At 33.8% G+C, this 172,016-nt stretch carries 153 protein-coding genes, 4 tRNA genes and 1 pseudogene (1 of these 158 only partly in view); 84 read left to right on the top strand and 74 right to left on the bottom strand.

Going from position 1 to position 172,016, the window contains the following annotated elements; translation table 11 throughout:
- Positions 1 to 113 precede the first annotated feature (113 nt).
- A complete protein-coding gene (pepE, locus tag JOD96_RS11305) occupies positions 114 to 821 on the bottom strand; it encodes a dipeptidase PepE (RefSeq protein ID WP_209564367.1) in 708 nt (235 codons plus the stop codon).
- Positions 822 to 1,032: 211 nt separating this feature from the next.
- Between pepE and JOD96_RS11300 the strand changes: the two genes are divergently transcribed.
- The 7 genes from JOD96_RS11300 (at position 1,033) to JOD96_RS11270 (ending at position 7,041) form a co-directional block, all read left to right on the top strand.
- Positions 1,033 to 1,749 carry a carboxypeptidase-like regulatory domain-containing protein gene (locus JOD96_RS11300; RefSeq protein WP_245188394.1) on the top strand — a complete coding sequence of 239 codons (717 nt, stop codon included), beginning with the start codon at positions 1,033 to 1,035 and terminating at the stop codon, positions 1,747 to 1,749.
- Positions 1,736 to 2,458: a carboxypeptidase-like regulatory domain-containing protein gene (locus JOD96_RS11295; protein ID WP_209564365.1), complete on the top strand. Its 723-nt coding sequence runs from the start codon at positions 1,736 to 1,738 to the stop codon at positions 2,456 to 2,458. Before JOD96_RS11300 ends, JOD96_RS11295 begins: the two co-directional genes overlap by 14 nt.
- Positions 2,448 to 3,203, top strand: a complete 756-nt coding sequence (locus JOD96_RS11290; protein WP_209564364.1) for a hypothetical protein — start codon at positions 2,448 to 2,450, stop codon at positions 3,201 to 3,203. Before JOD96_RS11295 ends, JOD96_RS11290 begins: the two co-directional genes overlap by 11 nt.
- Complete coding sequence (locus JOD96_RS11285; RefSeq protein ID WP_209564363.1) at positions 3,200 to 3,706, top strand: DUF6702 family protein; 507 nt, start codon at positions 3,200 to 3,202, stop codon at positions 3,704 to 3,706. The genes JOD96_RS11290 and JOD96_RS11285 overlap by 4 nt, the downstream gene beginning before the upstream one ends.
- A gap of 63 nt (positions 3,707 to 3,769) precedes the next feature.
- Positions 3,770 to 6,010 (top strand): M1 family metallopeptidase, encoded by a 2,241-nt coding sequence (locus JOD96_RS11280; RefSeq protein ID WP_209564362.1) that lies wholly within the window; start codon positions 3,770 to 3,772, stop codon positions 6,008 to 6,010.
- 108 nt (positions 6,011 to 6,118) lie between these two features.
- On the top strand, positions 6,119 to 6,478 hold the full coding sequence (locus JOD96_RS11275) for a twin-arginine translocase TatA/TatE family subunit (protein WP_209564361.1): 360 nt from the start codon (positions 6,119 to 6,121) through the stop codon (positions 6,476 to 6,478).
- On the top strand, positions 6,478 to 7,041 hold the full coding sequence (locus JOD96_RS11270; RefSeq protein WP_209564360.1) for a phosphatase PAP2 family protein: 564 nt from the start codon (positions 6,478 to 6,480) through the stop codon (positions 7,039 to 7,041). The genes JOD96_RS11275 and JOD96_RS11270 overlap by 1 nt, the downstream gene beginning before the upstream one ends.
- Before the next feature lie 187 nt (positions 7,042 to 7,228).
- Here the strand turns inward: JOD96_RS11270 and JOD96_RS11265 are convergent, their stop codons facing one another.
- From JOD96_RS11265 to JOD96_RS11255, 3 genes are all read right to left on the bottom strand, one after another.
- The gene (locus JOD96_RS11265) at positions 7,229 to 7,870 is read right to left on the bottom strand and encodes an O-methyltransferase (RefSeq protein WP_209564359.1); all 642 of its coding nucleotides are present in this window, start codon (positions 7,868 to 7,870) and stop codon (positions 7,229 to 7,231) included.
- Between the two features lie 108 nt (positions 7,871 to 7,978).
- Entirely contained in the window at positions 7,979 to 8,344 is a 366-nt protein-coding gene (locus JOD96_RS11260) for a hypothetical protein (protein ID WP_209564358.1), read from the bottom strand.
- Between the two features lie 241 nt (positions 8,345 to 8,585).
- Entirely contained in the window at positions 8,586 to 9,179 is a 594-nt protein-coding gene (locus JOD96_RS11255; protein ID WP_209564357.1) for a YceI family protein, read from the bottom strand.
- A 273-nt stretch (positions 9,180 to 9,452) separates the two neighbouring features.
- On the opposite strand from JOD96_RS11255, the gene rlmN reads away from it, so the two are divergent.
- Positions 9,453 to 10,496, top strand: coding sequence for a 23S rRNA (adenine(2503)-C(2))-methyltransferase RlmN (gene rlmN / locus JOD96_RS11250; RefSeq protein WP_209564356.1), 1,044 nt, complete (start codon positions 9,453 to 9,455; stop codon positions 10,494 to 10,496).
- Positions 10,497 to 10,582: 86 nt separating this feature from the next.
- Here rlmN and JOD96_RS11245 read toward each other — a convergent pair whose 3' ends face one another.
- A complete protein-coding gene (locus JOD96_RS11245; RefSeq protein WP_209564355.1) occupies positions 10,583 to 11,443 on the bottom strand; it encodes a hypothetical protein in 861 nt (286 codons plus the stop codon).
- Between the two features lie 155 nt (positions 11,444 to 11,598).
- On the opposite strand from JOD96_RS11245, the gene JOD96_RS11240 reads away from it, so the two are divergent.
- The 5 genes from JOD96_RS11240 (at position 11,599) to dnaG (ending at position 17,313) form a co-directional block, all read left to right on the top strand.
- Positions 11,599 to 12,576 carry a polyprenyl synthetase family protein gene (locus tag JOD96_RS11240; RefSeq protein ID WP_209564354.1) on the top strand — a complete coding sequence of 326 codons (978 nt, stop codon included), beginning with the start codon at positions 11,599 to 11,601 and terminating at the stop codon, positions 12,574 to 12,576.
- 206 nt (positions 12,577 to 12,782) lie between these two features.
- Positions 12,783 to 13,343, top strand: a complete 561-nt coding sequence (locus tag JOD96_RS11235) for an RNA polymerase sigma factor (protein ID WP_209564353.1) — start codon at positions 12,783 to 12,785, stop codon at positions 13,341 to 13,343.
- Positions 13,330 to 14,049 (top strand): hypothetical protein, encoded by a 720-nt coding sequence (locus tag JOD96_RS11230; protein ID WP_209564352.1) that lies wholly within the window; start codon positions 13,330 to 13,332, stop codon positions 14,047 to 14,049. Before JOD96_RS11235 ends, JOD96_RS11230 begins: the two co-directional genes overlap by 14 nt.
- Positions 14,050 to 14,088: 39 nt before the next feature.
- Complete coding sequence (locus tag JOD96_RS11225) at positions 14,089 to 15,120, top strand: hypothetical protein (RefSeq protein WP_209564351.1); 1,032 nt, start codon at positions 14,089 to 14,091, stop codon at positions 15,118 to 15,120.
- A gap of 126 nt (positions 15,121 to 15,246) precedes the next feature.
- Positions 15,247 to 17,313: a DNA primase gene (gene dnaG / locus JOD96_RS11220; protein ID WP_209564350.1), complete on the top strand. Its 2,067-nt coding sequence runs from the start codon at positions 15,247 to 15,249 to the stop codon at positions 17,311 to 17,313.
- 87 nt (positions 17,314 to 17,400) lie between these two features.
- Here dnaG and JOD96_RS11215 read toward each other — a convergent pair whose 3' ends face one another.
- Together JOD96_RS11215 and nadE are read right to left on the bottom strand one after the other, a co-directional pair.
- On the bottom strand, positions 17,401 to 18,030 hold the full coding sequence (locus tag JOD96_RS11215) for a response regulator transcription factor (RefSeq protein WP_116752529.1): 630 nt from the start codon (positions 18,028 to 18,030) through the stop codon (positions 17,401 to 17,403).
- Positions 18,031 to 18,122: 92 nt separating this feature from the next.
- The gene (gene nadE, locus JOD96_RS11210; RefSeq protein ID WP_209564349.1) at positions 18,123 to 18,929 is read right to left on the bottom strand and encodes an NAD(+) synthase; all 807 of its coding nucleotides are present in this window, start codon (positions 18,927 to 18,929) and stop codon (positions 18,123 to 18,125) included.
- Positions 18,930 to 19,029: 100 nt separating this feature from the next.
- Here nadE and gldB point away from each other — a divergent pair, with 100 nt between their 5' ends.
- Both gldB and gldC read left to right on the top strand, forming a co-directional pair.
- Positions 19,030 to 19,986 carry a gliding motility lipoprotein GldB gene (gldB, locus tag JOD96_RS11205; protein ID WP_209564348.1) on the top strand — a complete coding sequence of 319 codons (957 nt, stop codon included), beginning with the start codon at positions 19,030 to 19,032 and terminating at the stop codon, positions 19,984 to 19,986.
- Positions 19,986 to 20,321 (top strand): gliding motility protein GldC, encoded by a 336-nt coding sequence (gldC, locus tag JOD96_RS11200; RefSeq protein ID WP_209564347.1) that lies wholly within the window; start codon positions 19,986 to 19,988, stop codon positions 20,319 to 20,321. The genes gldB and gldC overlap by 1 nt, the downstream gene beginning before the upstream one ends.
- A 128-nt stretch (positions 20,322 to 20,449) precedes the next feature.
- Here the strand turns inward: gldC and yihA are convergent, their stop codons facing one another.
- Together yihA and JOD96_RS11190 are read right to left on the bottom strand one after the other, a co-directional pair.
- The gene (yihA, locus tag JOD96_RS11195; RefSeq protein WP_209564346.1) at positions 20,450 to 21,070 is read right to left on the bottom strand and encodes a ribosome biogenesis GTP-binding protein YihA/YsxC; all 621 of its coding nucleotides are present in this window, start codon (positions 21,068 to 21,070) and stop codon (positions 20,450 to 20,452) included.
- Between the two features lie 41 nt (positions 21,071 to 21,111).
- Positions 21,112 to 21,876, bottom strand: a complete 765-nt coding sequence (locus tag JOD96_RS11190; protein ID WP_209564345.1) for an alpha/beta fold hydrolase — start codon at positions 21,874 to 21,876, stop codon at positions 21,112 to 21,114.
- A gap of 378 nt (positions 21,877 to 22,254) precedes the next feature.
- Here JOD96_RS11190 and mraZ point away from each other — a divergent pair, with 378 nt between their 5' ends.
- The 15 genes from mraZ (at position 22,255) to JOD96_RS11115 (ending at position 39,123) form a co-directional block, all read left to right on the top strand.
- Positions 22,255 to 22,728 carry a division/cell wall cluster transcriptional repressor MraZ gene (gene mraZ / locus JOD96_RS11185; protein WP_116752524.1) on the top strand — a complete coding sequence of 158 codons (474 nt, stop codon included), beginning with the start codon at positions 22,255 to 22,257 and terminating at the stop codon, positions 22,726 to 22,728.
- Positions 22,703 to 23,611 carry a 16S rRNA (cytosine(1402)-N(4))-methyltransferase RsmH gene (gene rsmH / locus JOD96_RS11180; RefSeq protein WP_209564344.1) on the top strand — a complete coding sequence of 303 codons (909 nt, stop codon included), beginning with the start codon at positions 22,703 to 22,705 and terminating at the stop codon, positions 23,609 to 23,611. Before mraZ ends, rsmH begins: the two co-directional genes overlap by 26 nt.
- 15 nt (positions 23,612 to 23,626) lie before the next feature.
- Positions 23,627 to 23,974, top strand: coding sequence for an FtsL-like putative cell division protein (locus JOD96_RS11175; RefSeq protein ID WP_209564343.1), 348 nt, complete (start codon positions 23,627 to 23,629; stop codon positions 23,972 to 23,974).
- On the top strand, positions 23,965 to 25,974 hold the full coding sequence (locus JOD96_RS11170) for a penicillin-binding protein (protein ID WP_209564342.1): 2,010 nt from the start codon (positions 23,965 to 23,967) through the stop codon (positions 25,972 to 25,974). Before JOD96_RS11175 ends, JOD96_RS11170 begins: the two co-directional genes overlap by 10 nt.
- On the top strand, positions 25,971 to 27,434 hold the full coding sequence (locus tag JOD96_RS11165; RefSeq protein WP_209564341.1) for a UDP-N-acetylmuramoyl-L-alanyl-D-glutamate--2,6-diaminopimelate ligase: 1,464 nt from the start codon (positions 25,971 to 25,973) through the stop codon (positions 27,432 to 27,434). The genes JOD96_RS11170 and JOD96_RS11165 overlap by 4 nt, the downstream gene beginning before the upstream one ends.
- A gap of 79 nt (positions 27,435 to 27,513) precedes the next feature.
- Positions 27,514 to 28,743, top strand: a complete 1,230-nt coding sequence (gene mraY / locus JOD96_RS11160) for a phospho-N-acetylmuramoyl-pentapeptide-transferase (RefSeq protein WP_209564340.1) — start codon at positions 27,514 to 27,516, stop codon at positions 28,741 to 28,743.
- Between the two features lie 3 nt (positions 28,744 to 28,746).
- Entirely contained in the window at positions 28,747 to 30,078 is a 1,332-nt protein-coding gene (gene murD / locus JOD96_RS11155) for a UDP-N-acetylmuramoyl-L-alanine--D-glutamate ligase (protein WP_209564373.1), read from the top strand.
- A 78-nt stretch (positions 30,079 to 30,156) separates the two neighbouring features.
- Positions 30,157 to 31,476, top strand: a complete 1,320-nt coding sequence (locus JOD96_RS11150; RefSeq protein ID WP_209564339.1) for an FtsW/RodA/SpoVE family cell cycle protein — start codon at positions 30,157 to 30,159, stop codon at positions 31,474 to 31,476.
- A 54-nt stretch (positions 31,477 to 31,530) separates the two neighbouring features.
- Positions 31,531 to 32,616 carry an undecaprenyldiphospho-muramoylpentapeptide beta-N-acetylglucosaminyltransferase gene (gene murG / locus JOD96_RS11145; RefSeq protein WP_209564338.1) on the top strand — a complete coding sequence of 362 codons (1,086 nt, stop codon included), beginning with the start codon at positions 31,531 to 31,533 and terminating at the stop codon, positions 32,614 to 32,616.
- Positions 32,617 to 32,771: 155 nt separating this feature from the next.
- The gene (gene murC, locus JOD96_RS11140) at positions 32,772 to 34,121 is read left to right on the top strand and encodes a UDP-N-acetylmuramate--L-alanine ligase (RefSeq protein WP_209564337.1); all 1,350 of its coding nucleotides are present in this window, start codon (positions 32,772 to 32,774) and stop codon (positions 34,119 to 34,121) included.
- Positions 34,108 to 34,830: a cell division protein FtsQ/DivIB gene (locus tag JOD96_RS11135; protein WP_209564336.1), complete on the top strand. Its 723-nt coding sequence runs from the start codon at positions 34,108 to 34,110 to the stop codon at positions 34,828 to 34,830. Before murC ends, JOD96_RS11135 begins: the two co-directional genes overlap by 14 nt.
- Positions 34,831 to 34,836: 6 nt before the next feature.
- Positions 34,837 to 36,270: a cell division protein FtsA gene (gene ftsA, locus JOD96_RS11130; RefSeq protein WP_209564335.1), complete on the top strand. Its 1,434-nt coding sequence runs from the start codon at positions 34,837 to 34,839 to the stop codon at positions 36,268 to 36,270.
- An 83-nt stretch (positions 36,271 to 36,353) separates the two neighbouring features.
- The gene (gene ftsZ / locus JOD96_RS11125) at positions 36,354 to 38,336 is read left to right on the top strand and encodes a cell division protein FtsZ (protein ID WP_209564334.1); all 1,983 of its coding nucleotides are present in this window, start codon (positions 36,354 to 36,356) and stop codon (positions 38,334 to 38,336) included.
- Positions 38,337 to 38,520: 184 nt separating this feature from the next.
- Complete coding sequence (locus tag JOD96_RS11120) at positions 38,521 to 38,970, top strand: GatB/YqeY domain-containing protein (RefSeq protein WP_209564333.1); 450 nt, start codon at positions 38,521 to 38,523, stop codon at positions 38,968 to 38,970.
- Positions 38,971 to 39,049: 79 nt separating this feature from the next.
- A tRNA-Arg gene (locus JOD96_RS11115) sits at positions 39,050 to 39,123 on the top strand.
- A 76-nt stretch (positions 39,124 to 39,199) separates the two neighbouring features.
- On the opposite strand, the gene JOD96_RS11110 is transcribed toward JOD96_RS11115, so the two are convergent.
- Together JOD96_RS11110 and JOD96_RS11105 are read right to left on the bottom strand one after the other, a co-directional pair.
- The gene (locus JOD96_RS11110; RefSeq protein ID WP_209564332.1) at positions 39,200 to 39,550 is read right to left on the bottom strand and encodes a hypothetical protein; all 351 of its coding nucleotides are present in this window, start codon (positions 39,548 to 39,550) and stop codon (positions 39,200 to 39,202) included.
- A gap of 2 nt (positions 39,551 to 39,552) precedes the next feature.
- The gene (locus JOD96_RS11105) at positions 39,553 to 40,203 is read right to left on the bottom strand and encodes a hypothetical protein (RefSeq protein ID WP_209564331.1); all 651 of its coding nucleotides are present in this window, start codon (positions 40,201 to 40,203) and stop codon (positions 39,553 to 39,555) included.
- A 618-nt stretch (positions 40,204 to 40,821) separates the two neighbouring features.
- Here JOD96_RS11105 and JOD96_RS11100 point away from each other — a divergent pair.
- The gene (locus JOD96_RS11100; protein ID WP_209564330.1) at positions 40,822 to 41,697 is read left to right on the top strand and encodes a hypothetical protein; all 876 of its coding nucleotides are present in this window, start codon (positions 40,822 to 40,824) and stop codon (positions 41,695 to 41,697) included.
- Positions 41,698 to 41,949: 252 nt separating this feature from the next.
- Here JOD96_RS11100 and JOD96_RS11095 read toward each other — a convergent pair whose 3' ends face one another.
- Positions 41,950 to 42,321, bottom strand: a complete 372-nt coding sequence (locus JOD96_RS11095) for a winged helix-turn-helix transcriptional regulator (protein WP_209564329.1) — start codon at positions 42,319 to 42,321, stop codon at positions 41,950 to 41,952.
- A gap of 184 nt (positions 42,322 to 42,505) precedes the next feature.
- Here JOD96_RS11095 and JOD96_RS11090 point away from each other — a divergent pair, with 184 nt between their 5' ends.
- Together JOD96_RS11090 and JOD96_RS11085 are read left to right on the top strand one after the other, a co-directional pair.
- The gene (locus tag JOD96_RS11090; protein ID WP_209564328.1) at positions 42,506 to 43,108 is read left to right on the top strand and encodes an FMN-dependent NADH-azoreductase; all 603 of its coding nucleotides are present in this window, start codon (positions 42,506 to 42,508) and stop codon (positions 43,106 to 43,108) included.
- A 150-nt stretch (positions 43,109 to 43,258) separates the two neighbouring features.
- On the top strand, positions 43,259 to 43,669 hold the full coding sequence (locus JOD96_RS11085; RefSeq protein WP_209564327.1) for an MFS transporter: 411 nt from the start codon (positions 43,259 to 43,261) through the stop codon (positions 43,667 to 43,669).
- 209 nt (positions 43,670 to 43,878) lie between these two features.
- Here the strand turns inward: JOD96_RS11085 and JOD96_RS11080 are convergent, their stop codons facing one another.
- Together JOD96_RS11080 and JOD96_RS11075 are read right to left on the bottom strand one after the other, a co-directional pair.
- On the bottom strand, positions 43,879 to 44,352 hold the full coding sequence (locus JOD96_RS11080) for a DUF962 domain-containing protein (protein ID WP_209564326.1): 474 nt from the start codon (positions 44,350 to 44,352) through the stop codon (positions 43,879 to 43,881).
- Positions 44,353 to 44,443: 91 nt separating this feature from the next.
- Positions 44,444 to 45,145 carry a hypothetical protein gene (locus JOD96_RS11075; protein ID WP_209564325.1) on the bottom strand — a complete coding sequence of 234 codons (702 nt, stop codon included), beginning with the start codon at positions 45,143 to 45,145 and terminating at the stop codon, positions 44,444 to 44,446.
- Between the two features lie 259 nt (positions 45,146 to 45,404).
- On the opposite strand from JOD96_RS11075, the gene JOD96_RS11070 reads away from it, so the two are divergent.
- A complete protein-coding gene (locus JOD96_RS11070) occupies positions 45,405 to 45,959 on the top strand; it encodes a DUF4494 domain-containing protein (protein ID WP_209564324.1) in 555 nt (184 codons plus the stop codon).
- A 50-nt stretch (positions 45,960 to 46,009) separates the two neighbouring features.
- On the opposite strand, the gene JOD96_RS11065 is transcribed toward JOD96_RS11070, so the two are convergent.
- A complete protein-coding gene (locus JOD96_RS11065) occupies positions 46,010 to 47,239 on the bottom strand; it encodes a TMEM143 family protein (RefSeq protein ID WP_209564323.1) in 1,230 nt (409 codons plus the stop codon).
- Between the two features lie 105 nt (positions 47,240 to 47,344).
- Positions 47,345 to 47,980: a hypothetical protein gene (locus JOD96_RS11060; protein WP_209564322.1), complete on the bottom strand. Its 636-nt coding sequence runs from the start codon at positions 47,978 to 47,980 to the stop codon at positions 47,345 to 47,347.
- Positions 47,981 to 48,314: 334 nt separating this feature from the next.
- Here JOD96_RS11060 and JOD96_RS11055 point away from each other — a divergent pair, with 334 nt between their 5' ends.
- Both JOD96_RS11055 and JOD96_RS11050 read left to right on the top strand, forming a co-directional pair.
- The gene (locus JOD96_RS11055) at positions 48,315 to 48,533 is read left to right on the top strand and encodes a hypothetical protein (RefSeq protein ID WP_209564321.1); all 219 of its coding nucleotides are present in this window, start codon (positions 48,315 to 48,317) and stop codon (positions 48,531 to 48,533) included.
- Positions 48,530 to 48,985: a suppressor of fused domain protein gene (locus tag JOD96_RS11050; protein ID WP_209564320.1), complete on the top strand. Its 456-nt coding sequence runs from the start codon at positions 48,530 to 48,532 to the stop codon at positions 48,983 to 48,985. The genes JOD96_RS11055 and JOD96_RS11050 overlap by 4 nt, the downstream gene beginning before the upstream one ends.
- 233 nt (positions 48,986 to 49,218) lie before the next feature.
- On the opposite strand, the gene JOD96_RS11045 is transcribed toward JOD96_RS11050, so the two are convergent.
- The 4 genes from JOD96_RS11045 to JOD96_RS11030 form a co-directional block, all read right to left on the bottom strand.
- Positions 49,219 to 49,758, bottom strand: a complete 540-nt coding sequence (locus JOD96_RS11045) for a hypothetical protein (protein WP_209564319.1) — start codon at positions 49,756 to 49,758, stop codon at positions 49,219 to 49,221.
- 8 nt (positions 49,759 to 49,766) lie between these two features.
- A complete protein-coding gene (locus tag JOD96_RS11040; protein WP_209564318.1) occupies positions 49,767 to 50,132 on the bottom strand; it encodes a hypothetical protein in 366 nt (121 codons plus the stop codon).
- Between the two features lie 91 nt (positions 50,133 to 50,223).
- Positions 50,224 to 51,480, bottom strand: coding sequence for a hypothetical protein (locus tag JOD96_RS11035; RefSeq protein WP_209564317.1), 1,257 nt, complete (start codon positions 51,478 to 51,480; stop codon positions 50,224 to 50,226).
- A 34-nt stretch (positions 51,481 to 51,514) separates the two neighbouring features.
- Positions 51,515 to 51,922: a hypothetical protein gene (locus JOD96_RS11030; protein ID WP_209564316.1), complete on the bottom strand. Its 408-nt coding sequence runs from the start codon at positions 51,920 to 51,922 to the stop codon at positions 51,515 to 51,517.
- A gap of 305 nt (positions 51,923 to 52,227) precedes the next feature.
- Here JOD96_RS11030 and JOD96_RS11025 point away from each other — a divergent pair, with 305 nt between their 5' ends.
- Both JOD96_RS11025 and JOD96_RS11020 read left to right on the top strand, forming a co-directional pair.
- Entirely contained in the window at positions 52,228 to 52,644 is a 417-nt protein-coding gene (locus JOD96_RS11025; protein WP_209564315.1) for a DoxX family membrane protein, read from the top strand.
- Between the two features lie 281 nt (positions 52,645 to 52,925).
- On the top strand, positions 52,926 to 53,210 hold the full coding sequence (locus JOD96_RS11020) for a hypothetical protein (RefSeq protein WP_209564314.1): 285 nt from the start codon (positions 52,926 to 52,928) through the stop codon (positions 53,208 to 53,210).
- 149 nt (positions 53,211 to 53,359) lie between these two features.
- Here the strand turns inward: JOD96_RS11020 and JOD96_RS11015 are convergent, their stop codons facing one another.
- The 4 genes from JOD96_RS11015 to JOD96_RS11000 form a co-directional block, all read right to left on the bottom strand.
- Positions 53,360 to 54,688, bottom strand: coding sequence for a nucleotide-binding domain-containing protein (locus JOD96_RS11015; RefSeq protein ID WP_209564313.1), 1,329 nt, complete (start codon positions 54,686 to 54,688; stop codon positions 53,360 to 53,362).
- Positions 54,675 to 55,196 (bottom strand): hypothetical protein, encoded by a 522-nt coding sequence (locus JOD96_RS11010; RefSeq protein WP_209564312.1) that lies wholly within the window; start codon positions 55,194 to 55,196, stop codon positions 54,675 to 54,677. Before JOD96_RS11010 ends, JOD96_RS11015 begins: the two co-directional genes overlap by 14 nt.
- A gap of 235 nt (positions 55,197 to 55,431) precedes the next feature.
- Positions 55,432 to 56,142, bottom strand: a complete 711-nt coding sequence (locus JOD96_RS11005) for a LytR/AlgR family response regulator transcription factor (RefSeq protein ID WP_209564311.1) — start codon at positions 56,140 to 56,142, stop codon at positions 55,432 to 55,434.
- On the bottom strand, positions 56,118 to 57,113 hold the full coding sequence (locus JOD96_RS11000; protein ID WP_209564310.1) for a sensor histidine kinase: 996 nt from the start codon (positions 57,111 to 57,113) through the stop codon (positions 56,118 to 56,120). Before JOD96_RS11000 ends, JOD96_RS11005 begins: the two co-directional genes overlap by 25 nt.
- 185 nt (positions 57,114 to 57,298) lie before the next feature.
- Here JOD96_RS11000 and JOD96_RS10995 point away from each other — a divergent pair, with 185 nt between their 5' ends.
- Positions 57,299 to 57,511 carry a hypothetical protein gene (locus tag JOD96_RS10995; protein WP_209564309.1) on the top strand — a complete coding sequence of 71 codons (213 nt, stop codon included), beginning with the start codon at positions 57,299 to 57,301 and terminating at the stop codon, positions 57,509 to 57,511.
- 230 nt (positions 57,512 to 57,741) lie between these two features.
- The gene (locus JOD96_RS10990) at positions 57,742 to 59,271 is read left to right on the top strand and encodes a SulP family inorganic anion transporter (RefSeq protein ID WP_209564308.1); all 1,530 of its coding nucleotides are present in this window, start codon (positions 57,742 to 57,744) and stop codon (positions 59,269 to 59,271) included.
- 4 nt (positions 59,272 to 59,275) lie between these two features.
- Here JOD96_RS10990 and JOD96_RS10985 read toward each other — a convergent pair whose 3' ends face one another.
- On the bottom strand, positions 59,276 to 59,617 hold the full coding sequence (locus JOD96_RS10985) for a winged helix-turn-helix transcriptional regulator (RefSeq protein ID WP_209564307.1): 342 nt from the start codon (positions 59,615 to 59,617) through the stop codon (positions 59,276 to 59,278).
- A 122-nt stretch (positions 59,618 to 59,739) separates the two neighbouring features.
- On the opposite strand from JOD96_RS10985, the gene JOD96_RS10980 reads away from it, so the two are divergent.
- Entirely contained in the window at positions 59,740 to 60,123 is a 384-nt protein-coding gene (locus JOD96_RS10980; RefSeq protein WP_209564306.1) for a DoxX family protein, read from the top strand.
- Between the two features lie 94 nt (positions 60,124 to 60,217).
- On the opposite strand, the gene JOD96_RS10975 is transcribed toward JOD96_RS10980, so the two are convergent.
- The 9 genes from JOD96_RS10975 to miaB all read right to left on the bottom strand — a co-directional run bounded on the left by JOD96_RS10975 (position 60,218) and on the right by miaB (position 69,549).
- A complete protein-coding gene (locus tag JOD96_RS10975) occupies positions 60,218 to 61,420 on the bottom strand; it encodes an ectonucleotide pyrophosphatase/phosphodiesterase (protein ID WP_209564305.1) in 1,203 nt (400 codons plus the stop codon).
- A 315-nt stretch (positions 61,421 to 61,735) separates the two neighbouring features.
- Positions 61,736 to 63,364, bottom strand: coding sequence for a chaperonin GroEL (groL, locus tag JOD96_RS10970; RefSeq protein WP_209564304.1), 1,629 nt, complete (start codon positions 63,362 to 63,364; stop codon positions 61,736 to 61,738).
- Between the two features lie 75 nt (positions 63,365 to 63,439).
- Positions 63,440 to 63,715: a co-chaperone GroES gene (gene groES / locus JOD96_RS10965; RefSeq protein WP_012023920.1), complete on the bottom strand. Its 276-nt coding sequence runs from the start codon at positions 63,713 to 63,715 to the stop codon at positions 63,440 to 63,442.
- Between the two features lie 140 nt (positions 63,716 to 63,855).
- Positions 63,856 to 64,197 carry a preprotein translocase subunit SecG gene (secG, locus tag JOD96_RS10960; protein WP_209564303.1) on the bottom strand — a complete coding sequence of 114 codons (342 nt, stop codon included), beginning with the start codon at positions 64,195 to 64,197 and terminating at the stop codon, positions 63,856 to 63,858.
- A 3-nt stretch (positions 64,198 to 64,200) separates the two neighbouring features.
- Positions 64,201 to 65,598 carry a tetratricopeptide repeat protein gene (locus JOD96_RS10955; RefSeq protein WP_209564302.1) on the bottom strand — a complete coding sequence of 466 codons (1,398 nt, stop codon included), beginning with the start codon at positions 65,596 to 65,598 and terminating at the stop codon, positions 64,201 to 64,203.
- Positions 65,599 to 65,657: 59 nt separating this feature from the next.
- Positions 65,658 to 66,161 carry an LptE family protein gene (locus JOD96_RS10950; RefSeq protein WP_209564301.1) on the bottom strand — a complete coding sequence of 168 codons (504 nt, stop codon included), beginning with the start codon at positions 66,159 to 66,161 and terminating at the stop codon, positions 65,658 to 65,660.
- Between the two features lie 93 nt (positions 66,162 to 66,254).
- Positions 66,255 to 67,514 carry a sigma-54 interaction domain-containing protein gene (locus JOD96_RS10945; protein ID WP_209564300.1) on the bottom strand — a complete coding sequence of 420 codons (1,260 nt, stop codon included), beginning with the start codon at positions 67,512 to 67,514 and terminating at the stop codon, positions 66,255 to 66,257.
- Positions 67,515 to 67,649: 135 nt separating this feature from the next.
- Positions 67,650 to 68,021, bottom strand: coding sequence for a GxxExxY protein (locus JOD96_RS10940; protein WP_209564299.1), 372 nt, complete (start codon positions 68,019 to 68,021; stop codon positions 67,650 to 67,652).
- Between the two features lie 82 nt (positions 68,022 to 68,103).
- On the bottom strand, positions 68,104 to 69,549 hold the full coding sequence (gene miaB / locus JOD96_RS10935; protein ID WP_209564298.1) for a tRNA (N6-isopentenyl adenosine(37)-C2)-methylthiotransferase MiaB: 1,446 nt from the start codon (positions 69,547 to 69,549) through the stop codon (positions 68,104 to 68,106).
- A gap of 325 nt (positions 69,550 to 69,874) precedes the next feature.
- Between miaB and topA the strand changes: the two genes are divergently transcribed.
- The 8 genes from topA to JOD96_RS10895 all read left to right on the top strand — a co-directional run bounded on the left by topA (position 69,875) and on the right by JOD96_RS10895 (position 80,844).
- The gene (gene topA / locus JOD96_RS10930) at positions 69,875 to 72,406 is read left to right on the top strand and encodes a type I DNA topoisomerase (RefSeq protein WP_209564297.1); all 2,532 of its coding nucleotides are present in this window, start codon (positions 69,875 to 69,877) and stop codon (positions 72,404 to 72,406) included.
- Between the two features lie 2 nt (positions 72,407 to 72,408).
- Positions 72,409 to 73,560, top strand: coding sequence for a formimidoylglutamase (locus JOD96_RS10925; protein ID WP_209564296.1), 1,152 nt, complete (start codon positions 72,409 to 72,411; stop codon positions 73,558 to 73,560).
- A gap of 263 nt (positions 73,561 to 73,823) precedes the next feature.
- Positions 73,824 to 75,221, top strand: coding sequence for a gliding motility lipoprotein GldK (gene gldK / locus JOD96_RS10920; protein WP_209564295.1), 1,398 nt, complete (start codon positions 73,824 to 73,826; stop codon positions 75,219 to 75,221).
- Between the two features lie 59 nt (positions 75,222 to 75,280).
- Positions 75,281 to 75,925 carry a gliding motility protein GldL gene (gene gldL, locus JOD96_RS10915; RefSeq protein WP_209564294.1) on the top strand — a complete coding sequence of 215 codons (645 nt, stop codon included), beginning with the start codon at positions 75,281 to 75,283 and terminating at the stop codon, positions 75,923 to 75,925.
- 52 nt (positions 75,926 to 75,977) lie between these two features.
- The gene (gldM, locus tag JOD96_RS10910; protein ID WP_209564293.1) at positions 75,978 to 77,519 is read left to right on the top strand and encodes a gliding motility protein GldM; all 1,542 of its coding nucleotides are present in this window, start codon (positions 75,978 to 75,980) and stop codon (positions 77,517 to 77,519) included.
- A gap of 43 nt (positions 77,520 to 77,562) precedes the next feature.
- On the top strand, positions 77,563 to 78,552 hold the full coding sequence (gene gldN, locus JOD96_RS10905) for a gliding motility protein GldN (protein ID WP_209564292.1): 990 nt from the start codon (positions 77,563 to 77,565) through the stop codon (positions 78,550 to 78,552).
- A 178-nt stretch (positions 78,553 to 78,730) separates the two neighbouring features.
- Positions 78,731 to 79,720 (top strand): gliding motility protein GldN, encoded by a 990-nt coding sequence (gldN, locus tag JOD96_RS10900; RefSeq protein ID WP_209564291.1) that lies wholly within the window; start codon positions 78,731 to 78,733, stop codon positions 79,718 to 79,720.
- A 74-nt stretch (positions 79,721 to 79,794) separates the two neighbouring features.
- On the top strand, positions 79,795 to 80,844 hold the full coding sequence (locus JOD96_RS10895; protein ID WP_209564290.1) for an NAD(P)/FAD-dependent oxidoreductase: 1,050 nt from the start codon (positions 79,795 to 79,797) through the stop codon (positions 80,842 to 80,844).
- Between the two features lie 7 nt (positions 80,845 to 80,851).
- Here JOD96_RS10895 and JOD96_RS10890 read toward each other — a convergent pair whose 3' ends face one another.
- The gene (locus tag JOD96_RS10890) at positions 80,852 to 81,244 is read right to left on the bottom strand and encodes a DUF983 domain-containing protein (RefSeq protein ID WP_209564289.1); all 393 of its coding nucleotides are present in this window, start codon (positions 81,242 to 81,244) and stop codon (positions 80,852 to 80,854) included.
- Between the two features lie 441 nt (positions 81,245 to 81,685).
- Between JOD96_RS10890 and JOD96_RS10885 the strand changes: the two genes are divergently transcribed.
- A complete protein-coding gene (locus JOD96_RS10885) occupies positions 81,686 to 83,599 on the top strand; it encodes an ABC-F family ATP-binding cassette domain-containing protein (RefSeq protein ID WP_209564288.1) in 1,914 nt (637 codons plus the stop codon).
- A gap of 66 nt (positions 83,600 to 83,665) precedes the next feature.
- Here the strand turns inward: JOD96_RS10885 and JOD96_RS10880 are convergent, their stop codons facing one another.
- The gene (locus tag JOD96_RS10880) at positions 83,666 to 84,628 is read right to left on the bottom strand and encodes an App1 family protein (protein ID WP_209564287.1); all 963 of its coding nucleotides are present in this window, start codon (positions 84,626 to 84,628) and stop codon (positions 83,666 to 83,668) included.
- 59 nt (positions 84,629 to 84,687) lie between these two features.
- Between JOD96_RS10880 and JOD96_RS10875 the strand changes: the two genes are divergently transcribed.
- Complete coding sequence (locus tag JOD96_RS10875; protein WP_209564286.1) at positions 84,688 to 85,557, top strand: diacylglycerol/lipid kinase family protein; 870 nt, start codon at positions 84,688 to 84,690, stop codon at positions 85,555 to 85,557.
- A 12-nt stretch (positions 85,558 to 85,569) separates the two neighbouring features.
- On the opposite strand, the gene JOD96_RS10870 is transcribed toward JOD96_RS10875, so the two are convergent.
- Both JOD96_RS10870 and JOD96_RS10865 read right to left on the bottom strand, forming a co-directional pair.
- The gene (locus JOD96_RS10870; protein ID WP_209564285.1) at positions 85,570 to 86,715 is read right to left on the bottom strand and encodes a peptidogalycan biosysnthesis protein; all 1,146 of its coding nucleotides are present in this window, start codon (positions 86,713 to 86,715) and stop codon (positions 85,570 to 85,572) included.
- A 117-nt stretch (positions 86,716 to 86,832) separates the two neighbouring features.
- Positions 86,833 to 87,321: a DUF1761 domain-containing protein gene (locus tag JOD96_RS10865; RefSeq protein ID WP_209564284.1), complete on the bottom strand. Its 489-nt coding sequence runs from the start codon at positions 87,319 to 87,321 to the stop codon at positions 86,833 to 86,835.
- A 179-nt stretch (positions 87,322 to 87,500) separates the two neighbouring features.
- Here JOD96_RS10865 and JOD96_RS10860 point away from each other — a divergent pair, with 179 nt between their 5' ends.
- From JOD96_RS10860 to JOD96_RS10840, 5 genes are all read left to right on the top strand, one after another.
- A complete protein-coding gene (locus JOD96_RS10860; RefSeq protein WP_209564283.1) occupies positions 87,501 to 88,358 on the top strand; it encodes a Two component regulator three Y domain protein in 858 nt (285 codons plus the stop codon).
- Between the two features lie 224 nt (positions 88,359 to 88,582).
- Positions 88,583 to 88,888: a hypothetical protein gene (locus tag JOD96_RS10855; RefSeq protein ID WP_209564282.1), complete on the top strand. Its 306-nt coding sequence runs from the start codon at positions 88,583 to 88,585 to the stop codon at positions 88,886 to 88,888.
- 438 nt (positions 88,889 to 89,326) lie between these two features.
- Positions 89,327 to 92,773, top strand: a complete 3,447-nt coding sequence (locus JOD96_RS10850) for a SpvB/TcaC N-terminal domain-containing protein (RefSeq protein ID WP_209564281.1) — start codon at positions 89,327 to 89,329, stop codon at positions 92,771 to 92,773.
- Between the two features lie 6 nt (positions 92,774 to 92,779).
- Positions 92,780 to 97,276, top strand: coding sequence for a DUF6443 domain-containing protein (locus tag JOD96_RS22460; RefSeq protein WP_245188393.1), 4,497 nt, complete (start codon positions 92,780 to 92,782; stop codon positions 97,274 to 97,276).
- 2 nt (positions 97,277 to 97,278) lie between these two features.
- Positions 97,279 to 97,647 (top strand): hypothetical protein, encoded by a 369-nt coding sequence (locus tag JOD96_RS10840; protein WP_209564280.1) that lies wholly within the window; start codon positions 97,279 to 97,281, stop codon positions 97,645 to 97,647.
- 274 nt (positions 97,648 to 97,921) lie between these two features.
- On the opposite strand, the pseudogene JOD96_RS22535 reads toward JOD96_RS10840, so the two are convergent.
- A pseudogene (locus tag JOD96_RS22535) lies at positions 97,922 to 98,020 on the bottom strand (JAB domain-containing protein); the annotation flags it as partial.
- Positions 98,021 to 98,160: 140 nt separating this feature from the next.
- Between JOD96_RS22535 and JOD96_RS10830 the strand changes: the two are divergent.
- The 5 genes from JOD96_RS10830 (at position 98,161) to JOD96_RS22570 (ending at position 103,425) form a co-directional block, all read left to right on the top strand.
- Complete coding sequence (locus JOD96_RS10830) at positions 98,161 to 99,666, top strand: RHS repeat-associated core domain-containing protein (protein WP_209564279.1); 1,506 nt, start codon at positions 98,161 to 98,163, stop codon at positions 99,664 to 99,666.
- Positions 99,667 to 99,668: 2 nt separating this feature from the next.
- Positions 99,669 to 100,178 carry a hypothetical protein gene (locus JOD96_RS10825; RefSeq protein ID WP_209564278.1) on the top strand — a complete coding sequence of 170 codons (510 nt, stop codon included), beginning with the start codon at positions 99,669 to 99,671 and terminating at the stop codon, positions 100,176 to 100,178.
- Between the two features lie 85 nt (positions 100,179 to 100,263).
- Positions 100,264 to 101,250, top strand: coding sequence for an RHS repeat domain-containing protein (locus JOD96_RS10820; protein ID WP_245188392.1), 987 nt, complete (start codon positions 100,264 to 100,266; stop codon positions 101,248 to 101,250).
- Positions 101,251 to 101,500: 250 nt separating this feature from the next.
- The gene (locus JOD96_RS10815) at positions 101,501 to 102,214 is read left to right on the top strand and encodes a hypothetical protein (RefSeq protein WP_209564276.1); all 714 of its coding nucleotides are present in this window, start codon (positions 101,501 to 101,503) and stop codon (positions 102,212 to 102,214) included.
- A 194-nt stretch (positions 102,215 to 102,408) separates the two neighbouring features.
- A complete protein-coding gene (locus JOD96_RS22570; protein ID WP_317195289.1) occupies positions 102,409 to 103,425 on the top strand; it encodes an RHS repeat-associated core domain-containing protein in 1,017 nt (338 codons plus the stop codon).
- A 29-nt stretch (positions 103,426 to 103,454) separates the two neighbouring features.
- Here the strand turns inward: JOD96_RS22570 and JOD96_RS10805 are convergent, their stop codons facing one another.
- Positions 103,455 to 103,916 carry a hypothetical protein gene (locus JOD96_RS10805; RefSeq protein WP_209564275.1) on the bottom strand — a complete coding sequence of 154 codons (462 nt, stop codon included), beginning with the start codon at positions 103,914 to 103,916 and terminating at the stop codon, positions 103,455 to 103,457.
- 526 nt (positions 103,917 to 104,442) lie between these two features.
- On the opposite strand from JOD96_RS10805, the gene JOD96_RS10800 reads away from it, so the two are divergent.
- The 6 genes from JOD96_RS10800 to JOD96_RS10775 all read left to right on the top strand — a co-directional run bounded on the left by JOD96_RS10800 (position 104,443) and on the right by JOD96_RS10775 (position 108,281).
- Positions 104,443 to 104,823 carry an RHS repeat-associated core domain-containing protein gene (locus JOD96_RS10800; RefSeq protein ID WP_317195290.1) on the top strand — a complete coding sequence of 127 codons (381 nt, stop codon included), beginning with the start codon at positions 104,443 to 104,445 and terminating at the stop codon, positions 104,821 to 104,823.
- On the top strand, positions 104,805 to 105,461 hold the full coding sequence (locus JOD96_RS10795) for a hypothetical protein (protein WP_209564273.1): 657 nt from the start codon (positions 104,805 to 104,807) through the stop codon (positions 105,459 to 105,461). The genes JOD96_RS10800 and JOD96_RS10795 overlap by 19 nt, the downstream gene beginning before the upstream one ends.
- 14 nt (positions 105,462 to 105,475) lie before the next feature.
- On the top strand, positions 105,476 to 105,922 hold the full coding sequence (locus JOD96_RS10790; RefSeq protein WP_209564272.1) for a hypothetical protein: 447 nt from the start codon (positions 105,476 to 105,478) through the stop codon (positions 105,920 to 105,922).
- Positions 105,923 to 106,154: 232 nt separating this feature from the next.
- On the top strand, positions 106,155 to 106,778 hold the full coding sequence (locus JOD96_RS10785) for an IS1 family transposase (protein ID WP_410744287.1): 624 nt from the start codon (positions 106,155 to 106,157) through the stop codon (positions 106,776 to 106,778).
- A 655-nt stretch (positions 106,779 to 107,433) separates the two neighbouring features.
- A complete protein-coding gene (locus tag JOD96_RS10780; RefSeq protein WP_209564271.1) occupies positions 107,434 to 107,943 on the top strand; it encodes a hypothetical protein in 510 nt (169 codons plus the stop codon).
- Positions 107,944 to 108,020: 77 nt separating this feature from the next.
- Entirely contained in the window at positions 108,021 to 108,281 is a 261-nt protein-coding gene (locus JOD96_RS10775) for a hypothetical protein (RefSeq protein ID WP_209564270.1), read from the top strand.
- 480 nt (positions 108,282 to 108,761) lie between these two features.
- On the opposite strand, the gene JOD96_RS10770 is transcribed toward JOD96_RS10775, so the two are convergent.
- The 4 genes from JOD96_RS10770 to JOD96_RS10755 all read right to left on the bottom strand — a co-directional run bounded on the left by JOD96_RS10770 (position 108,762) and on the right by JOD96_RS10755 (position 111,780).
- Positions 108,762 to 109,178, bottom strand: coding sequence for a helix-turn-helix domain-containing protein (locus tag JOD96_RS10770; RefSeq protein WP_209564269.1), 417 nt, complete (start codon positions 109,176 to 109,178; stop codon positions 108,762 to 108,764).
- Positions 109,179 to 109,524: 346 nt separating this feature from the next.
- Positions 109,525 to 109,597 (bottom strand) — tRNA-Met (locus JOD96_RS10765).
- 127 nt (positions 109,598 to 109,724) lie between these two features.
- Positions 109,725 to 110,249 carry a DUF4269 domain-containing protein gene (locus tag JOD96_RS10760; protein WP_209564268.1) on the bottom strand — a complete coding sequence of 175 codons (525 nt, stop codon included), beginning with the start codon at positions 110,247 to 110,249 and terminating at the stop codon, positions 109,725 to 109,727.
- A complete protein-coding gene (locus JOD96_RS10755; RefSeq protein ID WP_209564267.1) occupies positions 110,242 to 111,780 on the bottom strand; it encodes a glycosyltransferase family 39 protein in 1,539 nt (512 codons plus the stop codon). Before JOD96_RS10755 ends, JOD96_RS10760 begins: the two co-directional genes overlap by 8 nt.
- A gap of 328 nt (positions 111,781 to 112,108) precedes the next feature.
- On the opposite strand from JOD96_RS10755, the gene JOD96_RS10750 reads away from it, so the two are divergent.
- On the top strand, positions 112,109 to 113,575 hold the full coding sequence (locus tag JOD96_RS10750; RefSeq protein ID WP_209564266.1) for a glycoside hydrolase family 130 protein: 1,467 nt from the start codon (positions 112,109 to 112,111) through the stop codon (positions 113,573 to 113,575).
- 15 nt (positions 113,576 to 113,590) lie between these two features.
- Here JOD96_RS10750 and JOD96_RS10745 read toward each other — a convergent pair whose 3' ends face one another.
- The 5 genes from JOD96_RS10745 to JOD96_RS10725 form a co-directional block, all read right to left on the bottom strand.
- Entirely contained in the window at positions 113,591 to 114,457 is an 867-nt protein-coding gene (locus JOD96_RS10745; RefSeq protein ID WP_209564265.1) for a thiopeptide-type bacteriocin biosynthesis protein, read from the bottom strand.
- A 2-nt stretch (positions 114,458 to 114,459) separates the two neighbouring features.
- Positions 114,460 to 116,661, bottom strand: coding sequence for a lantibiotic dehydratase family protein (locus JOD96_RS10740; protein WP_209564264.1), 2,202 nt, complete (start codon positions 116,659 to 116,661; stop codon positions 114,460 to 114,462).
- Entirely contained in the window at positions 116,661 to 118,364 is a 1,704-nt protein-coding gene (locus JOD96_RS10735; protein ID WP_209564263.1) for a S8 family peptidase, read from the bottom strand. The genes JOD96_RS10740 and JOD96_RS10735 overlap by 1 nt, the downstream gene beginning before the upstream one ends.
- Before the next feature lie 9 nt (positions 118,365 to 118,373).
- Complete coding sequence (locus JOD96_RS10730) at positions 118,374 to 118,538, bottom strand: hypothetical protein (RefSeq protein ID WP_209564262.1); 165 nt, start codon at positions 118,536 to 118,538, stop codon at positions 118,374 to 118,376.
- Between the two features lie 129 nt (positions 118,539 to 118,667).
- Complete coding sequence (locus JOD96_RS10725; RefSeq protein ID WP_209564261.1) at positions 118,668 to 120,392, bottom strand: helix-turn-helix domain-containing protein; 1,725 nt, start codon at positions 120,390 to 120,392, stop codon at positions 118,668 to 118,670.
- Between the two features lie 456 nt (positions 120,393 to 120,848).
- Here JOD96_RS10725 and JOD96_RS22530 point away from each other — a divergent pair, with 456 nt between their 5' ends.
- The 5 genes from JOD96_RS22530 to JOD96_RS10705 all read left to right on the top strand — a co-directional run bounded on the left by JOD96_RS22530 (position 120,849) and on the right by JOD96_RS10705 (position 127,040).
- A complete protein-coding gene (locus tag JOD96_RS22530) occupies positions 120,849 to 120,977 on the top strand; it encodes a hypothetical protein (RefSeq protein ID WP_262898519.1) in 129 nt (42 codons plus the stop codon).
- 253 nt (positions 120,978 to 121,230) lie between these two features.
- Entirely contained in the window at positions 121,231 to 122,358 is a 1,128-nt protein-coding gene (locus JOD96_RS10720; RefSeq protein ID WP_209564260.1) for a hypothetical protein, read from the top strand.
- Positions 122,359 to 122,372: 14 nt separating this feature from the next.
- Complete coding sequence (locus tag JOD96_RS10715; protein ID WP_209564259.1) at positions 122,373 to 123,560, top strand: hypothetical protein; 1,188 nt, start codon at positions 122,373 to 122,375, stop codon at positions 123,558 to 123,560.
- A gap of 1 nt (position 123,561) precedes the next feature.
- On the top strand, positions 123,562 to 125,754 hold the full coding sequence (locus tag JOD96_RS10710) for a peptidase domain-containing ABC transporter (protein ID WP_209564258.1): 2,193 nt from the start codon (positions 123,562 to 123,564) through the stop codon (positions 125,752 to 125,754).
- The gene (locus JOD96_RS10705) at positions 125,754 to 127,040 is read left to right on the top strand and encodes an HlyD family secretion protein (RefSeq protein WP_209564257.1); all 1,287 of its coding nucleotides are present in this window, start codon (positions 125,754 to 125,756) and stop codon (positions 127,038 to 127,040) included. Before JOD96_RS10710 ends, JOD96_RS10705 begins: the two co-directional genes overlap by 1 nt.
- Positions 127,041 to 127,056: 16 nt before the next feature.
- Here JOD96_RS10705 and JOD96_RS10700 read toward each other — a convergent pair whose 3' ends face one another.
- The 20 genes from JOD96_RS10700 to JOD96_RS10605 form a co-directional block, all read right to left on the bottom strand.
- Positions 127,057 to 127,596 carry a GNAT family N-acetyltransferase gene (locus JOD96_RS10700; protein ID WP_209564256.1) on the bottom strand — a complete coding sequence of 180 codons (540 nt, stop codon included), beginning with the start codon at positions 127,594 to 127,596 and terminating at the stop codon, positions 127,057 to 127,059.
- Positions 127,597 to 127,733: 137 nt separating this feature from the next.
- On the bottom strand, positions 127,734 to 129,038 hold the full coding sequence (locus JOD96_RS10695; protein WP_209564255.1) for an ATP-binding protein: 1,305 nt from the start codon (positions 129,036 to 129,038) through the stop codon (positions 127,734 to 127,736).
- A gap of 3 nt (positions 129,039 to 129,041) precedes the next feature.
- On the bottom strand, positions 129,042 to 129,863 hold the full coding sequence (locus tag JOD96_RS10690; RefSeq protein WP_209564254.1) for a peptidoglycan-binding protein: 822 nt from the start codon (positions 129,861 to 129,863) through the stop codon (positions 129,042 to 129,044).
- Between the two features lie 142 nt (positions 129,864 to 130,005).
- A complete protein-coding gene (locus JOD96_RS10685; protein ID WP_245188391.1) occupies positions 130,006 to 134,277 on the bottom strand; it encodes a DUF4157 domain-containing protein in 4,272 nt (1,423 codons plus the stop codon).
- Positions 134,278 to 134,290: 13 nt separating this feature from the next.
- Complete coding sequence (locus JOD96_RS10680; protein WP_209564253.1) at positions 134,291 to 134,623, bottom strand: hypothetical protein; 333 nt, start codon at positions 134,621 to 134,623, stop codon at positions 134,291 to 134,293.
- A gap of 111 nt (positions 134,624 to 134,734) precedes the next feature.
- On the bottom strand, positions 134,735 to 136,147 hold the full coding sequence (locus tag JOD96_RS22445; RefSeq protein WP_245188390.1) for a DUF4157 domain-containing protein: 1,413 nt from the start codon (positions 136,145 to 136,147) through the stop codon (positions 134,735 to 134,737).
- A 27-nt stretch (positions 136,148 to 136,174) separates the two neighbouring features.
- Positions 136,175 to 137,635, bottom strand: coding sequence for a contractile injection system tape measure protein (locus JOD96_RS10670; protein WP_209564252.1), 1,461 nt, complete (start codon positions 137,633 to 137,635; stop codon positions 136,175 to 136,177).
- Positions 137,636 to 137,776: 141 nt separating this feature from the next.
- Positions 137,777 to 140,611 (bottom strand): hypothetical protein, encoded by a 2,835-nt coding sequence (locus tag JOD96_RS10665; protein ID WP_209564251.1) that lies wholly within the window; start codon positions 140,609 to 140,611, stop codon positions 137,777 to 137,779.
- 12 nt (positions 140,612 to 140,623) lie between these two features.
- Positions 140,624 to 143,368: a hypothetical protein gene (locus JOD96_RS10660; protein WP_209564250.1), complete on the bottom strand. Its 2,745-nt coding sequence runs from the start codon at positions 143,366 to 143,368 to the stop codon at positions 140,624 to 140,626.
- On the bottom strand, positions 143,356 to 146,532 hold the full coding sequence (locus JOD96_RS10655) for a baseplate J/gp47 family protein (RefSeq protein ID WP_209564249.1): 3,177 nt from the start codon (positions 146,530 to 146,532) through the stop codon (positions 143,356 to 143,358). Before JOD96_RS10655 ends, JOD96_RS10660 begins: the two co-directional genes overlap by 13 nt.
- Positions 146,533 to 146,543: 11 nt before the next feature.
- Positions 146,544 to 146,954, bottom strand: a complete 411-nt coding sequence (locus tag JOD96_RS10650; RefSeq protein ID WP_209564248.1) for a GPW/gp25 family protein — start codon at positions 146,952 to 146,954, stop codon at positions 146,544 to 146,546.
- A 2-nt stretch (positions 146,955 to 146,956) separates the two neighbouring features.
- On the bottom strand, positions 146,957 to 147,247 hold the full coding sequence (locus JOD96_RS10645; RefSeq protein ID WP_209564247.1) for a PAAR domain-containing protein: 291 nt from the start codon (positions 147,245 to 147,247) through the stop codon (positions 146,957 to 146,959).
- Positions 147,248 to 147,251: 4 nt separating this feature from the next.
- Positions 147,252 to 148,997: a type VI secretion system tip protein VgrG gene (gene vgrG / locus JOD96_RS10640; protein ID WP_209564246.1), complete on the bottom strand. Its 1,746-nt coding sequence runs from the start codon at positions 148,995 to 148,997 to the stop codon at positions 147,252 to 147,254.
- Positions 148,997 to 149,680: a CIS tube protein gene (locus tag JOD96_RS10635; protein WP_209564245.1), complete on the bottom strand. Its 684-nt coding sequence runs from the start codon at positions 149,678 to 149,680 to the stop codon at positions 148,997 to 148,999. The genes vgrG and JOD96_RS10635 overlap by 1 nt, the downstream gene beginning before the upstream one ends.
- A 2-nt stretch (positions 149,681 to 149,682) precedes the next feature.
- Positions 149,683 to 149,838 (bottom strand): DUF5908 family protein, encoded by a 156-nt coding sequence (locus JOD96_RS10630; RefSeq protein ID WP_209564244.1) that lies wholly within the window; start codon positions 149,836 to 149,838, stop codon positions 149,683 to 149,685.
- 2 nt (positions 149,839 to 149,840) lie between these two features.
- Positions 149,841 to 150,287, bottom strand: a complete 447-nt coding sequence (locus JOD96_RS10625; RefSeq protein WP_209564243.1) for a phage tail protein — start codon at positions 150,285 to 150,287, stop codon at positions 149,841 to 149,843.
- A 2-nt stretch (positions 150,288 to 150,289) separates the two neighbouring features.
- On the bottom strand, positions 150,290 to 150,718 hold the full coding sequence (locus JOD96_RS10620; RefSeq protein ID WP_073488721.1) for a phage tail protein: 429 nt from the start codon (positions 150,716 to 150,718) through the stop codon (positions 150,290 to 150,292).
- A gap of 29 nt (positions 150,719 to 150,747) precedes the next feature.
- On the bottom strand, positions 150,748 to 152,850 hold the full coding sequence (locus JOD96_RS10615) for a phage tail sheath C-terminal domain-containing protein (RefSeq protein WP_209564242.1): 2,103 nt from the start codon (positions 152,848 to 152,850) through the stop codon (positions 150,748 to 150,750).
- Between the two features lie 21 nt (positions 152,851 to 152,871).
- Positions 152,872 to 153,714, bottom strand: coding sequence for a hypothetical protein (locus tag JOD96_RS10610; RefSeq protein ID WP_209564241.1), 843 nt, complete (start codon positions 153,712 to 153,714; stop codon positions 152,872 to 152,874).
- On the bottom strand, positions 153,711 to 154,313 hold the full coding sequence (locus tag JOD96_RS10605; protein WP_209564240.1) for a DUF4255 domain-containing protein: 603 nt from the start codon (positions 154,311 to 154,313) through the stop codon (positions 153,711 to 153,713). Before JOD96_RS10605 ends, JOD96_RS10610 begins: the two co-directional genes overlap by 4 nt.
- 395 nt (positions 154,314 to 154,708) lie before the next feature.
- On the opposite strand from JOD96_RS10605, the gene JOD96_RS10600 reads away from it, so the two are divergent.
- The gene (locus tag JOD96_RS10600) at positions 154,709 to 155,068 is read left to right on the top strand and encodes a hypothetical protein (RefSeq protein WP_209564239.1); all 360 of its coding nucleotides are present in this window, start codon (positions 154,709 to 154,711) and stop codon (positions 155,066 to 155,068) included.
- A 66-nt stretch (positions 155,069 to 155,134) separates the two neighbouring features.
- Here the strand turns inward: JOD96_RS10600 and JOD96_RS10595 are convergent.
- Positions 155,135 to 155,206 (bottom strand) — tRNA-Glu (locus tag JOD96_RS10595).
- Between the two features lie 480 nt (positions 155,207 to 155,686).
- Here JOD96_RS10595 and JOD96_RS10590 point away from each other — a divergent pair.
- The 5 genes from JOD96_RS10590 to JOD96_RS10570 all read left to right on the top strand — a co-directional run bounded on the left by JOD96_RS10590 (position 155,687) and on the right by JOD96_RS10570 (position 158,961).
- On the top strand, positions 155,687 to 156,145 hold the full coding sequence (locus JOD96_RS10590) for an RNA methyltransferase (RefSeq protein WP_209564238.1): 459 nt from the start codon (positions 155,687 to 155,689) through the stop codon (positions 156,143 to 156,145).
- Between the two features lie 164 nt (positions 156,146 to 156,309).
- Positions 156,310 to 156,906 (top strand): hypothetical protein, encoded by a 597-nt coding sequence (locus JOD96_RS10585; RefSeq protein WP_209564237.1) that lies wholly within the window; start codon positions 156,310 to 156,312, stop codon positions 156,904 to 156,906.
- A 172-nt stretch (positions 156,907 to 157,078) separates the two neighbouring features.
- A complete protein-coding gene (locus JOD96_RS10580) occupies positions 157,079 to 157,660 on the top strand; it encodes a hypothetical protein (RefSeq protein WP_209564236.1) in 582 nt (193 codons plus the stop codon).
- A 193-nt stretch (positions 157,661 to 157,853) separates the two neighbouring features.
- Positions 157,854 to 158,324, top strand: coding sequence for a DUF695 domain-containing protein (locus tag JOD96_RS10575; RefSeq protein WP_209564235.1), 471 nt, complete (start codon positions 157,854 to 157,856; stop codon positions 158,322 to 158,324).
- 169 nt (positions 158,325 to 158,493) lie between these two features.
- Positions 158,494 to 158,961 (top strand): hypothetical protein, encoded by a 468-nt coding sequence (locus JOD96_RS10570; RefSeq protein ID WP_209564234.1) that lies wholly within the window; start codon positions 158,494 to 158,496, stop codon positions 158,959 to 158,961.
- A 98-nt stretch (positions 158,962 to 159,059) separates the two neighbouring features.
- Here JOD96_RS10570 and JOD96_RS10565 read toward each other — a convergent pair.
- A tRNA-Met gene (locus JOD96_RS10565) sits at positions 159,060 to 159,132 on the bottom strand.
- A 117-nt stretch (positions 159,133 to 159,249) separates the two neighbouring features.
- Here JOD96_RS10565 and era point away from each other — a divergent pair.
- From era to JOD96_RS10545, 4 genes are all read left to right on the top strand, one after another.
- Complete coding sequence (era, locus tag JOD96_RS10560; RefSeq protein WP_035685094.1) at positions 159,250 to 160,131, top strand: GTPase Era; 882 nt, start codon at positions 159,250 to 159,252, stop codon at positions 160,129 to 160,131.
- Between the two features lie 113 nt (positions 160,132 to 160,244).
- Positions 160,245 to 160,787, top strand: coding sequence for a hypothetical protein (locus JOD96_RS10555; RefSeq protein ID WP_209564233.1), 543 nt, complete (start codon positions 160,245 to 160,247; stop codon positions 160,785 to 160,787).
- Positions 160,788 to 161,107: 320 nt separating this feature from the next.
- The gene (gene der, locus JOD96_RS10550; protein WP_209564232.1) at positions 161,108 to 162,418 is read left to right on the top strand and encodes a ribosome biogenesis GTPase Der; all 1,311 of its coding nucleotides are present in this window, start codon (positions 161,108 to 161,110) and stop codon (positions 162,416 to 162,418) included.
- Between the two features lie 194 nt (positions 162,419 to 162,612).
- Entirely contained in the window at positions 162,613 to 163,554 is a 942-nt protein-coding gene (locus JOD96_RS10545) for a hypothetical protein (protein ID WP_209564231.1), read from the top strand.
- Between the two features lie 120 nt (positions 163,555 to 163,674).
- On the opposite strand, the gene JOD96_RS10540 is transcribed toward JOD96_RS10545, so the two are convergent.
- Entirely contained in the window at positions 163,675 to 165,534 is a 1,860-nt protein-coding gene (locus tag JOD96_RS10540) for a hypothetical protein (RefSeq protein ID WP_209564230.1), read from the bottom strand.
- A 337-nt stretch (positions 165,535 to 165,871) separates the two neighbouring features.
- Here JOD96_RS10540 and JOD96_RS10535 point away from each other — a divergent pair, with 337 nt between their 5' ends.
- Positions 165,872 to 168,625 (top strand): outer membrane beta-barrel protein, encoded by a 2,754-nt coding sequence (locus JOD96_RS10535; RefSeq protein WP_209564229.1) that lies wholly within the window; start codon positions 165,872 to 165,874, stop codon positions 168,623 to 168,625.
- An 85-nt stretch (positions 168,626 to 168,710) separates the two neighbouring features.
- Here JOD96_RS10535 and JOD96_RS10530 read toward each other — a convergent pair whose 3' ends face one another.
- Positions 168,711 to 169,445, bottom strand: a complete 735-nt coding sequence (locus tag JOD96_RS10530) for a DUF2490 domain-containing protein (protein ID WP_209564228.1) — start codon at positions 169,443 to 169,445, stop codon at positions 168,711 to 168,713.
- Positions 169,446 to 169,621: 176 nt separating this feature from the next.
- A protein-coding gene (locus JOD96_RS10525; RefSeq protein ID WP_209564227.1) for a TonB-dependent receptor crosses the window boundary here: on the bottom strand, positions 169,622 to 172,016 show its 3' portion. 152 nt of this gene lie beyond the right edge of the window; the window shows 2,395 of its 2,547 coding nt (coding positions 153-2,547); the start codon falls outside the window, past its right edge; its stop codon occupies positions 169,622 to 169,624.

The following is a 172,016-nucleotide window of genomic DNA, read 5'->3' as shown; positions in this document are numbered from 1 at the left end:
AACTTCAAAAGCTCTATAGGGGTCATATAAAATTCTTAGATTGCAAAGTTCTTGTTTTATTTTGACATTTCCTCCCCAAGCTTTGTGCTTCATCCTTTAAAAATTTGGAATCTTTATTTTAAGTTGCTCAAATCGCTTTCCGTTTCTATTTCACAAGGTGTTTCGTTTTGCAAAAACAAGCGTGCCTGAAGATTTCCTTTTAAAGTAATTTGTTCTCCTTTTACTTCCAGCCAGCTTCCTTCTCTTAAACCTAAAACCGGAATTGAATTAAAGGCGTGGAATTCCTTAATTCTTGTTTCGCGTGTTTCGCCCATATGCTTCGATTGTAAATCGGCATCTAAGTAATGCGGGTTTAAATTAAAAGGAATTAACCCCAAAGTCTGAAAACTTGGCGGATAAACAATTGGCATGTCGTTGGTAGTCTGCATCGATAATCCGCAAATATTACTTCCGGCGCTTGTTCCTAAATAGGGAGTTCCGTTTTTTACAGTTTCAGACAGGACCTGCATAACATTATGGTAGTATAATTTTGTTACCAGTAAAAAAGTATTTCCTCCTCCTGTAAATATTCCCTCTGCATTTTTTATGGCATCTTCGGGATTTTCAAATTCATGAATTCCTTTTACTTGTATGTTAATTTTTGCAAATGCAGTCGCAGCTTTTGCAGTGTATTCTTCATGCGAAATTCCGCCAGGGCGCGCGTAAGGAATAAATAAAATGCTTTTACAGTTTTTAAAATGCGCCTGTAAAACGGGTAATAAATACTCTAAATAACTGCCTTCATGTAATGTTGAAGTGCTGGCAATGATAATGCTTTTCATAAAATTTAAACTCGGATTGTTGTCGTTAAAGATATTAAAAACTCCTGTTTAGCGCTTGATTTCCAATTTTTAATTAACATATTTTTACCAAGCTGTTAATACTAAATTTGGAAGACATTAAGATATTTTTACACTTTTAAGTAATTCTAATTTTTATATTTTGACTGATAAGTTTTTGTGTGTTTTAGTTATAATTTTGAGTCAATCATTAATGGCCCAAAATTCAGATCGTCTCAATATTAATGGTAAAATAGTTTCAAATACAAATGATCTGGAAGGGGTTTATGTAGTAAATGCTCAAACTGAAGTAATGACCACCACAAATGCTGACGGTACTTTTTCTATTTTGGCCAGGGAGGGAGACACACTTGTTTTTTCGTCCATACAATTTAAGGAAAATAGAATTTTACTTACCGCCGAAAATTTTTCTGACCTCAATTTTACTGTAAAATTAAGCTTGGTGATGCATCAGCTGCAAGAGGTTATTATAAAAAATTATAATAATATTAATGCAGTTTCTTTAGGGATTATTCCCAGTGGGCAAATAAAATATACTGACGCCGAAAGAAAACTGCATACAGCTACTGCCTTAAATGCCACAGCAAATGCTGGTTCATTAGCAGGAGGGTCGATATCAGCAGATCCATTATTAAATTTTTTATCCGGACGTACTGCGATGCTCAAAAAGGAAGTTGCGGTTGAGAAGAAAGAGTTTTTTATGAAACTTCTCGAAAACATGTTTAGTATCGAGCATTTTGTAGAAAGATTGAAAATTCCGGCAGAATATGTAAAAGGATTTGAATATTACGCTGTTGAAAATGAATCGTTCACTAAGATTCTGAATTCTAAAAATAAAACAACAACAGAGTTTTTGTTAGGAGAACTTGCTGTTAAATATAAAGATATTATTGCGATTGAAAACAAATAAAATATTACTCCTGCTGCTTTTTTTAACTGCCGAAATTGCTTTTTGCCAGACATCTGTTTCAAAAGAGATTTTTGGTCAGGTTTTGGAGCAGTCCACCACTATCGAAGGTGTAAATATCATTAACAATACAACACAAATAACAGCAGTTTCAGACGCAAACGGAATGTTTTCTATTGTGGTAAAAGAAGGAGATGTATTGGTTTTTTCTGCAGTAAATCTGGAGCCTTTCAAATATAGAATTACAGCCGGGGATTTAAGTAAAAATCTGGTTGTAAAAATGACTGCAAAAGAAATTGAGTTAAAAGAAGTGGTTGTAAATGAAAACTCAGATATTACCGCCGAAAATCTCGGGATAATTCCGTACGGACAAAAAAAATATACTCCTGCCGAACGAAAGCTTTATACGGCAAATTCTACTTCTGTAGATAAATTGCTAAATACGATTTCGGGAAGGACAGCAATGCTGAAAAAAGAGATGAAAGTTGAGGAAAAAGAGACTCTTTTTAGAAAGATGGAATATCTGTTTGATGAGAATTATTATACAGAAAGATTGAAAATTCCGGCAGAAGATATCAAAGGATTTCAATTATATTGTATAGAAAATTCCGAATTTGCCGTATCTTTGAATACCAAGAACAAAACAATGAGTATGTTTTTAATAACTGATTTAGCCCGAAAATATCTAATAATTCTCGAAAATGAAAAATAATTTAGGAATACTCTTTGTCTGTTTATTTTGTCAGATCGTACTAGGACAAAACAACTCAAGAAAACCTTTGCATGGTCAGGTTGTAAATGATTTTCTTGCAATCGAAAGTGGTTACATTATGAATGTAAACGCAAATGTCAGAACTTTTATTGGTGTCGGCGGATTGTTTGATATTCTTGCACGACCAAAGGATACATTATTGTTTTCAGGTTTGGCATTTCAGTCAAAAAAAATTGTTTTGACAGAGAAAGACTGTGCTGAAATCCTGTTTAAGGTAAAACTTGATTTAGTTAACAATGAACTGAAAGAAGTTGTAGTTCACAAAGAATTAAAAGTAAAATCACTGGATCAGAATTCGCAGCATTATGTTGATATGCAGTTTGAAGATGATAAACAGTCTACGGCAAAAAATACGGCAATGTATTCTGACCAGACAATAAAATACGGAACTGATTTTGTGAGGATTTTTAAGGATGTAAAGAAACTCCTCAGTAAAAAAGAAGACGTTCAGGAAGACGTTGTTTCGGATATTGCATTTGTTGAATATGCAAAAGACAATTTTACACCAGACTTTTACAGCAAGACATTAGCTCTTAAACCAGACGAAATAGAATTGTTTCTGATGTATTGCTCAAATGATGCAGAGTCTAAAAAATATTTAAAACCAGATGATAAATTTCAATTAATGGATTTTATGGTCAATAAGAATAAGGAATTTAAGAAAATTGCTGTGAGTCAAAAATGAAAAAGAAATTAGTTTACGGTCTGATAGGATTATTATTTGTATCACTTTCAGCTTTTACTTTTCATAAATTTTATATGGGGATTTTTCAGGTCAATTATGCTGCTGAAAAAAAAATGATTCAAATTACGTCCCGCATTTTTATCGATGATTTAAATAACGGATTAGAAAAAAAGTATCATAAAAAAACATTTGTAGGTACAGAAAAAGAAACCCAGGCCGATATTGATTTATTAAAAAAGTATTTAGCCGAGAATTTCTCCATAAAAATAAACGGCCAGTCAAAATCTATTACTTTTTTATCTAAAGAAGTAGAAGCAGGAGACGTTTTGATTTGTTACTCACGAATAAAAGACATTGATAAGTTTAAAACAATTGAGATTTCTAACTCTGTTTTAGTTGACTGGAACGCTGAACAGCAAAACATTACACATATTTCAGCATTCGGCATTAAAAAGAGTATTCTTTTTACAGAATCTTCAAGGAAAGAAGTGTTAAAGTATTAATTGGTATAAAGAATTATTATATTAATTGCTATTTTCACAGCTTCAAAAAAACCAAAAGCATTTATGAAAAAACTTTCGCTATTACTAATTTTTCCAGCGATGTTGATAGCTCAGGAAAAAGCACCTGTTACACCAAAACAACAAGGGAAATACGATACAAACAAATTTAGCCAGATGTACGATTTGCTGGCCACACCAAATATGTTTCGTACAGCATCGGGAGCACCGGGGCCGGCCTATTACCAACAACAGGCAGATTATAAAATTGATATTGAGTTAGATGATAAAAACTCAAAACTAACGGGTTCTGAGACTATTACTTACTCCAATAATTCTCCTGATAGTTTAGAGTATTTATGGATTCAGCTCGATCAGAATCAGGCAAAAGCAAATACTCAGGCACCTTTGGCTGAAAGCGAAAAAATTACTCAGGTGTTGCCGCTTGATGGTTTTTCAAGTAAATATTTAAAGAAAGACTTAGAGCGAGGTTTCAACATCGAACAAGTTAAAGATGCAAAAGGAAATCCGATGTCCTATACCATCAACGAAACGATGATGCGTATTAATCTGCCAACGCCTCTAAAACCGGGAGAAAAAATTTCGTTAGCGATAAAATGGTGGTATAATATCAACAATTATCAAAAAGAAGGAGGACGTTCCGGTTATGAATTGTTTTCAAAAGATGGAAATAAAATATATGTAATTGCGCAGTTCTATCCACGAATGGCCGTTTATAATGACGTAGAAGGATGGCAAAATATGCAATTTTGGGGAAGCGGGGAGTTTGCCCTTCCTTTCGGAAATTTTGATGTAAATATTACAGTTCCTGCCGATCATGTTATTGATGCTACAGGGGAATTGATGAACAGAAGTGAAGTTTTTACAGCAGAACAAGTTAAGCGTTACGAGCAGGCTCAGAAATCATTTGACAAACCAGTTGTAATTGTAACTCAGGCAGAAGCTGAAGCAGCTGAAAAAGGGTTTTCTGAAAAGAAAAAAACATGGAAATTTAGTGCTAAAAATGTTCGTGATTTCGGAATTGCATCTTCAAGAAAATTCATTTATGACGCAATGGCTGTAAAGCTTAATAATAAAGTTGTTATGGCAGAATCAGTGTATCCGAAAGAAGCTAATCCGCTTTGGGGCGAAACTTCAACGATGACTGTTGCACATACTTTAAAAAGTTATTCTTCACATACATTTGATTATCCTTACCCAAAGGCTGTTTCTGTTTCGGCAGAAGATCAGGGAATGGAATATCCTATGATTTGCTGGAATTATGGTCGTCCTGATGAAAATGGAGTAACTAGTAAAGAAGTTAAAAACGGAATGATCGGAGTTGTAGTTCATGAGGTTGGGCACAATTTTTTTCCAATGATCGTAAATTCTGATGAACGTCAATGGACTTGGATGGATGAAGGTTTGAACTCTTTTATGGAGTACATGGCAGAACAGGAATTAGATCCAACTTTTCCGTCAAGACGCGGACCTGCAAAAAATATTGTTCCTTACATGAGTGGTGATCAGAAGTTTTTAGAACCAATTATGTCGAATTCGGAGACGATTCATCAATTTGGAAATAACGCTTACGGAAAACCGGCTACAGGACTTAATATTTTAAGAGAAGTAGTAATGGGAAGAGAGTTGTTTGATTATGCTTTTAAAACATACGCAAACAGATGGAAATTTAAGCATCCTACTCCTGAGGATTTCTTCAGAACTATGGAAGACGCTTCTGCAGTAGATTTGGATTGGTTTTTCAGAGGATGGTTTTATTCAACAGATTTTGTAGATATCGGAATCAAAGATGTAAAACAATATTATGTTTCTGATACTCCAACCGCAGACATAAAAGATGTAAAAGTTAGAAAAGGACGTTTTGGATTCGAAAAAGGACCTTTTGTTTACCTGGTGGCAGGAGATAATGCTGAGGTAAATACTTCTAAGAAAAAAGCCTTAAAAGTAGAAGAAGTAAAATTATTATCTGATTATGTAGACCAGACTTTTACAGCTGAAGAAAAAGCAGGTATAAAATCACCAAAATATTTCTACGAAGTTGAATTTAATAAGCCTGGCGGAATGATTATGCCAATTTTGGTTGAGATCACTTACGAAGATGGTTCAAAACAAAATTTCCAGTATCCGGCACAAATCTGGAGAAAAAATAATGATATAGCTAAGAAAGTTTATGCAACTGAAAAAGCAATCAAAAGTATTCAGATAGACCCAAAATTGATGACTGCTGATATAGATGTAACTAATAATTCATGGCCAAAAGCAGAAGAAAAATCAAAATTTGATTAAATATAAAACTAAAAAAAAGACTCTTTTTCAGAGTCTTTTTTTTAAGGAAATTTTAAAGTTCAGGAGCTACAAAATTTAATATCTTTGTGACACACAAAAATAAAAGTTATGTTTGGTATAGGAGGAGGAGAATTAGTTTTCATACTATTTATAGTTTTAATGCTTTTTGGTTCAGATAAAGTGCCTGAAATTGCCCGTACAATGGGAAAAGCCATGGCGCAGTTAAAAAATGCAACTAACGATATTAAAAGTGAAATTCAAAAAGGGGCAGAAGCCAATGGGCTTGATACTAAATCTTTAACTGATATCACAGGCAATATTAATGCTCAGATTAATGAGGCAAAAACCAATTTGTTAGGGGATACTACCAGTGTATCTACTAACCTGTTAGGCGATACTGCAGCAGAAATCGATAAAGTTAAAGAAGATATAGAAATAATCTCAGGTCCGGTAAAACGTCAAAGATAATGCTTGAAAAAATAGAGGAATTAGATGTCAACTTATTGATATATCTTAATGGTTTAGGCTCTGAAACATTCGATAAATTTTGGTTAATTATTACAAACCAACTGTATTGGACACCTTTTTTCTTATTCTTATTTTTTCTTATTTATAAAAAAATAGGAGGAAAACAAACCTTATATTTATTGCTTTTTATAGCTGTTTTAATTGCTTTTACAGATCAGACCTGTAATTTGTTCAAACACACTTTTGAGCGTCTGCGTCCGTGTAACAATCCTGACCTTAAATCTATTATAAGAATCGTTCAGGTTAGAAAATCTTACAGTTTTTTCTCAGGCCATGCTGCTAATACTATGGCAGTTGCAACGTTTTTATATTTAATTTTAAAACGTCATTTCAAGTATTTTGGATTCCTGTTTCTATGGCCGTTAATTTTTGCTTACAGCCGTATTTACTTAGGATTACATTATCCGACAGATATACTTGCAGGTTATTTCTTCGGAGCAATTTTTGGTTCGCTTCTTTATTTGGTTTATAGAAAATTGAAGCCGAAATATTTTCAGGAATAGATTTTTTTTTAAGGTTCTGAGATGCTAAGAATCTAAGTTTCTGAGTTTTTTCGAAGAGAAGATTAAATATCTTTTATGAATTGCCTCCAGCTTTAGCCCAAATACACGCTGTATTTTGGCTAAAGCCTTTTTATTATGTAACTCTTCTCTCCAGCTAAAGCTGGAGGCAATTCATTTGTGTTGTTGTTTAAAGCACTCTCGAAACTGTCAACCCATCACGAATAGGCAACAAAACCGTCTCCACTCTTGGATCATTTTTCAAAAGCAAATTGTATTCTAAAAGAACTTTGGTGCTGACATCATTCGGGTGAACCGGTTCAAGGATTTTTCCGCTCCATAAAACATTATCAGATAATATAATGCCGCCTTTATTCATCTTCGGGACAATCATTTCCCAATAATTTAGGTAATTTTCTTTATCAGCATCAATAAAAACCAAATCAAACTTTACATCCAAAGTCGGAATAATATCAATTGCTTCTCCCAAATGCTGAAAAATTTGTTTTCCCCATGGTGATGCATCAAAATATTTCCTTTGAAAATCAACTAATTCTTCTTTGATATCAATGGTATGCAGCTGTCCGCTTTCCTGCATCCCTTCGCATAAGCATAATGCAGCATAGCCGGTGTATGTACCAATTTCGAGAATATTTACAGGACGAATCAATTTAGATAGCATGCTCAGAACACGACCTTGAAAATGCCCGCTTAGCATTCTTGGCAAGAGTATTTTCTGGTATGTTTCTTTGTTTAATTTTGCCAGCAATTCCGGTTCGTTTTCAGAATGCTGTTCGATGTAATCTTCTAATTCCTGTGATATAAAATGCATGTTGTAGTGTCTTCAATTTAAGGCAAAAATACAAAAAATATTCGCTTGCTTTTTGGCATAAAAAAACCATCCGTCGTGGGATGGTTTTAGTTTATGAATTCTCAACAATTATTTTTTCAATGCTTCGTTAACGTCTTTCGCAGTTTGTACCGTTCCGTCTTTTGCAGCTTTCGCAGCAGCTTCAGCTTTGTCTGCCGCTTTTTTAGTTGCTTCTTTTACATCTTGTGCAGCTTTGGTTGTAGCGTCTTTTACATCCTCGCCAGCATTTTCAGAAGCTTCTTTAGCTTTTGCAGCAGCATTTTCAGCTTTAATTACCGCACTATCTTTTGCCTGCTCGATATCTGTTGTCAAAGTGTCAACTTTGTTTCCAAGAGTTAATTCATCTTCTCCTGGTTTTGGTTCTTTCTTCTCGCAAGATTGAACGCCGAATGCTAATAAAGCAACAACAGCTAGGCTTAAAATTTGTTTTTTCATGATTAATTAAATTTTTTTAAAGTTGATAAAATATAAAGGTTATAAAGCTGAAAATAAAAATACAAATTTTAAAATGGTTGAGCTCTTTGTAAGATTAATTTTCTGTTGAGAACAAGACAATTCTTGTGCCAGAATTTAATTTTTATGCATACCGTTCAAAAAAAAACAGAAATAATATTTTGTTTTGTACAAAGTAAATCTATAATCATTTCATTATTAATTTTTTATCATTAATCAATCGTTATTTAATAACTAAAACATTATCATTCCTGCTGTAATCGCTTAAGGTTATATTAAAAATCAGGGTTAATTCCTTTCCGGCTCTCACAACTCCAAGAGCTGCCGTTGGAGGAGACATACCAAAATCAGCAAAAGTTATCTGGTTAGAACCTTTCAGGATAAATGTTCCGTTGCTAGTAGTAATGCTTACCTGAGTTCTGTAATCTTTGCTTGTTCCTGCAATGGTATATGTACCGATAAGGTTCCAGGTTGTTTCATTTATTTTACTTGCAGATTTTAAAACGTATTTGATGTTTTTATATGTTTTTGTGTCCAGGGTCTCATAAGCCACATCATCCATACTTGTTTTACTGCTTTTTAAACTTTCTGCTAATAAGGTGATGGTTAGGCTATTGATGTCAGCTATTTTAGAATCTGTAATAGTTAGATTAACAGTACCGTTTCCTTCTGTAGATTTCATCACCCAGTCATGTACGTTTGAGGTGCCGGCAACTTCAAAAATTGCTCTTGCTACATTGTAGTTTCTTTGTGCGTTTGCCTGTAAAGACACTGTTGTAAAAATCACTGTCAATACAATTAATTTAATTGTTTTCATTTGTGTGGTATTTAGGTTATTCATTTTGAATAAGAAGCAGGGTAAATTTTTATTAAAAAGCTTTCCGTATTTCCTTGATCAAATTTATTGCGAAGACAGAGCTTAAAGAATGATAAAAATCATAGTTGAAAAATTTATTAACAGCTATAATAAATTAAAGACATATTTAAAAAGAAAAAGGCAAATGCAAAAAACAGAAAAACGTGCATTTGCAGGTATTGGACCTCTGCCTATCATCTAAAATTTTAAGAAAAAAATCAGTAACTTTGCACCATGCAAATGGAGAAAAAAGACATACGAGCCTTATCAAAAGATCAATTACGGGATTTTTTTGTCGCAAACAATGACAAAGCTTTTCGTGGCAATCAAGTCTATGAATGGTTATGGAGCAAGGGAGCTCACAGTTTTGATGATATGACCAATGTAGCAAAGCCTACAAGGGCAATGTTGGAAGATAACTTTGTTATCAATCATATTAAGGTAGATACCATGCAGAGAAGCAGTGACGGAACCGTGAAAAATGCAGTTCGGCTGCATGATGGCTTAGTCGTAGAATCTGTTCTTATCCCGACAGAAACCAGAACAACAGCTTGTGTTTCCAGTCAGGTGGGTTGCAGTCTGGATTGTAATTTCTGTGCAACAGCAAGATTAAAAAGAATGCGAAACCTGGAACCAGGCGAAATTTACGATCAGGTTCTGGCTATTGACAAGGAAAGCCGTTTATATTATAATCATCCGCTTTCGAATATTGTTTTTATGGGAATGGGAGAACCTTTAATGAATTATAACAATGTTATTAAGGCGATCGATATGATTACATCGCCAGAAGGTCTGGGAATGTCACCAAAACGTATTATGGTGTCGACATCCGGAATTCCAAAGATGATTAAAAAAATGGCCGATGACGATGTAAAATTTAAACTCGCAGTTTCCTTACATTCGGCAATAGATGAAATTCGTGCTAAAATAATGCCTTTTAGTAAAAATTTCCCTTTAAAAGATTTGCGTGAAGCCTTAGAATACTGGTACAGAAAAACAAAAAGCAAAATCTCATTCGAATATGTAGTGTGGAAAGGAATCAACGACGATAAAGCTTCTATCGATGCGTTGGTTAAATTCTGTAAGTATGTGCCTTGCAAAGTCAATTTGATTGAATACAACCCAATTGACGATGGTGAGTTTCAACAAGCATCAGAAGAATCTATTATGGCTTATATAAAAGCTTTGGAGAATACTGGTATTGTAGTAAAAGTACGCCGCAGCCGCGGAAAAGATATTGATGCAGCCTGCGGACAATTGGCTAATAAAGAAGGATAATCAATCAGTCATTAAAAATAGAAAAAGCATTAAAAATAAGTAAATAATCTTATTCTTAATGCTTTTTTGTTGGGCAAAAAAGGTGTCTATTTTTTTAAATCTACTTCTTCTGTAATACCATCTTTGGTAACGTTTACTAATGTGTTGCAATCCCCATTTCCAAAATCAACAACCGCACTGGCACCGTTTTTTGTAAGAGACAAAATTCCCTTTACAGCAAATGGTTGTTTGCAGGATGCCTTAAACTCAAGCGGAGTAGTGATTTCTGCCGAAAAAGTATCGCCATTTGGGAAAGTTGTTGACCCGCTTCCGGTAACAACAGAAACATTATCTTCCCAATTATACCAGGTGTCGTAACCTGCAATAACTTCTTTTACCAACGAACCTTTTCTGCTATAGACGCTTCCGTCATCAAAAGTTATAGTCATGTCAATTTCTGCAGTTGTAACAGGATGTACTTCTGCCTGTAAATCTGTTGTTTTTTTGGTTCGTACAATGCTTTTGCTCCCCTGAAGTTTTTTTCCATTGTGATAAAAGCCTTCAAAAGTATAATTGATAGATTGAGTTGAAGCGCTAAAGTCATTAGAAAATGAAATAACCATTTTTCCTTTTACAGAATTTCCGTTTGGCAGCGTACAGCCTTCAACGCCAAAATCTATAGTTCGGGTCCATGTACTGTTTGTTAAAACTGTGGTAATCGTAGCACAACTGGGCAGAAAGTTTTTTACAGTTCCGCTTGGTTTGCTTGTACTGTTTTGCTGTGCGTCAAACTGATCTTCAGCAATTGTGGTTACATCTTCAATAGAAGCATCAATTTTAGAGTTGGTGATAATCTCGTCATTTGATATTGCTGCATTTGATCCGTCGTTTGCATTTTCATCAGAATTACAACTACCTAAAAATAATAAACTGGCACACGTACCAATTAATAAAAATTTTGTTTTCATAATAAATAATTTAAGGTTTACTTTAATAGTGATTCAAATTAGATATTAGAGTATATGTTTTTTGGTGTTTTTTTGAAGATTAGTGCATAAATGTTGATATACTAACCTTAAATACACAACGTTTTTTTATTTAAAATAGTATATTTGAAATCGAAATGAATATTACTTCTCAAATAAAACAGCCCATCTTTAACGAGATGGAACTTTTCGAAAAAAAGTTCCACGAATCAATGACTTCAAAAGTTGCCTTGTTAAACCGTATTACTTATTATATCGTAAACCGAAAGGGAAAACAAATGCGTCCCATGTTTGTTTTTCTTACTGCTAAAATGGTTTCAGGAGGAACGGTAAATGAAAGAACGTATCGTGGAGCCTCTGTAATTGAGCTAATCCATACCGCAACTTTGGTTCATGATGACGTGGTAGATGACAGTAACCGCCGCCGTGGATTTTTCTCTATCAATGCACTTTGGAAAAATAAAATTGCTGTTTTGGTTGGAGATTATTTACTTTCAAAAGGTTTATTGCTTTCTATTGACAATGGCGATTTTGATTTGCTTAGAATTATTTCTGTTGCCGTACGCGAAATGAGCGAAGGCGAGCTACTTCAGATAGAAAAAGCCAGAAGACTCGATATTACAGAAGATATTTATTACGAAATCATCAGAAAAAAAACGGCTACACTTATTGCGGCTTGTTGTGCCCTTGGCGCAAAATCGGTAATTGAAGATGATATTCAGGTAGAGCATATGCGAAAGTTTGGAGAATTGATCGGAATGGCATTTCAAATCAAAGATGACTTATTTGATTATAGCGAAGAAGCAATAGGAAAACCAACCGGAATTGATATTAAGGAGCAAAAAATGACACTGCCTTTAATTCATGTTTTAAATACTTGTACTCCGCAGGAAAAAAAGTGGCTGATAAACTCCATCAAAAACCACAATAAAGACAAAAAACGCGTAAAAGAAGTTATTGCTTTTGTAAAAGATAATAATGGTTTGGCTTACGCCGAAAACAAAATGGTCGAATTTCAGCAAGAAGCACTTTCATTACTTCAAAACTTCGAAAACTCTGAATATAAAGACGCACTTACCCTGATGGTGAACTACGTTATTGAGAGAAAGAAATAATTAGATAATTTGTCAATTAAAAAATAAGATGCTTGGTTTACTAACTTGTAAATCCAAATGTCTGTGTTTTTTATTTTGGGATGAGAATTTATTTTTTTTGATTTTTTTTTCACACCCCATGCAACCATTTTAAAACTTCATGCGTCTATGCTAATAGAAGTCTGTTTCTAAAAACCAAAAACAAAGAGAAAACCAAAAGCTTATTAATGAAAATTATTCAGTTACATCAGGAAGAAGCTACAATCATAAAGCTTGCGGTCGAAAATAATCGACAGGCTCAGCAGCAGATTTACAGTCAGTTTTCTTCAAAAATGCTGAGTGTTTGCCGCCAATATATAAAAGACATTCAGCTGGCAGAAGATGTAATGATAACCGCTTTTATGAAAGTGTTTACCAACTTAAGCAAATTTGAACATAAAGGCAGTTTTGAAGGCTGGATCCGCCGAATTATGGTCAATGAATGTATCTCTTATTTGAGGGTTCAGAAAAAAGTAAAGTTTGCCGAAGATGAGTTTTTTATTGAAGAAAGTTTTAATGCTTTAGACAGTCAGTTTACGGTAGATCAGATTCAGTTTTTAATTGATGCCTTACCGGATGGCTACAAAATGGTTTTTAACTTATATGCAATTGAAGGATACAAACACAATGAAATAGCGAAGATGTTAGGAATAAATGAAGGGACATCAAAATCGCAATTATCGCACGCCAGAAAGATGCTGCAAACACAAATTACTATTTTAAAAAAACAAGATAATGGAACCGAATAATTTTGAAAAGGATTTCCGTGAAAAACTGAATCAGCGCAAAATTGAACCAAGTGACAAAGCCTGGGACAGATTAGATGCGATGTTGACTGTTGCCGAAGAAAAGAAACCAAAAAGAAAAAACAAATGGCTGTACATAGCCGCCAGTATTGCCGGGTTTTTATTGTTGGGAACTTTCTTTTTCAATCAGAAAAAAACGGTTGAAACTCCAAAAAATGAAGTTGTTATAGAAGGAAATAACCAAAAAAAAGCAGATGTAAAATCAGGTTTAAATGAAGTGGATTCTATAAAAGAGAAAATTATAATTTCAGAAAAAGAACCAAATTTAAGTTCAGGAAATTCAAATAATAAAGTAGATATTTTAAACCAAAAATCAAATCAAACTATTAAAAATGAAACGAATAAAATAGCGGAGTCTTCAGTCATCAATCAAAAAAATCAACAAACACAATCAGGCACCAATCAAATTTCTGTTTCCGAAATGCCTAAAAATGAAACTACAGATCAGCTGTTAAGCACGGCAGAGAAATCATTAGTTGCAGAAAGTTCGGCTAAGCCAAAAGCCAAAATAAAAATTGATGCCAGCGATTTGCTAAATCAGGTCGATGGCGAGTTAGAACTTTCATTTAGAGAAAAGATAATTACAAAAGTCAATAAAAATTACCAAACCGTGAAAGTGGCTTTGGCAAACAGAAATCAAAAAGAATAATACAATCATCAATCAATCAACAATTAAAAAAAATCAATCATGAAAAATTTCACCATTTATCTCATTCTTTTTTTATTTCTCTTAGTAAGTAAAGTTGTGGGACAGGAAACTTTTGAATCTAAGGCAGCAGCAATTGCCAGAAAAATTGAAAAGATTACAAAAGAAGAAAAAGAGGCTCTCAAAGAAGAAGTAGAAGCCATAAACGTTCAGCTATCCGAAGGCAAAATATCACAAGAGCAGGCAGATAAACGAAAAAAAGAATTGGCAGAAGCAAGGGCTGTAATAATCGAGGAAAAAGTGACTTTAGTTCAAAATGAGCTTAACGATCTGGTACAGCAAAAAGTAGGCGGTAAAATCAAGGAGCAGGATTCATCACGTATTTATGTTATTCGCTGGGATCCAAAAAACAAGGATAAAGATGGTTTTCACGGAGAAAAAAGAACAACCTCACAGTTTGTTTTTGCATTGGGTCTAAACAATACAATGGCCGATGGAAAACTTCAGGATTCGAATTACAGCTTTATAGGTTCGCATTTTTATGAATGGGGTTTTACATATAACTCCAGATTAATGAAAAACAATAATTTATTGCACGCAAAATATGGACTTTCCTTAATGTATAATAATATTCGCCCAACAGATAACCGCAGTTTTGTAGTAGACGGAAACCAGACTAATCTGGAGCTGAACGCTGTAAATTTAAGAGAATCCCGTTTTAGAAATGTTTATCTCGTGCTGCCGGTGCATTTAGAATTTGATTTTACAAAACCAGTCGAAAATGACGAAAAAAAATATTTTAAAACTCATAAAAGCTTCCGTTTCGGAATTGGAGGTTATGCCGGAATTAATGTAAAAACAAAACAAATCCTAAAATTTGAGGATGAAGACCTGAAATATAAAACTACAATAAAGGGAGATTATAATGTAAATAATTTTATTTATGGATTAAGTTCCTACATCGGTTACAGAGATGTGAGTTTGTATGTAAAATACGATTTGAATCCAATATTTCAGGATAATTTAATAAAAGAGAATAATATTTCATTAGGATTACGTTTTGATCTGAATTAAGTATTGAGTTTGAGTTTAGTTAGAAAAAGCGCTTCGGAAGGAGCGCTTTTTTTCTTTAAATAAGCAAAAATTCAGGATTGATTTATGTATTTTTGCAGGCTCTCAACTTCTAAAAATATTTACATTTTGATATCACAAAATACCATTGACACTGTTTTTGAAACTGCCCGTGTAGAGGAGGTGATCGGTGATTTTGTTAATTTAAAACGAGCAGGAAGTAATTTTAAAGGTTTGAGTCCGTTCTCAGATGAGCGTTCACCGTCTTTTATGGTTTCGCCCGCAAAAGGAATCTGGAAAGACTTTAGTACCGGAAAAGGAGGGAATTCAGTAAAATTCCTGATGGAACATTCGCAGTTTACGTATCCGGAAGCCATTCGGTACTTGGCCAGAAAATATAATATCGAAATTGAGGAAACAGAACAGTCAGAACAGGAAAAAGCAATTACCGATGTTCGTGAAAGTATGTATTTGGTTTCTGAATTTGCAGCCAAATATTTTCAGGATGTTCTTCTGAATAGTGAAGAAGGAAAAGCAATTGGATATTCTTATTTTAAGGAAAGAGGGTTTACCAATGAAACCATCAAAAAATTTAATTTAGGATATTCTCCTGAAACCTGGGACGCTTTGACGAAAGAAGCACTTGGGAAAGGATATAAATTAGAGTTTTTGGAAAGCACTGGTTTAACAATCGCCAGAGAAGACCGCCCGTTTGATCGTTTTAAAGGACGTGTAATGTTTCCAATCCAAAGCATGTCAGGACGCGTCTTAGGTTTTGGAGGGCGTATCTTAACCAATGATAAAAAAGCAGCCAAATATCTGAATTCGCCAGAAAGTGAAATTTACCATAAAAGTAAAGTACTTTACGGAATTTATCATGCCAAGCAGTCAATAGCCAAACAAAACAATTGTTATTTAGTTGAAGGTTATACAGACGTAATTCAGTTTCATCAGGCCGGAATTGAAAATGTCGTTGCTTCTTCAGGTACAGCCTTAACGCCGGATCAGATTCGTTTAATAAATCGACTTACAAGAAATATAACCGTTCTTTTTGATGGAGATGCTGCAGGTTTGCGAGCTTCAATCCGCGGAATCGATTTGATTCTTGAAGAAGGGATGAATGTTAGGGTTTGTTCTTTTCCCGATGGAGAAGACCCTGATAGTTTTGCCCGTAAAAATTCGCATGATGCATTAGTTAATTATTTAGAAGAAAACAGCAAAGACTTTATACAGTTTAAAGCTTCTATCCTGATGGGCGAAGCTAAAAATGATCCAATCAAAAAAGCCGATTTAATTCGTGATATGGTCACTAGTATTTCTAAAATACCAGATCGTATTCAACGCGAGGTATACATTCAGGAATGTGCCAGAATTATGGAAATTTCTGAGCAGGTTTTGGTAAGTACATTGGCGCAGTTGATTCAGAAAGATATTGCAGAAGCTAATAAAAAACAAAAACAGGAGCACAAACCTTTTGAGGTAGTTAGAAATCAAAATTCAAAAAACACCGGGTTTTCCGGAGGAGATCCCGAAGATCCAAGAACAGGACCACCAGACGATTATCCGGGAGAGCCTGGATATTATCAGGAAGCATCTGCAGAAAAAGTAGATATTTTATATGGTTTTGAACGAAAAATTATTGAGATTTTGCTCCTTTACGGCAGCGTAACAGAAAATTTTGAAGATGTTTTTTTTAAGGCTGATGAAGAAGGAAATTTAAAAGAAGTAACTGAAAAAAGGCAATATAAAGTTTATGAAAAAGTGTACTTAAGTCTTCAGGAAGACGAAGTAGAGCTTTCTAATGAATTGTTTCAGAACATTTACAAAAATGTAATTGACTTTTATAATCAGAATGAAACCTTTAGCTTAGATAAATATCTGATGCATTTGCAGCCTGAATTTGCTCAGGAAGTTACCAATATTTTAATGGAAGATGAAAAAGTAGTCATTCACAATTGGGAAGGCCAGAACATTTTTCCGAAGCATAAAAATGTTACTATTGAACAAAATGTTTCAGATACTATTTTTTCTTTACGTTGGTTTTTAGTGTCAAAATTAATTTCAGATTTAAAGAATTCCCTGCTTACAGAACCACAAGAAGATAATACTGAAGTTTTGTCTATGGTAATTGATTATTCTAAACTGCTTAATAATTTTTCTAAAAAACTGGGAAGAGTAGTAGTTCCTTATCATTAATAAAGAGAAAAGCTCTATAAATCTAAATAGAATTATAGAGCTTTTACTTGTTTTTTCGATGACTTTAGAAAAGCCGCTCGATAGGCATTAAATAATTTCTAAAGTCTTAGCTTTATTTACTAAGTCAACAAGATTAGTAACATTTAATTTTGTCAATAATCTTAGTTTGTAAGTACTGATCGTTTTTTCGTTCAGGTTCAAGATTTTAGAGATTTCATTGTTTTTCTTACCATCACTTAAGTAACGTAAAACTTCAATTTCACGATTCGAAAGTTTTCGGTAAAGACGTTCGCTTTTGCTTTGCTTCGCAATAAGAGCCATGTTTTTACGAACAGTTTCGTTGATAATAATTTTACCTTCGTGTACTTTAATAATAGAATGTCCTAGTGTTTCTAGTTTTTCTGTTTTGTGTACATACCCGGAAACTCCCGCCTTAATCGCATTTGGAGCATACATCTGCTCCGCAAGATCACTAAAAATAACAATTTTTGTCTTAGGGAAATTTTTCAGGATAGATTTCACCTCAAAGATGCTCGAAAGACCTTCTAACTCTAAATCAAGAATTAGGATGTCGATCTCCTTCGTCTGAAGAATATCTCTTACCATTGAAAAATTGCCTACATTGGCAACAATTGAAATTTGATCGTGGTCTTTGAAATAAGACTTTACACCAAAGTGTGTAACAGGATGATTGTCTGCTAGACATACTTTAATCATAATTTTACCTTTTTAGAATTGTTCATGTTTTTTGGAACGGTAAAATTAATAAATAAATTCTGTAATTAATAGGCCACAAATGTTAAAAGATTTTATTTTAACGTTTTTGGTATCAAACAAACAGGAATTGCATCCATTTTATGCTTGTTGTTGGTGTTTAGTCGTTTATAGATTTCAAAGACAGATTTTTCTCTCCCAATGAAGTCAGCTGGCGTCTTTCCTGACTCGGCGGCGAGCATCGCCCACTCGAGTTCATCGTAACTTGCTCCTAATTGGTCTTCATCGGTGCGATTGTCTCCAAAAAGACCATCTGTGGGTGCAGCAGTCAAAATTGATTGCGGAATTGTTAAAAATTCACCTAAAGCGTATACATCTGACTTCATTAAATCGGCAATTGGACTTAAATCGACTCCACCGTCACCATATTTTGTATAAAAACCGACACCAAAATCTTCTACTTTGTTTCCGGTTCCGGCAACTAAAAGTCCGTGAATTCCTGCTAAATAATAAAGAGACGTCATTCTGATGCGTGCACGTGTATTTGCTAAAGACAAATTTACTTTCGCTTCATCATCGGTTTTTGGCACAGCATTTTTAAAAGCTTCAAAAGTTGCAGTTAAATCCGTTTCTACACTCGAAACATTTGGGAAACGTTTTTTTAATTGATCAATATGCTCACGCCCTCTCAAAACCTGGTTGGGAGCCTGATGAATTGGCATTTCTACACATAAAACTTTTAAGCCTGTCTGAGCACATAATGTAGAAGTAACAGCAGAATCAACTCCGCCGGAAATTCCGATTACAAATCCGTTTACTTTTGCATTGTTAGCGTAATTTTTCAACCACTCTACAATATGGGCGTTTACTTTTTCTGTTTGAATTGTGCTTTTTTTAGTCATAATAGGTCGCGTTTTAAGATACAGCAATGTATATTTGCAGAATTATTTTTAAGTATCAATCATACTTAAAATCCAGCAACACAAATCTAATTAAAATAAAATGAAAATATATCGCTTTGTAATCCTTCTGTGTCTGTTTTTTTTGTCCTGTGATCAAAAAAGTAAAGTAGAAAAAGAAGTTGAAGAAATTCCTGTTGATATTAAAGTCGAGCGTTTTGATAAAATATTTTTTGAAACCAAACCAGAAGATTTAGCGAAGATAAAAAGACAATATCCATTCTTTTTCCCTGCTGGAAATGATGACAGCATTTGGCTGAATAAAATGCAGGATCCACTTTGGAGAGAAGTTTATACGGAGGTTGAAAAAAAATATTCGAATTTCGAACCGGTCAGAGAAGAGTTTAATAACTTGTTCAAACATGTCAAATATTATTTTCCGGAAGTTAAAACGCCTAAAGTAATTACGATAATTTCTGAAATGGATTATACTGCCAAAGCTATTTATGCAGATAGTTTAGTTATAGTTTCATTAGAATTATATTTAGGAAAAGAACACAAATTTTACCAGTTTCCAAACTATTTAAAACAGAATTTTGAAGAAAGACAAATCATGCCGGATGTGGTTTCCAGTTTTGCTTTCAGAAAAATTCCTGTTTCTCCGGACAGAACTTTATTGGCCCAGATGATTTTTGAAGGAAAACAATTGTATGCAAAAGATTTGCTCTTACCTGAATATACAGATGCTGAAAAAATGGGTTATACACCGGAACAAATAAAATGGTGTGAAGAAAATGAAAGCTATATGTGGCGTTATTTTATAGAAAATGAAGTTCTGTACAGTGATGATCCAAAGTTAAATACACGATTTATTGCGCCAGCCCCATTTTCAAAATTCTTTCTTGAGATCGATAATGATTCACCAGGAAGAGTCGGAGCCTGGATTGGCTGGCAAATGGTTCGCTCTTATATGAAAAACAATAAAGCGGCATTGCCAGAATTATTAAAAACAAATGCAAAAGAAATTTTCGAAAAGTCAAAATATAAACCTAAGAAATAATGTCAAATACAATAAACTCAGAAATTAAATTCAATATAGAATTAGACGAAAACCGTGTTCCTGAAAAACTAACCTGGAGCGCTCAGGATGGTGGAGTACAAAGAGAAGAAGCAAAAGCAATCATGTTGTCTATTTGGGACAGCAAAGCTAAGGAAACGATGCGAATTGACCTTTGGACAAAAGATATGCCTGTTGATGAAATGAAAATTTTCTTTCACCAGACATTAGTAGCAATGTCGGATACTTTTAAGCGTGCTACCGATGACGAAAAAATGGCCGATACAATGAAAGATTTCTGTGATTATTTTGCCGAGAAACTGGATTTGACGAAATAATAAAATTCCAATCTTGTAATTGAAATTCCAGTTAAAAAAAATCCCAAATCCCAACTTATAAATTGGAATTTGGGATTTTCTATTTGATTATTCCTTTTATTGGAATTTGGGATTTAAATTTTGGAATTTTAGAATTGACTATTATTCTTAAATACTTCCTGATTTACATCATCAATATAAGAAAGCAATTCTTCCTTTCCAATTGATTCTGTAGATGAGGTTACAAAATAATGTGGCATTTCTGCCCAGTTGTTTGCATACATTTGTTTTTTGTAAGCTGCAATATGAGAGTCAACTTTTACTTTACTGATTTTGTCTGCTTTTGTAAAAATTATACAAAACGGAATTTCGCTTTCTCCCATATAAGACATAAATTCAATGTCGATTTTTTGGGCCTCATGACGTATGTCAATTAAAACAAAAGCGCATACAAGCTGTTCTCTGTTTTCAAAATAATCGGTAATAAATTGCTGAAAAACAGATTTTGTTTTTTTTGATACTTTAGCATAGCCATAACCAGGTAAATCAACTAAAAACCAATTTCCATTGATTTTAAAGTGATTTATTAATTGCGTTTTTCCTGGTCTTCCAGATGTTTTTGCTAAATTTTTATGATTGGTAATCATATTGATCAAAGATGATTTACCAACATTTGATCGGCCTATAAATGCATACTCCGGCAGAAACTCAGCCGGGCATTTTGCAGCATCAGAATTACTGATAATAAATTCGGCGGTATTGATTTTCATGTTCTTTTATTTTAAAACCTCCTTGAATCGAAAGTTAGATGCTATAATTTCTGGTCAGTAAGCCATTTCTCAAGAATTTCATTAAATTCATCAGGATGTTCCATCATAGCTGCGTGTCCACATTTATCAATCCAGTATAAAGTAGAGTTTGGTAATAATTTATCAAATTCTTCTGCTACATTGGGTGGTGTTACAGAGTCATTTTTGCCCCAGATAATACAGGTTTCAACTGTCATCTTTGGCAAATCTTTGGCCATATTATGGCGAATTGCACTCTTGGCAATTGTCAAAGTTTTAATTAATTTAATTCGGTCATTTGCAGTTGCATACACTTCATCTATCAGTTCAGGTGTTGCAATTTTTGGGTCGTAAAATACATCTTCAGCCTTCTTTTTGATGTATTCATAGTCGCCTCGTCGTGGGTAACTGTCTCCCATAGCGCTTTCGTAAAGACCAGAGCTTCCGGTAATTACAAGTCCTGCTACTTTTTCTGGATATAGTTTTGTATGATAAAGCGCGATATGCCCGCCTAGCGAATTCCCTAGTAAAATAACCTTTTCAAAACCTTTAAAATTGATGAAGTCTTTAACATATTTGGCAAAGCTTTTCACGTTCGTTTTTAAAATGCTTTGTGTGTAGATTGGCAAATCCGGAATTACAACTTTGTATCCCTTCGTAGGGAAATATTGCGCTACACCATCAAAGTTACTTAGGCCTCCCATTAATCCATGTAAAATAACAATAGGGGTTCCTTCACCAGCTTCATAGTAGCTGTATTTGCCTTCTTTTTTGTAGTTTTTGTCCATCTAGTTTAATGCCAATTTCAATTTGGACAAATATAGGGTTAAAAAAATAAAAATGAATTTTTGCCAGCCTTTTTTAACTAGATAATTTTTGTCGAACTAATAAGTCTTTATGTATCAGCATTTAGGGGGGTAATTTGGTAAAGTTTCGATATGTTAAAAAAATTGAATAATAATTAGTTTTTTAAGAGAATGGCTATCAATTTTTTGCAATTCACAAATAATACTTCAGTTAGAATAATTTATATCTAAAGTATTGATTGTCTAATAATTAATGGATTTGGGGTAAAAGTGGTTAAACTTATTAACAAAGTGGTATAAAGTGGTAAAATGTGGTATTTTTTTTTATATTTTTGCTGTATAACTATAGTAAAGTATTTCTTGAACACAATTGTAGGAACATATGAGTGTAAAGTCGATGCTAAAGGAAGGCTAATGATGCCTGCACCTTTAAAAAAGCAATTGGCTTCTTCTCTTCAGGACGGATTCGTTTTGAAGCGCTCTGTTTTTCAACCTTGTCTGGAGTTATATCCTATGGATGAATGGAATTTAATGATGCAGAAAATCAATAAGCTGAATCGTTTTGTAAAAAAGAACAATGATTTTATAAGAAGATTTACTGCTGGAGTTAAAATGGTAGAAATTGACGCATTGGGAAGATTACTGGTTCCGAAGGATTTGGTGGCTTTTTCTAATATTTCTAAAGATGTTGTTTTTTCATCAGCGGTTAATATAGTGGAGATTTGGGATAAGGATTTATATGAAAAATCAATAAGCGGCGAAGATATGGATTTTGCAGATCTTGCCGAAGAGGTAATGGGAAATATTAATGACGACGACAATGGAATATCATAATCCGGTTTTGCTTCATCCTACAGTTGATGGTTTAAATATTAAACCCGATGGAGTGTATGTTGATGTTACGTTTGGCGGTGGAGGTCATTCAAAAGAAATTCTTAAAAGATTAGGGCCAAACGGAAAATTATTTGCTTTTGATCAGGATGAAGATGCGCTTGCAAATGCATTGCCAGACGAAAGATTTACCTTAATTAATGAAAATTTTAGATTCATAAAAAGATTTTTACGCTTTCATGGTGTAAAAAGTGTTGATGGGATTTTGGCAGATTTAGGCGTTTCATCACATCAGTTTGATGTTCCTGAACGAGGTTTCTCAACAAGGTTTGATGCCGAACTGGATATGCGAATGAGTCAGAAAAATGATTTGAATGCTTACAGGGTTGTCAATGAATATGAAGAACAGGATTTACGTCGTGTTTTTTCTGATTATGGAGAATTGAAAAACGCACCGGTATTGGCAAGAACAATTGTTGAGGCAAGAAAAGATTTTCCAATCAAGACGACAGATGAATTAAAAGAAGTTTTGGCAAAATATTTACCGGAAAGGGTTAAAAATAAAATATTGGCCCAGATTTATCAGGCGATTCGAATTGAGGTAAATCAGGAAATGGATGTTTTAAAAGAATTTATTGAGCAGTCATTAGAAATTCTAAATCCGGGTGGAAGATTTTCAGTGATCTCTTATCACTCTCTGGAAGACAGATTGGTAAAAAGATTTATTAAAAACGGAATGTTTGAAGGTGAACCAGAAAGAGATTTTTACGGAAATTTTTCTGTTCCGTTTAAAACTATCGGAAAACTGATTGTTCCTGATGATGCTGAAATAAAAATTAATAATAGAGCAAGAAGTGCAAAATTAAGAATTGCAGAGAAGATATAATATTAAGGTAGAAAAATGAAAGGCGGAGTATTTAGCATATTAAAAGCAAGGTTTCTAATTAACGATGACGCAGTAAAAAACTGGCGATTTATTGTTTTTCTCATTTTGCTTGCCATAATAATGATTGCCAATACACAGCGATACGAACAAAAGGTTTTTGAAATTGCAAAACTAAACAATGAAGTAAAAGAATTGCGATCTGAGTTTGTAGACCGACGTTCAGAATTAATGAAATTAAAAATGGAATCAACGATTTCGGATAAAATGCTTGAAAAACAGATTTTTCCATCGACGGTTCCTCCAGTAAAAATAGAAGTTAAAAAAGAAGAAGAAAAAAGTTTCTTTCAAAGAATATGGCAGTAGACGATAAACATATATCCTACAGAATTTACCTCGTAGCAGTTTTCATCTTCGTGATGGCAATTGCTATTGTTGTTAAATTGACCAATATTCAATGGGTAGAAGGAGATTATTACAGAAAACTGGCAAAACAGCGTACTGTTAGGAATTTTGTGATTCCGGCAAACAAAGGAAATATTTATTCGGCCGATGGAAGTTTGCTGGCAACATCAATTCCTAATTATGAAATTAGATTTGATTCCAAAGCACCAAAAGAAGAGACTTTTGAGAAATACGTAAGAGCATTGTCAGACTCATTGGCTACCATTTTGGATAGACCGGGAGGTTTTTACGAGCAGGAACTAAGAAAAGCAAGAGCCAATAAAAATCGATATTATTTGATTGCCCGCAATTTGAGTTATACCGATTATGTAAAAATTAAAGGTTTTCCATTATTCAATTTAGGCGCTTTCAAAGGTGGGATTATAGTTGAACAAGAAACTGTTAGAAAACATCCGATCGGAAAAATCGCAGAAAGAACGATAGGTTACGACCGAATCGATCCGGCAACAGGTGTTGAAGTTGGGAAAGGAATCGAATGGGCTTTTAAAAGTTATCTGAACGGAAAAGATGGGAAAATTCTAAAGCAAAAAATTGCAAAAGGGCAATGGAAACCAATTCGTGATTTAAACGAAGTTGATCCTGTCGACGGTTATGATGTAATCTCGACAATTGATGTTTTTATTCAGGATATAGCACATCACGCACTGTTGAAACAATTGGAAGATTATGAAGCGGATCATGGTTGTGTGGTGGTTATGGAAACTGAAACAGGTCATGTAAAAGCGATTTCGAATCTAGGAAGAGCAGAAGATGGATCGTATTATGAAACAACAAATTACGCTATAGCAGAATCTCAGGAACCCGGATCGACTTTTAAATTAGTTGACTTAATGGCAATTTTAGAAGATAAAGTAGCAGATACCAGTACAGTTTACGATAGCCACGGGGGTCAAATCAGATATTATGGACGCCCCGTTAATGATTCGCACAAAGGCGGTTATGGAAAAGTTTCATTAGCCCGCGGATTTGAGCTTTCGTCAAATACAGTGATGGTTCAGGCAGTTTATAATAATTACAAAAATAACCCTTCAAAATTTGTAAATCATATTAAGAATTTTGGACTGGATAAAACATTAGGATTGCATTTTAAAGGAGAAGGAAGGCCAATTATTCCACATCCCGGAGATAAAAGCTGGTCAGGAATTTCACTTCCATGGATGGCTTTTGGATATAATGTTTCGGTAACACCAATGCAGACACTGGCTTTTTACAATTCAGTTGCTAATAATGGGGTAATGGTAAAACCCCAATTTGTATCAGAGATAAAAGAATGGAATAAAACCATCAAAAAGTTTGATACAGAAGTAATTAATCCAAAAGTATGTTCGCAGGAAACAATAAAAAAGCTGAAAGCAGTATTGCTTAATGTGGTTAAAAAAGGAACGGGTTCTAAACTGTATTCGAAAGATTTTTCGATGGCAGGAAAAACAGGAACCGCTCAGGTGAATTATGGCGGAAAAGAAGGAAAATCAGCAATGTATTATGCATCTTCTTTCGTTGGATATTTTCCGGCAGATCATCCAAAATATTCTTGTATTGTAGTAGTTCATAAGCCAAATACAGCAAAGAATAATTATTACGGAGCAGATGTTGCCGGCCCGGTTTTTAAAAGAATTGCTCAAAAGATTTTTACAGATGCACCTTCAACTAATAAAATAAAAAAACTGGATTCAAAAGTTCCGAAACAAGAAAAGAGTTATAATGAATATTACGCTAAAGCGGAAAGAAAAACAAAACGAATTCCTAATTTAAAAGGAATGCCGGGAATGGATGCCATCGCTTTGCTGGAAAATTTAGGTTTGAAGGTAAAAGTAAATGGAGTAGGAAAAGTAAAAAAACAGTCTTTGCAAGCTGGAGAAAATATTAGTAAAAACACAACAATAGTATTAGAATTATCGTGAAAATACTGAAAGACATATTATACAAAGTAGCTATTGAATCTGTAACAGGTTCAACAGATATTGCTATTCATAAACTTGAATTTGATTCAAGAAAAATTGAGCATGATGATGTTTTTGTAGCCATTCGCGGATCGCTTTCTAATGGTCATGATTTTATTGAAAAAGCAATTCAGCTTGGTGCTATTGCTATTATTTGCGACGAATTACCAACGAATATTGAAAAAGGAATTACGTACATAAAAGTTAACGATACTAATTCTGCGTTGGCTTACATGGCGGCTAATTTTTTCGGTAATCCTTCTGAAAAATTAAAATTAGTTGGTGTTACAGGTACAAATGGCAAAACAACTATTGCTTCTTTATTGTTTCAATTGTTCGAAAAAGCAGGATTTAAAGTTGGTTTATTGTCAACTGTAAAAATCATGGTAGATCAGACAGAGTATAATGCAACACATACAACTCCGGATTCAATTACAATTAATTATTATTTAGATGAAATGATAGAAGCAGGTGTAACGCACTGCTTTATGGAAGTAAGTTCACACGGTATTCATCAGAAACGTACGGAAGCTTTGCATTTTGTGGGGGGGATTTTCACCAATCTTTCTCACGATCATTTAGATTACCATCCAACTTTTGCAGAGTATAGAGATGTAAAAAAATCGTTTTTTGATTCGTTGCCAAAAACAGCTTTCGCTTTATCCAATATTGACGATAAAAACGGAACTGTTATGTTACAAAATACAGTGGCCAGAAAGTTTACCTATGCCTTAAAATCGTATGCTGATTTTAAAGCTCAGATTTTAGAAAGCCAGTTATCAGGATTATTGTTAAAAGTAAACGACAATGAGGTTTGGGTAAAACTGATCGGAACTTTTAATGCATACAATGTTTTGGCCATTTACGGGACCGCTGTAGAGTTAGGAATGGATAAGCTTGAGGCGTTGCGTTTGTTGTCTGATTTAGAAAGCGTTTCAGGCCGTTTTCAATATATTGTTTCAGAAGGAAACATTACAGCAATTGTAGATTATGCACACACACCCGATGCATTAGACAATGTTATAAAAACGATTAATGATATCCGTACAAAAAACGAACAATTGATAACAGTTGTTGGTTGCGGAGGAAACAGGGATAAAACGAAAAGACCTATTATGGCAAAAATTGCTACAGATCTTAGTGATAAAGCAATTTTGACTTCAGACAATCCAAGAAATGAAAATCCTGAAGTAATTCTTGATGAAATGGAAAAAGGGGTAGAAGGCCATAATTATAAAAAAGTATTAAGAATTACCGACAGAAAACAAGCAATTAAAACCGCTTGTCAATTGGCCCAGCCAAAAGATATTATTCTGATTGCCGGAAAAGGACACGAAACCTATCAGGAAATAAGTGGCGTTCGTCATCATTTTGATGATATGGAAACTGTAAAAGAAATTTTAGACCAACTAAATAAATAACAACGAATTTTTAAATTCAAATACCACGAGATGATTGGAATTTGGAATTTCAAAATTGGAATTTAAAAAATAGAAAAATATGCTATACTATTTATTTGAATATTTTGACAAAACTTTGGATATAAGCGGAACGGGAGTTTTTCAGTATATCACCTTTAGATCGGCTTTGGCATTTATGCTTTCACTGCTTTTGTCAACGATTTACGGAAAAAGAGTTATCAACTTTTTGCGTAAACAGCAAGTAGGCGAAACTGTTCGTGAGCTGGGTCTTGCAGGTCAGAATGAGAAAGCAGGAACTCCTACCATGGGAGGTCTTATTATCATTTTTGCGACACTTGTGCCGGTTTTGTTATTTGCCCGTTTGCATAATATTTACATAGTATTGCTTATAGTAACCACTCTTTGGATGGGTACAATTGGTTTTGTTGATGATTATATTAAAATATTCAAAAAAGATAAGCAAGGCCTTAAAGGAATTTTTAAAGTTATAGGACAGGTGGGTCTTGGGATTATTGTTGGAGCTGTTTTATATTTTAATCCGGCTGTAACAGTAAGAACAGATACTGGAAGAACGGATATTTATAAAAATGTAAGCTCAACTGTAGTTTTACCGGCTCCGGTTGAAGAAAAGTCAACAGCGACAACAATTCCGTTTGTAAAAAATAATGAATTTGATTACGCCGAAATTCTGTCCTTTATGGGAGAAGGATACGAAAAATGGGCGTGGCTGATTTTTATTCCAGTTGTTATTTTTATCATTACAGCAGTTTCAAACGGAGCAAATTTAACTGACGGAATTGACGGACTCGCCGCAGGAACGTCGGCGATATCTGTTCTCGCACTCGGTATTTTTACATTTGTTTCGGGTAATATTATTTTTTCAAATTATCTAAACATTATGTACATCCCCAATTCGGGAGAGATGACAGTTTTTATATCTGCTTTTACAGGAGCTCTGATTGGATTTCTATGGTATAATTCTTTTCCTGCCTCTGTTTTTATGGGAGACACAGGAAGCTTGACGATTGGCGGAATCATTGCTGTTTTGGCAATTGCAGTCCGTAAAGAAATCTTAATTGTTTTGTTCTGCGGAATTTTCCTTGCAGAGAGTGCTTCTGTAATTATTCAGGTGGCTTATTTTAAATATACAAAAAGACGTTTTGGCGAAGGAAGAAGAATTTTCCTGATGTCGCCTTTGCATCATCATTATCAGAAAAAGGGCTATCATGAAAGCAAAATTGTTACCCGATTCTGGATTGTTGCCATCATGTTAGCCATATTATCAATCGTTACATTAAAACTAAGATAGATGATGAGATTGGTAATTTTAGGAGGAGGAGAAAGTGGTGTTGGAACCGCGATCCTGGGAAAGAAAAAAGGATATGAAGTTTTTGTGTCTGATTTTGGAAAAATAAAAGAAAGTTATAAAGAGGTTCTTATAATTAATGGAATAGCCTGGGAAGAGGAGCAACATACCGAAGAGTTGATTTTGAATGCCGATGTCGTCATGAAAAGTCCTGGAATTCCGGAGAAATCTCCGATAGTAAAAAAACTTTTTGCCGCAGGAATTAAAGTGATTTCAGAAATAGAGTTTGCAAAACCTTACACTGAAGCCTTAACAATTGGAATTACCGGAAGCAATGGTAAAACCACAACAACAATGTTAACGCATCATTTACTGAAATCAGCAGGATTGAATGTTGGTCTGGGCGGAAATATCGGAAAAAGTTTTGCCTGGCAGGTAGCCGAAAATAAATACGATGCTTACGTTCTGGAATTAAGTAGTTTTCAGCTCGACGGAATTGTAGAATACAGACCCGATATTGCGATAATAACCAATATTAGTCCCGATCATTTAGACCGATACGAGTATAAATATCAAAACTATATCGATTCAAAGTTTAGAATAACAATGAATCAGACCGAAAGCGATTACCTGATTTATGACGCCGATGATGAAGCGAGTACAGAATGGCTAAAAAATAATAAAACAAAAGCAAAATTAATTCCTTTTTCACTGACAAAGAGTTTTGACGAAGGAGCTTCTATAAATAACAACAAAATGGAAATAAAGATCAACCAAGAAGAGTTTACAATGGAAACAGAATACATTGCGTTAGAAGGAAAACATAATATGAAAAACGCAATGGCAGCAAGCTCCGTAGCAAAGTTGATGCAAATCAGAAATGCAACAATTCGCGAAAGTTTATCTAATTTTCAAGGTGTTGAGCACCGTTTAGAAAAAGTATTAAAGATTCAGAATGTACAATACATCAACGACTCAAAAGCAACAAATGTAAATGCTACATTCTTTGCTTTAGACAGTATGAACGTTCCAACAGTTTGGATAGTTGGGGGTGTTGACAAAGGAAATGATTACAACGAATTAATGTCATTGGTTCGAGAAAAAGTAAAAGCAATCATCTGTTTAGGTATCGATAACAGAAAAATTATAGAGGCTTTTGGAAATGTTGTTGACATTATGGTTGAAGTAAACAATATGAACGACGCTGTAAAAACAGCACAACGTTTAACTGAAAAAGGCGATGCCGTTTTATTGTCTCCAGCGTGTGCAAGTTTCGATTTATTCGAAAATTACGAAGACAGAGGAAAGCAGTTTAAGCAAGCGGTACACAACTTGTAGAAAAATAGTTTCAAGTTTCAAGTTTCACGTTAGGCGGAACTTGAAACCTGAAACAAAAGAAACCTGAAACTAAAAGCAATGAAGGAGTTAGTAAATAAATTAAAAGGAGATAGAGTGATATGGTCATTTGTGGCTTTATTGGCACTGTTTTCGTTTATGCCTGTTTTTAGTGCGAGTAGTAATTTGGCTTATATCGGTCACGGTACAGGAAATACATTAGGCTATTTGGTAAAACACCTGGCGCACATTTGTATTGGATTTTTGATTATTTATTGGGTTCATAAAGTACCATATCATTATTTCAGGGCAATTTCTAAAATTGCATTGCCTGTAGTCTGGATCTTGTTGCTTTACACATTATTAAAAGGAACCGTAATTGCCGGAGCAAATGCAAGTCGTTGGATTCAGGTGCCTTTTATCGGGATTACATTTCAGACATCAACTTTGGCATCAATTGTATTATTTATATATGTTGCTCGTTATTTGTCTAAAACCAAAGAAGAAAATGAACCGTTTCAAACCTCATTTATACAGCTTTGGATTCCGGTTTTTATTACGTTAGTGCTTATTTTACCGGCTAACTTTTCGACAACAGCGTTGATTTTTTCAATGGTTATGATGTTGACATTTATTGGTAAATATCCATTAAAATATATAGGTTTTATAATTGGTTCAGGAATTGCAATGCTGGCTTTCTTTTTATTGGTTGCCAAAGCATTTCCCGAATCAGGATTCTTCAGCAGGGTATCAACCTGGGAAAGTCGTATTACGAATTTTACAACAGATAAGCCCGATGAAGATGATTACCAGATAGAAAAGGCAAAAATTGCAATAGCATCAGGTAGATTAGGAGGCTTAGGCCCGGGAAAAAGCGTTCAGAAAAACTTTTTGCCACAATCATCATCCGATTTTATTTATGCCATTGTTGTTGAAGAATACGGTTTAGTGGGAGGAGTTTCAATCTTACTGTTGTATTTATTGCTTTTGTTCCGATTTGTGATTGCTTCGCATAAAGCAAATACCTTATTTGGAAAATTAGTCGTCGTTGGTCTTGGTTTTCCGATGATATTTCAGGCGATGATCAATATGGCGGTTGCAGTAGAATTATTACCCGTAACAGGGCAAACGCTTCCGCTGATAAGTAGTGGAGGTAGTTCGATCTGGATGACATGTTTTTCTCTTGGAATTATCATTAGTGTGACTAAAAAAGAAGAGGAAATCGTAGAAGAACTACAGGAAAAGGAAAGAAGAAAAGAAGCACTTCAGAGATTAATAGATAAAGAACTGGCAGAAGAAGATTTGCCTGTTGATGAAAGAGAAGAAATCTATCAAGGCGAACCAATGTATTCCATCGAAGACAATTCAAGAAATCCGATGAATGCAGTTTTAAATAAATAAGATTTTTAAAGAAAAAAAGGAAATAAGCTATTAAAGCGAATAACTTTTAAAGATATGACAAAGTATAAATTCATACTAAGCGGTGGCGGAACTGGCGGACATATTTATCCGGCAATTGCGATTGCAAATGAGTTAAAATTACAATTTCCTGATGCTGAATTTCTTTTTGTAGGTGCCAAAGATAAAATGGAAATGCAAAAAGTACCTCAGGCAGGTTACGAAATAAAAGGACTTTGGATTGCCGGTTTACAAAGAAAACTGACTTTACAAAATATGATGTTTCCGCTAAAATTGGCAACAAGTTTATTAGAGTCAAGAAGAATCATCAGACAATTCAAACCAAATGTTGTGATAGGAACGGGAGGTTTTGCCAGCGGGCCATTATTACAAGCAGCTGGAGGAGCAGGAATTCCGACAGTAATTCAGGAGCAAAATTCATTTCCGGGAATTACAAATAAATTGCTGAGTAAAAAGGCAAATGCCATTTGTGTAGCATACGAGAATTTAGAACGATTTTTTCCAAAAGGCAAGATTGTTTTAACAGGAAATCCTGTTCGTCAGGATTTAATTGATATCGACAGTAAAAGAGACCAAGCAATTGCTTTCTATAATTTAGATCCCAACAAAAAAACATTGTTGATTTTGGGAGGAAGTTTAGGAGCGAGAAGAGTGAATCAATTAATTGAAAAAGAATTGCAGAATATACTTTCACAAGACGTTCAGATTATCTGGCAATGTGGAAAATTATATTTTGAAGATTATAAAAAATACAATCAGCCTAATGTAAAAGTGGTAGATTTTATTGAAAGAATGGATTTTGTTTATGCAGCAGCAGATGTAATTATTTCGCGTGCAGGCGCATCATCAGTTTCAGAATTATGTATTGTTGGAAAACCTGTAATCTTTATTCCGTCGCCAAACGTAGCAGAAGATCATCAGACCAAAAATGCGCAGGCAATTGTTGATGTAAAAGGAGCTATTTTGCTGAAGGAATCACAACTTGATAACGAGTTTAGTATTGTTTTTGAAGCATTGTTAAAAGATGAGGGAAAACAAAAACAATTGAGCGAAAACATAAAGAAAATTGCTAAACCAAATGCGACAAAAGACATTGTAAATGAGATTATAAAGTTGTTATAATGTAATAATTAGAGAAAATTATACAACAATAATAAAAAGACAGAATGCTATTTTAGGCATTTTTGGATGTGAAAACAACAAAAAATATAAAGGCTTAACAGTTAGTTTTTTAATAAATAAAACACAAAATATACGCCTTTAGAAATTAAATAAAAATGAATTTAAATCAAATACAAAACGTTTACTTTATTGGTATTGGAGGCATCGGAATGAGCGCTCTTGCCCGTTATTTCAAATATATTGGAAAACAGGTTTCGGGTTATGATAAAACGCCGTCAATGCTAACAGATGAATTAATAGAAAGCGGAATTGATATTCATTTTGAAGATAATATTAGCTTAATTCCAAGTGATTATTATGTAGAGAATACATTAGTGATTTTTACTCCTGCAGTACCAAAAACCCACTCAGAATGGAACTTTTTTATCGAAAGGAATTATGAAATTAAAAAGCGTGCTGAAGTTTTAGGAATTATAACAAAAGACACTTTTAGCTTTGCTGTTGCAGGTACACACGGAAAAACAACAACATCAAGTATTTTAGGCCATATTTTGTATGAAAGCGGTGCAGATGTTACAGCTTTTGTTGGCGGAATTGTAGAGAATTATAATTCTAATCTGATTGGCAACGGAAAAACAGTTACAGTTGTTGAAGCAGATGAGTTTGACAGATCGTTCCTGCATTTGCACCCAAATATTGCCTGTATCACTTCTATGGACGCAGATCACCTGGATATCTACGGAACGAGCGAGGCTATTGAAGCTTCTTTTGTAGAATTTGCGAACAAAGTCGAAAATAAAAATAATCTTTTTATAACAAAAGAACTACCTCTTGAGGGAGTACAATGCGCTATAAATGAGGATGCTGTATATAAAGCATTTAATGTTCGTATAGAAAATGCCAATTATGTTTTTGATGTTCAGACACCATCAGAAATTATAGGAAATTTGCGTTTTGGACTACCCGGAAAACATAATTTAATGAATGCATTGATGGCTATTGCAATGGCCAAAACATATGGCACCACAACAGAATCGATTGCAAAAGCTATTGGCTCATTTAACGGAATCAGAAGACGTTTTTCATACCAGATCAAGACAGATCAATTGGTTTATATAGATGATTATGCACATCATCCGACAGAAATAAATGCTGTGCATCAGGCAGTTAGGGAGTTATATCCTGATCGTAAAGTATTAGCGGTTTTTCAGCCGCATTTATTCAGCAGAACAAAAGATTTTGCTGATGGATTTGCAGAAAGCCTTTCTGCTTTTGATGAAGTGTTTTTAATGGATATTTACCCGGCACGCGAGCTTCCGATGGAAGGGATTACATCAGAATGGCTTCTGGGCAAAATGACGAATTCGAACAAAAGAATTGTTGCAAAAAATGAATTATTGGAGTTGATAAAAGACAGCGACGCGCCAATAATTGTAACAATAGGAGCTGGTGATATTGGTGAAATGGTTCCATCTATCAAAAAAATGCTAAATGAAAATATTTAATTGGACAAATATTCGATTACTACTCATTTTTGGGCTTGTACTTTTTTTGTACTCCTTTGCTCAGCATCGAAATGGGAATAGAAAATTAAAAAAATCTACAGTAGTTTTTGTAGGAGAAAATACGCTTTTTGTAAAGCCGGAAATAGTTAATAAATTGTTGATAGAAAATAAAAAAGACGCTTCCAGTATCCGAAAAGATGAAGTAGATTTGAATAAGATAGAAAAAAACCTTGATACGCAAGACATGATTGAGAAGTCAGATGTTTTTGTAAGTATAGACGGTGTTCTAAAAGCAGTAGTAAAACAGAAGACTCCGATTGCCCGTATTTATGATGGCAACAAGTCTTTTTATATTGACTATGAGGGTAATAAAATGCCCTTGTCGGACAATTTTACAGCGCATGTTCCGCTTGTTTCTGGGACAATAAATGAAAAAAATAACGAAGATTTAGCCGCCCTATTTCGCACAATTTACGACGATGCGTTTTTGAAAAAAAACATCATTGCGATTCAAATTATGCCTAATGGCAGCTTAAAAATGTTTAATAGAAATTACGATTACTTCATCGATTTTGGAAGAACGATGAATGTTGATAAGAAATTTAGAAACTATAAAGCCTTTTTTCAAAAAGCAGTTTTAGATAGTTCGTTATACAAATACAATAAGATTGACCTTAGGTTTACAGAACAAGTAGTTTGCACAAAATAATAGAAAATGGAAAAAGATAACATTGCAGTAGGTCTAGATATTGGAACGACAAAGATAGTTGCCATGATAGGCAAAAAAAATGAATATGGTAAACTTGAAATTTTGGGTATTGGCAAATCCAAAAGTTTAGGTGTTGCCAGAGGTGTTGTAAACAACATTACGCAAACAATTCAATCTATTCAGCAAGCGATACTTGAAGCAGAAAATAACTCAGGTTATAAAATAAAAGATGTTGTAGTAGGTATTGCCGGCCAGCACATCAGAAGTATTCAGCATACAGATTACATAAGCCGTAGTAACCCGGAAGAAGTAATTGGCGAAAATGATATTCAGCTCTTAATCGATCAGGTTAATAAATTAGCCATGTTACCGGGAGAAGAAATTATCCACGTTTTGCCACAGGAATTTAAAATTGACGGTCAGTCTGAAATTAAAGAACCTATCGGAATGTACGGCGGAAGATTAGAGTCTAGTTTTCACGTAGTAGTTGGGCAGGCTTCTTCGATCAGAAATGTTGGAAGATGTATTCAGAGTTCAGGAATCGAATTATCAGGACTTACATTAGAGCCATTAGCATCTGCTGATGCCGTTTTGAGTCAGGAAGAAAAAGAAGCCGGAGTTGCGCTTATCGATATTGGTGGCGGAACAACAGATTTGGCCATTTTTAAAGATGGAATAATTCGTCACACAGCTGTAATTCCTTTTGGAGGAAATGTAATTACAGAAGACATCAAAGAAGGATGTTCAATTATAGAAAAACAAGCTGAGCTTTTAAAAATAAAATTCGGATCTGCATGGCCGGGAGAAAACAAAGACAACGAAATTGTTTCGATTCCAGGTTTAAGAGGCAGAGAACCAAAAGAAATTTCGCTTAAAAACCTATCTAAAATTATTCACGCACGTGTAGTGGAAATTGTAGAGCAGGTTTTTGCAGAAATCAAAGCGTATGGTCACGAAGATCCGCGTAAAAAATTAATTGCAGGAATTGTTCTTACCGGAGGTGGCGCTCAACTAAAGCATATTAAACAATTAGTAGAGTACATTACAGGAATGGATACCAGAATCGGATATCCAAATGAGCACTTAGCAGGAAATTCAAGCGAAGAAATTTCAAGTCCGTTATTTGCGACAGCTGTTGGCCTTGTCATGAATAGTATTGAAAATAGTACACAAAGTGCTGTTAGAATGGAACTTGTAAATGAACAGCCAAAAGTAGTTTACAGAAATGTAAATACCCAGCCGCAACAACCGGTGCAACAGCGATACGAAGTTGAAGAAAACTACGTTGAAAGAGTAGAAACCATTAATGAACCAAGAGAAATCAGAAATAATATTTCTAATAAGGTAACCAAAGATGAATCTACCGAAACAAAAATAAGAAGATCATTTTTTGACAGATATGTTGACAAAATCAAAGATTTTTTAGACAACGCTGAATAAATAATAAAGAGAAAAGGAATTACTTTTTGCCCCAAGTCAAGAAGTAAAAAATGTATTTAATTAAGAATTTCAAAACCAAAAAGATGATGAGCAACTCAGAATTTGGAAATATTTCATTTGATTTACCAAAAAATCAATCAAATGTAATTAAAGTAATAGGTGTCGGTGGAGGCGGAAGTAATGCTATAAACCACATGTTCAAGCAAGGTATTAAAGGGGTAGATTTTATCGTTTGTAATACAGATTCACAAGCACTGCAAAATAGTGCTGTACCAAATAAAATTCAGTTAGGAGTAAATTTAACAGAAGGTCTTGGAGCAGGAGCAAATCCTGACGTAGGGCAGCAATCTGCTATTGAAAGTATCTCTGAAATAGAAAAAATGTTAGAACGCGGTACCAAAATGGTATTTATTACCGCTGGTATGGGTGGAGGAACAGGTACAGGTGCTGCTCCGGTAATTGCACAATTGGCAAAAGAAAGAGAAATTTTGACAGTTGGTATCGTAACAATTCCTTTTCAGTTTGAAGGAAAAGTGCGTCAGGAACAAGCGCTTTTAGGAATCGAAAAATTGCGTAAGCAAGTCGATTCATTAATTGTAATTAATAATAATAAATTAAGAGAAGTATACGGAAATCTTGGTTTTAAAGCAGGATTCTCAAAAGCGGATGAAGTTTTGGCAACAGCCTCAAGAGGAATTGCCGAAGTAATTACGCACCACTATACTCAAAATATCGATTTACGTGATGCAAAAACTGTTTTAGCGAATAGTGGAACTGCTATCATGGGATCTTCTGTCGCTTCGGGAGAAAACAGAGCTAAAGATGCAATTGTTACTGCATTGGATTCTCCATTGTTAAACGACAACAAAATTACAGGAGCCAAAAACGTATTGTTGCTTATCGTTTCTGGATCTAACGAAATCACGCTTGATGAAATCGGAGAAATCAATGATCATATTCAGGCAGAAGCAGGTTATAATGCTAATATTATCATGGGAGTTGGTGAAGACGAAACTCTTGGTGAAGCTATTGCTGTAACTATTATTGCTACTGGTTTTGATGTAGAACAACAAAATGAAATTGTAAATACAGAACCTAAAAAAATCATTCACACACTAGAGGATGAGCAAAGAAGTGTTCATAATTTAACTAACAGACCTATTACTTCTTTTGATCTAAATGCTGAAACACCGGCAGCTCCTGCAGCACAAAAGGTAGTTTTTGATTTGATGGAAGATACGGTTGCTCCCGTAATACCTACACCTGTAGCAGTTGCACCAGCTGCTCCGACAATCAATCAGGAAGAATTGGTAGTAATGTCTGAGTTTATCAAAAATCTGGATGTTACTTTTGAAATCGTTTCGCCAATTACAGATATCGATTTTAAAATCTCAACTCCGGAAGTGCAGTCATTTCAGGAAGTAAAACCAGTTCAGCAAAAAGTTTTTGAAAAAGAAGAACAGACTACTTTTTCATTTGATTTGCCTCTTTTCAGAAGCGAACCGGAAGTAAAAAGAGAACCAGTTGTTGAGGATACTAAAATTCTTTTTGAACTGACAAACGAAACACGTAATATAAAAGTTAACGACCCTGTGCAGTTTGTTCCTGTAACAGAGCTATCTGATAACGGAATTATCAAATATTCCTTAGAAGAATACATGGAAGTTGAAAACGATTTGATAACATCTAAACCGGTAGAAAAAGCGGTTGAAGATGTAGTTCCTGAGGAATTGAATATCACACTTAAACCTAAAGTTGATTTTGCACACGAACCAGCTTATACAACGGTAGATAATGTTTCTCCGATGGAATTGACAATCGAGGAGACTTTACGCTTAAGAGCTGAAGAAAGAAGAAAGAAACTAAAAGAATTTAATTATAAATTCCATAATAATGTTTCAAGAATTGACGAACTTGAAAAAGAGCCTGCTTACAAAAGACTAGGAATCGATCTTTCAAATAATCAGTCAAATACAACCAATTCCAGAATATCTGTTGGTACGGATAGTAATAATGATTTGCAATTGCGTTCAAATAATTCATTTTTGCACGACAACGTAGATTAAGGTTACAATCATAATAATAGGATAACCCGAAGATTGGATTTAATTTTCGGGTTATTTTTTTTATCTTCGCACAGGATTTAGAAATTTGACTTTCTTTTGAGCAATAAAAAGAATTTTGAATTTTGCGAAGATTCACTTTCAAATAATCAATTGATGAGCAATGCTTATTTAAATAAAAGATAAAATGAGTTTACAGGCACAAATAATGGACGAAATCAAAACGGCCATGAAAGCAAAAGATACAGTAGCATTAGAAGCATTAAGAGCAATTAAATCTGAAATGTTACTGGCTGCAACTGCATCAGGCTCTAAAGAAGAATTAACAGAAGACGAAGAGGTAAAACTACTTCAGAAACTGGTAAAAACCCGTAAGGAAAGCGCAAGAATTTTTACAGAACAAAACCGTCCTGATTTGGCTGAACCTGAATTGGCGCAAGTAGCTGTAATTGAAAAATTCTTACCGGCACAATTAAGCGAAGCAGAAGTAGAAGCTGTAATTGCTAAAATTATCGCTGAAACAGGTGCTTCCGGAATCGCTTCTATGGGAAAAGTTATGGGATTAGCATCTGCCCAATTAGGCGGAACTGCTGAGGGAAAAACTATTTCTGCTATTGTGAAGAAACTTTTAGTATAAATAATATCAGATTGCAGAGTTCAGATTTAAATTCCAATTGGTAATCTAAAATCTGAATTCTAAATCATAAATCAAAAACGACCGCGTAGTTCAACTGGATAGAATATCAGATTTCGGCTCTGAGGGTTGGGGGTTCGAACCCCTCCGCGGTCACTAGACGGGACAAAGAAGATTTTTCTTCTTTGTCCCGTTTGTTTTTGTTATCTGTATTATGCCATATTTGAAAAGTCTATTCAAGAAATAAATAATAACAATTTTCAATTTCCTTAGGTATCCAGCCTTTTTTGATTAGTTTTTTATCCTTACCAATATCAAACTCTATAGTTATAGTTTTAATAGTATCTGTTTCCTGTTTTAATTCTATTGATTTTGTATTGCCTTTACTGTCAATAAAGTAAATATGAAACGATATATGTTTTTTGCTTATAAATTGATGTAATTCTGCAATACGATTATCCTCTTGTTCTATATTCTTAGCATGGACTAAATTTTCCCATATAGAATCTATCTGTCCACCTTTACTTTGACAGGAAGTAAAAAGCACTATTATTAATATACAAACTATAATATTTTTGAGCATATCTATTGTATTCTATGATTAGACAATTTTTTTTCCAACCAAATTTTAAAATATATTAAATGCCTGCTCATAATAACCTCTCCATGATGCATTACAGATTTTCTGTCTTTTATCCATTTACTTTCTTTGTACTCATCTTTTATCCCTAACATATGTCCAAACTCATGAACTGCCCCTCTTTGGGTCATCCCTGGCTTAGGAATGAAATCTTTATTATCTAATACAGTATTTCCATAAAAAACTTCAACATAACTAGTTTCGAAGGGTTTAAGTGTTTTACTTACAGATAAATCCCAATGATTAGAAAGCCAAGTATTTCCCGTATCTATTTTAAATTTAAAAACTAAAACTATTTTTCGGCCATCTTTTAGATGTTTTAAAATTCGATTTCCCCAAGCATTTTTAATCGTTTTTTCCCATTTATTTACATAATTTTTTTTCTCCTCATCAGTCCATATCAATGTTCCAGAATCACGAAAGGAAAATTGCAAATTCATAAAACATACCAATGTGAAATTTCTTGGTTTTTTCCCTTTAGCGATTAGGTACAAATCGTAAGCATCATTTGCAGACAATTCTCCTGCTGTAACATTAGTCTCATAATCTATGCATTCTTCATCGGGCATTAATATAAAAGGTGTTCGATATCCCATAGCTTATCTTTTTAGATTTTTCAAGTTATTCTCAAAATAGAGTAATTTATTTATACATTAATATTACATATAAAAACAATATAATTTACTTTTTTTGTAATATTTTATTTACATAATTTAAATTTTGACTTTTTGAGAAAAAGAGAAAGTGACATTTTACTTAGAATAAGTCACAAAATCTTCAAATCCTATAATAAATGTTTGAATTCTTTTATCCTCATGGCACTTAAAAAGTAAAAAAGCAGGTAAATTTTGAGGGTGTAAAAGTAGAATGCAACTATACAAAAGGAACAAAAAAAGTTTTCCCTTTTTCTGTAGTATCAGTTGAAAGAGGATTTACCAAAATTGACAAATACAAGTGATTTGAAGTCTTAATTTCAAAATTATAATCCTCCTTTTATCCCTCTAAAAGCTTACCATTAAGTTGTATAAAATTTAAAAATCTTCTGATTAAGGCTTAGATTGTGCACTTTAGAAGTCAAGATAAATATTTAAAGCTATAATAAATCTATGCCCTAAAACGCCAATTAAAAAACTTTTACAGCCTACTTTTAAGTCTTTGTTATAAGATATTTGCAAACAATTTCAGACAAATAGCAAAAGACTTTTTAACCAGGCATGATGAAGAAATACATTTTAATTTTTAGTACTGCAGCCTTTTTGTTTTCTTCCTGTAATAAATATACTTCTACTGAAAATAATACAGTATTTGAAAAAAACCTTCCACATCCTAAACCTCCACAATCATCTGGGCCTCCCCGCATATTGTTTATCGGAAATAGCCAGACTGAATATTTTGTGAGTGCACCCCTAATGTTTAAAGAATTTTGTAACGCAAATAATTTATCCATTAACGTTGATCAATTAATAACTGTTGGTGTTTCATTAAAAAAAGTTTATGAGACAAACAAAACAGAAGCGAATCAAATTTTTTCCAACAGGGATAAAGATGGTAACTATTATGACTATGTAGTTATTCAGGAATCAACAGAAATAGCTTTATCTGAAATTGAGAATTATATGGCGAATGTAAAAATGATTGTTGAAAAAATACATGAAAACAGTCCTGATGTTGCAGTTTACATCTACCAGGGAATATCTCCTGCAGCTTATACAGATCCTGATTTTATGGAATCTCATAATCTAATTCGCAAAAATGCCATTTCAGTTGTGGGATTTATAAAAAATGCAGGTTTATTAAGAGTTGGTGATGCTGTTAAAGATGCTTATGATGGCGAAAGTGGTTATAAATATTTGGTAGCAGGCAAAGACAATTTACGATATGGAAAACATACTCTTCATCTTATAAACGATGGTGGATTTTTGCAGACTGTTTTACTTTATGCTGCTATTTTTGATAAAAAACCAATCATTCCAAAAAAACTTCTATTAATTACAGGAACCGGATATTTTGATAATCTAAGAAAACAAGAAGTTGTTAAGGCTATTAGCAATCCAGGCGCCTTACAGGAAATAGCTTTCAATAATCGTTAGTTTGTCTTAGTTACATTTAAGCATAAGATTTTACTTTGAAGAATATAAAAGCAATTTAAAAATTCAATTAATTTTTTAAAAGACAGAAAGATCAATCCCGGCCTTAAATCTTAGGCAAAACTGAATTTTATAATTAGCTTAAGCATATATTTGAATTTATCAGCCTCGCATTATTTTTTATACTACTCAAAAGTACAGCATTTAGAAATAAAATTGTTATAAAATGTAAGAAAAAGCTTTTGTTTTAAAAGCCTACTTCCTCATGCTTTCCTTTACTTTTTCGCGATGCAGTTCGCCCCAAATACTCAATTCTGTAATTACACTTTTTAATGTTGAACTATAATCAGTTGCTTCATAAACGATACTTACAGGTGTAGTTGGATAAACATTGCGTTTTATAAAATCATTCAGTTCCAAATCCTTGAGTTCTTTTGACAATACCTTTGGCGAAATTCCGGTAAGTGTATTCTGTATTTCGTTAAATCTTTTAGGTGATTGTACCAGACAGAGAATTAATGGTATTTTCCATTTTCCGTTTAAAACATACAAGGCATCGAGTATATTTCGTAATGAACCATCACATTCTTCTTTGGTTGGAAGCGTTTCATTTTCAGCTGTTTTCATAGGTGTAAAGGTACACACTTTCCCAAAAGTAACTGCTTTCCTTTTAGTAAGTGGTGCTTTTTGAGTTCCTGTTAGATGTAATTTTGTTCCTGATAAAAAATAAAAATTCTGTTTAGACAATATTAAAAAACACAAAAGTCTCAGAATTAAAAGAAAATAAAACTACTAATTTATTACATTTTCTATGAAAAGAATCCTTCATTTAATGTCAAGTTTACAAGCTAATGAGTCTTATAGCATCAAATTAGGTCGTGTTATAATCGAAAAAATTCAGGAAAAATATCCTGAAAGTTCCCTCGAAGAACTAAATCTGGTAGATTTAGAAATTCCGCATCTTACTCCCGAAGTGCTTCGTACATTTTTTATTCCCAATGAAGAGCTGACTCAGGAAGAACGAGAATCCTTGCGCCTTTCAAACGATTTGGTAAAGCAATTACTTGCTGCAGACATCATTGTTATTGGAGCTCCTCTTTATAACTTCACGATACATACATCGTTAAAAGCATGGATTGATCATATCACAAGAGCAGGAATAACTTTTGGGTATGGAGAAAACGGCCCTGTCGGATTGGTCACCGGGAAGAAAATTTATGTAGCAATGACTTCCGGCGGCATTTATTCTGAAGGTCCTGGTAAAGCAAATGATTTTGTGGTACCTTTTCTAAAGGCTTTTCTTGGCTTTTTAGGAATGACAGATCTTACGGCAATCCGTGCAGAAGGTTTAAAAGTACCAGACGTAAAAGAACATGCCATGGAAAAAGCAATAGAAAGCATAATAATTGATTAGAAATGAATTGATTTCTCTAATAAATATTACTTCAAAAACATCTTAGAAATAAATACTAAGATGTTTTTTGGTTTTAATCTCATTCAAAATTTAAAACTTGATTAATTTCTTATATTCGTTCAGGAAAAAACTAACCCGCTTAATTAACTCATGAAAGAAAAAATCAAATCCATTCAAATTATTCATCTTGCTGTTTGCGCAGGAGTAAGCTTAGCTTATTTCTTTATTGGAGAACCCTCTGCACAGCATTTAAAAATTCCGAAAATAGATGCTGCATCAGCCATATATCTAATCATACCAGTTCTGGCTATATTGGCGGGTAATTTTATTTTTAAATCACAATTAAAACAAGCAGACTCACAATTAAAACCCGAAGAAAATTTATCAGTTTATCAAACAGCATGTATTATACGATGGGCAATTCTGGAAGGAGCTGCATTTATAATATTGTTCTTAAAACCAGATTTTCTAATAATTGGAATTTTATTAATTGTTTATCTTGCTTCATTGAGACCAACCGAAGAAAGAATTATCAACGATTTAAAAAACGTTGCACGATAATAAAACAAAATATTTTTGTTTATAAAAATCAATAAAAAAAAATGAGACAAAATATCTTCTTTGTCTCATTTTTTTAGGAGCTAATCCAGCCATCCACTATATCTTTTACTGGCTAAAGGAGCCAGCAAAAGGATATCGTTCCTGTCTGGGCTAGGGCATTGGTTTTCATAAGAAGGATAAGGAAGAACTATTTCTTTACAGTTTTCTTATTAACTTCTAATTTTCTTAGAAAACAGATTCTCTACTACCCAAGCCGGTCCAATCATTAAAAACTGAAGATCTTTTAAGAAGGAAGGTTTTTTGCCCTCAATATTATGACCATAGAATTGCCCAATCCAGGCTATAATAAAAACACCAATAGAGAATAACCATAGAGTCACAAACTGACCAATATAATAATTTGCTGCCAGACATATTGCTGAGAAAATGGCAATCTTGACTGCCATCGCTATCGATAATCGAATATAGAAAATGAGTACAAAAATCAAAACCACAGCTGCCCAGTTTTCTATAATAGGTGCATTGAGTCGTAAAGTACTGGCAATAAAACCACTCGGTATACTCATTAATAAACCTACAATCGAAAAATAAATTGCCGGAACACATATATAATGTATCGCCTTGTTTTTTGGGTTTTGGTGGCTTACTGCGTACTCCTCAAACCATTGATCTAATGTTCTCATAATTTTGGGTTTAGTTAGTTATGTAACAAAGCTATAGAATTTTTCCTGACTTTGTTTTTGCGTCCCAAAAATTATAATTTCAACAGTATATTTAAAATATATTATTGCCGTCACTTATCAGTATTAATTTTTTAAATTGGCCTCGGTCAAAATCTATACGGTTTGCTTTTACTGCAATCGGAAAATAAACGCCAACATTCGATGTCATTTTTAGTGTATTCTGGTTACTGATAGTAAAATCCAGTTTGCCATCTGCAAGATCATTTAGGCTGGCGACCAACGCAGCATCTAAGGCAAAATTATTTTCGATATCAACCACAAGATTTTTTGCAAATACAGTTCCTGTGATTAGAAGAATATTATTGCGGTTGGCATTTTTAAGAAGTGACGGATTTGGGTGCAGAAAATCGGCGCTGTACAAATATTCTTCAATGTTTCCGATAGCATATTCTTTGGTAATTGAATTTTCATAACTAATAGTTACTGTTTTTCCCGATTTGATTTTAGAAGTAATTTCGAGAGAACCGAGTCCAAGCGTTCTCAGAATTTCTTCTAAAAGCGTAATCCCAATATTAAATCCATAATCATCTTTTTGAGATCCGTTTACATTTAGGGTTGGATTTTCAATTTCTGTCAGGACAATATCACTTTTAAAAGCATGTTCAATACTTGCATAATAGAGCTGTGCTTCGTCTAGAGGTTGTTTTAGCCAAAGCTGCAAAGGTTTATGATTTCGTACAGGGCCTTCGATTAAATCATACCCTTGTTCACTGAGATATTTGGTAAGTTTCATGTAATAGTTTTTAAGTTTTTAAATAGGTTTGGGGCTTTTGATGCTGTCTTTTAAGGTCATCCTTACAAATTTAGAAATTATTTTGGAGTTTGGTTTACTATTTAGCATAGCATTTTGATTAATAAACTATTAAGAAAATTAAACTGCAAAAGAAAAAACAGGAATTAAAATTTAACTCAAATTGTGAATATCTATTTTCTTAATTTTCTGTTTTTATATCCTTTAAAATCTATCTTTGACATCCTTAAAAATAAAAGAAATGAGCGCAATTTGGTACGAATGCAAAGTAAAATATAGAAAAACAGATGAACTTGGCGGTCAAAAAGTTACAACAGAACCTTATTTGGTAGATGCTGTATCCTATACAGAAGCAGAAAGCAGAATCAATGAAGAAATGGCTGCTTATGTAAGTGAAGAATTTAAAATCACGAATATAAAAGTGGCAAACTATGCCGAAATTCATCCGTTTGAAAATGCCGATCGATGGTTTAAGTCAAAAGTTTCACTTATGGCTTATGATGAAGAAAGCGGTAAAGAAAGAAAATCGAATATGTATCTTCTTATTCAGGCCAATGATGTAAAAGAGGCTTACGATAATACGATTACTGTGATGAAAAACACAATGGGAGATTATACTATTCCGGCGATTTCAGAATCACCAATTATGGATGTTTTTCCATACTTTAGCGGAGAAGAAGGAGAGTTGGAGCAACTGGAAAGATTCAATGCATTAAAAGCTTCAAAACCTGAATTGGTTGCAGTAGGCGATACGGGAGAATCTGTAGAAGATCTTGTAGAAGCAGAAAACGAATAGTTTTACAAAAATTATACAACAAAAAAGAGAACAATTTAGTTCTCTTTTTTTTATTTCGGGTTATAATCAAATACATTGTCCCATAATTCGTCAATTCTTACAAGTGCTTTATCAAGCGCAATAACGCTCCATTTTCCGTTCGATTCAATACCAAGACCAATATTTTGTAATTTTTCTAAAGCTTCTTTTACATCAAAATCAAGTTGTGTGTTGAGTGTAGTTTCAAACCATGATTCAATTTGCAAATCAAGTTCTTCGGCTGTTAACGGTTCAGGGCTTCTGTCCAGAAAAGCATACGCCAGAATAGTTTCTTTGAGCACTTCTTCTTCAGATGAATTTAAAAGCGAATAAAAGGCACCACTGTTGTTTCCCAGATTTTTAAAATAGAGACTGTCAGAAAGCATTTTTCCGTACCTGATCTTTTTATTAATGAAGTTGCTATACTGACGGAATAAATACGCACATAAAATTCCCAAAGCAATCAAACCCTGATTCAGCGAAGCCTTACTATTTAGTAAATCAATTGCTTCTCCTGATTGATACGCAGCGTACATGCCAATTAAAGCAGGAATTACCGTTGTGCTCAACAATGAAATTCCGCCACCGATTCCCGGAACCCAAAAGAATAATTTATCCCGGGTTGACATTCTGGGAATTGCATTAGGAAAAATCGTTTCCAAATCATTCTTAGGAACACGTTTAAATATTTTCAATCCAATAGAACCCGGATCAACAGGCATCTTTCCTAGTTTAACTTTTTTTTCTTTCAGGTAGTCGGCATCGTTATAATTTAGGTAGATCATAACGCGATCGTAGTATTCGACCTCAATTTGTTTTTTCCAGAAAATATATTTTTTTACGGTTTCTTTTGCTTTATGACTTCCACGAACGTAGAGTTCATAATCCTTAAAAGCATTAAAATCTATAGAAAGATTCAAACCGATTAGGTCAGATTGCTTAAAAGCCTTATCCAGGGTTTCCTTTTCTATTCGGGTATAATTGCCGTGTTTTAAAACCGTTAGCAAAGTATCTTTAAAAACAGAAAAATCACTTTTGCCAATAAATGCTTCACGTTCTTTTTCGCTTAAGTCAGGATCAAATAAAGCATAATTTTTTTTGAGGTTTCGGTTCAGGTTAAAAGCCTCGTAATGATAATAATGTTCAATGATATCGAATAACTTTTTAAAATCATCAACCTTCTTTTTATCTTCTGAGAAAGCTGCAATTTGTTGTTCGAGTAAGAATTCTTTATGAAAGGGAATATAATTTTCTCGTGTCATAATAAGTTCGGGGCTTTATTTCGTGGCATTTATATAACGCAAAAATACCACCCGAAATTTGATTTTTGAGTGGTATTTGTATTAAAGTTTAATTATTTAAGTTCCTTATGACTTAATTATTCTAAAACGTCCCGGATATTTATGCCATAGACTTTTTTTGTTGCCATAATAATCCATAAAATCCTCACATACAAAGACTGCATGCGCATTTGACCACGCTACAACTCCGCAATATTCGCTTCCTGAAAGTCGTTTTAACTCCTGAACCTGTTTGCCTTTTTCGAATCCTAAATATTTATAAATAGTTGGGGTATACACCTCACCATCTTCCAGATCCTCCAATGCCCTGTCAAAAGTTTTTTCCTTATCGATAATCTGTTTGTATTTGGCCATCACCGCGTAGGTTAATATGGCATAATCCTTGATTTTTTCGCTGTCTTCATTGAATTTGATGTATACAAAACCGGCAGAAAATTTTGCTTTATTCAATTCATCAATATTTAATTTAAACTTTGCATTGTTCTTTAATGTTATCTGATATAAACTATCCGTTAATTTCTCAGTTACAAAAAGATTATCTAAACCGTAAATGTTTAGGGATGCTTTAATAAATGCTATAGAAGAGCAGTTGGTGCGTTCTCCCTGTTTAAAACTTTCGAATATTTTATCAGAACTTAATTGTGCGTAAGAATTTGAACAGGTAAATATTAGCAATAATAATGTCGAAATAATAGTTCGCATTGGCATTAGGTATTATAATTTGTTTTCCCTATTGGGTTTGGTAAAAATGTGGATTTTGCAAAGCTATAAAAATCAACTAATAATTGATATTTTTAACCCTTAATTAACTTTTTTCCTCCAGAAAATTACTTTTTTGTACATTTCTTTTGCTTTATGACTGATGTTTGCGAATGTATTATTCATTATCATTAGCTTCTTATTAAAGTTTTTTAGTGATAAAGATGTTTTAGCCGGTTCAATACAGTAATAAGTAGCTAAAAAGTGTTATTTTTTTGAAAGATTTGGTTAGTTTTACAAGAACCTTTTATCAAATAACTACCATTTAAAAAAAGTTATGGACAGAGATATACTTAAAGACATTAACGGGGAAGAGCATTTTTATGAAAATATTGAAAGCCTCGAACAGCATTTGGATCGTTTTTTTGAGGATGATGAGATTACAGTTTTTCATGAAATGCTTTCGTTAGATTTTCACTTAGATGTCTTTTTGATAAACTGTGCTGATAATGACTTTAATATACTGATAACTTCGGGAATGAGTTTATTAAAATGAATGTACCCGAAAGTATAGAAAAACCTGAAGATTATCATTTTTGTGAACTTATGGTTTTAGTGCCCAAAGACATAGAATTCGAAGAGGTTTATACGGGAAGGGAAAAAAACAGCTGGATTATCTCGATGTTAAAAGAAGCGGCAAGAGTTCCGCATCATAACGAATCCTGGCTTGCAGTCGGGCATAGTCTTCAGGCAACAACAGATTTAGAACCGTATGCAGAAGAAACCGAATTTTCGGGTTGCGTGGTACTCCCATCCGTAACATTTGACGAGGATTTTACTGAATTCTACAGCGAAGGCCGAAAAATAAATATCTATAGTTTGTTCCCGGTTTACAGAAACGAATTAGAATATAAAATAGAAAATGGCTATGGTAAATTTCTGGATTTGTTAATTGAAGCAAACACAAAAGAGGTGATGGATTTGGAGAGAAAGAATCTGCTGAAATAATTACAAGATCAGATACGTCCTAAAATAAAAAGTGAGATTTAAATCCGGTAAAAGATTAAATCTCACTAATTGTTCCAAAAAAAGTTTTTCATTTACAATTCCTTGCGGATAACTAAAAAATTAAGGTTAAAATTATTCTCTGCAATTTTAATGTTAATTTTTATTCTGGCTATACGTATAAATACCTGTTTTTAAAAAAGTATAAAAATAAATTTATTGCATATTTTACTTCATTAATCTTTAAAAACGTTTTCATTTAAATTTTTTAAAAACCACTGATAAAAATTCTCATAAAAAATTCCACTAAAGAGAGATAAAAAAACAACTGTAATAGGTTTTAATGTTACATTTTCACTTGTCAATAATACTGGTATAGTATAAGATACACCTAAAATAATTAAACCAATTATCGCTCCTTGACACGGTATTAAAAGGAGGTTTGTTTTTTCGGCTAATATTGTTTCATTTTTGATAGTATCATTCACAACTTTACCAATAGAACCGATTATGCCGAAACAAAGAGCTGTTATAATAAAATTCAACACAGATGGGAGCTGATCATAATAAGCGTAGAATTTTTGTATTAAATCTTGTTGTTTTGCAGCTTCCATAACCTCCTTATTGTAAAATGTAATTCTCTTATATACTACCTCTTTTTTTTGAAGCGCTATAGCTTTTTCATATTTCTGTTCATTCTCTAATACTATAAACCCTCCTGACCCAAAATAAAGTGCCAATACAAATACAACTGTTATTATTATACTTTTTATCATAAATTTTTTTATTTAAAAATGCATCTATTATGAGAGCACAAATTTATCATTTCTTCTATTTCAGTAGCACAATGACCAGGTGTATGATTTGAACAGCAAAATTCTATTAAAGGGCTTGATGTTAATTCTGGGCATCCTCTATTTGCAATAGTCCCTTCAATTTGGGGACATTCATCAAATCTATCCATAATTCCATCTCTATCTGAATCACTATTTAGCTGTAGCAACAGATTTGAAATACTATCTACTTTTGTCTTCAATATTATTATTTCATCCTTTTGAGATTTATTATCGCTTTCTAATGCCGCATATTCTTTTTTAGAAATACAAGAGATAAATAGTAGAGAAAAACTGAGTAATAATATTTTTTTCATTTCCATTTTAATTTAGATATTGATTTTAGTCATTTGCTAACTTTGCAAACATTGTAACTTTACATATATAATTCTAATGCTTGACTTTTGCCTAATTCTTGAGCTTAACTAATGATTTCCCAAAGCCATAATTTATTCCAAATAAGGTGAAGAGATTCTTATCAATTCCAAAATTAGTTCCATAAGCGCCGGTTACATATAATCCGTCACTAATTTTATACTGTATTGAACCAACTTTTCTTTCACTGTTTAAATTGCTTGTATCGGAATAATCCCTTTTTATATACTCATACGAAATAGCTAAATCTTTAATGGAATATTCTAATTTAAAACCTAAATCAAACGCATTTTCTCGCTCAAATACATCCAGAGAACCTTCTTGTAATACATTATCACTTATAAATCGCGTGCATAATATAAATGCCAGATTATCATTTAATTCTGCTTTATCAACGCTAAAGGCATTCAGAGCAGCAGCCATCCATAAACCGCTTCTGTTAAAACGTTTGTTTGTTGTTGCATTGTCCGGAAATGCTTCTGAATAAGCAAATGCAACATCAACCTGAATTAAAGGAAGGTCATCTAACTCTTTTAAATAACTTTGGATTAAAGTATCTTTTTGAATGTTTGCTTCTAATAAATCAGGAACCTGAGTTTCAAAATCATCTATCTTTTTTTGAACGAGCGCTCGGTTTGCAATTGCGTTTTGATATTCTGTGTTAATACTGTCTTTTACAGCATCATCAGTTTCATTTTTTAATCTTGTATAGAGCTCTCTAATTTTATTATCTATCCTGTTTAATTCTATATCGAGTGCATCAGCATTTTTTTGATTCGGTCGTAAGTCAATTACTCTTTTTGAAAAATTGGCAAGGGCATTTTTTAATTTTTGGTTTTGTTTTTCGTTTCTGTAAGTAATCAGGTTTGTCTTTAAACCAAAAGCGATGTAGTTTGTGTTTTTAATAAGGCTTCCCGAAGTAGAATCATTAAAAACAGAGGCCAAAGAAATACTCATCTTATTAAATATACCTGTAAAGGTGTTTGATCTGCCTGCATCATCTTTTATATTTAAATATTGAAATACAGTAGCGTTTTTAGGTTTAAAATACCAATACGGAGTTACCTCTAATGCAAAATTTTTAGGAATAGCCGTGCCATTGTTTGTCAGGCTCATTATGCTTGCAGCAAATGCTTTTGGATTTGATGGTCTGTCAATAGTACTTGGGGCGATATCAAGGATTTGAAAGCCTGGAGAATTAAGGTTTTTTAAATCTTTTAGTTCAATATTCTGCGCTTTAAGAGAGAATGTACTCCAAAGTGTTGCTATTATTATGAGAAGATTTTTCATATAAATTACTGTTTGTCTTGTTTAATATGATTTCTTATCTATTCAATAAATTGATCCTTTTGGTTGCAATTATAGTTTCTCCGCTAGTGCTTTTCTTTTTTTCAGCAGGCAGTAATTCAAACGGAATTTTCTGATTCGGTTCGCCACCTTCTAAGTAGTAATGAATTTGTAAATTTTCAAAACAACTTGCCCAGGCAGATTTAGGAATTTTGGTAAGTACGATATCGGTTTCAATTTTCAGTGTACCACCGTCTAATTGTGAACCAAGCCCCAGACTTGTTTTACTTATTAATCCCGACCCGTTTGTTGAGGCACCTTTATTAAATATACTCTCATTAATAATCAATTTTATCTCAGTTACAGCAATACCATGGGTAGAAACCGTAACCGTTATAAAGATTTCCTTCTTATCTTTTCCAATAAAGTAATTTTCGGTTTCCATATATACTAAGATTAAATTATTAATTAAATTTTGATCAGATGATTTTATTGTTTTTTTGATGAATTTCTATTACAAGATTACTAATAATTGAAAGAACAACAATCAGTATTTCTACGGTATTTTACTATAAGAACATGGGAATTAGTTTGTTAAATGTAAAAATGTGTTTTAATAACTTGTATATTTCAAATGACAATATGAAGATTACATAATGACTCTTAGTAACTTTGCAAAATATGTTATGGTAGATACTGTAATTTTGAGTAAAGGTTAAAAATTTCAATTAAAAAAAAGCATTTTAAAATATGGAAAATACAAACACTTCAAAATTTCAAAATTTCGGTAGAATATTACTTGGATTATTCATGATATCAGCGGCTATTGGTCATTTTACTTTTGATCGCGAAGACTTTCAGGCACAGGTTCCTAATTGGGTTCCGCTTAGTAAAGATTTGGTTGTGATACTTTCTGGAGTTGTAGAAATTATATTAGGTCTGGCGATGATTTTTCTAACAAGATATAAAGCACAAGTCGGAATTGCACTTGCTGTATTTTATGTCTTGGTTTTTCCGGGAAACATAGCACAATACATAAACGGAACTCCTGCCTTCGGACTTGACACCGATCAGGCTCGTTTGCTTAGATTGTTTTTTCAGCCTGTTTTGATTTTTCTGGCGTTGTGGTCTACTGGGGCGCTTGCGGTTTTGTTTAAAAGAAAATAAAATAGAGCTTAAGAGCTAATAATTAGTAATTTTGCATTCTAATTCTTTCTAAGAAAAAAACATCAAGAAATAATCATTTTTAAAATCGCATTAATTTTATATTTTGTAAGTTTGCACTGACAAAACATTTAAGGATTATATCTTGAGACTTTTTAAAGTATTCATAAGCGAAGCCCTCGTTCACGTTGCAGGAGCTAGTGATAGCCCTAATCTCATTCCTTAAAAGAATGTTTTGTCACAACCGAAGATGAGGGTTTCGTGCGTTTTAATATTTTCAGAACATGACAAGAGAAAATCAAAAAACATCACATCGCGATGTAATGCCATCAGTGGCAAATTTCGTTTCAAACATTTGCTTTGAAGGAGAGTTTAAAGAACAACCAATTTACTTACAGGAAATCTTCGAGTTGCTACTCGATACAGAACATGGCAATAATCTCCAATTAAGGCAAAAAATGCTAAGCTGTCTTAGAACCAGCAGATATTTAGTTAAAACCTTATCTCCATTTACAGATAAACAAATTGAAAAAGCTTGTGATAAAGTGACAATGGTGAGAGCTGTTTAGGGTTTGTATTTATAAGAATTAAAGCTCCGTTTTTAGCGGAGCTTTTTTGTTTTTTTCTAATATAGTGGTTGGCACTAAAATCAAAATCTAAACTTTAATGATAGAAAACGCTTGCGGTAGCTGGAGAATTTATACTCTGACAATTTATATTAACTTTTGACTACAACATTTACTCGATCACGTGCAATACATTTATTATTCTTTACGGCAAAGCAATCAACATAATGTTTACCAATATAAGCAGTAGTTTCAATTTTTCGATATGTACTGTTATCTGTTATTTCTCCTCTTGGCTGAAGTGAGTTATTATCATTTTTTACTTTCCACTTTAGGGTGTCAGCGTTTGTTGTATTCTGTACAACCTTAAACTGAATGCTATTCTTATTATCTACAATACCATTTGCAAGTTTTAAAGGTGCAGTAAACTTTCGGAAACCATCAAATTTCTCAACAAATCCGTCTATGCTTAAATTTAAAGAGTCATCAATTAATATTGGTATTATTTGATCAAAAAGATAGGCCTCAGAATCACTTTTTCTTTTGTAAAAACCAGAAGAAACTATCGTTTCAATATTTGGATTTAAATCGATATCTTCAAATGCAATCAGAATACCATCTATTGCTTCATTTATTAAATCTCTTTGATTTTCTGTTAGTTCTAATAAATATTGATCTATATATTTAGTAGAATCTGCACGATCTAAAATATTTGGTTTTTCAATATTTTTTTTAAGTGATGTGAAAAAAATAAATACACTTTGAAAGATATCTTGGTTAATATCAAGAATAAAATCTTTTGTAATTAGTTGCTCTAAATGGAAAGATTTCAATTTAAATTCATTATTTTTTTCCTTACATTTATGTTTCCATCCTTTTATAAATTTTACACTTTTTCTAAAATCTTCATTTCTTTGATTTAATGTCGCTGCAACTTCTATATAACCTATTGGGTCAGTTTTTATCCAAAGTATTTTAGAATTATTTAGCTGTTTAGTTTGATAATATTCTTGTCTTTTTTGACCGCGATTTTGCTTAATTATTTCTGGTACATAAAACATGTTTTTTCCAAATTCATTTTGACCTTTTTTTAAAGCAGGAACTAAATCAACTGCAAATATTTCTACATTATTATCTAGATATCTAAATGAAATTGAATGAGTTTGTACAATTATTTCAATTTTGTAATTTGTAGGATTTTTATATTGTTGTCTAAATTTAGTTGCTAAAATATTTAAATCGCCAATTGGCTCGATATCATTCGATTGCCAATCACCCAAAATATAGAGAATATCTAAATCATGGAGTGGGCGTATGGCAGTATATCTTGGGTATGAACCAATCTGAATACAATTGTTTATTCCTAATAGATCATTAAAAGATTGATAGATTTTAGAAACGAATTGAATATCATCAATAGCAGGAGATAGGTTTTCTCTTACGTAATATCTAAGTAACGAACTTATTTTATCTTTTTTCATAGCTACTAGTTGTTATCATTGAGGTAATAATGTCATTTAATAATCTTCCACGAAAATTAACTACTATTGAATTTCTATTTTCATTTATTTGATCCATAATTTGTTGGTCAATTCGGCCATCTTTTTGTGGAGCATATATAATAAGGGAATCGCTGTCTTTCTTATATTTTAAAATTTCAGGTATTTTATTAGAGAATTCAATGTAATTTACCAACATCATTGTGTGCCTCTCGCCTTTCTTCATTGCACTAGTTGATATTCGTTCAATGTTTTTTTCTTTGAAGAGTCCAGAATCTAATAGTAAATCTTTTAGATTATCAAATTCTTGTTCTGCGTAAACAGCAATTTTTTTATTTGACAAACCTTTTCCAAGTCTGACCCAAACAGGAATAATTCCTATGAATATGATATAAGAACTATACACGAATGTTAAGATTGCTATTAGAGTACTAAAACCACCTACTATTATAAAAAAAGGATGATCAAAAAAAGCTATTATTTTGTCCATAAATGTTAATTGTCTAAACTAATTGAAGAAATTATTTTATTTAATTAAAAAAACAAATATTAGTGTTTTATCTTTTTAATATTACGGGAAACCATAATTAATTAAAATATTTTCAGACAATTATAACAATAAATAAAAACCAACCAACAAGTATAAATACCCGTTTTAATTAAAATAATTAAAAACAAAAAAGCCCAACCAATAGATGTTGAGCTTTAGGATTATTATATAATTTCTACTTAAAAAAACTATTCAGTAAAATCTGATATTTCCGTCCGACGGGAATAATCTCATTATTACACATCGTCAAACTTTTAAAAGTTACAGAAGTAATTTTACTCACATTTACAATATAAGAACGATGCACTTGTAGGAAATCAGTACAGTCAATTTCTGCTGAGATGCTAGCCAGAGAACCATAAATAATCATCGGGAGATTGTGTCTGGAACTGTAGAGTTTCATGTAGTTGCCCAGACTTTCGATGTAGATAATATCGCTCAAAAGAATATCTGTCATTTGACCGTTTACGCGGTGCGAAAGCACTTTTCCGTTAGAAGTGTTTTCCTTTTTTATGTTGTTTCCGGAGAAATAAATTTTAGCCTTTTCGATGGCTTTAGAGAATTTTTCGAACGAAATTGGTTTCAGCAAATAGTCAATAGCATCATTTTGATATGCCGAAAGGGCAAAATCAGAATACGCCGTAGTGACAATCGTAAGCGGGCGGTTGGGCTGCGACTCCATTAATTCGACACCCGAAATTACGGGCATATTAATGTCAAGGAAAATAATATCGTATTTGTTTTCATTCAGCATTTTAAGCGCTTCCATTCCGCTGAAAGCACTTCCGGAATGTTCCAGATCATCAAATTTTGCGATATGTGATGCAAGCGCCTTATGTGCCGGCGATTCATCATCAATAATCAGACAACGGTAGGTAAATTCCATATACTTAATTTTACGACAAAAGTATCTTTTTCTTTCTTACAGCTCAAATCATGTCTCAAACCGTAAACTTCCAAACGTCTTTTAAGGTTTTCGATTCCGATTCCCGTACCCGAAAGCCTTGAACCCGAAACGAGATAATTATTCTTTAGGGTAAAAGTCAAATTTCGGCAATTTAATTTCAAATCCAGATGGATAAAAGGTTCCGGTTTTTCGGCAGAGAATTTAACCGCATTTTCTACCAATGGCAAAAAGAACAAAGGCGGAATCTCAAAGTTGTCAAACGAACCCTGGCAGTTTTGGGTAAAAACCAGCCGTTCGTTTCTAAACGTATAATAGTCTATATATTTTTTGATGAAATTGATCTCTTCATTTACAAAAACAAAATCTTTTTTGGTTGCTTCAATCTGATAACGCAGCAAGTCAGAAAGATTCAGGATTCGGTTTGGCAGTTTATCCGGTTCAGATAAAGATTCTCCGTACAAATTATTCATGGCATTCAATAAAAAATGCGGATTAAGCTGTTGTTTCAAAAACGAAAGTTCAGATTTAAAATTCATGATATCCTTGTTGGTCTGCATAATCTTTTTCGTAATCATAATATGGATGAAGTAGAAAAACGTTCCGTTGATGATAAGCGATACAATTTGCAAAGTCTTTAGGTTTCCTAATCCCACATTTGGAAAAAACCAGTTCATAAAAAAATAGAAACCAGTCCAGTATAGTATAAGTAACGTAAAAAACATTTTTAGTTTCTTGCGAAACAGAAAAGGCTTAATTATAAAAATATTAAAAAAGGTAATCCAGATAATACACGGAAAATATCCAACGGCAACTTTGCTCGTAATATAGGCCCAGTCATGCCCGTCAAGACTTATTTCGTCGTACACACAAGCCAGAATGACTAAGTAAACAAGGGTATTTACGATGAGGTTTCGTAGAAAAAAATTCTGGTAAATTTTAGCAATCGTCATAGCGGCAAAAATAATCTAATATTATAGCTTATAGCTATTTGTGATAAGAAATTTATACAAACGCCATTCGTATAAATCATACGCCATTTGAATAAAAACACTATTATAATAAAGATCTCTGATTTACTTTTGATGTCGGTTTGTCAAAATAGAATTTAGGTTTTTATAATTTAAAATTAAGAATTATGATTGTTGAGATTTTTAAAACAAATGTTCAGAAAGTAACAGAAACCAATTATATTATTGCTGTAATAAAAAGAGCGTTTCCAACTTACCGCGTCAACTTTGATTTAGAAGACTGTGATAAAATCCTGCGTGTAGAAGGAGCAGAGCTCCAATGTGATAATATTATAGATTATGTAAATTGTCTTGGCTATACTTGTGTCCGCTTAGACTAACGTTTTTTCTTTGCAAAACAGGTATAAATACGTAGCTGTATCTGCTTTTTTTGGAGGAATTTTGCATTTAGATTTTTATTAAAAAATAAAGGGCTCATGATAAGTTTTATTCTTTCTGTTTTTGTTTTGCTTTTAAAGCATTTTAGTTAAACTAGTTCAGGTTTCTATAAATTATAGTTTTTAGGTTTAAAGATTTCTTCTCAAGGCATTATTTTCTACATTTGTGCCCTATGAAAAAAGCTTTCCAACTCTTCGATTTTACTCAAAAAGTCAATTATAAAAATGAAATTTTAGCTGGTTTCACCGTCGCCATGACTATGATCCCGGAATCATTATCATTTGCAATTTTGGCCGGATTTCCTCCTTTGGTTGGTTTATATGCGGCTTTTATCGCAGGATTGGTTACCGCAATATTTGGAGGCAGGCCCGGAATGATTTCCGGTGGAGCAGGAGCAACCGTGATTGTTTTGATTGCCCTGATGAAATCGCACGGAATAGAATATGTCTTTGCTGCCGTCGCTCTTGGCGGAATTGTACAAATCTGTATAGGGCTTTTTAAACTCGGAAAATTTATCCGGCTGGTACCACAACCCGTTATGTTTGGTTTTGTAAACGGACTGGCAGTTGTCATTTTTATGTCGCAGCTGGAACAATTTAAAACGGTTGTAAATGGACAGGTTTCCTGGCTGCAGGGAACTCCATTATATATTATGCTGGGTTTGGTGGCGTTGACAATTGGAATTGTTTTGCTTTTTCCTAAAATTACAAAAGCAGTTCCGGCATCATTAGTAGCTATTATTGTTGTTTTTGCTATCGTACTTTTATTTAATATAGAAACAAAAACCGTTCAGGATATTGCTTCTGTGCAAGGCGGGTTTCCTCCGTTTCACGTGCCTGATATTCCAATTTCTTTTGAGACTTTAAAAGTTATATTTCCCTATTCTGTGATTGTTGCCGCGGTTGGTCTGACAGAAGGTTTGCTTACGCTGAATCTTGTTGACGAAATTACCGGAACACGCGGAAACAGCAATCGCGAATGTATTGCGCAGGGAAGTTCAAATATTCTAAATGGTTTCTTTTTCGGAATGGGCGGCTGTCCTATGATTGCACAGACTTTGGTTAATCTTGGTGCAGGGTCGCGAGCCAGGCTTTCGGGAATTATTGCTTCATTAACTATTTTGGCAATCATACTTTTTGGTGCGCCTGTAATTGGCAAATTGCCTATGGCAGCTTTGGTTGGTGTAATGATGATGGTAGCGATTACAACTTTTGAATGGGCAAGTTTCAAAGTGATAAATAAAATGCCACGACACGATATTTTTGTCGGGATTTTGGTTGCTGTTATCACAATCCTACTGCATAATCTGGCATTGGCAGTTTTGATTGGTGTTATAATTTCGGCACTGGTTTTTGCCTGGGAAAGTGCAAAAAGAATTCGTTCGAAACATTTTGTCGATGAAGAAGGAGTAAAGCATTATCAAATTTACGGACCATTGTTTTTTGGATCGGTAACTGCATTTATGGAAGAATTTGATGTGCAGAATGATCCGAATCACGTTATTATTGATTTTAAACAAAGCCGCGTCGCCGATATGTCTGCTATTGAAGCATTGAACAATCTGACCAAAAAATACAATCAGCTCAATAAAGTAATCGAACTAAAACACTTGAGTCCTGATTGCAGAACTTTACTTAAAAACGCCGATGCTGTTATTAATGTAAATGTAATTGAAGACCCGACTTACAAAGTTTTGAGTTAACAAATTAGAACTCTGTAAGTATCTTTTGCCTGTGGAGCAGTCCCCAATAATGCAATTCATTTAAGACATTTTCTAATGATTTTCCGTGTTCTGTAATGGAATATTCAATGGTTGGAGGAAAAGTATTGTACACCGTTCGTTTTATCAATTGATTGGCTTCTAAGCTTTTTAACTCTTTCGATAAAGTTTTGTCGGTGATCCCGGTAACGGCTTTGGATATTTCGGAAAAACGTTTGTTCTCTGTTGAAAGTGAAAATAAGATGAGTAATTTCCATCTTCCTTCTAAGGCTTCTAAAGCATCTTTGATAGAAAGTGCAGTTTTTGGGCAACCACCTTTAATTAGCATTTTGTCTGTATTAATTTATTAACGTTACTTCCACTTTAGATAGTACTTTCCAAAGAGGAAGTACTGTATACAAGTAAGTAAATATAAATATTTTTGAGGTCTTAATAATAATTTCTCTCAAAATGAAAAATCCAAAACATTCAAAAGCTATCCTTATTACTGTCTGGATAGCAAAAATTATTTTAGCCATAAGTTTTATATGGGGAGCGTCACTGAAGCTTTTTCAGTCTATAGAAAAATTATCGGCAATGTGGCCCTGGACAGCTGAGGTTCCGCTTGAAGTAGTGAAATTTACAGGAATCATAGATTTACTGGGCGGAATCGGCATCATAGCTCCTGCTTTACTTTCTTTAAATCCTAAAATCACACGGATAACTGCTTTTGCAATTATCGCATTAATGATTTGTGCAGGCATATTTCATATCTGCAGGGGTGAAGGTTCTCAAATAGGAATAAATGTCTTTTTTGCTCTTTTAGCATCTTTTATTGCCTGGTCAGGAAAGTGATTTTTTTAGTATAATGAGCCAATTAGAAAATTAGACAATTTTACAAATTATATAAAATCATTATCTAATTTTCTAATTGGCACATTATCTAATTTTAATTAGTAAGCATATTTTTTACTTCACTGAATTTTCCATCAATTTCACCAATTTGTAAACCTAAAATATGTGCAATTAAGGGATAAACAGAGATGTTTGGAAAGGTTTTGACGGTTTTGTTTATTTTAAAAGCGGGCCCTTTTGCATAAAAAATAGCATGCATATCTTTTTCGTTATTGTCATAGCCATGTGTACCTCCTTTTATGTGGGTACTTTCTTTGCTGACTAAACTATATCCTTTTTCAGCTTCAATAACAAAATCATGGACACGCGGATTGGTTCCGTAATGCAGTCTTTGTGGAACTTCGTTAGATTTCCAGAATTTGACATGAGGTACTTTTTTCAGAGCATTTACTATTGAATCATTAAAGCCCGGTTTTGCCTGAAGACTCATAATAGGATTGATTACCTCTTTATAACCCAGCCATTCTGGTTTTAGGTAATCTAAAACAGCTACTTTTTTATCATTGCTGATATCAGCCATTCCGTGATCTGATACTATGATTAAATTGATCTGTTTTCCAATCGCCAACTCATTCAGTCTTCGGGATAATTCACCCATAATAGAATCCATTTTGATAACCATTTTTTTGTTTTCCTGCGAAAGCGGACCAAAGTTATGGCCTGTATGGTCAGGTTCATCAAAATATAAAGTAACAAGATGAGGCCTTTGTTTTTCAGGAAGCTGCAGCCATTTCATAACAGTATCAATTCTGGCCCCGTAAGGAATTTTACCATTATAATTTTTAAAATAACTTGGATTTCTTTTGTCAATATCTGAGCCTGGCCAAAAGAAAGAAGCTGTTTTTACACCTTGCTGTTCTGCGAGATTCCAAATAGGATTGCCTCCATAAAATTTCGAATCATTTTTTGCATTGCTCGATAATGAGAAAGATTCATTTAAAGCAGCGTCATAAAAAACATTATTAATAATTCCGTGATGATCAGGATAAAGCCCCGTAACGATAGAATAATGGTTAGGAAAGGTTTTACTTGGATAAGAAGGTTTCATTGATTTTGCATGAACGCCTTCTTTTGCTATTTGTTTTAGGTTTGGAAGATTAAACTGTTTTTCATAATCCCACCGGAACCCATCCATAGAAACTAAAACTACATAATTATCTTTATTGTTTTGGGCTTGTAAAACGAAAGAAAATGTGAATAAAATAAAGGAAAGAAGTGGAGTGAAAAGCTTTTTCATTATTGAAATTTATTGAAGCACCAAAGTTATCAATAAGTACTTTTAACAGCAAAAACAGAATGTTAAACAATCTTAAATTTAAAAATGATTTGTCACGAATTAGTTTAAAAGAAACTAAAAAGAGTTTGCCACGAATTACACTAATTTTCACGAATGTTTTGTGTAAAAAAAACTTGTCACAGATTATAATCTGTAGCTAAAAAAACCGAAATATTAAAAAAAATTTGTGAAAATTGGTGTAATTCGTGGCAAACAAAAATAAAAAAAACGCCAGATTATTATCTGGCGTTTTAAATTTTAAGAAGTAAAGAACGATTACATCATTCCCGGCATACCGCCACCCATTGGCATTCCGCCACCATTTTCTTCTTTAATATCGATTAATGCACATTCTGTAGTTAAGATCATTCCAGAAACAGATGCAGCATTTTCCAACGCTACACGAGTTACTTTTTTAGGATCGATAATTCCTGCAGCAAGCATATCTACATATTCATCAGTTTTTGCATTGTATCCAAAGTCACCTGAACCTTCAGAAACTTTTGCTACTACCACAGAACCTTCAAGACCTGCGTTTTCAACAATAGTTCTTAGTGGAGATTCAATAGCACGAGATACGATTTGAATTCCTGTAGCCTCGTCAGCATTGTCAGCTTTAAGATCTGCTAAAGCAGCTTTAGCTCTTAATAATGCAACACCACCTCCGGCAACAATTCCTTCTTCAACAGCAGCACGAGTTGCGTGTAACGCATCATCCACTCTGTCTTTTTTCTCTTTCATTTCAACCTCAGAAGCAGCACCAACATAAAGAACAGCAACACCTCCGGCTAATTTAGCCAAACGCTCTTGTAATTTTTCTTTATCATAATCAGATGTAGTAGTTTCCATCTGAGCTTTAATTTGGTTTACTCTGTTTTTGATGATATCAGTTTCACCAGCACCACTTACAATTGTAGTGTTGTCTTTATCGATAGAAACTCTTTTTGCAGTTCCTAACATTTCGATAGTTGTATTTTCAAGAGTATATCCTCTCTCTTCAGAGATTACAGTTCCGCCAGTTAAAATTGCGATATCTTCTAACATTGCTTTTCTTCTGTCTCCAAAACCAGGAGCTTTTACAGCAGCAATTTTAAGAGCACCTCTTAATTTATTTACTACAAGAGTAGAAAGAGCTTCTCCGTCAACATCTTCAGCAATAATCAATAATGGTTTTCCTGATTGTGCCACTGGCTCTAAAACCGGAAGTAATTCTTTTAGAGAAGAAACTTTTTTATCATATAATAAAATGTATGGAGAGTCTAACTCAACTTCCATTTTCTCTGGGTTTGTCACGAAGTAAGGAGAAAGATATCCTCTGTCAAACTGCATACCTTCAACAACATCCACGAAAGTGTCCGTTCCCTTAGCTTCTTCAACAGTAATAACTCCTTCTTTTCCAACTTTAGCAAAAGCAGTAGCGATTAGTTCACCAATTACTTCGTCATTGTTTGCAGAGATAGAAGCAATTTGTTTGATTTTGTCAGAATCACTTCCAACAACTTTAGCTTGTTTTGCTAAATCGGCAACAATAGCTTCAACAGCTTTATCGATACCACGTTTCAAATCCATTGGATTTGCACCTGCAGCAACGTTTTTTAAACCTTCTTTTACAATAGCCTGAGCTAATACAGTAGCAGTTGTAGTACCGTCTCCTGCCAAATCATTGGTTTTAGAAGCCACTTCTTTCACCATTTGTGCGCCCATATTTTCTAATGGGTCTTTTAATTCGATTTCTTTTGCAACAGAAACACCATCTTTAGTAACAGTTGGTCCACCAAATGATTTTCCGATAATTACGTTACGACCTTTTGGTCCAAGAGTTACTTTTACAGCATTTGCCAATGCATCAACACCACGTTTTAATCCGTCACGTGCTTCAATATCAAATTTTATATCTTTTGCCATTTTCTTTTAATTTAGTTTAAATTTTTATTTTTTTAAGTTCCAGTCTTAATACTGAGAACTTAACACTATCATTTTTTAGATAATTGCAAGAATATCGTCTTCACGCATAATTAGGTAATCAGTCCCTTCCAGTTTTAATTCTGTACCTGCATATTTTCCATAAAGTACAGTATCACCAACTTTTACAGTCATGGTATGATCCTTAGATCCGTTTCCTACTGCAACAACAGTTCCTTTTTGTGGTTTCTCTTTGGCAGTATCCGGAATAAAAATTCCTGACGCAGTTTTGGTTTCAGCTGCAACAGGCTCAATAAGTACGCGGTCTGAAAGCGGTTTAATGTTTAATGCCATAATTTTTATATATTATAAGGTTATACTTTTTAATGTTTCATAAACTTTCAGAAATTGTGCCATGCTGCAAAAACTGACATTTTTTCTTAAAAAAAATGCCAGCTTTGACAGGCTGGCATTTCAATTTATATTTGAAAATATTATTTTGCTGCAGGTGCTGCCGGAGCAGGAGTTCCTTGTGCAGGAGCCGCAGGTGTATTAGTTGCAGGAGCTTCAGTTTTTTCAATAAGTTTAGAGTCAGTATCACTTAATGATCCTGTAAAGCTTAAGCTTGAAAGCAAGATCAAAGCAATCAGAATAGTAGCAAGTGTCCAAGTACTTTTATCTAAAAAGTCAGTTGTTTTTTGTACTCCACCCAACATTTGAGTTCCGCTAATTGTAGAAGACAATCCGCCTCCTTTAGGGTTCTGTACCATAATTACTACGATCAATAGAAAGCAAACTATTGTGATTAAAACTAAAAAAATTGAAAATGTGCTCATTGTTTAATTATTGATGTTATTTTGTTGTAAAATCTTTATATCCGATATGCGGTCTGCAAAGAAACTAATTTTTTCTGGATATTTCAAAATTAATATTTCATATGCCTGTATCGCCTTTGTGTACTTCTTTTGTTCTAAATATACCCTCGCCAAAGTCTCTGTCATTAAGTAAGAATTATCCTCATTATTAATGCTTAATTGTACCATAGGAGAAGTTCCGGAAGGTTTTATTGGCGAAATTTTCGGGTTTGTTTCTATAAATTTATCGATGATTTCTGCCTTTTTTCTTTTTGGGTCAAACGCCTCTTCTTCTTTTACTTGCAAAACAGGTTCTACAGCCGGCTCAACAATTGTATTCGTTTCTTGTGTAATTTCATCTTTTTCTTCCAAAACATCTTTTGACCTGTCAATTGGTTCTGTTCTGGATAACTGCAGCCATTCCTGAAATGAGTGTTTTTCGTTTATAGAAAAATCAAGAGGTTTTCCTATTTCCAGATGTTCCTCTGCAATTTTTACAGTTTCCGGTATTTCGGGTTCCGTTGGCTCCTCATTAATAATTGATTCTTCATTGACAATTGATTCCTCAATATTACTTGTTTTCTCAATTGTTTCCGGCTTTTCAAAAATTACAGTTGTAGCTTGTTTGATAGAATTATATACAGATTCTTCGATAGGATCAATACGTATCTCAGAGGTTTTGTTTGCCTCTTCGATAACCACTGGCTCTTCTTCTTTTGCAACAGTCAATGCAGGCTGCTCAACAAAAGAGTCAATAGTGATATCTTCGATACTTACTTCCTCTTCAACAATTGGGAGTATTTCTTCTGTAGGAGTTACATCAGTTTTTTCGACAAAAGAATCTATGTTTATTTCTTCAGTTTTTGCAGGCTCTTCAGTTACTAAAGGTATTTCTTCTTTTACAGGTTCTGGTTCTGAGACTGTTTGCTCAATAGCAGATGCTGTAGTATTTTCTTCAGGTTTCTTTTGTTCTTCAAAAACAACTGTTGTAGCTTCTCTTATAGAAGATAAAATAGATTGTTCAATAGGATCAATTCTTATTTCGGGAACTTTACTAATTTCCGGTAGAACAATTTCACTTTCAAAAACAGTTATATTTAATAGATCTTTGATTTTCTGATCATAATATTCGCTTTGAATAGCGGTATATGTTTCAGCAGTTATAAAATCAAATAATACAGAACGGTCTGCAGTATGTGCGGCAGCAACCTTTAAGGCATAATTATACTTAAAACTATTTTGATTGTGAAGCCCTTTTAATCGTAATGCACGTGCACTTTGAAAATATGGAAATTCATTCAAAACATTTCCTAATGCTTCCGTCTGCTTTTCAGTAATAGCATCGGGTTTATTTATTAGGTATGTATAATCGGTTACATTCATTTTTTTTGTTTAATCGTGAATTTGTAATTGTTTAATCGTGTTTTAACAGTAAGCCAAAATTACCATTTAGCTAATGACTCGTTAAAAATATCCTGCGTGATTCGGTCGTAAATTTCTTTAATAGCAGCAGTCAAAGCAGAACCTACAAGCTGTTGGCCACCATCATAATCTTTGTAGAATTCAAATGTTCTCTCAAAATCATCAGTCTCCTTCTTCTTATTTGTAAAACGTACATTGACACGAATCGTTAAACGGTTTTGTGCAGCCTGCTGATCTGCAGTTGCGGTCATTGGTGTAATTCTGTAATCAACAATTTCTCCTTCATAAGTTAAATCACCGCCATTGCTTACTAAGTTTAGATTAGTTTGATTTTGGATTAAATCCTGCAAAGCCAAAGTAAAATCTCTGTCAATTCCCGGTTCAATTAAATCAGCATTATTCTGAAAAAAGTTTACCTGAAAAGTGTTGGCATCAATTTTTCCTGTTCCGGTAAAGTTGTAAACCGAACAGCCACTTAGCATGAAAAGACTGATAAAAGCGAATAAAGAATATATTTTTTTCATAATGTTTATTAGAAAAATTCCAATGTTTAAATTCCGATTGTGCTCAAATATAGCAATTGGAGCTTTTAATTTTAAACTTGTAATTTAATTATTTTATAAATCGAATTGTTTGATTTTTCGGTACAAGGTTCGTTCAGAGATTCCGAGTTCATCAGCCGCTGCTTTTCTTTTTCCTTTATTTTTTTCTAATGATTTCTTAATCATTTCGATTTCTTTTTGTTCCAGACGCAGAATTTCTTCTTCTTCAATTGTTTCGGCGTCAAGATAATTGTTATCATCCTGAATATGATAATTGTCTTCGCGTGTAGCAGGTGTCATAACTGCTGTTCTTGGTTCCTCTTCAAAATCAATTTCGCTGTCATTTTCCTGTGACCCGTATATTTTTTGTATAAGATTTGGATTGATGTCCTGTACTTTTGACGAACCGTTTTTCATTAATTCTAAAGTAAGTTTTTTCAAATCATTCAAATCGCTTTTCATATCAAAAAGTACTTTATACAAAATATCTCTTTCGGTACTAAAATCACTTTCTTTTTTCTTATCACTAATTACAGAAGGTAAATTTGTTCCTTCTGTCGGCAAATAAGATTGTAAGGTTGCAACAGATATATCGCGATTGGTTTCTAAAACCGAAATTTGTTCTGCCACATTTCGCAACTGACGGATATTTCCGTTCCATCTGAATTTTTGTAAAACCTGAACAGCGTTATCATCCAGTTTTAACGGAGGCATTTTATATTTGTGCGCAAAATCGGCCACAAATTTTCTGAACAATAAATGAATATCTTCATTTCTTTCTCGCAAAGGGGGTAAAGTAATTTCAACAGTCGTCAGACGGTAATATAAGTCCTCACGAAATTTCCCTTTTTCGATTGCGTTGAATAAGTTCACATTTGTTGCAGCCACAATTCTCACATTGGTTTTTTGAACCTGAGATGAACCTACTTTTATAAATTCTCCGTTTTCTAAAACACGCAGTAATCTAACCTGAGTTGTTAGAGGTAATTCACCAACTTCATCCAGAAAAATAGTTCCGCCGTCGGCTACTTCAAAATAACCTTCACGTGTACTTGTTGCACCTGTAAAAGCACCTTTTTCGTGTCCAAAAAGCTCACTGTCAATAGTTCCTTCCGGAATTGCCCCACAGTTTACCGCAATATATTTTCCATGCTTTCTGTGCGAAAGTGAATGTATAATTCTCGGAATATTTTCTTTACCAACACCACTTTCTCCAGTTACCATTACCGAAATATCAGTAGGAGCAACCTGAATGGCTTTTTCTATGGCGCGATTTAATTTCGGATCATTCCCAATAATCTCAAATCGTTGTTTTATTGCTTGAACTGTTTCCATTTGTTTTTTGTTTCAAGTTTTTATTCGTTTTCAGGTTTCAGGTTTTTACACTTGGCCTTTAACTTTTAAACTTTGGCTTATATTTTTATCGTTCGCCACGAATTTCACGAATTTTCACAAATTTTTGAAATCGGGTTAATGAATAACTCTTTTATGTTGTAATGCCTTTTTATTAAAGTTAACAATAATTCCTAAATCACTATCTGCCAGTTTTAAATAATTTATTGTTTGGGCAGTATGTTCGTCAATTATTTCTTTTGATGCCTTTATTTCTAAAATAATTTCGTCATAAACTACAAAATCAGCATAGAATTTATGTGCCAGCACAATATCTTTGTATTGAATATCGTATTCTTTTTCTCGTTCAAAAGGAATATTATGTTTCCTAAATTCATATTCCAGCGCATCTTTATAAACAATTTCAAGAAGCCCGCCACCAAGTATTCTATGTACTTCCATACAAATTCCAACTATTTTATAATATTCCTCTTTTCGATATAATTCCATATTTTGTTTTTAATGCAAACTTATAGAATTAAAATAAAGTAAGAAAATTAGTGTAGATTCGTGAAATTCGTGGCAAACAATTTTAATTCATGTTACTTAACCCAACAGCTTCACCCTTAAGAGTTCCGCTGGTGCAGCTTGTAATTTTTACGTTTACGAAATCTCCAATTTTGTAGTTTTCTTTTGGGAAAACTACTGTGATGCTTTGAGAGTTTCTTCCTGAGAATTCTGCTGTCGATTTCTTAGAAACCTTTTCTACCAAAACTTCAACTGTTTTTCCAACAAACTCTTCACTTCTAAACCAAGCATGTTTTTGCTGTAAATCAACAATTTCCTGCAATCTTCTGGCTTTTGTTTCTTCATCAACATCATCTTTCATTTTTCTTCCTGCCAAAGTTCCCGGACGTTCAGAATATGAATACATATAACCAAAGTTATATTTGACATATTCCATCAGGCTCATAGTATCTTGGTGATCTTGCTCTGTTTCAGTTGGGAAACCGGCAATCATATCCTGCGAAATTGAAGCATCCGGAACAATTGATCTGATTTTATCAATTAAAGCCATATATTCTTCACGAGTATGAAGACGATTCATTTCTTTTAAAATTCTGTTACTTCCAGATTGAACCGGCAAGTGAATATGTTTACAGATATTTGGATATTTTGCTATCACATGCAAAATGCTTTCGTGCATATCCTGCGGATTAGAAGTCGAGAATCTGATACGCATTTTTGGAAAACCAACAGCAACCATTTCAAGTAATTGGTCAAAATCTACTGCAGTTGCTTTCTGCATTTCAGAAGCATTGACAAAATCTTTTTTCAAACCGCCGCCGTACCAAAGATAACTGTCAACATTCTGACCCAAAAGAGTAATTTCTTTAAAACCTTTGTCCCACAAATCCTGAATTTCCTTCATGATACTTTGAGGTTCACGGCTGCGCTCGCGTCCTCGTGTAAAAGGGACAACGCAAAACGTACACATATTATCGCATCCGCGGGTTATTGAAACCAAAGCCGTGATTCCGTTACTCATCAAACGCACCGGCGAAATATCTCCGTATGTTTCTTCTTTCGATAAAATTACATTAATAGCGTCACGTCCTTCTTCAACTTCAGATAATAGATTTGGTAAATCTTTATAAGCATCCGGTCCAACAACCAGGTCTACTATTTTTTCTTCTTCCAAAAACTGACTTTTTAAACGCTCGGCCATACAGCCCAAAACGCCAACTTTCATTTTTGGATTAATACGCTTTACAGCATTATATTTCTCAAGACGTTTACGAATAGTTTGTTCTGCCTTATCTCTAATAGAGCAAGTGTTTACCAAAACCAAATCTGCTTCTTCTAAAACCGAAGTTGTATTATAACCTCCGTCAGATAAAATGGAAGCTACGACTTCACTGTCCGAAAAATTCATCGCACAGCCGTAACTTTCTATAAAAAGTTTTTTAGTATTCTCAGGTTTATTTTCCAAAACAAGACTTTCGCCCTGCTTGCTTTCTTCAATAATCTTTTCCATTGTAAAATTTCAAAGTGCAAAGATAACGCAAAACCTATAAATATGACAAGATGTCAGATAAAGAATTAACAAAATTTAATATAGCTATCAGGATAGTTCAGATTAGATTATGGAATGATATGAGTGTAAATTAGAATTATAATTTTTAAAACGAAAGCACATTTCTATGCCATAAACCATTAAAAGTTATACCTATATATATAATCGAGATGTTTACAGATAAATCTGTAATTTTTGGAAACATATTATTAAAATACCTCAAAAATGAATAAGCAAGGTTGATATTTAAAAAAAATAAATACTTTTGTTGCAGAAAAATAGAGCAATGGCAAAGAATTTAGTAATAGTGGAATCACCTGCAAAGGCGAAAACGATCGAGAAATTTCTAGGGAGCGATTTTCAGGTAGAGTCTAGTTATGGACACATAGCCGACTTACCATCAAAAGAAATAGGAGTTGATGTAGAGAATGGATTTAAACCTAAGTATGAAGTTTCTCCTGATAAAAAAGCCTTAGTAAGTAAGCTTAAAACACTATCTAAAAATGCTGAAACAGTTTGGTTGGCAAGTGATGAGGACCGCGAAGGAGAAGCTATTTCATGGCACTTGGCGGAAGAATTAAAACTTGATATTAAAAAAACCAAAAGAATTGTTTTTCACGAGATTACCAAATCAGCGATTCTTAAAGCAATCGAAAATCCAAGAGAAATTGATTATAACTTAGTAAATGCACAACAGGCGCGTCGTGTTTTGGACCGTTTGGTAGGTTATGAATTGTCTCCTGTTTTATGGAGAAAAATTAAAGGCGGCTTATCTGCCGGCCGTGTGCAATCTGTCTCTGTACGTCTTATTGTTGAAAGAGAGCGTGAAATCCAAAATTTTAACGCAGTTGCAAGTTACTCTGTTGTAGCAGAATTTGTAAATGAAGCCGGAAAAGCTTTTAAAGCAAAACTGCCAAAAAACTTTAATACAAAAAAAGAAGCCGAAGATTTCTTAAAACAAAATATAGGTTCTTTATATAGCGTAGCAGATTTAGAAACTAAACCTACCAAAAAATCACCAGCTGCACCTTTTACAACCTCGACCTTACAACAGGAAGCGGCGAGAAAATTGTATTTGCCGGTTGGAATCACAATGCAGCTTGCACAACGTTTGTACGAAGCAGGACTTATAACTTATATGAGAACTGATAGTGTCAATCTTTCTAAAGATGCTATGGATGCTGCAGAAGCTGAAATCATAAAATCATACGGAAAAGAGTTTTCTAAGCCAAGAACTTTTGCGACTAAAAGTAAAGGAGCGCAAGAAGCTCACGAAGCGATTCGTCCGACAGATATGTCTCGTCATTCGGTAAATATTGACCGCGATCAGGCCCGTTTATATGATTTGATCTGGAAAAGAACTTTGGCGTCTCAAATGAGTGATGCACAATTAGAAAGAACAAACGTAAAAATTGAAGCCAATAATCACGATGAAATTTTTACTGCATCTGGAGAGGTTCTACTTTTTGAAGGTTTTCTGAAAGTCTACTTAGAGGGTCATGACGAAGATGAAGAAGAACAAGAAGGAATGCTTCCTGCATTAAAAGTAAATGAAAAGCTAGCAAATAATTATATTACTGCAACCGAAAGATATTCGAGACCTCCTGCACGTTATACAGAAGCTTCTTTGGTGAAAAAATTAGAAGAATTAGGAATCGGACGTCCATCTACATACGCACCAACTATTTCAACTATCATCAACAGAAACTATGTTGAGAAAGGAACTCTCGAAGGGCATGAGCGTAATTATACGCAACTCACTTTGCAAAACAGTAAAGTAGGAGAGAAGCAACTAAAAGAAAATACAGGTTCTGATAAGGGGAAATTAGTACCAACAGATATCGGAACTATCGTTACAGATTTCCTTGTTAAGAATTTCGGAAACATACTTGATTATAATTTTACTGCAAAAGTAGAACAGGATTTCGATGAGATTGCCGAAGGAAATATTGACTGGGCAACTATGATGCAGGAATTCTACAATAAATTCCACCCGAATGTAAAAGAAGTTGAAGCTAACGCAGAACGTGAAAGCGGAGAAAGAATTTTAGGAAAAGATGCAGACGGAAGGCAGGTTTCTGTTCGTTTAGGAAAATTTGGGCCAATGGCTCAGATTGGAGAAGCTGATGATGAGGATAAAAAATTTGCCAGTTTGATGGCAGATCAGAACATTGGAAATATTACACTTGAAGATGCATTAAATTTATTTTTGCTTCCTAAGAGTTTAGGCGATTATAAAGGAGAAGAAGTTGAAGTAAATAATGGTCGTTATGGTCCTTATGTACGTCACGGAAGTGTTTTTATTTCTTTGCCAAGAGGAGAAGATCCTTTGGGAGTGTCAAAAGAAAGAGCTCAGGAGTTAATTGACGAAAAAGAACTTGCAGATGCGCCAATTGCTGTTTATAAAGGAGAAGGTGTTCAAAAAGGTGTAGGACGTTTTGGCCCTTTTATTAAATGGAACGGTCTTTTTGTAAACGTAAGTAAAAAATACAATTTTGATAATTTATCACAGGCTGATGTTGAAGAACTGATTGAAGATAAATTGCAGAAAAATATAGATAAAGTTCTTCACAATTGGGAAGAAGAAGGGATTGTTGTTGAAAAAGCACGTTGGGGACGTTCGGTAATTCTTAAAGGAAAAATTAAAATTGAGCTTAGTAAAGATGTTGATGCAACAAAATTAACTCTTGACCAGGTTCAGGAAATGATTGCTGCAAAAGCTCCGGCGAAGAAGGCTCCGGCTAAAAAAGCAACAACGGCAAAAAAAGCAACAGCTAAGAAAGCTCCGGCAAAAAAAACAGCAGCTAAAAAGAAATAAAAATGGAATTTGATTTTCTAGAACCGATTAACAATGAAATTTTAAAATTCATTAGTTCTTTGTCTTCACAGGAATTGGGAAGTAAAGTAGCTTTTCATACTCAGGATCAGTTTCCGGATATTAATAAAATTAATATTGCAATAGTTGGTGTTTTAGAAGATCGTAGAAATATTAATATAGTTAATGAAGTAAACCTGAACGCAGTCCGTAAAAAAATTTATGGTATGTTTCCGGGTAATTGGGATGCCTCAATTGCTGATTTGGGAGATATACTTGCAGGCGATTCGGTTGAGGATACTTATTTTGCATTAAAAAAGGTAACAGCTGCTTTAATCAAAAATAAAGTCATTCCGATAGTTCTGGGAGGTTCACAGGATTTGACTTATGCTTTATATCGTGCATATGACGATTTAGAGCAAATGGTAAACATGATTTCTGTAGATAACAAATTTGATTTTGGTAAGGAAAATGAAACAGTTTCGGCAAGTTCTTACCTTACTAAGATTATAATTGATGAACCAAATAATCTTTTTAACTATTGTAATATAGGATATCAGACCTATTACAATTCTCAGGAAGAAATTGATTTAATTGAAAAACTGTTTTTTGATGCATACCGTTTAGGGGAAATTTCAAATAAAATTTCTTTGGCAGAACCGGTTTTTAGAGATGCTGATTTGGTTAGTATTGATTTGAATTCTGTAAAGTCTTCAGATTCAGGAAATAATATTTCTTTTGAGCCAAATGGTTTTAACGGAAAAGAGATTTGTTCCCTGGCAAGATACGCGGGTATTAGTGATAAGGTTTCTTCTTTTGGAATTTTTAATCATAATAGTACAGCTCAGGAATCGGTAATAATTGCTCAGATAGTGTGGTATTTTATAGAAGGGTACCATTACCGTTCAAAAGAGTATCCTTTTGGGAGCAGAACAAATTATCTGAAGTATATTGTGCCGCTTGAAGATGAAGAATTGATATTTTATAAAAGTGACAAGACAGAACGTTGGTGGATAGAAATTCCTTACGAATCTAATGGTCACAATAAATTGAAAAGAAATACGTTATTACCATGTTCTTATGACGAATATTTGCTCGCTTGCAATCAGGAATTGCCAGAAAGATGGTGGAAGGCGCAGCGGAAAAATGCTTTATAGAGGAAAATTTTAACGTAATTTTTAAAATTTTAGAATTATTAAAAAAAAGTTAAAAAACATTAGTAAGAAAAAAGTTATATAGTATAAAATTTAACGTTTTACGTCGATTTTTTGAGTTAGTTTATCGACTAAATATTTTTTTTTTATTTTATTTAACATTATTTTTGAACGGTGAAATAAATTTCGTGAGTAGTGTTGTTTTTTTAATAAATAATAAATACGTTTACGGACTTATAATAATGAATAGATAATCCCAAATTTATATGAAGAAGTTTATTGCATTTGCAGCAATGTTAACCCTAGTTATTGGCTGTGGAAAATCAGGTGATAAAGGAGAGTTAGTTGGTGTTACAGGAGGAAAATGGCATCCTGAAAAACCTTATGGAATGACATTAGTTCCAGGTGGGTCTTTTATTATGGGTAAATCAGATGATGATTTGGCTGACGTAGAAGATGCTCCAACTAAAACCGTGACAGTTCGTTCATTTTATATGGATGAAACTGAAATTACTAACAGCGAGTATCGTCAATTTGTAGAATGGGTAAAAGATTCTACAATGAGAGTTCGTCTGGCTATTTTAGCTGATGAAACCGGGCAAAAAGGTACCGGAGATGCAAAAGGAAAAAAAGCTGGTAGCATCGCTGATTATGCATTTAATGATTCTGAGCCTGATAAAATGACGGCATATGATAAATATATGTATGATAACTACTATAGTGTAGGAACAAAAGATGATCCTTATGCTGGTAGAAAATTAAACAAAAAAGTAAAATTAATTAAAGATACAAAAGCTTACCCGGATGAGTATTATGCTGAGGTAATGGATTCTATGTATTTACCAATTGAAGAATCATATAATGGTTTAAGAACGGTTGATGTAAATAAATTGAAATTCCGCTACTCTTGGATGGATATTCAGGCTGCTGCAAAAGCAAAAGTGGGTAAGAGAAAAGACTTTGTAAAAACAGAGCAGGTAAGCGTTTATCCTGATACAACAGTTTGGATTAAAGATTTTGCTTACTCATATAATGAACCAATGCATAATGACTATTTCTGGCACAAAGCATACGGTGATTATCCAGTAGTAGGTGTTACCTGGAAACAGGCAAAAGCATTCTGTGCATGGAGAACATTAAATAAAAACAGCTATATCAAATCTAAGAAAAAAGGACGTGACTTAGTAAATGCTTTCAGATTGCCAACAGAGGCAGAATGGGAGTATGCTGCAAGAGGAGGTCTGGAATCAGCAACTTACCCTTGGGGAGGTCCTTATACTAAAAGTGACAGAGGTTGTTTCTTAGCAAACTTTAAACCAAGCAGAGGAGATTATGCTGCTGATGAAGCTTTATATACTGTTGAAGCTAAATCTTATGAAGTAAATGGATACGGATTGTATAATATGGCAGGAAACGTTTCGGAGTGGACTGATTCAGCATATAATCCTAATGCATATGAGTATGTTTCAACAATGAATCCAAACGTAATTGATGGAAACAACCAAAGAAAAGTAGTTCGTGGAGGCTCTTGGAAAGACGTTGCTTATTTCTTACAAGTAAGTACTCGTGATCACGAATATGCAGATTCAGCAAGAAGTTACATAGGTTTCAGAACTGTACAAGATTACATGGGAACTCAGGTAACTGGAAACAAAAAGAAGTAATTAAATATTCAATAACCAAATCAAATCTATTTCAAATTAAAACCTAAAAAAAAGTTATTATGGCATTATTAAGTAAAAAAGCAATGAATTTCGCTTATGGTATGGGAGCGGCAGTAGTAATCGTTGGAGCATTATTCAAAATTACTCACTTTGAGATTGGACCATTAACTGGTACAGTGATGCTTTCTGTAGGATTGTTAACTGAGGCATTAATCTTTGCTCTTTCTGCTTTCGAACCTGTGGATGAAGAATTAGACTGGACACTTGTGTACCCAGAATTGGCTAACGGTCAAGCCAGACCAAAAGCTGATAAAGCTGAATCAACTGACGCTCAGGGATTATTGTCTCAAAAGTTAGACGTTATGTTGAAAGAAGCTAAAATTGACGGTGAGTTAATGTCAAGCTTAGGAAACAGTATTAAAAATTTCGAATCAGCTGCTAAAGGAATTGCTCCTACTGTAGATTCTATCGCTTCTACTAAAAAATACAGCGAAGAATTATCAATGGCTGCTGCTCAAATGGAATCATTAAACAGCTTATACAAAGTTCAGTTAGAAAGCGCTGCAAGAAACGCTGATGCTAACAAGGAAATCGCTGACAATGCTTCAAAATTAAAAGAACAAATGCAATCTATGACTGCAAACATTGCTTCATTAAACAATGTTTATGGCGGTATGCTTTCTGCAATGAGTAACAAAGGATAATTAGTTTTTAACTATTATATTAAATTTATTAATAAGAACTAATTAGAAAAAAATGGCAGGAGGAAAATTAACCCCTAGACAGAAGATGATTAACCTGATGTATCTGGTTTTCATCGCAATGTTGGCAATGAACGTATCAAAAGAAGTTATTTCTGCTTTTGGTTTGATGAATGAAAAATTTGAAGCATCAAATACTTCTTCAGTTGAGACAAATACTTCATTACTACAATCTTTAGATCAAAAAGCTGCTGAAGCAAAAGGAGAGTTCGCAACTGCAGCAGTTACTGCTCATAAAGTTGAATCAATCTCAAAAGAATTTTATGATTATATTGGAACTTTAAAAACTCAATCTATCAAAGGATTCGAAATTGATAAAGAAACTGGAAAATTGCCTTACGAATCAATGGATAGAGGAGATAATATCGACGACTGGTTTACAGGAGACGGTTACACTAAAAAAGGTAACGAAATTATCGCTAAAATTCAAAAATACAAAGCAGATTTAAAAGCTGCTTTAGGAACAGATAAAAAATATGCAAATATTATAGCAGAAGTTGAAAAGAAATTTGATGTTTCTGATGTAAAAAACAAAGAAGGTATAAAAGAAAAATACTTAGCTTACCACTTTAAAGGTTTTCCTGCAATCGCATCTGCTGCCAAACTTTCGGCTTGGCAAAATGACGTTAAAAAAGCAGAAACTGATGTTTATAACAGTGCTTTAGGAAAAGCTGCAGTAGCTGCTGCTTCTTATAGTAACTACCAGGCAATTGTTGTTTTAGATAAAAACGCTTATTTCCAAGGAGAAAAAGTAACAGGTAAAGTTGTTTTAGGTCGTTATGACGAAAACACAAAACCAACTTCATTTCAAGGTCCTGGACAAATTGTAAACGGACAAGCTGTTATCTCGTTAACTGCAGGTGGTGTTGGTGAGCAGGATATCAATGGACAATTTACATTCTTAGAAGACGGGAAAAATATTCCGTTGAAATTTGCTGGTAAATATGTTGTTGTGCCTAGACCAAACTCAGCTACAATTTCTGCTGATAAAATGAATGTAGTTTATAGAGGAGTTGTTAACCCAATTTCTGTTTCTTTTGCTGGTGTTGATGCTAACAAAATTGTTGCAAGTGCTCCAGGATTAGCTTCAGCTGGTAAACCAGGTAAATATAACATGAGTCCGGGTCAGGGAACTGAAACTACGATTTCTGTTACTGGAACATTACCAAACGGAGACAAAGTTACAGATAAGAAAACATTTAGAATTAAAGGTATTCCTGGTCCAACAGGTACTATTAGAGGTGAGATGGGTGTTGTTAAAGGACCTAAATCTAACTTAGAAATTGCTACTATTGGTGCTAAATTACTTGATTTCGATTTTGAAGTTGGTTTAGATGTTGTTGGATTTAACCTAAAAGTTACTGGACAGCCTACTGTAGTTGTTAGTGGTAACAGATTAAATGCACAATGTAAACAAATTCTTTCGAGAGCTGGTAAAGGAGATCAGGTTACTATTTCTGAAATTAAAACTAAACTTGTTGGAGCTGGCAGCTATTTATTACCTAGAACTGCTCCGGTAATTTACGAAATACAATAATAAGTAGGTAAAACTACGCTCAATATCTTATAATGATACCACGATGAAAGTAAGAAATTTTTTAATAGCTATTGTTTCGATCGCCGGAGGTTTTGCTTCTAATGCGCAATCAAATTTGCTTAATGCAAAAACACCAGCTCAGATAGGACTTAAGACTCCTGCACAGCTTATCTCGGATAATGATAAACCTTTGGCTTATGGTTATGTTGATGATAGAGATGTATTGATGGGGAAAACTACTTGGGAAATCATCGATTTGAATGAAAAAATCAACTTTCCATTGTACTTTCCAGTAGACACAGCTAATATTGGTCCTGATAGACGTTCACTTTATGATGCCTTGACGAAAGCTATGAAAAATGGCAAAATAACTGAAGTTTATTCTGATAGTTATTTCAATACTAAAAAATCTCTGAAAGACATTCAAGGATCATTATCACGTGTCGATACAACTGATGCAGGTAGAGAGTTAATTAACCAATACCCGGATGACTACAAAACACACGTTGTGAAGAAAAAAGTAGTTACTGGTACTGGTAAGAAAAAAGTAGTAACATATGTTGACGAAACTGTTGCTGCTACAAGAACTGTTCCTGCAGAATATATTTTGAAACAAGATCTTACATCTGCTGATGTTACGCAGTACAAAATAAAAGGGTACTGGTATTTTGACAAACGTCAAAGTGAATTGAAATATCGTTTACTTGGACTTTGCCCGGTTACTCCTGATGTTTATACTATGAACAGTGATGAAAAGGATTATATTGAGTTATTCTGGATTTTCTATCCAAATGCAAGAGAAGCTTTGCATGAAGCAAAAGCTTTTAATGACAGTAACTCAGCACTTCCAATTTCATTTGATCAGATTTTAAACTCAAGACGTTTTAATGCTGTTATCTACAAGGAAGAAAACTTATACGGAGATCGTGAGATCAAAGAATATATGAAGGATAATGCACAAAATCAATTGCTAGAGTCTGAAAGAGTTAAAGAGAAGATTCGTAACTTCGAGCAAGATATGTGGAACTACTAAGTTCTAAATTATATATAACAAGAGCCCTTACTGCATTGTAGTAAGGGCTCTTTTATTTCTATATGTCTCCTTTTAAAATTGAAGCTTTCATTAAATTATTTGAAGAAAAAAAATAATGTAGGAAAAATACAATAAAAGTCAATGTTTTGCGTTAGCTTTGTTATTAAAATGTATTATGATGAAAGTGAATTTTTTTTTAGTCTTTATTGTTTTTATCACCTGCGGCTTATCTATAAATGCCCAATCTAATTTGCTTAATGCAAAGACAGCAGAACAAATTGGAAAAAAGAATGCTGCACAGCTGATTTCTGACAATGATAAGCCTTTGGCTTACGGTTATGTAGATGATAGGGATATCTTAATGGGTAAAACTACATGGGAGATTATTGATTTGAACGAAAAAATCAATTTCCCTATGTATTATCCGGTGGATACTGCTAACATTGGTTCTGACAGACGCTCTCTGTATGATGTCTTGACAAAGGCAATCAAACAGGGGAGAATAACTGAAGTTTATTCTGATAGTTATTTTAATACTAAAAAATCTATGAAGGACATTGAGGGCTCGTTGACACGTGTTGATACAACTGATGCAGGAAGAGAATTAATCAATCAGTATCCTGATGATTATAGGACCAGGGTAGTGAAAAAGAAGGTGGTAACCGGAACTGGAAAAAAGAAAGTGGTCTCATATGTAGATCAGACAATTGGCCCAACCAGAAGTGTTCCTGCTGAATATATTTTGAGACAAGATCTTACTGCAGCTGATGTTACTCAATATAAGATTAAGGGATACTGGTATTTTGACAAACGTCAGAGTGAGTTGAAATATCGTTTACTAGGAATTTGTCCTGTGACCCCCGATGTTTATACAATGAATAGTGATGAAAAAGATTATATTGAGTTGTTCTGGGTTTTTTATCCAAATGCCAGAGAGGTTTTGCATGAAGCGAAAGCTTTTAATGATACTAATTCTGCTATGCCAATTTCGTTTGATCAGATTTTGAATTCCAGACGTTTTAATGCCATAATTTATAAGGAAGAAAATATGTATGGAGATCGTGAAATTAAAGATTACATGAAAGATAATGCACAAAATCAATTATTGGAATCTGAAAGGGTTAAAGAGAAGATTCGTAATTTTGAAGAAAATATGTGGAACTACTAAGCCACTAAATTAACTTATAAGAAAAACTCTTACTACCTTTGCGAGTAAGAGTTTTTTATTTTTACCTTTTATAAATGATTGATTATTTAATTATCGGGTGTGGATTGGCAGGAATTTCATTTTCAGAAATTGCCCTTAAAAACAATAAATCTATTTTGGTAATAGATAATAATTCTCAAGTTTCTTCCAAAGTTGCGGGAGGTTTGTATAATCCTGTGATTTTAAAACGCTTCAGCGAAGTTTGGAAAGCTGAAGAACAATTAATTCTAATGGAAGATTTTTACAACAAAATTGAACTTAAACTGAATGTTAAAGTCAATTTTAAACTGCCAATTTTACGAAAGTTCTTTTCTGTCGAAGAACAAAATAATTGGTTTGCAGCTTCTGATAAACCACTTTTGGCTCCATTTCTTTCTACAAAACTAATTTTTAATAAGTTTTCCGGGATAGATTCTCCTTACGATTATGGAGAAGTTTTACATACAGGGTATGTTGATACGGCTCTTTTATTAGATAAATATCACGAATATTTAATTGAAAATAATTGTCTTCTTAATGAACCATTTGATTATGCTAAGCTAATTATTAATGATGGTTATTTAGAATACAAAAATTATAAGGCAAAAAATATAATTTTTGCAGAAGGTTTCGGTCTGCATGCTAATACATTTTTTCAGGATCTTCCGCTTGACGGTACAAAAGGAGAATTAGTTGTCATAAAAGCACCAGAACTAAATTTGGATGTCATTGTAAATACCAGCGTTTTTATTCTTCCGATGGGAAATGGCTTTTTTAAAGTAGGTGCGACTTACAACTGGAAAGACAAAACGGATCTGCCAACCGAAGATGGTAAGAAAGAATTAGTTGAAAGAATTAAGGAAATAATTAATTGCGATTTTGAAATTGTTTCTCATTTTGGAGGTGTGAGGCCTACTGTACGTGACCGCAGGCCCATAATTGGCACTCATAATAAACATGCATCATTGCATATATTAAATGGCTTGGGAACCCGTGGTGTTATGCTGGGGCCTGCAATGGCAAAAGATCTATTTTATTACATTGAAAACAAAACGGCATTAGATCCTGTAATTGATATCAATAGATTTTATAAAAAAAAGAAATAGATACTTATTACATCTTTGCTTTCGGATCATATTTTGGATCGTACGAAATAAACATATTGATATAAATATTTCTTGAAAGACGTAATACAAATGGAAATAATAAAACTAGGGTTATTATAATACTTAGAAACGATTGTTCTATTGTTGTTCCAAAAATCACAAAAGAAACTATAAATGCTGCAATTCCTACCGCAACATTTAATCCGTAACTAACATACATTGCTCCGTAAAAGAAAGACGGCTCAATTTGATATTTTAGCCCACAGTGCCCACAATGATCATTCATCTTTAAAACTTTACTTAAATGAAGGGGATTCTGATCAGAGTACATGCTTTCATTTTGGCATCTCGGGCAGCTTCCTGTAAAAATGCTTTTTATTTTAGATCCTTTGTTGAACATCTTAATATTGACTGTGTTATAAAAATTAAAAAAGAGTGATTTAAAATCAGTTAAATCGTACGGAAATTGTATTAGAAAACAGATGTAAAGATAGGGATAAACTTTGTTTTTATGAAGCAATAGCGTCTTTTTGATAGGCGATCCGGTCAGTTTCCTTATTAGTTTGATTTAAGATTTCATTTTAATTTTTGTTCTTACGCAAAAGTGAAATTTAAAGTTAGAAGCATGACGTTTTTTATACTTCACAATATACTTTTTATACCCTGTAAGATTATTATAAAAGCTATTATTATTGAGAGTTAAAACTTCAATTAAATGTTATACTTTTGCACTTTCAAAACGTATATTAAAAATCGACCGTATTTGCAGTTGATTATACGTTAAATTAATAAATCACAATGGTTTACTGAACCATTACATCTTAGCAATAGTCAATACATTATGCTTAACATACACAATCTGTCGGTTTCATTTGGAGGAACATATTTATTTGAAGAAGTTACTTTTCGTTTAGGAGCAGGAGACCGCGTTGGTCTTGTGGGGAAAAATGGTGCAGGTAAATCGACGATGCTTAAAATGCTGGCAAGAGATTTTGCTCCTGACTCTGGGGTTATTTCTCAGGAAAAAGATATTCGAATGGGATTTTTGCGTCAGGATATAGATTTTGAGCAAGGAAGGACCGTATTAGAAGAAGCGTATGAAGCTTTTACAGATATTAAAGTTGTAGAGAAAAAACTTGAAGAAATAAATCATTTATTGGTCACCAGAACTGATTATGAAAGTGAAGAATATGGTCAGATTATAGAAGATCTGTCTGATTATACACATCGTTTTGAACTTCTTGGAGGTTATAATTATGTGGGAGATACCGAGAAAATTCTTTTAGGTTTAGGTTTTAAAAGAGAGGTTTTTAATAACCAAACCGAAACCTTCTCAGGAGGCTGGAGAATGCGTATAGAGCTGGCTAAACTTTTATTGCAATCAAATGATGTATTGCTTCTGGATGAGCCTACCAATCACTTAGATATTGAAAGTATTATTTGGCTGGAAAGTTTTCTTCGTAATTATCCAGGTGTTGTGGTAATTGTATCACACGATAAAATGTTTTTGGATAACGTGACTAATCGTACTATCGAGATTTCATTAGGAAAAGCATACGATTTCAACAAGCCTTATTCTCAGTACCTGGAATTGCGTCATGAAATTCGTGAAAAACAATTGGCAACTCAAAAAAATCAAGCCAAGAAAATTGAAGAAACAGAAAAATTAATCGAGAAATTCCGTGCAAAAGCTTCTAAAGCTTCGATGGCGCAATCGTTGATTAAAAAATTAGATAAAGTAGAACGAATTGAAGTTGATGAAGATGACAATTCGGTTATGAATATTTCATTTCCAGTATCAAAAGAACCTGGAAAAGTAGTGATCGAAGCAGAGAATGTTACAAAATCTTATGGCGACAAAACGATTCTGAAAGATATAAGCCTGCTTGTAGAAAGAGGCAGTAAAATAGCCTTTGTTGGTCAAAACGGACAAGGAAAATCAACTTTTATTAAAGCACTGGTAAACGAGTTTGAATATCAGGGAACTATTAAATTAGGACATAATGTACAATTAGGGTATTTTGCGCAAAACCAGGCAGAATACTTAGACGGAGAAATCACATTGCTGCAAACAATGGAAGATGCTGCAACGGATACTAATCGTTCTAAAGTTCGTGATATGTTAGGTTCGTTTTTATTTCGCGGAGACGATGTAGAGAAAAAAGTAAAAGTGCTTTCGGGAGGTGAACGTAACCGTTTGGCACTTTGTAAACTTTTATTACAGCCAATTAATGTATTGCTGATGGATGAGCCTACGAACCATTTGGATATTAAATCGAAAAATGTTCTAAAAGCGGCACTTCAAAAATTTGGCGGAACCTTATTATTAGTTTCTCACGACAGGGATTTTCTTCAGGGAATGTCTAATATCGTTTATGAATTCAAGGACCAAAAAATTAAAGAATATTTGGGTGATATCAATTATTTCTTAGAACAGCGCAACATGGAAAACATGCGTGAAGTTGAGAAAAAAGATGTTGCAAAAGTAACAGCTCCAAAAGAAAGCAATAAAACGTCATACGAAGATCAGAAAAAAGGTAAAGCGCTACAGAACAGATTAAGTAAAGTTGAAAGTCAGATCAAACAATTAGAAAAAGATATTCAGCACGATGATAAAATGCTGGCTTCAAATTATGATAAACATATCGAAGATGCATCATTTTTTACTGCTTACAACAAAAAGAAAGCAGATTTAGATCAATTGCTTCTGGATTGGGAAATTGTTCAGGAGGAGATAGATAATTTTAACGCATAGTTATTTAATCGCAGATTTCAATCACAGTTGGAATCTGCGTTTTTTTATACATTTTGCTTTTATAATTTACTTAATGATTCCAATAGATTTTGAGTGCATAATTGCCTTGCTGCTTTCTTTAAAATAACAGACAGAAACATCTAAATCTTCTAAATTTTTCAAAACGGCTTTTGTTTTTTCTTTTTGATGTTTGCCGGTTTGTCTAATGTATACAGCCTTGACTGTTACAGGAAATATTTTGCAGATTTGCTCGTATAAAAAAGGATCGTGTTGCGAGTCATCTCCCAAGAGGACATATTTTAAATTTGGATAAAATTCTAAAACATGTTTTATTTTGTCAAATTTGTGATTGTGATTTCCTCTGCCACTTATAAAAAAATCCGTAACCCCTCTTTTAATGTCCTTTAATAAAATTACGGCTCTTGGTAACTGATGAATTTTAGTAAATTTTACAATAAAATTGTAGAGATTCCATTCGCTGCTTGACACATAAAAAAAAGCATTTTGTTCGTCTTTATTATTTCTTCCTGCTGAACTTAATGCTTGATAATGAGGTACAACCCCCTCAAAAACTTTGCGGTCATTCACATTTTTAAACAGAAGGATGTATATTTTTCTAAATATATTTCGGGTATGTGAAATAAGGAAAGTATCATCGATATCTGATATTATCCCCAGGTTCCCCTCGTGTGGCCTTATAAAACTTCCTTTGGCGGTTATTGTTTCTGATTTGTGTTTTATGCTTACTTCGTATTCCATCCATCCAAAATCAAATTCTTTTTCAATCGGAATACAAAATTTAAAATAACCGTCGTCTAACGTTTTAGAATGAATTTCGTGATTACCAAATTTTAGGTAAACATCATAATTTTTGATAGTTTTTATTCTAAACTGATTGATTATTGAGGTTGCATTTTTAAAGTTTCTCTTCTGATAATCATAATCATACAACCTTTTAAAGACATGACCCATCACGATTAATTCCTGTTCATTAGCATAACCCCGATATAATTGTAGAATTGGTTTCATTAATTGTGTACTTTTATATATGTAAATTAATTATTTTAATCGGTTTTAAAAATTAAATTTTGAAAAATAACATCATTTTTGTTGTAAATCCAATTTCTGGAGATTTAGACAAATCAGACTTAATAGACGCAGTATACGAGTTTTCGATCACCAATAATTTTAATTTAAAGGTTTATGAGACCACAGGAAAGCAGGATATTAAAACCCTGCGCTTATTATATGAAGAACACAAACCGCAGAGAATTGTTGTTGCGGGGGGAGACGGAACTATAAAAATGGTTGCAGAAGCCATGGAGGAGCACGATGTAATAATTGGTATTCTGCCTGCCGGTTCTGCCAATGGTTTATCTGTCGATTTAAATTTACCAAATACGATCGAAGAAAACCTTAAAATTGCCTTTTTGAATCATTACATCGAAATGGATATGATTTGTATTAATGGTAAAAAAAGTATTCACTTAAGTGATATAGGACTTAATGCTGATTTGGTTAAGAATTATGAGGAGAGCAATTTGAGGGGCTTTTGGGGTTATGCGTTGCAGGCATATACAACTCTTACAGAATACAACGAGCCTTTTGTAGCAACAATTACAACAAACAAAGAAACAAGTATACATCCTGCACGAATGATTGTAATAGCCAATTCTCAGAAATATGGAACAGGTGTTACCATTAATCCGAATGGTGTTGTAAATGACGGAAAATTTGAATTAATTATTTTAAAAAGTCTTGATTTATTATTACTGGGAAAAATTATAACGGGCAATATGCCAATTGATTCTGATGATATTGTAATTATCTCAACCGATAAGGCTACCATTACAACAGATTATCCGGTTAATTTTCAGATTGATGGAGAGTACTGTGGCGCTCAGACATCTCTTGAAATTCATATTTTGCACAAGCAAATGAAATTAGCAATTCCTTAAGTGAGCAGGATATTATTTAAAAGGGTTTCGTTCTTTCCAGTCCGTTTTTGGCTCCAGATAATCAAATAGTCTGCCTATGTTTTTGTTAATTAATGCATTACTGTGGGTGATGAGGCCATACATTTTTACTGGTTTTGCGCCAACTGAGCTTTTTATTTCGAGAGCAGTTCTAGCAAAAATAATTTCTTTAAAGCCCTGATTGATAGAATAGGCAATCATGTCATAAAGCATGTTCAGATATAACATTTTATCACGTTGGATGCTTTCATCATATCCCAGAAAATAGGTATCCATTACAGATCCGTTTTTTATTAAAGTGTTGAATCCAATTAATTTTTCATCCAAAAAATAACCATAGAAAAGAAAATCTTCTTTCATGATTTCCTTAAAAACACGAAAGTGATTTTTGGCCAGAAAAAAAGTATTGAAAGGAGCATTTTTTGCCACATGAAAGTATAAATCATATATAACATCCTCATGTTTAGTGATATCCTCTAAAGACATTTTCTGTTTTTCAATCCCTTCACTTTTTTTGCGTGCACGTTTGTATTGGTCGCGATATTTTTTAGAAAGAGCTTCAATATAATCCTGTTCTGTTTTCCAGTCAGAATTGATGTTGAAAACCATATTAGGCTGTGTCGAAAATGTAAAGTTGTTTTTGAATTCTGTTTTTAAGGGCTCAATTTCCTTTTCGGTAAAATCTTTAATGCTGGTAATGTGAACTTTGCGCCCTTTTGCTTTAAAATCTTTTTTTAACTCATTGATCGCTTTATGAAGTGTTTTGATCACTTTTGCTTCATTCACTTCGTTTGAAAATGAAAATGCATTTTGGCCAGTAAGCATATTATTACCTACAAACAAAACATGCGAGGCAAAATTTTTGAAAGCAAAATTACGCACAGATGTCTTTAAACATTGGTCGCGTTCGCCAAAAGACTCCAGCTTTTCGGCAAAAATAAATTGTGTCAAAGCAATACCAACAAGCTTTTCATATTTAAAAATTCCAATAAAATGGCAAGCCATGTTTACTGGGGAAGATTTTTCCAGCACTTCAAGGTATTCCCGGGTCAAAAAAATATTTTGAGTACTTAGCGAGTTCCATTCTGTTGGTAGTAAAGACGCGCTATTATATATTTGAAAAGAATAAGTTGTATTCAATAGTGAAAGCTAATTTTTTCAAAATTAGATAATATTTATAATAACCAATTCGCTTTAAGTTATTATTAAGAAAAACCCGTTTGATTTAGATTTTCAAACGGGTTTTATAATTTATGATTAAGCGAAACCGCAAACTATTCCGCCCATTAAGGTTAGAGTAACTATCCAGAACCCTGCATGTACAAAAATATATTTCCATGATTTTCTTTCAAATAATCCATTAATTCCAATAACAGGAAAAGCAAAAAACAGACCTGCCATAAAACCATGTAAAGCACCATGTTTAAAGGTACGGTATGCTGTTCCGTAATCTGCCATAAAAGCAGCAAATGAAGGTTTTGCTGCATCTAATAATGGTGGCCCGCCAACCATTCCGACAGCTCCCGACTGATGAATTGTGAGCGACATAAGTGTCATTGTAATCATTAAGGAAAAGATATACGTCAATCCGAATATCTTCAACATGTTTCCGGTTCGAAGTTGTTCTTGTGTGAGATTATTTTCTCTCATCCAAATGGTTCCGAAAACTTTTGGATTATACCAAACAAATCCTACGGCAAGAGTTACAAGAGCAGCAAGCAGTAGTGCAATAAAATTAATTTCCATAATATAAAGGTTTAATTGTTAGTTGATCAAATTTACTAAAAAAGATCATCATTGCGCCATTTTTTGTAAAGTAGTAAAAGGAATGTTAAAAAATTACTTATTAACACTTTGTCTACATTTAAGGCTTTGTGTGTGTAAAATGCATAATTTTATCCTGAAAGCAAAACCCCAAATCTGTTATGAAAAGTTTAATCACTCTTTTTTTAGCACTTGTTTTTTCTCTTAATATTTTTGCAGATACTGTTTCAGACAAAGAAAAGGATGCCCTTATTAAATTGTACCATGCTACTAATGGAGCGCAATGGAAAATAAAGTGGAACTTATCATCGTCAGTATCATCATGGTATGGAGTACAGGCTAAAGACGGAAAAGTAGTTGGATTACATTTATCCAACAATAATTTGAAGGGACAATTGCCCGCAGAATTTTTTGATCTGGTAAATCTTATCACTATAGATTTGCATGATAATTATCTGAAAGGACAAATTCCTGTTGCGATCCACAATCTCAAAGAGCTTGAAGCTTTGGATGTTTCCTCAAATGAATTGTCAGGAACATTACCGGCTTCTATTTGTGAACTAAAAAAGCTGAAAAATTTAGCCCTTTTTATAAACAAAATTTCGGGAGAGCTGCCACTAGAAATTGGTAAACTACAAAAATTAGAAATTCTCTCGCTGTTTAATAATGAAATTGAAGGTCAATTACCGGGCTCATTATATAAAATTCAGACACTAAAAGTTTTGCTTCTGAATAACAATAAAATGACCGGAAACCTGAGCAGGGAGGTTATCAATTTTGCTGCTTTGGAGAACCTGAGTTTGTTTGATAATAGTTTTGACGGAGAAATTCCGGGAGAGCTTGAAAAATTACATAATTTATCAGAAATGAACCTTTCTTATAATAAATTTAAAGGAACAGTTTCTAAAAACCTCGTGTTGCTGGATTCCTTGAATATGATTATGTTTGATGAAAATGAAAATCCTGTTTTATTAGAAATTAATACTGAAAAAGAAACTACAATTGTAACCCAAAATTAATCGTGCTTATGAATGAATTTTACTCTCGTTAACAAGTTGATTAAATATATTTAGTTAATTGTTGAAAACCGTAATTTATTACGGTTTTTTTTATGTCCTGAAATCTGAAGAAGAAAAAATAGTATTAATTTTGAAGGCGAAATTTAAATTATTACTTTTTTTCATAACTTTAGTTCATTCAAGTTCTAAGACAAATTTTAATATAACCTTTTAATCATAAAATTATGGTAGTACAATATAAAGGACAACAGTACGGAAAGTCTACAACATTTACGATAAGAATTATCGGAAATAATCTTTCTAAAAGCAGTTCTAATTATCAAATCGATTTATTAGTTGGAGATAAACAGCTCCCAACTTTTACTACATCCATTCATCAGAGTCTTTCTAATTGTCTTAAGGAAATCTATTTATTTAGAAAACATAATGGTATTACTTTCGATGCTTCTTCAGAAAAAGTAGCGACTAAGTTAGTGCCTTATGATCAGGTGTTATATAATTATAATAAGTATGCTTTGTTTATGGCTTAGTAAATAAAGTGTATTGGAATATGATAAAAAGCTTCAGAGAAATCTGGAGCTTTTTTTATACCTACAGCATTAATTAATATGCAATGATTCATGTGATAAGAAAATTAACATATAAACAAGAAATATTATGTTAATATTATTAAAAAAATCTAAATATTTACTATCATTGCATGCCAAAAACAATTACTTATTTAAAATACATATGAGGAAATTATACTCTGATTAAAAGCAATTTAAATTTTATCTGCTTTCTTCCAAAAATTAAGCATTCTCAATACATTCCTAATCTCCATCATATTTATTCTTACTTTATAGTTTTCAATTAATCACAGCAGTACTTCTTTTCATGTTATAAAATTTCTCAATTTTTTTATTGAGAAGGAAACTGTTTTATTAAACCAATAGTACTATTCACCAAACCATAAACGAATCTATTTTATGTTTAAAACTACTTTTAAAAACACTATTAAAATTTTATATTGTTTATTATTTATTCTTGTCTTGACAAAAGTTACTGCACAGGATGTAGACAATGATCCGGGTAAATTTTTGCCAAATATTACTCCTCCTTCTCCACAGGCATTTAAATTTGCTATGTATGGCAATACACCGGTAGGTTTATTTACGGGAACACCAAATATTCAATTGCCATTATTCACTTATAAAACAAATAACATCAATGTTCCTTTTTCTATTAATTATTCTTCCGGGGGAATTAAAGTTGACGATGTAAATAGCGTAACAGGGTTGGGATGGAATCTTATAGGAGGCGGTGTTATTACAAGGATAATTCGTAATCAGGAAGATGACTATTATGAAGATTATCCATTAAAACATTTTGATATCACTTCTACATCATCAGATGTCATGAATAGATTATACTTTAATTTTTATGGAGAAGATTATGGTAAAGAAAGAGAGAGAGATTTGTTTATGTTCAACTTTATGAACTACTCCGGAAAATTTTATTTTGATGATAATAATAAAGTTGTTTTTTTAGAGAGGAACGATATTCGAATTGAAGTAATTAATAATCCAGGTGATGAAATTTACTCTTTTCTTGTAACAGCACCAGACGGAGTTAAATATTTTTTTCAGGAAAAAGAACAAACTATGTTAAGAACTCAAGGTGGAGGGCATTCAATACCTTCAATAAAATTTACAGCTTGGTATCTGAATAAAATTGTTCATCCTAAAGGTGACGAAGTTTATTTTGGGTATGTCAATAGTACTAAAGAATACGTTCAGGGGGAAAGTCAGCAGGCATCAAAGTCATATCCATTGATGCAAAATTGTGCGTCAGGACAAGGTTATATAAAAGGAATTACTTTTAGCGGGATTTTTTCTCATACTATTAGGATAATAGGTAAGAGCCTTGCGTCAATAACTAGTAATAAAGCTGATTTTGGCAGTGTATTATTTGATTATGAAGATAAAATTTCAACTAATGAGCCAGCAACTGTTATCAAAACAATCACAGTTAAAGGCAAGGCCTCAAACATAATTGAAAAAATTGACTTTGATTATTTGGTAACAAACAATAAAAGAATTTTTTTAAATGGTTTTCATTTTCTGGAAGAAACGAATAAGTATGCTTTCAGTTATATTAGTCCCAATACCTTTCCTGTTCGTTTATCAAAGAGTCAGGATCATTGGGGCTATTTTAATGGGGCTAACAATTCGATGCTAATACCAAGAATAAATGATTATGGCTTTGAAACTTTTGACTATCAGGCAGCAGATCGGGAAGTTAAACAAGGTTATTCGCAAATAGGTCTTTTAAACAAAATTACCTATCCTACCAAAGGATATACAGAGTTAACCTATGAACCTAATACTTATTATGGAGAAACAAGACAGTATGCACCGCCAGTTCATGAATATCTAAATCCAACAACAGATAAAGAAACATTTAATAATAGCGCAACCAAAATATTTACAGTTTCAAGCAGTCAAAAAATCAGCTTTATTGGAGGGATTAGTTTTTATTGTCTCGATCCACTAGATGATACAGGGAAAAGGGTTGCCTCATACAGTGTTTATAATGTTACTGCACAAAAATCTGAAAATCTTTACTTAACATCAAATAACGGAACCGTAACCAGTGCCACATCTATATCTCTGCGAGAGAATATGACCTCAGAGACAAAGAACAGCTATTTTAACGCACAAGCTGGCCAGCAATACAAAGTAACTTTAAGTATAGTAGGGGCTAATTGTACTTCAGCAAACTTAACCTATAGCTACCGCCCTGGTACGATTACAATTGTGCCTGCTAATATTCAGATTGGGGGATTAAGAGTAAAACAAACCCAGGATTTTTCTCTATACAAAACTAATCCTGTTACAAAAAACTATAGTTATTCTAAATATAACGAATCAAAATCTTCAGGAGATTTCCTGCAAGAACCATATTATGTAAACTTTAGCGACCATGTAAGTTATTCCGGAGTCAATGATCTGAGTTGTACTGTCACAGACCTTGTTTTAAACTCAAGTAGTGTATCTTCTATGTTCGAAATGGGATCTAATATTTTTTATCAATTTGTTACCGTAACAGAAGGAACCAGTGACTCAAATGGTTGTGAAGAAAATGAATTTATTATAAATAAAGATTACAGGGAACATATATATAGGGGAGATCGTGAGTTTAGAAATGTGCCATGGACAAATTTAGGATGGAATAATGGAAAATTATTAAAAACCAGAACATTCGAAAAAAGCAATAATAGTTTGGTTTTAAGAAAAGAAGTTATAAATAATTACGTCAAAGACTTAAATACACCGACAGTAATTAATTATGCAATTTATAATCCTGCCCCAGGAATTTTTACCACAAGCAGGCAAGATCAATGCTTGTGTAATGCCAGTAATTTAGCTGAGGTGTATCCTGTTAAATATTGTACTGCTATTCATTTTCATCAGAAAGATGCCAGTAACAATTGTATAGTACCAGGGGCGATTAATAAAACTGTAAATATTGAGCATCCATGTATTACTAATCATGCTTCTATTGGCCAATATGTTGGAATTCCTACCATAGAGCATCTGGATGTTATGCCATATAAATATATTTCTTACTTTATATATCTGGCGAATACAACAACAAACTTATATGATATAAACGGAAAAAATCCCATAACAACAATTACAAATTATAGTTATAATGGTCTTAATCATCTTCAATTAACTTCTCAAACATCGAATTCTTCTGTTGGAGAAAATTTAGAATCCAGATATTATTATCCTGCAGACTTGTTAACCTCAAAACAAGCGGTAAATATGCAAAAGCTAGTTAATCAAAACAGAATTGACACACCTGTTAAAACAGAAACATTGATTAACACGGTACAGACCTCAGAAAATATTACAAAATATGAAGAAAGCAACGCTACAGGAAACCTATTGTTGCCAAAAGAGATTCATGAAATCAGAGGTGCCGGAGACATAGATGTAACAACTGCTGATGATAGAAAAATTGTTTTTTCACTATTTGATAACGGTAATGGTAATATTCTGGAATATAAACAAGAGAGCGGTTCTCCTGTTGCTATAATATGGGGCTACAATAAAACAAAACCTATTGCAAAAATAGAAAATGCATTATACACTGACGTATCTTCTTATGTTGCCAATTTGCAAGCAGAATCAGACTCAGGGACAGAGGCAAATTTGATTTTATTATTAAATAACCTAAGGGCTGCTTTGCCAAAAGCAATGGTAACTACTTATACCTATAAACCATTAGTTGGTATTAGTTCTGTAACTGACTCTAAAGGTTTGACAACATACTATCAATATGATACTTTTAATCGTTTGGAGGTTGTAAAAGATTCAAACGGAAAAATACTTTCCCAAAACCAATATCATTATAAAACTAATTAGTACAAAATGAAGAAAGAATTATTACTTATAATATTATTGCAAATCTTCATTTTTTCAGGATTTGCACAAGATAAAACGACAAAAGCGGAAAGCACAGTTATAATACAAAGTTATGTCGAGCCTGTTGATCCAACAGAGCCTTGTGATAATTGTCAAACAGATTACCAATGGAACAGGGATTCGGACAAGGATGGTTACGGAGACCCTAACGATTATGTATTTAGCCCAACAAAACCTAATGGGTATGTTGCGAATCAACAAGATTGTGATGATACTGATCCAAGTATAAAAACAGCTGATACAGTTTGGTATCGTGATGCAGATTTAGACGGCCATGGTGCAATAAACGGTTCGACAACAAAGGCATGTACGCAGCCTGTTGGTTTTGCAGCTACAAATGATGATTTGGATGACAATAATAAACTTATTACCAATATAACTCCACAAACATTTTATTTTGATTATGATGGAGACACTTTTGGAGATCCCAATGTTAGTATATATGCTAGTGTCAGACCGGATAAGTATGTAACTAACAAGTTAGATTATGATGATAGAACTGCTATAATAACTAATATACCTCCTATACTTTATTACTGGGATAATGATGGCGATGGCTACGGAAATTCTGCTAATACTGCATATATTATATCAGCAAGTCCTGGTTTACAGCTGCCAAAATATGTAGATAAAATTGGAGATTGTAATGATAACGCAGCTTCACTAAATCCAGGGACGAAATGGTATGCCGATCTTGATGGTGATGATTTAGGAGATCCTTTAAATTTTATTCAGCAGTGTACAAGGCCAGGATCTAATTACGTAATTGACTACTCAGATAACTGCCCTTTAGTTTATGGTACAGGGTCCGATTGTTCAAATATCCCTATACCTGACACTAATTACATTATTAGTACAACTTATAAAAAAGAAACAGCGCAAGTTTTTGTCAACCCAACACCAAATCAGGCCCAAACTAATATTACTTATTTTGATGGCTTGGGAAGACCTATGCAACAAATTAACAATCAATATTCTGCAACAGGAAAAGATATTATAACGCATATTGATTATGATGATTTAGGAAGACAAACCAAAGAATTTCTTCCTTTCGCATCCAATCAGACTTCACTAAATTTTATGCTTCCGTCACTTTTAGAATTTGAATTAACAAAGCAATATAAAACAAATTATGGCAGTGCAAATGATAATCCTTTTAGTGAAAAGCAGCTAGAATCTTCTCCGTTAAATAGAGTATTAAAACAGGCTTCTCCAGGAAATGATTGGAAATCAGGTTCGGGACATGAAATAAAAATGGATTATCAATCTAATATTGCCGGTGAGCTTACCTATTATTATGCCACCACAGCATGGAATGCTACGCTTGGATTATACACTACAATACTAAACAGTGGAATTTATGATCCAAATGTGCTTTACAAAACGATTACTTATGATGAAAATACAGTTGCTACACCATCAGAAATTAATGGAGCAACAGTTGAGTTTAAAAACAAACAAGGGCAGGTAGTGCTGAAAAGAACCTATGGGACGGTAGAATCAGGGACAGCCAATGAAAAACATGACACCTACTACGTATACGATATTTATGGCAACCTGACCTATGTGATCCCGCCCAAGGCCACAGACCTTCTGGGTACTACAAGCGCCCAGGCTGATCTGACCTCGACAGTACAGCTTACCTCAGCGAGTGCTGCCCTTCATTTAACAGCTTCCAATTCCATTCGGTTATTGCCGGGATTTCATGCCCAGGCCGGCAGTACCTTCAGCGCCGTTATAGATGACAACAAGGCCGTTTTGGATAATTTATGCTACCAGTATAAATATGATTACCGTAACCGCCTGGTAGAGAAAAAACTGCCCGGCAAACAGTGGGAATTTATAGTGTATGATAAACTCGACAGGGTCGTGGCCACAGGCCCGGCCAATTCCCCATTTAGCGATATCACCACAGCAGGATGGTCCATTACAAAATACGACGCGTTTAACAGGCCGGTGATTACCGGCTGGTTACCCGCTACGGTAACCGCTGCAACCAGAAAAACACTGCAGGATGCCCAAAATGCACTCACGGCAAATTTCAATGAAACTAAAATAGTCACGGCAACCAATACGATCATACCTGCCACAACAGGAGTAAAATTCAGGTATAACAACGCAGCCTGGCCAACATCGGGGTATCATGTACTGAGCGTGAACTATTATGATGATTATAACTTTCCCGATGCCCCTGCCACCATTCCGGCCACCGTTGCAGCAAATACTGCCGGGGTAAGCCAGGCGGTTTATTATAACGCCACAACAAAACCCATCGGGCTTGCCACAGGATCCTGGATAAGGGTTCCGGACCTGAGTACCAATTACAAATACGAACAAACCTACAGCCTATATGATGCCAAGGCAAGACCGGTGCGTTCCTATACGCAGAACTTCCTTGGAGGGTTTACCTGTACGGACAGTAAACTTGATGCCTTCTCAGGGCAGCTGCAGTATACCATAACCACACACAGCAGGCTGGCAACAGACCCGGTACTCAAAACAACCGAGACCTATACCTACTCTGCGCAGGACAGGCTCATCAGCCAGACCCACCAGATCGGAACTGCCACGGCCGAGACCCTTTTTACCAATACCTATGACGAGCTGGGCCAGCTGGTTTCCAAAAAAGTGGGCGGCAGTACCCAAAAAATAGATTATACCTACAACATCCGTGGATGGCTCACGGGCATAAACGACGTTAATGCCCTGGCAAAGACAGGGGACCCAAAAGACCTGTTTGCCTTTAAGGTCAATTACAATACCACCACCACTACAGGGGTCAAAGCCCTGTATAACGGAAACATAGCCGAGACGTACTGGTCAAGTGCCTCGGAGGCAACTCCTGTTGTAAGGGGGTACGGGTATGTGTATGATAACCTAAACCGTTTAAAGACAGGGATTTTTAAACAGGCCGGTACAGTGAATAATTTTTATGACGAGACCCTGGGCTATGACAAGAACGGGAATATCATGTCCCTTATGCGTAACGGAAACCCGACTGCCCTGCAGCAGATCGACAAGCTGGCTTACAGTTACGGTACAGCCAACAGCACCAACCAGCTTACAAAAGTCGTGGATAATGCCACCACCTACAAAGCGGGCGGTTTTGTGGACAGTGCCGCCAACACGGCAGATGATTACAGTTATGATACCAATGGCAATATGACCCGGGACAATAACAAAAACATCACCGCCATTAGCTACAACCACCTGAACCTGCCTGCCAAAATAACTTTTGGGACAACAGGAAACATTGTTTATCTTTACAATGCAGCGGGGCAAAAGGTGCGAAAGATTGTAAGTGAAACAGGGAAATCTGACATCACTACAGATTACCTTGGAGGTTATCAGTACGAAAATAATGCATTAAAGTTTTTCCCAACGGCAGAAGGTTATGTGGAGGCTTCCGGAAGTTCTTATAAATACATTTACCAGTACAAAGATCATCTGGGGAATATCCGACTGAGTTATGACAAGACGCTCGCTATTAAGGAAGAGAGCAATTTCTATCCTTTCGGTATGAAACAAGAGGGGTATAATAATATTAAAATTGGTTTTGAGAATAAGTATAAGTACAACGGAAAGGAGCTCCAAGACGAACTGGGGCTTGGGGTTTACGACTATGGGGCAAGAAATTATGACCCTGCACTTGGCCGTTGGACGAACATTGACCCATTAGCAGAAAAAGGAAGAAGATGGTCTCCTTATAATTATGCAATGGATAATCCAGTGTATTTTATTGACCCTGATGGAATGTGGCCAGGACCTGGTATTGGTCAATGGATACAGGCATATGCACGAGGAGCTTGGTCAGCTGGTGGAAATATGATTAAAGGTGCTCTTACAGGTACTTACAGCGGTATTAGAAATGGAGTAAATGCAACGCAAAAAGTAGCTTCAGCATACAAAACAGGAGGTGTTTCTGGCGCAGCTAAACAGTACGCGCAATCAGTGTACGAAACCAGCGGAGCTAAAAATGCAGTTGAAACAGTCCAAAAGGCAGCAAATGGAGATCCGGGAGCAATCGGGGCCACTGTTGTTAATGTGGCAGCAATTGTAATAGCTCACAAAGCAGGTAAAGGAGGCGGAGCTAGCGGTGAATCAAGTGCCAGTGCAAATTCGACCAGCACTTCTGTTGCGACAGAAGCAAGCGAAGGTGCTACAGCAAAAGCGACGCCTGATTTTATAGTCACTGAGCAAGGAGTTGCAATTCCGCAGGTAGAAGGAAAATACACTATTGGTGCAGATTTGATCGAGAATCCGCATAATCCTCCGGGGACTTCCTCTTATGGAACAATGGAGAATGGAAAGTTTAATGAATCTTTAAGAATTGATCCAGCTACACCTGCTGGTAAAAAAGGTCCAAATTATTCACACTATCATAAAAATGGAAAAGGAAAACATTACAGCCCTAACGGAAAAGATAAAGACCCAGGATTTTAACTATGGAAAATAAAGATTTTACTTTATTAGAGTGGCACGATGCTACTTTAAACAGCATTAATATTGATAGAAGTAATGCAGGACTAAATGATAGTATAGAATTACATATTGTTTGGCCGTCTGGAATTGAAAATAAACTGATTTTTAATGATGTTTATTACGCTAATTTATCCTTGAATTTTGGTATAATTGCCGAAGAATGTATATCTGATGCTAACATAATCGATGATTCAAACATAGACTTAGTAAAAATTAAGGAAAAATGGTCTAAACTTTATGAAGGAATAAAAGATTTGCGTGGATTTGAAATTTTGACTGCATCCACAGGAAGTAAAATAGAAATATTTGCCCTCTCTTTTAAGTTAGTGTAATTGGGTAATGTATCAGATGTGTTGGTGGTTAATTATTGCATTTAACATTTACAGAAAATCAGATATTTATAGTAATATCGCATAAAAATTAAGACAGCCTTCGGGCTGTTTTTTATTTTATAATGTATTAAATCGAAAAAAATGAACTTAAACCAGACTAGGTGTTACAGATGTGTTTGTGATATTCGAAAGATGACAAAGTATGGAAAGACAAAGCCTGGCATTCAAAGATATATTTGCAGAGTATGCCAATATAAAATATGGTAAATGGCGCCTACAAGGCGCCTTCATCCGCAAAGGAGTAATAAGTCTCCGAGGTTATGATTAGATGATTCAGTAGTTTTATATCAAGCAGCTCCCCCGCTCTCCGAAGTGTTCTTATGAAAAGCTGCGCAAATGTCTCTGACTTTGCGCAATTTTTTTATTTCTTAAAAATTCTAAATCTGATAAAAGTCTCCCGACTTTTTACGATTACTTTTTAAAACCCTAGGCTATGACAAGAACGGAAATATTATGTCCCTTACGCGTAATGGAAACCCGACTGCCCTGCAGCAGATCGATAAGCTGGCTTACCGTTACGGTACAGCCAACAGTACCAACCAGCTTACAAAAGTCGTGGATAACGCCACCACCTACAAAGCGGGCGGTTTTGTGGACAGTGCCGCCAACACGGCAGATGATTACAGTTATGATGCCAATGGCAATATGACCAAAGACAATAACAAAAACATCACCGCCATTACCTACAACCACCTGAACCTGCCTGCCAAAATAACTTTTGGGACAACAGGAAACATTGTTTATCTTTACAATGCAGCGGGGCAGAAGGTGCGCAAAACCGTTACGGAAGGTACAAACGAGACCATAACCGATTATCTGGGAGGGTATCAGTATGTGAAGGAACCGCTGTTGAACCCGGCACTTAAGTTTTTCCCAACAGCAGAAGGTTATGTGGAGGCTTCCGGAAGTTCTTATAAATACATTTACCAGTACAAAGATCATTTGGGTAATATTCGACTGAGTTATGACAAGACACTGGCTATTAAGGAAGAGAGCAATTATTATCCTTTTGGTCTGAAACAGGAAGGGTATAACACAGTCAAAATTGGTTTTGAGAATAAGTATAAGTACAACGGAAAGGAACTTCAAGACGAGCTGGGGCTTAACATGTACGACTATGGAAATCGTAATTATGATGCTAGTATTGGTAAATTTATGAATATGGATAGATTTGCAGAAAAGTATTACCATATTAATCCATATCAATACGGAGCAAACAATCCAATACTTTTTAATGATATAAAAGGAGATAGCATTTTAATTTATTCCAAACAAGACAAGACAAATATATTGTATGAAAACGGAAATCTTTATTCCAAAAATAGTAAAACTGGAAAATGGGATAATTATAATGGTAAAAATGCTAAAGTTGACAAAAATGGAAACAAATCGATTGGAGGATATTTAGGCAAAGCTATCGCTGCTTTAGATAAAATTAGAAGTGGTAAGGCTGGAGCAGAACTAGTTGGGGAATTACAGAAAAACTCTAAATTTATAGCTATCGGAGAAGGTAGTAATTCATCAGGAGGTATTTCGGGTAGGGTTAGTTGGGACCCTTCCAATACAACAGGAGGTCCTAATGAAATGGGAAGTAACAGTAGACCTTCCTATATCGGTCTTGCTCATGAGTTAGGGCATGCGTTTGATGGTTTGGATGGAGTAATTGATAATACATTACTTGGAGCTCCTGGCATGGGTACGTTTGCAGAATATGAATCTATGCATTGGGAAAATAGAATTAGAGGAGAAAATGGGTTGTCATTAAGAACTCACTATAGTAATGATGCAAATGGTAATGCACTGGGTCAAGCTATAAATTCAAATGGTAGTAGCACTAGATATTTTCAACAACAAACAATGCCAACTACACATTTACAAACTAACTATTCTTCGTCTGGGATGCAAATAGTTCCTATATCAGGAACTACAACAACAGTTATACCTTTTCAATATAAATAAATATGAAAAAAATTGCTTTAATATTATTAGTTAGTATTTTACAATATCCTAAAATGATTAAACTAGAGGGATATTATTGTGGTGAAGGAGTTATTTTTGATGTAAACACGAAATATCCATTTGTTGAACCCAATTATAAAATCCCATATACTCCAACAATTGATGACGTAAAAAAAACAGAGAATTTTTTATTTAAAAACTATTACGAATACGAAACCACTATTTTAGACAGTCTAAATTTAGATAAATCTAAAATTAAAGCTAAGTATAGAGACCCTAAAAATGTTAAAAATAAATTTTTTAAGTATAACAGACAGTATATTGGTTTTGTGGACAAATCGAATGATACTATTATATATATTGGTTTACTTAATTTTTCCAATAAAAAGTTAGCAAAGCAACATTTTGAAGGTTGGAAAGAATTTGTTTTTTTTGGTTTTGATGGTTTTTATGAAAAAAACCAAAGAAATTATAAGTACAATTTAAGCAAAAACAAGTTCATTTATAAATAAAAATATTGTTTGGACTGGTGTGATTTTCCTACTCATATAAAAATCAATAAAGAAAGCCATGCCATAGCGGATGGCTTTCCCGCTATTGAACACGACACTTAAGTTTTTCCCAACCACAGAAGGTTATGTGGAGGCTTCCGGAAGTTCTTATAAATACATTTACCAGTACAAAGATCATTTGGGTAACATTCGTATTAGTTATGACAAAACTCTGGCGATTAAGGACGAAAATAACTACTACCCTTTTGGCTTAAAACATATGGGGTATGGGGCACCTGTTGTTAATTCTAATTATAAGTATAAGTACAATGGCAAAGAGTTACAAGACGAGCTGGGGCTTAACATGTACGACTATGGAGCAAGGAATTATGACCCTGCAATAGGACGTTGGATGAATATTGACCCTTTGGCTGAAAAGATGAGAAGATTTAGCCCATATAATTATGCTTTTGATAATCCAATTTACTTTATTGATCCAGATGGAATGGCTCCTGATGATTGGATAAATTGGACTGGTGCTAATGGTCAACAACATATAACTTATGATAATGATGTTAAAACTAAAGAACAGGCAGAAGCAAAAGGGTACGGAAATGTAAAACAAGTTTTTGCTAATGGAACTGCTCATACGGGCGATTATAGTACGATGATTAATTTTGCTCCGGATGGAAATTTTGTTGTAAATAATGGTGAAAAAATGAATGTTGATGATGTTAGTGTGACTACAGATGATGGTACTTTGATATCTAAACATAAAGGAAGTATGGATGTAATAGGTGATATTGTACCTGGTTTAATGCAAAATCTTGGTGATGGAATGACTGCATTGGCAATTCCAGTAGCTGCTACTGGATATGGAGCACCTTTAGCAGCAGGTATGGCAGAAGTTGGAGGAATTATTTCAGTGGTTGGTACTGGTGGAGAGCTAGTAAATGATGCGTTTGAAGGCAATTTAACCTTTGAGAAAGTCTTAACAAAAGCAGTAATTGAAACAGCTTCTAGGAAAATTGGAGGATCAAGTGTCTTTGGACCAACAGAACAAATCGTTCTGATAACCTTTTCAATGGAGTAGATAAGCTCGGAGATGAAATTAGAGATAAAAAATAAAAAAACATATGATGTACATATATTACATTATCGGAATAGCATTTATAATTTACACTTTAGTAGATTTTAAGAAAAAACCAAATGATAATGCATTTAATAAATACTATAATTCTAAATATTACCGGATTCTTATTCTGGTTGCATTTGGTATACTAGCATTAATTATATCTTTCTTTGTTAAAAGGCAATAAATCAATATTTAAATAATAATAAAAATGAACAAATTAAAGTTATATATCATAATTGCATTTTGTATTCTAACAAATTCTATTAATGCACAACAAGATAGCAAAGCCATTAAAATTGTTGAAAATGCGATTGAAGCTATGGGAGGAAAATCTTTTTTAAAAAGTATAAGCACTCTCTATTGTAACTCGGAAACGCAAATGGATGGGCGAGCTGTTAATTGGATTACAAAAGAGATGATACCTAATAAAGGAAGTTTTGAAATCTTATATCAGGATCGTACAGTTTATAAATCTTGGTATGATGGAAAATTAGGGTATCAATTGTCTGACGGAAAGAAGGTTCTTGCTAATCAAGATCAATTTAAAGATAAAGAATTTAAAAAGAATATTTTTAATGAATTGGATTATTTAGATACGTCCCTTTATAAATTAGAATATGTTTCTATAGAGGATTTTGAATCAAGAAAATGTAATAAAATAAAAGCCACACTAATAAATGGTAAAATTACATACCTATATTTCGATTTGAAGACTGCATTATTAGCTAAATCTGAAACAGTTAAAGATGGTGAAGCAAATTCATTTTCTACTGTCATATACGGAGATTATAACAAATTTAAAAAATTAACTTATTTTACAACAATGAGGTTTGGTTCAAATGCTGATGCACAGTCAGCAAAAATTATTGAACTATTTTACAATGAAAAAATAAATGAAACAGATTTTAATAGTTATTTGTAATCAATGTTTAAAAGAGTTTTAATAAAGCCACTTCATGTAGCGGTTTTTGTAATCCACCAACCTCTGATATCACTACAGATTATCTTGGAGGTTATCAGTACGAAAATAATGCATTAAAGTTTTTCCCAACGGCAGAAGGTTATGTTGAGGTTTCAGGAAGTTCTTATAAATACATTTACCAGTACAAAGATCATTTGGGTAATATTCGACTGAGTTATGACAAAACTCTGGCGATTAAGGAAGAGAGCAATTTCTATCCTTTCGGTCTGAAACAGGAAGGGTATAACACAGTTAAAATTGGTTTTGAGAATAAGTATAAGTACAACGGAAAGGAGCTCCAAGACGAGCTGGGGCTTAACTTTTACGACTATGGCGCACGTAATTATGATCCTGCACTTGGCAGATTTATGAATATTGATCCTGCTGCCGAAGTATCAAGACGTTGGTCACCATACAATTACGCATACAATGATCCATTATTTTTTGTAGACCCTGATGGTAGATTATCGAAGTCATTTATTGACGAATTGGTGAGGAAATCAGATGATAATAAGGAAACAAAATGGACTTTTAATAATAACGGAACTGCGACAGCTAGTAATGGTGAAAGTGCAAATACCGAGGGAGAAGGAGGAGATCCACCGAAAAAAGGAAAATATAATCATAGCTCATTTAAATATGCATCGATTGCTGCCATAGGCTTGGCAGCAGATGATGCCACTGGAATTGGTATTGCAGATGATGTTTTGATACCAGTAGTATATGGAGCTGCTTCAGGTGTATGGTTATGGGATAATCGAGCTGCTTTAGCAAGTGAGGTGAATAATGTGACTGATGCTATAGATCGAGCACTTGATCCGTCTGGCTTTTACTATGTTACATACACTAAGAAGAGTAAAGACGGTAAAGTATACGTAGGTAGATCAAGTGGTTATGGAACTCCTGAAAGTATAGTAAAGGCTCGTGATGCTACACATCACATTAAAGGGTATGGCGCGGCTACTCTTTCAACATTTGCTGCTGCGACGATTCCTGGGGGTTATACAACTAGGGCGTTAGATTCTGCTTATTGGGCAATTAGGGGAAGTGAGCAATTACAAATTGAAAGCTATAGGAAAGCAGGTATTTCGGGTAATAGCATTAATGGTATTAGTCCAAAAAATGATAACCTGACAAAATATATAGATTGGGGGAAAACATTGAAATTCTAATTAAAAATAAAAGGGGCATTTTGCCCCTTTTATTTTTTTGATTCAAAATCTTTTAATAGACTCTCTAACAAATTAACCTGATCATCTGTTATAATCTTTTCTTGTTTAAATGGAAGTATAACATCAGTTATATAGTCGTATTCTATTCTATTTTTAATCTTCTTCCTCTTAAGTATCTTTGGTAATTTATTAATACGTTTAAATGGTAGATTATGTTCTCTTACTTTAATCCAAAATTCGTTCACTGCTTTACCATTTCCCTCTTGAAAATAAGTAAATAAATCATTTTCAACATAGGAAAGACTTTTCAAATTTTTATATTGTGCTTCTGCATTTTCGATTCTATTTTTAAATTCTAAATAACCATTAACAAAGGTTTCTATGTGATTAGAATTAAAATCTTTTGGAGGGAATTCTTTAATAACCTCAATTGCAATATCGATTACTTTGAGTAAATTATTTGCTTTTTCGACATATTTATTGTCTATCATTTTAAAATAATGTTTTAGATAATCAAACCGTTTTTTTTTAGCCCTTTTACAATAGCAAATATATATTATTAATGGATTTAATTCTTCTACAAAAGAAAAAAGTAATAAATATTTAAAATATATATTTATTACTTTTGTTATACTGCGTTTAATTTCTATCTTAAAAATCTATATCTAAATCAGTAATGTTTCAAAGTTAGTGATATGAGATTTAGACTTCTAACATGTTGAAATAGAATTAATATCAACAAAAAGTAATTTAAAATGGAACATAAATACTCATCTTTTTTGTTTTAATATTGCCTTAAATAATCTAAAATGGAGTAAAATGCAACATTGTGTTCCAGAGTTACTGATGATATAGATTGTCTAAATGTGAAGAGATAAAAATCTTGAAAACTGTACAACAAAATATTAAAAAAAAATGTACTGTTTAGAGTCTGGTTCCCGCTACTAGAAAAATAAGAAGCCCACACTAAGCATAAAACCAGAATTTTTTCGATATGATACCAAATGATATTTATACCTGAGCTATGACAAGATACTGGCTATTAAGGAAGAGAGCAATTATTATCCTTTTGGCTTAAAACATATGGGGTATGGGGCACCTGTCGTTAATTCTAATTATAAGTATAAGTATAATGGAAAAGAGTTGCAGGACGAGATGGGGCTTAACATGTATGCGATGGACATGCGTCAATATGACCCTACTATTGCAAGATGGGTGGTTCAAGACCCGATAACGCACTATTCGATGTCTCCTTATGTTGCTTTTGATAATAGTCCAATTTTTTGGGCAGACCCAAGTGGTGCAGAAGGAGAGCATTATGACTATAATAGAGGAGGTTATGTGAATAATACAGGCCAAAGTGTAAGTTTTCAGAAGCAATGGCAAGTCAAGGTTTAAATACGGATGGCAGTAAGAAAAGTAATGAAGGTCCAGGTCCTATAAAAAGATATAACGATTGGATATTTAGAAATTTTACTGTTAATACTCCTAATTGGTGGCCAAATAATTTTCTATTCGATGCTCGTGGGTATGAGCTTTTTTCTCATTGGACAAATGGTACAGGAAGAGATTTAAATTATAATGAAGGTTACTGGGGGGAATACATGAGAGATAATGATATAATAAATGAATTATTGATATCAAGTTCAAATGGTATTGCAAATGAAATGATTGAAAAACATCTTAATACTATAACTAAAAAATCTTCTAACTTTCATGTTGAAATACAAGATGGTTATTTTAGTGGATATGAAATACTTCATGGAACACTTTATTTTAGTTATGAAGTTACAGGTAAATATAATTCTAAGAATGAAACTTTTACATTTGATTATTCTTTAAAATGGCGTGACAGAATTAATCCTAACAAGTACAGCGGAGATAATGTTTATGCAGATTATTATAAAGGTAGTGCAAAAGATTATGACATAACTATAAGATGGAAACAAACTGTACAAGTTAATAGAAAAGACGCTAAAGAGTATAATGATAATAAAGGAACAACTACAAGTGGAAGACGTGGTTATAGAAGATAAAAAATAAATTGAAAATGAAAAAACTAATATTACTAATAATATTGATGACTTTTCTTTCTTGTCAAAAGAAGAGTAGTAAAATTATAAAAGGAGATGTTTTTATAAATGAAACAGGATTATATTATTCAAAGAGCATAAATATAGTTCTTAAAGAATACAATGATGGTAGCTTGACGTATGGAGTTGCTGATAAAGATAATAAATTAATTTACCAACAAAGTGTATTTATGTCATTTGGAAAAAATCAAGATTGGTTAATTTATGTTGATAATCAGGAAAATATTTGGTTTTATTCCAGCGATATCCAAACAGCTAATGTTTTAATGAGAGACAGTTTAAATAATTATAAACTAAAAAATTTCTGTAAAGAAAATATAAAACTGCCAGAAAAATTATTAAAAGAATTGTCCAATTCAAGTAAAGATTTTTGTTTTACAAAATTCGATAGTGTTTCAGATTAAGTAGTAATATATTCGTTGTTGGGGTAATGTTACAGATTAGGTGTTTTTATAATTTAATCACTTAACTAACTGAAAAAGAATATAAAACTTTAATTATTGAATAGAAAAGAGACGGCCAGCAGGTCGTCTCTTTCTTTTTTTGTCTTTTAATAAGCCTTACAATGCTTTTGCCTTACCTTAGTGTTTCAAATTAGGTCATGAAAATAAAATGTAATTTTGCAATGGTAAATGCATACAAAATGGATTTCAATCTAACGGAAATCAGCGTTATAAATGTTGTGTTTGTCAAAGAAGACAGCAGATTGACTATAGCTACAACGCCTACAAAAGGGATATCAATCAGGAGATAGTGTTGTTCACAAAGGAAGGACTAGGAATAAGAAGCACCGCAAGAATACTGAAAATATCTGCTACGACATTATTGAAAAGAATTATATCAATTGCCAGAAGTATTACCAAACCAATTATCAGCAGAGGCAAAACTTATGAAGTTGATGAGCTGTGCACGTATATCAGACACAAGAAAAATTATATATGGTTGGTTTATGCTCTGGAAAAGAACTCTAAAAATGTGGTGAGTTTTAATGTTGGGAAACGAACTAATAAAACGCTGAATCGTGTTTTGGAAACTCTCAAATTATCTGACGCTAAGAAGATATTTACGGACAGACTTAAAAACTATAGGTATCTGATTGATGAGAAAGTGCATTCTATCAAACGTTTCGGAACAAATCATATTGAAAGGAAGAATCTGACACTCAGAACTCATCTGAAACGACTCAACCGCAGGACAATTTGTTTCAGTAAAAGTTTAGTGATTTTTACTGCTGTTTTGAAGATCTATTTTTGGATTTGAGTAATAAAACAGTAAGTTTATCTTCTAAAATCATGTTCTTAAAAATTATGGGGCACGTAATTATGACCCTGCACTTGGTCGATGGATGAATATTGATCCTAAGGTGAAAAATACCCGCTGCTTTAGATAAAATTAGAAGTGGTAAGGCTGGAGCAGAACTAGTTGGGGAATTACAGAAAAACTCTAAATTTATAGCTATCGGAGAAGGTAGTAATTCATCAGGAGGTATTTCGGGTAGGGTTAGTTGGGACCCTTCCAATACAACAGGAGGTCCTAATGAAATGGGAAGTAACAGTAGACCTTCCTATATCGGTTGCTCATGAGTTAGGGCATGCGTTTGATGGGTTTGGATGGAGTAATTGATAATACATTACTTGGAGCTCCTGGCATGGGTACGTTTGCAGAATATGAATCTATGCATTGGGAAAATAATTAGAGGAGAAAATGGGTTGTCATTAATAACTCACTATAATAATGATGCAAATGGTAATGCACTGGGTCAAGCTATAAATTCAAATGGTAGTAGCACTAGATATTTTCAACAACAAACAATGCCAACTACACATTTACAAACTAACTATTCTTCGTCTGGGATGCAAATAGTTCCTATATCAGGAACTACAACAACAGTTATACCTTTTCAATATAAATAAATATGAAAAAAATTGCTTTAATATTATTAGTTAGTATTTTACAATATCCTAAAATCATTAAACTAGAGGGATATTATTGTGGTGAAGGAGTTATTTTTGATGTAAACACGAAATATCCATTTGTTGAACCCAATTATAAAATCCCATATACTCCAACAATTGATGACGTAAAAAAAACAGAGAATTTTTTATTTAAAAACTATTACGAATACGAAACCACTATTTTAGACAGTCTAAATTTAGATAAATCTAAAATTAAAGCTAAGTATAGAGACCCTAAAAATGTTAAAAATAAATTTTTTAAGTATAACAGACAGTATATTGGTTTTGTGGACAAATCGAATGATACTATTATATATATTGGTTTACTTAATTTTTCCAATAAAAAGTTAGCAAAGCAACATTTTGAAGGTTGGAAAGAATTTGTTTTTTTTGGTTTTGATGGTTTTTATGAAAAAAATCAAAGAAATTATAAGTACAATTTAAGCAAAAACAAGTTCATTTATAAATAAAAATATTATTTGGACTGGTGTGATTTTCCCAAGCATATAGAATAGAAACTAACGGAGCTAAAGATGACGAAGCTATTGTGGCAGGAATCCGTAAAGCTGACCAAGATTATACATTAACAACAAGTGATTGTTCAGATATTCCAACTACTGTTTTGAATATACTTCAAGATGAGAACGGAAATAAGCTAAAAAATGGAGAAGGAAAAGGATTGGTTGATGAAAGACCTAATGCTAAACAAGAAAAAATAGAAAGTAGAAATAAAGGCAAAGACTACGATGTAAGATTAGTTCCAACCACATCGAAGCTTAAAAAAGGTGAAAAAGGAATCAACGAATAATTATTATGAAGCTAATAAATAAAATTGAGTATAGTTTGTATGTGCTAATATCAGTATGTATAATTCTTGTTTCTTACGATGTTCTTAATGATTTAAAAATAAGAAACGGTTTAGTGAGCTTATTTTGTAATGGAACATTAGGAGAATGTCATTTTAAAATACAAAATATTTAGGGTATATTTCATTACTTTGGTACTTATTTAAGTTTGCTTTTTGGGACTAATGACTTTGTTTTCATTTTAGGACAGTTATTAACGTTGTTGATTTATTTGTCAATTATTTGTTTTCTAATGAAAGTTTTGAAGTTGTTTGATAATAAGTCAAAATCTTAATCCTTTGGTAAATTTATCATATGTGTTGGTAGTTAATAATTCCACCTAACACTTACAGATAATGAGAGATTTATAGTAATATAGCATCAAAATTAAACAACCTTCGGTTTTATAGAGTTGCTACGTTTTTAGCGAAAAAGTCTTTGAATTATTTTATTAATTGTTCAAGTCTTTTCATCATTTCGTCTTTTTCTTTCAGCATGCGCTCGTACAAAGCGATTTTCTCATCATATAACTGAACAATTTTATCAACTGGATTAAAAGAAGGTTGGTAACTAAATCCAGAAGCAACTGCATTATCCTTAAAGTCTTGGAATGAGTAAGTATTTGCAATGATATTTATAGCTTGTTCTTCATCAAAATTTTGAAATGCTTCAACAGGAATTTTCAAAGAATTGGAGATTTGATTAAGAATATCATCTTCAATTACATCTTTTTGCTCTAACATAGAAATTTTCTTTTGATTCCAGTCATTCCCCAGATCAAAAGCCAATGCTTCCTGTTTGATTCCAAGCATTTCTCTGAAGCGTTTTACGTTTCTTCCCTGATGTATTTTCTGTTCCATTATGAGTATCAATTTCTAAAGGCTCAAAGATAAAGCCATTTGGATTAAAAATTCTGAGTTTCAAAGATAAAAAAATATCCTTTAAAATATCCCTGCTCCCTGAAGAGTTCTAACTAAGCTGTACGAATGTCCCTGACTTTGTACCCGCGATCTAAATCAATTTAAAAATATATTTTAAAAGGTTAGCATAAAAAGACAAAAGCTCCAGATTTCTCTGAAGCTTTTGTCTTAGTAGCGGGAACAGGACTCGAACCTGTGCGCGCCGCGGCGGATATGAATTCGACGAGCTGTTAAAATTTAGAATAAAAAAAACACCAACTTTTTCAAGTGGTGTTTTTTGTCGTAGTAGCGGGAACAGGACTCGAACCTGTGACCTTCGGGTTATGAGCCCGACGAGCTGCCTACTGCTCTATCCCGCGATGTTTCGGGTGCAAAGATACGTAGTAAATACAGTTTTGCAAAGAAATAACGGATTTTTTTATTTATTTAATTTTAAAAGCCTAATATATTGGTTATTAGTTGATAATTGTTTTTTATTGCTTGCTTTTAGAGTTTATAATCCAATAATTCCTGATAGGGATCGTTTTTTAAACCCAGTAAAATGCCAAAAGCAGGCTCAGTTTTATGACCGTTTTGCTTTAGCTTAATTATTTCCTGTCTGAATTTTTCACCTTTTGATTGTAAAATTTTGTATTCAATAATCATATGCCTGTAAGCATTCTGTTTATAAACCGGAATATTTTGTCCGAAGATTTCGATTTCAAAACCATCTGCTATAAAGTTTGCAATAACAGATTCTTGTTCGTTAATTTTAGCTTCCCGAATGGTAAAACCATTTTTATTTCCAAAAACAGCAGTTAGCTTTTCTTTAAAATCAGTTTTGTTTTTCCAATAACAAATAATATCGAGATCACTGTTTTCAATGTCAATGTTTATCGGAATTGTACCTGTTAAAACAGGATCAAATTCAGCAATATTTAGAAAAATCTTATTCTGAATCAGAACTTCATAAGCCCGAATCTGTCTTGGATTTCCTTTTTTTAGATATTCAATAGTACTAAAGTCAATCATTTGTATTATTACTGTAATCTTTCGTTTCCTTGATTTCTTGTTCTATTCTTTTATTGATATTGATTTTAGCATCGGTAAATAAAAAAATAGTGGTTTTGTATTCGCGGGCATATTTATTAGTTATTTCGCCGGCAATCAAAGAAGATTTAAAATACGGACTGGTTTCTTTAAACTCATCATTGTTTTTGTCATATTCCTTAACCCGAATAAGATTTTTGTATTGTACGTTCAGATTAAACCAATTTACATAATCAGCATTAAAAGAAACTGCTTTTATTCCTTTTTTAGTATAATAATTAATGGCTCCGGCCTGTCCGTAATTGTCGCATAGAACAAGTGTTTTTTCCGGATTTGGCAAAGCTGCATATACAGAATCTGTTTTGCGGGCAAGCTCTTTCCATCCCAGCATATCGGCAAAATCCTGTGGCAGCGCATGGTCTTTTCCGTCTTCCCAACGAAGCATGCCCAGGTTTTTATATTTTTCGGGATGTTGTACAATATATTCGGGGCTTTTATTAGGAAACGCCAAATTGTACATCGGAATAAATAATAATAAAGGAATGATAATAAATACGGGCTGCAAATAACGTTTCCATCCTGACTTCAGGATGTCGGAAAGAAATACGGCGCCAAATGCAATGTAAACAGGATACAACCCAATGGCGTAATATGCTTTTGCCTTGAAATATAAAAATACGATAAGTGTAAAAATAAGTGATGCAAAGAAAAATCTATATTTGAGGAAAGGCTTATAAAACAGTAAAGCGTATAAGCCAGCAATAATAACTAAAAAGGAACCTATAAAAAACAACAGCTGTTCTTTTAGAAAATCCAGCCGGTCAACATTGACCAATTGTGTTTCGGCCAGTTCTTTCATATGATGCACAATAGGGAAATGGTTGTTGTATTGCCATAACAGATTTGGCAGAATTAATAGTAGTCCAAAAATCAAGGCAAAATAGAGTTTTTTCTCGCTCAGAATTTTTCGTTGAGCAGACAATAAAAGGGCAGGCAAGAGGCCGATGAGCAAAAAAAGAATATTATATTTATTGAGAAACCCAAGCGCAAAGACAATTGCTCCAATATAAAACCATTTTGTATTTTCTGAAGTGACATATAAAATGACAACATAATAAAAAGCAGTCCAGCACAAAACGTCTAAGGAATTGGGCTGATAAAGCATATTAATCCGCAATAAAGACGAAAATACAATACAGGTAGCGCCTAAAACAAGGGCGTACAAGTTTCCTTTTAGAACTTCAATTGTTTTCCAGACAATGATAAGTGTCAAAACTCCAAAAAGAGAGGGAAAGAACTTCACCCAAAAAACAGAATTTCCCAGTAAAAAAATCAGATAGGAAATCCAGGATGTTACGGGAGGAACTGATAAATAACCCCATGCCAAATGATGTGCCTGATCGAGATGCAGATATTCATCACGGTGCAAATCATATTCAGAACTTAATAGAACGTATTGTAAAACAAATTTTAAGATTATAAATCCAATTAAAATTATAGTTTTCTTGGTCATGGAAGTGGTTTTTGTTTTGGAATTTTTGGTTGAAATAGTTTAATGATTACTTATCAGCATTAAAATGTTCAGCTAATATATAATTTTAAATCAGAGATTATAATGTGCTGTACTAAGTGAAGTTTCTATTTTGATACGATTTCACAAAATTTTTAATATAATATTAAGTTTTTTCTTTAACAAAATTATTAACTTGTTGTTAAATACAAATGAAAACCTTGTTTAAGGCATTATAGTTCCCCGCTTTTTGAATTAGCTGCTATATGACTTAAATAATTTCTAAAACATATAAAAAAAGACTTACATTTTGTAATTAAAAAATAAATCTATGAGAGTATCAGTAGTCCGAAAAAATATAAAGTTCACACCAGATTCAAGAAGAGTTGTAGCACGATATTTTATGAATGGCTATGAGCGGACTCAACAAATGGTACTTCGGATTATGCAGCTTGACGAAAAACAGGTACTGCAAACATTGGAACAGACACTTCGTGAGTTTGCCAGACGTCACAGAAACATTTCGGCAGTCTTTTTTAGACACTGCGAAAAAATCAGGCCTGTAATAGAAGCAATGCAAATAGATTACGAAGCGATGTCCCTTGATCGTAAGATGCTTATAGGTTCTTATTGTACAATGGAATATGCAATAGAATCTGCCGCAATTTTTAATCCATCTATTGTCGAAGATTTTGATCAGACAGGGTTGGGAGCAGGAGAAAAACGTGTTGTCATTTCTTTTCGTGCAACAGGAGAAGGCCATATTTCATCTATTGTTTTTAGAAGAGGAATTTTGGACAAGGACAACAATCTGCATATAATGAAAATTGGACATCATATTGATAAGGCAGAAATTGAACATAAAACATTATTCAATAAAGAACGATTTTTGACAAAATTGTCGGAAATGCATACAACAGACAAGTACATTGTTCAGATCATGCAGGATCTGCCGGATGAATTTGAATTTGCGGTTTTAAAAAACATTCTAAATACTGGTTTGAGTGATCCGTTGATTCGTGAAGAGAGAAAAATGGCATTGCAGGAAATTCTTTGGCTGGCAAATTCCTTTTATGATTTACAATTCAAACACGATTCTGATATTACAGAACGCGTTATATTCCCGATATCAGCTTCTGAAAGCCGCGGTATAGAAGATGCCAGGTTTGTTCGTTTTACAGACGATGATGATTCTGTTCGGGTTATGGCTACTTATACAGCTTATAATGGCCACACCATACTTCCGAAACTTATTTCGACCGAAGATTTTTACAGTTTTAGGGTAATGCCGTTGCATGGCGCCGGTGCTCAGAATAAAAACCTGGCTTTATTTCCAAGAAAAATAAAAGGAAAATATGCTATGCTGGCCAGAATTGATGGCGTTAATAATTATATCATGTATTCTGAAAGAGCAACACAATGGAACGATCCCATTCGCCTGCAGGAACCACGTTATACATGGGAGCTCACGCAAATAGGAAATTGCGGATCACCGTTATGGACTGCAGAAGGCTGGCTGGTAATTACCCACGGTGTTGGTACAATGAGACGTTATTGTATTGGAGCTTCTTTGTTTGACCTGGATGATCCTTCTAAAGAAATTGGCAGACTTTCAGAGCCTTTACTTTCGCCATTAGAAGACGAACGCGAAGGTTATGTACCAAATGTGGTGTATTCCTGCGGAGCAATTATCCATAATAACAGCCTGATATTACCTTATGCAGTTTCTGACTATTCTTCTACTTATGCCGTAGTTGATATGGTAGAATTACTGGATGCTTTGAAAAATAGTAAGTAAACTCAATACAGAAGATTAAATGACAGGAGAGAATTTGTTTCTGTAATGCAGCACTTTGTAATAGCGATATAAATGATTGTAAATAATTAATTCATACATTCTTTGTTTAGAAGAATATTGTCTGTTTATCATCATATGAATATGACTTGCTAAAAAACTATGTGTAGAAATTTCGATTCTCTCCCTGACGGTTAAAACGGTCTTTTTTATTTGTTTGGATTTATAAGCAACGACATCGGCGATTTCATTAAAATCAGTTTTAGAACAACCGCTGAGAATTGTTTCTATTTGTGGTTCTAATAATCTGTAATTTCGGTCTATTTCTTTTTTTTGTTCTTTGTCAATTTCAAATTCTTTATTAAAAGATGCTTGTAATTCACTTAACAATAATAACTTCCTGTCGTTGGATAATTGAAACAGGTTTAAAAAAGTATCAATAGTATAAAAGCTAAACAAGAGCGGTAATTCCTGAATGTCAAAAGAAGATTTAAGTTCAAGATATTGCAGGATCATTTTACTATCGTGCCAGAAAAGAGATTCCGATTCAATAATTGTTTTTTCGCCGTAGTGTTCCAGTTCTCTTTTGTATGTATCTGTCTGAATTTTCCAAATCAAATTTTCTTCTATCAGATTACTAAACACAGGATAAAATGATTCAATAACGGTAAGTAAATCTTTGGTGTTGTTTACTAAAAAACGAATTCTAATATGTTCCTCTGTATCTTTATACCGAATAAAAAACCACTTTTGAATAATTTTCCTTTCTTCTAAATCTGAGATGACAGGGTTTAATTTTTCTAACAAAATATAATCAGCAGTTCTTACTCCGGTGTAGATTTTATAATATAACCACTCGCTGCCCAAACAAAAATCTTTTTGCATAATTAAGATCTGTTTTTATAATAGGATAGTATAATCTGATTGCAAAAACTATCTCCGGTATTGTTTTGTACAATTGATTTATCGGTAAATAAAAATTCATCTAAACTGCATTGCTCCATGCTTTTAACAGATTTTAAAAATAAGGTAATGCAGATTTCAGTTTCAAAATCAAAGAAAAGCGTATTGTTTGAATTACTCAGATTAGTAAATCGCGGGATATTTCGTTTTACTCTCCATTCTGAAAAACGCTGTGTCAAAGTATTTTTATCCATTTTTTGAAAATGAGCTATTTCTTCCTTTTTAATTATCCATTTTGCTTTGGAGATTATAATTCCATTAAAAATTACCCTCGGAAAAAAATCATAATGTGACATTAAAGCACCCCAGCTAAAAGAATAAACTGGCTTTGTGTTTTGTCTCTCCAGATCGCATAAGAAATGGTAAATAGGAAGGGAATCGGTTAAAAAATTATGGGCATTTGATAAACACGGAAGAATTTCTTTATTGTGTTTTTTCGAACGCAAAATAATTCTGTCAGACTGAATTGAAATCCATAAATCATTTAAATCCAGGTTGTCTTCTATCTGTACTCCGGGCGCGCACAAATAACTGATTTCATGTTTTCGTAAAACCGGTCTTCTTATAATATTTCCAATTCTGGACTCCGGTATGTGTACAATTTCGGCTAGAATTTTATTAGAATGATACTCATTTTCCTTCTCAATAATTTCTTTCGTCAGCGTATAAATTTGTTCATTTCCATTACAAAAACGGCTTAATAATTTTGAGGCGCTTATATTTCCGGTAGATGTTAACGCTATATTTTCCTCATCATACAATTCAATCATTACCGAAAAAGTAACAGGAGCGTCTTTAAAATCGGAGTCAAAATTAGGAAAGTCATTTTCTGATAGTGTAATAGAAGTGGCTTTGTTTTGAATACAATCCTGAAGTTTATCATGCAGTATAGACTCAAAACTAGTCCAGGCATGATTTTTTTCTTCGGTATTCTTAGTTTTAAATAAATAGTTTTCCAGAATTTCATGATGATCATTCATATCCTGATGCTGTAGATAACCAATTCCTATTTCTGTATCCAATACAAACGTCAATGGCATTTCTCTGGACTCATATCTTTGAGCAAAGGATTTTTTGAAATTTTCCAGATTTTGAACAGGTTTAGGACTTTGAATACCGTTTAAAAACTGAATTGCCTTAAATACTCTGTTAGATATATTTTTATTTAAATTGTTAGAGAGCGTTGTAATATTGAGATCGGTTTGAAAAAGATATTTTTCATCACAAGGAGTCTCGATTTTATTAATAGTTGTTTTAATTGTATCGTAAATTTCCTGTGAGGGTATTAAATCTATATCCAGATCAGCCAGGTTTTTTTCTAAACTTTTAAATAACTCAATTTGGTTATGAAGGTCTGGTACTCTGTTTAAAACCGAAAACAATTTTTTCCACTCATTATCTCCCGTAACCGTGGCATCTAACTCACTAACTAAAAACTGAAAAGCAATTAGTTGGGAAATAAATTCTAATGCGTCTTCTTTTTCAGATTCATCATCTGCTAAAAAAAAGATCATTTCATCGATGGTGATTCCGGTTTTTGCCTGAAACTGAATTTGCTTCAGCAAATCTGTTTTGCGTATTGCTGAGATAGTATGTTCTCGTTTTGTGCCTTCATACTTATACTCAACAAACCGATAAAATTCACCTATTTCATAAATCGAAGTGTTTGGAAAGAAATTAAGGTGGGCAGCAACATCTTTTCTTTTTGCAATATCCTGCAGCAATGCTACCCAATAGTGCATATCAAATTGTGTAAAACGCTTGTGATTAGTAAGAGAGTCTAAAATAATATTGGTTTCAGTACCTAAATTCCCAACAGAACAACCTGCAAATAAACCAAATGGAGTACAGCGGGACGACATTCGTGATAAATATTTTAGAAAAGTAAGTTCAAAAGCTTTTTTTTTGTCTTCAGATAATTCAGAAGTATCAGATGCCCATATGTCTAATCCTTTTTTTAATTCTGGTGATGCCAGATTAATAGCTTCTTTTATTACAACATTATTATATAACGCAATTGCTTTCTCTGAAGAATAATTCTGAATTAATCTGAGGTAAGAAGTTAATGAAAATAAAGGGGTTCTAAGGATGTATTCTGAATAACATTTAATTTTAAAATCAGACATTATTTTTTTTGTTTGCTCAATTTTTCAGCAAGTTTCATGGCATTGTAAACATTTAAAACTTTGCCGGATTTTGACAATTCTGAAAAAGCAATTTGTTTTTCCTTTGTTCCCGGTAAAATAACCTCAATATTGTGTGTTGTTCCAGAGTCTATAATAATTTGTTTTACCTCAATTGCGGTAAGGTTAGGATAAAAAGACCATATAAGTGCAGCTGTTCCCGACACGATTGGCGCGGCCAGAGAAGTTCCTGAATCTGATTTGTAGGCATTGCCAACAGCGGTAGTGTATATTTGTTCGCCGGGAGCAAATAAGTCTACATTTTTTTTCCCGTAGTTAGAAAAAGCAGATACAAACGTTTTGTCTAAACGAGAAGATGTTGAACCAACATTAATAAAATTGGCAGAAACTTCAGGTGTTCCGTCAAAATTGTTGTCACTTGGATAATATGGATTTTCATCAACATTAAAACGTTCATTTCCTGATCCGTGTACCAATAATACATCGTGTTTTTCGGCATATTTAAATGCATCAGAAACCCATTGCTGATGAACAGAAAACTCTTTTCCAAAAGACATATTAATGACTTTAGCACCATTATCGACAGCATAATAAATCGCCATCGCTATATCCTTATCGTTTTCATCTCCGGAATAAGAGATGTTAAGAGACATGATTTTTGCATTTTGTGCGACACCCTTTACGCCAATATTATTCTGACGATTTGCAGCGATAATTCCTGTAACCTTAGTGGCATGTCCCTGAATATTTTTGAGTCCTTTTTTTGTGATGCTAATATTACCCGAGCCATATCCTTTTTCAAGAACTTCAGGATTATCACCAATAATAATTCTGTCGTTAAAATTTTTGTTTAAGTTCTTATTAAGTATTGAGTCTAATTCTGCCTGACTTTCTTTCAGCGCATCCAAAGTTCCTTCATTGTTTCGAACATTCACCATCATATAATAAATCAAAGCCCCCAAATCGCGATCATTACTATCGCGCATTTGTCTGTACGTCTTATCATTTATTTTATACTTTTTATAAAGACTGTCTAATTGTTTATAGGTGTAATCTTCTTTTGGAAAATAAGATTTTAAGGTGTCTTTTATAATCGGAAAAAGTTCAATACTATGATTTAAAGAATTTATCCAATTGGTGTAAGAAGCATTTTCTTTACTGTAAACCTTCAAAGCTCTTTGGTACTCTTTATAGTTAGCTAAATCTTCGGGTTGAATTTGTTGTTCTGTTTTATCTTTAAATACAGGGTCCCATTTTCTTATAAACCTAACTGACTCAAAGTTTCCCCAGGTAATATAATCCTGATTTTTGTTTGAAGTGAAATTCCAGCCATGTATATCATCCACATAACCATTATGGTCATCGTCAATATTGTTATTAGCAATTTCTTTTTGATTTGTCCAAAACTGATTTTTCAGGTCTTCATGATTTATATCGACTTGCGTGTCAATGACTGCAACGATAACCTCACGGCCTGATTTTTTTTTATTCTGGCTAAACCATTTATCCAATGAAATGCCCGGAATGCTGTCTGTCAAATAATCTTTTTGATACCAGGTTTGTAATTCTAAAGCTGTAAAATTACTTTTGGGTATAATTGGCGTTGTAGAAACAACAGATTCTTTGGCAGACTTGCAGCCTGCAAACAATACTATAAGTGCTAATATATATGGATGAAATTTCATTATCTAAATTTAATTCAATTGATATGTGTTTCTGTCGTTTCCTCCAGTAGCCAAATCGGTAATCGTTTTGTCATCATCTATTTGTCCGCCTTGTATAGCTTTTAAATTTTTTAGTTTAGCTACACTCATTTTGTCTAAATCAAATTTTTTGATTTCTTTTTTGTTTGTTTTCATGGTTTGTTATTTTTTGTATGTTATATTTTGCAAATATATACCTGTGGTCGAATAAAGTGCAGTGAGTTGACCTGATGTTTGTCGGAATTCGGGAATTTCGATAAACATTAATGTCTAATACCTTGTTTATTAGCTTTCTATGTTTGGTGTTTCTTCCAGTTGTTTTAAGAAATAGGTTGGTTTAATTCCGGTTTTTTTGTGAAAAGCAGCAGAAAATGATTCTGCATTATTAAATCCGAACTCGATTGCCAGAGCCTGAATAGTGTATTTTCTTAATCTGGAATCTTCCTTAAGAGATGTCAAAGCATACTCAATTCTTAAGTCATTAATATATTGTATAAAAGTTTTTTCTTTGTAGATGTTTACAATTTTAGACACATATTTATTATTGGTTTCAAAAACGTCCGATAAAGTCTGAATCGTAATATTGGTTTCCAGGAAACCTTTTGTATTTTCAAAATCAGCGAGCTTTTTTAAGATCTGATTTATTAAATTCTCATTTATTCCAATAGATTCCGTTTTTGATTTATTTGCTTCAAAAATATCCACTTCTTTTTGCGTAGTTTCAATTTCAATCTTTTCTGTATTAGTTTGCATTATTTTTTCAAAGCGCGCACGATAACTTTTCTTTACCTTATGTTGATAAAAGCTGAAGCCTGCCATGGCCAGTACAATTAGAATCAAAAAGCCAATACTCCAATACGATTTACTGTTATCTTCCTGAAGCGACTTAATAAGATTCTCTTTTTCAAGCATCAAATTTGGCGTATCATATTCATATTGTAGTTTCTTAGTCAGTTCCTTGTAATTGTTTTGCAATACGCTGTCAATTTCCATGTACTTTGTCAGATACTTCAATTGATTTACTTTGTCGCCGTTATTTTTGAAATAAGAAATTAAGTACGGATAACCACTCATAAATTCAGGAGTAATTCTTTTTGAGAGCGTATATATAGAATCTACCTTGATGAAATTTTTAACAGCTTCTTTTTTATTATTCAAGCCATCATACGCTTTGGCGGTATAGTAATAAGCAGCCAGCGTGTTTCCTTTGTCCTTATACAATATGACTTTAGGAAGCGCAATATTTATACTGTCCAGGGCTACTTTATAATTTTTTTTGAAAATAAGATTGGCTCCTTCATTTAAGGTAAACAATGCATTGGTTAACTGGCTATTTGTTGCCTTTGATTCTATATACCCTTTTTTGTTGTAATAAGTTGCAGAATCAGAAACGTTTAAAGCTTTATAAGCATCGGCAAGTCCAAAAAGGACCAATTGATATGGGTAAGAATAAACAGGAGAACGGACATCTTTATTATTGTAATGATTAAAACACTCCTTAAATAATACAAGCGCTTCGTTTATTTCTCCCAATTCTTCTGATCTTAAGGCCGCTATAGTAAACTTTATTTCATAATATAAGTCCTGATTGTTTTGTTTGGCAATATTCTCTGCAATCAGAAAATTATCAATGGCTTCTTTGTATTTAAACTGTTTTTTGTAAACATGTCCTTTTGCTGAATAGGCAGATGCGGGAAACTTTAAGTCTTTTAAATCTTTAGTAAAAAAAACGGCACTATCCAGGTAGACTAATGCTTTATCGCTCTCAGATAATAAAGAAAGTAAAAAATACGCCCTTGCTCTCTCAACAGGCTGGTCTTCAGTTATAGCTTTATGTAAATAAGCATTAGCATATGGTAATTGCTGAGGTATTTTTTTTTCATTTTTCCAATAAAGTTCTTTTAACTCTGCAAAAGAAAGCTGTGTTAAACTATTCTTTTTTGGCTGAGCCGATAAGAAAACAGAAAATAATAGTAAAAATAATGGAAGATGGTATTTACGTTGGAGCATTTATGTGGATTTCTTACAAAAATAATAGATATATCTTCAAGAATAATCTAAAATTATAGAAAATTAGTAAAAATATAATCTATTGATAATTAGTGTATTGAAAATTTTTTTTATCGAAATTCGCGAATTGCCTGTCGGAATTCATGAATTCCGCTTTGCATAGTTTGTGGGAGACTTCATCATTCTATAGTTTTGACTTCAGGAAAATGAAACTTTTTATAACAGGAAATTTTCATTAACACCAGTTTTTAAATTTTGGCAATTTGAAGAATTGTTCAGAAAGAGAAAACAAAAATTTATGATGTGAATAATCTTTAAATCATAAATCAAAAAGAGTTTAAATACATATTTCGCAAAAGGCCAATTGTGAGAGATTGTATCTAAATAAGCTTGCAAGCAAGCCGATGGCACGGTTTATATGCCTAATCAAAATTATTCCCTATTAAATTAACTATTATGAAATTAAGTTTAGACGCTTTAAAAAATAGAGCAGGAGCAGTAGCTTCAGAAGAATTATTAGAAAGTATTGCTGGTGGTCAAGAACAAGCTTGTCACGATACAGTTATCACTGAAGAGCTTCAATAATTATTGTTGATGTATGTAATGCCACATCAATAACATTTTAGATATGTCCGTAATTAACATTTATGTTTTAAAGGTTTTTTACGGACATTCTTTTAATTTTCAAACAATTCATTTTGACAGTTTTTAAACTGTAATAAATTTTATAAGCAGAATAAAAATTTAGATTTTTTACCAATTACCTGTATTCATTCATTAACTGTTGATTTGTTTTACGCAAGCAAATTTCAATAAATAGTTTAAAATATAATTTACTATGGATAATGTCACTAACGCAAAAATTGAATTTACAAACACTATAAAGTTGCTTATTTATAAAGAAGCTCCTTATTTGTTAGAAAATATAGATTTTGATGATGACAATATTTTTTTAGAACCATTACTGTTTTCGTATTTTGGTGCAAAAAAAGAAAATCTATTTTCAAATGAACTTTTAGAAGAATTATTACAAGGTTATTTTGTTGAGAAAAAAGAACTAAAAATTGCCCATTCGTATCTTAATGATATTTCATATATTCCAAATGCCGGCTATTTTAAAAAAGGGGCAGACAAACCTTATGAACCAGTATTGAAATCCGGAGATTTTGAAATCCTAAAAGAGCTGCATCCTGTACAAAAGCGATATTATCGCGAATTTTACAAAGGGCATATTTTAGATCACAATCCCTTATTTAATTCTGCATGGAAAGATAATTATGAAGAGTTATTTGAAGCCATTGAAATCATAAAAGCAAATCTTCCTGAATTTTATAACGAACTGGCTTTTGCTAACAAAAAAATTTACTTGCATGATAATCCGAAAATTTTAAATTTTACATCAATTGAAACTCTTGGAATGCTATCTTTCTATGTATTAGGAAAAAATAATCTTATCTATTTTATTGAGGAATTAATACACCAGGGATCTCACAATTATTTTTATTATGTATTGCAAAATAAAAATGATTTTTTCAAAATTGATGTAAGCAATTTAGTTATGCGTGATTATACAAAACAAGTCTGGGATTACAGAGATATTTATGGTGCATTTCATGGTTTGTACACGGTAACAAAAAGAGTAGAGTGTTTTGATATATTGCTCTCAAAAGATGTTTTTACCGGAAAAGAAAAGCACGAACTTCTTGGCCGATTGGCTGATCAGTTTTCAAGATTTAGAACTGGACTTGAACTTCTTGATTTTGATGAAGTTTATACTCAGAAAGGAAAAGATTTGTATACTATTTATGATAACAAATGCCAAAATATTCTTGAGAAATATCAAAAACTTTCAAACTATTTTGATTTGAGTAATCGGGATCTGGATTTTAGGTACAATGATTTTTGCAAATTAAATCCAATTGAGGATTTTTATAAAAAAGAAAAAGAAGGTTTTTTTAAATTCTAATAATAACTACAACAATGACATTAAAAATATTTTTCCTTACGCTGCTTTTATCTTTTTCTTTATCCAATTTCGGACAGACAAAATCGCTGACTTTGTCCCCAAATTTAAATTTGCCCAAGGATACGGTTGTATCTAATAAACTAGTAAAATCATTGAATAATTTTCTTTCTTTAAAGGAAAATCCCAATAAGGAAAATCCTTTTGTAGAAAAAGAAAACTTATTAGAAACATCGATGTTGCTTGATGAAATGAAAAAAATCGAGCAAAATGCAAAAACTAAAGATGATAATTTCTATAAAGGATATTTGAACAACGTAGTACAATTGGATGCAGACAATTTCTTAATCCAATTCTCTTATATAGGAATGAAAGAAAATGTTCCTGTCCTGGCTGCCAGTTTTGAGGTTATTGCTAAGCAAAAGGATAGTAAATTCTTTTTCTCATCTCCTCTAAAACGAAATACAATTGCATGGCAGAGTAAAAAAATTGGCAACTGTACCTTTCATTATAAAAATAAACTAAACAACAAAGTCGCAGGGGAGTATGTAAAATCTGTTGCTGCTCTGGATAAAAAATTAAATATAATTAACGCACAAATAGAATGGTATGGTTGCAGTGATTTTTCTGATATTATACAAAATATTGGACTTGATTATAAATTAGATTATAACGGAAAAAATTCGAGCACTTTTAGTGCAAACGAAAACAATACCTTATTAATTGTAAGCGGTAATGCTGACGAAAGCTTTAATAGTTTTGATCCTCATGATTTATGGCACGACAGATTACGTTTTGCATATTCCAGAGATGTAATTAACAAACCGGTAGACGAAGGCTGCGCTTATCTATATGGTGGAAGCTGGGGAATATCATGGAAACAAATCTTAAATACATTTAAAGAAAAAGTAGCTTCGAACCCAAATACCGACTGGCTGGCTTTGGCAATTTATGAAACACCTCAATTAAATTTTGGAGAAAGCAAGGAAAAACATTTAATGGCTGATTATGTTGTAAATGCATTATTGGTTGAAAAAATCGAAAGAGAAAAAGGATTTTCTGCTGTGATTGAATTTGTATGCTGCGGAAAAAACAAAAAAGGAGGTAACGACAATTATTTTACTGTACTGGAAAAATTAACAGGAATTAGCAAAAGTAATTTTAACACCAAAATTTGGGAGCTGATTAAAGAAAGTAAAGCATAAAATGGTTAAAAAAAATTTCCCGTATTTTAGACAATTGGACTACAGAGATTGTGGTCCGACTTGTTTAAGAATGATTGCCAAGTATTACGGTAAAACTTTTTCGAGAGAATTTCTTAGAGACAAAGCAGGTATAACAAGAATTGGTGTGACAATGGGCGGTATTGCAGAAGCTGCAGAAGCCATAGAAATGCGTACTCTTGGAATGCGAATCTCATTAGAAAGTTTAATAAACGAAGCGCCAACACCATTTATAGTGCCATGGCGTCAGAAACATTTTGTGGTAGTATACAAAACATCCAAAACAAAAATCTGGCTTGCAGATCCGGCTCAGGGTTTATTAACTTATACGCACGCAGATTTTCTGGCTGCCTGGACAGATACAATTGATAAGACAGGGTTTGTCTTGCTTCTGGAACCCAATACTAACTTTAATGAGCAGGATGATGACAAAGAAGGTGAAAAAGGATTTTCTTTTTTATACCCTTATTTTAAGCCTTACAAAAAACTGATTTATCAAATATTTATTGGTTTACTGGTTGCAACCTGTATTCAGTTTATATTGCCTTTTTTGATGCAGTCTATTGTTGATGTTGGGGTTAATAATCAGGATATGCCGTTTATTTACCTGATTCTTGTGGCGCAGCTGGTTCTTATTTTATCACAAACATTAGTTAGTGTTTTTAGAGAATGGATTCTTATACATATTACAAGCAGGTTTAACATCAAAATGATTTCAGATTTTTTGTATAAAATGCTGAAATTACCGGTCAACTATTTTGAAACCAGAAATGCCGGAGAACATTTACAACGTATTACAGATCACACACGTATTCAGAATTTTATATCATCTTCGAGTCTAAATATGATTTTTTCGATGGTGACTTTTGTGATATTTAATGCAATTCTGGCTTTTTATGACTTAACAATTTTTCTGGTATTTATAATCGGGGCGGTTTTGTATGTTGGATGGACATTTTTCTTTTTGAAAAAAAGAGCAGAATTAGATTTTAAAAGATTTGATCAGCTATCACAAAATCAAACCTCATTAATTCAGATTATTAATGGAGTTAAGGAAATAAAAATAAACAACTCCCAAAGAAAAAATCGTTGGAAATGGGAGTTCAATCAGATCAGTCTGTTCAAAACTTCGTTGAGTACCTTAAAATTAGCTCAATACCAAACTATTGGCGCCAATTTTATCAATGAGTTAAAAAATATTATCATCACTTTCCTTTCGGCAAAAGCAGTTGTAGATGGCAATTTGACACTAGGTATGATGACCTCTATACAGTTTATAGTAGGACAGCTTAATATGCCACTAAGCAATTTTGTGCTTTTCATTCAATCCTGGCAAGATGCCAAAATAAGTTTAGAACGTTTATCTCAGGTACACTTAAAAGAAGATGAAGATGTAGACGCGGCACATAAGGCAAAAGAACTGCCAAAAGATAAATCGATTGTTTTAAAAGATTTATCTTTTCGCTATGGCGGAAAATCTTCCCCATTAATCTTAAAGAATATCAGTTGTGTTATTCCGGAAGGGAAAACGACAGCGATAGTTGGTGCCAGCGGAAGCGGTAAAACTACCTTAATGAAGCTGCTTTTACGATTTTATGATCCTGTTGGAGGAAGTATAAATATTGGTGCAATAAATCTGAACGACATTCACAATGATTTCTGGCGTTTAAATTGTGGCGCAGTCATGCAGGATACTTTTATGTTTAATGATACCATTGCCGGGAATATTTCTGAATCTGAACAGAATGAAATCATTGACAGAGAAAAGTTGAACAATGCTGCATTTGTTGCCAATATAGAAGATTTTATCGAAAGGCTGCCTAATAAATATAATACAGAATTAGGAACATCAGGCATACGACTGAGCGGAGGCCAGGAGCAGCGTCTTATGATTGCAAGGGCAGTTTACAAAGACCCATATTATTTATTTTTTGATGAAGCAACAAGTGCTCTCGACGCCAATAATGAAAAGGTGATTATGGAGAACCTGAATAATTTTATTTCTGGTAAAACTGCCATTATTGTCGCTCACAGATTAAGTACAGTAAAAAGTGCAGATAATATTATTGTACTCGAAAACGGAGAAATTGTAGAACAAGGAAACCATATTGATTTGACCAGATTGAAAGGTAAATATTATGAGTTGGTAAAAAATCAATTAGAACTAGGAAATTAATGGAAGCACTAAATGATGGACTGAAAATTTACAGCGAAGAGGTAAGAGACGTTTTGTCTGATCCTCCAAAAGCAATTCAAAAATGGGGGAATACTATTTTGCTAGTCTTTATTTTTATCCTGTTCTTAATTTCATGGTTTGTAAAATATCCGGATATAATAAATTCTCAAATCACAATTACTACCAATACACCGCCACAAAAACTAATTGTGAGGACATCAGGGAAAATTGATAGAATTTTGGTTGCAGACAGAACACTGGTGAAAAAAAATACACCGCTTGCGGTTCTGGAAAATTCGGCAAAATATAATGATGTTTTTCTGCTCAAAAGTATAGTAGACACAATAGACATTGAAAAAACTGCCTTTCCTTTTGCAAAACTGGGATATGTACAACTGGGCGATGTAGAAAGTGCTTTTGCAAATTTCAGAAAAGAATATATAGCAGATCAGCTTAACACTAAACTTCAGCCGTATCATGTAGAAGATATTGCCCAAAATTATGAAGATATTCAGCTAAAAGAAAGATTGAATTTGCTCGTATCTCAAAAAGAAATCAATCAGAGAGAATTAGTTCTTCAAAAAAATGAACTGGACCGGTATGAGATTTTATTTCAAAAAGGAATTTATTCTTCTCAGGAAGTAGAAAGACAAAGATTAGTTTATTTGCAGGCACAAAAAGGATATAAAAATCTGCTTAGCACAATTTCGCAGTTAAAATCATCATTAAACGACCTGAACCGAAATAGTAAAACCACCCACATAAATGAAAGTAAAGAGTTGATAAACCTGGAAAACAATAAAGTTCAGGCATTTTATCAATTAAAAAAAGCTATAAAAGACTGGGAATTAAGTTATGTACTCAGATCATCTATAGAGGGCAAAATTACCTTTTTGCAAATTTGGTCAGAAAATCAATCTGTTGAGGCTGGATCTACAATTTTTGCAATAATTCCAAATAATGAAAATGGTTATATAGGGAAGGTGAGTGCTCCGGCATTAAATTCAGGAAAAATAAAAATTGGACAAACCGTAAATGTGAAGCTGACTAATTTTCCGGATAGGGAATTTGGAATTATCAAAGGTAAAATCAAGGCAGTATCGCTGACTCCGGATACAGCAGGAAATTTATTAATTGATGTTTCATTTCCTAATGGTTTAAAGACATCGTACAAAAAAGATATTTCATTTCAGCAGGAAATGCAGGGAAGGTCTGATATTATCACAGAAGATTTAAGACTGATAGAACGTTTGCTCTATCAGTTTAGCGATGTTTTTAAGAGATAAGTAATTTTAGGCAGTACTAGCGGGATCTTAAAACATAAGTAGTTATGTTTTTTATATTTTCGTGTTTATTATTATAAGGTTTGTTTTCAAAAGTGAAATGCAGTTTTTTTAATAAATTAACCGAAGTACTATTATCTGATGATGGAAAAGCCGTTATTATTTTTGCTTCCATTGTATTAAAAGTAAATTCAATAACTGCTTTTAAGGCTTCTGACATAAAACCGTTGCCCTGAAATTCAGACAACATTTCATATCCGATTTCTACAATTTCATTTTCAGGATCAAAATTCCAAAGACAAACGCTGCCAATAAATTTATTGTCATTTTTTGAAGAGATTGCCCAATACAGACATTCTTTTTGTTGTATCAAATTATTTATTCTTACAATATAGGCTTTTGCTTTTTCTAAGGTCGAAGAATTATCTCTTCCAACAAATGCATTTACAACAGGATCAGATTGAAGCTGATGAATGGGTTCTGTATCTTGTTCTGATAGACCTCTTAACACTAATCTTTCGGTTGTAAGAATAGGAATATTTGTGAAATTTAAATTCATGTTTTCGTATGTGAGATAATTAGAAAACTCATTAGTAGAGTATAACTAAATTAATCATAATTCACTCAAATAATCCGCAACATTCAAATAAAAGTTAAAGAATTAAGATGTAAAGTTCTTAATCATCACTCATTCATTTACATCATTTTTCCTTCCTTAGCATATTCTTTTTTAATTCCCTGAAGAAGATGATCAAGTTTAATGTTTTCATTTTTATCTTCTAATGTTCTCAGGCAGGCATACTGAATGATGTTGACAATATTGGCGCCGGTTATGTCGTATTTTTTTGAAAGCTCGTTAAGGTTTACATCCTCAGCAATTCTAATACCCTTAGGGAGATTATTTTTCCAAAGCTGTAAACGTTCCCCATAAGAAGGTACTTCAAACTCAATTATTGACTGAAATCTTCGGGTAAAAGCAGTATCAATATTGGTTTTAAAATTAGAAGCCAGAATAACCAGTCCGGGATGATTTTCGATACGCTGCAGCAAATACGAAACTTCCTGATTGGCATACTTATCGTGGGCGTCTCTTACATTGGTTCTTTTTCCGAAAACAGCATCGGCTTCGTCAAAAAAGAGAATCCAGTCTTTATCAGTTGCTTTGTCAAAAAGAGAAGAAAGATTTTTCTCGGTTTCTCCTATGTATTTTGAAACTACCATAGACAAGTCGATTCGGTACACATCTCTTTTTGTATACTTTCCAAGAAGAGAAGCTGTAAGCGTTTTTCCGGTTCCGGGTGCGCCATAAAACATGACCCTGAAACCGGGTTTTATTTTTGATTTCATATCCCATTCCTGAAGCAAAATTTCATTGAATTTAAGCCACGTCTCAATCTCTTTGATGTTATTTAGAGTTGTTGGATTCAGTACCAAATCGTCCCAGTCTAATTGGGTTTCTATTAATTGTGCCGGGAAAATACTGCTCAGTTGAGGTTTAAGAATTTTACCTGTAATGAATTTTTCGATGTATTCGTCTTCTAAACTCAACAAACCACTCAATTTAGGTTCTCCATTTGGAACAGATTCTATCCTGATAATTCGTTTTTGAAAAAGAAAGGAGTGATTGTGTAAATAATTGTAGAAAGCAACCCTGTCGTTTAAGTTATTTCCGGCAATTAAAAACTGCGCCGTTTCCCCGGTTGGTAAAATTCCTCTATGATTTTTTGCCTTAACACCACCAAATTCAGGTAACTCGCCGCCATTTGGTAAATATTCGGCAATAACAGCGCTCAAAAAATCTGGTTTAACATGCGGAACAAAAGCTAATCCTAATAAGAGAATGTCGATCTCCGTCAGATGATTTTCGATAATGAATTCGATAATAAACCCATTATAATCCTGTTGATTTAAAACAGGTTTTTGTGCCGGGTCATCAACTTGAAAAAGTACGTCAAGCTGAAATACGAATTGGTTTTTTAAGTAAGTGAATACATTTTCCATTTTTTATATAACTAAGGATTCTATTGAAAAAAAATCAAGTTTAGATTGTTTAAAGTTTCTGATTCTGTTCATGACCGCGTTTCCGTTATGAGAACCATCAATATTGGTATTACCCTCAATAGTTTCTATTATATCGCCTTGAACCGCAATCACAATTCCGGTATGAATCCAGTCATTTGTTGTTTTTTGCAGAAGGAATATGTCACCGGGTTTTATGAGAGCCGGATTGGTTCTTGCCGTTTGAAAGCGAGTCAGTATTTTTTTTTGAATTCCCGTTGTGCCAACTGTATCACAACTGTACGTTAAAGGCATAAGGGTTTTGAAGTTTTTTCCCTGAACAGAAGCTGCCTGATCAATAATGCCCTGAACAAAGCCCATACACCAGAACCAGTCGGTTCCTTCATTTCCATCCATGTAACTTCGCACCCACGGGCCAGAATTACTTTGAGTGTTAATAACAAGCTCAAATGGATGATTTTTGAGATGATTTTTAGCTGCATTTACAATTAATTCTCTCAAATTATTACCTGATATTGGACTTTCAAAAGCTTTTTTGAGTGGTGAAACCAGTATATCAAATAGCTTTTGATCAACAATTCCAGTTTGGGATAAGCTGTTGAATTTTTGAAAGTTCACTACAGCCTTTTCTGTTGCAGGCCCGAAATCACCATCGATACCCGTTGCGGTTCCCGAATTTGGATTTTGCATAGCAAATAAATTAAGCCAGGACTGGATTTTTTCAACGTCTTTCTTATTGTTATTTGCACCTTTTCTTTGTTGGGTCGCTTTAATAAGCAGTTCTTTTTGGTAGAATGTTTTTTGCATGACTTTATTTTTTTAAATGTTTTCAAATTGTTGTCTATACAATCTTTCCAGTTTTTATTTTATTTTGGTCGCCCTGAAGATTGAATTAACATTAACTTTTTTATTCTTTCATTAATAATGAAAGCGGTAAATCATTAGCCTTTCAAGGTGGTGTATTTAATCTTAAAAATTCATTAATCTTAGCAACAAGTGCAGCCCTTGCCTGAGTTTCTCTTCTCATCATCATTCTTCTAAATGCATTATCAACAGGAATATTCAATTCAGCGTGACGAGTCCATTGTGCATACGATCTTGTATTTTTTGATAAATTTGCTCTAGGGCTTAATGCGGCAAAGTTTTCCATTAAGTTTAAAACAGCAATTTTTTGTTCAGTGGTCAGAAAGTTAAAATCAGACATTTGTACAATTGCTGTAAATGGTATAATATGATCCGCATGTGCAGTACCATCAACAGTTAATGATAAAAAAGCAGGGTCTTGAGCATTAGGTGGTAATACGGATTGTGCCCAAGATTGTAGTTCTGGAGAAGGTGTTTGGCTTCTCAAATATTCATTATCTTGACTTATAACGATTATTTCCCCAGTACTTACTTTTGTGACAAAATTACTAAATACAGTACTGAATTTAGCAGTTTGTCTACGGAATCTATACGAAACTAAACCTTGTCTTTCTGGTTCCACTATTTCAGCTATATAAGATCCTGTTATATAAGGAGCTTTAATATGTTGTCCAATACTCACAGGTGAGCTGCCTCCTGGAGAGAGTTTTTCCCAAGTTCCTTGTTCAATACCTTCATTTATAGTGGTGGTATTATAAGCAATAGTTGAAGTAGGGTGATTTAAAATTTTCATTGTCAATTGTTGTGTAGCTGCATTTTTTGCAGTAACTAAATAATATGTATCATTTGATTTATCCAACAACAAATCTTGAATATTTATTTCAGCTCCTGATTTAGAAATGTGTATAACAGACCTCTGAACATAGATGAAATCCCAATTTTCTCCACCATCGGTAACAGATGAAATATTAATAACATTAGGATGATCGGCATTGACTTTATTTTTAATTACTTCTGCTTCTTCCTGAGTAATTTGTCCTCCATCTTTTTCTTTTTCAGATTCACTATTAATTTCAGCTAAAGCTCCTGCAATAGGACCGGAAGCAGTTGCTTCTTCTGGCGCACTTCTTCCCATAAGCCTGTCTAGCATCGCCATTCCTCTGTCTACAGCCTGGTTTACTAACCAGGTCAATGCCTCATCAACCATTTGCTGTACAGAAATAATCATTTCGCCAATTCTTGCACCAATTCCGGTTAATCCAACCTGATTAGCTAAGAAGCCAATTACAACTGGCATTGCTTGTCCCATGGTTCTTTCTAAATAGTCTGCAGCTGTAGTGACATTTCCTCTGGCTAAATCTGCAACGCCATTGACAAAGGAATTGACTACCTCGAGCATTTCTCGCAAGTATTTTATAAAACTTTGTATGGCACTAAAGAAAGCCATGGCACCGTTTATCACCGCCATAATTCCGGTTGGATCTAACATGCTCAAAAGTCTGGCAGTTATTCGATTGACAATACGTTCCATGACAAAGTTTTTCACGGCATCGAGAACAGTATTCCAAAGGTTGCTGAGCTGTTCCTGTATTTTATCCCAAATGGCTGCCATTCCTCGCTCCTGAACATCTTTGATAAATGTCCAAATGCCTTCAAGAGTATTAATCATGCTTCGGATTCTGGCGACTCTTGCTGGCCCTATACGAGGATGTGCAGCTAGTTTTTCCCAGATTTTTTCCATGGAGATATTCAATACTTCCAATACCCAGGTAATAACACCTTGTAAAGAGAAATCGGTAAGTACCGGAATATTAGCATCTTTTAGCTCGCTCATAAGCCAGCCTGTAACACCGTTGATTAAATGAGTTACGATATTATCAAAGAACTGAATGAATCCTTGTTTTAAAGCCTTGAGAATATTTTTCAGGAAACCAATAGGATCTTTTTTAATATCCTCAATTGCTTCTAATGCCCTGGTAATGATGTTTCCTATGAGATCGAAAGGGAAATTCATAATCTCCAGAATGGCAACAATAACAATTCGGATAATTTCTGCAACAAATGCAATCAAACGTCCAATAGGCTCTCCAAACTTTTCAATGATTCTCATAAATGCATCTATGGGATGAATGAGATCATTAATAGACATAGAATTCCAAATGTCAGTAAATAACTGTATTATAGATTCTGGTGTCATGTTCAAAGTGGCAACTGCCGCTTCAATCTGACCTGCGATTCGGGCTATTGCACCCGATTCGACCATTTGGGCATACTGTTCTTCGCCTCCGTCCATTAGGCTCATAAAACCTCTAATAAGATTTGGAACTGTACGAGGCACAGCTTCTTGTGTAAAAGGATCTTTTCCAATAATTACCTTAACCAGTGAATAACCTCTTACGGTAGCAGCCTGAGCTGAAAGCCATCCCAATAATGACTCCTTAACAAGTTCTAATACTTTGAGCGCTACACCCGAGGCAAAATCCCAAACTCTTTGCAGAAATCCTCCAGCCTGATCTGCCAGTATGGAAAGGTTTTCGGCGATATTTGCCAGATTCGCCGGCTGAATAGCATCCCAGGCCGAAGTTATGAGTCCGCGAAGTTCGCCTAATAATGAAGTGAAAGTACCAACCTGAGTATCAAGCCAATCAGCGGTTTTTTGCAGCGTGCCTTTTTCACGCATTTGTTCAAGCTCTGTTTGCTTGTCAATTAATATCAGGAAATCTTCTAATATTTCGACCGTTGTGGCATTGACCGCTTCATCGCGCAACGGATCGTATTTGATTATTTTTTTGATTAATGACCACGCTTTGTTTTCGGCTAAAATTGGCTCCGCAACACCAATCAAAGCTTCTTTTATCCAGGTAATTACCTGATCTACTGTTGCGCTTACAAAAGAAGTTATTCTGTTAACTAACTCATTAAATTTTTCGGTTACTAAATCAATTATATCGGTGTAAGGAAACGATACTTCGTCCCAGACATCTTCGACCATATCCAGAATACTGTCGATTGTTAATCCCAGTTCGCTTAATTTTCCTTCGACCCAGTCAAAAACCTGCTGTAGTATTCCATATTCCTGAAGTTTGTCAAATATGGCTGTTCCAAAAGGAATAAGCCCCATTAATCCTTCTACAAGATTGATAGGAGTTCGTTCTACATCGACTTGTCGCAATGGATCATAACCAACAATAACAGTAAAAAGGGTATAACCCGGAACGTGTCGTGCCTGATTGATGATCCAGTCGGGAACTAAATCGAGAAACGAACCCTGAATCATTTCCGGAGCCGGAGATATTGGTTCCGGTTTTTTTCTGATTGCTGCTCCTTGTTGTACAGTGTGTGTTAATTCGTGGGCCAGTAAATGCTTTCCAGCCGTTGAATTCGGATTGTATTTTCCTTCATTAAAATAGATATTATTTCCTGTTGCAAAAGCCTGTGCTCCCAATTGCTGGTTCATTTTAACAGCGGTTGAGTCATTGTGTATGCGGACATTGCTGAAATCGGCTCCAATGCCAGATTCCATGTCGCTTTTTACTTTTCCCGATAGCGGATTTCCGCCGCCTTTACTACTGTTTAAAGTACTTTCTAAGTTAGAACTGTCAGAAGGATTTGCATCTGCGCCCGCACTCATCTGAAGTTCTTTTTCGTCTTCTTTTGCCTGAATTTCCTCTTCCTCTTTAGCCTGAATTTCTTCTTCTTTCTTTTTCTGAATCAGTGGTTTTGGAGCAAGGTTCGGTTCCTTATGTTTCGGACTTTCAGTTTTTACCGAATCGGGTTTATTTTGAGCGGTATCGACTTTTTCAACCGTGTTTTTTTTCTGAATTTCTTCTTCTTTTTTCGGCTGTACTAAAGATTTAGAAGTAGTTGTTTTCTCTTTCGGTTTAGGAGATTCAATTTTGTTTTGTACAGATTCTTCTTTATCTGATTTTAATTGAACAACCGGAATCTTTTTCTCGGCTGCGGTTTCTTTTTGCACCTCTTTTTCGGTATCGTTTTTTTTCTGGATTTCGCTGGTTCGTTTGTTGTGAATAACGGGCGAAGCAGGAAAAAAAGTACCGGGAGATACTGCTTGTTTATTATGAACTACTTTTAATTTTGGCTGAACCACCGGAGTAATTCCTTCTGTGGTGGCTTTATTTTGAAGAGTGGGCGAAGCCGTAAAAAATGGGTCGGGAGCAACATTCTTTTTATTTGCAATAACCGTATCGGCTACTTTGTCTGCTTCAATTTCATGTTTGTCATTTGATTTTCCAATGTTGAGTTTTGCCTGTACACCAAAAAAAGCATCATTATTCCTTTCATTTGAAAAAGAAGAACTCTTTGGTTTAGCATTACTTGTTGTTGAAAAAGCACCCATGACCTAATATGATTTAGTTCGTTTTTTTTGCTCCATTTTGATAAAACTCCATAAACTCATTATAATCAGGTAGATTAGAATCAAATCCGCTTTCATAAAATTCAACCCAATCTCTACAATATACCGAAGTTTCATACGGATCTTCCTTAAAAATGTTTTGAATCTTTAAGCTCCAATTTAAAAACGAGCCTTCATAAGGTTTTCCGTCCTTAAAAATTCCGCTTGTAAGTAAAGTGCCATCCAAAGAATACCATTTGCACACACCATTAAGCTTATTATTTTTAAGGGTGTATTCTAATACAATTACATTGTTGTTCTTAATAATATGTGGGTTTTCGTTTTTCATTTTGTTATTTTTTGTGTTGTTAGTGCAAGTTATTAATGAGGTTAAAAGAATTATCAACAGATAGAAAACAGGTAGGGATTTATAAAGATTGCCGTTTTTCATCTATTAAATTTAAGGAAGTTTTTTACTGCAAAAACATTTCAAAACCATATTTGTTCTGGTCTTAATAGAATTGGGAACAACCGTTTCTTTGTGATTGCTTTGAGTAGTAATTTCAGATGCAGGAGGTTGCCAGGACATAGCTGAGCCAGGACCTTTAACGGGTCTTCCTCCATTTTTAGACATTACCTGAGTTGGGTCATTTCCTTTTCCATCGGTTTGACCGCCAACAATGTGAAAGTCGGTACCGCTAGCCGATGCTCCGGTAAGGGTGTCGGTTTGTGTAAGAGTGTACTCCCAAAACCAAAATTTATAATCTCTTGGATCACAAGTATCTGTAGGTTTTGCCAAAGCTGTCATAGTGGATAAGATTTTTTTTGTATCTGCCAGTCCAATTCTTGTGAATGTTTTGAAAGCTAAACCTGAACAATTGTAGGTTTCTGCCTCAACTTCCTGAGAGAATGAAATGTGAGCGCTTTCGGTATTTTTACCCCATTTGCCATCAATAGTATCTTTGTACAAGCCAGCACCAGTCAATTTCTTTTGATAATTTATAACAGCATTTTTTGTATTTGTGCCGTATGTGCCGTCTGGAGTAGTACCTACAATTGCTTGTATTTCATTTATTGATCTTTTTACAGCTGCAGGAGGAGAATATCTCCAACCGTTATCTTTTGCATAGCGTTGTACTTTATTGGCACTTCTGTTTTGCTGCACTGTATGGGTTAATTCGTGTGCCAGCAAATGTTTACCTTCTTTTGAACCGGGATTGTATTTTCCTTCGTTAAAGTAAACATCATTGCCATTGGTAAAAGCCTGAGCTCCTAATTCCTGACTCATTTGAACAGCTCTGGCATCTGTATGAATTTTTACATTGCTAAAATCCGTACCAAAGCCAGACTCCATTTCGCCTTTGGTTTTTCTATCCAAACCGGTTCCGCCGCCTTTTGAGCTATCCAGTTTTCCTTCTAATTCATTGTTCTGAATTTCTGTCTCTGAATTTTGTTCTTTTTTTTGAACAGGCTTTTCGTCCTCTTTTTTGTCTTTTTTCTGAACAGGTTTATCCTCCTCTTTTTTATCTTTTTTCTGAACCGGTTTCTCATCTTCTTTTTTATCCGATTTTTTCTGAACTGGTTTTTCTTCTTCTTTCTTATCGGATTTTTTTTGAACAGATTCTTCCTCTTTCATGTCCTTAGCCTGAACAGCAGAAATGGTTTCTGAAACAGGTTTTTGCTGTACTTGTTCTTTCGACTGCAAAAGTCCGCCTCCAGATGCATTATTATTCACCACTTTATCGGCTACATGATCTGCTTCTGCTTCATATTTATCTCCAACCGTTCCTGTTTTTAACTTCTTCTGAATTTTAGGGCCAAAAAAAGTACCGCTGTCGGGACTGTTTCTTTTTCGTTGGTCAAATGCTCTCATAACTATAAATTTTTACCGTTGGAATTTCTACCATTGGGTATAGATTAATTTTTGAATCCACGGAATTTTAACGATGCTGATATTCCATGGAATTTTTTCTAATAAAAGATCCTGCGTTTTGCGTTCAATTGTCAGTTTCGGATTAGATTCGCTCCAGTCCAGTTTACCCTCTCTTTGAAGAAATTCGCTCCTTAAAACAGCTGTAGAAGTATTTTTTAAAGCCGACCAATGATAAACCGCAGCGTCTAACATTTTTTCTGCCTGTTCCTTATGTTTGTCATCAATTTTAATTTCTTTTTGTATGGATTGCTGCATTGGTATTCCGCATAAGAACTTTTCAAAAAGCATCAGATGTTCATAGTCATTTTCTCTTTTTGTAGCAGCATAATGCAAAGCATGTACAGCTAACTCCTTGTTTAAAAGAGTGTTATTGTCATCCATTAAACCACAGCTTTTGAGCATTTCTTTTAGAAAGGGATGCAAAATAATTAAACCTGCATTTTGCACGTAGCAGGATTTAGAACCCAGACTATCTTCCTGATAATCATCATCGGTTATAGACTCCTCTTTTATTAAACTGCTTTCAGATTTTAATATATTTTCTTCTTTTTTAATTGGCTTTTCTTTTTCAGAAATCAAATACTGCGTTTTCATTTCGGTTAGCTCTTTATCAGTAAAATCAAGCGGTACGAGTGTTTTTATATTTTGAATAAAATTTTCAAAGGACATTTTATTAGATGAAAACTGAGCCTGCTTCTGATAATAAAATTTGATGAGGTTGATTGGGTTTTTTTCAATCCAAAAATCAAAAATCAATTGCCAGAATGTCGCTTTAAAAGAGTGCGTTTTTTGATTTAGCAGCTGCAGCAAATTGTTTTTTGAAAATGCTTTTTGCTGATTTTCTGAACCTAAAACGGCCGAACTCAAAACAGCAATTTCCTGATTTGAAAACTGATTTACGATTCGGTTTTGAACTTTTTTTTGCTGTATTAATCTGTTAAACGGAATTCTGAAAACATCATTTTTTAATCGGTCAGGATTGACTTTTTTTAAAAAATCTACCTCACCCGCATTAGAAAACCACCACGGCATACTGCCATTTTCTATAAAATAAAGTAAGGTTTTGAGGTCTTTGTCCTCATGCGAAATTGTAAGAATTTCAGAACCTTTTTCATCTTCATTTTTAGTGTTTTTTTGTAAACCATTCAAGGCTTTTTGTACCTCTTTTTCGATTTGGTTTTTTATGTCATTTTTAGAAAAAGAGGTGTCATTTTTTCCTGTAATGGATTGAATGTTAATTTCTAATTTTTCTAGTTGAATTATCTGATTATCAATATTTTTAACCAAATTAAAATGTTTTTCGAAGATCGGGATCACCTCCTCCTGCACAAACATAGCAAGGCTGTTTTTGATAGAATTAGCCATCACCATTGAAGGTGTTTCTATTTCTAAAAAAACTCTTTGAATACTATGTGAATTTTTATTCATTTTTATTTGATAGTTTAATTTTTTTTCTTACATTTGTATCTGACCGAGAGGTTATACTGGGAAAAGATAGTTATCGTAATTGATAGCAGCTCCCCATTAAAGCTTGAGACCTGCCAGTTCTGGTATAAGTCTCAAGCTTTTTTATTTGGTGTCACCCGGTTTCTTCAGATCTCTTTTGGTAACTAGGGGTTTAGTGACTACGGGTTTTGTAACCACAGGCTCCGTTATTTTTCTATTTAGGTTTCTAAAACGGTTTGCTTCTATTTTAATAAAATTGCCGTTTGTGGGTTTGTAGAAATAGATTTCTGCTTTTTTAGCATATCGGCTGATTAGTTCATCAAACTCTGACGTTTTTACGGTTCTGGTAGTATCAATGTGAATCATGTATTTACTCACTTTTTCTTCATTATGAATTTTTGTTCTCAAATTCATAAATCGCACTAACTCATCGTTGGTATCATCATAATTTTTTAAGTAATAAGACTGCATGGTAGGGTTAACCCAGTTTCCGTTTACCCAGTCGCCGCCAATATAAATATTATTATAATTATCATTTATGTTTATGATTTGGTCAGCAATAGACATTAGTTCTTCTGCTACAGTTGTGTCCTCAATTTCCTGATTATTGTAAATCATCGGTATTGTGTAGAAATCTTCAAACGTTTTTGGAAATCTCATATAGGATTCTGTAACCTCATGGTATCTCAATCGGCCTCTTAAATATTCGAATTTATCCCAATCATCATTAAAGCGTCCAAAATTGTCATCGTCTTTATTAATCGGATCATAATTAGCATGTATTTTTTTGTAAATATTGGCTTTATGTGAGTTGATAATAGCACAGGTTATTTTATTTGTAGAGAACACTTTGCCATTTTTGGTCACGCCGTTTTCTGTAAACGTATAGATTGGAGCAGATTTTGAAAGTGTAATATCCTGAACTTCAAATTCAAAAACATCTTTTTCAAGGCGCATAATTCTAAGTTTTTTCTCTTCTTCAATAAAATCAAATAAAAGCCCTGTAGGGAATAGATTGTTGAGTGTTTCCATTACTACATGCAGACGACGGGCGAGAATCTGGTCTAACGGAATGTTTACTAAAACTCTGTTGGTGATTAAATTTACCCCATTTATAGAATATTTTTTTATGCTTAATGTGTAATGCGTAGGCATTTCAACCCGTTTGCTTTGGGTTCCTCTGATACTTCTGGACAAATTATTGATATAACGTAAGGAGCTGATCCACGGATAGAGACATCCCATAATGGTACAGCATCCAAGTCCGTTGTCAGGGCTTATTTTTCCATCAATAGCAAAATCGGTTATAAATGCTGTTCCTGATTTTAGCAGCAGCAAAGTTCCTCCTTTTTTAACACCAGCCTTATGCTCAAAAGAATAATTAGTGTTGAATAAGATTTTTAAATCGGCAGCATTTTCAGTAACATCCAAAATATAAAAATCAAAATCCAGTCCGAATTCTATTCTTTTTGAGTTTAAAAATGCTTTTACATCATCGACACTATCGTTTAAATAACCTTCAATTCGATAAAAATCATAATCGTCTGTACAATAACCCAGCGGTGTTTTGATATAATCATTGTTTGCCAAATTTGTAGTATGATAACTAAAATTGGCCTGATGATTATAAAGGCTGCTTTTTTCAAAATCCCAGGCATGCAATAAATTATCGTCGACATTATAGTAATACGGAACCGATTTAGAGCCTAATTTACCCATTGTTTTTGATGGCGTAATTTTAATGCTATTGGCCGTTACCTGATAATTATCTAAAATTCCTTTTAACCTTCTGACTAAAGAATCAAAATGGCTGAATGTTTTATTCTGGTCTAAAGCCGCCGCTTTGTAAAATTGGTGTCTGTAATCTTTAAAACGATTATTATCTTCTACAAATCCTAATAATAAATGTTTTGGAAATGAACCAATAGGCGGATTACACTCTGATTTGAGCTGAATAAAAAGATCTTTGAGTTCTTTGTAAGTCGCCACGATATCTTTTAATAAATCGTATCGGTAATGAATATCTGCCGGAATATTGATTGGGTCAATAGTAAGCAGGGCCGTGATGCGGGTATTGATGGCTGTAAGCTGACTTGTATAACCAAAGGGTATAAGAACGGTAGCCAAATTAGCAAGTAATTCAGATTTAAACGAAACATCATTGACAACAGTAGTAAATAGCTGTTTGATTTGATTGGCTGTCGAAGTACTGTTGAATGTTGGGATTACTTTTTTTACGCCCAACTCGTCAAGCGTGCTGTATTTTTGAAAAACATCGTATTTATTATAAAGAGGATCTCTTTCAGGAGAACCGCTTTTGCCAATAATGATATTAGCAGTTGCCTGGCTTACAACCAGTACACGTAAGTTAAAAATTTCTTCACCGCCTTTGTTAGAACAATCAACCTCATCGCATAAAGCGGTATCTTTGGTATAATTTTCAAGATATAAAATGACAACATGATTTTTTAAGTTGGCAAAAGTTGTTAATAAAGATTCGCCGCTTTCCAAAGGAGTTCCGGCTGGTTTTTCCGGCAGTAATTCCCACATAGGCAATATTGTATTGCCGGCGTTTTTAAAATGCGGGTAATTGCCTTTGTCTGTATCAAATACTTTATAGGTTTTATAATCAATTTTTGAAATATCAATCGAGAACAATTTTTGCTTAATAAGAGTTGCCTTCGCCTGATCTGCAGGGGTAAGGGGTTTTGTGGTCAGTTTTATCAAATCACCGTCAGTAGTAATTCCGTTTCCCTGCGTTATCGTAACAGTAGAGTACCCCACATTGGCTGAAACCTGAAAGCCGCAGACAATTCCTGTACCGGTAAGAAAGATTTTGCTTAATCGATTTTGGTCATCAAAATAATCAATAGTTTCGTTGAGCTGAAAGTGTGTTAACACCTGATCTGCTACATAACTATGATAATGTCCTGTAATGGTGGTAAGTTTTGCTGCCATGACCTTTGTATTTTATATTGTTCCTAAATTTGTTCTTCCTAATACTATTTTTCCTGAAATATCTTCTTCTTCATCTACACAATTGTACAATGTGCCGGTTGGATAAACAGAATTTAATTTTGATAATGACTTAATGAATTCTGGTAAAGCATCTTGTTTGTTTTGCGTTTTGTCAATCAGAAAATTTTTGAAATCCCTTTCAAAATCAAGCAAGTCGTTATCTTTTGGAGTTATTTGATCTTTTCTATAACCAATCCAGCATATTTTGCCCAAAATATGAGACGGGATTTCCTGCCGGATTACGTCTTCAGCAAAATTTCTAAAATCAACATCTGCAAACCGGTACGTATATCCGGGTAAAACCACACTAATTTTAAAAGAATACGGATTGGGTACGCAACAGTCTCCAGAGCAGTCATCTGCACATATTGGCATATAATAGCCGGCATCAATTACTTCGTCAGGATTTGGAACCAGTAAAATATGTTCTACCAGAAAAATACCTTCATCGCTAAATTCTTCTTTAAAGAAAATCAGTAAATCAAGCATTGCCGTTTTTACTTCTTCCAGAGTGGCATAGAGTATATATTGGCGCGCTATGATTCTGTCAGGATTGCTCAAATCATCAACGAGTTCCGGGTTAATGATATGAAACGAGTATTCATGAGCAGCAGATTCAATTACTTCAAAAGTGTCGATAACCGTATCTTGAAAAGCAATTCCATTTTCTCTGTTTTTAAAAAGTTTTTCAAATGCCTGCTCTATTTCTTTTTCACTTGTTTCATAAATTTTCAGGATAGAAAAATACATTTCCTTAATTGCTTTCGATTGATTGTCATAATCTTCGGTTGCGGTTAAAATGATTTCATTGGCACTGTTTCTAATTCTCCATCTAAAGAGATTTGGAACCACGCCCGGACTCGGATCATAAAGCTGGACAAACAAACCAGAGATATTTTTTCTTTTGATTCCTCTTTTGCCCGTAGCCGGATTTTTATCTCCTTTGATTCCTAATAAACCTGCAATTCGATTTTCTAATCCTGTCACATTAAAAGTGTTCCATAAATTGGATACTGGCTGATTAAAATAATTAAACCCGCTGCCGCGTTTACTGCTGATCGTATCGTAATTGATTAAAAAATCGGATTTGTTTTGCAGCACGATTTCATCAGACGAAGCGCCATATAATGATTTCATCAAAAAAGCATACTCTGCAAACCGTTCTGCAAACCGTGCAATGAGATGGTCTTTTATCTGGTTTTGTCTTTTAACAGCGTCATCGAGATCACTAAAAAGTAATTCATCTAGTTTTTCTTCATTTGATGATAAATATGCCTCATTTACAATTTCCTCAAAACCTGTCATGTCAGTAATAGCCTGCGTAAAATAAGTATCTTCCAGATCGCTGTTGATAGAAAGCAATTCTTTGACATTGCTTAAATGTTTAAAATAACTCGCTAAAATTTGATCAAAAAACAGCAGGTATCCTTTTAATTGTTTGGCTTTGGCTTTTCGTTCCCCACTCGCAGATTCTGAAAGTCCAATTTCGCCAATACCATAATTTTCGGGAAAATTATTGGTAATACTCGTATAGAAATCCGATTCTGTAATTTTTCCCTGAGGAATTTGCAAGTCCTTATTTTTAGCTGCATTTAATTGAGAATAGGCAAGGTCTTCTTTTAATTCTTCTAAATATTGTTTTGCTTTTACTTTGTTAACCGTAACCGGCAAAACGCCTTTGCTAAAGTTTAGTGTACTTTTTTGGCAAAGGCTTGGTTTTTTATTAGCAGGAATACAGATATTCCAAACACTTCCTTCTGTTTCTATCGCATCACAATTATTTAATGAGATGTCTTTAATAACATTTACACCTTCTATATTCATGATAATCTGCATAATATCAGAAAGACGCACTTCAGTTCTCAAAGACGAATTTTCTAATTCGGCAGTATCAATAAAACCCCTTTCCAAAAGAGGGCCTTCAAAAATCTGGTCGCTGGAATATCCTTTATCGAACATTTCGGCGAGCGAATAATATTTAACTCCAGGAGATAAGTATTTTTCGAGTTCAAAAGTGATTTGAGCATGAACATATTCTTCGTTGGCTTCCGGATCAAGCTCGATTAAAGCACAGACTGCAATAGGCTGAATTTCAACTTCCCGGACTTCCAAAACATCTTCGCAAAGGTTTCTGTTTGCATGAAACTTTTCGATTATTTTGGTTTTAAGCAATGCCTTTTCTGCATTGTTAATTTGTTCAAAATCAACCAGTATGTTATAATATCCCTTGATTTCAGATTCCTTAATAAAAGTATCTAAGGTGCCAATAAAATCCTCTTTTTTGAGAGAAATCTTAGCTTCTTTGCAATTGATGAATAATTTTTTGGTCGTTTTTTGAAGCCAGCAATTTTTGATGTTTGGATCAATATCAATTAATATTTTTCGATAATCAAGAGCCGTTACAGCCTGCATGGGCAAAATTTCAGTAGCCGTAAAAAACTGTTCTTCAATAGGGTTTGAGTTGTTGCTTAATAAATCTTCAATAGGAAGATTGATTCTCATACCCAAATCGGTAATCGCATAACAAAGCACTTCCAGAATCGTAATTCCGGGATCGTGCGTGTTATAGTCTGTCCAAAACTGACTTCCCAATGATTCAATGTACTCGATTCCTTTTTTTCGAAGGAAGTCAAAACTCATGTCATCATTAGAACTGACGTTTTTTGGGATGCTGATATGTTGGTTTACAGTTGACATTCTTCTTGTGGTTCTATGGTTTTAACAGTACATTGGGTGACATTGGTGCTGATTACATGATTTTTTGCCGAAACTAAAATCGATTTTGGATTAGTCGGAACGGCAGCTTTATCAGACAAAACCCCGTTTTTTAATAGTTTTACATCTTGCAGATAATCCACATAGCCCAGCTTTTCGATATAATTAATGAGCAGGCTGGAATGAATGGTGACCCCAAACGTGATCGGAATATTTTTGTCGAGTGCCCAGGGCGATAAAAACTTGATAATATCGGCATTGAGTTCCTGCATGTAGAAATTTTCATCGTAACCCGGCTTAAATTTGACTTTCAGATCAACCTGAACTTCTTCATATTTTGGATTAATCACATACGTGGTTACATGCATGGAGTTCAATTGATCAATATGTTTTTTGACTTTGTTAAGTGTGGCGGTGCTTACCCGCGGCTGGTAAATATCGAATACGTTCTTGTTTACCGTGTCCGGAATGACAACCAAAGTCACATTTCCGGGCGATTGATACGAGTCGTCGCAGGTATGGTTCAGGCATTTTACCTTATATAATTCCGGAAATTTTTGCAGTACGATATGTTCGTAATCCCACATCGTAACCGCTCTGTTTTTGTGTCGAAGGCGTTCGCTGATTCTTCTGTAATAATCTTCACTGGACTCTACTGGTTTATAATCAAAACTGTTATAAGGCTGTGTAACCGATTTTACATTACTAAGTCTTTGCAGCAGCTTAGAAATAGTTCCGGCTTCTAATCCGGTTTTTAAATGCGATAAATCATTAGCATTATCCTGAAAAGCAGCCAAAACCGCCTGAGAATGAATTCCGGTTATTTTACAAACCACATCGAATTTTTTATGCATTTTGGCTTTAAGCCAGATGTAATTTTTAGGAAGACGTGTGTTGTTTTGAGTGGCTTCTTTTGGTAAGTTGAATTTGAGAATTCCGGATTGTAATAAGTTATCCGTTTCATTTCCTAAAATATCAGAAGGATTGAGAATGCGCCATTCGTTATTGCCCAAAACAGACCATTCTATTTTCTGTTTTCCGGTAAAAGAGGGTGTCGTTGGGTTTTCACTTCCTTCCAAAACCTGAAACAATAATGTGATTTGCTGTAATTCCTGTACATTTTCTAAACCTATAAATAATTCTCCGCCTTTGCAATACGTAGGAATCAGATATGAATTTTCGTTTTCTGCATAATCCAATATAGATTTTAGATAACTGTGTTCTTCAGAATATCCAAAAGGATGAATATGAAATAATTTCGCTTCGTTTTTAGTATAAATTCCTTCTAATGTTTCTCCTACGGTTACTGAGAATTTGGTTGTTTCAGAAGCTGTATAATTTAATATTAGATTTTCTGCCAGTGGTGTGTAAGGTTCGTTTGGAATTACAACATTGGCATCGTCTGTAGAAAGTGCCAGAGCATAAATTTTTGGATATAATTTATGTAAAAACGATTTTGTCAGTGTTAGTTTTAGCTGGCCATTTTTCTCTGTGATAAAATTAGAATTGGCTATATTTAATGTCGTTTTAAATGGATTTGTTGCTGTAAATAAAGTTGCAGCACTTCCGTAATTCTGCCAGATATTATTAGATAAAATTGCAGGCTGATATTGAAAATAACTGTTAGCTGTTACGATTCCGCCAGTACTTATAAAACCATTAGAGGCATTTAGGACACTGCTTTTAAAAGCACCTACACTAATGGTATTTAAGGCAGTCGTCTTGTAAGCTTTATAATGTTCTACAAAATCAACAGGAGTGTTTTTCCAAAGTATATCGATATTTATATTTTCCCATTTTTTAGTAAAAGCTTCGTTGTATTTTATCAGAAAGTTAGAACTATCAACAGGCTGTGGTGAAAAAGCAAAAAACGGTTTTGCAGCGTTGATACTGCCGTAATCATTTTCAAGAACAGCATTCTTAATGTTTTGAACATCAATGTTGATGACGATGTTTTCTAATTTGTTTTCGGCCAATAATTTGTATAAGTCGTAGCCATTGGCTTTTGTAACATCCAGATTAAATTTTGCAACCGGCAGGTTCGTGGCAAATTCTTCACCGTAAACTTTAGCATCATAACCGCTAATAGCATCTGCATTTTCATCTAGGAGAAAAGCAATTTTCATCGTTTTCCCGCTCACAGAAGTAGTGTAAGTACTGCCTGATTTTATGGGTAATGATAATGCAATTTCGGCAACTTCAAGCCATTTTTTGGCTGTAGTTAACTGGAGGCTTAAGCATTCTTTTATAATGGCAGAAGTGATAGCAGTGATATCATTCTGAAAAGTAAAACTCATCTGAATGCTGCGTTTTCCTTCTGACAAAAACAGAATAGGTGAGGCTACTGCAAAACCCAAAGTCGGATTTGGCAATTTGGGTAAGACACCAGTTTTATCAATGTAACCAAAAGGCCACCATTGCGTATTGTTTTTATCGGGAAATGCAGCTCCTAAACCATCGTAAGAATTTGCGACCGGGCTTGCTGTTATTTTTTTTTCGTCAATATCATTATAAATGTTTTTCAATAAAGAAACGACCGTTTTATTGGCTATCAATTCATTGTTAGTATAATACGTTCTGGTTTTACCCAAAGTATCTTTACCGCCGTCAAAACCTGTTTTGGCTTCAACTTTTTCCTGAAGAGCATTTTTTGCCAACTCAAAAATCAGGTATACTTTATCTGGTGTGGCAGGCAGTTTGTCAATATGTAAAATCTGGCTGTAATAAAAATCCAGATGACGTTTCGTAAGGTTGTTGTATCTTTTTTTGCTGTTTTCCAGCAGCATCAAAAAAGTAAGGAATAAAGTTAAATGCGGTGTAATGGCATACCCTTTTTTATTCTCTTCGATTAAGTCAGTCAGTTCTTTTTTGACACGGTCCAGTTTTAATTGATTTTCTATAGATGGTTTTTCTCCATTCCATTTAAAGAAATCAAAAAAAGGTTTCCAGTTGCCTGACGGAGTTTGGGAATTTGAGGTTTCAAAATAATTTACATATTCAGAAAAATTATGGGCAAACAAAACCCAGTCAGTCAGTTCAAAATCATTAAGACGAATGTTTTCGGGTTGTAACGCGTTGAGATAGCGTTGCTTTTGGTCGCTGCCATTAGAAGTCAAAACGCTCAATATAGTATTACAATTACTCATCTTTTAACAATTTATAAATTGGTTCCTTCTTGTTTGTAAAATGGATAAACCATATTTATTCTCGAATTGGTAGCGCGTACTTTAAAATCTATCAGTACTAATAATTCGCCGCTCAAATCGTCACCTTTTGTAATGTCAATTTTCTCAACGTCAATTCTGGGTTCGTGATACAGAATAGCCGTTTTTATCAGTTCAGAAACAAACGTTTTTAAAGTTCTGTTTAATGGGCTAAATAATAACTCATCCATATTACATCCATATTTGGGCTGCATGATGCGCTCGCCAATTTTGGTTGAAAGCAGGATTTCCAAACTGCTTTTAATATCGTTTTCATCTGTCAGCATTATTACGGCTTTGGTACTATCTTTAAATTCAGGAGGAAAACTCCATCCAATACCCAAAAAATCTTGTTCTGTTTCCATAATTACCCAATTAATACAGTTGCTAATCCGGCGACTATTGTGCCGCCATGCGCAGTTGAATCGCCCATACGAGCTGCTGGTTTGCCACCAATAAAAACCGTTGATGATCCTGCAACAATACTATCTGGCGGTCCTGTACACGTGGCCATGTCGCCAACACATGCAGCAGGCATTCCGCCAATTAAAACGGTTGGCGCGCCGGCAGGTAAAATCGGGCCGCCCACATGAGGAACCGTTGCAGTAACCATTGGGCAAACGTGCATATCTGAAATTCTTGCGGCTGGTGCTCCCATAATTTTAGTTTATTTGTACCATACTTCCTTTTAAAACGGCAGTAGCTCCAGATGACATTTCTACACCCGCGCTTCCTTCTGCCTTAAATTGTGCGCTGGCATTTATAGAAACATTGGTTCCTTCGATTTTTACATCTCCGGTGGCTTTGAATTCAATATTTCCAGCACTTTCTATTTTTATTCCGTTGCTGTCGATGGTGATAATATTCGAATTTTCGTCTTCAATTTTAATGACGCCCTGATCTTCATCTAGTGTTATTTTTTTTCCGGCAGGAGTTTCAATGGCAATTGATTTTTTTTCATCGTCAAACAGAACTTTCATTTCACTTCGGGTTACAATTCCTTTTTGATGATTGTCATCAGAAGCTGTAATGGGTGATGGTTTTCCGCTGCTGTGAAGCATTCCTAAAACAATAGCATTATTTGGGTCTTCATTAATAAAACCAATTATTACTTCATCTTCAATTTCGGGCCTGAAAAAAAAACCTCTTTTATCTCCGGCATCGGGCGAAGCAACGCGGCACCAGATACCTTGTTCATCATTATTGATAATGGGAATCTTTACCAAAATCCGGTCTTCACCATTAGGATCTTCTTCGAGTTGGGTTACAATTCCAACCTGCAGCCCTTTTATGGCCGGAATAATTCCCGAACCTGTAGGTGTATGAATGTCAAATGTTTCAGAAAACCATTCCGGGTTTAAACCAAATTGAGCATCAATTGTCCAGTTTCCTTCTGCCAGTTCGTGAAAAACACCAGTGACATAAGCATTTCCGTTAAATCGGTCGCCAACGCCTTCGAGCGTAATTATGGTGTTTGGTTTCACAGCGGGAATACCCTGAAATTTGACTCTTCCACGGATTTTTGATAATTGCTGAAACAGTAATTTGGCATCTGCCCAATCCTGCAGTTCTACTTCGGTGAGTGTACCGCCGTGACGCAATTCCAGATTTTCAAGCTCAATAGTTTTAGACAAATCAGCAACAGAAAGATTGCCATTCAGACTTACTGCCGGATCGCTGGCTTCGATCTCAACTAATTCCTGATCTGTATAATTCCAGCTGTAAGAGGATACTTTAGCAAATTGATTACGGGCATCAATTTCGGCATCAAAATCAAGTAAAGTAGCACCAAAAGTAATGGTTTCAACAGGCGATGCGGTTATGTTGGGTTTGCTGATAGTAATTTTTCCGTTCTCAACAAAACAAAGTTTTCCGTTAGCCTGCGCTCTTGAAACGATGAAATCCCAATCGGATGTATTGTACTGCACAATTTCTTTATGACTAAAATTAGTGGCTTCAACATCTTTTCCTAATCCATAAGAATCTATAATTTCTTCAAATACTTCGCTGTCTTTTACATCATAAAAATACTTGCTCTTTCTGCCAATAGTGAGTTTTACAGCTTCGTCTTTGCATTCGATAATCAACAAAGAAGCATCGCTTTTTATTTTGATTGAATGTTTGATGATGATTCCTTTGTAAATGGTTTCTTCATCATTGTGATAGCCCGCATTTATTTCGATTTTTTTGCCCGGAATCAGCAAATCTTCATTGCTCAGTTTAAAATCTCTTTCAGAAGCTTCGCCATCTGTCATCACAATTTGAGCCATAGGAATCCTGTTGGCTTCATTTTGTACCACAACACTTTTTACCTGATAGGTATTGGATAACTCCTGACCTTCAATTAAAATTTTAAGTGTTACCAAATCGGCACTTTTACTGGTTTGTATGACTCCGCTATTGTTCATTAGGATTGTTTTTGTAAGGGAGGGAAAAATAGTTTTTGCCCTGTTTTTAGTTTTCTGAAATTGACAATATTATTGACTCTGGCCACTTCCAGATAATACTTCGAATCGCCATAAATGTGATACGACATCAAAGGCAGTGTATCGCCTTCTTTTACAGTTCGGTAATGTGTTAAATCGGGCGATTTGTTATTTTCTTTTGCTGCTCTTAAATTGTCTTCGACAAAACCCTGAAATTTTGCTTTTGCAATTGCTCTTATTGGTGTTCCATCTGGTTTAAAGAGTTTGAACTCTACATCCATTTCCGTCAGGGAACCTTTAAAAAGCAATGTTCCCCAGGAAATAATGAGGTAATTGGGTTTATGTTCATCTCCATTATAATCCAAAATGACTTTTTTGAATTTCTCAATGTCATCGATAATCCCATCGTCAGAACTTTTGAAACCGTTAATTACGCCCGACCGGTCAAAAACAAAATCGAGTTCCAGGTTTTCAGGCAATTTTTTATTAAATCTCGGAGAAACGGTACTCGTTCCCGAAGCCTGGGTTTCATCTGTTTCAATTTTATAGTGATAGGTGTATTTTTCGGGATTCATCAGCGTAGAAAATTTGCCATCAGCAATTTTGTTGTTGAATTCCGGATCACTATATGCTGTGACGGTTAGTTTTTCTAATTCTCCTGGCATGACTATCGTTCTTTTTTACGTTCGATGATTTTCATTACTTGTGCTACACATTCGGCTACAGCGTCTTCATCCTTGCTTTTTGCTTTTGCCGGAGAAGCCGGTTTAGATCCTTCGTTCACGTTTATTTTAATGTGAAGCTCTTTTATTTCTATGGGCATGACTAACTTTTAATTAAGGTGAAATAATTGTAGGTAAGCTCTACGTTTTCAATAACGAGTTTATTTTCTTCGGCATTAAAATCTTCAACCGACCATTTTACAGGATAGGCGTGAACGACGTTCCATGAAACCAAAGGCTGATGTTCCTGATTGAGCAGTTTAACCGTAAGGTTTACCGGCCTGAAAGAAAAATTTTCGATAGCATCCCTGCACCAGTCTATAACTTTAGAATCAATCAGAATTCCTCTTTTTAAAGTCAGGTTTGGATATTTTGTCTTTACAGGAAGTTTGTGTTTGAATCTATTTTCTCCTCCTTCGGCAATTTCTTCGGTTTCGATGTCAACAGACAAACCGGAGACAGATTGAAACTGATGGTCTTTTTCTTGCGAACCAAGACCTTCAAATTCAACTAAAAAGTGAAAACCGACAGGTGGATAATAGTTAGTCATGACTAGTCATTTTGAATAGATAAACCTTCGTGAACCAGTTCCATAGATTCTATAGCAACTTCATTTCCGTCGGCTTTTAAATCAGTCGATTGAATTTTAGTTGGCCATGCGTTTTTTACTTTCCAGGTAATCACAGGTTCGTGATCTTCGTTGAGTAGTTTGATGGTGATGTCCCTTCTTTCTATGGTGTTTAGTTTTACCGTATTCCACCAGGTATAATACTCGTTATCGCTTGCAAACGTTCCTCTTTTCAATGTGATGTTAGAGAATTTCTGCATGCCGGGCATTTTAATCTTGCTGTATTCGGGACTTGCTCCCTGACGGTATTCAATGACTTCAGTTTCTACATCTAATCCCGAAACTTCTGTAAACCCTATTTTTGTTCCTTTCCAGTCAACTGAGAAATGAAACTTTGGTAGTGGATAACTCATGATCTATATTTTTTTAATGTTGATATTAATTAAGATTCCTGCATTTTGTGAGAGAAACGTAAAATGATGAATTCTGCCGGACGGGCTACTGCCATTCCGATTTCGATAACCATTTTACCATCCAAAATATCTACAGCCGACATGGTTTGTCCAAGTCCGATTCTAACATAAAATGCCTGTTCAGGTTTTGCCCCAACCAATGCTCCGGCTCTCCATTGCAGAATTAAGAAATTCTCAATCATGGCTCTTACTCTTATCCAGGTATTGGCATCATTTGGTTCAAAAACAAACTGTTCGGTTGCTTTTTTAATAGATTCTTCGGCCATATTGAAGAAGCGGCGAACCGGGATATAACGCCATTCGCTATCGTTACCAGCCAGGGTTCTTGACCCCCAAACCAAGGTTCCTTTGCCGGTAAAGCTTCTGATAGCATTAATAGATTTTCCTGCAGTGGTGTCAATATTTAAGTTGTCCTGATCTCCATTTGTTATTTTTACCGATGGTTTGATTACATAGTTTAGGCCTACATTTGCCGGTGCTTTCCATACGCCGCGGTCACTGTCTACTCTTGCATAGACTCCTGCCAATGCAGAACTGGGCGGTAGTGTAATAGGAAGACTTGCAATTTCCGACTTAATGATATTGTATGATGCATTTTCCAGAGGCTCAATATCAGCTAGAAACCTTCCATTCATTGCGCCATTATTAACGTCTACTCCGGATACATTTACAGCTGAAACTGCTGCTATTATTGCAGTAACTTGTGCAGACATATTTAAGAAGACATCGGGAGAGATTACAAGAGTATTGCTAGGCAATCCCAAAACTGGAGTGTAGTCTAATAATTTTTTGACTTCGGTAATAATATTCGTAGTATTTGTTTTTACTAAGCTTAATACTTTTGCATTAGTATCGGCATTTTTGAGTTTTGCAGTAAGATCGATTATGTTTTTTAAGACACTTTCAATTTTATTGTTACCTTCAAATCCGCCAACAAAAGCGGCTAGCGCTATAACGATGTTATCATCTGCTGTAGACAATTCTTCTACAGATGCAATTGCTGAATTGGCTGCATTTTTAATGTTTTTCTTAATTTCAACCAGATTACTTAATTGAACAATCAAGGCATCTAATAAATTTGTAAAAGCCGGAATTGTTTTTGCGACGGTAAAATCAGCATTAGTATTATTATAACCCGCAGGATCCTGGGTATATTTTAAAATAGATGGAATGACACCCGCTATGTCGTCGTTTGTAGCATCTGCATCTGCAGAATCACTTATAGTTCTTAAAGAGGTTATAACTGGAGTTAGTGCAGTACTGGCATCATTAAGTTCTCCAAGAGCTATTGGCACAGCATCTTTTTTATATGAAATATGATTTATTAAAATGGAATTTTCATCATATCTATAATCCAGAATAGTTTTTAAATAGGGAAAATATACGGCTCCATATTTTAAATAATCTTTTTCCTGATTCAATTTAAGCCTAATTTCATCTATTGGTGAAACAAGATCAGTGTCGTCATTTATATATTCTGTATCTCTATAGGTATCTATAATGGCAAATCGGTCCTGCATATCATGACATTGCGTTAATGCATTTTTGTATAAGGCATAAAAATCATTGTCACTGGCTAATCCTGCAGCATCCGGAAACAGAATAAGTGTAGGTTCGTCTTCACTTTTTAATAAATCAAGACCGCCATTTAATTCAGAAAAAGAAATCAGGTTTATAGTACTGTCTTCTTTTTCATAAGTATTTACAGAAACAATATAGCAAGGCCCGCCGCCATTTGCAAAGTACATTTGTAATGCATAATACATTAAAAAAGTGCTTGGCGAACTGGGTTGGTTTACTACAATATCTCTTTGTAATTTGCTGCCAATTTCTACATCGGTTATATTTACAGAAATGGTTTTTTCGGGATAGGCAGAACCAAAATAGTTTTCATAATCCAGTAAAGAGGTAATTCTTACGGGGTCATTAATTAAATCACCTGCCGTTTTCTTTGCAGCTTTTTCGGTATAGCCAATAAAAGCGGGAATCGCTGTTTCTACCTGGGCAACAGAAGGAGGAAACTTTACGATTTCCTCAATATATACTCCAGGCGTTTTGTAAGTTGTTGCCATAATTGATTGTTTTTTAATTATTTAAATAAATATTTCAGAATAGTAGTCACTACTTATTTTTGTTATTGATTTTACAGACGGATTTGGGTATTGAGTATCTGGCAGCTGTGAAGGCGTGAAATCGTTAACTGGGTCAATTTCAACAAAACCCGAGCGTGTTAATGGTTTTGCAGTATTGGTTTTAATTGTGATTCCTGTTTTCCGGTTGATGTATCTCCAAAGTGTTTTTCGATTGTCAAAATGAATTTTAAAATTCGGGCTAATCATTTTCCCAAAATTGTCTATAATATTTCCTGAGGTGTTATCACCCTGAAGCGTTAAGGAAAGAAGCCCAAAAATGTCTTGTTTTTCTAAAGGCTGTAATGTTGAAATTAAATTGCTGGTGGTTTCTTCTGATACTAAAAAAACACTTGAAATTAATTTGTTGTCATTTATTTTGGGGAGATATTCAAACGTAACAGGCTCTGTAGGAGGTCTAACGTTGCTAAATAAGAATACCTGATTAAGGGAAAAATCTACATCGGTATAATTCTCAAATTGATAATCATTAATCTTGATTAAAAATTGTAAGTTCAAATCAACAGGAATTTTTATATAAGGGTCGATTTCATCTGTTTCTTTAACTTTGATGTAAACTCTAAAACCTGTTTTGGTTTTTTTGAATACCATTTTATAGTTTTGGAGTATTCTATAGGTTTCAAAAGTTGGCGTTATAGTGGTAAATGCATCTGTTGTAAACTGCTGCATCATTTTTTCCTTATCAGAATCAGACATAGCCGCAAAGGTTTCTTCGCCGTTATTCAAAAAATAATTATGAAGAAACGTTACTTCAAACAACAATCCGTATGTAATTGCAAAACTCATGACTGTTCTTTTGTTTTTGTTACACCTTCGACCTTGCTGATAAGCTGTCCTTCGCCTTGTGCAATATTGCGCTCAATTTGTATCATGCTGACTTTGTATAAGGCCGATGGAAATTGTTTGCCGCCAAGTGTTCCCCAGATATAATTTAACTCTTCAAAAGTGGGCGTGTAGAGTTCAACTGAAAATCTGAAGTTGTCAATATTGCTCATGGCAATATTATTTCTGTTATAAATAGTATTGGCTTGTGTAAAGAGTTTTTTTCCTTGAAAAAAGGCAATGATTTTAGAAATATCATTAAGAGAGCTGAGGTATTGATCTCTATTGGCACTAAAAAGCAAATACAGATTTAAATTGATGATGCTGTTTTTATAAACTGTTTTACTGTTTTCGATAGAATGATTTGGAAAGTTTTTTAGAGTAGCTTCTTCATCCAGATTAATTAGCGTAAGGGCCACGCTGTTTTTTAAAGCTGTAGCTACTTCTTCATTTTGAGATTCTAAAAAAGCAATATTTTCAGGGACAACAGATTTGTCCAGCCCAATTTCGTCGAGATAGTTATTTACTTGTTCTGCAATTATTTGGATAACTTCAAAAATCATCTTGTAATAAGGTTTTAAAAAGTTCTACATTGGGTAAAAGATAAATTCTAGGCGCAGATTGAAAAAAGAAGATTATGCCGGATTTGTTTAAAACTGATGTTACAAACAACGGCTTCTGGATTTGGTGCAAGGTAGAAAACCAAGAGCTATCATAAAAGGGGAAAAAAGCCCTTTTTTTTAAGTATTTTTGCGGTAAAATGTTGATTATAAATATGTTGATTATTCAGTAAGGCTTACTTTTCCGTTTCATAAAGAACGATTTTAGTATATACAAAACCACTAACCATAAGGGAAAATCTAAAAAATATTGATTTTTGATTTGGAGAAGAAGACAAAGAATAGGATAATAATTAAATTTGCCTTTAATAATTCCTAATTCCTGCATCAGAAAATAAATGACTATACAAAATCTAATCGGCACTTATTCCATTTCCGGAAGTAATCAGGAAGAAGGCAATGAAATAAATTATAAAGGAATTTTGACTTTATCTTTAGATTCGAATAACCTGGTTATTGCCCGCTGGCTGATTAATGATTCTCAGGAGCAAAAAGGGCACGGCTTCTTTAAAGATAATATTCTGGTAATCAATTTTAGTTATAAGGGAGAAGATCATAAAACATATAAAGGAGTTGCAGTTTACCGATGTATTACAAAAGATGTATTGAATGGATTTTGGTCTGAAAAACATGGAAATCCTCTTTATTTAGGAACAGAACATTGTCTGAGGATAAAGACTACAGAACAGTTGAATTAAATGTGTTCCGGTTATGTTAGATTTATAAACAAAAAAGCTTCAGATTTCTCTGAAGCTTTTTTTTAGTAGCCCGTAGCGGAATCGAACCGCTCTTACATGGATGAAAACCATGCGTCCTAACCGATAGACGAACGGGCCTGTTTTTCTATTCGGGTGCAAAAATGCAATTAATTTTAAAATACACAAAAATATTTTCTTCAAAAGTTATTTTGGTGATTCTCAAAATATCATATTCAGAATCATTATTTGTAAATAAGTCGGGTTAACCGAGATCTATTTGTTTGATTAATAATTATTTGTTTTGCATGAGAAATGATTTTTTATTAAAATGCTAACTTTCGTGAAGGCTAAAAATTATTTTGGCGATTATTTTTTTTTTGAAAGAATATTCTTTTGGTTTTTAAAAAAAAAAGTCATATACGTTCCTGTTTTATTGTAAAAACTTCCTGAGCTATGCAAATAAAAATAATAAGATATCATGCTTCACACCTGTAATACAAGTCAAGACAAAAACACTTTTGAAAAAAGAGATATAAAACAAAAAGCTCCAGATACGAGATCTTTCTTTCAAATCAATAAAAATTGATTTATGTATGTACAGTTTGTACTTTTGCCCGTATGAATGATAATTTTATAAATGAATATTTTGGGATTGGAATACAAAATGGTAAAACGCCTGAAAATTTGGGTGTTTTATGGAGATCAGCGCAGAACTTAGGCGCTACTTTTATTTTCACCATTGGTAATCGATATGCTAAACAAGCCTGTGATACTCATGATGCGGTAAAAGCAATTCCTTATTTTCATTATGATACTTTTGAAGCTTTTTTTGAAAACTTACCTAAAGGCGCACGATTAGTTGGAGTTGAGTTAGACGATAAAGCGTCTGATTTAGAGACTTTTGAGCATCCAAGACGTTGTGTTTATTTATTAGGAGCAGAAGATCATGGCCTATCCAAAAAAGTTATAGCTAAATGCCATCATTTGGTAAAATTTAAATCGGTAAAAAGCCTGAATGTGGCTGTCGCAGGAACTATTGTTATGTACGACAGAAATTTGCCTAAACCGCGATCTTAAACAAAAATAAAAATCCTATTTTTGAAACAAATAAAGACTGGTATTTGTCAGATATAGCGACTTAATTTAAATTACTTAAGTTGTATAATGTCAGGTAGATATACAGGTTTATAGGTGTTTTTTTGCGAAAAAGCAGAAAATAATAAACAAATAAATTTAACAAAATGAAAAACAAATTACTTAAAATTATTACTTTATCAATCGTATTATTTTTATCACTTATTTTTGTTCAGAGTTGCGCAGTTGCAAGTTTACCAACAACACCTATGAATTTTTCTAAATCTTCTGAAAAAGGATTGCTTGTAGGTTCTGTGACATTTCCAACAAACAAACCAAATTTTAATGGCTATTTTTTTAGACTTACAAATAATACATCACAAGAATTTCAAGTAAATAGAAGTCAAAACGGACAATTAGACGAAGGAAGAACCTATTTGTTCGCAATTGAAAGACCCGTTGGTGTTTCTGAAATTCCTAGTGTGAGATTATTTCATAATAGTGGAATGATTGCAGGACAATACAATGTTAGAACAGGGGGATTTTTAATTCCTTACGAAATAAAAAAAGGAGAAATTACTTATATTGGAAATATAACTTTTAATGATTACGCAAAAAACGGTGATACTGTTGTTAAATTAAACAATAAATTTGAAAGAGATATTGAAGCATTAAAAAAACTTCAGCCTTCAATAGATTGGAGTGAAATAAAAAATGACCAAAACAGAAAAATAGAATATAACGACAAAAAGGCGAGATTGTAAAAAACATTTTGCTAACAGCTACTACGGATTTAGGCAATAGGCTTAATGGAAAGTTGATCTTGTATTTGGGAGGATTTGGCAAATCCGAATAATGGGCTTAATTTAGTTCCAGCCAGCTGTAGTACCAGAACGTAGGCATTACTTAAAACACCAGAATGGTAAATATAAAATTATGAAGATTGTAATTTCCACCTTTATCCTACTTTTTTTCTGTTACTGCACAACTCAAGATAAACAGCCATCAAATATTCTCATTGTAGACAAAACTCTAAGAAAAAATCTCCAAATCAAAAAGTTAAACAATCAAAAAGAGGTTTTTAATTTTAATGAAAAAATGAATAATGATACTTTGAGAAAAAAAACAAGTGGTGTCATTTACAGAAGTTACAAAGATGAAAGCTTAGAATCTTCAAAATGGAATAATTGTAGGAGTATGGTAGATGATGGATTTTTTGGCAAAAAAGGAAGTTTAATCATAAAAATAGGTTTATTTAATGGGATTGGAGGTAGCGGTTTTAATATCGTTGTTGATAAAAACATTTATGCTATAAAGCCTTATTTGTCGGAATGTTCGACAGATCCTAAAAATAAAAAAACTTACAAAACTATTTACCAAGAACTTGTACTTGACAAGCCAAAATATAAGACCGGGGATAGTTTGTTTGGCAAAATTAAGTTTAAAATTATTGAGCAAAATATGTATGAAAAAAAAGGACATATTGCCGAAGGATATTTTAGAAGTTTAGTGGAATAAATAAACAATGCATAACAGCTATTAAAACAAATTTGGACAATTGGCTTAATGGACAATTGGTTTTGTATTTGCAATGATTTGGCAAATCCGAAGAATGGACTTAATTTAGTCCCAAATCTGCTGTAGTTCCACAACGTTAGGCGTCATTGTAAGAAAATAGGAGAAAAAAAATAGAAAAATAAAAAATAAAGAAATGGGAATATTTGATAAAATATTTGGTAAAAAAGCAGTAAACAATTCTAACGAGATAATAACAGAAATTCCTGAAAGCTGGAGTGTTTTAAGTGGTGAAAACAACGGAAATCATATGTTGGTTCGAAAAAATGCAGGGCTTGATAAAATAGCGGGGAATAGCAATTATTCTATTAGCTGTGGAATTGCATTCAAACTATTATTTCCCGATGAAAATGGATTGCCAAATATTGGAAACGAACCAGAATTGAATGATTTAGAAGACGATATTTTTGAAACATATGAAAATGATTTGAATTCAATTGTTGCTACTATAATTACAACTTCAGGATTTAGAGAGTTTGTTTTATATACAAAAAACGTTGGAGAATTTAATTCGAGATTAGAAAAATTAAAAGCTAAATATCCAAAATACGAATTAACTAGCTACAACAGAAAAGATGAAAATTGGGAAACGTACAAATCATTCTAAAATAAAATAACGACGCCAACAGCTACTACAACGAATTTGGGTAATTGGCTTAATGGAAAGTTGGTTTTGTATTTGTAATGATTTGGCAAATCCGAAGAATAGAATTAATTTATTTTAAATCAGCTATTGTATTAGAACGTTATAAACAATAAAAATACTCAAAAAAACTATGTACAGATTTTTATTTGTTTTTATATTATTTTTTTCTTGTACTAATGGGAAAAACAATTCTCAATCTACGGAGAATTTAAATGCTATTAAATCAAAAATGATGATGGAAGAACTTGAAAAATATTTAAAGCACGCTGATGAAGTGACTAATAACGAAGTAAAAGAATTCCATATAAATTTTTACAAAGATGGTAACGAATGTCTTTTTGAAATCAATTATGAGAATAATTTGTATAGTCTTGAAAATGTAAAATCAAATGACGGACATTTGAATGTTAATGGTAAAACAATATTTTTTCATGGACTAAATTTATTTTGTACTAAAGACTTTATAAACTCGAAGTTCTTAAAGAAAGAAAAGGCTACCATTAAAAGACACGGCAAAAAATATAAATATGGTGATGATTTATTCCAATTATATTTAATAACTGAAAATAGTAAACTTCGAAGACTTGCAAAAGCATAAAATCCAACTCATAACGCTAACTATAAAGGATTTAGATTTAGTATAATAAAGGATTAAAACAAAAAAGCTCCAGATTTCTCTGAAGCTTTTTATCTTAGTAGCGGGAACAGGACTCGAACCTGTGACCTTCGGGTTATGAGCCCGACGAGCTGCCTACTGCTCTATCCCGCGATGTTTCGGGTGCAAAGATACGCCGTTTTTTGAGAAAAACAACGAAAACTTTAAAAAATGTTTTATTTTCTGTATTGGGTTGATATGACTACCTTTGCAGAATTAAATATTATGCAAATGTCACATAAAGCAGGATTCGTAAACATTATCGGAAATCCAAATGTTGGAAAATCAACCCTGATGAACGCCTTCGTTGGAGAAAGATTATCCATTATTACATCAAAAGCACAAACTACACGTCATAGAATTTTAGGTATCGTAAACGGAGAAGACTTTCAGTTGGTTTTGTCAGATACACCTGGTATCATCAAGCCGGCGTACGAAATGCAGGAATCGATGATGAATTTCGTCAAATCAGCTTTTGAAGATGCTGACATTTTAATTTACATGGTCGAGATAGGGGAGCAGGACTTAAAAGACGAAGCTTTCTTTAATAAAATCATTCATGCTAAAATTCCGGTTTTGTTATTATTGAATAAAATTGATAATTCAAATCAGGAACAATTAGAAGAACAAGTGGCATTTTGGAAAGAAAAAGTGCCAAATGCAGAGATTTTCCCGATTTCGGCATTGCAGAATTTTAATGTACCGGAAGTTTTTGGAAGAATCATCGAATTATTACCAGAATCTCCGGCCTATTATCCAAAAGATCAGTTAACAGACAAACCAGAACGTTTTTTTGTAAACGAAACAATTCGTGAGAAAATCTTGTTGAATTACAGCAAAGAGATTCCGTATGCGGTTGAAATCGTGACAGAGGAATTCTTTGAAGATGAAAAAATTATCAGAATCCGTTCAATCATTATGGTAGAACGCGAGACTCAGAAAGGAATTATCATTGGGCATAAAGGTGCAGCCTTGAAAAAAGTGGGAACCGATGCTCGTGCTGACTTAGAAAAGTTCTTCGGAAAACAAATTCACATTGAACTTGTTGTAAAAGTGAACAAAAACTGGAGAAGCAACGCTAATATGTTGAAACGATTTGGTTATAATCAGTAATATGGTTTGGGCGTGTCCCTCCGGGCCGGGCTATCCGTCACAATCTTTTGTTCCATTTCATTACACAAAAGGATTTCCACTTCTATCCCTCACGCATAATAAAATTAAATAAAATGGAAGCTTTGAATTTAATACTGACAAGTTCAATTATTGCTACAATCGTATCGGCAATTGTTTCTTATATTATATCTATAAGGCTTAAAAAACTTGATTTTAAAAATGAGTATTATAAAGAGATATTGAAAAAAAGACTTGTTGCATATGAACATATTGAAATTCAACTATCATTGTTGAAAGCTGTGGTTTTAGGATATGATAAATTACCTTATCATGTAATATTCGGTGAAGGAGAAAATAAATTTTTGGAATACCAAACAAATTTATTCTTAGCTATTAATAAAAGTCTTTGGATAGATTCCGAAACAGCACAAAGTTTGGAGGTTTTGAATGATTTGTTTTTCAATTTGAATAATAAGGTCTTTGGAAAAAAAGATGAAGAGATTGTTGAAATTGGTAAACAGTATTATAAAAAATTGTCTGATTTAAGATTTGAATTAGAAAATAAGACAAAAAAAGGTTTGTATAATCTTCATGATATGGAAAAGGCATTTAAAACCGAAAAGAAAAATAAGCAAAGAATTATTTATGAAATGTAAATCTTGTTTAACTTCGATATAAATAGTTTTAATCTTTAGCCCTGATAGAAGTGGAAATCCTTTTGTGAAGCTTTAGTGGAACAAAAGATTGAAACGGATAGCAGGAATAGCTCCCAAAAAGTAGCCATTTTTCGGTTTAAAGTCACAGTTTTGGCAGTTTTTTAAGGAATATTTAAAACTGATAACTGCAAACTAAAAAAGACTACCTTTGCAAAAAATTAAAATAAAGCATTTTGGATTCCAAGATGTTAGGTTTTTGGGAAACTAGAAATCTGAAATTTAAATCTAATCCCGAGGCTTCGGGACTAAAATTCAAAAAAATGAATAACATTGTTGCGATAGTAGGAAGACCTAATGTAGGGAAATCAACCCTTTTTAATAGGCTGATACAAAGAAGAGAAGCTATTGTAGATTCGGTTTCTGGAGTTACCAGAGACAGAAACTACGGTAAAAGCGAGTGGAACGGAAAAGAGTTTTCTGTAATTGATACCGGCGGATATATTCGCGGGTCTGATGACGTATTTGAAGGTGAAATTCGTAAACAAGTAGAGCTTGCTATCGACGAAGCAGATGTTATTATTTTTGTTGTTGATGTAGAAGAAGGAATTACACCAATGGATGAAACAGTGGCGAAATTGTTGCGTAAAGTAACAAAGCCGGTTTTATTGGCTGTAAATAAGGTAGATAACGCCATGCGTGAGAAAGATGCAGTGGAGTTTTATAACCTTGGATTAGGAGAATATTTCACATTTGCCAGTATTTCAGGAAGCGGAACCGGAGATTTGTTAGATGCTTTGATTGACTCTTTCCCGGAAAAACCAGAGCCAGTTAAGGAAGAAGTAGTTTTGCCTCGTTTTGCCGTTGTAGGACGCCCAAATGCTGGAAAATCAAGTTTTATCAATGCCTTAATTGGTAAAGAACGTTTCATGGTTACCGATATTGCAGGTACGACTCGTGATGCAATTGATACAAAATTTGACCGTTTTGGTTTTGAGTTTAACTTAGTCGATACAGCAGGAATTCGCCGTAAAGCAAAAGTAAAAGAAGATTTAGAATTTTATTCTGTAATGCGTTCTGTAAGAGCAATTGAGCATGCAGATATTTGTATACTGGTAATTGATGCAACCCGCGGATTTGAAGGTCAGGATCAGAGTATTTTCTGGCTGGCAGAAAAAAACCGCAAAGGTGTTGTAATCCTGGTAAATAAATGGGATTTGGTAGAAAAAGATACCATGTCTACGCGTGATTACGAAGAGAAAATCAAGAAAGAATTAATGCCTTTTACAGATGTGCCAATTCTTTTTGTTTCGGCGTTGACAAAACAACGTTTATTGAAAGCGCTTGAAGCAACAGTTCAGGTTTTTGAAAACAGAAAACAAAGAATTGCAACTTCAAAATTCAACGAATATATGTTGAAAGTAATTGAAGCTTATCCGCCGCCGGCAACAAAAGGTAAATATGTAAAAATTAAATATTGTATGCAATTGCCAACTCAAACACCACAATTTGTGTTTTTTGCCAATATGCCGCAATATGTTAAGGAGCCATACAAAAGATATCTTGAAAATAAGATTAGAGAAAATTGGAATTTTTCGGGAGTGCCAATTGATATTTATATCAGAGAGAAATAAAATTTTCTTTTAGAAGAAAAAGCAACATTTCAAACTTTGGAATGTTGCTTTTTTTGTTTTACAAAACTACAATTGCAATAATATTTTGGCACTCTAATGCGCATTTTTTTAGTAATAATATTGTTAAATTAAATAAAATGATTTGTGTTTAATATTATTTTAGATGAAATTTGCTGTAACTAAAAGAAAAATTCATGAAAAAAATTACATTGCTAGGTTTATTATTATTTGCTTTAGTAAGTTGCTCGGAAGATGGCACAAAACCTGACGAAATTGTTAGTAAAGAAACATCGATGAATATTAAGCTCAATTCTCAAAATAGTAACATTACAGGCAAAGATGTAAAACGCGGAACGCTTCCGGTTACTGTTAATTCAGTGGAGATTAAAGCTCAGCCTTGGATTCCTAACAGCGAAGATAAAATAAATGGAGGTATAATGGATTTGACCAGACTTGCTAGTATTTTTAATTTTAATATAGTTTCTGATAATACTATTGGGGCTGCAGATGGATTTGAAATTAGAAATTTTAGTACAGGAGTTTCTAGATTTACAGTCACGGCTAATTCTGTTATAGAAAATGAGATGAGCCAAAATGGTATTTTCGGCACTTGGACAGGTGAGTCGAGCACATTATCAGTAAATGACTTATTTATAAAATGGGAAGCAAGATCTGCAATGGTAAATTACGAATCAAATGCGCAAATAATTAATGTAGTAGCAGGTATTAATACCCCTATTTCATTTACGTTAATTCCAATAAATGGTCGTGTTATATCGGTGTTTAAATTGTCTGACGAATTAAAAAATTGGAACTATACGGCAAAAGTGGAAACTAAATTTGTCGGCGGAAGTGGTACCGGAATTAGGGTAGTTGATAAAGCTAATAGTGCCATAACTTATCTTGATGGTTACTATACTTCTCATGGTGCAGCATTAAAGCATATTATTAATATTTTTGATGATAAAGGAGAAAAAGTTGCTGAGTATGAAGTTCCAGTAGAGGTGACAAACGGTGAAAGTACTAATACTATTTATACTATAGTTTCTGATAAAATACCTGCAAGCAATAAGTTACAGACCACAATATTGGTTCCCGATTTTAAATCACCATTACCAGGGACCAAGGATATTTAAGTATTTGTGTACAAGATTTATAACATGAAGTTTTGAAAAAAACCCTCTGATTTATAATCAATAAAAAAGCAACATTTCAAACTTTGGAATGTTGCTTTTTTGATTTAATAATACTTTGTTTTAAATATCGTAGAAGAACAATTGTTCCAGTGGTGTGCCTCCATCAGAGTCACCATCGTCTCCGTTATGTTTTTTAGTAGAAGAATATAGTTTTAAAGTGTATGTACAACGGGTCAAATTATTAGGCGGTGGAGCGTTAAGAGGAGAATTGTTGTTTATCCTTTTTACTAATGTTGTATTTATTGTACCATCAGCAATGTCTCTGTCTATAGTAAGGCTATTATTGTTGAGATGTAAGCTGCCAGATGCTAAATAGGGATGATACAAAGTATATTTCGCAGTCACGTTACCGCTAATAGGATTACAAAGTGTAGTTTCTTCCAGCTCTTTAATTGCCAGTCTTCTGTAAATTGGGTTATTGTTCATAATGACCGAATTCAATATTTTTCCGCCATTGATAACACCAAATTGACTTGCAGCTTTATTGATTACTTCTCTAATCTCAAAACGGATTGCAAATTTTTCCACCCCAATTTCATTTGCCTCAGGAATTGGCTGTCCTGCGTCAAAAATGTCTGGCACGTTTGGAGCAGTGGTTAACGCTGTCGTATTCATAGAAATCAATGTGTCTTCTTCAATTATATTATATAGAGACAGATCTGCCGGTGTTAAACCTGCATTTACAAGTGCTCTGTCAATCGCATGGTTAACGTCAAACCATCCCTCAGTATCAAAATCAGTCTGGTGACTGGACACAGAAATCTGATTAAGAATAGGAGAATACACTTTTCGGATTAATTTTGAAACAACGCTTGAGGCAAATAAATTAGGATATAACCCCACTATTTTGGTAAAACCTGCTAACGGAGGATTATTTGCATCATCGTTTGGGAGAGTTGCATCACTTACAGAAAAACGGTACTCAATAGGATTTCCTGCAGCAGATCTTAAAGCCGCTTGCCCAGTCAGATTTATTGTTGAAAATAGCACATTTTTATCAGAACTGGCGTAACCTTCAGCATCAAAATCAGGTGCACTTGTTCCGTATGAAGAACTAAATTTAGCCCCAATTCCGGTCCACGCACTTGGAAAAGTTTCTCCGGGATCGGTTACTGCTATTTCAGAACATAAATTCACACACAAACAATAACCAACATTTTTGCGTGCGTCTGCTTTCGTTTCGTTTACCAATATTGTTTCTGATAGTTCAGCTTTAAAATAAACATCTGGACCACTCTGAAAAGAAAGAAAACCCGGATCGGTTTCAATGTTTATCCAAGGCGATAAAAATGTCTTTTTAAAATCTGCTGAAGAATAATCAATTCTAAAATGCCCGTGAGAGTCTGTTGTCGCAGATCCTAAATTGTCATCAGTAAGCAAATCCGCATCCATTGCGGTAACTGTTGCATTTGCAATTGGTTCATTTGTTTTGCAATTCATTAGGTGACCGCAAATAACCCATGCATCAAAAAAATGACCTCTTATATAACACCACCATTTATAAGCAATAGTGTATTCCCATCTGTAGTTTTGACTTTGTGCTTGTTTTTCAAGTTCTTCGCGTACAGATATAGTGGTGATGTGAAATTGCAGTATTTCGTCTCTTTTTGGTTTTGGAGGCTTTGGAGGAACTGTACCGCAAATAAAATCAATATCAATATCTCCTCTCAGGTATTGATCAGAAATTTCAAATTCAAAATTTCCATTTTTGTCAGTCATTGCTTTACCAATGAGTAATTTTTCCCTTTGTTTTACTTCGTCTTTTAAAACCAAATGAAATGTTTCTTTTATGTTTGAAGTCGAATTAGCCGGGGTCTCATTTCTGTACGGAAGATAAAATAAAATTTCAACATCTGATATCGACTCAATACAATCTTCGCATACATGTCCTCTTAAGGAACCTTTTAAAATATTTCTCATGATAATTTGTTTTTAAATTGCCTACTTTAATCAGTTTTCGGCTTCTCTGTCATACTCTTTTAAGGATTTTCTGAAAATCTCCTTGTTTTAAAATTGAGATAGCAAAGTTTTTGTATTTTAATGAGAAAGATATTAGGCTAAATACTGTTTTTGAGAGGGCTGTTTAACCCTTTTTTTTAGAAGTTAATATATTGTAAATCAATGAGTTTTATTTGTTTTCAGGGTATTTGCTTTATGGCATTTTTTTTGAATAAAGAAAAAATAAAAATAAATGTAAAAAATACAATTAAACCTTTCGTAACTTTTTTAGTCTTACCATTCTAACTAACCCAATTTTATGACCAGATTATATTCTTCCCTACTGTTTTTTATTTTATGTTATTCGGCAAATGCACAGAATAATATTATTGTCAAAGGAACTGTGGTTGATCTCAACACACAATTACCGCTCGAAATGGCTACTGTATATTTTACAACTGTAAAAGATTCTACGATACTCGAATATGCTACTACAGACAAAAATGGCTTTTTTAGTATCAATACAAAAAAATACGATAAGCCGGTTTTTCTAAAAGTAAATTATCTGGGCTATCAGCCTTATTATGAAGAAGAAAAAGGCCTTTTGGAAAGCAAGGACTTTGGAAAATTGTATTTGCTTGAAAGTGTGAATGCATTGGATAATGTGGTTATTAAAACCGAAGCCGCCCCAATTACAATCAAAAAAGATACTCTGGAATTTAATGCCGCCTCATACAAAGTGCGGCCAGACTCAAATGTTGAAACCTTATTAAAACAATTGCCCGGATTTGATGTGGATAATGATGGAAAAATTACTGTAAATGGGAGGGAAGTCACCCAGCTTTTGGTAAATGGTAAAACTTTTTTTGATAAAGATGGTGCCATTGCCTTAAAAAATCTGCCGGCAGAAATCATCAAAAAAATTCAGGTTTCTGATTATAAAACCAAAAAGGAAGAACTTTCAAAACAAGAATCTACATCAGATTATTCGAGTATAAATATTACAATTGACGAAAAGAAAAATAAAGGATTCTTTGGTAAAATACTTGGCGGTTACGGGTCTGATGAACGATATGAAAGCAGCCTGATTTTAAATTTCTTTAAAAACAAACAAAAAATAAGTGTCCTGGCGTCATCAAATAATATTAATTCTTCCGGGTTTTCGCAAGATGAGGTTTTTGATAATATGGGAGGAGGCAGAAACAGTAAAGGAAATGCTAAAAGTTCGGGAGGCGGAAAGGGCATAACCCAGTCGAACCTGGTAGGAATTAATTATTCTGATGACTGGAGAGAAGATCTGGAATTCATGAGCAGTTATAATTTTTCGAACTCGATCAACAAAAACGAAAGTAAATCAGATCAGATTAATTTTTTGCCTACGGGGAATATCCTGACTTCATCAGATTCTAAAACCAGAAATGAGAATACAGGCAACAATGCTAATTTTGAATTAGAATATAAAATCAATCCGACCACCAGACTTGTTGTGGCTCCAAAACTGAATGAATCTCATTCTAACAGTAAATCTTTTTCTTCGACTTTTTCTGAAGACGAAAGTGGTGCAGCATTAAACGAAAGTACGTCTGATTCTTATAATGAAAGTTCGAATACCAATTTTACGAACAGTATCAATTTTAATAAAGCTTTTGATAAAAAATCTCGTAATTTGAGTATTGTTTTTAATAACAGTAATTCAAGAAGTGACTCAAACGGAATAAACGTTTCTGAAACCATTTTTTATCAGGATGCCAAACCAGATGACGAAAGAAACCAGAACAGCAAAAATAACAGCAGTTCTGATGCCTATTCTTTTGATGTAGAATATACTGAACCGGTCACAGATTCATTAAGAATTAGATTTGGTTCTGATTTTGACTGGACAAATACTGTAAACGATGCAAAGACATTTAATTTTGATGCCGCTACAAATTCATATTCTGATCTAAATCTGTCGCTTACCAATTATACAACTTCAAGCCAAAATGCAATTAGTCCAAAATTTGGAATTACGTGGCAGAAGAGTAAGTTTACATTAAACATGAATTCTAAAACATCTCTTATTGGTTATGATAATTACTCTTTGTACCTGAACAAAGAGACTGATCTGAATAAAAAATACGCATTGCCTTTTGGAAATATTCAGTTAAGATATAAATTCAGCCGTTCTAAAAATCTGACTTTCAAATATGATTATTCAAATGCGCTGCCGTCTGCAGTTCAGCTTATGCCGGTTTTGAACCTCACCAACCCATTAAATACCTTAATTGGAAATCCTGATCTTGATCCTATTGAAAAAAATACTGCAAGTATAGATTTTAAAAATTTTGATTTTCGAACACGTTCCGGTTACAGCGTCTATCTAAAAGGAGATTACTATAACAATGATGTAGTTTCGACATCAGTTTTTGATGACAGCGGAAAAAGAACTACAACTTATGCCAATATATCAGGAACATACATTGCATCTGTTGGAGCAAACTGGAACCAGTCCATCAAAAAAGATGCTCACGTTTTACGATATGGACTTGGGGTAAATGGAAGTTATTCTTTTGATAAAGGATATACAAATGAGGTTATTTATAACGCAAAATCGACAGCAGTAACGCCAAGAGTTTATCTGACTTATGAATATGGAGATTTACTCACGATTTCACCATCTTATAGTTTATCATATAATCAAACAGAGTACGAGAATTATACAAGAGACGCAACATCAAACGTAGTACACAGAATTAATCTGCAGACAACTACTTACTGGCCTGCAAATTTAATTTTCGGAAATGATTTCGGATACAATTATAATTCAAATATTTCCAGTGATTTCAAAAAAGACTTTTATTTGTGGAACACCAGTTTATCCTATGGCTTTTTTGATAAAAAGTTATATGCAAAAGTAAAAGTATATGATGTTCTGAATCAAAATTTAAGTGCCACTAGAACTATCTCAGCAACTTCTATTCGTGATGAAGAAAATACTGTTTTAAAACGATATGTAATGTTTTCTCTTTCCTATAAAATTGGAAATTTCGCATCATCAGAAAAAAAAGGGAGAAAACAAAAAGGTGATTTCTAAATTTTAATGTTTAAATAATAAATGATTTTGCTGCAGATTGGAAATAATCTGCAGCAAAACATCTGTATGAATTGGAATTTGGAATTTAATTTTTAAGCCGATCGATTCTATGATAAACTGTAAAACGGATTATGTCACGATCGTAAAAATCAATCCCGCTCGAGCGTCTCTGGTAACTTTTTAAATATCCTAATTCTAAACCAAGATTAGGATTAAAATGATAACGCAAGGCAGCGTAGAAGCGATTCTGGTCAAAAGTGTTTTTTCGGTTATCTTTTCCATGGTTAAACATAATTTCATCAGAAATTGTTCCTTTCAGGCTCTTTTTTTCTTTTTTCCAAAGGTCGAATGTCGATTGCAATCTGTATCTGAATCGAAAAGAAAAGGAAAAATCATTCAGCAATTCGGTTTTATTGGATTTTTGAATAAAACGTTCTTCTAACTGAAACCGGTTATGAAAAGTAATTTTGGCAATATCATTAATAAAAGTGATATCCTGTTGTGATCGGTATTCAGGTACAGAGAAATCCGGATCAGCATGAGGATCCTGCGTATTCACATTAAAATAAGCAAATCCGCCTCCCAAATCTATAATTTTATTTGCCCTGTAACGCCCTTGAAGCCTTATTACAAAAAGATTTTCATGAAGAGGATTAACAAAGCTCCTGTTGTCAAACTCAGAATGCAATGCCCATTTTTGGGTAAGAGGAAAAATATTATAATACCGTATCCAGGTTAGTGTTTGTTGATCTGTTTTTGTCTGCGCCAACAAAAATGGACTTGTAAAGACTAAAAAGAGTACTAATTTGAAGAATTTCATTTATTGTATAAATTCAGGCTGCGAATATATACAAAACAGAGAGTACTTAAATAAGGAAGACTGATTTTTAAATTGGGTTTTAGAGCAAATTTGTGATTTTCAATATTTACAAATGCAAAAACGAGATACATTGCCAGAATGTACCCCGTTTAGTTGCAAATTTATTAACTATTGCTTTATAGCGAATATTTTAAAGTGACACCGTACGTTCTCTGATCACCTAATACACCAGCGTATTGACCTGTATTTCCTCCGGCAGGCAATAATTGCTCATAGTAATCTTTGTTCAAAAGGTTTCTTCCCCAAAATTGAACAGATAAACCTTGTGTGGCACGGAAACCAACACGAGCATTAAAAATTGCATACCCTTGTACCACTAAATATTTTGAAGCAGAAGGACTTGATGAGAATTCAGAACGAGCATAAGAATCAATTGCAAGGAAAACTTTACCTGCATTCCCAAAGAATCTTGCCTGATCAGAAAGTTCTCCACCCAAAGATCCTGCCCATTTTGAAGCGCCCGGCAAAGCAGATCCGGATACATCTTTAAACGAAACCGGAGCTCCTGTTTCTTCTAACGGAAGCGGGGCATTTGTAAACTTAACGTACTTACCATCGGTATACGTTGCAGCACCGTTTATAGTCAAATGCTGACTCACAACAAAACTGGCATCTAATTCGACCCCTTTAACTTCAACTTTGTCTGCATTAGCAAGATAACCACGATTCACACCTAATTCAGCTGCCTGAACATTGGTTTGAAAATCTTTAATTTCTGTTTGAAAGAATGTTAAATTGAAAATTGAATTTTTAAATGGTGAAGTTTTTACCCCAACTTCATAATGATTTACTTTTTCCGGTTTAATTACAGCAAGGTCTAGTAAAGGCAACCCTTTTGAATCTGTTGGTAATCCGGCCACATTCACACCCACTGGCTTATAACTTTTTGCATAAGTAGCATACGCATTAATTTTATCTGAAGCCTTAAAAGAAACTGTTATATTTCCTGAAAAGTCTGTATTATCAGTACTTGAATCAAATGCCTGATCAGAGTAAACTTGTTTTTTTAAGGCAAGCAATGCAGGATCTGTAGTTTGTAATCCGCCATAAGTAGTACGGGAATAACTTGCATCTTTTTTATCAAAATTATAGCGTACACCTGGTAAAACGTGAAGGCGATCTGTAATAGCCCAGTCTAACTGTCCAAATACTGCCGCACTGGATGCTCTGATTCTTGCATCGGTTTTAATCCCGTATCCTTCAAAAAGCCCCGGGGTCTTCCATAACGCACTTGTCGAACTTTGAGCAAATCGCCATTGCGCATTTCCAGATTCTTCTGTGCCATCTGTTTGAGATGTCTGATCGATAAAAAATACACCTGCAACGCCACTTATTTTTGAAGTTAGCTGACCTGCATAACGTACTTCTTGTGTGATCTGAGTTTGTCTTGTAGGGTTTTGTGATTTTGCAAGAACCTGTAATCCTGTAAAATCCCTGTCATTTGACGGATCCCAGTTCCAAAAACGCCATGCTGTTGTAGAAGTTAATGTTCCGCTGCCGATTTTAGTATCAATATTTAAAGAAACACCTCCCATATCCTGATTAGAACGCCATGGAGTATCCTGATCAATTTTACGATCAAACGCATTTTGACTTGGCAACTGATAGTTTAAATCGGCTATAATAGCATTAAACTGACGGTAAGCCGCTCTTTGCGTTGGAGCAACACCGGCAACAACCTGTGCATATCCGTCCGGACGCTGTGTCGTAATATCTGCAGCTAAGATGATATTTGTATTTTCAGATGGAGTATAAAGCAATTGACCTCTAATACCCTGATTGTTTAATGTATTTGTAGCTCTTCCTGTAGCAACATTGTCAATCAAACCATCACGAGAAGTTCCTGAAAAAGAAAGACGACCCGCAATTTTTTTACTCAAAGCCCCTGTTACAGATGCTTTAGCCTGTAAAAAAGAATAATTTCCGTAACTCACTTCGAAGTCTGCACCAGAAGTAAAACTTGGTTTACGTGTTGTAATATTAAAAGCTCCCGAAGTCGTGTTTTTACCAAACAACGATCCCTGAGGCCCACGCAAAACTTCTATTTGCTCTACATCGATAAAATCAAGCGTTGTTGCAGCCGGACGTGCATAATATACACCGTCTACATAAAAACCAACACCAGGATCAATACCATCGTTAGTAAGACCAAAAGGAGAACCCAAACTTCTTATGTTGATTCCGGTATTTCTTGGATTTGAAGAATAAAGCTGTACAGACGGAACAAGTTCTTTGATGCGGTTCACATTAAAAGCTCCCGTTTGTTCTGCCTGCTTTCCTGTAATAACAGAAACAGCGATCGGCACATCCTGCACTTTTTCGATACGGCGTCTTGAAGAAACAACAACTTCTACAAGTCTGTTTTCTTCATTAAGGACAACCTGTAATGGAGTTGCTGGTAAAACATTCACGTTATATTCTGATGTTGTATAACCAACATATTGCACTAATAGTGTCAGAGGAAGTCTTCCTTGGGTATCAATGCTAAATTTTCCGTTTTCGTCAGTAATT

The organism is Flavobacterium sp. 1355, assembly GCF_017833415.1.
Lineage (GTDB): Bacteria > Bacteroidota > Bacteroidia > Flavobacteriales > Flavobacteriaceae > Flavobacterium.
The sequence above is the reverse complement of the archived record's forward strand: the minus strand, read 5'-3'. Positions and strand labels throughout refer to the sequence as shown.

Excerpts from the sequence above, each read along its gene's own strand:
- pepE (WP_209564367.1), bottom strand. The coding sequence starts at position 821 with ATGAAAAGCATTATCATTGCCAGCACTTCAACATTACATGAAGGCAGT.
- JOD96_RS11300 (WP_245188394.1), top strand. The coding sequence starts at position 1,033 with ATGGCCCAAAATTCAGATCGTCTCAATATTAATGGTAAAATAGTTTCA.
- JOD96_RS11290 (WP_209564364.1), top strand. The coding sequence starts at position 2,448 with ATGAAAAATAATTTAGGAATACTCTTTGTCTGTTTATTTTGTCAGATC.
- JOD96_RS11285 (WP_209564363.1), top strand. The coding sequence starts at position 3,200 with ATGAAAAAGAAATTAGTTTACGGTCTGATAGGATTATTATTTGTATCA.
- JOD96_RS11280 (WP_209564362.1), top strand. The coding sequence starts at position 3,770 with ATGAAAAAACTTTCGCTATTACTAATTTTTCCAGCGATGTTGATAGCT.
- JOD96_RS11275 (WP_209564361.1), top strand. The coding sequence starts at position 6,119 with ATGTTTGGTATAGGAGGAGGAGAATTAGTTTTCATACTATTTATAGTT.
- JOD96_RS11270 (WP_209564360.1), top strand. The coding sequence starts at position 6,478 with ATGCTTGAAAAAATAGAGGAATTAGATGTCAACTTATTGATATATCTT.
- JOD96_RS11265 (WP_209564359.1), bottom strand. The coding sequence starts at position 7,870 with ATGCATTTTATATCACAGGAATTAGAAGATTACATCGAACAGCATTCT.
- JOD96_RS11260 (WP_209564358.1), bottom strand. The coding sequence starts at position 8,344 with ATGAAAAAACAAATTTTAAGCCTAGCTGTTGTTGCTTTATTAGCATTC.
- JOD96_RS11255 (WP_209564357.1), bottom strand. The coding sequence starts at position 9,179 with ATGAAAACAATTAAATTAATTGTATTGACAGTGATTTTTACAACAGTG.
- rlmN (WP_209564356.1), top strand. The coding sequence starts at position 9,453 with ATGCAAATGGAGAAAAAAGACATACGAGCCTTATCAAAAGATCAATTA.
- JOD96_RS11245 (WP_209564355.1), bottom strand. The coding sequence starts at position 11,443 with ATGAAAACAAAATTTTTATTAATTGGTACGTGTGCCAGTTTATTATTT.
- JOD96_RS11240 (WP_209564354.1), top strand. The coding sequence starts at position 11,599 with ATGAATATTACTTCTCAAATAAAACAGCCCATCTTTAACGAGATGGAA.
- JOD96_RS11235 (WP_209564353.1), top strand. The coding sequence starts at position 12,783 with ATGAAAATTATTCAGTTACATCAGGAAGAAGCTACAATCATAAAGCTT.
- JOD96_RS11230 (WP_209564352.1), top strand. The coding sequence starts at position 13,330 with ATGGAACCGAATAATTTTGAAAAGGATTTCCGTGAAAAACTGAATCAG.
- JOD96_RS11225 (WP_209564351.1), top strand. The coding sequence starts at position 14,089 with ATGAAAAATTTCACCATTTATCTCATTCTTTTTTTATTTCTCTTAGTA.
- JOD96_RS11215 (WP_116752529.1), bottom strand. The coding sequence starts at position 18,030 with ATGATTAAAGTATGTCTAGCAGACAATCATCCTGTTACACACTTTGGT.
- nadE (WP_209564349.1), bottom strand. The coding sequence starts at position 18,929 with ATGACTAAAAAAAGCACAATTCAAACAGAAAAAGTAAACGCCCATATT.
- gldB (WP_209564348.1), top strand. The coding sequence starts at position 19,030 with ATGAAAATATATCGCTTTGTAATCCTTCTGTGTCTGTTTTTTTTGTCC.
- gldC (WP_209564347.1), top strand. The coding sequence starts at position 19,986 with ATGTCAAATACAATAAACTCAGAAATTAAATTCAATATAGAATTAGAC.
- yihA (WP_209564346.1), bottom strand. The coding sequence starts at position 21,070 with ATGAAAATCAATACCGCCGAATTTATTATCAGTAATTCTGATGCTGCA.
- JOD96_RS11190 (WP_209564345.1), bottom strand. The coding sequence starts at position 21,876 with ATGGACAAAAACTACAAAAAAGAAGGCAAATACAGCTACTATGAAGCT.
- rsmH (WP_209564344.1), top strand. The coding sequence starts at position 22,703 with ATGACGACGACAATGGAATATCATAATCCGGTTTTGCTTCATCCTACA.
- JOD96_RS11175 (WP_209564343.1), top strand. The coding sequence starts at position 23,627 with ATGAAAGGCGGAGTATTTAGCATATTAAAAGCAAGGTTTCTAATTAAC.
- JOD96_RS11170 (WP_209564342.1), top strand. The coding sequence starts at position 23,965 with ATGGCAGTAGACGATAAACATATATCCTACAGAATTTACCTCGTAGCA.
- mraY (WP_209564340.1), top strand. The coding sequence starts at position 27,514 with ATGCTATACTATTTATTTGAATATTTTGACAAAACTTTGGATATAAGC.
- murD (WP_209564373.1), top strand. The coding sequence starts at position 28,747 with ATGAGATTGGTAATTTTAGGAGGAGGAGAAAGTGGTGTTGGAACCGCG.
- JOD96_RS11150 (WP_209564339.1), top strand. The coding sequence starts at position 30,157 with ATGAAGGAGTTAGTAAATAAATTAAAAGGAGATAGAGTGATATGGTCA.
- murG (WP_209564338.1), top strand. The coding sequence starts at position 31,531 with ATGACAAAGTATAAATTCATACTAAGCGGTGGCGGAACTGGCGGACAT.
- murC (WP_209564337.1), top strand. The coding sequence starts at position 32,772 with ATGAATTTAAATCAAATACAAAACGTTTACTTTATTGGTATTGGAGGC.
- JOD96_RS11135 (WP_209564336.1), top strand. The coding sequence starts at position 34,108 with ATGAAAATATTTAATTGGACAAATATTCGATTACTACTCATTTTTGGG.
- ftsA (WP_209564335.1), top strand. The coding sequence starts at position 34,837 with ATGGAAAAAGATAACATTGCAGTAGGTCTAGATATTGGAACGACAAAG.
- ftsZ (WP_209564334.1), top strand. The coding sequence starts at position 36,354 with ATGATGAGCAACTCAGAATTTGGAAATATTTCATTTGATTTACCAAAA.
- JOD96_RS11120 (WP_209564333.1), top strand. The coding sequence starts at position 38,521 with ATGAGTTTACAGGCACAAATAATGGACGAAATCAAAACGGCCATGAAA.
- JOD96_RS11110 (WP_209564332.1), bottom strand. The coding sequence starts at position 39,550 with ATGCTCAAAAATATTATAGTTTGTATATTAATAATAGTGCTTTTTACT.
- JOD96_RS11105 (WP_209564331.1), bottom strand. The coding sequence starts at position 40,203 with ATGGGATATCGAACACCTTTTATATTAATGCCCGATGAAGAATGCATA.
- JOD96_RS11100 (WP_209564330.1), top strand. The coding sequence starts at position 40,822 with ATGATGAAGAAATACATTTTAATTTTTAGTACTGCAGCCTTTTTGTTT.
- JOD96_RS11095 (WP_209564329.1), bottom strand. The coding sequence starts at position 42,321 with ATGAAAACAGCTGAAAATGAAACGCTTCCAACCAAAGAAGAATGTGAT.
- JOD96_RS11090 (WP_209564328.1), top strand. The coding sequence starts at position 42,506 with ATGAAAAGAATCCTTCATTTAATGTCAAGTTTACAAGCTAATGAGTCT.
- JOD96_RS11085 (WP_209564327.1), top strand. The coding sequence starts at position 43,259 with ATGAAAGAAAAAATCAAATCCATTCAAATTATTCATCTTGCTGTTTGC.
- JOD96_RS11080 (WP_209564326.1), bottom strand. The coding sequence starts at position 44,352 with ATGAGAACATTAGATCAATGGTTTGAGGAGTACGCAGTAAGCCACCAA.
- JOD96_RS11075 (WP_209564325.1), bottom strand. The coding sequence starts at position 45,145 with ATGAAACTTACCAAATATCTCAGTGAACAAGGGTATGATTTAATCGAA.
- JOD96_RS11070 (WP_209564324.1), top strand. The coding sequence starts at position 45,405 with ATGAGCGCAATTTGGTACGAATGCAAAGTAAAATATAGAAAAACAGAT.
- JOD96_RS11065 (WP_209564323.1), bottom strand. The coding sequence starts at position 47,239 with ATGACACGAGAAAATTATATTCCCTTTCATAAAGAATTCTTACTCGAA.
- JOD96_RS11060 (WP_209564322.1), bottom strand. The coding sequence starts at position 47,980 with ATGCGAACTATTATTTCGACATTATTATTGCTAATATTTACCTGTTCA.
- JOD96_RS11055 (WP_209564321.1), top strand. The coding sequence starts at position 48,315 with ATGGACAGAGATATACTTAAAGACATTAACGGGGAAGAGCATTTTTAT.
- JOD96_RS11050 (WP_209564320.1), top strand. The coding sequence starts at position 48,530 with ATGAATGTACCCGAAAGTATAGAAAAACCTGAAGATTATCATTTTTGT.
- JOD96_RS11045 (WP_209564319.1), bottom strand. The coding sequence starts at position 49,758 with ATGATAAAAAGTATAATAATAACAGTTGTATTTGTATTGGCACTTTAT.
- JOD96_RS11040 (WP_209564318.1), bottom strand. The coding sequence starts at position 50,132 with ATGAAAAAAATATTATTACTCAGTTTTTCTCTACTATTTATCTCTTGT.
- JOD96_RS11035 (WP_209564317.1), bottom strand. The coding sequence starts at position 51,480 with ATGAAAAATCTTCTCATAATAATAGCAACACTTTGGAGTACATTCTCT.
- JOD96_RS11030 (WP_209564316.1), bottom strand. The coding sequence starts at position 51,922 with ATGGAAACCGAAAATTACTTTATTGGAAAAGATAAGAAGGAAATCTTT.
- JOD96_RS11025 (WP_209564315.1), top strand. The coding sequence starts at position 52,228 with ATGGAAAATACAAACACTTCAAAATTTCAAAATTTCGGTAGAATATTA.
- JOD96_RS11020 (WP_209564314.1), top strand. The coding sequence starts at position 52,926 with ATGACAAGAGAAAATCAAAAAACATCACATCGCGATGTAATGCCATCA.
- JOD96_RS11015 (WP_209564313.1), bottom strand. The coding sequence starts at position 54,688 with ATGAAAAAAGATAAAATAAGTTCGTTACTTAGATATTACGTAAGAGAA.
- JOD96_RS11010 (WP_209564312.1), bottom strand. The coding sequence starts at position 55,196 with ATGGACAAAATAATAGCTTTTTTTGATCATCCTTTTTTTATAATAGTA.
- JOD96_RS11005 (WP_209564311.1), bottom strand. The coding sequence starts at position 56,142 with ATGGAATTTACCTACCGTTGTCTGATTATTGATGATGAATCGCCGGCA.
- JOD96_RS11000 (WP_209564310.1), bottom strand. The coding sequence starts at position 57,113 with ATGACGATTGCTAAAATTTACCAGAATTTTTTTCTACGAAACCTCATC.
- JOD96_RS10995 (WP_209564309.1), top strand. The coding sequence starts at position 57,299 with ATGATTGTTGAGATTTTTAAAACAAATGTTCAGAAAGTAACAGAAACC.
- JOD96_RS10990 (WP_209564308.1), top strand. The coding sequence starts at position 57,742 with ATGAAAAAAGCTTTCCAACTCTTCGATTTTACTCAAAAAGTCAATTAT.
- JOD96_RS10985 (WP_209564307.1), bottom strand. The coding sequence starts at position 59,617 with ATGCTAATTAAAGGTGGTTGCCCAAAAACTGCACTTTCTATCAAAGAT.
- JOD96_RS10980 (WP_209564306.1), top strand. The coding sequence starts at position 59,740 with ATGAAAAATCCAAAACATTCAAAAGCTATCCTTATTACTGTCTGGATA.
- JOD96_RS10975 (WP_209564305.1), bottom strand. The coding sequence starts at position 61,420 with ATGAAAAAGCTTTTCACTCCACTTCTTTCCTTTATTTTATTCACATTT.
- groL (WP_209564304.1), bottom strand. The coding sequence starts at position 63,364 with ATGGCAAAAGATATAAAATTTGATATTGAAGCACGTGACGGATTAAAA.
- groES (WP_012023920.1), bottom strand. The coding sequence starts at position 63,715 with ATGGCATTAAACATTAAACCGCTTTCAGACCGCGTACTTATTGAGCCT.
- secG (WP_209564303.1), bottom strand. The coding sequence starts at position 64,197 with ATGAGCACATTTTCAATTTTTTTAGTTTTAATCACAATAGTTTGCTTT.
- JOD96_RS10955 (WP_209564302.1), bottom strand. The coding sequence starts at position 65,598 with ATGAATGTAACCGATTATACATACCTAATAAATAAACCCGATGCTATT.
- JOD96_RS10950 (WP_209564301.1), bottom strand. The coding sequence starts at position 66,161 with ATGAAAAAAATATATTCTTTATTCGCTTTTATCAGTCTTTTCATGCTA.
- JOD96_RS10945 (WP_209564300.1), bottom strand. The coding sequence starts at position 67,514 with ATGGAAACAGTTCAAGCAATAAAACAACGATTTGAGATTATTGGGAAT.
- JOD96_RS10940 (WP_209564299.1), bottom strand. The coding sequence starts at position 68,021 with ATGGAATTATATCGAAAAGAGGAATATTATAAAATAGTTGGAATTTGT.
- miaB (WP_209564298.1), bottom strand. The coding sequence starts at position 69,549 with ATGGAAAAGATTATTGAAGAAAGCAAGCAGGGCGAAAGTCTTGTTTTG.
- topA (WP_209564297.1), top strand. The coding sequence starts at position 69,875 with ATGGCAAAGAATTTAGTAATAGTGGAATCACCTGCAAAGGCGAAAACG.
- JOD96_RS10925 (WP_209564296.1), top strand. The coding sequence starts at position 72,409 with ATGGAATTTGATTTTCTAGAACCGATTAACAATGAAATTTTAAAATTC.
- gldK (WP_209564295.1), top strand. The coding sequence starts at position 73,824 with ATGAAGAAGTTTATTGCATTTGCAGCAATGTTAACCCTAGTTATTGGC.
- gldL (WP_209564294.1), top strand. The coding sequence starts at position 75,281 with ATGGCATTATTAAGTAAAAAAGCAATGAATTTCGCTTATGGTATGGGA.
- gldM (WP_209564293.1), top strand. The coding sequence starts at position 75,978 with ATGGCAGGAGGAAAATTAACCCCTAGACAGAAGATGATTAACCTGATG.
- gldN (WP_209564292.1), top strand. The coding sequence starts at position 77,563 with ATGAAAGTAAGAAATTTTTTAATAGCTATTGTTTCGATCGCCGGAGGT.
- gldN (WP_209564291.1), top strand. The coding sequence starts at position 78,731 with ATGAAAGTGAATTTTTTTTTAGTCTTTATTGTTTTTATCACCTGCGGC.
- JOD96_RS10895 (WP_209564290.1), top strand. The coding sequence starts at position 79,795 with ATGATTGATTATTTAATTATCGGGTGTGGATTGGCAGGAATTTCATTT.
- JOD96_RS10890 (WP_209564289.1), bottom strand. The coding sequence starts at position 81,244 with ATGTTCAACAAAGGATCTAAAATAAAAAGCATTTTTACAGGAAGCTGC.
- JOD96_RS10885 (WP_209564288.1), top strand. The coding sequence starts at position 81,686 with ATGCTTAACATACACAATCTGTCGGTTTCATTTGGAGGAACATATTTA.
- JOD96_RS10880 (WP_209564287.1), bottom strand. The coding sequence starts at position 84,628 with ATGAAACCAATTCTACAATTATATCGGGGTTATGCTAATGAACAGGAA.
- JOD96_RS10865 (WP_209564284.1), bottom strand. The coding sequence starts at position 87,321 with ATGGAAATTAATTTTATTGCACTACTGCTTGCTGCTCTTGTAACTCTT.
- JOD96_RS10860 (WP_209564283.1), top strand. The coding sequence starts at position 87,501 with ATGAAAAGTTTAATCACTCTTTTTTTAGCACTTGTTTTTTCTCTTAAT.
- JOD96_RS10855 (WP_209564282.1), top strand. The coding sequence starts at position 88,583 with ATGGTAGTACAATATAAAGGACAACAGTACGGAAAGTCTACAACATTT.
- JOD96_RS10850 (WP_209564281.1), top strand. The coding sequence starts at position 89,327 with ATGTTTAAAACTACTTTTAAAAACACTATTAAAATTTTATATTGTTTA.
- JOD96_RS22460 (WP_245188393.1), top strand. The coding sequence starts at position 92,780 with ATGAAGAAAGAATTATTACTTATAATATTATTGCAAATCTTCATTTTT.
- JOD96_RS10840 (WP_209564280.1), top strand. The coding sequence starts at position 97,279 with ATGGAAAATAAAGATTTTACTTTATTAGAGTGGCACGATGCTACTTTA.
- JOD96_RS10830 (WP_209564279.1), top strand. The coding sequence starts at position 98,161 with ATGTCCCTTACGCGTAATGGAAACCCGACTGCCCTGCAGCAGATCGAT.
- JOD96_RS10825 (WP_209564278.1), top strand. The coding sequence starts at position 99,669 with ATGAAAAAAATTGCTTTAATATTATTAGTTAGTATTTTACAATATCCT.
- JOD96_RS10815 (WP_209564276.1), top strand. The coding sequence starts at position 101,501 with ATGAACAAATTAAAGTTATATATCATAATTGCATTTTGTATTCTAACA.
- JOD96_RS10805 (WP_209564275.1), bottom strand. The coding sequence starts at position 103,916 with ATGATAGACAATAAATATGTCGAAAAAGCAAATAATTTACTCAAAGTA.
- JOD96_RS10795 (WP_209564273.1), top strand. The coding sequence starts at position 104,805 with ATGGCAAGTCAAGGTTTAAATACGGATGGCAGTAAGAAAAGTAATGAA.
- JOD96_RS10790 (WP_209564272.1), top strand. The coding sequence starts at position 105,476 with ATGAAAAAACTAATATTACTAATAATATTGATGACTTTTCTTTCTTGT.
- JOD96_RS10780 (WP_209564271.1), top strand. The coding sequence starts at position 107,434 with ATGAAAAAAATTGCTTTAATATTATTAGTTAGTATTTTACAATATCCT.
- JOD96_RS10770 (WP_209564269.1), bottom strand. The coding sequence starts at position 109,178 with ATGGAACAGAAAATACATCAGGGAAGAAACGTAAAACGCTTCAGAGAA.
- JOD96_RS10760 (WP_209564268.1), bottom strand. The coding sequence starts at position 110,249 with ATGATTGACTTTAGTACTATTGAATATCTAAAAAAAGGAAATCCAAGA.
- JOD96_RS10755 (WP_209564267.1), bottom strand. The coding sequence starts at position 111,780 with ATGACCAAGAAAACTATAATTTTAATTGGATTTATAATCTTAAAATTT.
- JOD96_RS10750 (WP_209564266.1), top strand. The coding sequence starts at position 112,109 with ATGAGAGTATCAGTAGTCCGAAAAAATATAAAGTTCACACCAGATTCA.
- JOD96_RS10745 (WP_209564265.1), bottom strand. The coding sequence starts at position 114,457 with ATGCAAAAAGATTTTTGTTTGGGCAGCGAGTGGTTATATTATAAAATC.
- JOD96_RS10740 (WP_209564264.1), bottom strand. The coding sequence starts at position 116,661 with ATGTCTGATTTTAAAATTAAATGTTATTCAGAATACATCCTTAGAACC.
- JOD96_RS10735 (WP_209564263.1), bottom strand. The coding sequence starts at position 118,364 with ATGAAATTTCATCCATATATATTAGCACTTATAGTATTGTTTGCAGGC.
- JOD96_RS10730 (WP_209564262.1), bottom strand. The coding sequence starts at position 118,538 with ATGAAAACAAACAAAAAAGAAATCAAAAAATTTGATTTAGACAAAATG.
- JOD96_RS10725 (WP_209564261.1), bottom strand. The coding sequence starts at position 120,392 with ATGCTCCAACGTAAATACCATCTTCCATTATTTTTACTATTATTTTCT.
- JOD96_RS22530 (WP_262898519.1), top strand. The coding sequence starts at position 120,849 with ATGAAATTAAGTTTAGACGCTTTAAAAAATAGAGCAGGAGCAGTAGCT.
- JOD96_RS10720 (WP_209564260.1), top strand. The coding sequence starts at position 121,231 with ATGGATAATGTCACTAACGCAAAAATTGAATTTACAAACACTATAAAG.
- JOD96_RS10715 (WP_209564259.1), top strand. The coding sequence starts at position 122,373 with ATGACATTAAAAATATTTTTCCTTACGCTGCTTTTATCTTTTTCTTTA.
- JOD96_RS10710 (WP_209564258.1), top strand. The coding sequence starts at position 123,562 with ATGGTTAAAAAAAATTTCCCGTATTTTAGACAATTGGACTACAGAGAT.
- JOD96_RS10705 (WP_209564257.1), top strand. The coding sequence starts at position 125,754 with ATGGAAGCACTAAATGATGGACTGAAAATTTACAGCGAAGAGGTAAGA.
- JOD96_RS10700 (WP_209564256.1), bottom strand. The coding sequence starts at position 127,596 with ATGAATTTAAATTTCACAAATATTCCTATTCTTACAACCGAAAGATTA.
- JOD96_RS10695 (WP_209564255.1), bottom strand. The coding sequence starts at position 129,038 with ATGGAAAATGTATTCACTTACTTAAAAAACCAATTCGTATTTCAGCTT.
- JOD96_RS10690 (WP_209564254.1), bottom strand. The coding sequence starts at position 129,863 with ATGCAAAAAACATTCTACCAAAAAGAACTGCTTATTAAAGCGACCCAA.
- JOD96_RS10685 (WP_245188391.1), bottom strand. The coding sequence starts at position 134,277 with ATGGGTGCTTTTTCAACAACAAGTAATGCTAAACCAAAGAGTTCTTCT.
- JOD96_RS10680 (WP_209564253.1), bottom strand. The coding sequence starts at position 134,623 with ATGAAAAACGAAAACCCACATATTATTAAGAACAACAATGTAATTGTA.
- JOD96_RS22445 (WP_245188390.1), bottom strand. The coding sequence starts at position 136,147 with ATGAGAGCATTTGACCAACGAAAAAGAAACAGTCCCGACAGCGGTACT.
- JOD96_RS10670 (WP_209564252.1), bottom strand. The coding sequence starts at position 137,635 with ATGAATAAAAATTCACATAGTATTCAAAGAGTTTTTTTAGAAATAGAA.
- JOD96_RS10665 (WP_209564251.1), bottom strand. The coding sequence starts at position 140,611 with ATGGCAGCAAAACTTACCACCATTACAGGACATTATCATAGTTATGTA.
- JOD96_RS10660 (WP_209564250.1), bottom strand. The coding sequence starts at position 143,368 with ATGTCAACTGTAAACCAACATATCAGCATCCCAAAAAACGTCAGTTCT.
- JOD96_RS10655 (WP_209564249.1), bottom strand. The coding sequence starts at position 146,532 with ATGAGTAATTGTAATACTATATTGAGCGTTTTGACTTCTAATGGCAGC.
- JOD96_RS10650 (WP_209564248.1), bottom strand. The coding sequence starts at position 146,954 with ATGGAAACAGAACAAGATTTTTTGGGTATTGGATGGAGTTTTCCTCCT.
- JOD96_RS10645 (WP_209564247.1), bottom strand. The coding sequence starts at position 147,247 with ATGGGAGCACCAGCCGCAAGAATTTCAGATATGCACGTTTGCCCAATG.
- vgrG (WP_209564246.1), bottom strand. The coding sequence starts at position 148,997 with ATGAACAATAGCGGAGTCATACAAACCAGTAAAAGTGCCGATTTGGTA.
- JOD96_RS10635 (WP_209564245.1), bottom strand. The coding sequence starts at position 149,680 with ATGCCAGGAGAATTAGAAAAACTAACCGTCACAGCATATAGTGATCCG.
- JOD96_RS10630 (WP_209564244.1), bottom strand. The coding sequence starts at position 149,838 with ATGCCCATAGAAATAAAAGAGCTTCACATTAAAATAAACGTGAACGAA.
- JOD96_RS10625 (WP_209564243.1), bottom strand. The coding sequence starts at position 150,287 with ATGACTAACTATTATCCACCTGTCGGTTTTCACTTTTTAGTTGAATTT.
- JOD96_RS10620 (WP_073488721.1), bottom strand. The coding sequence starts at position 150,718 with ATGAGTTATCCACTACCAAAGTTTCATTTCTCAGTTGACTGGAAAGGA.
- JOD96_RS10615 (WP_209564242.1), bottom strand. The coding sequence starts at position 152,850 with ATGGCAACAACTTACAAAACGCCTGGAGTATATATTGAGGAAATCGTA.
- JOD96_RS10610 (WP_209564241.1), bottom strand. The coding sequence starts at position 153,714 with ATGAGTTTTGCAATTACATACGGATTGTTGTTTGAAGTAACGTTTCTT.
- JOD96_RS10605 (WP_209564240.1), bottom strand. The coding sequence starts at position 154,313 with ATGATTTTTGAAGTTATCCAAATAATTGCAGAACAAGTAAATAACTAT.
- JOD96_RS10600 (WP_209564239.1), top strand. The coding sequence starts at position 154,709 with ATGACTATACAAAATCTAATCGGCACTTATTCCATTTCCGGAAGTAAT.
- JOD96_RS10590 (WP_209564238.1), top strand. The coding sequence starts at position 155,687 with ATGAATGATAATTTTATAAATGAATATTTTGGGATTGGAATACAAAAT.
- JOD96_RS10585 (WP_209564237.1), top strand. The coding sequence starts at position 156,310 with ATGAAAAACAAATTACTTAAAATTATTACTTTATCAATCGTATTATTT.
- JOD96_RS10580 (WP_209564236.1), top strand. The coding sequence starts at position 157,079 with ATGAAGATTGTAATTTCCACCTTTATCCTACTTTTTTTCTGTTACTGC.
- JOD96_RS10575 (WP_209564235.1), top strand. The coding sequence starts at position 157,854 with ATGGGAATATTTGATAAAATATTTGGTAAAAAAGCAGTAAACAATTCT.
- JOD96_RS10570 (WP_209564234.1), top strand. The coding sequence starts at position 158,494 with ATGTACAGATTTTTATTTGTTTTTATATTATTTTTTTCTTGTACTAAT.
- era (WP_035685094.1), top strand. The coding sequence starts at position 159,250 with ATGTCACATAAAGCAGGATTCGTAAACATTATCGGAAATCCAAATGTT.
- JOD96_RS10555 (WP_209564233.1), top strand. The coding sequence starts at position 160,245 with ATGGAAGCTTTGAATTTAATACTGACAAGTTCAATTATTGCTACAATC.
- der (WP_209564232.1), top strand. The coding sequence starts at position 161,108 with ATGAATAACATTGTTGCGATAGTAGGAAGACCTAATGTAGGGAAATCA.
- JOD96_RS10545 (WP_209564231.1), top strand. The coding sequence starts at position 162,613 with ATGAAAAAAATTACATTGCTAGGTTTATTATTATTTGCTTTAGTAAGT.
- JOD96_RS10540 (WP_209564230.1), bottom strand. The coding sequence starts at position 165,534 with ATGAGAAATATTTTAAAAGGTTCCTTAAGAGGACATGTATGCGAAGAT.
- JOD96_RS10535 (WP_209564229.1), top strand. The coding sequence starts at position 165,872 with ATGACCAGATTATATTCTTCCCTACTGTTTTTTATTTTATGTTATTCG.
- JOD96_RS10530 (WP_209564228.1), bottom strand. The coding sequence starts at position 169,445 with ATGAAATTCTTCAAATTAGTACTCTTTTTAGTCTTTACAAGTCCATTT.